Here is a 220,237-nt window from a genome sequence, read left to right as displayed (position 1 = left end):
ACCACGGCGTCGAGACGGCCGTCGACGTCACCCTGGTCGGCCGCTACTACGAACGCTTCGCCGACCACGCCGTCTCCATCGCCCGCCGCGTGGTCTACCTCGTCACGGGCGAACGCGCCGACGACTACCTCCCTGACACGCCCCTGATCCCCTGACCTGCCCCGCTGCGGCGGACCGGTTCGACTCAGCCCCAGGCCGTCACCGGCAGGAACGAGCTGTCATCGCGCCCAGGAGGGGCCGGTCGGTCAGAAGGTAAGGGTGAGGCAAGGGGACGGCAACTGGCCGCTCAAGTCCCTTGCGGCGGAGGGATGTTCGAGATTCCGTACCGCTGCGGGTGCGCGGACGTTACCGTTCGGTAGACAGACGTTCCCGGAGGTGGCCCCATGACGCTCGACCGTGCCGCAGGACTGGCGGAGTCCGCGCGGGCGCTGGCCGCCGGTGAGGTGACCTCCCGTGCGCTCGTCGAGCAGGCGCTGGCACGGATCGACGCGACGCAGTCCTCCCTCAACGCCTTTCGGGTCGTACGCGGCGAGGCCGCCCTCGCCGAAGCGGACGCCGCGGACCGGGAGTTGGCCGCCGGCGTCCGCAAACCGCTGCTCGGCGTGCCCGTCGCCGTCAAGGACGACATGGATGTGGCCGGCGAGCCGACCGCGTTCGGGTGCGAGGGGAACTTCCCGCCGGTGGCCCAGGACGGGGAGGCGGTACGGCGGTTGAGGGCCGCCGGGGCCGTCGTCGTCGGCAAGACCAACACCTGCGAGTTCGGGCAGTGGCCCTTCACCGAGGGCCCCGCGTTCGGCGCGACCCGCAACCCGTGGAATCCGGAGCACACCCCGGGCGGCTCCTCCGGAGGTTCGGCCGCCGCCGTCGCCGCCGGGCTCGTGCCCGCCGCACTGGGCTCCGACGGCGCCGGATCCGTCCGCATCCCCGCCTCCTGGACCCATCTGATCGGCATCAAGCCCCAGCGTGGCCGCATCTCCACCTGGCCCCGCGGCGAGTCCTTCCAGGGCATCACCGTCAACGGCACCCTCGCCCGTACCGTCGCCGACGCGGCCCTGCTGCTCGACGCGGCGAGCGGCAACCACGACCTCGACCCCCACCGCCCGGCCCGCATCGACGCCTCCGAGGCGGTCGGCCGCGATCCCGGCCGGCTGCGCATCGCACTCGCCCTCAAGCCGCCGTTCACCGCGCTGCCGGCCCGCCTGCAGCCGGAGGTGCGCCGACGCGTCGTCCAACTCGCCGAAAAACTCGGCTCCTTGGGGCACCTGGTGGAAGAGGCCGACCCGCCGTACGGCCAGATCGGGCTGACCTTCATCCCCCGCGCGACCGTCGGCCTCGCCGAACGCGTCCGCGAGGCCCCCTTCCCCACCCTCCTCGACCGGCGCACCCGCGACGCCGCGCGGCTGGGGCGGCTGCTCGGCGGGGCACCGCTGCGGGTGGCGCGGCAGCAGGAGGCGGTACTGCACCGTCGTATCGGCGCGTTCTTCCGCTCGTACGACGTCGTCCTCGCGCCCACCACGGCCGCTCCCCCGCCGCGCATCGGCGCGATGCTGCCGCTGAGCGGGTTCGCCACCGACCGCGCGATGATCGCCGCCTGCCCCTACGCCTGGCCGTGGAACGTACTGGGCTGGCCCGGCGTCAACGTCCCGGCCGGGTTCGTCGACGGACTGCCCGTCGGCGCCCAACTCCTGGGCCCCGCGGGCAGCGAGCCGCTGTTGATCTCCCTCGCGGCGCAGGCGGAGGCCGAGTTGCGCTGGTACGAGGCGTGGCCGCCGCAGGTCGTCACCGATTCACCGGCGGCGTAGGCGGGGCGGGCCCGTACCCTGTGACCATGGACGATGCGTCGATGGTCGGGCTCATGGGGCGGGTCACCGGCACGGTCGGGCCCGGGCTCGTCGGCGAGGTGATCGTACGGGTGCGCGGCGGGGCCGAGCACTTCCTCGCGTATCCGGCCACCGGGACGGCGCGGATCGAGCGGGGCACGGTGGTGATGGTGGTGGAGTACCTGCCGCCGCGGACGGTCTACGTGACCGAGGCGTACGACGTCTGAGCCGCCCCCTCACCCGGCTCCCTGACCACACGTGAGCCCGCTTCCGCGCAGGTGAGAGCCTCTTCAAGGGGGCATGCGTCAAGAAAACGACAAGGATTCGCAGGCGTCTTCACCCCGGCGCCGCGCGGGACGTCGTTGCGGGAGTGGTGGTCGCCGCCATTCTCGTTCTGGTCGGTCTGTTCAAGGCGATGTGGCGTGTCGCGGAACCCAACGAGGCGCTGGTCATCTCCGGCTCCAAGCACCGTACCGAGGGCTTGGAGGAGGGCATGGGATTCCGCATCGTCACCGGGCGGGGCACCTTGGTGCTGCCGGGGGTGCAGGCGGTGCGCAAGCTCTCGCTGGATCTGAACGAGACCGAACTGCACGTGGACTGCGTGACCCACCAGGGCATTCCGCTCAAGGTGCGGGGCGTGGTCATCTTCAAGGTGGGCGACGACTTCGTGTCGATCGCCAACGCGTCCCGGCGGTTCCTGGACCAGCAGAAGCTGATGGCGGAGCGGGTGCACAACGTGTTCGCCGGTCATCTGCGGTCCATCGTCGGCGGGTTGACGGTCGAGGACATGATCCGCGACCGGGAGAAGCTCACCGCGCAGACCCGCGCCGCCTGCGGCACGGAGATGGAGAAGCTGGGGCTCATCGTCGACTCCCTGCAGATCCATGAGATCGAGGATCCGACCGGGTACATCCAGAACCTGGCGATGCCGCACGCCGCGGCCGTCCAGCGGGACGCGCGCATCGCGCAGGCGGAGGCGAACCGGCTGGCCACCGAGGCCGAGCAGCAGTCGTTCGCGCGGATGGCGGAGGCGACCCGGGACAGTGAGATCCTGCAGGCCGGCTACCAGGCCGAGCGGGACAAGGCGGCCGCGAAGGCGCGCCAGGCCGGTCCGCTGGCGGACGCGGCCGCACGGCAGGAGGTCGTCGTCCAGGAGACACGGGTCGCCGAACTCGAGGCGCACCGGCGGGAGCAGCAACTGCAGGCGGACGTCCGCAAGCCGGCGGACGCGAAGGCCTACGAGAAGCGCACGCTGGCCGAGGCCGAGCGTGACGCGCGGATCTCGGCGGCGCAGGCCAAGGCGAAGGAGACGGAGCTCGCGGCGGCGGCCGAGGCGACCCGGGTCAAGGCGGCCGCGGGGGCCGAGGCCGAGGCGACCAAGACCCGGGGTGCCGCCACGGCGGCCGCCACGCGGGCCACCGGTGAGGCCGAGGCGGCGGCAGCGCAGGCGAGGGGTCTGGCGGACGCCGAGGCGACCAAGGCCAAGGGTCTCGCCGAGGCGGAGGCCATCAAGGCGCGGGCCGCCGCCCTCGCCGAGAACCAGGAGGCCGTCGTCGCCCAGCAACTGGCCGAAAACTGGCCGGAGATCGTGAAGGCGGGCGCGTCCGCCTTCGGCAGCGTCGACAACATGGTGGTGCTCAACGGGGCCGACGGCATGGCCGACATGCTCGCCAAGGCACTCACCATGGGCGGTACGGGCCTTGGCCTCGCCCGCCAGCTGCTCGCCTCGATGAACCAGAACTCCCAGCCCGCGAACGGCACTTCCCCGTCCCTGAACGGCATCGCGGCACCGCCGTCGCAGAAGGTGCCGGTGGAGAACGAGAGTTAGCGCACGGAGGTCCGCACAGCACACCCGGGGGTCCTCGGTTTCGAGGGCCCCCGGCCCGTGTGCGCCGCCGGTGCTCGCGGTTCGTGCCCCCGTGTGCATCACGCGCCCTCTTGTCCGCCGCCGTCCCACCCGGCGAGCATCGCCCTGTATCCGGTCACGCGGTCACGGCCGCGACTTGAGGAGGACGCCCGGTGTTCGAGTCCCTGAAGAACCTCAAGGACAAGGCGGAGGACATCGCCGAAGCGCACGGTGAGGCCATCGGAGAACGGCTGGAGAAGGCGGGCGACGTCATCGACGACCGCACGGACGGCAAGTACGGCGACCAGATCGACACCGGCGTGGAGAAGGCCAAGGACCTGGTGGAGCGGCTGCGCGAACAGGCTGCGGAGGAGTCCACCGAGCGAACCTGACCGCGCACCCTGTGGGGACAGACCATAAGGTGCGTGCGTGACTGCGTTTACCGATGAGAACGTTCCCGGCCGCTTCGGCGCCGGCGCCACCACCGAGGCCGATCCACGCCAGGTGGGCACGGTGCGTACCGAGTACTCCCCCGCGCATGACGGCGACCCGGACCCCGGCGAGATCGTGTGGACGTGGGTGCCGTTCGAGGAGAACGACGGCCGCGGCAAGGACCGCCCCGTTCTGGTCGTCGCCCGCGAGGCCACCGGCACCCTGCTCGCCGTCCAACTGTCCAGCAAGCGGCACGACGGCGACCGCGAGTGGGTCGCGATCGGCAGCGGGCCCTGGGACCGCTCGGGGCGTGACTCATGGGTCGACGTGGACCGGGTGCTGCGCCTGCACGAGGAGGGAATGCGCCGCGAGGCCTGCGCGCTGGACCGGGGACGGTTCAACCTGGTGCGCCAGCGGCTCGCGGAACGGTACGGGTGGAACTGACCCGGCTCCCGTGAGCGGAGCAGGTCCTCGCCCGCCAGGACGCGGTCCGACCTGCGGTTGAGGCAGGGGCGTACGCCGAGCAGCCGGCCGCCCGATGCCCAGCCCGACGGGAGCGAACGGTTTCAGGTCGGTCGCGATCACGGTTGGGATGGACGCCGACGCGCTCCGCTGTCTCCGTGACACCGAGCGAGCAGCGGCTCGGCCGGTGCAGGCGGCCTCGCCTGGCTGACCGTCCACCGCCGCCGCCCCGGCATGCGGATCGGCCAAGCCCGCTGAACAATCTCGCCGACTCGGGAACTCCGCCCGTCCTTCGTCCGTCTAGCTGGGTGAGTCCCCCGCAGCATCCCCCGTCTGCGGGGGACTCGCCAGCCTACGACTGGAGCTGGCGCTGCGGGAACGCCCGTACGAACGCCGCTCTGACCGTCTGACCGGCCGTGCGGTCCAGGATGCCGAACGTGACGTGCTCGAAGGTCCCGGCGAAGCGGCCGCCCGGGCCGAGCAGCGCGCGGAAGGCCCCGGCCACCTGCGCCGGCTCGTTCTGGAAGACTCCGCAGCCCCAGGCGCCCAGCACCAGGCGGCGGTAGCCCTGGGCCGCGGCCGTCTCCAGCACCCGCTCGGCGCGTGTCGTCAGGGCCTGTGGCAGCTCGGCGGCCCGCTCGGGCGCCGTACGGCGGACGACGCCGGCGTTCGGGGCCGCCGCCGTGAGGAAGCCGGCGCTGAACGGCTCGTCGAGCAGGCGGCCACGGTCGTCGCGGAAGACGGGGACGGCCGGTGAGTGGATGACACGGTCCGTGTAGAACGGGTCGCGGTGGGCGCGGTGGTGTTCGTAGAACTCCGGCGCCTGAAGCAGGCACGTGTAGAGCGCGGAGGCGCGGCACAGGGCCTCCTCCTGGGCCTGCGCGCCGTTCAGGAAGCCGCCGCCGGGGTTGCGGGCCGAGGCGAAGTTCAGCACCGCGACCTCGCCGCCGAGCCTGCGGGCCGCCTCCAGGCTGCTCTCGCCGGTGACCTCGAAGAACGTCTCGGCGGAAACGGTCTGCGGTGTCCGTATCGGATCAGGCCCGTACATGGCCGTACCCGCTCGGGCCGCCGCCACCGCCGCCGCGACGGACACCTCGCGTCCGTCGGGCGCGCGATACGTGCCCGCCGCCACGATCTGCTCGGTCTCGTGTGCGATGCCGCGCAGGCGCGCGCTCATGGCGCCACCCCCGTCGGCGCCATGAGCGCGCCCCGTGCGCGCTCCCCCGTCGTGCTCATGCAGGCATCCTGGGTGATGCTGGACATGCGGTGCAACGGAGTTTTCCGCACCCGTGAACGCCCAGGAAAACCGCAGAAAACACCCGGATCGAGGAGATTACCGAGTCGGAACGTGCCGGTACGCACCCTTGTGCGAATCGGCGCGAGGGTTTTGGGTGGGACGGGTGTCGCCGTCCGGGCGCCCCGGCGCTCCGGCCGACGGCACGGTGGAACCTCAGAAGGGATCCGACATGTCCGATTCAGTGACCGACTGCAGCGACTGTACGGAGCCTCGCACCGCCCTCACCGAAGCCGAGGTGGAGGCCCTGGTACGAGGCATATGTTTCAAGACCGGCCCGCCCCGAGGCGTCGGGGTCGAACTGGAATGGCTCGTCCACGAGCTGCGCGACCCGCGGCTCCCCGTGACACACGAACGACTCCGAGCGGCCTACGCCGCACTGCGGACCGTGCCCCTGAGGTCGGCGCTCACCATAGAGCCCGGCGGCCAGCTGGAGCTGAGCTCGCCGCCCGCCGCCTCCCTGACGGAGTGCATCGGTACCGTATCCGCCGACCTCGACGCCGTCCGTACGGCGCTCGCCGGGCACGGTCTCGGCCTGGTCGGCATCGGACACGACCCCTGGCACTCCCCGCGCCGGTTCCTGCACGAGCCGCGCTACGACGCCATGGAGACCTGCCTGGACCGCACCGGTCCGGCCGGCCGCCGCATGATGTGCACCTCGGCGTCGGTGCAGGTGTGCCTGGACGCCGGGTACGAGGAGCCCGGCCCCCTCGGTCACGGTCGGCGCTGGTGGCTGGCGCACCAGCTGGGCGCGGTCCTGGTGGCCGCCTTCGCCAACTCGCCGCTGGCCGACCGCGAGCCCACGGGCTGGCGCTCCACCCGGCAGCTGACCTGGATGGAGATCGGCGCCGGCCGGGCGGGCGGACCTCCGCTGGAGGGCGATCCGCGTGCCGCCTGGGCCCGGCACGTCCTGGACTCGCCGGTGATGTGCGTACGGCGGGACGGCACGGCCTGGGACGTCCCGGATGGGCTCACCTTCCGCGAATGGACCAGATCGGGCACCCCCCGGCGCCCGACCCGCGCCGACCTCGACTACCACATCACGACCCTGTTCCCGCCGGTCAGACCGCGCGGCTTCCTGGAGCTGCGCATGATCGACGCGCAGCCCGGCGAGGACGGCTGGATCGTTCCGCTCGCCGTGGCCACGGCGCTCTTCGACGACCCCTGGGCCGCCGAGACCGCCTACCGCACGGTGAAGCCCCTGGCCGAGCGGGCCATGGCGCAGCCGGCGCCGCACAACCCGCTGTGGCTCGACGCCGCCCGCTCGGGCCTCGCCGACCCCGAGCTGCACGAGGCGGCCGTCACCTGTTTCGCCGCCGCGATCGAGGCGCTGCCCCGGATCGGCGCCACCCCCGAGGTCACGGCCGCCGTCACGGCGTACCGGGACCGCTATGTCGCTCAGGGCCGCACCCCGGCCGACGAGTTGCTCGACCGTGTGTACGACACGGCCGGGCGCACCCACGGGAAGGACCTCCGCACATGACCGACCCCGCCATCGACGCCGAGACGCTCCGTGAGCGGGCCCTGACCACCCTGACCACCGCGCGCGACCGCACCACGCTGTTGACCAGCTGCGTCGAGGAGCCCGACCTCACGGCCCAGCACTCGCCGCTGATGTCCCCGCTGGTGTGGGACCTCGCCCACATCGGCAACCAGGAGGAGCTGTGGCTGCTGCGGGGCGTCGCCGGCCGGGAGGCGATGCGCCCCGAGATCGACGGCCTGTACGACGCCTTCGAGCACCCGCGCTCGGAGCGGCCCTCGCTGCCGCTGCTGCCGCCCGCCGAGGCCCGCGCCTACGCGGCCGAGGTGCGCGGGCGGGTGATGGACGTACTGGAGCGCGCCGACTTCCACGGCACTCGGCTGACGGAGGCCGGCTTCGCCTTCGGGATGATCGCCCAGCACGAACAGCAGCACGACGAGACGATGCTGATCACCCATCAGCTCCGCAAGGGCCCGCAGGCCCTGACGGCTCCCGACCCGGAGCCGGTCCCGCTGTCCACCGGCCCGGCCGAAGTCCTCGTCCCCGGCGGCCCGTTCACCATGGGCACCTCCAGCGAGCCGTGGGCGCTGGACAACGAACGCCCCGCGCACCGGCGCGAGGTGGCCTCCTTCCACATCGACACCACACCGGTCACGAACGGCGCCTACCAGGCGTTCATCGACGACGGCGGCTATGACAACGAACGCTGGTGGACGGCGGAGGGCTGGGCGCACATCCGCGAACACTCCATCACCGCCCCGCTGTTCTGGCGCCGTGACGGCAAGCAGTGGCTGCGGCGCCGCTTCGGCGTCACCGAGGTCGTGCCGCCCGACGAGCCGGTCGTCCACGTGTGCTGGTACGAGGCCGACGCCTACGCCCGCTGGGCCGGGCGGCGGCTGCCCACCGAGGCCGAGTGGGAGAAGGCCGCCCGGCACGATCCGGCCGGGAACCGCTCGATGCGCTACCCGTGGGGCGACGCCGACCCGGCCCCGGAGCACGCCAACCTCGGCCAGCGGCATCTGCGCCCGGCCCCGGCGGGCAGCTATCCGGCCGGGGAATCGCCCCTCGGCGTACGGCAGTTGATCGGTGACGTGTGGGAGTGGACGGCGAGCGACTTCCTGCCGTACCCGGGCTTCGAGGCGTTCCCGTACAAGGAGTACTCGGAGGTGTTCTTCGGACCGGAGTACAAGGTGCTGCGCGGCGGCTCGTTCGCCGTGGACCCGGTGGCCTGCCGGGGCACGTTCCGCAACTGGGACTACCCGATCCGGCGGCAGATCTTCTCCGGGTTCCGCACCGCCCGGTCCGCGGGAGACGTCTGATGTGCCGTCATCTGGCGTATCTGGGCCCCGAGGAGCCGCTGGGCCGGCTCCTCGTGGAGCCCGCGCACAGCCTGTACCGCCAGTCGTGGGAGCCCCGGCGGCAGCGGTACGGGACGGTCAACGCCGACGGTTTCGGGGTGGGCTGGTACGCCGAGGGCGATCCGGTGCCGGCCCGTTACCGGCGTGCCGGACCCATCTGGGCGGACCTGTCCTTCGCGGACCTCGCGCGGGTGATCCGCACCGGCGCGCTGCTGGCCGCCGTACGCGACGCGACCCTCTCGGGCGCCGACGCCGAGGCCGCGGCGGCCCCCTTCGCTACCGGGCCCTGGCTGTTCAGCCACAACGGTGCCGTCAAGGGCTGGCCGCGGTCGCTCGCACCGCTGGTGGAGAGCCTGCCCGCGGTCGACGTGCTGTCCCTGGAGGCCCGCAACGACTCGGCCCTCGTCTGGGCGCTGGTCCTGGCCCGGCTGCGGGCCGGCGACGAGGAGGGGCAGGCGCTGGCCGACACCGTGCTGGAGGTCGCCGAGGCGGCCCCCGGTTCCCGGCTCAACCTGCTGCTCACCAACGGCGAGACCATCACCGCCACCGCCTGGGGCGACACCCTCTGGTATCTCACCTCCCCCGGCCGCAGCACCGTCGTGGCCTCCGAGCCCTACGACGACGATCCGCACTGGCAGGAGGTCCCCGACCGCACCCTGCTCGCGGCGAGCCGCACCGACGTGCTGCTCACCCCCCTGAAGGAGCCGAGCGAGACCTTGGCCACCGCACCGTCGAAGGAGCCCCGTACGTGAGTCCGTTCCTTCTCACCCGCACCCTGCCCGAGGACGCCACCGACGCCGCCCTGCGCGCCGACGTCCAGCGGGGCCTGACCGGCACGCCGAAGACGCTGCCGCCGAAGTGGTTCTACGACGCCCACGGCAGCGAGCTCTTCGAGCAGATCACCGAACTGCCCGAGTACTACCCCACCCGCGCCGAACGCGAGATCCTCGTCGCCCGCGCCAACGACATCGCCGCGGCGACCCGGGCCCGCACGCTCGTCGAACTGGGCTCCGGCTCCTCGGAGAAGACCCGATACATCATCGACGCGCTCAGCGACCTGCACACGTACGTCCCCGTGGACGTCAGCGAGAGCGCGCTCACGCAGGCCGGGCACGCGCTCATCGCCGAACGCCCCGGGCTCCAGGTACACGCTCTCATCGCCGACTTCACCGCGAGTCTGACCCTGCCCGACACGCCGGGTCCCCGGCTGATCGCCTTCCTGGGCGGGACGATCGGCAACCTGCTGCCGGTCGAACGGGCCGCGTTCTTCGCCGCGATCCGCTCCCTGCTCTCCCCCGGTGACGCGCTGCTGCTCGGCACGGACCTGGTCAAGGACGAGAAGGTGCTGGTGCGGGCGTACGACGACGCGGCCGGGGTGACGGCGGCCTTCAACAAGAACGTCCTGACCGTCGTCAACCGGGAACTGCACGCCGACTTCGATCCCGGCGCCTTCGACCACGTGGCCCTGTGGGACCGGGAGAACGAGTGGATCGAGATGCGGCTGCGCTCCCGTACCGCCCAGACGGTGAAGATCCCGGCACTGGATCTCGCCGTCGACTTCGCGGAGGACGAGGAGCTGCGCACGGAGGTGTCGGCGAAGTTCCGCAAGGAGGGCGTGCGCGCCGAACTGGCCTCCGCGGGGCTGGATCTGGAGCACTGGTGGACGGACGACGATGGGCGGTTCGCGTTGTCGCTGAGCGTGGTGCGCTGACCGCCTGGACTGACACTCCTGTCAGTCCAGGCGGTTCAGGACCGCCGTGATGCGCCGGGAGGCCTTGCGGGCCTCGGTCGCCGGGTCCGCGCCGGTGAGCACCCGCGTCATGTACTGCTTGATCGGGTTGTCCTCCTCGACCGCGCCCCACTGGGGCGTGGCCGGGGTCGCCCGGCCCCGTGCGGCACCGGCCGCCATGGCCGCGACCCCGTCCTCACCGGCGACGTGCCGGGCGAGGGACCTCTTGTTGGGGACGTAGTTCATGGCGCGGGCCAGCTCGGTGTCCCATCGGGCGCCGGTGAGCGCGGCGACGACGGCCACCGCGCCGTCCTGGTCGCGGGTGTTGTTCGGTACGACGAGGTCGGAGCCGCCGATGAAGACGGCACCGGGCCGCCCGGCGACCTTGCCCGGCACCGGGAAGAAGCCCAGCTTGCCCTGCAGGCCGGGGTTCTGCTGGACGACGGTGCGGGCCAGACCGGGCAGCGCGATGATCTGTGCGACCCGCCCCTTGGCGAACACGCCGGCCTGGGGCGGGTGTTCCTCGTCGGCCCCGGTCGGGCCGTCGCCTAGTGCCTGCAGACGCCGGTAGAAGTCCATGCCGCGCAGGGCGGCCGGGGTGTCCAGCGAGCCCCGCCAGCCGGCGCCGTCGCTGTCCCCGTCGTCCGCGAGGCCGCCCCCCTCCTCCCAGATGAAGCCGGCCAGGGTGTACCAGTCCTGTCCCGCGAGATAAATGCCCTGATTACCGCCGGAGTTGAGGCGTTCGGTGGCGGTGAGCCACTCGTCGTGCGTGCGGGGCGGGGAGGTGATGCCGGCCTTCGCGAAGAGGTCCTTGCGGTAGATGACGACACGGTTGGCCGCGTACCAGGGGATGCCGTACTGGTGGGACATGAGCTGCCCCGGCTCGGCGAGGCCGGGCAGCCAGTCGCGGCTGCCCCAGTGCAGGGCCGACTCCAGTGTCAGGTCCAGGAGCCGGTCGTCCTCGACGTACTGCGGGACCTGGGTGTTGCCGACCTCGATGACGTCGGGACCGGTGCCCGAGTCGTCGTCGAGCGCGCGCTGGACCTTCTGGCCGATGCCACTCCACTGCTGGATGCGGATGTCCAGGCGCAGGTGGCTGTTGTCGCGCTCGAAGGCCTCGGTGAAGCGGTGCAGGAAGTCCGGCGAGGCGCTGTCCTTCATCAGCCACACGGTGACGGTGCGTCTGCCTTCCCCGCCCGGCATGAGTCCGCACCCGCCGAGCAGGCCGAGGGAGGCGAGGGAAAGCAGGCTTCGACGTCTCACGGGGGTCCTGTTCTGTCTGACGGACAGGGCGAAGGTCCCGGCGTGGGGGGACGAGCGGGAGCTCGTACGGGCGTGCCCGGGAGTTTGGTATGGACCAATACCGGGCGTCAAGGGGCGCCGTGGCGAGTAACCGGACGTCTCGCGCTCCGCCGCAGCTTGGGGCACGGTGGAGTGACGCGCGACACACGTGACGCTCCGGTCATCAGGGGCGTACGGAGAGGAGCACCCGCATGTCGAACCACACCTACCGGGTCACCGAGATCGTCGGCACCTCGCCGGACGGCGTCGACCAGGCCATCCGCAACGGCATCAGCCGGGCCTCGCAGACGCTGCGCAATCTGGACTGGTTCGAGGTGGTGCAGGTACGCGGCCAGATCGAGGAGGGAGAGATCGCGCACTGGCAGGTGGGCCTGAAGGTGGGATTCCGGCTCGACGAGTCCGACTGACGGACCGCTTCACCGGGCCTTCCTCGAACCTCAGGTACGCCCCTCCCCCTCCTGCGCCTTCTTCAGCGCCGCGGAGGGGGCGGTCCAGCGTGCCCGTACGACCCGGAACCCGGCTCGTTCCGCGTCCTCGCACACCAGCTCGTCGTCGTCCACGAACACCCGGATCTCCCGGGTACGGGCGAGACGGCGGAGGATCTCCAGCTTGGTACGCCGGGCGGGCCTGCGGTCGTCGTTGCGCCGCATGAACACCCGCCCTTCCGGCAGCCCTTGCGCCGTCAGCCACGCGAGCGTGTCCCGGCGGCAGCGCTCGGGCCGCCCCGTCAGATAGACCACCTCGCACTCCTTCGCGCTCTCCAGCACCAGCGCGATGCCCTCCGCGGTCGGCGGGTCCTGCGGCGCGGCGGCGAAGAAGGCGTCCCAGTCCCGCGGACTGCGCTCCAGGAAGCGCTGACGGTGGGCGGTGTCGGCGAGGGTGTTGTCCAGGTCGAAGACGGCGAGGGGACGATCACTGCTGTCGGTCACGCCCCCACCTTAGGGGTCCTTTCACTATGCCCGTCCGGGTCGCGCGGCCTGGCACCGCACCTCGCCACGTTGCCGAAACGCCCACGTGGCTCCTCCCCCACTCTCGGCTTCGCTCGAGCGGGGGGACCCCCATCGAGGGCGCTCCGGCGCCTTGCGATGCACGGCACCAGACCACGCGACCTGATCGGACGCTCATAGTGAAAGGACCCCTTAGGCAGACACCTTCCGCCACTCACGCCCGCACGTGGCCGGCCTGCTCAGGCGTCCGGAAACCCGTCGAACAGCAGCTGGGCGGCCACCTTCGCTCCGTCCGTGCGGACCTTGGCGGCCACGGACCTCGCGCGGTCCTGCGTCTCCGGGGTCAGGGCCGTCTTGAGGGCGGCGGAGAGGGACTCGACGGTCGGTGTCGGACCGTCGTGGGCGGCGCCGATGCCCAGTTCGGCGACGCGGGCGGCCCAGCGCGGCTGGTCCACGATCTGGGGGACGATCACCTGGGGCGCCCCGGCCCGGGCGGCGGTCTGCGTGGTGCCCGCGCCTCCGTGGTGCACGACGGCCGCGACCCGGCCGAACAGGGCCTGATGGTTGACCTCGCCGAGGACGAAGCAGTCGTCCCGGTCGTCGACCGAGGCCAGGCCCGCCCAGCCGCGGGAGAGCAGGACGCGCCGGCCGTGGGCGCGCACCGCGTCGACGGCGACCTGGGGAAGGTCCGGCGAGGAGTGCATGGCCATACTGCCGAAGCCCACGTAGACCGGCGGTTCACCGGCGTCCAGGAAGGTCTCCAGGTCGTGCGGGAGCGGGCGGTCGTCCGGCAGGAACCACGCCCCGGTCTGGACGAGTTCGAGGTTGGTCATGTTCTTCCACGGAGCCAGCAGCGGGTCCGCGGCCAGCAGCGCCGGGCTGGTCAGGGCGTAGTCCCGGACGCCGTCCAGCGGCGGCAGACCGATCGCGGCGCGGTGACGGTTCTCCGCCTCGCCGTACAGCTGGTTGACCCGTTGGCCGTCCTGCTCCCACAGCACCTCGAGGTCGGTCTCCTCCTTCGGGGAGGGCGTGCCCGGCCGCGCCCCCGGGCGGAAGTGCTTCGACGGCAGCCCGAAGGGGTGGAAGCAGGCGAACGCGTACCGGACGCCGAGCTTCTCGGCCACCGACCGTGCCCCCGACGGCATCAGGCCGGTCGCCAGCAGGACGTCGCTGCCCTCGGCCGCCGTGGTGAGCGTGTCGAACCGAGCGGCCACCAACTCGGGGGCGAGCTGGAACGCGGCCGCCGCACCCGGCGGCTTCGGACGGGTCACGATGGAACGCACCGTCGGCCCGAGCGGCACCAGCGGTACGCCTGCACGGTCCAGCAACTGTGCGAACTCGTCGTCCGCGGGCACGCACACCCGCACTTCCGCACCGAGTTCGCGCAGGCTCACCGCGAGTCCCGCCAGCGGCTCCACGTCCCCACGCGATCCCCACGCCGTCAGCACCACACGCATGTCAACATCCCCGTTTCCGCAGGTCCTGGTCTCGGCAGGCGATTCTGCGGCACAACGGGGGCCTTGCCGCAAGTCCCCCGGTGCGCTATACGTTGAGAAGGGTGAGGAGTTGTCAACTCCTCGCCTTTCGTCATTCGGGGGCCCTCAGATCTGCCAGGTGCTGGAGTACTGGATGTGCAGGCTTCCAGGTACATGGCCACGGGTCCGTACGGGCCAGGGGCCCGGATTGATCTCCACGCAGAAATGCCCCGCGTTCGGATAGCGGTGGAGATGGGACGGGGCCTCGTCGACGAGACCGCGGAGCGCGGCGCCGTGCTCCCGGAACGCGGTGGAACTGCCCACGACGAAGAGCGTGTGCGCGGCGATGTGGAAGGCGAGGTGGTCGCGGTACGCCCGGTGGTGTCGCCGCTCGTAGTCGATGGCGCTCTCGTCGGGGAAGTCCTCGGCCGGGGTGGCCGTCGTGTGCGGTTTGCCCACGCCGAGCCGTGCCCGGATCCGCTTCCACGAGGCGGTCGGGAACTGCAGGCTGTGGTGGACCAGCACCAGGTCCAGTGAGACCGGCTCCCCCTCACTCATGACGCCGTCAGGGACCGGGTTGGCCCGGATCGGCAGGTAGACCAGCGAATGGGCGGACCGGGCGGCCAACGCCCACAGGGCGACGAGTGAGGCTGCGCCCGGCCGGTCCGCGTACATCGACAGCCAGTGACGGTCGTCGCGCAACGCCAGTCGGGCCGGGGTCGAGTCGGCCCGGATCACCCGGAACTCGTTGCTCCCCAGCCGGACTCCGTGGAGGTGCACCCGCTGTTTCACAACGAGCATCGGAACACGCCGCCCGCTCCCGGCCTAATCGTTTTCGGGCAAGTAGTAGTAGACGGTTCCCGAGCGCCACTCTCCGTGCTCGGTCATCTCCGACTCGATGACGATGTGCTGGACCTCCACCGGCCCCAGCGCCTCGATGGAGTCGGCCAGGCGCCGTAGCAAGGCGGGGGCGCTGTCGCAGCCGGGGCCGGCGGGGTTGGCCTGGGAGAAGTGGTGCACGGTCCAGTGCTGCGGGCTCGTCATGCGGCGATCGTACGGGCGTCACGCGGGAAGGAATCCTGGGGTCCGTCAGGCGTTGAACCTCTTATGAGCTCCCTGATCGCCCGCACCCGTTTCTCCGTTCTCGACCGTTCCCGTACCCGCGAGGGGCACACCGGTGCGGAGGCTCTGCGGGACACCGTGCGGCTGGCGCGGGACCTGGAGGGGCTCGGGTATCACCGCTTCTGGGTGTCGGAACACCATGGCGTGCCCGGGGTCGCCGGTTCCGCGCCGACCGTGCTGGCCTCCGCCGTCGCGGCGGCGACACGGACGATACGGGTCGGCACCGGTGGTGTGATGCTGCCCAATCATCAACCCCTCGTGGTGGCCGAGCAGTTCGGGGTGCTGGAGTCACTGTTCCCGGGCCGGATCGACATGGGGCTGGGGCGGTCCGTGGGCTTCACCGACGGGGTGCGCAGGGCGCTGGGCCGCGACAAGGGGGACGCCGAGGACTTCGCCGGCCAACTGGAGGAACTGCTCGGCTGGTTCACCGGATCGTCCCCCACGGGCGTGCACGCACGCCCCGCCGAGGGGCTGTCCGTGCCGCCCTTCGTGCTGGCGATGGGCGAGGGCGCCGCGATCGCCGCCCGCGCCGGTCTGCCGATGGTCATCGGCGACCTCCGGAACAGGGAGAAGATGCAGCGCGGCATCGATCACTACCGTGAACGGTTCCGCCCCTCCCCCTGGGCCCGGGAGCCGTACGTCGTCATCTCGGGCACGATCGCGGTGGCCGGCACGCCGGAGGAGGCGCGGCGGCTGCTGATCCCGGAGGCCTGGTCGATGGCGTACTCGCGCACGCACGGCACGTTCCCGCCCCTGCCGCCCACCGAGCGCGTCGAGGCGCTGACGATGACCGAGAAGGAACGCGGCCTCTACGAGTCCGGGCTCACCGGCCATCTCGCCGGGACCGAGGAGCAGGTCACCCATGAGCTGGAGACGGTGCTGAAGGAGACGGGAGCACAGGAGGTCCTGGTCACGACGAGCACGTACGACCGGACGGCGCTGCTGGAGTCGTACCGCCGACTGGCCGGGATCTTCGCCGGGCGGTGAGCGTCAGACCTCAGCGCCCGGGCCGCTCGCCGTGCCGGGCTCAGCGGTGGGCGGGGGCGCCCGGTGTTTCGTTCGGCAGGGTGACGACGCCACCGATCTCCTCGGGTACATGGGCCAGTTCGGCAAGGAGCGTGAGTCTGTTGAGCAGGTCGTAGCCCTCGAGCACCAGCATGTGATCGCCCTCGTACGACTCGAGGTTGAGCACCGCGGCCTGCACGTTGCTCACCTCGGTGACCAGCATGGGTACACCCGAGTGGCCGAGGACGCGTGCCGCGCCCGCGCGCTGGTACAGGAGCGGCATCAACCGGTACCCGCTGCCGTTGTCGATCGTTTCCAGGTCACTGTCGCTGAGCCGCAGTAGCTGCGTGCGCGCGTGGCTTGTGACGCGTTCGAGGGTGCGCAGGTCCTCGTCGGAGATCGCGAAGGCCCGTAACGCCGCCTCCCGCGTTTCGCCGAAGGCCTCCTCGTGTCTGTCACGTCTGCCGAACATCGGCATGGTGCGGAACTCCCCTTCCATGAGACAGCGCTCTCTGCGAGAGCCGTGTCCCCGCCGCCAAGATATTTGAATCGTGACACGCAGGCCGGATGCCACGGCGCATATGACCGTGCTCGGGCAGGGCACGGCCGTCGCGTGCGTCGCTCGCATAGAATTATGGGGTTTGTCCCGCCCTGGTCGAGGTCCGTACGGAGTCCCCGCATGCCGAGCCCACACGACCCGTACGTCCGTGTCCGCGGAGCCCGGGAGCACAATCTCAAGGGCGTGGACGTCGACATTCCCCGGGACGTGGTGGCGGTGTTCACGGGGGTGTCCGGGTCGGGGAAGTCCTCGCTGGCGTTCGGCACGATCTACGCCGAGGCCCAGCGGCGCTACTTCGAGTCGGTCGCTCCGTACGCCCGCCGGCTGATCCACCAGGTGGGCGCGCCCAAGGTCGGCGAGATCACGGGGCTGCCGCCGGCGGTCTCGCTCGAACAGCGCCGCTCGGCGCCGACCTCCCGCTCCTCCGTCGGCACGGTCACCAACCTCTCCAACTCGCTGCGCATGCTGTTCTCCCGCACCGGCGACTACCCGCCGGGCGCCGAGCGCCTCGACTCCGACTCCTTCTCCCCCAACACGGCCGTCGGAGCCTGCCCGGAGTGTCATGGGCTGGGCAGGGTGCACCGCACCACCGAGCGCTCACTGGTCCCCGATCCGTCGCTGTCGATCCGCGAAAGTGCCATCGCCGCGTGGCCCGGCGCCTGGCAGGGCAAGAACCTGCGGGACATCCTCGACGCGCTCGGCTACGACGTGGACCGGCCCTGGCGTGAACTGCCCGCCGAGCAGCGGGAGTGGATCCTGTTCACCGAGGAACAGCCGGTCGTCACCGTGCACCCGGTGCGGGACGCGGATCGTATCCAACGGCCGTACCAGGGCACGTACATGAGCGCCCACCGGTATGTCATGAAGACCTTCTCGGACTCCAGGAGCGCGACCCTGCGCGCCCGGGCGGAGCGCTTCCTGACCAGCGCTCCGTGTCCGGTCTGCGGCGGCAGCAGGCTGCGGCCCGAGGCGCTGGCGGTCACCTTCGGCGGCCGTACGATCGCCGAACTGGCCGCGCTGCCGCTGACGGACCTCGCCGACCAGCTGGTGGCCACCGACGAGACCGCCCGCGTCCTCACCGCCGACCTCATCTCCCGTATCGCCCCGGTCCTCGAACTCGGCCTCGGCTACCTCAGCCTGGACCGCGCCACCCCGACCCTTTCCGCCGGGGAGCTCCAACGCCTGCGCCTGGCAACGCAGTTGCGCTCCGGACTGTTCGGTGTGGTGTACGTCCTGGACGAGCCGTCCGCCGGTCTGCACCCGGCGGACACCGAGGCTCTGCTCACCGTGCTGGAGCGGCTGAAGGCGGCCGGCAACTCGGTGTTCGTGGTCGAGCACCACCTCGACGTCATGCGCGGTGCCGACTGGCTCGTCGACGTGGGCCCGCGCGCCGGTGACCACGGCGGCGAGGTGCTGCACAGCGGACCGGTGGCGGACCTGGCCGGGGTCGAGGAGTCGGCGACGGCCCGTTTCCTGTTCGACCGCTCCCCCGCCGCGGTACGGCAGGTGCGTTCTGCGCGAGGGGAGTTGAAGGTCGGGCCGGTCACCCGGCACAACCTGCGTGGCGTGACGGCCGAGTTCCCGCTCGGGGTGTTCACCGCGGTCACCGGTGTGTCCGGGTCCGGCAAGTCCACGCTCATCGGCGAGATCACCGAGGACCTCGCGGGGGTGGGGCGGCTGGTCTCGGTCGACCAGAAGCCGATCGGTCGCACCCCGCGGTCCAACCTGGCCACGTACACCGGCCTGTTCGACGTCGTACGCAAGGTCTTCGCGGCCACCGACGCGGCACGCGAGCGGGGTTACGGGGTCGGGCACTTCTCCTTCAATGTCGCGGGCGGGCGGTGCGAGACCTGTCAGGGCGAGGGGTTCGTGAGTGTGGAGCTGCTGTTCCTGCCGAGCACCTACGCGCCGTGCCCGGACTGCGGTGGGGCGCGCTACAACCCCGAGACGCTCGAAGTGACGTACCGGGGGCGGAACATCGCGCAGGTGCTGGATCTGACAGTGGAGAGCGCGGCGGAGTTCTTCGCCGACACCCCGGTCGTGGCGCGGAGTCTGAGCACCCTGCTGGACGTGGGGCTCGGCTATCTGCGACTCGGGCAGCCCGCGACCGAGTTGTCCGGCGGTGAGGCCCAGCGCATCAAGCTGGCCGGCGAGTTGCAGCGCGGCCGTCGCGGTCACACCCTCTACCTCCTCGACGAGCCGACGACCGGACTCCACCCGGCCGACGTCGAGGTCCTGATGCGTCAGCTGCACGGTCTTGTCGACGCCGGACACACGGTCGTCGTCGTCGAGCACGACATGTCGGTGGTGGCGGGCGCGGACTGGGTGATCGACCTCGGCCCCGGCGGCGGCGACGCGGGCGGCCACATCGTGGCGACGGGGACGCCGGTGGAGGTGGCCCGGGCGGAGGGAAGCGCGACGGCGCCGTATCTGGCACGAGTACTGGGCGGTCCTGGTGCGCCCTGATCCCAGCGCTCTGCCACCGGTCATCCACGTACCGACGGGGCTCGTCGTCCTCGTCGGCCCGCCGGCCTCGGGCAAGACCAGTTTCGTCCGGGCCCTCGTGGCGCGGCGCCAGATCGACGCGGAGGCCGTCGTGTCCAGCGACGAGATCCGCGCGGAACTCCTCGGTTCCGCACCCGCGCTGGCCCGGTCCGACGCGGCGGACGCGCGGGTCTTCGAGGAACGTGACCGCAGGATCGTCTCCAGGCTCGGCGCCGGGCGCAGCGCGGTCGCCGAGTCGACGAACGTCACACCGCAGGCCCGGGCCCGGCTCATCGCCATCGCCAGGCGCTTCGACGCCCCGGTGACCATGCTGCGATTCGATCCGGACATCACCGACCTCCTCCGGCAGTACCGGGAGCGGGGCCGCGCCGACCTCGCCCCCGCGGACGTCCGCGCCTACGCCGCGATCATGGCCCGAGACGCCGGCGCGGACCGACTGCGCTCCGAGGGCGCGAGCGCCGTCCACGACGTACCGGGACGCCGGGAAGCGGTTGCACCGGCCGAGGCCGCCGCGTACTTCCGCTTCGACTGACGCGACGGAGCGACAGAAGCTCCGCCCCTGTGACCCACGCGGCGCGCGTCCAGTACGGCGGCCCGGCCTGAGCCTGACCCGCCTCGTACCCTGGCCCCGTGTCAGCCTCCCGTCTCCACCGTGTCGCCGTCCTCGTGCTGGAGGGTGCCAAGCCGCTCGACGTCGGGATTCCCGCCCAGGTCTTCACGACGCGGGCGAGCATGCCCTACGAAGTGCGGGTGTGCGGAGCGGCACCGGGGCTCGTCAACGGCGGCGACGGGCTGTCGTACTCCGTCGCCGACGGCCTCGACGCGCTCGCGTGGGCCGACATCGTGTTCATCCCCGGATACCGCTTCCCGGACCGCGAGGACCCCCCGCGGGCCGTCGTCGACGCGCTGATCGCCGCCCATGAGCGGGGCGCGCGGCTCGCGGCCATCTCCACCGGTGCCTTCGCCCTCGCCGCCACCGGACTGCTCGACGACAGACGCGCGACCACGCACTGGCACTACACGCGGGCGCTCGCCGCGAAGCATCCGCGCGTCAAGGTCGACGAGAACGTGCTCTTCGTCGACGAGGGCAGCGTCCTCACCTCGGCCGGGGCTGCCTCCGGCATCGACCTCTGCCTGCACATCCTGCGCGGAGATCTCGGCGTGGCCGCCTCCAACCACGCCGCCCGGCGCCTGGTCGCCGCCCCCTACCGCAGCGGCGGCCAGGCGCAGTACGTGCCGCGCAGTGTTCCTGAGCCGCTGGGCGAGCGCTTCGCCGTCACCCGGGAGTGGGCGCTGCGCCGGCTCGACGAGCACCTGAGCCTCGACGTGCTGGCCCGGCAAGCGGGGGTGTCGGCGCGCACCCTGTCCCGGCGCTTCGTCGAGGACACCGGTTACACACCGATGCAGTGGGTGATGCGCGCCCGCATCGACATGGCCCGTGAACTGCTGGAACGCTCGCAGCGCAGCGTCGAGCAGATCGCCGCCGACGTGGGGCTCGGCACGGGAGCGAACCTGCGGCTGCACTTCCAGCGGATCCTCGGCACCACGCCCAGCGAGTACCGGCACACCTTCGCACGGGGCGAGTGACCCGTCACGGCCGGCTGGCGGGATCCTTTTGAACCATGGCGATCGCGCCGCTGTCCCCGACCGATGCCGCGAGCGACCCTGGGGGCGAACCCAAGGGACGACTTAAAAGGTGGAACACCCCTCATGACGCGCATCGCCATCAACGGATTCGGCCGCATCGGACGCAACGTGCTGCGCGCCCTGCTCGAACGCGACAGCACTCTCGAGATCGTCGCCGTCAACGACCTCACCGAGCCCACAGCTCTCGCGCGACTGCTCGCCTACGACAGCACGGCCGGCCGCCTCGGCCGCCCGGTCACCGTCGACGGGGACACCCTCGTCGTGGACGGCCGGCGCATCCGGGTGCTGGCCGAGCGTGAGCCGGCCCAGCTGCCGTGGGCCGAGCTCGGTGTCGACATCGTGCTGGAGGCGACCGGCCGCTTCACCTCCGCCAAGGCCGCCCGCGCCCACCTCGACGCCGGCGCGCGCAAGGTACTGGTCAGCGCGCCCTCGGACGGCGCGGACGTCACGCTCGCGTACGGCGTCAACACCGACGCCTACGACCGGGAGCTGCACACCATCGTCTCCAACGCCTCCTGCACCACCAACGCGCTCGCTCCGCTCGCCGCGGTGCTCGACGAACTCGCCGGTATCGAGCACGGCTTCATGACGACCGTGCACGCCTACACGCAGGAGCAGAACCTGCAGGACGGGCCGCACCGCGACCCGCGCCGGGCACGGGCCGCGGGCGTCAACATCGTGCCGACCACGACCGGTGCCGCCAAGGCCATCGGTCTGGTGCTGCCGGGCCTCGACGGCAAGCTGTCGGGCGACTCGATCCGGGTACCGGTGCCGGTGGGTTCGATCGTCGAGCTCAACACGACCGTCGCCCGTGACGTGACGCGCGAGGACGTGCTGGCGGCCTACCGTACGGCGGCCGAGGGACCGCTCGCCGGGATCCTGGAGTACTCCGAGGACCCGCTGGTCTCCTCCGACATCACCGGCAACCCGGCCTCCTCGATCTTCGACTCGGCGCTCACCCGCGTCGACGGCCGGCACGTCAAGGTGGTCGCCTGGTACGACAACGAGTGGGGCTTCTCCAACCGTGTGATCGACACGCTGGAGCTGCTCGCGGCTGGCTGACGGTCCGTCAACACCCATGCCATCGCCTGCCCACCCCGCCCCCGGGGTGGGCAGGCGTTTTCACTCCTGGCCCGACGCCTTCCGGGCCACCGCCTCCAAGTACTCCCGATACTCCGCCCACCAAGCCGCGTTCCCCCTCGACATGCTGGTGTTGTTCTCGTTCATCCCGACGGCTCCGTCGATGAGTTCGCGGATGATGTCGGCGTGGCCGGCGTGCCGGTGGGTGTCGGCGATGACGCGCACGATCGCGTGGTGCAGGGTCACCTCGTCGGCGCCGCTCGGCCACCAGGGCACCCTGCCGACCGCGTCCAACTCCAGTTCCTCCAGCGTCGCGTCCGCGTGCGTCCACGCGCGGCGATAGCGGGCGACGATGTCCTCGCGCGACTCGTCGGCCCTGGCCCACATATCGGCGTTGGCGTCCGCGCCCTCTCCGAAGACGGGCTGCGGCAGACCGGAGGGCCGCCCGAACGTGTCGCCCAGATAACCGAGTTCGACATACGTGGCGTGCTTGACCAGGCCCAGCAGATTGGTGCCGGTGGGGGTGAAGGGCCGCCGGATGTCATACTCGGACAGCCCTTCGAGCTTCCACAGCAGCGCGTCGCGGGCGTTCTGCAGATAGAAGCGCACGACGTCCTTGGGCTCGGATTCGATGCTCATGCGGCCAGTCTGCCTGGGCGATGATCTCTGTCCACCGAATATGGGGCACCGTCCCGGCCCGTGCGGTGACCTGTCCTCGCCGGTCATGAGCGCAGCAGACATCGCGGCCGTGACCAACCTGGTCCTGGCGTATCCGGAGCTGGTCGACACCGGGGACTTCACCGGCGTCGGTGAGCTGTTCGCCGACGCCGTGTTCGTGAGCCGCCACCTGCGCGGCTGAGGAGGTCGGTCGCGCGGGCGGCGGCTCGTGAGCCGGGCAGACGGTTACGGCGTCACCACCTTGCCGCCGAAGGTGACGGCGAGCTTGCCGTCCGAGGCGAACGACCAGCCCAGTGCGCCGGAGTAGGAGGAGCAGCGGGAGCCGTTGGTGCCGGTCCAGAACTGGTTGGAGCTGTCGGCGTCGCCGACGGTCTTGTCGTTCGAGCCGGTGACGGAGAAGCGGCACGAGGTGTTGCCGCGGAACACCGAAGTCCCCGCGTCGAAGGAGAAGTTGCGCTGGGCGTTGTCGATGCTCGCGTTGCCGGTGACGGCCATCGTGCCCGGGTTGCTGTTGTAGGTGAACCCGTGATGGCCGTTGTGGTAGGCGATGTTGTGCTGGACGACGTGGTTGACGGCGATGTCGTCGCCGCCGAGCTTGTAGCCGTTGCGGTCGCCGTTGCCGCTCTGGCTGCCGTCGCTGAGGGTGCCGTTGTTGTAGGACAGGGAGTACTCGATGGTCACGGGCCCGATGGCGCCCGTGTCGGTCTTGGTGAAGAGGTCCCAGCCGTCGTCGATGTTGTTGTGGGAGACGTCGTAGCGGAAGACGTTCCCGGTGCCGGTGGTCAGCTTCGCCGCGAAGCCGTCGGCGTCCTCACCGTCGGAGTCGGCGTTGTCGTGTGACTCCGAGCTGACGACGAGGTTGTTCGACGGCCACTGCGAACTGGGCGTGGTGGAGGCGATCCGGCCCAGCTGGAGTCCCGTGTCGCGGTTGTACGCCGTCACCGTGCGCTCGACGACGTTGTTGCTGCCGCCGACGTAGATCCCGTTGTCGCCGGCGTGCTCGACGGTCAGCCCGTACAGGTGCCAGTAGTTGGCGTTCAGCTGGATGCCCCGGTTGGACGAACTCTCGCTCTGTGCCGAGAAGTTGAGCACGGGGGTCTCCCCCGGGTAGGCGGACAGGGTGGTGCGGCCGCCGGAGGTGCCGTCCTTCCCGGCCGGGATGGTGACCGTGGAGGAGTAGTTGTACGTCCCGCCGCGCAGGTAGATCGTGCCGCCGGCGGTGATCCGGCTGATCGCCGAGGTGAGCGTGGTCGGCGCCGACTGCGTGCCGGCCGCGCTGTCGGTGCCGCTCGGCGAGACGTACAGCACGGTGCCGGCCGCCGCGGAGGACACGTCCGCGTCGAGGTGGTCGACGTTGGGCAGGCCCGCGGAGGTGGTCGGGGCGAGCCGGACGGTGTTGGAACCCGCGGTGACCGGCACGGTGAGCGTCTCGGTGGACCATGCCGACCAGGCGCCGGTGGTCCCGAAGGCCGCCGTGCCGGCGCTCGCGCCGTTGACGCTGACGGCGGCGGGGCGCGCGGTGGTGGTGCCGTTGGCGAAGCGGATCCGCAGGGTCGCCGTGCCCGATGCGGGTGCGGTCACGGTGAACTGCGCGTACGCGCCTGTCGCGTTGGTGCCGTTGCAGAAACCGCTGCCCGGGAAGCCGGTCCGGTCGGAGTCGACGGTGCCGGTGCACAGGGCCGAGGAGCTCTCGGCCTCGTAACGGGTGGGGGCTGCCTGCGCGGTGGTGCCGGACAGGGCGACAAGGGTGCCTGCGATCAGGCTGACGCACGCGATGAGGGGTCTCGGATTCATCGTTGATCTCCAGGACGGTTGAGGCGTCTGACGGAGGTACGAAGAGACAGACAGACGGAAAGCGCTTTCTCGCGGACCGTAAAACCGTTGACCCGAACCCGTCAATAGTCCGGTACTTGTTTCGCATTCACATAGATGGACGAGGGGTGGACGAGGGGCACGTCATCGGGCGTGCGCCGAGTTCCCGCACGTTTAACCCGTCCTCCACCCCCACAGAACGATCTCCTGTCAGGGTCGCGACAGACTGGGGTAACCAGCGGTAACTTCAATCACTGGCTCACCGCAACCGCTTTCACTCCCCCAGGAGACACACCCCCATGCTCAGACTCCTCGCCTGCCTGGCGGCGGCAGCCGCCGCCCTCGGCGGGCTCACCATGGCGGCGCCCTCCGCGGCGGCCGCCGACTCGGGCAGCTTCAGCGTGCTCAGCTACAACGTCGCCGGCCTGCCGCAGAGCCTCTCCAGCGCGTCCACGCCCCGCGACACCAGCACCACCGCGATCGGCCAGCGGATCGCGCCGTACGACATCGTGCATGTCGAGGAGGACTTCAACTACCACGCGTATCTCTACGCCGGCGACACCGCGCACGCCTACCGCACGCCGACCAGCGGCGGCGCCGGCATCGGCAGCGGGCTCAACACCCTGTCGAAGATCCCTTACGACACGGACGACTTCGAGCGGGTGCACTGGAACTCCTGCCAGATCGACTCGGGTGACTGCCTGACCCCCAAGGGCTTCACCTTCATGCGCGAGCGCCTGGCCGAGGGCGTCTACGTCGACTTCTACAACCTGCACACCAACGCGGGCACCAACGACGGCGACGAGGCCTCCCGCGCCGACAACCTCAACCAGCTCACCGCCTTCATCAAGACGCACTCGGCGGGCAACGCCGTGGTGGTCATGGGCGACACCAACACCCGCTACACCCGCACGGCGGACACCATCGCCGAGTTCGCCTCGTCCAACGGGCTCACCGACGCCTGGGTCCAGCTGATCCGCGGCGGAACCCCGCCGGCCAAGGGCAGTGACGCGCTGGTGTGCGACCAGTCCGGCGCCACCGTGCCCAACACCTGCGAGGTCGTCGACAAGGTCCTCTACCGCGGCAGCAAGCTCGTCTCGCTCAACGCGACCTCGTACAACAACGAGCACGCCAAGTTCCTCACCGACGACGGGCTCATGCTCTCCGACCACGACCCGATCACGGTCGGCTTCACCTGGTCGCGCAACTCGGCCTTCCAGCTCAGCGACCAGTTCGGCGGCCCGCACGGCGACTACTACAACGACATCGACAGCGTGCCGGCCGGCGCTCGCGCCACCACCATCGGCCTGCGCTCCGGCTCCCGCGTCGACCAGATGAACCTCACCCTGGCCAACGGCACGACGCTCGCCCACGGCGGCACCGGCGGGACCGCGTCCTCCCTGACCCTGGGCAGCGGCGAGTACGTCACGACCGCCTACCTGTGCCAGGGCTCGTACAACGACCACACCCGCGTCTTCTACGCCAAGTTCACCACCAACCTGGGCCGTACCCTGGCCGGTGGCACCACGACCTCCGACTGCGTGACCCGCACCGCGCCGTCCGGCTGGCAGATCGCCGGATTCCACGGCCGCTCGGGCGACGAGGTCGACAAGATCGGCTTCATCTACACCCAGCGCTGACACGGCCGGCGTCCGGAGCGGTCCGTGCCCCCGCCGCCCCGGACGCCGCCTCGCCGCGGCGTCATCGCGTGGTCAGCATCCCGGCGACGAGGTCCCGGGGCAGGCCGTGGGTGTCGTGGAGGTAGCCGTAGTCCTCGTCGGTCAGCGGCCGTTGGAACTCCGGCCGGGACAACACGCGCCGCCCGCGTTCGAGAAGCCGGGTGAACTTCCTTTCCTCGTCGAGGAGTCGGTCACGCACGGCCTCGACGCCACATGACTGGCGGAAGTGGTCCAGCGTGTGGCCGATCGGCTCCGGAGGCAGGTCGGCGAGGGTGCGGGTGGGGTCGTCGCGCCGCAGGGTGGTGAGCAGACGGCGGATCAGCCGCCGCAGGACGTAGCCACGGCCGGTGTTGGAGGACCGTACACCGTCGCCGAGGACGACGACGGCCGAGCGCAGGTGGTCGCAGACGAGGCGGAGCGACGGCTCGTCGTCCAGGTGCCACAGCGAGGGCACGGTCCGCATCCACGGCCCGAACAGGTCGGTCTCGTAGACGGAGTCGTGCCCCTGCAGGACGGTCACCAGGCGTTCCACGCCCATGCCGGTGTCGACGGCGGGCTGCCGCAGCGGCTCCAGGGTGCCGTCCTCGTGGCGGAGGTGGCGCATGTGGACGTGGTTCCAGATCTCCACCCAGCGCGGGTCGGTGGTCGGGGTGCCCTCGGGCGGGGTGCCGGTACCACCGGTCCACACGAAGATCTCGGAGTCGGGGCCGCACGGGCCGACCGGGCCGTTGGACCACCAGTTGTCCTCGCCGGTCGACTCGACGGGGACGCCCAACTGCCGCCAGGTGCGCAGGGAATGGGTGTCCGGGCCGACCTGGTCGTCGCCGCCGAAGACGGTGGCGTACAGCTGCTCGTGCGGGATGCCGAAACCGTCCCGCAGCAGTTCGTACCCCCACCGCAGGCTCTGCGAGTGGCCGTAGTCGCCGAGGGACCACGAGCCGAGCATCTCGAACACCGTCAGATGCGTCGAGTCACCGACCTCGTCGAGATCGGTCGTGCGCAGACAGCGCTGGACATTGACCAGGCGCCGCCCCTGCGGATGCGGACGGCCGAGCAGATGGGGGGTGAGCGGGTGCATGCCGGACGTGGTGAACAGCACCGGGTCCGAGGGCGGCGGCAACAGCGTGCTGCCGGTGACGAGTTGGTGTCCGCGCTCCTGGTAGAAGTCGGTGAAGGTCCGAATGACCTGGTCCGTGTTCATGTTCATGTGCATGTTGCTGTTCATGGCGGTCTTCCTTCGGATCACGGGGACCGGAAAGAACCGCGCGAGAACACGGGAGTCACCTACGAGAACGCCCCGGCGGTCCGTTTCCGGCCGCCGGGGTGTGTGGTGAGGTCAGGCGTCGGCAGCCGGCGAGCTGGTCGCTCGCGCGGCTGCGGTGCTGGTTCGCCTGATGACGTTCATGACCTCGACGCTAGCAGCTGCGCCACGCCCCGGCCTCGGAATTTCCGCCCGCCCCTACCGAACGGCCGCCGGATGCAGACGGCTCCGCCTTGTTCGAGGACTTCGGTGCCTTGTACGGCCGCCCTAGAGGACGCGGTCACCCGGAGCCATGAACGCACGGCCCCCGCCCTGGCAGTTCGGGCGGAGGCGGGTGGAGGCGGGTGGTCAGGCCACCAGTGCCGCGTGGGTCCAGTCGGGCTGGGCTGTGGCTCCGGGCTGGGCCGCGCGGGCGAGGGAGCGGCGGTCGGGGTGGGTGCCGGGCGGGATGAGGGGCTGGACGTCGACCTCGGCCACCAGGCCGCGGGTGAGGACCACCCGCCACACGGAGGCCAGGAGGGAGTCGTCCCCGATGAAGGCCGGGGCCGTGCTCGCCGAGCCCTCGGTCATCCGGTAGCGCAGGTGGACGGGCTGGACGGGGACGTCCGCGTCGAGGGCGGCCTGGAAGACGGCCCGGCGGAAGCTGCCCTGGGCGCGGCCGCACCAGGTGCTGCCCTCGGGGAAGACCCCGACGGCCTGCCCGTCGCGCAGGGCGTCCGCGATGCGGGCGACCGTGCCGGGCAGGGCGCGCAGCCGGTTGCGGTCGATGAACAGCGCGCCGCGGGCCGCGACGGGACCGGCCACCGGCCAGTCCCGGATGTCGGACTTGGCGAGCATCCGGGCCGGACGGACGGCGGCGAGCAGCGGGATGTCCATCCAGGAGATGTGGTTGGCGACCAGCAGCAGACCACCGGTGGGGACGGTGGTGCCGGTGATCCGGACCCGGACCCCTGCGGCCCGTACGATCCACCGGCACCACCGCCTGACCCACTCGGCGGGGATCCTCCCGCCGAGCGGCGACAGCACGATCCCGGTGAGCATCAGGACCGTGACCACCGCGAGCCGCAGCACGGCGCGGGGTACGGCCGTGGCGGACGCCGTCGCCTCTATGCAGGCCCGAGGGGTGCAGGGCGCGCTGGGCTGCCAGACGCTCATCAGGCCGGCACGAGAGACAGGAAGTGCCGCAGATAGCGCGGGTTGACCCGGCGCATCGACAGCAGCACGTACAGGTCGGCGACCCCGAAGTCGGGATCGTGGGCGGGCTCGGCGCACACCCAGGCGCCGAGGCGGAGGTAGCCGCGCAGGAGGGCCGGGAGTTCGGCCGGTGCGGCGGGGGCGGCGGCGTTCGGGACCCAGGGCAGCAGGGGCCGTACGCGGTACTCCTGCGGCGCCAGGTGCTTGGCCCGCGCCCGGTCCCAGGTCGCGGAGGCGAGCGCGCCGCCGTCGGCGAGCGGGATGGAGCAGCAGCCGGCCAGCCACTCGTGGCCGCGGTCGACCATGTAGCGGGCGATGCCGGCCCAGATCAGGCCGATCACGGCGCCGTCGCGGTGGTCGGGGTGGACGCAGGAGCGGCCGACCTCGACCAGGCCCGGGCGGATCGCGTCGAGCGGGGTCAGGTCGAACTCGCTCTCGGAGTAGAGCCGTCCGGCGACCGCGGCCCGCTCGGGCGGCAGCAGCCGGTAGGTGCCGACGACCTGCCCGGTGGTCTCCTCACGGACCAGCAGGTGGTCGCAGTAGGCGTCGAAGGCGTCGATGTCGTGGCCCGGCTGCGGGGAGGACAGCAGGGCGCCCATCTCACCGGCGAACACCTCGTGCCGCAGCCGCTGCGCGGCGCGTACGTCGGCCTCGTCGCGGGCCAGGGAAACGGTGTAGCGGGTGGGGGCCGCGGGCTTGGGGGGACGGTCGAGGGTCGTTACGCCGGTCATGGCTCTCTCCTGGTCACGGGCCGGGTCGGCGGAGCGGGGAGCAGACCCGTGGCGTGCGATCTGCCGCCCCTGTTCTTCCGATGCCGGCTGACCTTCGCGTGACGGGCGCAGAGAGCGTTGATGTGCGGTTGTTGAACGGCTCGGACGGTACCGGTCAGTTCGCCGGCGCGCAGTGCTCCAGCCATCTGCCGGTCTCCGCCCGGTCGAGCACGCGCTCCAGGACGAGGTCTCCGGCCATGCCGGGGAAGAACCGGCCGGCGGGCCAGCCGCGGGCGTACGGCGGCGGGTCGAGGACGAGGAGTCGTACGCCGTCGACGACGGGGATGTCGGAGGGCGTTCCCTCGTTCCACACCCATTCCCCGCCCGGGGTGGCGAGGTTGAAGGAGCCGGTCGTCGGCACCTGGCCCGGCGCGTCTCGGCACACGGCGACCTCCTGCGCCGAGGGCGCGTGACCGGGCACGTGGCCGCCGCCGACGAGGGCGTCGGCCAGGAGGGTGTGCAGCTGGAAGTTGTCGCCGATGCCGGACATGCGCAGGGCGTAGCCGGTGCCGGTCGGGCGGTGCAGCACGATCAGGGGCTCGTCGTCGAGGACTAGCAGGGCGTAGTGGAGGCACTTGAAGTCGTGTCCCGAGGCCTCTTGTACCGGGTGCAGCGCCCGCAGGAGATCCGTGCGCCGGGCGGCGCCCGGTCCGGTGCGGACAGCCGGGTGGTTGAGCATGGCCACGGACGCCATCTCCCACTGCGGCAGCGTGGACCAGCCCACGGCCGCGTCCCGGCCGACCCGTTGGAGGGCCTCCTCGTCCACCGAGTCCGGCTCCGGCATCTCGCCGCCGCCGGTCGCTTCCCAGCGTGCGCAGAACTCCCCTGCCGCGCCCAGCGTTTCAGCGAGCCCGTTGAAGATGTGGGGCGCGCAGTCGGTCGCGTCCGCACCGCGCTCGACACAGGCTCCGATCAGTACGGCGACCAGGCCGGAGGGCCCGGGAGGCACCTGCGGCAGCAGTGCCGCCAGGCGCGGCCCGGCCTCGTGGAACTCCTCGTCGGTGGCGTCCGCGTAGCGCTCCTGCATCTCCCGCATGGCGCGCTGCGAACGCTCCCCGTCCTGCTCCCGCACAGCGGCCTCGAACCCGGCGACGGCCTCGAGAAACCGCTTCCTCCCCTTGCGCCCGAAGATCATGCGCGAACCCTACACACCCCGGACAGGCGAGACGGGGCCGGGGAGCACCTCCCGACCCCGCCCGTCCGCACCCTGAGGCGAACGTCTTTCTGCCTGGGTGGCCGCTACCGCTTCGCCACCTTCCGCGTGGCGCGCAGCCACTCCTTGTTCATGCTCGTGATCGACACCAGCGGGATGCCCTTGGGGCAGGCCGTGGCGCATTCCCCGGCCAGGGTGCAGCCGCCGAAGCCCTCCTCGTCCATCTGCGCCACCATGTCCAGGACCCGGGTCTCCCGCTCGGGCGCGCCCTGCGGCAGGACGCCCAGGTGGTTGACCTTGGCGGAGGTGAACAGCATCGCCGCGCCATTGGGGCAGGCGGCCACGCAGGCGCCGCAGCCGATGCACTCGGCGTGCTCGAAGGCGAAGTCGGCGTCCGGCTTGGGCACGGGTGTGGCGTGCGCCTCGGGCGCGGAGCCGGTCGGCGCGGTGATGTAGCCGCCGGCCTGGATGATCCGGTCGAAGGCCGAGCGGTCGACGACCAGGTCCTTGATCACCGGGAAGGCGGCGGCCCGCCACGGCTCGATGTCGATCGTGTCGCCGTCCTTGAAGGACCGCATGTGCAGCTGGCAGGTCGTGGTGCGCTCGGGGCCGTGCGCGTCGCCGTTGATGACGAGCGAGCACGCGCCGCAGATGCCCTCACGGCAGTCGTGGTCGAAGGCGACCGGGTCCTCGCCGGCCAGGATGAGCTGTTCGTTGAGGACGTCGAGCATCTCCAGGAACGACATGTCGGTGGAGATGCCGTCCACCTCGTACGTGGACATGGCGCCGTCGGCGTCCGCGTTGCGCTGCCGCCAGACGCGCAGGGTGAGCTTCATGCGTAGCTCCGCTGGGTGGGATGGACGTACTCGAAGACCAGGTCTTCCTTGTGCAGGGTCGGAGCCGCGCCGGTGCCGGTGAACTCCCAGGCGGCCGCGTAGGCGAACTCGTCGTCCCTACGGGCCGCTTCGCCGTCCGGGGTCTGCGACTCCTCGCGGAAGTGGCCGCCGCAGGACTCGGCGCGGTGCAGCGCGTCGAGGCACATCAGCTCGGCGAGCTCCAGGTAGTCGACGATGCGATTCGCCTTCTCCAGCGACTGGTTGAACTCCTCGCCGGTACCGGGCACCTTGATGCGCCGCCAGAACTCCTCGCGGATCTGCGGGATGCGCTCCAGGGCCTTGCGCAGACCGGCGTCGGTGCGGGCCATGCCGCAGAACTCCCACATCAGCTCGCCGACTTCGCGATGGAAGGAGTCGGGGGTACGGTCGCCGTCGACCGACAGCAGCAGGTTGAGCCGGTCCTCGGTCTCCGCCAACACCTCCTGCACGACCGGGTGTTCGTCGGTCACCGGGTCCTGGTGCGGGTTGCGGGCCAGGTAGTCGTTGATGGTGGCCGGGAGGACGAAGTAGCCGTCGGCCAGGCCCTGCATCAGCGCCGAGGCGCCCAGCCGGTTCGCCCCGTGGTCCGAGAAGTTGGCCTCGCCGATCGCGAACAGGCCGGGGATCGTGGTCTGCAGGTCGTAGTCGACCCACAGCCCGCCCATCGTGTAGTGCACGGCCGGGTAGATGCGCATCGGCACCTCGTACGGATCCTCGTCGGTGATCCGCTGGTACATGTCGAAGAGGTTGCCGTACTTCGCCTCGACGGCCTTTCGCCCCATCCGCCTGATCGCGTCCGCGAAGTCCAGGTACACGCCCTGCCCGCCGGGGCCCACCCCGCGTCCCTCGTCGCACACGTTCTTCGCGGCGCGGGAGGCGATGTCGCGCGGGACCAGGTTGCCGAAGGAGGGGTAGATGCGCTCCAGGTAGTAGTCGCGCTCGTCCTCGGGGATCCGGTTCGGCGGCCGGTCGTCGCCCTTGGCCTTGGGCACCCAGATCCGTCCGTCGTTGCGCAGCGACTCGCTCATCAGCGTCAGCTTGGACTGGTGGTCGCCGGTGCGCGGGATGCAGGTGGGGTGGATCTGGGTGAAGCAGGGGTTGGCGAAGTAGGCGCCGCGGCGGTGCGCCCGCCAGATGGCCGTCGCGTTGGAGTTCATGGCGTTCGTCGACAGGTAGAAGACGTTGCCGTAACCGCCGCTGGCCAGGACGACGGCGTCCGCGAAGTACGTGGAGATCTCCCCGGTGATCAGGTCCCGGGCGACGATGCCGCGCGCCCGCCCGTCGACGACGATCAGGTCGAGCATCTCGGTGCGCGGATGCATCTCGACGTTGCCCGCCGCGATCTGCCGGCTGAGGGCCTGGTAGGCGCCGAGCAGCAGTTGCTGGCCGGTCTGACCGCGGGCGTAGAAGGTGCGCGAGACCTGGACGCCGCCGAAGGAGCGGGTGTCGAGCAGGCCGCCGTACTCGCGGGCGAAGGGCACGCCCTGTGCCACGCACTGGTCGATGATCTCGACGGAGATCTGCGCGAGGCGGTGGACGTTGGACTCGCGGGCCCGGAAGTCACCGCCCTTGACGGTGTCGTAGAACAGCCGGTGGACGGAGTCGCCGTCGTTGCGGTAGTTCTTCGCCGCGTTGATGCCTCCTTGCGCGGCGATGGAGTGGGCGCGGCGCGGGGAGTCCTGGTAGCAGAACTGGACGACGTGGTAGCCCTGTTCGGCGAGGGTCGCACCGGCGGAGCCGCCCGCGAGGCCGGTGCCCACGACGATCACCGTGTGCTTGCGCCGGTTGGCCGGGTTGACCAGCTTGGCCTCGAAACGCCGCTTGTCCCAGCGCTCGGCGACCGGCCCGGCGGGCGCCTTGGTGTCGGCGACGGGTTCGCCGGTGACGTAGTCGGTGTAGGTCATGTCAGCTCACCACTCCGGTCATGACGCCCACGGGTACGGCGATGAAACCGGCCGTGAGCAGTAGCGCGAGGACGTTGGCGACGGCCTTCAGGGCACGGTCGCGGGTGCGGCTGCCGGCGCCGAGGGTCTGGGCGGCGCTCCAGAAGCCGTGCCGCACGTGCAGCCCGAGCGCGAGCATCGCGACGATGTAGATGACGTCGCCGTACCAGGTGGAGAAGGTGTCCACGACGTTCTGGTACGGGTGGCCCGGCTGGAAGCCGCCGGAGTGCACGGTGCCGGTGGTCAGGTCCAGGATGTGCCAGACGATGAACAGGCCGAGGATGATCCCGCCCCAGCGCATGGTCCGGGTCGCGTAGGTGGCCCTCGGCTTCCTGTGCACGTACTTGCTGGGCCGCGCCCTGATGTCGCGGCGGCTGAGCTGGTAGGCGGAGACGGCGTGCGCGACGACGGCGACGACGAGGACGACGCGGATCAGCCAGAGCGTCCACTCGTAGTGCATGAACGGTTCGCCGATAGTGCGCAGCCAGTGCGCGTAGTGGTTGAACTCGCCCGCGCCGAAGAAGATCTTCAGGTTGCCGATCATATGGACGACCAGGTACAGCAGCATGATCAGGCCGCTGACCGCCATCACGGTCTTCTTGCCGACGGAGGAGTCCCACACGGTGCGTGCCATGGACGGCCGTCGGTCCGTCCGCGTTGCCAGAGCCATGTCTCCAGACGCTAGGGCCGAACGGCCCCATCGGTCCAAGACATGGTCCGGCTCGTTTCGATAGGCGGAGACTATGCTGAGGGGGTGCAGTTCCAGCAGCTCCAGTACTTCGTGGCGGTCGCGGAGACCCGGCATTTCACCCGGGCCGCCGAGGCGGTGCATGTCGCCCAGCCGTCCCTGTCCCAGCAGATCAGGGCGCTGGAGCGGGAGCTCGGCGCGGATCTGTTCCAGCGGGCGCGGGGCAACATCACGCTCACCGACGCGGGCGAGGCACTGCTGCCGCTCGCCCGGCGCATCCTGGCCGACGCGGACACCGCCCGGCACGAGGTGCAGGAGCTGGCCCAACTGCGGGGCGGCCGTGTGCGGTTGGGGGCGACGCCGAGCCTGTGCACCGGTCTGCTGCCCGATGTGCTGCGCGCCTTCCACGACCGGTATCCGGGCATCCGGCTGCTGATCGAGGAGGGCGGCTCGCACGATCTGGTACGGCTCCTGGCGCGGGGCGCGCTGGATCTCGCGCTGGTGGTGCTGCCGCTGCCGACGCCCTCTCCCGCCCTGACCACGGTCGAGCTGCTGCGCGAGGACCTGGTCGTGGTCTCCTCCCCGGAGGCGCCCGCGCCCGGTGGCCCAGGGCGTCGTACCGTCCGCGTCCCGGATCTGGAGGGCGAGCGGCTGGTGATGTTCCGGCACGGCTACGACCTGCGGGAACTCACCGTGGCCGCGTGCCGTGCGGAGGGGTTCGAGCCGGTGTTCGCGGTGGAGGGCGGGGAGATGGACGCGGTGCTGGGGTTCGTCCGGGCGGGGCTGGGGGTGGCCGTCGTACCCCGTATGGTCGCGACACGGTCGGGGCGGGGGCTACGGGTCACCCCGCTCGCCCGGCCCGGTCTGCACCGCACGATCGCGCTGGCGCACCGCAGCGATGTGGCTCCGCCTCGGGCGGCGCGGGAGTTGCAGCGGATGCTGCTGGAGCGGTGACCGGAACCTGTCCGCGCACCAGGTCGAGCCGGGATCGCCGCAGGTGATGTCGCGCTCGCGATCCCCCGGCGAGGAAGAGGACGGTCGGCGATGCCGACGGGCGTGGAGAACCGGCACAGCGGACAACAGGCCCGCCCCAGAGCACGGCCGCGGCGGCCAACCACTGGTACCCAGCGCGGCCTTCGGCTCCGCCCCGGACGCCCGTACGACGCCGCTGCCCCCGGCTCCGTCGCCTGCGCGGGCCGTGAGGTCCAGCAGGGCACCGGACCCGCTCCGCAGCGCCTGGCGCCCAGTCCCACGCCGCGGCCGGGCGTCGGGACCCGCACCTGTCATGCGTGCACGACGCACGCTGCCGCCCGGCGGCAGGGCGGAGGGCGGGGCCCGGGGGTCAGCCCGTCGCGTCGACCAGGGCCAGTTCGTGGAGGCGGTCCGGTGGGCCGGGGCGGGCGTAGTACCAGCCCTGGGCCGTGTCGCAGCCCAGTATCCGCAACTGCTCGGCCTGCGCGCCTGTTTCCACGCCCTCGACCGTGACCGCGAGGTCCAGGCTGTGGGCGAGGGAAACGATCCCCTCGACGATCTTGAGGTCGACGGGGTCGGCGGGGAACTGCTGCATGCTCTGGGTGAAGGAGCGGTCCAGCTTGAGGATGCTGACCGGCAGTCGGCGCAGGTTCGCCAGGTTCGAGTAGCCGGTGCCGAAGTCGTCGAGGGCGATGTCGACGCCCATCTCGGCGAGCCGACGCAGGGGTTTGAGCAGGTCGTCGTCCGCGCCGATCAACGCCGACTCGGTGACCTCCAGGCACAGCACGCCGGGTTCGACGCCGGCGCGTTCCAGGATGTCGACGGTGTCCTGGACCAGGCCGGGGTGGGTGAGCTGGCAGGGCGAGAGGTTGACGTTGATCCGCAGGGGCCCTGCGTCGTCGTACCGTTCTCGCCATTCGCGCGCCTGCCGGACGGACTGTTCGAGCACCCAGCGCCCCAGCGGCACGATGAGACCGGTGTCTTCGGCGAGCGGGATGAAGCGGTCCGGGCCGAGGACACCGTGCTGCGGATGCAGCCAGCGCACCAGCGCCTCCGCGCCGCGCACACTGCCGTCGCCGAGGTGGACCAGCGGCTGGTACTCGATGAAGAACTCGCCCCGCTCCAGCGCGGCGGGCAGCGCGGTGGTCAGGCCGTGCCGGGTGATGGCGCGGGCGTCGGCCTCCTCGTCGGCCAGCTCGAAGCGGTTGCCGCCCGCCGACTTGGCCCGGTACATGGTGATGTCGGCGCTGCGCAGCACCTCCGCCGGGCTGCGGGTGCCGGCCGGTCCCTCGACGATGCCGATGCTGCCGCGGACCGTCAGCTCACGGCCGTCGATGCTGATCGGCGCGAGCAGGGCGTTCATGATGCGGGCGGCGAGCTCGTCGACCTCGCGCTCGGTGTCCGGTCCGGTGGTCAGCGCCACGAACTCGTCACCGCCGAGCCGGGCGACCATCTCGCCGGGCGCGGTGGCGCAGGACTGGAGCCGGTCGGCGACCTCGACGAGCAGCCGGTCGCCGGCCGCGTGGCCGAGGCTGTCGTTGACGGTCTTGAAGCCGTCGAGGTCGAGGTAGCACAGGCCGAAGCGCTGGCCCTGGCCGGCGCCGAGCGCCTTCTCCAGGCGCTCGAAGAAGAAGGTGCGGTTGGGCAGGCCGGTGAGCGCGTCGTGCGTGGCCTCGTAGCGCAGCCGGAGGTTGAGCAGCCGACGCTCGGTGGTGTCCTCCATCAGCGCGAGCTGGTACTGCGGGTTGCCGTCCGCGTCCCGCAGCAGGGAGACCGTGAGGTTGGTCCACAGGACCGTTCCGTCGGGGCGGTAGAACGCCTTCTCGAGGTGGTAGTGCTCGCGCTCGCCGCGGACGAGTTCCTCGTAGAGGGTCCAGGTCTGCGGGGCGTCCTCGGGGTGGGTCCACTCCTTGACGTTGCGGGAGCGCATGTTCTGCTCGGAGTGGCCGAACATCCGCAGCAACGCGCCGTTGACCTGGAGGATGTTGCCGTCCAGGTCGGCCATGCCGATCCCTATGGCCGCGCCTTCGAACACCGCGCGGAAGCGGGCCTCGGTGGCGTGCAGCGCCTGCGCCACCACGCCCTGCGCCTTCAGCGCGGCGGCGGAGATGGCCTCCTGCTCGGCCAGCGTCCGCTCACGCAGCGCCTGCGCGAACCCGGCGGCCATGGCGTGCTGCAACCGCGAGCAGCGCGCCCGCAGTTCCTCCTGGTCGCCGTCGGCCCCGCAGTACAGCACGAGGTAGGCGTCGACGCAGTCGAGGGTGCGGCTGAGCGCCTCGGGGTCGGTGCAGTGCGCGGTGACCAGGCCGGCGCCCACCGCCCTGCCCTCGTCCGCGTCCAGCGGGCGGGCGTGCAGGGCCTGGCTCAACCGCCGGGCCAGCGGCAGGAGCCGCTCCTCGAACTCCGCCCGGGTCAGCGACGTGGAGGTCACCGGGAACACCGCCCGGCTCCAGATCGTCGCGAACCGGCGCAGTCTGTCCTCCGGCCCGTCCGGCTCCGCGATCACGCCGTGCGCCCAACGCCGGCGAACCCGGAGAAGGCATACGGATCCTCGTCCTCCGGTGCCTCCTGCGGCCGCCACAGCGGCGGCGGCACCAATCCCGGTTCCACCATGTCGTACCCCTCGAAGAACCGCGCGATCTCGTCGCGCGAGCGCATGATCAGCGGATTGCGAATGTCCTTGTACACGTCCACCGCTCCCTCCGCCCGCTCCGGCGGAAGCGGGATTCCCTCGTACGAGGCATGGGTGAGCACCAGCAGGCTGCCGGGCGCGAGCGCCTCGCGCAGCTCGGCCACCGCCGTGTACGGGTCGTCCGCGTCTTCCACGAAGTGCAGTATGGCAACGAGAAGCAGCGCCACCGGCCGGTTCAGGTCGATCAGCCGCTCCACCTCGGCGCCGGCGAGGATCTCCTGGGGCTTGCGGAGATCGGCGGCGAGCACGCCGGCGTCCTCGTTGCCCGCGAGGACCGCCTGGCTGTGGGCGACGGCGACCGGGTCGTGGTCGACGTAGACGACCTTCGCACCGGGGCGGGCCGCCTGGGCGACCTCGTGGACGTTGCCGAAGGTCGGGATGCCCGAACCGATGTCCAGGAACTGGTCGATGCCCTCGTCGACGGCGAACCGCACCGCGCGCCGCATGAACGCCCGGTTCGCCTGCATGATCTTGGGCAGTCCCGGCATGAACTCCATGGCCTTGCGGGCCGCTTCCCGGTCGACCTCGAAGTTGTGCGAACCGCCCAGGTAGAAGTCGTAGATCCGCGAGACGCTCGGCACCGAGATGTCGATGCTCCGGGGGGCCCAGGCGGGACGCTCCATCTATCTCTCCAAGGGCGTAGGCGATCCGGTGTTCGAGCTGAGGCTACTGATCGCCTGCCAACGGGGCGAGCCGAAACGGAAATTGACCATCCGTTCCCGCTCACTGCCTGCGGCACGTGCCGCATTCGCCCGGCCAAAACGCGGCAAATCGGCTGCGTCGGCCGCACACGGGCCGCACGTGAAAAGCGGTCCGCCCCCTCCGTGCGGTGCGGAGGGGGCGGACCTGCGATCGAACGCGCCTCGGTGCGATCAACCCTGGGGAGGTGACGCCTACTTCTTCGGCGCGCCGATCGGCTTTCCGGAGGGGGCCATGACGTACCAGGTGCCGCCGACGCCCTGACCGTTGATGTCCCCCGGCTTGGTGTCGCCGGAGAAGGTGTACGCCGGCCAGCAGTCGACGGTCATCTGCTTGACGCCGTCGGGCCGGGTGAAGCCCATCAGGCCCTTCTTCTCGATGCCCTTGGTGTCGCCAGGGTCGACCGGCGCGACGGCCGGCCACTTCTCCAGGCAGGAACCGGTGCAGTTGGAGATGACCTTCGGCCAGGCCTGGTCCTTGATGAACCGGTAGACCGTCATGCCGTTCTTGTCGACGACGATGTCCCCGAGCTTGGGGTCCTTGCGCACGGACAGCCCGGGCAGGCTCGCCAGGGTGGCCTTCTTGCCGGTGGGGGCCAGCGCGAACCACTTGCCGCCCACGCCCTGGCCCGCGATGTCGCCGGCCTTGGTGTCCTTGGCGTAGCGGTACGCCGGCCAGCCCGCGATGGTCAGCTGCTTGGTGCCGTCGGGCCGCGTGACCTCACCGAGCAGGGACTTGTCGACACCGGCGCCGGCCGAGGCGTCGTCCGCGGAGACGGGCGGCCAGGCCTTGGCGCAGTCGCCCTCGCAGTTGGACTTGGGCGGCTCGGCCGTGTCCTCGTCGAAGCGGTAGAGGGTCAGACCGGCGCTGTCGGTCAGCACCTTGCCCAGCTCGGCGTTCTGGGTCACGGCAAGCTGACCGGCGGGCGAGTTCTGGCTCGCCGCGCCCTGCTGGCCGTCGGCGCCGTAACCGTTGCTCGGGCTCGCGCTGACACCGGCGCCGGCACCGGTGCTGGTGCCGACACTGCCGTAGCCGCCGCCGGCCGGCGCGGTGGCGCCCACGTTCTGGCTGCCCACCGAAGAGGTTCCGCTCCCCTGGCCGCACGCGGTCGTCAGAGCCAGGATGGCCGCGGCACCCACCACCATGGAGGCGCTCCGCCAGGAGGTCTTCATCGTCAACAACTCCCCATAATCGCAAGGGTGTTGCAGCGCCCGTCTGCGCCGCCGCACGAGCATGGGTACGCATGGGACCAGCGGTTGTGTTCAACCGCCCCACAAATTTCTTTTCGGAACCTGTGCCACCGCCACCCCGACTCGCACGCGCGTGCGAGTCGAAGAACCCTCGAAGTGGCGCCGGTCAAACCCGAGTACGCCCGTGATCCCCCGATCGGGCCAATCCCCCCGCTCTCCGGCGTGGGAGCGCCCGACAGGGCTCATGATCTCGGTCGTGCATGGACCCGAACCGACGCAAACCGCCTTCGCCGCACGGGCATTGGCGCTGGTGGCGCTGACCTGGCTGCTGGTGGGGGCGCCTGCCGCGCCGGCCGCCGCCGACGCCTGCGCGTACGCCTCGACCGGCCCGGACGGCATCCAGGCGGTGGCCGTCGCCGGAAGCCCGTCCTGGCCGACACCTCCGGCCTGTCCGGAACCTCCTCCGCCGTCCCCGCCGCCCCCGACGCCGTCGTGCCCGAGCCCGACTCCGACGCCCACCCCGCCCCCGAAGCCCCGGCCCACCCCCAGACCGACCCCGCCCCCGGCACCCAAGCCCACCCCGAAGCCCGTGCCACCACCACCGCCGCCCCGGCACGTGGCACCGCGCCCGACCCCGCCTCCCCCGCCTCCGCCGGCACCGACTCCACCTCCGCCGCCGAAGCCGACGCCGCCGCCCAGGCCCACGCCACGCCCGTCCGTGACCCCGGTGAGCTATCCGCACTACCGCCCGCCGGCTCCGCACCGGCCCACGCACGACGGCCCGTCGCCGCTCACCTTCGTCCTGCTCATCACCGCACCGGCCGCGATCGCCGTCGCCGCGCTGCGCCCCCGCTGAATCTGGAGGCACCTCTTGCCGGACTGGCTTGTTCTCACCCTCGCGATGCTGGCCGCCTGCGTCGTGGTGGTCGTCATCACCCTCGTACGGCACAAGGCGGCACCTGACGACGAGGACCCCAGCGAGACCCCGGACGTCATCGAGTACATGACGATGTGGATCGGCGTGGTGTACGCCATCGTCCTGGGCCTCGCCATCGCCGGGGTCTGGGAGGGCCGCAGCGCCGCCCAGGACCATGTGCAGGCGGAGGCGATGGCGTTGCACGAGATCTCGGAGCGGGTACGGGTCTATCCGCCCGACGTCCGTGACCACATTCGCGCCGATGTCAACGCCTATGCAGGACACGTCGTCACGGTCGACTGGAAGGCGATGGCGGACCACGGCAAGGTCACCGCGCGCGGCGACGAACTCTTCCGGCGCATCCGCGAGGACGTCACCGACTACCAGCCGAAGAACGACTTCGAGGGGCAGGCCTACCAGCCGCTGCTGGACCAGGTGACCGCGGCCGATCAGGCGCGTACCGCCCGCGCGGACTCGCTGGGCGCCACCATGCCGGGCGTGGTCTGGTTCGGGCTGCTGGCCGGGGCCGTCATCACCATCGGGATGATCTTCGCCCTGCAGATCCGGCGAACCAGACGCGAACTGATCCTGGCCGGGCTGTTCTCCGCCCTGATCGCTTTCCTGCTCTTCCTGATCTGGGACTTCGACGCGCCCTACAGCCGGGGCATCACCGCCTCGGCGGAACCCTTCCTGAATCTCTTCCCCCACCTCAAGGGCTGACGGGCCCTCACCTGACGGGCCACCCGGACGACACCCGCCACGCCGCGCGTGTCCCCTGGGTGGCCCACACCTGTGCCCCATTCGCCCGACTGCGATCGCGCAGGCGCACACCTGTTCCTAGCGTTTCGGTCATCGAGGTGCATTTATGGCGCAATCTCATGGCGCAAGCGGAAAAGGTCCGCAGCTGCTCCTCGGGGACCGGAGGATCCACCATGCGCGCGATACGCGTCGCTTCGGCCGCACTGCTGGCCGTCAGCGCCCTCGCCCTCACCGCACCGGCCGCCCTCGCCGGCACCATCGCACCGATCACACCGTTCGGTTTCAGCGTCCTGCCCTCGACCGTCGCCCCGGGCGGCGAGGTCGCGCTGCAACTCCACCGCGACGGCGGCTGCAGAGGACCGGCCACGGTGAGCTCGGCGGTGTTCGACACGGTCACCATTCCCCGGGGCAGCTCCGTGGCCGTGGCGACCGTCGACTGGGACGCCAAGCCGGGGGCGGTCTACCCGGTGACGTTCACCTGTGACGGGGCGAGCGGCTCCACGGGGCTGACCATCGCGGGCGGCCGACCGGTCGGCCCCACACCCGTACCGGTGAACCCCGTCGATCCCCACCGCGCCGTGCAGGCCGGTGAGGGCGGCACCATCGCCGGGTTCGACCTGAAGGAGATCGGCATGGGGGCCGCGCTCATCCTGGGCTCCATCGGGGCGGCCTACTACTTCTCGCAGCGCCGCAGCACCTGACTCAACGCGTTGGTCCCGGATCCTCGACGGAATCCGGGACCAAGGCGTTTCACGTGCGATCGGTCCTCCGAATCGGTCCTCCCAAGGGGTACAGGGTCAGATCCGCCGCTCCGCCCTGCGGCGCATCCAGAACACCCCGCCGCCGACGACGGCCGCGGCCACCAGCCCGCCACCGATCGCCACGTCGGTCGGTGTGGCCCCGCTGGAGCTGCTGCCGCCGAGACCGCCCTGGACACCGCCGATGACGGAGAAGGCCGCGGGGTTGATCACGGTGCCGTTGGCGCAGACGACGCTGATGCTGTGCGATCCCTGGCGTGCGTCACGGTTGACGGTCGCGGTGCCCGTCGCCAGAGTGCCGTTGCGCGAGGTCAGCTGGATCGGCCGGAAGGCGTCCGAACTCGCGGTGGCAGGGGTGCTGCAGTTGTTGACGGTGATGGTCAGCTGTCCGCCCCGGGCGATGACGCTGGGCAGGGCCACGATGTTGCTCGGGCTGGGCATGCCGTCCCGCGCGACGGACGCGGGGGCGGCGATCCCGAGGACGGCGACCGCGGCGGCGGACGCCGCCAGGGCACGAGTGGTACGCATGTGATCCTCCGCGGAAGACGCCCCGGGACCCGTCCCCGGTCGATCGGCGAGAAAGCGTCTCCCAGAAAGACCCTCAGATGTCGTGCACGCGCGCGCATTTCGGCGCTGGTCCGTCCTGGTGAGAGGACACGCCGACCGATTACCGCACAATCGGATATCGGCGCAGGTCACACGCCGTCAGAAAATTCCTGGGGACGGCAACTCGGATGGCGCACCAAAGACACGCGGGGCACCCGTTCGCGCCTCAGCCGTCGCCGGTTTCACGCGCGCCACTTAGCGTTCTCGTATGCGCGAATGACGGGGCGACGGCCGCGTCGAGAGGGGAAAGTCGAATGTCTGCGTTCGAACTGGCCGAGGAAGAGGAGGAGCTGCGCCCGAAGAAGCGTGCTCCTTGGGGCGTGATAGCGCTTGTTCTGCTGACCGGCCTCGCCCTCATCCGGAACGGATCGGGGGAGTTCGACGTGGGTCCGCCGCAGCCCGCCTCGGCCGCCGCGGCGGACAGCCGTGTCCCCGGCACCTTCCGCAGCGTCCAGGCGTTGCCCTACGCCCAGCCCGACCGGGTGCGGATCCCGGCGATCCGGGTAGACGCGCCGGTCATGCCGGTGGGTCTGGACCCCGACGGCTGGGTGGCGGCGCCGCCGCCGGAGGACCCGAACCTGGCGGGCTGGTTCACCGGCGCGGTCTCGCCCGGTGAGAAGGGGACCGCGGTCGTCGTCGGCCATGTCGACAACAAACAGGGCCCCGCCGTGTTCTACGGCCTGGGGGCCCTGAAGAAGGGAAGTCGCGTCGAGGTCGCGCGGAAGGACGGAAAGACGGCCGTTTTCGAGATCTACGGCATCGAGGTCTTCGCGAAGGCCAACTTCCCCGGAGACCGTGTATACGGCTCCAAGGGCGCCCCGGAACTCCGGGTCATCACGTGCGGCGGCGGTTTCTCCAAACAGCATGGATACGACGGGAATGTCGTCGTCTTCGCCCGTCTGGTCGAGGTCCACTGAGTATTTACGGGCGGACGGGCGAATGCGGTTCATGCGTCGGGTCGTCTGGGCACGGTGAGGTGGTAACCGGAATCGAGAAGCTCGGGCACATACTCCTTGAGCGCCCGGACGCTCTGGGAACGGTCGCCCCCGGCGTCGTGCGAGAGCACGACCACGCCGGGGGCGGCGCCGTCCTCGACCCGGTGGACGATGCTGCGGGTGCCGGGCGTGGTCCAGTCGAGGGTGTCGACCGTCCAGGCGAGCGGTTCCATGCCCAGATCGGCGCCCAGTTGGAAGGCGGCCCGGTTCCAGGCGCCGTAGGGGGCGCGGAACCACTGGGGCTTCTCGCCGTAGGCGTCCTCGATGACGTCACTGGTGCGCTTCAACTCGCTGCGGATCTGGGCGCGGGTGAGCGTGGTCAGCAGGGGGTGGGACCAGGTGTGGTTGCCGACGACGTGCCCCTCGTCGGCCATCCGGGCCAACAGGTCGCGGTTCCAGTCGGCCTGCTCACCGCACACGAAGAACGTCGCATGGACCTCGTACTCGGCGAGGGTGTCGAGGATGTGCGGGGTGTAGCGGGGGTCGGGTCCGTCGTCGAAGGTCAGCAGCATGGTGCGACCGCGGCCGGACATGCGCAGGAACGGCTCGTGCCGGACCGGGAGCGGGGCGTGCGCGGCCTGTGGGGGCCCGTAGCCGGTCAGGGGCTGCAGACGGTAGGCGGAGGGCTTGAGCACGGCGCGTGCCTGCGGGCCGGCGGCGGATGCGGCGGCCCTGCGGGCCGGGGCTTCTCCCCCGCCCAGCGCGACCGCGCCGGCGGTGCCGGCCGCGCCCAGAGCGGCGGCCCCGGCGAGCAACGCCCGGCGCCGCGTGAGCAACTGATCCTTCTTCATGTGTCATCACTCGCCCGGCACCGCACCGACGCCCCCCAGCAACACCGGTCCGGCCCCTGGAAACCACCCACCCGGCCCAAGCGCCGGCCCGGACGGTCCCCGCAATGTGCGAGGGGTCAGCGGCGGCGGACCAGGGGGAAGGGCAGGGTTTCCCGGATCGTCAGACCCGTCAGGAACATGATCAGACGGTCCACGCCTATGCCCAGACCCCCGGTGGGAGGCATCGCGTATTCGAGGGCGTCGAGGAAGTCCTCGTCCAGTTCCATCGCCTCGGGGTCGCCTCCGGCGGCCAGCAGGGACTGGGCGGTCAGGCGGCGGCGCTGCTCCACCGGGTCGGTCAACTCGGAGTAGGCCGTGCCCAGTTCGGTACCGAAGGCGACCAGGTCCCAGCGTTCGGCAAGGCGCGGGTCGGTGCGGTGCTGGCGGGTGAGCGGGGAGACGTCCGTCGGGAAGTCCTTGTAAAAGGTGGGGAGTTGGGTCTTCTCCTCCACCAGGCGTTCGTACATCTCCAGGACCACGTCACCACGACCGTCGTCCGCGGTGTACGGCACGCCCGCCCGGTCGCACAGCCCGCGCAGCCGCTCCAGTTCCGTGTCCGCGTCGATCTCCTCCCCCAGTGCCTCGGAGATCGCCCCGTAGACGGTCTTGACCGGCCACGCGCCCGAGATGTCGTACTCCTCGCCGTCCTTGCGGGCGACCGGTGAGCCGAAGGCGGCGGTGGCCGCGCCCTGGATGAGTTCGCGGGCGAGGTCGAGCATCACGTCGTAGTCGGCGAACGCCTGGTAGGCCTCGAGCATCGTGAACTCGGGGTTGTGCTTGTAGGAGACGCCCTCGTTGCGGAAGGTGCGGCCCATCTCGAAGACCTTCTCCAGACCGCCGACGCACAGCCGCTTCAGGTACAGCTCGGGGGCGATGCGCAGATAGAGGTCGAGGTCGTAGGCGTTGATGTGGGTGGTGAACGGGCGGGCGTTGGCGCCGCCGTGGATCTGCTGGAGCATCGGGGTCTCGACCTCGAGGTAGCCGCGGCCCAACAGCCCCTGCCGCAGAGCCTGTACGGCGGTGGAGCGGGCCCGGATCACCTCGCGGGCCTCGGTGCTGGAGACCAGGTCGAGATAGCGCATCCGGACCTTGGCCTCGGGGTCGGCCAGCCCCCGGCGTTTGTCGGGCAGCGGGCGCAGGCACTTGCCGATCAGCTGCCAGTCGGTGACGAAGACGGTCGGTTCGCCCTTGTCGCTGGTGCCCGCGTGCCCGGTGGCGCTGATGTGGTCGCCGATGTCGGTGTCGGCGGTGAAGCGGTCGAGAGCGGGGCCGGACCGCTCGCGGGTGAGGGCGAGTTGGTGATCGCCGGACCAGTCGCGGAGCACGGCGAAGACGATGCCGCCGAAGTCCCGGACGAGCATGATCCGGCCGGCGACGGTGACGTCGTCGCCGGGCCGGACCTCGGCGAGGGTGTGGGTGCGCGGCGGGACGCCGACCGGGTAGGCGTCGGTGCCGTCGGCGGACAGCCTCTCGAGCTTGTGGTGGCGGACGCGGACCTGTTCGGGCAGGCCTGCCAGGGGGTCGTCGGGCCCGGCCTCGTCCCCTCCGGCGAGGCCGAGCGCCGACAGCGACGGCAGGCCCTCCGTGGTGGCGGGCCTGGACGCGCCCTTCGAGTGCCCCTTTCCCCAGAGTTTGCGCAGGGACGGTACGGAAACGAAACCTTCGGCGATCCCGGAGGCCAGGGCGATGCGGGCGAGGGCGCCCGTGTCGCCGTAACAGATGAAGCGGGGATACCACTCGGGCTGGTACTTGGCGTTGGAGCGGTAGAGCGCCTCCAGTTGCCACCACTTGGAGAAGAACAGCAGCAGGCGCCGCCACAGCCGCAGGACCGGGCCGGCGCCGATGCGGGCGCCCTCCTCGAAGGCCGAGCGGAAGACGGCGAAGTTGAGGGAGATCCTGCGCACCCCCAACTTGGGGGCGGCGGCGCACAGCTCGGCGACCATGAACTCCATGACGCCGTTCGGGGCGCTGCGGTCACGGCGCATCAGGTCGAGGGAGACGCCGTCGCGGCCCCAGGGCACGAAGGAGAGCAGGGCGAGCAGTCGGCCGTCCGCGCCGATGGCCTCCACCAGGAGGCAGTCTCCGTCGGCGGGGTCGCCGAGCCGGTCGAGGGCCATGGAAAAGCCGCGTTCGGTCTCGGTGTCGCGCCAGGCGTCGGCCTTGTCGACGACCTCCTCCATCTCCTCGTCGCTGAGGGTGGCGTGGCGGCGGACCCGGGTGGTGGCGCCGGTGCGGCGGACGCGGTGCACGGCCTGCCGGGTGACCCGCATGTCGCGGCCGTCCAGGTCGAAGTCGGCGACGTTGAGGATGGCCTCGTCGCCGAGTTGGAGGGCGCCGAGTCCGGCGCGGGCGTAGGCCCTGGCGCCGTCCTCGGAGGCGCCCATGGCGGCGGGCACCCAGGCGTGCAGGCGGGCCACGTCCAGCCAGGCGGCGATGGCGTGCGGCCAGGCCTCCCGGTCGCCGACGGGATCGCCGCTGGCCAGGCAGACGCCGGCCTCGACACGGTAGGTGACGGCGGCCTTGCCGCTGGGTGAGAAGACGACAGCCTTGTCGCGGCGGGTGGCGAAGTAGCCGAGGGAGTCCTGCTCGCCGTAGGCCTTGAGGAGGGCGCGGATGCGGGGCTCCTCGTCGCCGTGCAGGGCGGACTCCATGCGCTGGGAGCGGAAGAGGGTGGCGGCGGCGTTGAGCAGGGCGAGGGCGCCGAAGAGGCCGAGCAGGAAGAACAGGGCCCGGGGCGGGCGGCCGTCGAAGGACTGGGCCGAGACGAGGCCGCCGCACACACGGTTGGCGGCCCAGGCCAGGTGCTGGCCGTCGGGCAGGGTGCCGGGGAACAGCTCGACCAGGCCCCAGCCGGCGAGGATGCCGAGGGCCAGGCCGACGAGCAGGACGCCGACGGCGCGGCGGACGGCGGCGCGGCGGGAGGCGGCGTAGAACTCCCCCCGCGCGGCGATCAGCAGGACGAGCAGCAGGCCGCAGACGACGAGTGACGGGACGGAGGCGGCGTACAGGCCGAGGGACACGCCCAGGGCGTCGGTCAGGACCACCAGGCCGAGATAGACGACGACCAGCCACCAGGCGATCTTCTTGCGGGCGGCGGTGGCGCCGGCCAGGAGGAAGAGGAAGACGGCATAGGCGAGGTTGGCGCTGATGGGGACGATCAGCAGGTCGAGGAAGCGGACGACCGGGCGGAGCAGGGCGCGCAGCGGCGGGATCACGGCCAGCAGGGCGCAGAGCAGGCCGAGGGCGCCGAAGAAGGTCGCGAAACCCTCGGGTACCCGGCCCAGCCGTCCGGTGCCGGGCCGGCGCATCCGGCCCGCGCCGTCCTGGGGCGGGGATGCCTGCGCTGTGGCACTCATGGTTCCGACTGTAGGAAGAGCCCGGCCGGGGCGCCCGTCGAAGGGGCCCCCGGGACGGTGGGACCTGCGGATTCCGATAGCCTCGCAGCCGTGACGGAACAGCACTCTCACCAGTTCGAGCGGGGCACGGACGGGCCGAAGGTCATCGTGGTCGGAGTGGACGGCTCCGACTCCTCCCTGCGCGCCGCGGCATACGCCGCCGGCCTGGCCCGGCGCCAGCACGCGCTTCTCGCCGTCGTCTACGTCCAGCCGGTGATGGCGGCGGGCGCGGCGATGGGGGCGCCGGTGGCCGAGACGACGGACGAGATCGCCGAGGACCTCAAGACGCAGATCCGGGACGCGACCGAGCGACTCAAGGGGATATTCGACGTGCGCTGGGAGTTCCACACCTTCCGCGGCGACCCCTACAGCGGTCTGGTCAAGGCGGCCGATGAACTCAAGGCGGACGCGGTGGTGGTGGGCGCCTCGGAACAGGCGGGCCACCGGATCGTCGGCTCGGTGGCGGTACGCCTGGTGAAGGCGGGGCGCTGGCCGGTGACGGTGGTGCCGTAGGGCTCAGCGCTTACGGCAGAGCAACTGCACGCCCCGCGACCGGTGGCCGTTCATCGTGCCGACGTCGATACGGCGCTCGTCCACCAGGCCCATGTCCGCCAGCAGGGCGTGCAGATCCGCGATGCCGTGGTGCCGGCACACGGCGCCGTCGTCGGTGACGAAGACCCCGTAAGGAGCACCGGACCGCCGGGCGTGCGCGGCATAGCGGTCCCGGTTGCGGTCGTCGTCCTGAAGCAGCAGATCGCTGACATAGAGCAGCCCGCCCGGTACCAGGACCCGGCCCAGTTCGGCCACGAGCGCCCGCTGGTCCTCCTCGTCGGGGACACAGGTCAGCACCGCGAACAACAGGACGACGTCGAAACTCGCCGCTGCGTACGGCAGAGCCGGTGGGGACTGCAGGACCTCGAAGCGCAGGTCCGGTCGCATACGGCGGCCCCGCGCGATCAGGGCGGCAGACGGATCCGCGCCGCGCACGTCGGAGAACCCCTGCTCCGTCAGCTCGGCCATGACCCGCCCGTATCCACAGCCGTAGTCAAGGATCCGCGCCTGCCTGCCGGCCCGCGCCGGCCAAGCGGAGTGCACCGGGTGGGTGAACGTCTTGGCGGCACCGGGGCCGTTCCAGTAGGCGAGCTGTCCGGTCATGCGGGGAGAGCATAGACGGCGCTGTGAACCTGGGCGGGCCCACGTGCGGCCCGTGTGGTTGGTGTGGGAGGACGCGGCGTTCTAGGTGCCGACCGGGCCACGGAGTCGTTGGTTTGACCGGCGAGCGGGGCGATCCGGGGGGTGACACTCGAGGTGGACTGTGCTGGTGCGGCAGGTCATCACGTGAGGCGGGACGAGTTGGTGCCGTTCGACGTGGTGCGGAGGCGGCGGAAGCTCGTTCGCCGTCTGGGGGGCCGACGACGAGGCGCGGTGGGACGGGCGATTCGTGCGGTATCCGGACGATCCCGCGCTGCGGGTGCGGCGCCTGTCGTCGGCCGTGGCGGCGGGCCGTGAGGGGTCAGGCCGGGTGCAGGGCTTGCTCGTGGAGGCGGGTGAGGGTCTTCAGGGCCGAGTCGGCGTCCATGCGGGTCGTGGTGATGCGGTCGGGGTAGCAGCGGCGGAACATGGAGGTGAAGTGGGTGCCGTAGTGGATGTGGTCGGCGGGGGCGGCCGGCTCCAGGGGGCGGGCGACCGCGTTGAAGGCCGGCTCGTGGAAGTAGGCGAGGGTGTAGCGATCGCGGTCGGCCAGACGCACCTTGTGCGGGGTGGACAGCAGGGCGCCGTCGGTCATGAACTGCATGATGTCGCCGGGGAAGACGGTGAACACGGCCGGGACCGGGGTGACGTAGGTCCACGGTTCGTCGTGTTCGTAGCGGCCGGCCATGGACTCGCCGGGCAGCCAGTTGCGGCCGCGTTCCTCGCCGGGGACGGGCGGGCGGACGTAGAGGCCGCCGACGTCGTCCTGGGCGGCGATGACCAGCAGGCCGTAGTCGGTGTGGGAGCCGATCCCGCGCGCGGAGGCGGCGGTGGCGGGCGGGAAGCGCAGCACCCGCATGTGGTGCCAGCCGTCGGCGGTGAGGCGGGTGAAGTGGTCCGGGTCGGCGAGGCCCAGGCCCAGCGCGGTGAGGCGCAGCAGACGATGGCCGAGTTCGCCGACGAGGGCCATGTACCGCTTCATGGCGTGGGCGTAGGCGGCTGACGGCCAGGGCGTGGGGCCGTGGCAGGGCCAGCGTTCGATGACGCGGGGGTCGTCGGCGGGGATGTCGGGGCAGACGGTGAAGATCTCCGAGCCGTCCTTCTCCCCCGCGGTCTCCTCCTCGCCGGAGGCGACATAGCCGCTGTAGGTGAGGTCGGAGACATACGTGGACTTCTCCCGCAGGGGCCGGGCGCAGAAGGCGCGGGAGGCCGCCAACGCCTGCTCCGTGGCCGCCTGTTGGGCGGTGGTCGCCCGGATCTGGAAGATGCCGTCCGTCTGCCAGGCCCTGACGAGGGCCCGGCCGAGGTCCCGGTCGGCGTCGGTGCCGGTGACGGGGTGGGGTGACGGGAAGGTCTGGAGGGGTGCCGGGGCCGGTGTGTCGCTGCTCATGCGAGGAACTCCGAGAGCGATGCGAGTGGTTGCGCGCCAAACTACTGCCGACCCCGCCTTGCTGAACAGCGGTTCAGTTCACATGGCCGGGCCACCTAGCTGCGCGATGTCTTCCGTGGCGGGCGGGACGGGGCCTCATGATCCGCCGTCAGCCGTTGCCGAACGTGAAGTGGTGAGGGTCATGGCCGGGCTCCGGGCAGGCGAGGGAATTCTCCGCCGCAAACCCATCGAGTACATCGAGGAGACGCAGAGCGGCGAGGGAATCCGGCTCGACCGGTCCCTGGGGCTGTGGCAGCTCACCGCGATCGGCGTAGGGGGCATCATCGGCCCGGGCGCCGCGAGTCTGGGGGATGTCCCCCAGTTAACGCAGCACTCCGGCCGGAACCGTGGCCAACGGTACGGATCGCGGTGCCGGACTGGCCGACGTGATCGCAGTGGGCGCGCTCATCGGCATCCTCACGGTGATGTTCACGTTCATGCTGGGCGTGACCCGGGTGTGGTTCAGCATGAGCCGCGACGGGCTGCCGCCCAAGTGGTTCGCGAAGACGCACCCGACGCGGCACGTGCCACAAGCGGTCGGCGTCAGAGGCCGTCGAGGAAGTCGAGGAGCAGACCGTTGAACTCCTCGGGCCGCTCCAGGTTCGGGAAGTGCGAGACGCCCTCGACCAGCACGGAGCGCCCGCTCAGGGCCGTACGGGCGAACCGTTCCGCCTCGGCGATCAGGTCGGGCGAGTCGAGCGCGCCGTTGACGGTGAGCACCGGGATGTCGATCGTCGGGACCCGGGGCCAGGTGTCGGCCATGGGAACGTGCCAGTTCGCCTCGCCGGGGGTGTGCTTCGCGATGGTGTGCAGGGCCATCTCGCGCAGGTGGTTCAGAAGGCGCGGGTCGATCTCGTCGGTCGTGCGGAACGGGCCGGCGACGGACCCGAGGAACACCTTCAGCCAGCCCTCGATGTCACCCGCGTCCAGGGCTTCGGCGGAGGCGGCGACAACCTTCCGCGTCGGTTCGTAGGTGTACTGGAAGTCGCTGACGGAGGCACCGCTGAGGACCACGCCCCGCACCAGCTCCGGGTACTCGATCGCGGTGTCGCCCGCGATGGCGCCGCCCATCGACACCCCGACCAGGGCGGCGGGGCCGGCGTCGAGGTGCTGGAGCAGTCCGGCGAGGTCGTCGGCCCAGCGGAAGGGCTCGCTCGCGTTGGCGGACCAGCCGTGCCCGCGGGTGTCCGGCGCGATGACCCGGTACCCCGCCTCGGCGAGGGCGGGGATCTGGTCGTCGAAGAGGCGGTGGTCGACGTAGCCGGAGTGCAGGAGGACCACGAGGTCTCCGGATCCGGTGTCGAGGTAGGAGAGATCGCCGTCGGCGGACGCGAAATAGCTCAGTTCGGAAGCAACCGTCATGACAACCAAGGTGTCATGTCTGCGAGACTTTGACAACCTGGTTGTCATGATGGCTCCGGTGCATGATGTCCGGGTGAACGACGACGACGCACCCCTCTCCCCCGACGAACTCGGCGACCGCGTCTCCGAGGTGTTCGACCTGATCGGCGCGCTCTACCGCCGCGGCCTGCGCAAGGTCGAGCAGGGCGAACAGGTCGAGGGCGTCTCGGTCGGCGTACGTTCCGTGCTCGTCCTGCTGCGCCGCTACGGGTCCATGACGGTGCCCCAGATGGGCCGGATCATGGCGCTGACCCGGCAGTTCGTGCAGCGCATGGTCAACGACGCGGTGGCCGAGGGATGGGTCGAGGTCACCCCCAACCCCGCCCACCAGCGGTCCTCGCTGATCCGGATCACCCAGGCGGGCGAGACGATGATCGACACCATCCTCGAACGCGAGCACGCCCTGAACCGGCAGGTCGGCGGCGATCTCACCGAGGCGGAACTCCGGGCCTGTGTGCGGGTGCTGAAGGAGATGCTGAAGACCTTCGACCACGTGGACGTCGAGTGACCCCACGGACCGTGTGCGCCAGGTCACACGACTGCGGGCGTCAACGGCGGAACAACCCGAGCCGCGCGGCCGTTCATGTCTACGTGGCTGCGGAGGGGACAGTGTCCCCGGGCCTCACCTACAGCCCATGGGGACGATCGTCCGGCTGAAGCCCCATGGAGCACCCCGCCGAGAGGCGACCGCCCTCCGCAATCCACCACCCACGGCCCCGGCTGGCCTCCCCCGTCCAGCCGGGGCTCCTTCATGTCCCGCGATGACGGACACTGATACCGCGTCACCGCACGTCATGGCGGCCGGCACAGGCTCCGTGCACAGAAGCCCCGTCTACGCCGGCGTGCTGCCCGTGGAGACCGACCCGGAGACGTTCACGGCGCAGGCCGACGTCCGGTCATGACGGCGCGATGACCGCCCGCGGCTCCGCCGCGTCCGTCACTTCCCCATCACCAGCCCGTCCTTGGCCGCGCCCCGGCTCAGCACGACGTCGCGGATGCGGTCGCGCACCGCCATCACGTCGGCGCCCTGTTCCAGGGCCCGGTTGAGGTCGACCACCCGGCCGGCGTCGATGTCGAACATCTGCGGGACGAACTCGGCCCGGGTCACCTGCCAGCGGCCGCCCGGCCGGGTCGGCGGGACGAAGGTGAAGCGGCCGACGGTGGACTGGTTGCCGCGCGGGTCCTGTTGGCCGTCGTTGTCGTACATCTCGCCCGCGATCTGGTCGCCCAGGCCGTAGACGACCCAGGTGCCGTTGACCTTCTCGTACGCCTGCGGGACATGGGCGTGGGTGCCGAGGACGAGGTCGATATCGGGCCGGTCGCCCGTGCGGGCGGCGGTGAGCCGCCTGGCCAGGGCGAGTTGCTGCGCGTCGGGCGTGTCCTGCCACTCGGTGCCCCAGTGCAGGGAGACGACGACCACGTCGGCGCCGGCCCGCCGGGCGGCCCGGGCGTCGGCGACGACCTGGTTCTCGTCGAGGAGGCCGACGGCCCACGGCTCGCCCGGCGGCAGGGGGAAGCCGTGGGTGTCGTAGGTATAGGCGAGGTGCGCCACCTTCGCCGGGCCCGCGCGCAACAGCGTGACCTTGCGCGCCTCGGCCTCGGTCCGGGCCGAGCCCGCGTGCCGTACCCCCGCCGCCTCGAGGACGTCGAGGGTGCGGTGGACGCCCTGGGCGCCGTCGTCGAGGGTGTGGTCGGAGGCGGTGGAGCAGCCGTCGTAGCCGGTGGCGGCAAGGGCCTGGGCCAGCTCGGGCGGGGCCTTGAAGGTGGGGTGGCCGGCGTAGTCGCCGTTCGCGCCGAAGACGGTGTCCAGGTGACACAGCGCCACATCGGCGCGGGAGACCATGTCCCCGTCCCCGGCGAGCATCGGATGGAAGTCGTACGCGCGGCCACCGCCGTCGAAGCGGGCGCGGTCGATGATCGAGCCGTGCGGCAGGATGTCGCCGGAGGCGACGAGCGTGAAGCTGCGGGCGGCCGGCGGGGCAGGGTGTCCGGCGTGGACCGCCGCTCGGTGGTGCTGGGCCTGGCAGGCGGCGCCCCCGGCGAGGACGGCCGTGAGGGCCAGGGCAACCTGTCGTCTGCGTGCAATCATCAGTTCACCCCAGAGTGGTCATATTTACCGACAAACGGTACGAAGGTGACCAACCCTGCAGCCGGTTCCGGCACGCCGATTAACCCGTCCGGCGCTCGCCGGGGACCGTTCGTCGAACCGTTCGCCGACGCGATCGACCGTCCGCCGCAGATCCCCGTGCGGACCCTGTCCGACATCGGCACCCTGCGATGCCATACGGCCATGACGGCCGGAACCACCCTCACGAACGGGACGACCGCCGAGCACGAGCTCGCCGCAGTGCAGCGGGAGCACGGCCGGCCGCTCTTCGCCTTCCTCCTCCGGCTGTGTGACGGCGACCGGCAGCGCGCCGAGGACCTGGTGCAGGAGACCCTGGTCCGCGCCTGGCAGCACCCCGAGGCCCTGCGCGCCGACGACTTCGAGTCCGTACGGCCCTGGCTGCTGACCGTCGGACGGCGGCTCGCCATCGACGCGCGGCGGGCGCGGCAGGCGCGTCCGGCCGAGGTCGGGGACGCGGTCCTGGAGAACGCGCGCGTCATCGGCGACCACGCCGAGCGGGCCGCCGCGACCCTCGACGTACGCGAGGCTGTGAAGACACTCACTCCGGAGCACCGTGAAGTCCTGGTGCTCGTGTACTTCCAGGGTGCGAGTGTGGCGGAGGCCGCCGAGGCCCTCGGGATTCCGCCCGGTACCGTGAAGTCCCGCGCGTACTACGCGCTGCGCGCCCTGCGCCGGGTGCTTCCCGGATACGCGGCCGACCTGCGGTGAAACCAACGGCTCAGTCAAACCTCCGTAAAGCGCCTTGCTGAGGACCCCGGTTGAGTAATCGGCTGTCCTCATCCGTGTTCCGGACTGGGGGGCTCGGGGTCCGGATCCGGGCCCGGAGCCGGGCGACGCGCACGCACCGGAGGAAGGCAGGAAGGGATGCTGCACAGAGGTCAAGAGAGCACGGACGGCGCCGGAGACGGTGAACTGGTCGTCCCGATGGCCTGGTTGTACGCCGAGTACATCGCCGACGAGCTGCTCAGGACGGGCGATCTGATGCCGCCGACGTCCATGGAGTTCCGGGCCGGGCGTGACGCGCTGGCGCTGACCATCTTCCTCTCGGACACGGACGGCGAACTCTCCGGCATCCGGGTGGTCTCCCAGCTGGAGACCTGGCTGTCGCTGACCGCGTACGACCAGCCGTGGCAGGACTGGGTGGGCGAACGCATGGCCGACCTGTACGCCGAAGCGGTCGAGTCCGGCGCCCCGGCGCCCGACCTGGATCTGGCCGAGGCGGCCTGGCGCTGGCTGGAGGAGACCGAGTTGCTCGCGCCGGACCTGAACGCGGTGCCCGGCGGTGCCGGGGTGGTCGGTGAGGACGAGGGACCGAAGGTGTGGACGAAGGCCTGGCAGCTCGGTCTGCCGCTCGGCCATCTCGCCATCCATCTTTTTTAGATTCGTTCCGATCCGGACCAATCCGGGGGCCAGGCCGCTACGAATCCCTTGGTTGCGATTCTCCGTGTGCCTTGAGTGAATCGGCGGTCTGGTGCGTACCTGGGAGCAAGGAGTCACCCCACCCGCACCCAACGGCACGAGGATTCGGCATGAGGTCCCAGGAAACGCACCGCGACGTCGCCGCGTACGCGCTCGGCGTGCTGGACGAGGCGGACGCCTTCCGCTTCGAGGACCACCTCATGGAGTGCGCGCGCTGCGCCGCACACGTGACCGAATTCGGGCCTGTCGCCCGGCAGATGATGCTGTATCGCCGGGCGACACCGCGGTTCGTGAGCCCGATGACCCGGCCCGGCCCCCAGTTGCTCGACCGGCTGATGGGCGCGGTGGCGGCCCGCCACAAGGCGACGCGGCGGCGGTTCCTGTACGGCCTGGCCGCCTCGGTGGCCGTCGCCGCGGCCGGGCCCGGCATCGCGATGATGGCCAAGGGCGGCGACGACGGAGTGATGCGGGTCACCGCGACCGACGCGAAGTCGGGGGTGTGGGCCCGGGTGACGACGGCCGACGACTACTCGGGCAGCGACGTCAAGCTCGAGATCAAGGACGGCGCGGGCCCGCGCTCCTGTCGGCTGATCGCCGTCGGCCGGGACGGCTCCGAGCAGATCCTCACCAGCTGGACCGTCCCCAGCCACGACGCCCGCCCGATCACCATGCGGGGCACGTCCTCGATGCACATGGGTGAAATCGCCCGGTACGACGTGCGCACGGCCCAGGGCGAACACCTGGTGACGCTGCAGCCGCACTGACGGCTAGCTCTCGCGCACCAGCGCCCGTCCGAGGGCCGCCCGGCCCGCCGGCCCCCAGGTCCGCTGCCCTCCCGGCAGCCCCCGTTGCCAGGCCTGCCCGATGCCGATGAGGGCGAGGGCCCGCAGGACCGCCCAGCCGCGGGCGCGTCGGATCGTCGCCTCGTCCGAGCCCCCGTAGGCCTCGAAGAACGCGGCCGAGGCGCCGGTCGGCAGCAGGACCCAGGCAGCCGCGAGGTCCGTCGCCGGATCCCCCGCGCAGAGGTCGCCGAAGTCGATCACACCGGTGAGCGTGCCGTCGCCGACGACCACGTTCGCGGGATGGAGGTCGGCGTGCAGCCAGCGGGCCGGGCCGGTATGAGCCGGCGCGGAGACCGCCGCCTCCCACACGTCGCGTACGGCGGCGACGGGGACGCGGGCGGCCACCGGTTCCAGCATCCGCTCGAACTGGTCCCTCAGGTCCCGTAGCGGAACACCGCGGTCCGCGCTGCGCGGCGCGTCCGCGGGGGCCGGCAGATGCAGGGCCCGCAAAAATCCCGCCAGCGCATTCGCGGCCGGGCGGGCGCGGCTGAGCGGGGCGCGGTCGGCGGGCTCTCCGGGGACCCAGCGCGCGACGGTCCAGGAGCGCGGGAAGCGCGGCGAGGGTTCGCCGAGCCGCACCGGCGTCGGTACCGGCAACGGCAGCCGGCCGGCCAGCAGGGGCAGCCACCGGTGCTCCTTGCGCAACAGCGACGGTGCCCGCTCCGTGCGCGGCAGCCGTACCGCCAACTCCTCCCCCAGCCGCCACAGTTGGTTGTCCCAGCCGGCCGGTACCCGGCGCAGACCGAGCCGCGCGAGGTCCGGGTGCTGTTCGCGAAGGAGCGAGCGGACCAGGTCCTCGTCGATGGCGGCGCCGTTCACACGGTGACTCTACAAACCGCGCGCCCGGTAGACGAAGGCGGGGGGAACGTTCGGCCAGACGGTGGAGGTGCGCTCGACGGTCGGGAAGCGGTCGCGCAGGGCGGCGGCGAGGGCGCGGCCGGGCGGGGTCCAGGCCGCGTGGGTGTACGCGAACGTGGTGAAACGGCCGCCCTGGGCGAGCGATTTCGCCACTGCGTCCAGGGTGTGCTCCCGCGTCCGCGCCGGCATGACGGTCCACGGCAGCCCCGACACCACCGCGTCCACGGGGCCGTCCGCGAACTCCGCCAGGTCGGCCGCCGCGCCGTGCACGACGCTGAGCCGCCCGTCGCGGTGCGTGGCCGCGAGACGGTCCGCGAGGTCAGCGTTGAGCTCTATGGCGACCAGCCGGGCCGCAGGCGTTATCCGGCGCAGCACGGCCTCGGTGAACACGCCCGTACCGGGGCCGAGTTCGACGACGAGCCGGGCCTTCTCCAGACCGATGTCACGGGTCATGGCCGCGGCCAGCCGCCGTGAGCTGGCGGCTACCGCACCGGTCATGAGAGGGCGCCTGAGGAACTGAGTGGTGATCGACACGGCGGCCATGCTCGGCAGCCGCGATGTGGCCCCGCGTCGTACGCCGGGACCGCCCGCCTAGTCCTGCGGTACGACCCGGATGCAGCCTGCGGGACGACGCGCGCGGAGCCCGGCCCGGCCTAACGTGGGCCGGTGTTTCGACTGATCGACGGCCTGTCGCGCCGGCTGCGGCGCCATCCCCGGCTGACGGACGCGCTGGTGATGGCGCTGGTGGGGCTGCCTCCGCTGGTCCGGGAGCAGGACGGCTGGCGCCCGGTGTGGGTGCAGATCGTGGTGAGCGCGGCGCTGGTGCTGCCGCTGTGGTGGCGCCGCCGCGCGCCCGTCGCGGTGGCCGTTGCCGTCACCGCCGCTTTCTGGACGCAGTACCTGGCTGCGGTCTGGGGGCGGGAGCCGGGACCCGGGGTGCTCGCCGTGGCCGCCGTTCTGTACGTGCTGGCGGTGCGGGGACTGCGCCGCGCCGCGGTGGCGACGGCGGTGTGCGTCGCCGCGTGCGTGCTGCTGTGGACGCCGCAGTGGCTCGCCTCCACCGGCCCGGCCGAGGCCGGCCCCAACCCGTGGGTGACACCGGTGACGGTGTCGCTGTGGCCGGCGGGGGCGTGGATGTGGGGTGCGTACGTACGGCAGCGCCGGGCGTTCCTCGCCGAGTCCGCGCGCCGCGTGGTGGCCGAGGAACGGGCCCGGATGGCCCGCGAGATCCACGACGTGCTGGCACACAGCGTCAGCGTGATGGTGCTCAACGCCGAGGGCGGCAGACTGGCCCGGCGCGCCGATCCCGAGGCGGTGGACCGCACGCTGCGCACCATCAGCGCGACCGGCCGGGACGCCCTCACCGAACTGCGCCGGCTGCTGGGCATGCTGCGGGAGCCGGAGGAAGAGGACAGGACTGAATCGGATATCGCATCGCATACATCCTCATACCGACAGATATCTCCCGCCCCGCGTGCGGACCTCGGCGATCTGCGGACCTTGGTCGACCGCTTTCCGGGTGACGCCGATCTCGACCTGTGCGGGGATCCGCGGGAGCTGCCGCCCGGGCTCACCGCGCAGGCGTACCGGATCGTGCAGGAGTCGCTGACCAACGTCGCCAAGCACGCCTCGCCGGACGCCACGGCCCGCGTCCGGGTCGACGTCGGCACCCCGGGCCCGGGCCGCCGTGTCCGTATCCGCGTCGACAACTCCGCGGGCAGCACCCCCACCCGGGTGCCCGCCCTGCCGTCGGCCGGCCGTGGACTGGCCGGCATGCGGGAACGGGCCGCGCTGTACGGCGGCACGGTCGACGCCGGTCGGACGGACGACGGCGGCTACCGCGTGGACGCGACCCTGTGGCCGGTGTCCCCGTGAGCGGCGCCCGTCCCCCGTACCGCGTCCTGCTCTGCGACGACCAGGAGCTGATCCGCATGGGGCTGCGGATGGTGATCGACAGCCAGCCCGACCTGAGCGTCGTCGGCGAGGCCGCGGACGGGGACACGGCGGTGGCCCGCAGCGCCGAGCTGGAGCCGGACCTGGTCCTGATGGACGTACGGATGCCGGGCGTCGACGGGCTGGCGGCGACCCGGCGCATCCTCGCGCAACCCGCCGCCCCGAAGATCCTCGTCGTGACGACCTTCGACGTCGACGAGTACGCCTACGGTGCCCTGCGGGCGGGCGCGAGCGGCTTCCTGGTCAAGGACGCGGTTGGCGAGGAGATCCTGGTGACCGTCCGGGCGGTGCTGCGGGGCGAGGTGATGATGGCGCCGTCGGTGGTGCGCCGGCTCGTGGAACGCTTCGTGCTGCCCGCGGCCCCGCCCGAGCAGAAGGGCCGCCTGGAGCGGCTGACCGAGCGCGAGCGGGACGTCCTGGCGCTGGTGGCGCGGGGGCTGAGCAACGGGGAGATAGCCGCGCGGCTCCACCTGGGCGAGACCACGGTCAAGACCCATCTGGGCCGTGTGCTGGGCAAGTTGGAGCTGCGCGACCGGGTGCAGGCCGTGGTGTTCGCCTATGAGAGCGGGCTGGTGCGGGTGGGGGCATGACGTCCGCTGCTTCGGCCGTGATGTTCCGCTACTTCAGCAGCCGTGACATCCTGCGGTCCGCGAGCGGTTTCCCCCCGGTCTGGCAGGTGGGGCAGTACTGGAGGGAGGAGTCGCTGAAGGAGACCTCGCGGATGGTGTCGCCGCACACCGGGCAGGGTTCGCTGGTGCGGCCGTGCACCCGCAGGCCGCTCTTCTTCTCGGCCTTCAGCCGGCCGGCCGCGACGCCGCGCGAGCGCTCCACCGCCTCGGTCAGAGTGGTGCGCAGGGCCTCGTACAGGCGGGTGGTCTCCTCGGGTGTGAGGCTCGAGGCGAGTTTGAACGGCGACATCTTCGCCGCGTGCAGGATCTCGTCGCTGTAGGCGTTGCCCACCCCGGCGATCAGGCTCTGGTCGCGCAGGGCGCCCTTGAGCCGGCGTCTCTCGTCCTTCAGCAGCCCGGCGAAGGTCTGCTCGTCGAAGTCGTCGGCGAGCGGGTCGGGGCCGAGGCGGGCGAGGCCCGGGACCTGCTGGGGATCCTGGACGACGTACACCGCGAGGCGTTTCTGGGTGCCGGCCTCCGTGAGGTCGAAGCCCTCGCCGGTCTCCAGGGCGACGCGCAGGGCCAGGGGGCCCTTGCCGGGGCGGGGCGGGCCGTCGGGCAGCCTGTCCTTCCACTGCAGCCAGCCCGCGCGGGCCAGATGGGTGACGAGATGCGGGCCGCCGTCGGTGACGAGGTCGAGGAACTTGCCGTACCGGCGCACGGCGGTGACCTCGCGGCCCTCGACGGCGGTCGGCGGCGGGTCGTACGTCTTCAGGACACTGATCGCGACGGGCAGCACGCGCACGATCTCGTGCCCGACCAGGTGTTCGGTCAGGAAGTCCTTGAGTGCTTCCACCTCGGGGAGTTCCGGCATACGTCCAGAGTGCCACCCGGCACCGACAACGCCACGCGGGTTCAGTCCCGTCCCGGCACGACGAACTCGCACCACACGCACTTGCCGCCGCCGCGCGCCTCCACCCCCCACGCGTCCGTGAGCAGGTCGACCAGCATCAGCCCGCGCCCCGAGACCCCCGACTCGCCCGCCTCGCGGCGCCGCGGCAGGGCGCTGGAGGAGTCCTCCACCTCGACGCGCAGCCGCCGGTCGCCGCCGGTGAGGACCCTGAGGGTGACGATCGCCGCGCCCTCGGTGTGCATCAGCGCGTTGGTGACCAGTTCGTCGGCGACCAGTTCGACCTCGTCCGCGCGGTCCTCGGCGCCCCAGGCGCGGACCGCGGCCCTGATCATGTGCCGGGCCTGGGTGAGGGCCTCGGGGTCACCGGGTGCCACGTGCTGCTGGAGCCGGCCGCCGGACTGCTGGGTGTCCAGTCCGCGGCGGCGCAGCAGGAGCAGGGCCACGTCGTCGTCGCCCCCGCGGGCCTCGGCGATGTCGATGAGGCGGTCGGCGAGATCGCGGACGTCGTCGGGGCCGGTGGCGATCAGGGCGGTCAGGGTCCGCATGCCGTCGTCGAGGTCGGCGCCGGGCCGTTCGACCAGTCCGTCGGTGCACAGCACGAGGGTGTTTCCGGGATCGAGTTCGAGGGTGCCGACGGGGTATTCGAGGCTGCGGAACTCGGCGGACAGGCCGAGCGGCAGCCCGCCTTCGACGGGGATGCGCCGGCAGACGCCGTCGGCCTCCCGGATCAGCGGGTCGATGTGCCCGGCCCGCACCACCTGTACCACGCCGGTCGACAGGTCGGCCTCGGCGTACAGACAGGTCGCGAAGCGGTCGGTGTCGAGTTCGTGCAGGAAGACGGAGGCGCGGGCCATGACGGTCGCCGGGGTGTGGCCCTCGGCGGCGTAGGCGCGCAGCACGATGCGCAGCTGGCCCATGACGGCCGCGGCGTGGGTGTCGTGGCCCTGGACGTCGCCGATGACCGCCCCGACCCGGCCGCCGGGCAGCGGGATCAGGTCGTACCAGTCGCCGCCGATGTCCCGGGCGAGGGAGCCCGCGGCGGTGCCGGCACGGTAGCGGACGGCGACGTCGGCGCCGCGCACGCTGGGGATGGTGCGCGGCAGCATGGCCTGCTGGAGACCGGAGGCGAGGTCCTTCTCCTGCTCGTAGAACATGGCCCGCTGCAGGCTCTGCGCGATGCTGCTGCCGAGGGCGACCAGCACGTTGCGTTCGTCGGGCGAGAAGCCGCGCCGGTCGCTGTAGAGCAGGCCCATGGCGCCGATCGGGCGGGCCTGGACGATCAGCGGCAGATAGGCCGCCGAGGTGATGTTCAGGTCGGTGATGTGCGGCCACAGGACGGGGAAGCCCTTGGCGAACTCCTCGGGCGACTCGATGAAGCGGGGGCTGAGGGTGCGCACGACCTCGCTCATCGGGTAGGGCTCGTCGATACCGGTGACGAGGGTGCCGGGTACGAAGCTGCCCTCGGGACCCTCGGCGATCAGCCGGATCCGGCCGGCCTCGACCAGGCCCATGACCAGGCTGGTCGCGCCGAGGTGGGTCAGTCCGTGGGTGTCCTTGAGGACGTCGATGACGTCCTGGACGGTGCGGGCGTGGGCGAGGGCGGCCGTGGTGAGCTGGACGACGTTGGTCTGCCGGCGCCGGGCCTCGTCCAGGGCTGCCTGCTCCTGCCGGGACGCGCTCTCGATCAGCTCCTGGGTGGCGTCCCGGACGATGCCGATGATCCGGCGCGGCCGGCCGGTCTCGTCGCGCCGGATGTAGCCCTGGGTGTGGGTCCAGCGCAGGCTGCCGTCGCGGCGGCGGATGCGGAAGTAGGCGCCGTAGTTCTCGCTGCCGTCCTTCATGGCCTGGGCGACCAGGGTGTCGAGGCGGTAGGCCTCGGACGACGGGACGCGGACGGCGAGGCTCGCGGGGTTGCCGTCGTACTCGTCGGGGCGCAGGTCGAAGACCTCGTGGGCCTGGGGGTCCATGTGGAACAGGCCGCTGTCCAGGTCCCAGTCGAAACTGCCCATCTGGTTGAGCGCCAGAATCGGGTCCGGATGGGCGGGCCAGTCGTCCGGGAGTGACAGGGCGCTCGCTCCCCGATCAACCATGGAGCCACCTTGCCAGGGTTTGGCTGATTCTTCGACCGGGAGGCACCGGATTGTTGCGTCGAGTGCCCGTCCCGCGGTCGCGGAGGACCGCTCAGCCGTCGAAGACGTCCGTGGGACTGTCGAAGACGGTGGTCGTCAGGCCGGGCGTCGGCGGCGGGGTGGCCGGCGCCGTCGGGACGTCGGCCGGCGCGGCCGCGGTGGCGTCGGGTTCGCCGGAGTCCGAGCCGGCGGGCGGTGTCGGCATCGTCGCCAGGGCCTCCCCGGCCGGTGGCGGGATGACGTGGTCGTGGTGCACGTCCTGGCTGATGGGGCGTTCGATCCAGGTGCCGTGGCCGACGTCGACGATCGTGAGGGTGGTGATCACCTGGGGTGCCGGGGTCACCACGATCACCTGGCCGGGCCGGAAGCCGGACCAGGAGCGGCCCTTGGTGCCGAAGCGGCCCCGTTCGGCGACGGCCGGCGCGAGAGGGTTGCCGCCGGCGCACCGCACGCGCGGTACGCCCCGGCCGTCGACGAGGACGGCGGTGCCGGCCTGGAGCACGGACTGGAAGTCCGTCGTCCGGCCGTGGCGGAAGCCGTGGTCGGTGACCCGGGTGTCGGCGCGCAGCACGACCGGCGCGAGGCCGCGCAGGAAGTCCGGGACGGACGCCTCGGTGACGCCCTCGGCCCGGGCGAAGGCGCGGGTTTTGGCCGGGTCGGAGGTCAGGTAGGCGATCTGCCGGTCCACATCGCAGCTGCCGACGCGCGCGGTCCCGGCGTACAGCCCGGGGGTGCCGCCCGAAAGGGCCCGCGCGCTCGGGGCGCCCACCGCCTGCACCGCACGGCCGACGGCGGACGAGGTGGGCGTCGCGGTGGCCGTGGACGGGGTGAACGGGTCCGGTCCCTGGTCCGCGGCCGGCAGCAGAAAGACCTCACCGATCGACTTGGTCTCCGCCCCGCCGCTGCCGGCGCAGCCGACGGCGATGACCGCCGCCGAGAGTGCGCAGGCGGTGGCGAGGGTTCCGGTGACTGTCCGCACCTCGTCCTCCAGCCTCAGAGCAGGTAATTCGTCACTATTGTCTGCTTCACTCACCTGGGTTACGCAAGCGGAGGATGGTTACACGGAGAGTGACATAGGGTTCGGCGCGACAATGAGGTGAGGAGTGCACGGCCGTGGACTGGTTCACCGCACCCGAGTACTGGATGAGCCGGCTGGTCTTCCAGCGGGCCCTGGCCGGCGTGTACCTGGTGGCGTTCCTGACGGCGGCCCTGCAGTTCCGCGCGCTGATGGGCGAGCGCGGCATGCTGCCGGTCCCCCGGTTCGTTCAGCGAGTGCGTTTCCGGCAGGCCCCCAGCGTCTTCCAACTCCACTACTCGGACCGCTTCTTCGCGGTCTGCGCGTGGACGGGCTGCGCGGTCTCGGCGGCCCTGCTCGCCGGGCTGGACTCGTACGTCCCGCTCTGGGCCGGGATGCTTCTGTGGCTGATCCCCTGGGCCCTGTATCTGTCGATCGTCAACGTCGGTCAGACCTGGTACGCGTTCGGCTGGGAGTCCCTGCTGCTGGAGGTGGGGTTCCTGGCGGTCTTCCTCGGCAACGACGAGGTGGCCCCGCCGGTCGTCGTCCTGTTCCTGCTGCGCTGGATCCTCTTCCGTGTCGAGTTCGGCGCAGGGCTGATCAAGATGCGCGGTGACGCGTGCTGGCGGAAGCTGACATGCCTGGACCACCACCACGAGACCCAGCCGATGCCGGGCCCGCTGAGCTGGTTCTTCCACCATCTGCCCAAGCCCGCGCACCGGGTGGAGGTGGCCGCGAACCATGTCACCCAACTCGCGGTGCCCATCCTGCTGTTCACACCCCAGCCGATCGCCACGGCCGCCGCGTCCCTGATGATCGTCACCCAGCTGTGGCTGGTCCTGTCGGGCAACTTCTCCTGGCTGAACTGGATCACCATCGTCCTGGCCGGCTCCGCGTTGCGGCTCCCCGAGGACGCGCCGTCCACCGTCCCGGCCACCCCGCTCTGGTACGAGGTCCTGGTGCTGGCCGTCTCCGTCCTCCTCGCGGGGCTGAGCTACCACCCCGTCCGCAACATGATCTCCCGCCGCCAGATCATGAACCGCTCCTTCGATCCGCTCCATCTGGTCAACACCTACGGGGCCTTCGGGAGTGTCAGCCGGATCCGGTACGAGGTGGTGATCGAGGGCACCGACGACGACGTCCCGAGGGAGGACTCGGACTGGCGGGAGTACGAGTTCAAGGGCAAGCCTGGCGATCCACAGCGCTGGCCCCGCCAGTTCGCGCCCTACCATCTGCGTCTGGACTGGCTGATGTGGTTCGCCGCGCTGTCGCCCGGGTACGCCGGCTCCTGGTTCGGCGCCCTGGTGGAACGGCTCCTGGAGAACGACCGCGACACCCTGCGTCTCCTGCGCCGCTCCCCGTTCCCTGCCGACGCCCCGCCCCGCTACATCCGCGCCCGCCTTTTCCGCTATCGCTACACGAGCTGGCGGGAGCTACGGGAGACGAGGGCGTGCTGGGAGCGGACCTACGTACGGGAGTATCTGCCGCCCACGCGGCTGTCGGGGGTGGCGCAGCGGTCGTAGCGGTGGTCTACAGGCCGTAGACGCGGGCGGCCGTGGTCTCGAAGAGCTGGGCGTGTTCGGTAGGGGACGTCAACTGGCGGGCTGCCTCGATGACTTGTCCGTACGTCGCTCGCTCCGTGCACACCGGCCAGTCCGATCCGAACATCAGGCGGTCCGGGCCGAAGGCCTCCAGGGCCGTCTCGGTGTACGGGCGGAGGTCGTCGGTGGTCCAGCCGGCGGGGTTCGCCTCCGTGACCAGGCCGGAGAGTTTGGCGACGGTGTTGGGTCGGGCGGCGAGGGCGTGCAGGTCGGTGGACCACAGGGTCAGGGCACCCGAGGCGATCGGGGGCTTGCCCAAGTGGTCGAGGACGAAGGTGAGGTCGGGGAGGTCCGCGGCCGCCTTGGCGCAGGACGGGAGTTGGTGGGGCAGGACGACCAGGTCGTAGACCAGGCCCGCGGCGGCCACGGCCGCGAGACCACGCCGTACGTCCGGGCGCAGCAGCCATTCGGGGTCCGGCTCGCCCTGGACCTGGTGACGGATGCCCTTGAGGTACGAGCCGCCGGGGAGTTCCCGCAGCCGGGCCAGTTCGTCGGCGATGTCGGGACGGGTGAGGTCGGTCCAGCCGACCACACCGGCGATGAGGTCGTGCGCGGCGGCCAGCTCCAGGAACTCAGGGGTCTCCTCCGGCACGGTGACCGTCTGGACCAGGACCGTGCGGTCGACCCCGGCGGCCCGCGCCTCGGGTTCGAGGTCGGCGACCGTGAACGTCCGCCGCAGCGGGCTGCCCTCGGGGATCCAGTCCTGGTCGCGGGCCGCCAGGTCCCAGACGTGGTGGTGGGCGTCCACCGTCATGGCAGCTCCCAGACGACGGGCAGCCCCGCCTCCGCGCCCTCGGCGGAGTAGTCGTGGACCACGTCCAGCAGCTCCGCCATCCGGGCCTGCCAGGTGATGTTGACCGGGAGCTTCTCCAGCTCGGCGAGGAGCCGGCTGTAGTCCTCGCACTCCAGGACGTGGAAGAGGTCGGTGCCGCTGCGCCAGATGGTCCAGGAGCTCGCACCGGCCGCGCGGATGGCGTCCGTGAGCTCCTTGGGGACCTCGCGATGGGCGGCCTCGTACTCGGCGACGCGGTCCGCGCGGACCTTGGTGTGCAGGGCGACTCTCATGACGGTTCCTCGGCGGGTACGGGGGCATGGGCGGGGAGCAGTCCGGTCTCGCGCAGCTCCTGCCAGAAGGCGGCGGGCACCAGCGTCGCGAACTGGTCGGCGCAGTCGTGGACCTCCGCCGCCGAACGGGCTCCCACCAGCACGCTCGTGACAGCCGGGTGCGCCGCGCAGAAGGCGAGGGCGGCGGCCCGCAGGGTGATGCCGTGCCGCTCGGCGACCGCCTGCATGCGCAAGGCCCGGTCCAACAACTCGGGCGGCACCGCCGCGTAGTTGTAGGTCGCCCCCGGCTTCGGATCCGCCAGCAGGCCCGAGTTGAAGGCTCCCCCGATCACCACCGAGACACCTCGGGCGACGGCCGCGGGGAGGAGCTCCGTGAGCGCGCTCTGGTCGAGCAGGGTGTAGCGGCCGGCGCACAGCACCACGTCGACGTCGGTCTCGCGGACGAAACGGGTGAGCATCTCGGCCTGGTTCATCCCCGCGCCGATCGCGCCGACCACGCCTTCCGAGCGGAGCTTCTCCAGCGCGGGATAGGCCTCCCTGAAGGCCTGTTCGGCGTGGTCGTCGGGGTCGTGCAGGTAGACGATGTCGACGCGGTCGACGCCGAGCCGTTCCAGGCCGGCGTCGAGGGTGCGGCGGATGCCGTCCGCGGTGAAGTCCCACACCCGGCGGTGGGTGGCGGGGACGGCGAAGCCGTGCGCGAGGTCGTCCCCGCCGTCGGACGAGGGCTCAAGACGGCGGCCGACCTTCGTGGAGAGCGTGTACTGCTCACGCGGGTGCTCGCGCAGGACCGCGCCGAGGCGGCGTTCTGACACGCCGAGCCCGTAGTGGGGTGCCGTGTCGTAGTAGCGGATGCCGCGCTGCCAGGCGGCGGAGACGGCCTCGTACGCCTGCTCGTCGGTGACCTCGGTGTAGAGGCCGGCGATGCCGGCCGCTCCGAAACCGAGTCCGTGGGGCATGCTCACTGGCCCACCGGCCTCAGGCGCAGTCCCTGCATGCCGCCGTCGACGGCGAGGGAGGTGCCGGTGGTGGCTCCGGAGAGAGGGCTGGCCAGGTAGGCGATGGCGCCCGCGACCTCTGCGGCGGAGACCAGGCGGCCGGTGGGCTGGCGGGCCTCCAGGGCGGCGCGTTCGGCGGCCGGGTCGGAGGCCTTGTCCAGCAGGCGGCCGACCCAGGGGGTGTCGGCCGTGCCGGGGTTGACGCAGTTGACGCGGATGCCCTCGCGGACGTGGTCGGCGGCCATGGCGAGGGTCAGCGAGTACACGGCGCCCTTGGTCGCGCTGTAGAGCGCGCGCTGCGGGAGGCCGGCGGTGGCGGCGATGGAGCAGGTGTTGACGATCGCAGCGTGCCGCGATTCGCGCAGATGCGGCAGCGCGACGCGGGTCACGCGCACCATGCCGACCACGTTGACGTCCAGGACCCGGTGCCACTCGGCGTCGTCGTTGTCCTCGACGGTGCCCTGGGCGCCGATGCCCGCGTTGTTGACCACCACGTCGAGACCGCCGAGCTCGGCGACCGCGGCGGCCACCGCCTCGCGTACGGAGGTGTCGTCGGTGACGTCCGCCCGGAAGCCGAGCAGCGGTTTCTCCACCGGGGACGGGTCGAGGTCGAGGACGGCGACCTGCGCGCCGCGGGCGGCGAGGAGGTCGGCCGTGGCCCGTCCGATGCCGGAGGCTCCACCGGTGACCAGGGCCTTCAGCCCCTCGAAGTCGGTCATGCCGCCTGTCCCTTCTTCTCGTCGAGGTCGGCGACCCAGAAGTCGCCGTCGGGGAAGGTGTACCGCGCGATCGACTCGGGACGCATGGCGGCCGAGAATCCGGGCGCGGCGGGGGCCTGGTAGTGGCCCTCGCGGATCACCACCGGGTCGAGGAAGTGGTCGTGCAGATGGTCGACGTACTCGATGACCCGGTTCTCGGTGGTGCCGGTGACCGCCACATAGTCGAACATCGACAGGTGCTGGACGAGTTCGCACAGGCCGACGCCGCCGGCGTGCGGGCAGACCGGGACGCCGAACTTGGCGGCGAGCAGCAGGATGGCGAGGTTCTCGTTGACGCCGCCGACGCGGGCCGCGTCGATCTGGACGACGTCGAGCGCGCCGGCCTGCAGCAGCTGTTTGAAGACGATCCGGTTCTGCACGTGCTCGCCGGTGGCCACCTTGACCGGGGCGACGGCCTCGCGGATCGCGGCGTGGCCGAGGACGTCGTCGGGGCTGGTGGGCTCCTCGATCCAGTACGGGTCGAACTCGGCCAGCGCCTTGGTCCAGCGGATCGCCTCCGCCACGTCCCAGCGCTGGTTGGCGTCGATGGCCATGCGGATGTCCGGTCCGACGACCGAGCGGGCGACCCGGCAGCGGCGGATGTCGTCCTCGAGGTCGGCGCCGACCTTCAGCTTGATCTGGGTGAAGCCGTCGGCGACGGCCTGGGCGGCGAGCCGGGTGAGCTTCTCGTCGCTGTAGCCGAGCCAGCCGGCGGAGGTGGTGTAGCCGGGGTAGCCGCGCTCCAGCAGCCGGGCGGTGCGCTCCTCGGCGCCCGGCCTGCCCCGGCGCAGGATCTCCAGCGCCTCCACGGGGGTGAGGGCGTCGGTGAGGTACCGGAAGTCGATCTGCCCGACCAGCCACTCGGGGTCGGCCTCGGCGAGCAGCCGCCACAGGGGCTTGTCGGCGCGCTTGGCGGCGAGGTCCCACACGGCGTTGGTGACCGCGCCGATCGCCATGTGCATCACGCCCTTCTCGGGCCCGAGCCAGCGCAGTTGGCTGTCCCCGATCAGGTCGCGGTAGACCTGGCCGGGGTCGGCGCACAGTTCGTCGACGGACCGTCCGACCACATGGTGGCGCAGCGCGTGGATCGCGGCGACCTGGACATCGTTGCCCCGCCCGATGGTGAAGGTGAAGCCGTGCCCCTGCGGACCGTCCTCGTCGTCGGTGCGCAGCACGACGTAGGCGGCCGAGTAGTCGGGGTCCGGGTTCATCGCGTCGGAGCCGTCCAGCTCGCGCGAGGTCGGGAACCGGATGTCGTAGGTGTCGACCGCGGTGATGCGGACGGGCGTCGGGGACACGGAGTGCCTTTCGGTCGGGGGCTGGGAGGGGTCAGTCCTGGGCGCGGCCCGTTGTCAGGCGGGCGATCATGAGGGCGACGAGGATGATCCCGCCGTAGATGGCGTCGATCCAGAACGACGGCACCTGGGCCATGGTGAGCATGGTCTTGACCACGCCGAGCAGCAGCACGCCGGTGAGAGCCCCGAACATGGTGCCCCGGCCGCCGTCGAGGCTGATGCCCCCGATGACGGCCGCGGCGAACACCGTGAAGATCATGTTCTGGCCCTGGTTGGCGCCGATCGCGCCGACATAACCGGTGTACATCAGACCACCGAGCGAGGCGAGCACACCCGCGACGACGTAGACGCCGAGCCTGACACGGTCGACGCGGATGCCTGCGGCGCGGGCCGCTTCCAGGTTGCCGCCGATGGCGTACAGCGAGCGGCCCACGCGGTGGTACTTGAGCACCAGACCGGCGACGGCGAACGCCGCGGCGGCGACCCAGACCGACAGCGGGATGCGCAGGAACGTGGAGGTGGCCAACGAGAAGAACGCGTCCGGCATGCCGAACAGTGTCTTGCCCTTGGTGGCGCCGACCAGGAGCCCGCGCAGAATGATCAGCATCGCCAGCGTGACGATGAACGCGTTGAGCTTCACCTTCACCACGAGGATGCCGTTGAAGGCACCGATGACCGCGCCCACCAGGGGGATGGCCAGCAGGGCCAGCCCGGCGGGGAGTTCCGTGCCCCAGCCGGCCTGGGCGGCCGGCAGCACCAGGAGCGCCGCCACCGCCGGCGCGACGCCGACCACCGATTCGAGCGACAGGTCGAACTTGCCCGTGATGAGGACCAGCGACTCGGCGAGCACCACCATCGCGAGCGCGGCGGAGGAGGCCAGGATGGAGATCAGGGTGTCTTCGGTGAAGAACGAGTCGTTCAGCAGGGCACCGAGCAGAAGGAGCAGCAACAGCGCGGGAACGAGGGCGAGTTCGCGAGCGCGGCGCAACAGCACGGCGCGAGCCGACCGAGCATCGGGCACCCTCACCGGCTTCACCGGCGGAGCCTTGGTGTCAGCCATGGTCAACTCCTTCGATGGAGGCGATCAGCTCGTGGTCGCGCCAGCCCGCCGAGTGCTCGGCGACGACACGGCCGTGGAAGAGGACGAGGACGCGGTCGCAGCGCCTGAGGTCGTCGAGTTCGTCGGAGACGACCAGGACGGCGGTGCCGTCCTCGCGGGCGCTGTCCACGCGGGCGAGCAGTGACTCCTTCGACTTCACGTCGACGCCCGCGGTGGGGTTGATGAGGACCAGCAGCCTGGGGTCGGAGGCGAGGGCGCGGGCCATGACGACCTTCTGCGCGTTGCCGCCGGACAGGGCGGCGACCGGCTGCTCGGGGCCCTCGGCGTGGATGTCGAGGCGGTCGATCAGCTCGGCGGCGAAGCCGCGTCTGCGGTCGGTGCCGATGAAGCCGAAGCGGCCGAGCCGGTCCAGGACGGTCATGGTGGAGTTGTCGCCGATGCTCATGCCGGCGACCAGGCCCTGTTCGTGCCGGTCGCGCGGCACGCAGCCGACGCCGGCCTCCAGAGCGGCCTGCACCGAGCCGAACTTCAGCCGTGCGCCGTCGAGTTCGGCCGTACCACCGGTCGGGGTGCGCAGACCGGCGAAGGCCTCCGCCAGCTCGATCTTGCCGCTGGCGCTGGAGCCGGCGAGGCCGACGACCTCGCCGCGCCGGACGGTCAGGTCGACGTTCTGGTACGCCTCCGAGGTGAGCCCGCGTGCCTCGAGGAGCACGGGGGCCGCCTCATCGACGGCCCTTTCCCGCAGGCCCTGTTCGGCGATCACCTCGATGGACTCGCCCGCCATCGCCTCGACCAGGGCCGCCCTGGGCAGTTCGGCGACGGGGGCCGTGGTGATCCAGCGGGCGTCGCGCAGCACGGTGACGGTCTGGCAGACCTCGTACACCTCCTGCAGATGGTGGGAGATGAACAGGAAGGTGACGCCCGAGTCCTGCAGGCCGCGCATGCGGGCGAAGAGCCGCTCGATCTCACGGTTGTCGAGCTGGGCGGTCGGCTCGTCGAGGATGATGAAGCGGGCGCCGAAGCTCAACGCCCGGGCGATCTCCACCATTTGACGGTCCTCCACCTTGAGGTCGGCGGTGCGGGCCTCGGGGTCGACCCGGACGTCCCAGGTGTCGAGCAGCCGGGCGGCCTCGCCGCGGAGCCTGCGCCAGCTGATGAAGCCGCGCTGGAGGGGCTGGCGGTTGATGAAGAGGTTCTCGGCGACCGTCAACTCGGGTACGACGGTGGGGTGTTGGTAGACGCAGGCGACCTTGCGGCGCCAGGCGTCGCGGTCGGTGAGCGCGGGCGCGGGCTCGCCGTCGAAGCGGACCGTGCCCTCGTCGGGCGCCTCCAGTCCGGTGAGGACACGGACCAGGGTCGACTTGCCGGCGCCGTTGCGGCCGACGAGGGCGTGGGACTCGCCGGGCAGCACGGTGAGCCGGCCGTCGGCCAGGGCGGTGGTGGGGCCGTACCGCTTGACGATGTCGCGTGCCTCGACAAGCGGTACGACCGGGCTGTCGGAAGCGCTCATTTGACCGTGTTGCCCCAGAGCTTGGGGTCGTCGACGTTGTCCTTGGTGACCAGTGGCGCGGGCAGCTGGTCCTCGAGGATGCCGCTCGGCAGCTTGACGATGGTCGAGTCGTGGTCCGTCGGGCCCGGCTTGAAGGTCTTCCCGTCCATCGCCGCCTTGATGTAGTACATGCCGTACTTGGCGTAGGCGTCGGCGGGCTGGGAGACGGTCGCGTCGATCTCGCCCTTGCGGATGGCGTCGAACTCCTGCGGGATGCCGTCATTGGAGACGATGACGATGTGGCCCTTCTGGCCCGCCGCCTTCAGCAGGTTCTTCGACTTCAGGGTCTGCAGGGTGGGCGCGAGGTAGACGCCGCCGGCCTGCATGTAGATGCCCTTGATGTCGGGGTTGGCGTTGAGCAGGGTGCCCAGCTGGGAGGCGGCCGTGTCGGACTCCCACTTGGCGGGGATCTCCAGGACCTTGAGCTTGGGGTACTTCGTCTTCACGCAGGTGCGGAACGCCTGAGAGCGGTCGCGGCCGTTGACCGAGGCCAGGTCGCCCATGATCTGCACGACCTTGCCGCTGGTGACGTGCTGGCCGAGGTAGTCGCAGGCCTTGGTGCCGTAGGCGACGTTGTCGGCGCGCACCACCATGGCGACCTTGCCCTTGTCGGGCGCCACGTCCACGGCGACGACCGGCACGCCCTTGCGCTCGGCCTGGTCGAGGCCGGCCTCGATGGCGGCGCTGTCCAGCGGGGCCACGACGAGGCCCTTCACGCCCTGGTTGAGCTGGTTGTTGATGTCGGTGATCTGCTGCGAGGGGTCGCTGTTGGAGTTGACCGTCTTCAGCGCGTCGACGCCTTCGGACTTGGCCATCTTCGGCACGTAGTCGTTGTACGACTGCCAGAACGGCGAGGTCAGCAGGGGCAGGATCACCCCGACCTTGCCGGTCCCGCCGCCTCCGGCGCTGCCGGAGCCGGTGTCCTTGGTGCTGCCGCAGGCGGCGAGTAGGAGAGAGGCGCCGACGACCGCAGCCATCGCGCCGACGATCCGTGACCTGTACTGCTTGCGCGCTGTCGTGCCGGGCATGTGGGCGGCTCCTCGTTGAGCGGGTTCGAGCAGATGCCCGCATATTTATCAGACCACTTCCGGGAAACAACACCCTCCGACGGGATTTTTTCGCCTCTCCTGACGGTATTGGTCCGACCACCCTCGGGGTTAGACTGCGGCGCACCGGCGACAGGAGGAACGGCGTGGACGAGACCGCCCCGCAGAAGGGCACGGTGACGCAGCGCGCCATCGAGCGGATCAAGGCGATGATCGCCGAGGGCCGCCTCGAACCCGGCCAGCGCCTGCCGACCGAACGCGACCTCGCCTCCCAACTGGGCATGTCCCGCAGCTCGATGCGGGAGGCGATCCGCGCGCTGACGGTCCTGGGCGTCCTGGAGGCCCGGCACGGCTCGGGCATCTACGTGACGCAGCTGGAGGCCGGGGATCTGCTGGAGACGTTCGGTGTGGTGGCCGATCTCTCGCGCGGGCCACGGCTGGTGGAGCTGCTGGAGGTGCGGCGCATCCTGGAGTCGACGGCCACCGCGCTGGCGGCGGCCCGGATCACGCCGGACCAGCTGGCCGAGGTCGAGAAGCATCTCACCGCGATGAACGCCACCGACGACCCCGAGGAGATCCTCGCCCACGACCTCGCCTTCCACCGCGAGATCGCCATGGCCGCAGGCAACGACACCATGGCAGCGATCCTCGACGGCCTGTCGTCGCGGACCTTCCGCGCCCGCGTCTGGCGCGGCTACCAGGAGGAGGGCGCCTTCGCCCGCACCCGCCGCGAACACGCGGCGATCCACCGCGCCCTGGTCGCCCACGACCCCGAGGCGGCCCGCGCGGGAGCGGCCGCCCACGTGGGCGAGGTGGAACAGTGGCTACGGAGCCAACTCGGGGAGTAGCCGGATGGCGGGCGCGGTCCGCGGTTGACGGCAGCCCCGGGAGGAGCTGATCCCTGGGGGCCTGCAGCCCCGGGAGCAGCGACGCCACCTGCCGCACACCGGAACCGTCCAGACCACCAGAGAAGTGACGGGACCCCCTGGTGTCCGGGGGGACCCCGGGGCAGGCCGTCGCTTACCTCGGTCCTGGCGTCAGTGCCGCCGGTGATCCAGGGGGTTCATCCCGCCTGGCCCTTGCCCGTGAAGAAGTCGACCAAGCTGTGCGGGGCGTTCTCGCCGAGGAGGAGGTCCTGGAGCTGCGCGGATGTGGTGGCCTCGGTGGCGCTGCGCGGGAACATGGCCTCCTCGTACGCGGTGAGCGCGGACTCGGGGTCGTCCGGGTGGGCGGCGAGGGCGTTGCCGAGTTCGGCGGCGTCGTACATGGCGAGGTTGGCGCCCTCGCCGGACGGGGGCATGAGGTGGGCGGCGTCGCCGAGCAGGGTCACGCCGGGCACCCGGTCCCAACGGTGGTCGCTGGGCAGGGTGTTGATGGGCCGTGGGACCAGCGGGGTCCCACCGTCCGTGATCAGCGCGGTGAGTTCCGGCGCCCAGTCCTCGAACTCCGCGGCGACCAGCGCCCGGGCCGCCTCGGCGTCGGTGAAGTCGACTGCGTCCAGCCACTCCTGCGGCTTCACGAGCTGGACGTAGGTGTGCAGGACGCCGTCGGGCTCGCGGTGGGCGCTGATGCCCTTGCCGGGAGCGAGCGCGAAGAGGGAACCGTCACCCACGGCACGGGCGGTGGCGGGGTGTCGGATGTCGCTGTCGAAGAGGTACGTCTCGATGATGGACAGGCCCACGTACTCGGGCTTCGCCTCGGACAGCAGCGGACGGACCCGGGACCACGCCCCGTCCGCGCCGACCAACAGGCCGGTCGTCACCGTCGTACCGTCCGCGAACGTCACCTCGTGCCGGCCGTCGTCGAGAGACCGGGCCCCGGCGACCTTGTGTCCCCACCGGATCGCGTCGGCCGGCAACGAGTCGATCAGGATCCGCCGAAGGGCACCGCGGGGCACCTCCGGGCGCCGGCCCGCTCCGTCGTCGGGCTCGTCCAGCAGGACCTTTCCGTCCTTGCCCATCACCCGTGACGCCTCGGCACCCGGGTGGACGATCCCGAGGAACTCGTCGAAGAGCCCGGCCGCCTTGAGGGCGAGCTGTCCGTTGTGGTCGTGGATGTCGAGCATCCCGCCCTGGGCGCGGGACACGGGCGAGGCCTCCGCCTCGTAGACCGTCGCCGGGATCCCATGGACGTGCAGGACACGCGCGAGCGTCAGCCCGCCGAGCCCCGCGCCGATGATCGTGACGTGCGTGGTCATGGTGCTTCCTCCCCATCGCGGACCACCGGCCGGATGCCTGGCGGGTCCCTCTGGAACGCCGTTCCATCACCTCCACACTGGAACATCGTTCCAGGGGCTGTCAAGCTGGAACGGTGTTCCATCAGGGTTAGGATGAGCTCATGGCAACCAAGGCGCGTCGTCCGGAGCGACGGCAGGAACCGCTCTCCCGTGAGCGCATCGTCGGCGCCGCCGTCGAGCTCCTCGACTCCGTGGGCGAGGGCGGGCTCACGTTCCGCGCCCTGGCCGAACGCCTCGCGACCGGGCCGGGGGCGATCTACTGGCACGTGGCGGGCAAGACCGAACTCCTCGAGGCCGCCACCGACGCCGTCGTCGCCACGGCCCTCGCCGGCGACCACACCGACGCCACGCCGAACGAGGCGATCCGGGCCCTCGCGCTCGGCCTCTTCGACGCGATCGACGACCATCCCTGGGTCGGCACACAGCTCGCCCGCACCCCTGCGCAGCCGCCGATGCTCCAGGTCTTCGAACGCATCGGACGTCAGGTGCGGGCCCTTGGCGTGCCCGAGGCCGCCCAGTTCACGGCGGCGTCCGCGCTGTTGAACTACATCCTCGGAGTGGCGGGCCAGAACGCGGCCAACGCCCGGACGATCCAACCGGGCACGAACCGCGCCGAGTTCCTCGACGCGGTGGCGACCGATTGGGAGGAACTCGACCCCGATCAGTACGCGTTCACCCGCGGGGTCGCCGGTCAGCTCCGCGAGCACGACGACCGGGCCGAGTTCGCCGCCGGTATCGACCTCATCCTCACCGGGATCACCGCCCACGAGTGGCCGTGAGCGGTGAGGGCCACTCCCCCGGCTCAGGCCCGCCGCAACCGCAGTGTCATCAGCTCGAAGGGACGCAGACGTACGGCGACGCGCTCGCCGTCGACCCGTGGTGCGGCCACCTGAGGCAGCGGGCGTTCCAGCAGGTCGGTGACCGTGACGTCGGCGACCGCGAAGCCCGCGGTCAGGGTGGCCCGCGCCCGGCCGCCGTGAGCCTCGTGGAAGCGGACGACCACATCGCCGCTGCCGTCGTCGGCGAGCTTCACCGCCGTGACGACGACCGCCTCCTGATCGACCGTGACCAGCGGCGCGACCTCGCCCGCGCCGTCGACCCGCCGCTCGGGAAGGTTGATCCGCCAGCCCTCGCGCACGGCGTCCCCGATCCCGGCACCCGCCACCAGCGCGTGTCGGAAGCGGTGCACCCCCTGGTCGGTCTCGGGGTCCGGGAAGCGCGGAGCGCGCAGCAGGGAGACCCGCAGCGTGGTGGTCGTACCGCGGTCGCCGTCCGTGCGCACGGTGCGGGTCACGTCATGGCCGTACGTGGAGTCGTTGACGAGTGCGACCCCCCAGCCCGGTTCCTCCAGGTGGACGAAGCGATGGTTGCAGGCCTCGAACTTGGCCGCCTCCCAGGAGGTGTTGGTGTGGGTCGGGCGGTGGAAGTGCCCGAACTGCGTCTCGGACGCGTACCGTTCGGCGTGCACGTCGAGCGGGAAGGCGAGCTTGAGGAACTTCTCCGTCTCGTGCCAGTCGACCTCCGTCTCCAGCAGCAACCGCCGCTCCCCCGGCGGCAGCGACAGCACCTGTGTGACGCGTGAGGCGCCGAAGGTCCGGACGATCCGCACGGACCCGGCGTCCTCACCGGCGACCACCTCGTCGGCGTCCGTGAGATCGGTGACGGTGTTGCGGTAGAACTCGTCGACGTCCCAGGCGTCCCACATGTTCGGGAAGTCGGGGTGCAGCTGGAGCAGGTTGGCGGCCCGGCCCGGGGCGATCGTCTCGCGGTCGGCCTCGACGTCGTGGGCCGACACGACCAGGCCCCGGGCGTCGATCTCGACGCGCAGCAGGCCGTTGTCGAGGATGTGGCCGCCGTCGGGGCGAACCGTGCGGACCGTCCCACCCTCGGCGGTGGGTGTGCCGGCGCCGCCGGCCAGGACGCCGTGGCGGGTGTGCGGGGCGGAGTTGAAGAGGAGGGGGGTCGATCCTTCGCCGGCCAGGGCGTGTTGGGCCCCTGTGATGATGGTGTTCAGCTCGGCGGCCAGGCGTTCGTATGTCGCCCGTGCCTCGCGGTGGACCCAGGCGATCGACGATCCCGGCAGGATGTCGTGGAACTGGTGCAGCAGCACCGTCTTCCAGATGCGGTCCAACTCCTCGTAGGGGTAGGGGAATCCGGTCCGTACGGCCGCCGTCGCCGCCCACAGTTCCGCCTCGCGCAGGAGGTGCTCGCTGCGGCGGTTGCCCTGCTTGGTCTTCGCCTGGCTGGTGAGGGTGGCGCGGTGGAGTTCGAGGTACAGCTCGCCGACCCAGACGGGCGGTTCGGGGTACTCGGACTCGGCCTTCTCGAAGAACTCGCGCGGGGTCTCCCAGGCGACGGTCGCCGAGCCCTCCAGGTCCCTGAGGCGGGCCGCCTTCGCGACCATCTCCCGGGTCGTACCGCCTCCGCCGTCACCCCAGCCCGTGGGTGCCAGGGAGTGCCGGGCGACTCCCTTGTCCTTGAAGTTGCGGGCCGCGTGGGCGATCTCGCTGCCCTTCATCGAGCAGTTGTAGGTGTCGACCGGCGGGAAGTGCGTGAAGATCCGGGTGCCGTCGATGCCCTCCCAACGGAACGTGTGGTGGGGGAACTTGTTCGTCTGCGACCAGGAGATCTTCTGCGTCAGCAGCCACTTGGAGCCGGCCGCCTTGATGATCTGCGGCAGTCCGGCGGCGAAGCCGAAGGTGTCGGGCAGCCAGGCCTCCTCGTTCTCGATGCCGAACTCGTCCAGGAAGAACCGCTTGCCGTGCACGAACTGACGGGCCATCGCCTCCGAGCCCGGCATGTTGGTGTCCGACTCCACCCACATCCCGCCCGCCGGCACGAACCGCCCGTCGGCCACCGCCTTCTTCACCCGCGCCCACACCTCGGGCCGGTGTTCCTTCACCCAGGCCCACTGCTGGGCCTGCGACATGGCGAAGACGAAATCGGGCTCGTCGTCCAGCAGCGCCGTCATGTTGGAGGTCGTACGGGCCACCTTGCGCACCGTCTCCCGCAGCGGCCACAGCCACGCCGAGTCGATGTGCGCGTGGCCGACGGCGCTGATGCGGTGGGCGGACGGGGCGGCGGGCCCGGACAGGACACCGGTCAGGCGTGAACGAGCCTCGCCCGCGGAGCCGTTGACGTCCTGCAGGTCGATCGCGTCCAGGGCCCGCTCGACCGCCCGCAGGATCTCCCAGCGCCGGGCCGACTCCACGGGCAGTTCGGCCATCAGCTCGCCGAGCACCTCCAGGTCGATCACCAGCTGCCACACCGTCTCGTCGAAGACCGCGAGGTCCATGCGGGTGAGGGTGTACTGCGGCTCGCTGCCGGCGGTGTCCTTGTCGCCCAACGGGGTGGGCAGGAAGGGGTGGTAGTCGAGGATGACGGGGTTGGAGGCGGCCTCGACGTGCAGGCGCACCTCCTCGCCGCCCTCGACGGGTGCGCCGATGCGGACCCACTGGTTGCGGGGGTTCAGGCCCTTCACCGGGGTGCCGTCGGGCCGGTAGACCAGGCCCTCGCACTGGAAGCCGGGCATGTTCTCGTCGAAGCCGAGGTCGAGCAGCGCCTCGACCGTCCGGCCCGCCCACTCCCTCGGGACGGTGCCGGTGACACGGAACCAGCTCGTCCCCCATGGAGCACCCCACCGAGCCCCCACCGTGATCGGCTCGGGCTCGGCCGCGATCCCTTCCGCGACCGGTACCGGCTCACCGGGCGCGTGCCACACCGCCACCTCCAGCGGTACGGACTCCGGGTACACGGCGGGCCGGACGCGCTCCTCGAGAACGCGCTTGAGACGGGCCTCGACCAGGCTGCGGTCGTCATGCATACGGGGTGCTCCAAGGCTGGGGACGGACGGTTACCAGGGGTGGGTCAGGGTGACGGGCGCCGACGAGGTGTACAGCTCCCCCACGGCACGCAGTTCGAACCGCGCGGCCGGCTCGCCCTGTTCGGGCTGGAGGCCGGAGACGAAGTACGCCTTCTGGCAGGTGCCCCCGAGGAAGCGCCGGGTGCCGTCGGCGAGGAGGCGGTGCAGGGTGTACTGGCGTACGTCACCGGGTGCGGCGTTCCAGGCGAACCGCAGGTCGCCGCCGGAGGCTGCCGTGACGCGCAGGTCGGAGGGGGCGGCCGGGGTGATGAGCGCGTCCCGCACGGCAAGGGCGCCGAGCCGCCACGTGACCGGGCCGTCGGTGGCGGTGAGCCGTACCCCGACGGCGTGGACCGTGCCGGTCAGGGCGGTGAGCGGCACGGTCACCGTCTCCCAGCCGTTGACCGCCGTCACCCGCACGCCCTGCCGCCGTCCCCGGTGGTGCTGTCCCTTGTTGACCTCTTTCACAGGCAGGTACGAGTACGGCGGTGTCTCACCCGGCGCGCTCGGCTCGCCCAGGGCGACGGCGAGCTCGACGTTCACAGCACCCGCGTCCGTCCGATGGGTCAGCTCGACAACCGTGTCGACACCGGCCGGCAGCCGTACCGCGTACACGTCCAGCACCACCGGCTCGTCGAGTTCACCGTCCACCAGCACACTGCTGCCGCCTCGCCAGGCGTCCGCGAAGTCGAAGGAGACGGCCGGCCGCTGCCCCTCCGTCCGCAGCACCCATCGCCGGGACGGCAGACGGTCCTGGAGCCCGAGGTGGTTCCACGGGGCGTCAGAGGTGACCGCCCCGTCCTCGTACCAGCGCAGTCCGTGCCCCGTGTTGAAGGTGCTGGCGAACGGCAGGTCGCTCACCGTCGACCGGTCCGCGACCGACACCGCGGGCGCCCGCCAAGGGTCACCGGCGTCGGGCTTGGACGGATCCAGTGACCGCCCGGTCCAGAACCGGTCGTCCGCCGCGTGGAAGTCACCCGGCGTCCGCGAGGTGGGCAGGTGGTTGCGGGTCCACTCGGGCCGGTACAACCCGATCGACGTCACATGGGCCTTGGTGGTCGGCACGATCGCGTCCCAGTCGACGGAGGTGTTCGACCCGTTGGACTCGACGTCGACGCCCGCCCACAACTCGTATCGGCTGCGGCCGAGTTGGCCGGCCTTGCTCCCGGAGGAGGCGAGGGTGCCCGCCGTCCAGCGGAAGTCGACGAACATGTCGTCGGCGGCCTGGAAGAAGGCCTGGTTCTGGCTGTTCAGCGCTCCCTGCCAGCTCACCGTCCCGTTCACGGTCATCGCGTCGTACCAGGTCACGCGCTGTCCGCGAGCCGCCGCCAGCGCCTTCAGCTCCTTGACGAAGCCCAGCATGTCCGCGCCCAGCGCGCTGTTCCCGCCACCGGTCTCGGCGTTGACGAACCAGCCGTCGAAACCGTACGCCGCCGCCACGGCCACGAGTTGGGCCGCGAGGGGGTAGTGCCCGGAGGCGTCCTTCTGCACCAGGTCCCGGGTCCACTGCAGTTGGCCGCCGTACGCGGTGGGCGGCAGGAAGATGTTGCCGAGGACCGGCACGCCGTGGCGGTGGGCGGCGTCGACGACGGGCGCGTTCGGGGCGAGGATCAGCCCCTCGCCGGACGAGCCGCCCCAGAACACGAGTTCGTCGAGGTAGGCCCAGTGGGTGAGGGCGTAGTAGTCGGCGGTGGCCGATCCCTGGGAGGGGTTGCTCGAGGTCGGTCCGAAGGACACCAGCGACTGGACGCGGGCCTGCCCGGAGCGGGCCGTCGTGTTCGCCGGGGTCGGGGTGAAGCGCGGCGCGAGCGGCACGGAGGCGGCGTTGAAGGCGAGGTCGGCGTCACCGGCGGCCGTCCAGGACTTCAGGCTCCGCCAGGTGATGCCGGTGCCGGGCGTGCCCGAGGGCAGCGAGTCCGGGTACCAGTAGGAGGCGTACGGCGGGGTCGCGGTGGCGTCGGCCCGGCGGGTCGCCGCGACGGCGGGCAGGGGCGGCAGCAGGGCGGCCGCGGCGCCGGCGAGCAGGACGGTGCGTCTGGTGGGGTTCACGAGCTGGTGTCTCCTTGTGGGGTGGGGAGTACCTGTTCGGGAGTGACGACTTCGGTGATGCCGCGTACGGCGAGGTGGTCCTTGTCGTCCGCGCGGGTGTCCAGGACGGTCGTGGGCCGGGCGCCGTCGGCGGTCAGCCGGAAGAAGGCGTCGAAGACCGGGCCGCCGGGCGCGCAGTGGGACCGTACGGCCGGATCGGCGGGGACGACGAGGGCGGTGGTGCGCGGCGCGGGCGCCCTGTGTTCGCGCGCCGCCGCGGCGGCCAGGACGCGTGCCGTGTCCTTGGGGCTCCGGTCGTTCGTCAACAGTCCGAGTCCGTATTCGAGTTCGGGAAAGTCGGCGAGGTTGCGGGAGACGTCGTGGGAGCACCACCAGGTGATGCCCCACAGGTCGGGGCAGTCCAGGGCGCTCGCGACGGTGGCCTCGGTGAAGGTGGCCGCGTGCTCGGGCGGGATGAGGGGTGCGGGGGCGCCGACCTCCTGGAGCCAGACGGGGCGGTTCGGGTCATCGGCCCAGGCCCTGCTCAGTTCGATGAGGTACGCGGCGTGGTGTTCGGTCGGCACGGAGGTACGGCCGTGGCGCTGGGCGGTGCCGTTGAAGACCCAGGAGTGCACGGCCGTGAGGGCGCCGTGCCGGGCGGCCTGGGCCGGGGTGAACGGCATGTCGTCCTGGTACCAGGTGGCGTCGTACTCGGCGTGCAGATGCAGCTTGCCGGGGGCGCCCTTCTCGCAGGCGGTCAGCATGCGCTCCAGCCACGCGTCGATCTGCGCCGCGGAGGCTCTGTCCGGGTCGGGGTGCGGGCCGGCCGAGAACTGGTTGACCTCGTTGCCGAGCGTCATGCCGAGGAAGTTGGGGCGGTCGGCGAGGGCGGCGGCCAGGGTGCGGAGATAGGCGGCCTGGCCGTCGACGACGTCCGGGTCGGTGAAGAGGTTGCGCCGGTGCCAGGTGCGGATCCAGGCGGGCAGGAAGTCGAAGCTGCTCAAGTGCCCTTGCAGTCCGTCCACGTTGACGTCCAGGCCGCGTTCGGCGGCGGCGTCCACCAGGGCCACGAGCTGTTCGACGGCCCGTGGGCGGATCAGGGTGCGGTTGGGCTGGAAGTACGGCCACAGCGGGAAGACCCGGACGTGGTCCAGGCCGAGCGCGGCGATCGAGTCGAGGTCGGCGCGTACGGAGTCGAGGTCGAAGTCGAGCCAGTGGTGGAACCACCCATCGCTGGGGGTGTAGTTGACGCCGAAGCGCACGGCAGGAGGCATGCGGTGTCCTTGGTACTCGTAGACGGCGATCAGCCCTTGACGGCCCCCTCGCCCACCCCGCGGAAGAAGTACCGCTGCAGACAGGCGAAGAGGGCGATCAGCGGGGCGACGGCGATGACCGTTCCCGCGGCGACGAGGCGTTCGTCGTTGGCGAAGGTGCCGTGCAGGTAGTTGAGGCCGATGGTCAGCGTGAACTTGGACGGATCGCTGAGCACGATCAGCGGCCACAGGAAGTCGTCCCAGGCGCCCATGAAGGCGAAGATCGCCACGACGGCGACGGTGCCGCGCACCGAGGGCAGCGCGATGCGCAGGAACCGCTGCCAGACGTTGGCGCCGTCGACATAGGCGGCCTCCTCGATCTCGTACGGCAGGTTGAGGAAGGCGTTGCGCATCAGCAGTACGTTCATGGCGGCGATGCAGCCGGGCAGGACGACGCCGACGAGGGTGTTGTTGAGCCCGAGTTCCCGCATGGTGGTGAACTGGGCGATGATGATGCCCTCGACGGGTACGAGCATCGCCAGGATGAAGACGAGGGTGGCGACGCGGCGGCCGCGGTAGCGCAGCCGGGCCAGGGCGTAGCCGGCGAGGCCCGAACCGACGCAGTTGGTCACGACGTTGGCGGCGGCGACCTTGAGGGAGTTCAGCGCGTAGTCCCACACCGGGATGGTGTCGGCGACCCGCTCGTAGTTGTGCAGGGTGGGGTGGCCGGGCAGGAACTTCGGCGGCGAGCTGAAGATGTCCTCCGTGGGACCTTTGAGCGAGGTGGACAGCTGCCACAGGAACGGGCCGACGGTCAGCGCGAGGACGGCGAGCAACAGCACGTACCGCAGGAGGAGTTCTCCCACCCGGATGCGGCGGCCGTGTTCGTCGGTGACGCGGGGCTCGCGGGGGACGTCGGGCCGCGAGACGGGCCGTACCTTCTCCATGACGCTCATGACTCGTCCCTCCGGTCGGCGCGCAGCACCAGCAGCATCAGCGCGACGGTGACGACGAAGACGACGAGCGAGATGGCGGAGGCGTAGCCGACGCGGCCGGTCAGTCCGGTGCCGGTGCGCTGGACCAGCATGACGAGGGTGGTGTCCTCGCCTGCCGGTCCCCCGCTGGGGCCCGCCATCAGGTACACCTCGGAGAAGACCTTGAAGGCGGCGACCGAGGACAGCGCGCCGACCAGGACCATCGTCGAGCGGACGGCGGGCACGGTGACCGTGAGGAAGCGGCGGACCGCGCCGGCGCCGTCGACGGCGGCGGCCTCGTGGAGTTCGCGAGGGACGTTCGCCAGCGCGGCCAGATAGATGATCATGTAGTAGCCGAGGCCCTTCCAGACGGTCACGGCCATGGCGCTGAACAGCAGCAGCCACTGGTCGCTGAGGAAGCCGACGCGGCCGACCCCGACGGTCTCCAACAGGGAGTTGATCAGGCCGCGTTCGTCGAGGAGCCACACCCAGATCAGGCCGACCACGACGATCGAGGCGACGACCGGCGTGTAGAAGGCGGACCGGAAGAAGGTGATCCCGGGGATGTTCTTCTGCACCAGAAGCGCGAGCAGCAACGGCAGGACGATGAGGGCGGGGACGACGCAGACGACGTACAGCGTGCTGTTGCGCAGGCCGATCCAGAACATGTCGTCGTGCAGCAGCTCACGGAAGTTGGCGAGCCCGACGAACTTCCCCGGGACGAGGGTGCGGCGGTCGGTGAAGGCGCCCACGACCGTGGAGACGAACGGGTACAGGATGAACACGCCGGTGATCAGCAGTCCGGGCGCGGCGAACAGCCAAGGGCTGCTCGGCAGTTGGCGCCGTACCCGGGTGACGGTCGAGGTGGCCATCGCGCGTCAGCCCTGCTGCTGGAGCAGTGTGTTGCAGGCCTTGACAGCGTTGTCGAGAGCCGCCTTGGGGCTCTCCTTGCCCTGCAGCGCCTTGGCCACCTCGTTGCGCAGGGCCGTCTTCATCTGGTCACTGAACAGCACGGGCGTGTAATTGACCGCGTTCTTCAGGGACTTGGCGGCGGCGATCCGCACCCGTGTCTCGTCCGTGCCGTCCTCCTTGGTGAAGTAGGGGTCCTCCAGGGAGCCGGCGGTGCTGGGGAAGATGGCGACCTTCTTGGCGAAGGACATCTGGTGCTCGGCGTCGGTGACGTAGTGCGCGAAGGCGACGGCGGCCGGGGTGCGCTTGGTCCTGGAGTTGACCATCACGCCCATGACGTACATGTTGACGTGGCCGGTGCTGGTGATCTGGTCGGTGATGCCGATGTTCTTGTACAGGTTCGGCGCCTGCTTCTTGAAGTTGTCGAGGTCGAGGGCGCTGCCCGGGTTCATGGCGACGGCCTCGGTGAGGAACTTCTTGCCCGACGACTCCGGGGTGGCGGTCAGCGCCTGTGGGTCCAGCGCCTTGGCGTCGTACAACTCCTTGTACTTGCTGAGCAGTTGGACGCCCTTGGCGTCGTTGAAGGTGAAGGCGGTGCCCTGCTTGTTCATCAGCTCCACGCCGTAGCGGCCGAAGTCCTCGATGGTGGGGACGTTGGCGAGGGTGGCGACCTTGCCGTCGCTCTTGTGCGCCATGGTCAGGGCGTCGGCGAAGAGGTCGTCGTACGTCTTCGGCGGGCTGTCGGGGTCGAGTCCGGCCTTCGTGAACAGCGACTTGTTGTAGAAGAGCGGGCCCGTGTTGAGGTACCAGGGGAAGGCATAGGTGCCGGTCATGCCCGGTATCTGATGGCTGGCCCAGGCACCCGGCAGGTACTCCTTCTTGTACTTGGCCGCCGCCTTGTCGAGGTCGAGCGCGAGGCCGGCCTTGGCGAGCGGGGCGACCAGGTCCGGGGAGACGTTGACGACGTCGGGCAGGGTGCCGCCCGCCGCGTCGGCGCTGATCTTGTCGGCGTACCCCTCGGCGGGCTGGTCGATCCACTTCACGTGGGTGCCGGGGTACTGCTTCTCGAAGTCGGCGATCACGCCGTCGAAGTACGACTTGAAGTTGGCGCGCAGGTTCCAGGTCTGGAAGGTGATGTCGCCCTCGACCTTGCCGGAGGCGTCGCCCGATCCGCCGTCGTCGCCTCCCGAACCGCACGCGCTGAGCGGCAGGACGAGGGCGACGAAGGCGGCTGCGGCAAGGGTTCTGCGGGAAACGGACACGACTGAACGGCCTCCTTGGGCAACGGGGTCGGTGCTGCGGGGTTGGCCAACGACGCAGACCCTGCACGCCGTTTCCTCGGCCCGTCAATGGAACCGGAGGAGCTAATCGCATTAGTTGCTAATGCGCATTAGGTTCTTGCGGCTGAACCGCATTAGTGCCTACCCTCCTGGAATCCGTCCGCCTATGCGCCGCTGAATGTTGAATGGGGAATCACCGTGTCAGGCAAGCGGTCGCCCGCGCGTCGGCCGACGATGAAGGACATCGCGCGCCATGCCGGGGTCTCCCAGAGCGCCGTCTCCTTCGCGCTCAACGGCCGGCCGGGCGTCTCCGAGGGGACGCGTGAACGGGTGCGCCAGGTCGCCGAGGAGCTCGGCTGGCGGCCCAGCACCGCGGCCCGCCAGCTGTCCGGGGAGGGCACGGCGACGGTCGGATTCGTGCTGGCCCGCCCCGCGGACACCCTCGGGGTCGACTCCTTCTTCCTCCAACTCGTCTCGGGCATACAGGAGGTGCTGGCGGAACGGCATCTGGGCCTGCTGTTCCAGGTGGTCGAGGACGTCGACGACGAGTGCGCGGTCTACCGGCGCTGGTGGGCCGAGCACCGCGTGGACGGCGTCCTCGTCGTCGACCCGCGCACCGCCGACCCGCGCCCCGACCTGCTGGACGAACTCGGCCTGCCCGCCGTGGTGATCGGCGGCGCCCCCGACGAACGTCACCCCGGCCTGTCGACGGTCTGGGCGGACGACGCGGGCGCGATGGCCTCGGTCGTGGACGAGTTGTACGCGCTCGGCCACCGCCGGATCGTGCACATCGCGGGCCTGCCCGGCCTGGCCCACACCGAGCGCCGCATCCGCACCCTGCGCGCCGAGGCGGAGCGCCGGGGTCTGGCCGAGGTGGAGTCGGTGACCACCGACTACTCCGACGCGGAGGGCGCCGCCGTCACCCGCCGGGTCCTGGGACGCCCCGCTCCCCCGACCGCGCTGATCTACGACAACGACGTGATGGCCGTGGCCGGCGTGGCCACCGCCGCCGAACTGGGCTTCTCCGTACCGGCCGACGTGTCGGTGCTGTCCTGGGAGGACTCGGCCCTGTGCCGGATGGTCAAGCCGTGGCTGTCGGCGCTCTCCCGTGACAGCGTGGAGTTCGGCCGTACGGCGGCACGGGAGCTGACCGCCCTGGTGGACGGCGGCCCGGCACGGACGGTGCAGGTGCCGGTGCCCCAGGTCATCGTGCGGGACAGCACGGGGGCGGCACGGGCACCCGCATAGCTCGCCCGCCACGACCGGCTCGCCCGGCTCCAACTCGTCACCGGCCGTTGCGGACCCGCCTAGCGGCCGCCCTTCGCGCCACAGCCCCGGACCCGGCTCAGTAGCGGACGGCGCTCGCCAGCAGCGGTGGGTAGACCGCGCTCGGTTCGCCGTCCACGGTGGCGCCCGCGTACTTCAGCATCCGGCCGACGCGCTGGTTGAGGTCGTACGGGAAGTTCAGCGTGGGGGCCGACACCTCGTCCAGGGTCGCCGTCTGTTCCGGGGTGAGCCGGACGTCGAGGCCGGCGAGGTTGGCCTCGAAGTGCTCCAGGGTGCGCGGGCCGATGATCGTGGAGCTGACGCCGGGACGGTCCCGCAGCCAGGCCAGCGCGACGGCCGCCGGGCTCGCGCCGGTCGCCTCGGCGACCGTGGCGAGCGCCTCGATCACGGTGAACTGGACGTCGCTGGGCTGCCCGAGGACGGCCGCCCGCCTGACATCGGCCGAAGTGGCCCGGCCCCGCCGGTACTTGCCGGACAAGTAGCCGCTCTTCAGCGGGCTCCACGCCAGCACGCCCATCCCGGTGTCCTGCGCGAGCGGGATCAACTCGCCCTCGATGGTGCGCTCCAGCAGCGAGTACTCCATCTGCAGCGCGGTGACCGGCGTCCAGTCGCGCAGCAGGGCGGTGGTGTGGGCCTTGGCGGTGAACCAGGCCGGGGTGTCCGAGAAACCGACGTAACGGATCTTGCCCGCGGTGACGAGGTCGTCGAGGGTGCGCAGGGTCTCCTCGACCGGAGTGGACCGGTCGTGGTTGTGCAGCCAGTACAGATCGATGTAGTCGGTACGCAGCCGCCGTAGCGAGTCCTCCAGCTGGCCGATGATCGCCTTGCGGCTCGCGCCGCCGCCGTTGGGGTCGCCGAGATGGAGGTTGCCGTAGAACTTGGTGGCCAGCACCAGGCGGTCGCGCACGCCGGGGCGGGCGGCGAGAAAGTCGCCGAGGATCGCCTCCGAGTGGCCGTTGGTGTAGAAGTTCGCGGTGTCGACGAAGTTGCCGCCTCGGTCGAGATAGGCCTGCAGGATCTTCTCGGCCTCCTCGACGGTGCAGCCGAAACCGCCGTCCTCGCCGAAGTTCATCGCGCCGAGGCAGAAGGGGCTGACCTTGAGTCCGCTGCGGCCGAGGCCGACGTACGAGTCGAGTGCCATGAAATGCTCCCTGAGAGAGTCGCACCGGAAGGGACTCTTCGAGGAAACCAGCCTGACCAGGGAAGTTGTTAGTGCGATCCCATCGGTCTCTTGCACGATCCTGTCGAATGGGCCGGGACCGGCGGTTGCGCCCGGCACGCCCACGGCGTTCACTCGGAGCGTGTCCCTCGATGAGCTGCGCACCCTGATCGCCCGCCACGCGGGCCGGTCCAGCACCACGGCGGTCGACGGTCTGCTGCTGTCCGCCGACCACGGTCCCACTCCCCCGCGCGCCGGGATCGCCGACCCCGTGCTCGGTGTCGTCGCGCAGGGCAGGAAGCGGCTCGTGCTGGGCGACAGCGTCTACGAGTACGGCGCCGGCCAGTATCTGATCGTGCCGCTCGGCCTGCCGGTCACCGGCCATGTGGTCGAGGCCAGCACCGAACGTCCGCTGCTGGGCGCCGGGTTGGCGCTGCGCCCCGCGGCCATCGCCTCGCTGCTGCTGGAGACGGGCGCCGGGCCCGGTGGCAGGGCGGCGGCGCCCGGTCTGTCGGTGAGCGAGGCGCCCGCCGACCTCCTCGACGCTCTGGTCCGCATGGTCCGCCTGCTCGACCACCCCGCGGACGCGCCGGTCCTCGCCCCGATGATCGAACGGGAGATCCTGTGGCGGCTCATCAACGGCGAACAGGGCGCGCTGGTACGGCAGATCGGGCTGGCCGACAGCCGGGTCGCGCAGATCGGCCGGGCTCTGCGCTGGATCCGCGACCACTACACACAGCCGCTGCGCGTGGAGGAACTCGCCCGGAGGGCCGGGATGAGCCCGTCCCCCTTCCACCGCCACTTCCGCGCGCTGACCGCGATGACGCCGGTGCAGTACCAGAAGCAGATCCGGCTCCAGGAGGCCCGGCTGCGGCTGATGAGCACGGGCGAGGACGTCGCCACCGTCGGTTTCGCGGTCGGTTACGACAGCGCCTCCCAGTTCAGCCGCGAGTACCGCCGCCACTTCGGGCTGCCGCCGGGGCGGGACGCGGTACGGCTGCGGGCCGACCGGCGCGAGGAGGTGACCGCCGGGTCCGCGGCGCCCTGGTGAGGGGGAGGGCGGTAGGTGCCCGCATATTGGATTGCCGCGGTCGGCCGGGTCGGATAGGAAGCCTCCATGCTGAAGGGCGAGAAGGTGGGACTCAGGGCCCGCCACGAGGACGACATGCCGGTGCTGCGGGCCGAGCTCTACGACGACGTGGTCAACTCCTCGCGGGCGGAAGGCGGGCCATGGCGGCCGGTCTCGCCCGGTTCGAAGGATCCGCGGCTCGTGGCGGACGCCATGAAGGAGGGCCATGTCCCCTTCTCCGTGGTGGAGTTGGACGGCGGCACGCTGGTCGGCACTGCGACGCTGTGGGGCATCGACAACCACAACCGCCTCGGGCACATCGGGCTCGGCCTCCTGCCGTCCTCGCGCGGCAAGGGCTACGGCACCGACGTGGTCGCGGTCCTGTGTCACTACGGCTTCGTCGTCCGCGGCCTGCAACGCCTCCAGATCGAGACGCTGGCCGACAACCACGCGATGCTGCGCGCCGCCGAACACAACGGCTTCGCCCGCGAGGGCGTACTGCGCTCCTCGGCCTGGGTGATGGGCGAGTTCCTGGACGAGGTCCTGCTCGGCCTCCTGGCCCAGGAGTGGAAGCAGAACGCGAAGAGCCAGCCCGCGGGCAGCCGCGCCGGGACCCTGAAAACAGGGGGCCTGGAGGCGTCCCAGACGGGGTGGTGAGCGGCCTCGGCGGGGTCGCCGGCCTCTTTTCGGCCCCCTGCGCTCCCCCTGTGCCGCCCGTCGCCCCGCGGGCCCTCTCCCGCTCGTCCGCAGCTTCGACAAAGCCGCCCTGACCTGGCCTTTTCCTGGATTTCTCCTAGGGTGGGGACATCCGCCGGACGCCATGGGAGGGGTCTTCGTGAGTGGGGAAGGCATGCGGTACGACGCTTCTGATATCGAGGTGCTGGAGGGGCTCACAGCCGTTCGTAAGCGGCCCGGGATGTATGTCGGCTCCACCGGTGAACGCGGTCTGCACGAGCTGGTGTTCGCGGTCGTGAGCGAGGCGGCGAACGACGTCCTGGCCCAGGGGGCCGGCCGCGTCGACGTCACGCTCATGTCCGACGGCGGTGTGCGGGTCACCGACGACGCACCGGCGGCTCCCTTCGAGGCACCGGCCGCCGGGGACACCGGCGGACCGGGTCTCGAAGCCCTGTTGACCACCCTGTACGCCGGGGCCGAACCCGGTGACCGGCACTCCGTGTACGTGGGCCACTTCAATCTCGGTCTCGTCGTCGCCACTGCGCTGTCGAGCCGACTGACCGCCGAGGTGCGGCGTGAGGGGATGCGCCGGGTCCAGGAATACGCGCGCGGTGTCGCCCTCGCCCCGCCCGCCGCCGTGGGATCCGCGACCGGCACAGGCAAGACCATCGCCTTCTGGCCCGACACCGAGACCTTCGAGACGACACGGTGCTCGTTCGCCGTACTCGCGGAGCGCTTCCGGCAGGTGGCCTTCCTCTACCGGGGGCTGGAGATCTCACTGACGGACGAACGCCCGGCAGGACAGGCGCGGTTGGTGCGGTTCCACTTCCCTGAAGGCGTACGGGACTTCGTGGCCGCGCTGGACGCGGGGGCCGGCGGGCACGTCCATCCGGACGTCATCGGCTTCGAGCGGGAGGACCCGCGGATGGCGGGCACGATGGAGATCGCCCTTCACTGGGGCGGGACGGACGCGGAGGGCGTCCGCGGCTTCGTCAACGGCCGGGCCACCCGGGAGGGCGGCACGCATGTGGACGGGTTCCGCGACGGGGTGACGGCCGCCGTCACCGCGAACGCGCGCGAGCGGGGACTGCCGACCGCCACGGACACCGGCTCGCTCGCCGACCGGATCGGCCGGGGCCTGACGGCGGTCGTGTCGGTGAAGCTGGACCGCCCCGAGTACCTCGGCCCCATCCGCGGACTGCTCGGCAACACCGAGGTGCGCGCCTGTGTCGCCGAGGCAGTGCACCACCATCTCCGCGCCTGGTTCGAGGAGCACCCGGAGCGCGCGGAGGCGGTCGTCGGGGAGATCGTCCGAACTCCGGCGTGACGGGGCCGTAGCCGGTCAACCGCCGGACAGCGCCGCCCACTTCGTGTGACGCTTTGCCCATGACTTCCGAAGAACCGGAGGCCGACCGGCTGCATCCCGACCAGCCCCACTCGGCCCGTGTGTGGAACTTCCTGCTGGGCGGCAAGGACAACTACGCCGCCGACCGGCAGGCCGGCGAGATGATCCTGCAGATGTTCCCGGACATCGCGCTGCTCGCCCGTCTCCAACGGCGCTTCCTGGTCCGCGCGGTGCGCCATCTGGCCGCCGACGCGGGCATCCGCCAGTTCCTGGACATCGGCACCGGACTGCCCACGGTCGACAACACCCACGAGGTCGCCCAGCGGTTCGCGCCCGACAGCCGCATCGTCTACGTCGACAACGACCCGCTGGTGCTGGTGCACGCCCAGGCCCTGCTCACCAGCACCCCGGAGGGTGCCTGCGCCTACCTCGAGGCCGATGTCCGCCAACCCGACCGCATCCTCGAAGGGGCCGCGCGGACCCTGGACTTCGACCGGCCCGTCGCCCTGACCATGCTCGGCATCCTGGGGCAGATCCCGGACTCCGACGAGCCCGAGGCGCTCGTGGCGCGCTACCTGGACGCCCTCCCTCCGGGCAGCCACCTCGCCCTGGCCGACGGCACCGACACCAACGACACGCTCAACCAGGCGATCTCGGTCTACAACGCCAACTCCGCCAGCTCCTACCACCTGCGCAGCCCGGAGAGGATCGCGGCCTTCTTCGACGGACTCGACCTCGTCGAACCCGGCATCGTCCCGACCTCCCAGTGGCACCCCGAGCCGGTCGACGTGGGCCGCTCCCCCTCCGAGGTGGACGCGATCTGCGGCATCGGCCGTAAGGCCTGACGACCAGAGGCCCTCAAAGTGCGAGACCGGAAAACGCAATTACCGCTGCAATTGCAGACGATCTTGGTAGTGTCGTAGCGACGCAACCGCGGTGACTGCCGGGCGAGTTGATCTCGAAGAGGCCTCAGATGCAGCACGTGAGCAACGGCACGCCGGCCGACCGGCTGACCGGGGTGGTCTGGCGAAAGAGCCGGCACAGCAACCCCGAGGGCAACTGCGTCGAGCTCGCCGTGCTCCCGGACGGCAGCGTCGCGGTACGCAACTCCCGTCACCCCCAAGGTCCGGCACTCGTGTATCCCCGCGCCGAGATCTCCGCTTTCGTCCGCGGTGTGAAGGACGGCGACTTCGACGGCCTACTCCCCGGTCGTTGACGTCGGGCACACCCGCGGACGGCCGGAGGGCCCGGTCGACGACCGACGCCCTCCGGCCTTCTCACGCCCTGCGGCGGTACGGCGACGCGGTGCTACGCTCCTTGGCGAGTCACGACGTAACGCACGGCGGCGGCCGAGGGGATGACCATGGCGGCAGCAGCTCGACCAGAACCCGTTCCCCCTGATTCCCAGGTACTCAGCCTCAGGCGCGGCGGCCCGACCGTGCAGCGCATCATGCTGGGCACCCGTCTGCGCCGGCTGCGCGAGTCCCTCGGCATCTCCCGGGAGCGGGCCGCCTCGGAGATCCGCGCCTCGGACGCGAAACTGTGCCGCATGGAACTGGGCCGCGTCGGCTTCAAGGTGCGTGACGTCGCCGACCTGCTCACCCTCTACGGCGTCCACGACACCGCCGTACGCGAGGAGTTGCTGGACTCGGTGCGGCAGGCGAACCAGCCCGGCTGGTGGCGGGCGTACGGCGACGCCTTCCCAAGCTGGTTCGAGCAGCACCTGGGCCTGGAGGAGGCAGCCTGTCTCATCCGCACCTACGAAGTCCAGTTCGTGCCGGGCCTGTTGCAGACCACCGCGTATGCCGAGGCCGTCGTCCGGCTCGGCCGCTCCGTCAGCTCCGAGGACGCGGTCGAGCGCCGTGTCACCCTGCGGATGACCCGGCAGGCGCTGCTGTCCCGCCCGGACGCGCCCAGGCTGTGGGTCGTGGTGGACGAGGCGGCGCTGCGCCGCCCGCTCGGCGGGACCGAGGTGATGCGCGACCAGCTCCGGCACCTGATCGAGGCGGCCGGCCTGCCCAACGTGACCGTCCAGGTGCTCCCCTTCCACGTGGGCGGTCACGCGGCGGCGGGCGGCCCGGTCACGGTGCTGCGCTTCCCGGTCCCGGACCTGCCCGACATCGTCTACCTGGAACAGCTCTCCAGCGCCCTCTACCTGGACAAGCCCGAGGACGTCGACCACTACCTCGCGGTCATGGACCGGCTCACCCTGGTGGCGCTGTCGGCGGCGGACTCGGTGGGCTTCCTCGAGAAGGTCCTGGCCGAGACCTGAGGAATGCGACGCCCGCACATCCTCCTGCGCCGCCCGACAGGGGACGAGGAGACCTCCGCGCCGTGAAGGAGACCTCCGCGCCGTAACGGGGTACTCGACGGCCGCGGGGAAGGGAGTCGGCGGATGAGCGCTGTCGCCCACTGGCTCGCGCATCTGTCCGGGCCCGTGGTGTACATCGTGGTCGCGGGCCTCGTCTTCGCCGAGGACGCGTTCTTCTTCGGGTTCGTCCTGCCCGGGGAGACCGCGGTGATCGTCGGCGGGGTGCTGGCCCGGCAGGGCGTGGTCGACCTGGTCTGGCTGGCCGTCGCCGTGGTCCTGGCCGCGATCGCCGGGGACGGCGTCGGCTACGAGCTCGGCCGCCGCCTCGGCCCCCCGGTCCTGCACAGCCGCCCACTGCGCCGGCACGCCCATGGCGCGGACAGGACACGCGACCTGATCCGCCGGCGCGGCCCGGCGGCCGTCTTCATCGGCCGCTTCGTCGCCCTCTTCCGCTCCCTGGTCCCGGCGATGGCGGGCGCCTCGGGCATGCCGTACCGCCGCTTCTTCCTCTACAACGCGCTCGGCGGACTGGTCTGGGGCGTCGGCAACGCAGTCCTCGGCTATGCGGCGGGCGCCGCCTACGAGCGGGCCGAGGGTCTGGTCGGCAAGACCATGGCGCTGGTGGCGGCCGTGCTGGTGGTCGTGGCCCTGGTCGTCTGGCGGGTCCGCCGCCACCGCCGGAGCCGCGAGGACTGAGGCGAGCGGCCACCAGGTCGCCGACGGCCTGGTGACCGCCCTGACCGAGTACCCCGTCAGACCTCGGACCGGTACAGCCCGAACTCCGCGATCCGTACGGCACCCCGCGCACCCGTCACCCGCACCCGCCACCGACGGGCCGTGACGGGCTCCGGCAGCAGCAGGATGCGGCTCGCGCCGATCGTTCCGGCCGTGGCCGCCCGGACCCAGGCGGCGCCGCGCCAGGCCTCGACGACGAAGCCCTCGACCTGCTGGCCGTACCGGATGTCCTCGGCGAGACGGACGCGGTCCACCTCGTGCGCGGCGGAGAGATCGACCTGGACTCCGGCCGCGGTACGGGTGGTGCGGGCGCCCCGGGCCAGGTCGCGCGGGAGCTCGCGTTCGACGCGGGCGCGGAACTCCCGCAGCCGGACGACGTCGGTGTCGTGCAGCCGGCCGTCCGTGTCCGGCGGGACGTTGAGCAGGAGTACCGAGTTGCGGCCCACCGAGCCGAACCAGATCTCCGTCAAGTCGTCCACCGACTTGGGGAGTTGGTCGGGGTGGTAGAACCAGCCGTCCCGGATGGACACATCGCACTCGGCGGGCCACCACTGCAGGTAGTCCGTCCTGGGCTGCGCGGTCACGAGCGCGTCGCGGCTTCCCTCGTCGGGGGTGTCGTACGACAGCGCCCAGTCGGTGCGCCCGTACTGGTTCTCCTTGACCGGGATGACGCTCCACTCGTTCTCACGGGCCAGCCCGTCCTCGTTGCCGACCCAGCGCAGGTCGGGCCCGGTCACGGCGATCGCGGCGTCCGGTGCGAGGGCGCGGACCAGGGCGTACCAGCTGTCCCAGTCGTAGTTCTCCACCTTGTCGGGCGGGATGTGGCCCTGGGCGCCGTCGAACCACACCTCGTCGACCGGGCCGTATTCGGTGAGGACTTCGTAGAGGGTGTTGAGCATGTGGGCGCCGTAGTCGGTCCCTTGGAGGGTGTGGAAGCGGTCCGGGGCGCGGTCGTCGCCGTCGACCAGGGTGGGGATGGTGCGGGCGGTGCGGGCGCTGCCGTTGGCGTAGACGCCGTGCAGGTACTGGTTCTCGTCGGCGGGTGAGATGTAGACGCCGACCTTGAGGCCGTACCGGCGCATGGAGTCGGCGAAGGAGCGCAGCACGTCGCCGTGGCCGCCCTGCCAACTGCTCGATGCCACCGAGTGGTCGGTGTAGCGGGAGGGGTAGAGGACGAAGCCGTCGTGGTGCTTGACGGTGAGGATCGCCAGCCTGAACCCGCCGTCGCGCAGGGCGCGGGCCCACTGGTCGGTGTCCAGGCCGGTGGGCTGGAAGACGTTCGGGTCCTCGTCGCCGGTGCCCCACTCCAGCCCGGTGAAGGTGTTCACGCCGAAGTGCAGGAAGGCGGTCCGTTCCAGGGCCTGCCAGGCGATCTGCCGTGCGGTGGGCCGGACTTGGGAGGCCTTGCGGACCAGCTCCTCGGGGGTGTCGTCGGGGCTGACGGGGATGCGGGAGCGGTCACCGGGCGCGCTCGCCGCGAACGCGGGGAGGCCGGGTGCGGCGAGCGTGGAGACCGATGCGACGGCGGTGGTGACGAACAGGCGTCTGGAGAGAGCCATGAAGGGATCGGACTCCTCGGTCAGTGGGCGGTGAGGTGCCAGACGGCGGGTGGGCGCTGGTCGGGCGGGTACTGGACGACCCGGCCGTCGTCGCTCACGGTCAGCGCCATCTGCGTGATCGCGTTGACCAGCTCATAGCCTCCGGCGGCGCGGTGGAGCTGCCAGCGCTGCAGGGTGCTGGAGGCGTCACAGGCCGTCCAGGTCGCCTCGACTCCGGGCTGGAGCGGCGCGTTGAGCGTGAGCTTGCCGCCGTTGATCGCCAGGCAGCCGTCAGGGGAGCGCAGGCTCGCGTATCCGTCCGTGGTGCGGGCGAGTCGGGCCGTGAAGGTCTGTCCTGCGGTACGGAAGGCGTACGTACCCTCCGCCACCGGCAGCCGCGTCAGATCCCGCCAACCGGGCGCGTGCCCGACCGCCGTCCCCCGTGCGGTGAACTCGGCGTAGGTGGCGTCGGGATGCGGATCGCCCCAGGTGACCTGCGCGATGTGCCGTAGCGCGGGCCAGAGTTCGACGGCGACCTCGTTCTCCGTCTGGCCGCTGCCGTTGTCCGGCCACAGGCTGATCTTCGCCCCGGTGATGCCCTTGCTGGACGCCACCTTCTCCCCCTCGAAGCTGCGCGGATCCCACCCCTGGTCGTACAGCGACGCGGTGTCGCTGTGGAACCCGCCGCGGACCAGGTACAGCGAGTAGGCGGCGTTCTCGACCTGGTAGCCCTGGGCGATGAGCGCGCTGGGCTTCACGGCGACGTTCAGCCAGTGCTCGACGGTCGTCCCGGCCGCCACCGGCACGGTGTTGGCGCCGGTCAGCCCGTCGTTCCAGATGCGCAGCCGCTTGCCCTTGCTCGCCGCGTACGCCTGGACGCGGTTGATGAAGTCCACGTACGCGTCCTGCGGGGTGGCGTTCGGCCCGTACTTCTCCCGCGCGTACTTCAGCATCTGCGGGTACTTGGCGTAGTCGGAGCCGAGCATGTACTCGTCGGCGCCCATGTGCCAGGACTTCGCGGTGAAGACCTGCGCGTACTCGTCCATCAGACCGGTGTAGTAGTCGAAGGCGGCCTGCTGGGTGACGTCGAGGCGGGCGGGCTGCTTGTCGCCGTCGGAGTCGGTGAGTTGCAGGTCCGGGCGGTTCTCGATCCACGGGTCCATGTGGCCAGGGGAGTTGATCTCCGGGATGATCTCCACGTGGTACTTGTCGCCGAGGGCGACGAGCCGGCGCATCTCGTCCTTGGTGTAGTAGCCCCAGGTGTTCGCCTCGGGATGCGCGTCGCTCTTCACCTTCAGCTCCAGGAGCAGCTGGTTGAGCTTGTGGTACGCCATCTCGCGCACCAGGTTCTCCAGCCAGGGCAGCGTGATGTGGATGTAGCAGGCGCACACGCCAACGCCCCGCTCCTGGTAGCGCGGTACGTCGACGGTCCGTCCCGCCGGTATCCGATCGCCCTGCGCGAGGAGTTGGAGGAGGGTGCGGGTGCCGTAGAAGGCGCCGGTCTCGGTGGCGGCGGTCACCGACAGCCGCTTGCCGGCGGTGAGTTCGTAGCCCTCGGCGCCGAGCGCGCCGCGCGGCGGCTGGACGTCGACCACGATGTCCCCGGTGCGTGCGCCGCCCGGGACGACGGGGACGCTGCCGTGCCCCGCCGCGCGCAGATCGTCGGCGAGTGTGTCGGCGACCCGCCGCTCGGCCGGGCTGTCGGCGACCAGCCGGACGCCCTTGCCGTACACGTAACTTCCCTGTCCGGCCTTCCAGTTGGCCAGCGCCGGCACAGTGACCGGAACCGTCGGCTGTGCCTCCCGGGCGACCGCCTGGACCGGCGTGACGAGCAGCGTCAGGGCCGCCGTGACGCCGAGCAGCCGCAGCAGTCTCTTCCTGATCTCACCCATGCCACTCCACCTTGAACACCCACACGTGCTGTCCCGCCTTACGGGCTGTCTCCGGTACGTCGATCACCAGCGCCCCCTTGCTGACGGTCCAGGTGAGCGGACGGTCGTGGCCGAGCAGGGTCACCTTGTCGCCGGGCCGGATCGGCACGGGCGCCTCGACGGTGAGCTTCGCTCCCGGCCTGGTCAGGGAGTGGATGTAGAAGGCCTCGTTCGGGCGGACGGTGAAGCGCAGGTCTTCGCCGAGCTGCGCCATCCGCGACCAGTACGTCGTGTCGTAGACCGCCTCGCCGTTGACCTTCAGCCAGGCGCCCGTCTCACGCAGCCGGGTCTGCAGGATCGGCGCGATGGTGCCGTCCGCGCGCGGGCCGATGTCGAGCAGGAAGTTGCCGTTCTTGGAGACGATGTCGACGAGGCTGTGCACGACCTCCTCGGCCGTCATGTAGGCGGCGTCCGGGGTGGCCTGGTTGTAGCCGTAGCTGAAGGGGTCGAGGCCGCGGCTGGACTCCCACTTGGCGACGACCGTGTTGTCGTACGTCGTGTACTCGGGCGTCGTGAAGTCGTGGAAGGCGATACCTGAGCGGTTGTTGACGGTCACGTCGATGGGACGGGCCCGGTTCTTGGCGTGGTTGAAGTACTCGGCGAGCACGTGGAGGCTGTCGTTGACGCCGCCGATGTCGCACCAGATGAGCTCGGGGTCGTAGCCATGGATCAGTTCGAGCATCTGCGGCGCCTGGTAGTCCCGCACGAAGTCCTTGCCCGCGGTGTATCCGGTGTACGGGACCGGGTCCAGCGTGTAGGGGTTGCGCGGGGCGTGGCCCATCCACGGGTTGTCGGGGTTGAACCACTCCGGCATGGAGAAGTAGAGGCCGCGGTGGAGTTCGGGGGCGTACCGCCGCGACGCCTCGAACAGCTCCTTGACCAGGTCCCGCTTCGGGCCCATCTTCACGGCGTTGCGGTCGGACAGCTTGGTGTCCCACAACGCGAATCCCTCGTGGTGCTTGGAGGTCAGCACGTGGTACTGGGCGCCGGCTTCCCGGAACAGTTCCACCCACGCACGCGGGTCGAACTTCCGCGCGGTGAACCGCGGGATGAAGTCGTCGTAGGCGAAGTCCTCGCCGTAGGTGTCCCGGTGGTAGGCGTACGTGGGGTTGGTGGGGTCCTGCATCTGGTCCCAATACCACTCGGCGTACTGCTTGCCGACGGGCGCCCAGGCGGGCACCGAGTAGACGCCCCAGTGGATGAAGATGCCGAACTTGGCGCTCTGGAACCAGTAGGGCGCCTGATGGCCGTCCAACGAGGCCTCGGTGGACTGGTAGTCGGCGACACCGAGCGTCAACCCGCTCTGCCAGCTGGTCACCTGACGTCCCCTGCCGTGCACGCTCACCGAACCGTCCCGCTGCGTTCCCGGCGCGGTGCCCGTCCGGTTGCGGATGCCGACGCGGACGCGGGCCTGCTCGCCGGGGTCGAGGCGGCGGACCCTGGCGGGCTCGACGGTGCGGGCGCCGGGGACGTCGACACGGACGGACACCTCGTCGCCGGCGAGGATCGCGACGGTGCCCGCGTTGACGACGGTCGCCTCGACGCTCTGGGCGCCGGTGGACTCCAGCAGGGAGTTGGTGGAGTGGGCGTCGCGCAGGGTCAACGCCGCTCCCTGGGCGGCGGGTTGGAGGGTGAGGGCGAAGACGTGCAGAGAGGCCTTGCCGGCCTCGGCGGGGTTGGTGACCGGCAGGGTGATGGCGACGGCCTCGCGCTGCGGGTCGGTCCACACCTCAGAGGTGCCGATGCCGACGCCGTGCTCGTCCTTGCTGCCGTCCGGCGCGTAGCGGTACGGCGCCGACAGCGAGCCGCCCGCCGCGTACCAGTCGGCCCCGCCCAGACCGGCGGTGGAGGTCGAGCCGTCAGCGTAGTGGACGGTGGCCTTCCCGGAGGCGTCGCCGTAGCTGCCGGACGTGAGGAAGACGGCGGAGAGATAGCGGCCGCGGGGCAGGTCGACGCGCTGGCCGAGCGCGACCACGTTGTTCTTGGCACCCGCGGTCGAGGCGGGGAAGTCGAAGGGCACTCCGTCGACCTCGACGCGTCCCGTGGGAAGTTCCTCGCCGGGGAAGGTGTAGCCGGAGCCGTCGAAGTCGCCGCCGCGGGCGGTGGCGGTGTCGATGCCGTCGTTGTCGTAGAGGGAGTCGAGCGGCACGGGAACGGGGTCGGGGACGGGGACCCAGCCCGCTGCGGCCTGGCCACCGGCCGGCTCCGCCGCGTCGGCCTCGCTCGCCGCGGTGAGGGGAAGGGCGCCGGCTGCGGTGACGGCCACCGCGGCGCCCAGGACCTGACGTCTTGGATACGGACTCATGAGCGGCTCCAATTCATCGGATGTCTGATCATTGGGTGGGCTCAGGAGCCTGTCAATGACACATCCGCACACGGCAGTTGCGCCATTGATCCGATGACCTGCGGGTCAGTGACCGGCGGCCGGTGAAAAGTCCAACAACAGCGGTCCGAATGTCCAAGCGCCGGTGCTCTCGACGCCGGGCGCGCGGCGGGGCAGAGTGCACTCCATACTCACGAGTAGCCCACGCACCGCACTCCCGAGGAGCCCCCGTGACCAGCTGGGTCGGCCGCACCGCCACCGAGATCGCCGCCGCCGTACGCGAGAAGCGGGCCACGCCGCGCGAGGTGGTGGCCGAGCACCTCGAACGGATCGAGCGGCTCGACGGACGCGTCGGCGCCTTCCGGGTCGTACGGGCCGAGGCGGCGCTCGCCGAGGCCGACGAGGTGGGAGCGCGCGGCGATCTGGCCGAACTGCCGCTGGCCGGTGTGCCGGTGGCGGTCAAGGACAACCTCGCCGTGCGCGGAGAGTCCAACCGCGTGGGCTCCGCCGCCACCCCGGACACCCCGACCACCGAGGACCATGTCACGGTGGCCCGGCTGCGGGCGGCGGGCGCGGTGGTCGTGGGGCTGACGAACGTGCCGGAGCTCTGTGTCTTCGGCACCACCGAGGGCGTGCACGGCACCGCCCGCAACCCCTGGGACCTGACCCGCACGGCGGGCGGCTCCTCCGGCGGCAGCGGCGCAGCGGTGGCCGCCGGCTTCACGCCGATCGCCCTCGGCAACGACGGCATGGGCTCGCTGCGCATCCCCGCCGCAAACTGCGGCCTGGTCACCATCAAGCCGGGCTACGGCATGGTGCCCGCGGGCATCGGCGACGGCGACTGGTTCGGCATGTCGGAGAACGGCCCACTCGCCACGACGGTCGAGGACGCGCGCCTGATGCTGTCGGTCCTGGCGGACCCGGACGCGCTGCGGCCGTCCGAGCCGGGCATGCGCAGGGTCGCCGTGTCGCTGCGCAGTCCCCTGGTCGGCGTCACCGTCAGCCGGCCGTACGCCACCGCCGCCCGGGACGCCGCCGGGATCCTGATCAAGGCCGGTCACCAGGTGCGCCGCGCCGACCCGCCCTACCCCGCCTCCCTGAGCACGACCTCCCTCGCGCACTGGACGGCGGGCACGGCGGTGGACGCCCAGGGCCTCGACCGGCGTCTGCTGACCCGGCGCACCCGGGTGCACGCGGCCGTCGGGCGCCGCTTCCTGAGCTCCGTCCGGGGCGGTGACAGCCGGGATCGCCTGCGCCGCCGTATGGAGCCGTTCTTCGAGGAGTACGACGTCCTGCTGACCCCCGCGCTCGCCCGCCGCTCCCCCAAGGCAGTGGCCTGGCACGAGCGGGGCTGGCTGGCCAACATCCTCGCCAACACCAACTACTCGCCCCTGACGCCCCCGTGGAACCTCACCGGCTGGCCGGCGATGTCCGTCCCCTTCGGCACCCTCCCCTCCGGCGCCCCCTGCGCGGTCCAGCTCGTGGGCCGCCCCGGCTCGGAGGCGACCCTGCTGGAACTGGCGGAACAGCTGGAGAAGTCACATCCGTGGCAGCGGACGGCACCGCTGGACTGAGGGTGCTGTTACGGTCCCTCACATGGCCGAACTGATCGCTCCCACCGTACGGTTGCACTCCTCCTGGATCGCGGCGCGTGACGAGTGGCCGGGTGCTCATCAGGACGGGGCCGGTCTTCGTCTGGTGGGTGACGAGGACCTCGACAGCCCGGAGGGGTTCGCCTCCTGGGTCGAGCGGCTGCGGCAGCAGTCTGACCGATCGCGGCCGGTCGGAGAGGGGCGCGTGCACGCCAGCCACTGGTGGATCGTCGACGGCGGGACCTACCTCGGGGCCATCGACCTCCGGCACTATCTGAACGCCTTCCTGCTGGAAGGCGGCGGACACATCGGCTACAGCGTCCGGCCCTCCGCCAGGAGGCGCGGACTCGCCACGTGGGCACTGGGAGACGTCCTCCGCAAGGCGCCGGCGCTCGGTCTGGACCGGGTCCTCCTCACCTGCGACGACGGCAACGTCGGCTCGGCGCGCACCATCGAGAGCAACGGTGGCGTCCTCGAGGACGTACGCAGCACCGAGGCCGGACTCAAGCGCCGCTACTGGATCGCCCTCGCCCCCCGTTGAGGCGCACGCCCGGCGCCCCGCGGCTCGTGCTCCTCACGCCCGTTCCTGCCGCCGTACCGCCTCGGGCGTCACCGGGGTGAAGAAGTTGATCAGGTTGCCGTCGGGGTCGCGGAAGAGGAGGGATCGGTTGCCCCAGGGCATCGTCGTGGGCTTCTGGACGAACTCGACGCCCAGTGACTCCAGTCGGCGGTGTTCCGCGTCGACGTCGGTGACCCGGAACTCGGTGATCACGGTGTCGTTGGCGGCCGGGCGGGCCGAGCCGGCCCCGAACAGTGCCACGGTGCGCTCGCTCGCGACGGCCAAGGTGCAGCACGACGTGACGAGTTCGGCGAAGTCCGGGGTCGACCAGGTCGCCGGTACGGCTGTGACCTGCTCGTAGAAGGCGACGAGGCGGGCGACGTCGTGGGTGATCACGCGGATCGAGACGAAGTTCATGAGGGCTCCTGTCAGAAGGGTGCCGGATGAAGGGACGTCCCGAACGCTAGGACCGATACCGGACAGGTTCCGCCCGGTATACGAGGCAGACTTGTCGGGTGACCACATCGACCGCCCGGGTGCTAGCCCTGCTGGAGATCCTTCAGGGAGGTGGCACCCGCACCGTCCCCGACCTGGCCGCCCGCCTCGGCGTCGACGAACGCACCGTCCGCCGCTACGCCGGCCACCTGCTGGAACTCGGCGTACCGGTCGAGTCGGTGCGCGGCCGCTACGGCGGCTACCGGCTCGCCCCCGGCTACCGCATGCCGCCGCTGATGCTCACCGACGAGGAGGCGCTGGCCGTGCTGCTCGGTCTGCTGGCCGCCCGGCGCACCGGGCTGGTCCCCGCGTCCGCCGCGGCCGGTGAGAGCGCGGCGGCGAAACTGCGGCGCGTCCTGCCGAAGCCTCTCGGCCGACGCCTGTCGGCGCTGCTGGACACGGCCGACTTCACCGCGCCCGCCCGCTCCGGCACCGCCCCCGGGACGGACATCCTGCTCGGACTCGCCGAGGCGGCGCTGCACCGGCACCCGGTGGAGATCACCTACACCGACCGGCAGGGCCGCGTGAGCGACCGGACCGTGCTGCCGTACGGCCTCGTGGCCCATTCCGGACGCTGGTACCTGACCGCCGCAGATCCGGGCGCCGGCGACGGGGAGACGCGCACCTTCCGGCTGGACCGCATCGCCGCCATGACCGTCCGGCCCGGATCCTTCGACGTCCCGCAGGCGTTCGATCCGGTGGCCGCCGTGCAGGACGGCCTGGCGCGGACGCCGTGGACCCACGACGTGTCCTTGCGCGTCCGCGCCGACGTCCGGCACATCCGCACCCACCTCCCCGCCCACCTCGCCACCGTGTCCGCCCTGCCGGACACCGACACCGACACCGACACCGACACCGACACCGAGGGGCAAACCGGCTGGGCCCGCGTCCGGATCCGGGCCGAACGCCTGGAGTGGATTCCCTCTGTCCTGGCCGCCCTGGACCGCCCGTTCGTCATCGAACGCCCCACGGAGCTGCGCACGCTCGTACGGGCGCTGGCCGACCGCCTCCACGAGCACGCGAGCGCCGACTAGAACGGGCCGGTCATGCGGTGCCGGTCCGCGGGTCCAAGGACGCGGGGTGGGTCTGCTCGACCCGGTCGCGCTCGGTGTACAGGTCCCAGTAGTACTCGGCGAGGTCGTCGGGGTCGACGACGGGGAGCTGCGAGGCGTCGAAGGTCGTTTCCCCGTCCTGGGACGCGGCGGCCTGCGCGCTCTCGCTGCCGGTGATCATGGCGCCGATGGAGACGGTGCCCGCGTAGATGCCCTGGTCCGCGAGTTCGCCGTTGAGGGAGTAGACCCCGCCGTGGCCGACGTGGTCGGCGCCCGCTACCCGGGTGCCGAGCGCCTGATGGCCGTGTGCGACCGCACGTTCGACACCTCCCGGCGGATCATCGAGCGGGCCCAGCGCGCGGGCGCCCTGCGGCCCGACTTCACCGGCGAGGACCTGATCTTCGTCCTCGCCACCACCGCCACGCTGGCCCGCGCCATGTCCGACACCGCTCCCGACGCCTGGCGCCGCAACATCGCGTTCCTCCTCGACGGCCTGCGCACCGAGGCCGTGCACCACCCGCTGTCGACCGGCGCGCTCACGCAGCAGGAGCTCTACGCAGCGATGGGCACCCTCACGAGCGAGACCTGACGCGCCGGACCGCCCCCTGCGATCCTCGGCGAAAACCCACTGGAAAGCAGGGTGCCCGCCCTGCTTCCATGGCCGCATGATGTCCACCGACCGTCTGCTCGCCTTCGCGGCGCTGTCCTTCCTGCTGATCGTGATTCCCGGCCCGAGCGTGCTGTTCGTGATCGGGCGGGCGCTCGCGCAGGGGCGGCGGGCGGCGCTGACCACCGTCGTGGGCAACACGCTCGGCGCGTATCTGCTGGTCGTGGCCGTGGCGGTCGGGATCGGGTCCGTGGTGGAGCGCTCGGTGCTCGTCTTCACGGTGCTCAAGCTGGCCGGTGCCGCCTATCTGGTGTACCTCGGCGTCAAGGCGTGGCGTGCCCGCGGTTCGCTGCGGGCCGCGTTCTCGGGCGCGGAGGCGGTGACCCACAGCGGACTGCGCACCTTCTGGGAGGGGTTCGCGGTCGGCGTGACCAACCCCAAGACCATCGTGTTCTTCGCCGCCGTACTGCCCCAGTTCGTCGAGCGCGACCGCGGGCACGTCACCCCGCAGATGCTGCTGCTCGGCCTGGTCTTCAACGCCATAGCGCTCGCGTCCGACAGCGTCTGGGGGCTGGTGGCCGCCACCGCGCGCGACTGGTTCGCCCGCTCCCCGCGCCGCCTCTCCCTGGTCGGCGGGGTGGGCGGCCTGACGATGATCGGCCTGGGCGTGACCGTGGCGGTGACGGGCCGCAAGGACTAGGGCAGGACGGAGTTCTACAGCGCCCGGTACATGATGTGCAGGCCCACCCGGCCGTGCCTCGGGTGGTCGAAGGCCTCCGGTACGGTGCCCAGGATCGTGAAGCCGAGGGACAGCCACAGCTTGACCGCCGGGTTGGTCTCCACGACCGCGTTGAAGACCATGCCGCGATAGCCGTCCGCCCGGGCCTCGGTCAGGACGTGCTCGGCGAGGGCGCGGCCGATGCCGCGGCCCGCCTGGGCAGGGTCGACCATGAAGCCGGCATTGGCGATCCGGGCGGCGGGTCCACCGTAGTTGGGGGTGACGAAGGCCGAGGCGACGATCGCGCCGGTCTCGTCCTCGACGACGAACACACGCTTGGCCGGCCCCATCCACAAGGACCGGGCCACCTCCTCGGAGGTGGCCCGGTCCCAGGTGTAGGTCTCGCCGGCGGCGACGATACGGTGCCAGAAAGGCCAGATGCGCGGCCAGTCCACGGCCGCGGCTTCCCTGATCTGCATGGGCGTGAGTCTGTCACGCCCATGCGGTCGGCGATCGCGAGGTTCCTGCTCGCGCGACGTCAGTCGATGCTGGGCAGGATGTGCGGCTCGGCGAGGTCGTCCTCGTAGCCCGCCAGGCGGATGGGGGCGGACCGGGCCCACACGTCCAGGCTGCCGAGCTCGCCGGGCCGGCGGCCTGCGCGCTCCGTGCGTTCCTTGGGGCGCTGTTCGCGATTCGTCTTCTCCGGTGTCACCGCGCACTCCTTATGTGTCGGGTCACCCTCGGGGCGTGCCGGCCACTTCACGGTCCGGCTCCTGACGCCCGCTCGGGTGTGAGTCGAAAGCAGTTCGGACGCGGTGGCGCCGGTAACTCGTGTGAGAACAGGCCGTTGTCTGCCGGCCCGCCCCGGGACGGACGTGGGTGTGGGTGGGACCCGGTGGTGCTGCCCGTCAGCTCCAGATTAACCAAATGAGCGGCCCCCCGCTCTATGGGGCCTGAAAACTTGGCGTTACCGTTGCAAGTCGCCCTGTTTGCTCCGTTCTTTCCTGTCACTCGTTCGGCCCAAGGGCGTGCCGAACGCCAACGCCCGTTCCACTCTTGGTCCCAGGACCTTCCGGGAGGGGGGCCGTCATGGCGTCCGTCACCTTCGACAAGGTCACCCGGCGCTTTTCGTCGGGCGGCCGTCCGGCCGTCGACTCGCTCGACCTCGAGATCGAGGACGGTGAGTTCATGGTGCTGCTCGGACCCTCCGGGTGCGGAAAGTCGACCTGTCTGCGTCTGCTCGCCGGGCTCGAGGACGTCGACTCGGGATCCATCCACATCGGCGTCCGGGACGTCACCCATCTTCCGCCCCCGGACCGCGACGTCGCGATGGTGTTCCAGAACTACGCGCTGTACCCGCATTTGTCGGCTGCCGACAACATCGGCTTCGCCCTGCGCATCGCCCGCATGCCGAGACGGCACGCCAGGCAGCGGGTGCGGTTCGCCGCCTCCGTACTCGACATCGAGGACTACCTCGGGCGCCGGCCGAGGACCCTGTCGGGCGGCGAGCGGCAGCGGGTGGCGACGGGGCGGGCGCTGGTACGGGACCCGCGGGCGTATCTGATGGACGAGCCGCTGTCCAACCTCGACGCCCGGCTACGGGTGGAGACCCGCAGGCAGATCGTCCGGATGCAGCACCACCTCGGCATCACCACGCTCTACGTCACCCACGACCAGATCGAGGCGATGGCCATGGGCGACCGGCTGGCTGTGCTCAGGGACGGAGTGCTGCAGCAGGTGGGCAGGCCACGGGACGTCTTCGCGCGCCCGGCCAACACCTTCGTGGGCGGTTTCGTCGGCTCGCCCGCGATGAACCTGTTCCGGCTGCCGCTGTCCGGGCACGGGGTGCGGCTTGACGGCCTGGAGGTGCCGCTGCCCCGAGCGACCGTGCGGGCGGCCGCGGCCGAGGGGGCGGACGCGATCGTGCTCGGCATCCGGCCCGAGGGGTTCCGGGTGCTCTCGGCCGAGGACGACTGGAGCCCCGCCCTGGACCTGGTGGTCGAGTCCGTCGAGGACACCGGCGCCGCCGTATTTCTCCACACGTCCGCCGGGAACCTCGGGCACGTCGTCGTCCGTCTCCCCGGCCGCCCCACGCACGGCAGGGGCGCGCGGCTGCGGGTGAGCGTGCGCGGCGACGCCGTGCACGCCTTCTCCGCGGTGACGGGAGAACGGCTTCCCCCCTGATTGCCCTCCAATTCCCCTCTGACTATTCATACCCCCAGGGGGTACAGTCGCGTGGACGGGAGTCACACCGAAGGGCTGGGACCTCATGGACGCCATCCTCCACGCGCTGTCCATCACCGGATCGATGACCTGGGAGATCACCTGGGCCCTGGTGCTGGGCTTCGCGCTGTCCGCCGTCGTCCAGGCGGTGGTGCGCCGCTCCACGATCGTCCGGCTGCTCGGCGACGACCGGCCCCGCACCCTGACCCTCGCCGCGGGCCTGGGCGCCGCCTTCTCGTCCTGTTCCTACGCGGCGGTCGCGCTCGCCCGCTCCCTGTTCCGCAAGGGCGCGAACTTCACCGCGGCGATGGCCTTCGAGATCGCCTCGACCAACCTGGTGGTCGAACTGGGTGTGATCCTGGCCCTGTTGATGGGCTGGCAGTTCACCCTGGCGGAGTTCACCGGCGGCCCGGTGATGATCGTCCTGCTCGCCGTGCTGTTCCGGTTGTTCCTGCGCGAGCGCCTGCTGCGCCAGGCCCGCGAGCAGGCCGAACGCGGGATCGCCGGATCCATGGAGGGCCATGCCGGGATGGACATGTCGGTGGGCGGCGAGGGGTCGTTCGTACGGCGGCTGCTGTCCCGGAACGGGTTCACCTCCGTCTCCCACGTGTTCGTCATGGAGTGGGCGGCGATCCTGCGGGACCTGGTGGTGGGGCTGCTCATCGCGGGGGCGATCGCGGCCTGGGTGCCCGACTCCTTCTGGCAGTCCTTCTTCCTGGAGGGGCATCCGCTCGCCGCGAAGATCGTCGGTCCGCTGCTCGGCCCGCTGGTGGCCATCGCCTCGTTCGTCTGCTCCATCGGGAACGTGCCGCTGGCGGTGGTGCTGTGGAAGGGCGGCATCAGCTTCGGCGGGGTGGTCGCGTTCATCTTCGCCGACCTGCTGATCCTGCCGATCCTGAACATCTACCGGAAGTACTACGGGCCGCGCATGACGGCCTTCCTGCTGGCGACCTTCTACGCGGCAATGGTCCTCGCCGGTTACGTGGTGGAGCTCGTCTTCGGCGGCCTCGGGCTCGTGCCGGACCAGAGCAGTGCGAAGATCCCCGACGAGGGTGTCTCCTGGAACTACACGACCTGGCTCAACATCGTCTTCCTGCTGCTCGCGGCGGTGCTGGTGTGGCGCTTCGCCCGCACGGGCGGGGCGGCGATGCTGCGGATGATGGGCGGAGCGCCCGGCGACGCCGACGCGGAGCACGATCACGGGCAAGGTGACCACTCCGCACACGCGCACCACGAGCATCACACGCACCAGGACGGTCATCACGGACAGCACTGAAGTGGCCACGCAGTTCAAGTGCCGTTGGCCGAATCGAAACACGGCCATGATCTGCTGACGGACGGCAACGGCTTGTCCGGCGGGAGGACTGACGCATGGAGCTGCGCAGTGTCGAAGAGCTGATGGATCTGCTGCACGCCTGCCGGCACCAGCACGCGCTGCGCACCGCCGCGTTGCTGCGCCGCAGCCGACCCGCCGACAAGGAACTCCAGGTGGCGGGCCTGGTGCACGACATCGGGCAGCTGATCTGCCCCGGCGACGAACGCCTCGGCGCCGAGCGCGCCGCCGAGGCCGTACGGCCCCTGCTCGGCGAGCGTGTCTACCGTCTCGTAGGCCGGCACGGCCCCGCCCACGACGACGACCTCCTGCGGCTGCGGCTGGCGGACGAGGAGAGCCGGACCGCGGGCCTGGACGCCGGGGTTCTGGAAGACTGGCGCACGGTCCTGGAACTCGTCGCCGCGCGGAACTCCCGTCTCGGGGCTGTCGACTGACGGTCCGTCATGAGACGGTACGGCGATGACGTCGTCGTATGCGCAGGACGGGCTGAAGGGCAGGGCTGCCGTCGTCACCGGCGGGACGCGCGGCATCGGGCGGGCGGTGGCCGAGCGGCTGGCCGCCGCCGGGGCGCGGGTGTGCGTGACCGCGCGGGACGCGGAGGACGTGCGGCGCACGGCCGCCGAACTGGACGGCATCGGCGTGAGCGGCAGCGTCGCCGATCCGGGGCATCTGCGGGAAGTCGTCGAGGCCGCCATGAGCACGTTCGACCGGATCGACGTCGTGGTGAACAACGCGGCGACGAACCAGCCCTACGGGCCGCTCATGGAGGCCGACCCCGACGCCTGGGCCGCGGCCTTCGCGGTGAACGTCGAGGCTCCGCTGCGGTTGGTGCAGGGGGCCTGGCGGGCGTGGATGCGGGAGCACGGCGGCCGGTGGTGAACGTCTGCACGGAGGGCGCCGGGCATGTCGGCCCGAACGTCGGGGCCTACGGCACCAGCAAGGCGGCGCTGCTGCACCTCACCCGGCAGCTCGCGGGCGAACTGGCGCCGAAGGTGCGGGTCAACGCGGTCTCCCCCGGTCTGGTGCGCACCGAGATGGCCCGGTTCGTGTGGGAGCCGGGCGAGGAGCAACTGGCCGCCGCGCTGCCGCTCGGGCGGATCGGCGAGCCGGACGACATCGCGCGGGCGGTGGTGTGGCTGGCCTCGGACGCGGCCGAGTGGATCACCGGCGCGGATCTGCTGGTGGACGGGGGCACTCGCGTCAGGACGGCGTACTCCGGACCGGAGTACGCCGTCCACGACCGGCTTCGCTCATACGCACCACCTCGCTCATGACGGTGGCTGTGGCTCCCTCACGGGAACAGCGCGATACCCAGGATGATCACCAGGACGATGCAGGCGACGAGGGCGACCGTGGCCCACGTGCCGCGGTGCTTCACCGGGGTCGTTTCCCCACTGCCGGCGCCGCGCGGCCGGTCCTCGGGCAGTTCGGCGTTGTCGGGGCGGTCGTTGCCGTAGAACTGTTCGTCGGTCGGATACCGGTTGCGCGGGTCGTCGTGCGCTCGCGGATCAACACCGTGTGGACTGCTCATGGTCACTCCCTGACGCGGTTATCACCAGGGGGCGGGTTCCCGGCAGGCGCCGGGCCACACGCACGATCGCGGATCACCACTTCCCGGGCGCGTAGTCCTTCAGGAAGACGCCGTACAGGTCCTCGCCCTGTTCGCCGCGCACAATCGGATCGTAGACCCGCGCGGCCCCGTCGACCAGGTCGAGCGGTGCGTGGAAGCCCTCCTCGGCCAGGCGCAGCTTGTCGTAGTGGGGCCGCTCGTCGGTGATCCAGCCGGTGTCGACCGAGGTCATCAGGATGCCGTCGGTCTGGAACATCTCCTGGCCGCTGGTCCGGGTCACCATGTTCATGGCGGCCTTGGCGGCGTTGGTGTTCGGATGGCCCGCGCCCTTGTAGCCGCGGCCGAAGACGCCCTCCATGGCGGACACGTTCACGATGTAGGCCCGCTTGCCGGGCGCCCGGCGCGCGGCCTCGGCCATCGCCGGGCGCAGCTTGCTGATCAGGATGAACGGCGCCGTGTAGTTGCACAGCTGGGTCTCGAGCAGCTCCACCGGGGAGATCTGCTCGATGGTCTGCACCCAGGTGTTGGTCTCGACGACGTCCGGGACCAGGCCGCCCGCGTCGATGGCGGTGCCCTCGAGGTGCCGGGCGACGCTGGCGTTGCCGGCGACCAGGGCGAGGTCGGCGACCTTCTGGGCGTCGAGGCCGCTGGTGCCGAGGGGCAGTGCGGCGAGGCCGTCGACCGCGCCGGAGTTGAAGGCGCCGATGACATGGTGGGCGGGCAGCTCCCCGGCGGGCAGCGGGGCGCTCTCGCCGTCGACCAGGGCCGCGTACGCGGTGGGCAGACGGCGCACGGTCTGGGTCGCGTTGTTGATCAGGATGTCCAGCGGGCCGTTCTCGGCGACCTGGTCGGCCAGGGCCACGGCCTGTGCCGGGTCGCGCAGATCGATGCCGACGACCTCCAGCCGGTGCATCCACTCCGCCGAGTCGTCCATGGCCTTGAAGCGGCGGATGGCGTCCTTGGGGAAACGCGTGGTGATCGTGGTGTGCGCGCCGTCGCGCAGCAGGCGCAGCGCGATGTACATGCCGATCTTGGCGCGGCCGCCGGTGAGCAGGGCCCGCTTGCCGGTGAGGTCGGCGCGGGCGTCGCGCTTGCCGCGGTTGAGGCGGGCGCAGTCGGGACAGAGCTGGTGGTAGAAGTAGTCGACCTCGACGAACCGGGTCTTGCAGGTGTAGCAGGAGCGCGGGCGCTGGAGTATCCCCGCGATCCTGCCCTCCTCGGTGACCGAGGACGGCAGGATGCCCTCGGTCTCGTCGTCGATGCGCTGGGCGGAGCCGGTCGCCGTGGCCTCGGTGACCGCCTTGTCGTGCGCGGTCTTGGCGGCCCGGCGCTCCTGGCGGCGGCGCTGCTTCACGGTGCGGTAGATGCCGGCGGTGGCCCGGCGCACGGCGATCGCGTCGGGGTGGTCGACCTCCAGCTTGTCGAGTTCCTCCAGCACGCTGAGGCAGACGGCGAGCCGCTCCGGGTCGATGCCGGGCCCGTACACGACCTCGTCCATGGCCGCCGGGCCGTCCTCTGTCACCGTCATCGCGCTGCCGTTTCCCTGATCACCGAGCGGCGCTCCGATCGCACCCGCTGTCGAAGGGTGGATTTTACGGAGCTCCGCCCCGGTCCTCCAAACTCGTCCTGATCAGGAACCGCACGCCGTGATGAGGGTCTCGACCTCCGCGGTGAGGGCCGCGGCCAGGCGGTCCAGGTCCGGTACGGCCTTGGCGTCGGCGACGAGGCCGTAGTGGACGTGGCCGCGGTAGGTGGAGACGGCGACCGCGAGTGCCTGGCCGCGGGCCAGCGGGGCGAGCGGGTAGACCTCGGTGACCGGGTTGCCGCCGAGCTTCAGTCCGATGCTGGGCAGCGGGACGCTGGTGACCAGGATGTCGAACCAGAGCCGGGCGGCCTGGCCGGCCAGCGGACCGCCGAGCCTGAGGCCCAGCGGCGGCACATGGTCGGCGAGCAGCGCGACGGCGCCCGCGCCCCGGTTGGGCCCGGCGTCCTTGTTGCGGCCCATGGCCGCGCGCACCGTGCCGAGCCGGCCGAGCGGGTCGGGGTCGTCGACCGGGAGCCGTATCAGGTACCCGGAGAGCCGGTTGCCCTGCGGGGTGGCGGTGCGCGGGCGGCGCTTGGAGACCGGGATCAGGGCGCGCGGCCGGACGCCCTCGCTGCCGTCGCCGCGCTCGTCCAGCCAGCGGCGCAGGGCGCCCGCGACGACCGCGATGAGCACGTCGTTGACGGTGCCGCCCTCGGACTTGCGGACGCGGTGCACGTCGTCGAGGTCGATCACGACACCGGCGGTGCGGCGCCTGCCGGTGGGCTCGGCGGCCAGGGCCGACGAGGAGCGCACGCCCAGTCCCGACACGGCGAGGGACGCGCCGATGTCGAGGGCGCGCCCGGCGTCGGACACGGCGCCCCTGACCAGCTCCGGCAGTCTGCGCACATCGGGCAGGACACCGCGCCGGGGCTCCTGGGGGCGCGGTCGGCGCTCGGGCAGGTCCATCGGGTCCAGCACGGCGGCGGCGAGCGTCAGCGCCCGCAGCCCGTCGGCCAGGGCGTGGTGGAACTTGAACAGCACGGCGAAGGAGACCCCGTCCTCCCCGGGCAGCACATGCGCCTCCCACGGCGGCCGGCCGCGCTGGAGCGGACGCTCCATCAGGCGGCCCGCCACCGTGTGGAAGTCGGCGGTGGGGGCGTGCAGCCGGACGTGGTGCAGGGGGTCGAAGGCGGGGTCGGGCTCCCGGGTGGCCCCGCCGAAGGCCAGCGGCCGGAAGGAGAAGGGCTGCCATACGTCCCTGATCCGCATCCGCAGCCCGGGCACCGCCGCGGCCCGGGCGGCGAGCAGGTCGGCGGCATGGGCGCCCGCGGTCGGAGAGTGGGCCGAGAAGACCCCGAGGGCGCCGAGATGCATGGGGTGCTCGGCGGACTCGATGTTCCAGAACGCCAGGTCGAGAGGAGCGAGCAGGTCAGAAGTCAATGGCTTGCCTCGCATCGACGAAGGGTGAGCCAGCAGTCAACCCCCGACAAGCGATTACGGTCAAGTGCGATCAAGCTACGCTCAGTTAACAGCGGATTAAGTCCCGCCCCTCTGGAAGGGGCGGGACTCAGGAGACACCTGTGGTTACTTCAGCGCGGGGGGCGCCGCCAGGGCCGAGGTACCCCACTCAGACGGGTGCGGGCCGACCGTGAACGACAGCGAGCGCAGGGAGCGCAGGGAGCCGGTCGTCAGGTAGGTCCGGTCGTACGCCTTTCCGTCCGTGCGGGCCGACTGGATGTACCGGTCGGTGCCGGAGGTGCCGGGTGCGGAGATGCTCAGGGCGCCGTGCGGGTAGTAGCGCCGGTCCAGGGTCAGGTCGACCCTGTCGAAGACCGGCGTGGACAGGCCCCAGGTGTCGTAGCCGGGCTGCACCGGGAAGATCCCGATCGACGACAGCACGTTCCAGGCGGACATGGTGCCGAGGTCGTCGTTTCCGGTCATGCCGGTCGGGGTGTCGGTGAAGAGGGTCAGCGCCGCGTGCACGACGTCGGTGGTCTTCCAGGGCTGACCGGTCGACAGATAGGTGTACGGGGCGATGAGGTCGGGCTCGTTCTGCGGGTTGTACTTGTCGGCGTTGTAGTAGTCGTAGGGCCCGTTGACCCACACCTCGCGGGCCGTCCTCGCCGGGTCGGCGAGCAACTGGTCGTAGGCGAAGAAGGAGTCCAGCCGGGCGTTGGCGGCCTGCTCGCCGCCGATCAGGGAGACCATCCCGGGCAGGTCCTGCGGCACCAGCCACTGGTACTGCCAGGACGTGCCCTCGTGGAAGCCCTCGCTCTGCGCCGGGTCGGCCGGGCCGGTGAAGGCGCCGGAGGCGTCACGGGCGCGGAAGAAGCCGGTCGAGGGGTCGAAGATGTTCCGGTAGCTCTGGGCGCGGGCGGCATAGCGGGCCGCGTCCCCCGAATGGCCGAGATCGCGGGCCATTCGGGCCAGCATCGCGTCCGACAGGGCGTACTCCAGGGTCGCCGAGGCCCCGTGGTCGTAGTCCGAGTCGCCGGGCTTCACGTGCGGGCGGCCCTTGGTGTACGGGGCGAACCCGTGGGCGATGTACTCCTTGTTCGCTTCTCTGCCGACCGCCGGGGAGTCCGCCGGCGGCACCCCGTCGGCGTTGCGCTTCAGCGCCCGGTAGGCCCGCTCCTCGTACCCCTTGAGCAGTCCCTGCTGGTAGGCGTTGGTCAGGAACGGGGTGACCGGGTCACCGGTCATGATGTTCGTCTCGACCGTGCCGTAGCCCCACTTGGGCAGCCAGCCGCTCTCCTCGGAGATCTTGATGACCGAGATCGCCATGTCCCGGGCCTCACGCGGCGCGAGCAGGGACAGCAGTTGGGACTGGGTGCGGTAGGTGTCCCACAGGGACCAGTTCTGGTAGTAGGTGAAGCCGTCGGCGCGGTGGATCCGCTGGTCCCAGCCGGTGTAGCGGCCGTCGGCGTCGCTGCCGATGTTGGGCGCGAGGAAGGACCGGTACAGGGACGAGTAGAAGGTCCGCCGCAGGCTGTCGTCGCCGCCCTTGACGCGCACGTCGTCGAGCCGGTCCTCCCAGGCCCGCTCAGCCCCGTGGCGTACGGCGTCGAAGGAACGCCCGCCCTCGGCGCGGAGGTTGACGGCCGCGCCGTGGGCGTCGACGTAGGACAGGGCGGTGGTCGCCTCGACGGTGCGGTCCTTCGTCGTGTCGAAGCGGACGTAGGCGCCGTCCCGGCCGGTCTTCGAGCCCGAGGTCACGGTCGGGCCGTCCCAGGTGCCGTACGCGGTGAAGGGCCGGTCGAAGCGGGTGATCGTGTAGACGGTGTAGGGCTTGGTGTCCTGGCAGAAGCCGCGGCCCGTGATGGCGGTGCGCACGGTGCGGCTGTCGAGGATCTCGACCGTGGAGGAGACGCCGGTGTGCAGCGACTGCGCCGCGTTGAGCAGGACGTTGGCCTTGTCGGTGGCCGGGAAGGTGTAGCGCTGCACACCGGTGCGCCGCGTCGCCGTCAGCTCGGCCCTGATGCCGGTCTTCAGGCCGACCTCGTAGTAGCCGGGGCTCGCCGTCTCGTCGTCGTGGCTGAACTCGGCGGCGTACCGCGCGTAGTCGGTCTCGGTGACGTCACCGGTGGTGGGCAGGACCGGCAGGTCGCCGCCGAGGCCGCAGCCGACGCCCGACAGGTGCACCAGGGAGAAGCCGCGGATGTGGTTCTGGGAGTAGTCGTAGCCGGTGTTGTGGCCGGTGTCGGGTGAGAACTGCACCATGCCGAAGGGCACGGCGGCACCGGGATAGGTGTTGCCCTCGTTCTCGGTGCCGATGAACGGGTTGACCAGGCTGGTCGGTTGAGCGTCGCTCGGCTCGGCGGCCCGGGCGGCGACGGGAGCGGCGAACAGCGCGGACGCCGCCACCACCCCCGCCGTGCACAGGCGCAGGCGCCGGGTCCATCTCATGTCGGGAGTCCTCCGGAAGGGGTAGGGGGTCAGGTGGTCGAGGGGCACCCTGCGGGAACCGCCCTGGAAGCGTCCTGGATCAGGGCCCGCTGCGCGGCGCGCACACGCCGGGCGTCCGGCTTGAGCACCTCGCGGTCGTAGGTGAGCAGGCCGTTGAGCTCGCCCTCGACGTCCGAGATCTGCGTGTAGACCGCGCCGTTGCCGCCCTGGCAGGCGAGAGCGCGCACCTCGGCGAGCTTGGCGAGGTAGTCGTCGGTGTAGGTCGCCGGGTCGACGTCGACGTACGACTGCTGCACGGACCAGGCGTGACCGGGCACCGCCAGCCCCAGGCCGCCGTACTCGCCGCTGACCAGGGCGCGTCGACCGTCCGGGTGGGGTGGCAGGGCGGGGCTGGGATAGCCGTGCTCGTCCATGATGTCGCCGGTGCCGCCGTCGGCCCCGAGGTTCAGCCCCGACATGGAGTTGACCAGCCGGGACGGGTCCCAGGCCTTGGCCTGGTCGGCGATGCGGGCCATGTCGTACTGGCCCCAGCCCTCGTTGAAGGTGACCCACATGACCACCGAGGGGCTGCTGACGTGCTCGTCGATGATCTGCTTCATCTCGCGCTCGAACTCGGCGCGGGCGGCGGGAGACGGGTTCACCCCGGCCGTCATCGCGGGGATGTCCTGCCACACCATCAGACCCAGCCGGTCGGCCCAGTAGAACCAGCGGTCCGGCTCGACCTTGATGTGCTTGCGGACGGCGTTGAAACCGAGCTGCTTGTGCACCTTCAGGTCGTACGCCAGGGCTTCGTCGGTCGGGGCGGTGTAGAGGCCGTCGGGCCAGAAGCCCTGGTCGAGGGTGGCCATCATGAAAACCGGCTTGCCGTTGAGGAGGGTGCGGGGGACGCCGTTCACCTTCTCGACGGAGATCGAGCGCATCCCGAAGTAGCTGCCGACGCGGTCGGCGCCGACGGTGACCTTCAGGCCGTAGAGGAAGGGATCGTCGGGCGACCACAGGTGCGGTCTGTCGAGGGTGAGCGTGAGCGGGCCGCCGGTCCGGCCGCGCGCCGTGGCGACCTCGCGCTTCCCGTCGTACGCCGTCACCGTGATCGGTACGCCGGCGCGCACACCCTGCGCCTCCACCGTCAGCCGGCTCGTCGCGACGTCCGGGACGAGCTTCAGCGCGTCCACGTGGTCGGGCGCCACCGGCTCCATCCACACCGTCTGCCAGATCCCCGAGGTCGGCGTGTACCAGATGCCGCTGGGGTCCAGACGCTGCTTGCCGAGGGGCGGGTTCTCGCCGTCGGCCGCGTCGGTGGGGTCGTACGCGCCGACGATCAGCTCCTGGGTGCGGCCCGGCTTCAGCGCGTCGGTGATGTCGGCACTGAACTTGTCGTAGCCGCCCTGGTGTTCGGTGACCTTGATGCCGTTGACGTAGACCTCGGCCCGCCAGTCGACGGCCCCGAAGTTGAGCCGCAGCCGCTTGCCCGAGCCGATCTTCCAGCCGGCGGGGACCGTGAAGGTGCGGCGGTACCACATGCGGTCCTCGTGCCGTTCCAGGCCGGAGAGCTGGGACTCGACGGGGTACGGGACGAGGATGTGCTCGGCGAGGTTCCTGCCGACCGGCGGCCGCTCCCCCGCCGTCGCCGCGGCGAACTGCCAACGCCCGTTCAGGTTGCGCCAGTCGGCGCGGGTCAGCTGCGGGCGCGGGTACTCGGGGTGGGCGTTGTCCGGGCCGACCTGGTCGGCCCATTTCGTGCGCAGTTCGTGGGTGGAGCGGTTGGGGCCGCTGGACCAGAACGCCTTGACAACGTTGCCGTCCGCGCGGGTGAGGCCGCCGCCGCCGTCGTAGCGGACGTCGGCGGTGCCGCGGGCGGTGCCCGTCTTGTTGCCGACGACGGGCTGGGTCAGCGGGATGAGGAGCGACCTGTCGTCGGACGGGTCCAACGTCGCGTTGCCCAGCGGCCACTTGGCTCCGCCGATCACCGCTTGGAGGTGGTCGGTGAGGCCGGCCGGGGGTGCGGCGAGGGGCTGGGCGAAGTCGAGCTTGAGGGTGCGGCCGGTGGCGAGGACCGTGGTGGCGACGGCGCCGTCGTAGTCGAAGCCGTCGGGCAGCCGGAACGCGGACTGCGGGACGGGCACCTTGGTGCCGCCGGGCTCGGTCCAGCGCAGGTGGAGGTTGGAGCCGCCGTAGTGCTCGAAGTACTCGACCTTGATGTCGTAGGCGCGTCCCGCGGTCAAGTCGACCGGCGTGCCGGTCTGTTCGTTGTCCCAGTCGTCCACCCAGTGGTCGATGACGAGCTGTCCGCCGATCCAGAGGCGGAAGCCGTTGTCGCCGATGATCGAGAAGGTGTGCGGGCCGGTTCTCTCCGGGACGATTTTCCCGGTCCAGCGGACGCTGACGTCGTCGGACCGTCCGGTGGTGAACGCCAGGCGCGGCTCCAGGTTGTCGAAGTCGAGGTTCGGGTCGAAGCCGGTCGCCTTGAGCTCGTCGAAGTCGAAGGCGCCGGGCGCGGACTGGGTGTAGTACTCGCCCTTCAGGCCGTGGACCTCCACCGGGTCGCCGGCGGCGGTCGCGGCGGGGACGGCGGCGAGCCCGGCGATGCCGAGCGCGAGGGCCAGCAGTAACGCGAGTCGGTCTCTGAGGCGTGCCAGGTGCACGGAAAACCTCCATAACAACGTTGTCATGGACAGCAGTTGGCATGACAACACGGATTCCGCATCGCGTCCAGGGACATGACAAGACAGTGCCCCGGTGGCCGGGCCGCGAGAGGGGCGGAGAATGGGACAAGGGGTCGGTCTCTGCGGGAAGAAGGCGAGAGAGATGTCGAAGGTGTCCAGGGAGACAGCCTCCCAGGGAGGCGACTTCGGAATCGTGCTCGACCGGTCCGAGGAGCTGGACGACTACACGGTGGACTTCATCACCTTCCGCGAGAACGTCGATCACACGCCGCTGCTGCGGGGGCTGCCCGACGACCAGTGTCAGTGCCCGCACTGGGGCTATGTCTTCAAGGGGCAGCTGACCTTCCACTACACGGACCGCGACGAGGTCTACGGGGAGGGCGACGCGTACTACGCGCCACCCGGTCACGTCCCCGTGCACACCGCGCCGGGCACCGAGGCCCTGCAGTTCAGCCCGACCCGGGAGGTGCGGCCCACCAGCGAGGCCATCATGAGGAACTTCCAGGCGATGCGGGAGGCCTCCGGCTGAGCCCGCGGCCCGCTACGACACCACCTGCCCCTTCCCGAGGGCGATCACCCCGCCCTTGGAGACGGTGTACAGCTCCGCGTCCCGTTCCGGGTTGACGCCGATCGTCGCGCCCGGCGGCACCTCCACGTTCTTGTCCAGGACCGCCCCGCGCACGATGGCACCGCGCCCGATGTGGACGTTGTCGTGCAGCACCGAGCCCTGCACCACCGCGCCCGGGTCGACCAGGACTCCCGGCGACAGCACGGAGCGGGTGACCTGGCCGCGGATCAGGCAGCCGGCGCTGATGATGGACTCGCTGGCGATGCCGCCCGCGTTGAACCGGGCCGGGGAGAGCTGGTAGGAGTGGGTGTAGATGGGCCACTGCCGGTTGAAGAGGTTGAAGGCGGGCCGCTCGGCGATCAGGTCCATGTGGGCGTCGTAGTACGCGTCGAGGGTGCCCACGTCCCGCCAGTAACCGCGGTCGCGGGTGGTCTCGCCGGGCACGTGGTTGGCGCTGAAGTCGTACAGCTGGGCCTCGCCCCGCTCGGTGAGCTGGGGCAGGATCGAGCCGCCCATGTCGTGCACGGAGTGTTCGTCCTCGGCGTCCCGCTGCAGTGCCTCGATCAGCGCCTTGGTGGTGAAGATGTAGTTGCCCATGGAGGCGAACACGCACTCCGGGTCGTCCGCGAGGCCCGGCGGGTCGGCGGGCTTCTCCAGGAAGCGCTCCACCGTCAGCCCGTCGGAGCCCGGGGTGATCACGCCGAACTGCGAGGACTCCGAGCGCGGCACCCGGATACCGGCCACCGTGACGCCCGCCCCGCTCTCGATGTGCTGGGCGAGCATCTGCCGCGGGTCCATCCGGTAGACGTGGTCGGCGCCGAACACCACCACGTACTCGGGCCGCTCGTCGTAGATCAGGTTCAGCGACTGCAGGATCGCGTCCGCGCTGCCCAGGTACCAGCGCGGGCCGAGCCGCTGCTGGGCCGGGACCGGGGTGACGTAGTTGCCGAGCAGACTGGACATCCGCCAGGTGGTGGTGATGTGCCGGTCCAGCGAGTGCGACTTGTACTGCGTCAGCACACAGATGCGCAGGATGTCGCCGTTGACGAGGTTGGACAGGACGAAGTCGACGAGACGGTACGTCCCGCCGAAGGTGACCGCTGGTTTCGCGCGGTCGGCTGTCAGGGGCATCAGGCGTTTGCCTTCACCGCCCGCAAGGACGATCCCGAGCACCGAAGGTCCGCCACGACGCATGGCCGCTCCCCTCACCGTGGTTGATCCATGCCTGCCCCTGGGCGAGGCGGAGTAAGCCTGTTCGAAGAACTCCCGATGGTTCTATTCCTGTTTGAGGATCTCTTCGTAAAGCCCGACGGTACGGCGGGCGACGGCGTCCCAGCCGAACTCCTCCACCGCGCGCACCCGCCCGGCCTCACCCATCCGCCGGGCCCCTTCAGGATCGCCGATCACCGCGTCCAGTGCCCGCGCGAGGGCCGCCTCGAAGTCGTCGTCCACCTGCACGAGTACCCCGGTTCGGCCGTCGTCCACGACCTCGGGGATGCCGCCCACCCGGGAGGCCACCACCGGCGTGCCGCAGGCCATCGCCTCCAGGTTCACGATGCCGAGGGGCTCGTACACCGACGGGCAGACGAACACCGCCGCATGGGTGAGCAGCTGGATCACCTCCGGCCGCGGCAGCATCTGCGGGATCCAGTGCACGCCCTCGCGGACCCGGCTCAGCTCCTGGTAGAGATCGCGGAACTCCTGGTCGATCTCCGGTGTGTCCGGCGCGCCCGCGCACAGCACCACCTGCGCGGCCGGATCGATGTCCCGCACGGCCCGCAGCAGGTGCGGTACGCCCTTCTGGCGGGTGATCCGTCCGACGAACAGGATGAACGGGCGGGTGCGGTCGAGGCCGATCCGGTCGAGCACGTCGGTGCCGTGGTCGGGGTGGTAGAGCGTGGTGTCGATGCCGTTGTGCACGATGTGGACCTTGGCCGGATCCAGCGTCGGGTAGCACGTGAGGATGTCCTCGCGCATGGCCCCGGACACGGCGATCACGGCGTCGGCGCTCTCGATCGCGGTGCGCTCGGCCCAGCTGGAGAGCGCGTATCCGCCGCCGAGCTGCTCGGCCTTCCAGGGGCGCAGCGGCTCCAGCGAGTGCGCGGTCATCACGTGCGGGACGCCGTACAGCATCTTGGCGAGGTGGCCGCCGAGGTTGGCGTACCAGGTGTGGGAGTGCACCAGCTCGCGGCCTTCGAGACCGGCGGCCATGGCGAGGTCCACGGAGAAGGTGCGCAGCGCGTCGTTGGCGGTGTCCAGGGCGGCCCAGGAGCGGTGGCGTACGACGCCCACCCCGCGGCCCTCGCCCCAGCAGTGCACCTCGAGGTCGACCAGGGAGCTCAACTCCCGGGCGAGGAACTCGACATGGACACCCGCGCCGCCGTACACGTCCGGCGGGTACTCCCGGGTCAGCAGTCCGACTCGCACCCGCAACTCCCTGTTTCGGCGACCGGTTCCTTCATGGTCACCCAGATGAGCCGCGCGCGGAAGAGCGCGGGGCTCGTGTGAAGCAACAGTCGCCGCACACTCCCCCGCCGGGCACCCGGTAGTAGAGGCAGCAGCTGCGGCGCCGGAGGGTGTCGGTGAGCGTGCCGGCCAGAAGGGGGTGGGCGAGGAGAGCGGTGGTGAGAGAACGGGTGCGAGTGGCGGCTTCCTCGTCGCCCCGCACGCGGGCCCAGTGCTCCAGCTGTCGGGCGGTTCCGGCGAGCGCGGAGGCCGCGTTGCCCCGGAGCAGGCCGGGGGCGACGCGGTGGTGGGCGCGCAGGGCCGTGGCGAGCGGTTCGAGGTGGCCGTGCAGCACGACGTCCGCGATCGTCACGGGGTCGGCGGGCAGGGGACGGACCTCGGAGAGCCAGAGGTCGTCGGGGGCGCTCACGCCGGGGTCCCAGCGCAGCAGCCCGGGGGCGAGGTCGGGGATGCGGCCGTAGCGGGCCGCGCACCCAAGGGCGACCGACCAGAACCGGGCGGCGAGCCCCTGCTGGGCCACCGAGGCGGCGATCCGGGGTTCCGGAGCGCGCAGCGCGGCGCCGACCTTCTCCACCCGGAAAGTCAGGGTATTTCCGTACATATCCGAGGCGCGATTTTCGTACGTCTGCGCGAGACTGGGAAGCGGCGCCGCCGGTCCCGCGCCCACGCGCAGGACGAAGAAGCCGCCCAGCGCTTCGAGCGCGGCGAGATCGGGGTCGAGGTCGGGCTCCGGGTCCACGAACAGCAGTAGTACCAAGGCCCCTGGGGGTTCCCCCCAGGGGGTGTCCACCCCGGGTCACCCACCCTGGGGAGGACAGCGCCCGATTCGTACTCCATCGGCAGTAGGACCCATTGGGTGCTCAGGGACGACGACGGGAACAGATCGACAAGGCATCGTGTTCGCTATGAAGGCCGACCGTTCGCCGCGCAGGGGCAACCGCCCCCGCCTCACGCAGAGGAGCAGCTACTCATGAGCGCCCTCGCGTTGTCCGTGATCCTCTCTCTCGTCTCCGCCGTCGCCTACGCCGGCGGGGCGATCGTGCAGGAGCGCGTGGCGGTGACCTCCCCCGGCGAGCAGTACGCGCCGCTGCGCCGGCCCGGCTGGTGGGCCGCGGTGGCGCTGAACGGCCTCGGCGGTCTGCTGCACGTGGCGGCACTGGCCTACGGCCCGCTCAGCCTGGTGCAGCCGCTCGGGGCCCTGACCATCGTGCTGGCGCTGCCGATGGCGGCGCTGTTCGTGGGCCGCAAGGCCGGTTCCACCGCCTGGCGGGGCGCGATCATGGCGACCGTGGGCCTCGCCGGTCTGCTGTCCCTGGTCGGCGCGTCCGACGAGCAGTCGCTGGACACGGCGCAGCGCGTGGCGGTGGCCGCGGTCACCGGCGGCGCGGTCGTGGCCCTCATGATCGCGGGCCGGGCCGCCCACCGGCACCCGGCGGTGCGCAGCATGCTGCTCGCCACCGCGTCCGGCATAGCCTTCGGCATGTCCTCGGTCTTCACCAAGGTCGTCGCGGTCGACTGGACCGGCGGTGTGACGCTCTCGGACGTGCCCTCCCTCGCCGTGATCGGCGTCTTCGCCACGGCCGGACTGCTGCTGTCGCAGGCCTCCTACCGGGGCGCCGGCCTCGCCGCCCCGCTGGCCACGCTCACCGTCGTCAACCCGGTGATAGCGGCCGCGGTCGGCATCACGATGTTCGGCGAGACCTTCCGCTACGGCAGCACCGGCACCGCGCTGGCGCTGAGCTGCGGCGTGGTGGCGGCGGGCGGCCTGATCCTGCTGACGACGGAGCGCATCGCCCGCACCGCCGCCGAGGAGCCCGCGCCGGCCCTGCCCGAGCAGACCGTCACCGGGCCGGTCCCCGCCGAGCTCCCCGAGGAACCGGTGGCCGAACTCCCCGCAGGGATCGTGGTCCCCACGCAGGTGGGCCCCACGTTCCTGGCGGTGGCCTACGTCGAGAACGACGAGGAGACTCCCGACCCGGCCCGCTACCGCTTTTACGGACCCTTCTACGGCGGCTCGTACGTCCCGGCGCCGGCTGCCGACCGGCACCGGGAGCGGGTCAGATCCTGACGCCGCCGGCCCTCAGATACCTCAGAGGGTCGATGTCCGAACCGAAACCGGGCCCCGTCCGCACCTCGAAGTGCAGATGCGGGCCCGTGGCGTTGCCGGTGGCCCCCGAGCGGCCGATGCGCTGGCCCTCGCTCACGCTCTGCCCGGCCCGCACGGAGATCGCCGACAGATGGCCGTACTGGGTGTAGCGGCCGTCCGCGTGCCGGATCACCACCTGGTAGCCGTACGAGCCGCCCCAGCCGGCGGTGACGACCCGGCCCGCCGCGACCGACCGCACCGAGGTGCCGGTGGGGACGGGGAAGTCGACGCCGGTGTGGTAGCCCTTCGACCACGAGGAGCCGGCCACGTGATAGCCGGTGCCGATGGGCCCGCCCACCGGGGCGATCAGGGAGTGGTGACGGGTGGTGGTCCGCTTCTCCTCGGTGGCCGGAGCGGCCTCCTTCGTCGACGACTTCGTCGACGCGGTGTGCGTGGTGGGCGCCTTGGCCCGCAGGTCGAGCCGCTGGCCCGGCAGGATGAGGTCGGGGTCGGACCCGATGGTCCGGCGGTTGGCCGCGTACAGCCGCTGCCAACCGCCGCGTACGTGCTGGGTGTCGGCGATCTCGGAGAGGCTGTCGCCGCGCACCACGGTGTACATCTCGGCCGTGCCCGCCCTCGACTGGGGCGTGGACTCGGGCTGGACGTCCCGCACGGACGTCTTCTTCGTGGTCGACGTCTGCTCGGTGGACGTCTGGTGGGTGGACGTCCGGTGGGTCGACGTGCCGTCGGTGTGCAGGTCCGGGGTGTCCCCGCCGCGCGTCAGCCCGGCCTGGACCGAGCACACGGGCCAGGCACGCGGCCCCTGTCCCCGAAGTACCTTCTCCGCGACGGCTATCTGCTGGTCCTTGGTGGCCAGATCCGCGCGCCCGGCGTACACCGTGCCGCCGTAGGCCTCCCAGGTGGACTGGGTGAACTGCAGCCCGCCGTAGAAGCCGTTGCCGGTGTTGATGCTCCAGTTGCCGGAGGACTCGCAGGCGGCGACCTTGTTCCAGGTGGACACGTCGGCCGCGTGCGCGGTGCCGGCGCCGATCAGCGGGATCGCCATGCCCGCGCCGGAGGCGGTGACGGTGAGTGAGGCTCGGTTGATCCTGTTCGGCTGATACCGGCGGTGCCGACCGCGTACGGCCATGGAGATCCCCCTCGACATGCGTCAGGAGGGCCAAAAGTAAGCGTGCCGAACAGGCCATGACAAGACGGCAATCGGCCGCCCTGTCCCGCAAGGAATCAGGAATAGACGGCAGTTGCACAGTGGCTGAGACAGGCGGGGCCCGTCGTGCGTATCTGCCTGCGGCACACCGGGCGACCCGGACATGCGCTCGGCGTACCGGCACGTCAGGATGGTCGGTGGGGCGATACTGACGGGCACGAACGGCACCACCGATACCGGATCCTCAAGGAGCCAACCGAATGAGCAACACAGCCCAGATCGGCGTCACGGGACTCGCGGTCATGGGCCGCAATCTCGCCCGCAACTTCGCGCGCAACGGCTACACGGTCGCTCTGCACAACCGGACGGCCGCGCGTACGCACGCCCTGGTGGAGGAGTTCGGGAACGAGGGCGACTTCATCGCGGCCGAGACCGCCAAGGAGTTCGTGGCGGCGCTGGAGCGGCCGCGGCGGCTGGTCATCATGGTCAAGGCGGGCGAGCCGACCGACGCGGTGATCCATGAGTTCGCGCCGCTCCTGGAGCCCGGCGACATGATCATCGACGGCGGCAACGCGCACTTCGCGGACACCCGGCGCCGGGAGCGCGAACTGCGCGAGCAGGGCATCCACTTCGTGGGCATGGGCGTCTCCGGCGGCGAGGAGGGCGCGCTGAACGGCCCGAGCATCATGCCGGGCGGCCCGAAGGAGTCGTACGACTCGCTCGGCCCGATGCTGGAGAAGATCTCCGCGAAGGCCAAGGACGGCGCTCCCTGTGTGACCCATGTCGGTCCTGACGGCGCCGGGCACTTCGTGAAGATGGTCCACAACGGCATCGAGTACGCCGACATGCAGCTGATCGGTGAGGCCTACCAGTTGCTGCGCGACGTCGCCGGCTACTCCCCCGCGCAGATCGCGGAGATCTTCCGCACCTGGAACACCGGGCGCCTCGACTCCTACCTCATCGAGATCACGGCCGAGGTGCTGTCCCACGTGGACGCGGCGACGGGCAAGCCGTTCGTGGACGTGGTCGTCGACCAGGCCGAGCAGAAGGGCACGGGCCGCTGGACGGTCCAGATCGCCCTGGACCTGGGCGTGCCGGTGTCCGGCATCGCGGAGGCGGTCTTCGCCCGCTCCCTGTCCGGTCACGCGGCGCTGCGCGAGGCCTCGCGCGGTCTGGCCGGCCCGAAGGCGCAGACGCTGGGCGAGTCGGAGGCGGCGGCCTTCGCGGACCGGGTCGAGCAGGCGCTGTACGCCTCGAAGATCGTCTCCTACACGCAGGGCTTCCACGAGATCGCGGCGGCCCGCGAGGAGTACGACTGGGACATCGACCTGGGTGCCGTGTCGGCGATCTGGCGCGGCGGCTGCATCATCCGGGCGGCCTTCCTGGACCGCATCCGCGCCGCGTACGACGCCCGCGCGGACCTGCCGAGCCTGCTGTCGGACGAGACCTTCGCCCAGGAGATCGCGGCCGCCCAGGACGACTGGCGCGAGGTCCTGGTCGCCGCGACGCGCCAGGGCGTCCCGACCCCGGGCTTCGCCGCGGCCCTCGCCTACTACGACGCCCTGCGCGCCGAGCGCCTGCCCGCGGCCCTCACCCAGGGCCAGCGCGACTTCTTCGGCGCCCACACCTACCGGCGCACCGACCAGGACGGCTCGTTCCACACGCTGTGGGGCGGGGACCGCTCGGAGGTCTCCGCGTAACGGAGGACGGCACAAGGCGGCGGGCGGCCCGAGCGGCCGCCCGCCGTCGTTTGTGGACCACCGGTTCAGGTCAACGGCGGTCCCGGCTCCGGACTCGGTACCGGTTCCGGGCCCGGGGGCACCGGGGACGGATCCGGTGGCGGGGTCGGTGTCGGTGGGGAGGGCGGCTGCGGGGGCGGGGTGGGTTCCGGGCCCGGGGGTGGCTGCGGGGTGGGGACCGGGGAGGGGTACGGGTCAGGGGGTTGCGGGTCCGGGCCCGGCACGGGGGTGGGCGGAGTGGGGTCGGGATACGGCTCGGTCATGGCGCCCTCCGGCCAGTCGGTCGACGTCGGCTCTGGACTCTTCCCCACGTACCCGACGAACGTCTCCCCACTCACTCCCCCGAGCGCCCTCCCCGAGCCGACCGGCCCCGGCCACCGGACCCCCGCTTCAGCGCCGGCTCCCTGAGCGCCGCCCAGGTGCCCTTCAGCACGCTCCCGACCCCGACGCGCGGCGCGCATGAGGCCGTCGACCTCGAAGCACACCGTCTCCTCGTCGCCGCCCCCGGTCCACGACCTCGTCACACCCGCGGGCCCTGTCGCCCCCCGACCGCCCGCACACCCACCGCCAGCCCACGGCGCGGGCTACACAGCACCGGGACCGGGCTCGTCGCCAAGGACTCTGCCGAGACCATCGAACCCTGGGCCAGGACAATCACGTCCGCCTCAGCGACGGAGTCGACCACGGCGACCACCAGCCGGACGCCCGCCCCTCGCCGACCCTCGGTCTACCACCTCGTCACACCCACGGGTCCTGTCGCCCCCCGACCGCCCGCGCCCCCGCCGCCAGCCCCCGGCCCGGGCTGCACAACACCCGGGGCCAGGGCCTTCTCCAAGGACTCTGCCGAGACCATCGAACCCTGGGCCAGGACAACCGCGTCCGCCTCAGCGACGGAGTCGACCACGGCGACCACCAGTCGGACGCCCGCCCGTCGCCACCCCCAGTCCACGACCAAGTCACACCCGCCGGAACGGTCGCCCCCCGACCGCCCGCGAACCCGCCGCCAGCCCCGGCCCGGGCTGCACAACACCCGGGGCCAGGGCCTTCTCCAAGGACTCTGCCGAGACCGTCGAACCCTGGGCCAGGACAACCGCGTCGGCCTCAGCGACGGAGTCGACCGCGGCGACCACGTGCCGGACGCCCGCCCGTCGCCGCCCCTCGGTCTACCACGTCGTCACACCCACGGGTCCTGTCGCCCCACGACCGCTCGCGCCCCCGCCGCCAGTCCACGGCGCGGGCTGGACAGGGTCGGGATCGGGGTCGTCGACAGGTCTTCCGCGGCGGCCATCGAGCCCTGGGCCAGGACGATCGCGTCGGCCTCGGTGACACGGTCGACCGCGGTGGCGACGAGTGTCGCGCAGCCCTCGGTGTCGCCCGCCGCGAAGCGGTCCCAGGCGCCCTCGACCAGCCGCGTCCGCACCGCGGCGGTACGGCCGGAAAGTGCCGCCTCCTCCTCGATCAGGGACACCGTCGGGCCGAGCGTGCTCTCGACGGTGGCGAGGACGACGATCCGCGGTCCGGCCGCCACGGCGGCGGCCGCCATCGGACGGTCCGAGCGCAGGACCGGCACCCCGGCACCGGCCCCCGCCGCCTCCGCGACTGCGCCGATCGTCGAGCAGGTGCACAGCACGGCCCGGGCCCCGTCGGCGACCGCCCTGCCGACGGCCGCCCGCACCTCGTCCGCCACCGCCTCCGGGCCCTCGCGGCGGGCCCGGGCCAGCAGTTCCTCGTCGACCAGGTGCCGCAGTGCGAGACCGGGGTGGTGCTCGTCGCGCAGTGCCTCGAAGACGGGGACGTGGGCGGGCGAGGTGTGCAGGAGGGCGAGCATGCCGTTCAGAACCGGCCGGGGTGCGCGCGCAGCCAGTCCCGCGCCGCGCGCAGCAGCTCGGGGTCGGCCGCCGGGGCCTGGTCGGGGTGGCGCTCGGCCCACTTCACGACGTACGGGCACAGGGGGGCGACCACGACGCCCTCGCGCTCGGCGATGGCGTACAACTCGCGGGCGAGGGAGCCCGCGATGCCCTTCCCCTCGTGGGCCGGCTCCACGATCGTGTGGACGGGGACCAGGGCGCGCCCCGGCGATTCGAGGACGAAGTACTCGATGTGGCCGACGACTTCGCCGTCCGTCCCGTCACCGATCGCCTCCAGGCGGCCCGCCGCCCGGTCGTCGCGGATCTCGATGTCGCTCATGGGCACGCTCCTGGTCCGAAGGACGAGTGATCGGTGATCAGGCCGGTACGGCCTGCGGGCTGCGCTCCTGGTCCGAGCCCGGCACCGGCTCGGACGGGTCGGCGCCCAGGGCCACGATGCGGTTGTCGCGGTCCACGTGCACCACCCGGGGTTCGAAGGCCCGTGCCTCGGCGTCGTCCAGCTGAGCGTAACTGATGATGATCACCAGGTCTCCGGGATGGACGAGATGGGCGGCGGCACCGTTGATCCCGATCACGCCCGAGCCGCGCTCGCCCTCGATGACGTACGTCTCCAGGCGCGCCCCGTTGGTGATGTCGACGATGTGCACGAGCTCGCCGGGCAACAGGTCGGCCGCGTCGAGCAGTTCGGCGTCGATGGTCACCGATCCCACGTAGTGCAGGTCGGCCTGGGTGACCGTGGCGCGATGGATCTTGGACTTGAACATGGTGCGCAGCATTCGGAACTCCCTGAACTCGGCTCCCTGCCTGCTTCTCGCAGGTCAAGGGCTGTTCTTCAGCCTACAGCGGCTCTCCCGCGGGTCGTCCGCGCCGGCGGGCGTGACCAGCGTAGGGACGGGGGACCCGGCACGCAGCGAGATCCCGGTCACGTCGGACGGCGCCTCATCGGGACGCCATCAGCGTCCGCGGGCGTGGCGGAAGAGGCGTTGTCCGAGCCATGCGGACTGCTTGTGACCTGTGCGTGGGGAGACGTCCGAGTGGCCCGCGACAGCCGACGTGCCCGTCCCTCCCGGATCAGCACGTCGTTCGGAGCCATGGTCCGGCGTTGCCCGTGCTCCGCCAGACGTGCTGTCTGCTCCTCCGTGAGGCGCGCGGCCCCTGCCGCATGGTCAGCCCCGCACTGGAGAAGGTCGCCACCGATCTCGCGGGTCCGGGCTCCGCCCGCCTCTGCGGGCCGCTCCACCTGGAACAGGTGGACGGTCGGCCACCGACGTGCTGGATGCGGCCGCCCGTTCGATCCGCCGAGGTGCGGCCCGAGAGCACCGACGTCCTGCGCGTCGACGAGGAGCACGAGGTGCTGGAGGGCCCCGCGCGGCAAGCCGCCGAGCGACTGGTGGAACTGCTCGGCGAGGCGTTGGAGATCGCCGGGAGCGGCTGCGCGCGGGGGAGGACGCCCACGCCTCCCGGCCCCGCCGACGCCCGGTTCTTGGTGCGCCCGACCATGCTCCGGCTGGTCCCGGTCGTCGTCCGGGCGGTTCGTCGTGAACTCCGGCGGGACTCACCTGCGTTCCGGCACGCGGTCCGCCTGGCGGCCGTGGCCACGCTCGGCTATCTGATCGCCGCCCGGCTACCCCTGGGCCACGGCTACTGGGCGCCCATCGCCTCGGTGATGGTGATGCGGCCGGACTTCCACCGGACGTACGCGCGTGCGGTGGCCCGTCTCGCCGGGACCCCGGCGGGGGTCGCGCTCGCCACCGGCGTGGTGCGGGCCCTGGGCCCGGACGCCCAGGTGTCCGGCGCGCTGACGGTGGTCTCGGCGGGCCTGTCGTACACGCTGAACCGTACCGGCTACGCCTACTCCCAGTGCCTCACCGCCGCGTACGTCGTCTTCCTGCTGGGCATGGGCGGCCAGGCATGGGAGCAGACGGTCCCGGAGCGGGTGGTGCTCACCCTGCTCGGCGGGGCCCTGGCGATGCTGGCGTACGTGGTGTTCCCCGCATGGGAGACCCCCCGGCTGCCGGGCCGGCTCGCGGACTGGCTCGCCGCCAACGGCCGCTACGCGGCCGCGGTGCTCCGCGACTACGCAGAACCGAGGCGGGAGCATCACGCCGACATGCGCCGGGCGCTGCTGGAGAGCAGGGAGGCACGCGCCGCCTGGCAGGAGGCATACGACCGGGCAAGACAGGAACCGGTCCGCCCCAGGGGTCTGATGTCGCGGGAGGCGCAGGAGGCACAGGAGGGGCTCAAGGGGTTCGGCCGCGCGGGATGCTCATGCAGAGCCACGTCCCGCGAACCGACAGCCGGGTCGTTCCCGAGGCGGAGCGGTTCGCCGAGGCCCTGGAGGCGGACACCGCGAAGGCGGCGGTCGCCGTGCGCGAGCACAGGAATCCGCACTGGGGACGCCTGGCGGAGGCGCTCCACACGTGGGAGGACGCCGCCGACAAGGGGAGCCAGGTCGTGCGGCGCGAGGCGGAACTGGAAAAACGGGCCTTGGAGGACCTCGCCACAGCCGTGAGCCGCACCCCCTGGAACGGGACGTCGGCTCTGCTCGCGAGGAGCAGCGGGTGCGGGCGCCCCTGGTTGAGGAAGGCAACGGATCAGGGCCCGCGCATCGGGGCGAGTGACGGCGCTGTCCAGCCACGCATCATGCCTTCCGAGCAGGGCGATGGGCGGCGCAGGGCTCTGACCTGTGGAGAAACTCCCGATCTGTCTGCTTCCTACCTGCTCAGCGCAGGTCAAGGGCGGTCCTCGGCAAGTACAACGAGTCACGCGTCCGGTCAGCCGCCGCTCATGTTCGCTGGAGCACACGGTGCCATCAGGCCACACGAGGCCGGTCACCACCGGAAGAAACAAGGCTGAAATGTTCAACACAAATTACACACATCCTCTCTTCACACCGGTTCCCATGGTCTAGATTGACCTTGCTTCGGCGGTTCGGACACAAAGGCGACCGTTAGTGGGTCCATTGGTCCGGGCTGCGGAAAGCCGTCAACGCGTCCTCGGCGCCAGACGTAGCGGTGATCGATTCTCGGAACCCGGGGGGCTTGGGTTCCGAGAGCGGCCGAGGTGTCAGGGGGTTCCAGCGCGCGTCGAGAGGCCGGCAGAGCATGCGACTGCGCTGCCGCGAAGGTGAGTTGCTCGAGTAGCGCTGAATCAGCCGGACGTCGTGCGGACAGGGGGCGGGGGCCTCCTAGGGGAGGAACAGCACGGGGGGTGGGGGCCTCCCGGGGGGAGGAACAGTGTTGGGCGAACACGTCGAACCATTGCGGAACCTGGGGGGTTCTGTGCGTCAAGGGGGAGTAGTCAACTCGTTTCCGCCGGCACGCCAGCAGGTGCCGAACGGGACCATGGGACAGCCCGCCGTGGCATGGGAACAGCGGTACCGCCGTGCCGTGATCAGCAGCGACACCGCGGCCACGTTCGTCGTGGTGACGGCGATAGGCCAGTTCTTCGGGGCCCGGGACGCGGCCAACTGGCACGAGAAATGGGGGATTCTCGCGTTCGGCACCGAGCTGCTGGTGCTGGGTGCGCTCGCGGTGGGCCGCGCGTGGGCTCCCGCCGTGCTCGGCCAGGGCGCCGAGGAGTTCCGCCGGCTCGGCCGGTCGCTGTTCGCGGCGACCGTCGTCCTGGCGCTCGGCGGGATCGCCCTGACCTCGCGCAACATCAAGCTCTGGATCTTCGTCGCGATCCCCGCGATCGCGGTGGTCACCATGATCGCGCGCTATCTGCTGCGCCTCTGGCTGCACAAACAGCGCAAGGAAGGCCGGTGCCTGAGACCGGTGCTCGCAGCCGGGAGCCCAGCCACCGTGCACGACCTGATCACCCGCACCCGCAAGTTCCCGCATCTTGGTTGGCGGGTGGACGGGGTGTGCACGACGGACGGTTCCGAGATCGGCGGCGACCACCTGGACGGAGTGCCGATCGTCGGCCGGCTGTCGGACGTGGCGCAGCGCGTCCGCCGCGACGGCTACCGCGTCGTCGCGGTCACGCCCGACGCCCACTGGTCACCGGACCGGCTGCAACGGCTGGCCTGGAACCTCGAGGGCAGCGACGCCGAGATGGTCGTGGCCCCGGTGCTGATGGAGGTGGCCGGCCCGCGGCTGCACGTCGACGCGGTGCTCGGCATCCCCCTGCTGCGGGTCAGCATGCCGACCTTCACCGGAGGCCGCCGGGCGGTCAAAGCGGTCGTGGACAGGGTTGGCGCAACCATTCTTCTGCTGCTGTTCGCCCCGCTGATGACGCTGGTTGCACTGCTCGTGGTGCTGGACAGCCGGGGTGGGGCGTTCTACCGCCAGCGCAGGGTCGGCAAGGACGGCCGCGAGTTCACCATCCTCAAGTTCCGCACGATGGTCACCGGGGCCCACGCGGCACGTGCCGAACTGGCCGAGCTCAACGAGGGCGCGGGGCTGCTGTTCAAGGTCCGCCGGGATCCGCGGGTCACCCGGGTGGGATCGGTGTTGCGCCGGTACTCGATCGACGAACTCCCGCAGCTGTTCAACGTACTCACCGGATCGATGTCGCTCGTCGGTCCCAGGCCGCCGCTGCCGGAGGAGTCCGCCGCCTACGGCCCGGACATCCGGCGACGGCTGCTGGTCAAGCCCGGACTCACCGGCCTGTGGCAGATCAGCGGACGCAGCGACCTGCCGTGGGAGGAGGCGGTCCGCCTCGACCTGCGGTACGTGGAGGACTGGTCGCTCGCCCTGGACACAGTGATCTTGTGGAAGACACTGCGTGCGGTGCTGCACGGGCAGGGGGCCTACTGATGCGCGGGGAGCGTCATCCGGCCGGTGTGCCGAACGCAGGCCACAAGGGCCTGCCTGGGGGGAGGAACGGGTCATGAAGGTCAGCGTTTTCGGGCTCGGCTACGTGGGCTGCGTGTCGGCCGCGTGCCTGGCCAGCATGGGGCACGAGGTAGTCGGGGTGGACGTGAGCCAGGTGAAGGTAGACCTGGTCAACGACGGCAAGGCCCCGGTGGTCGAGGAGCGGATCGGCGAACTGACCGCCGAGGTCGTACGGACCGGCGCGCTGCGCGCCACCACCGACGTCCGCGAGGCGATCATGGACAGCGAGATATCGCTGGTCTGTGTGGGTACGCCGTCGGAGCCCAACGGCAGCCTGTGCACCACGTACCTGGAGCGGGTCACCGAGCAGATCGGTGCGGCGCTGGCCGAGCGGGGCGGGCGGCACACCGTCGTGTTCCGCAGCACCATGCTCCCGGGCACCTGCCTGAACCTGCTCGTGCCGATCCTGGAGAAGTACGTCGGCGGCACGGCCGGGGTGGACGTCGGGGTCGCGGTCAACCCGGAGTTCCTGCGCGAGGGCACGAGCGTGCGGGACTTCTTCGACCCGCCCAAGACCGTCATCGGCGAGCTCGACACGGCGAGCGGTGACGCCGTACTGGCGCTGTACGAGGGCCTGCCCGGCGAGGTGTTCCGGGTGCCGGTCCCGACGGCCGAGGCGATCAAGTACGCGGACAACGCCTTCCACGGCCTCAAGATCGGCTTCGCGAACGAACTGGGCGCGGTGTGCCAGGCGCTCGGGGTCGACTCGCACCAGGTGATGGACGTGTTCCTGGCCGACCGCAAGCTGAACATCAGCCCCGCCTACCTGCGCCCCGGCTTCGCCTTCGGCGGCTCCTGCCTGCCCAAGGACCTGCGCAGCCTGGTGTACGCGGCGCAGCGGGCCGACGTGTCGGTGCCGATCCTCTCCCATGTGCTGCCCTCCAACTCCGATCATCTGCAGCGCGCGGTCGACATGGTCGAGCGCACCGGCAAGCGCCGGGTGGGCCTGTTCGGGCTGTCCTTCAAGCCCGGCACCGACGACCTCCGTGAGAGCCCGCTCGTCGAGCTGGCCGAGAGGCTCCACGGCAAGGGCTACGACCTGCGGATCCACGACGCCAACGTGAGCCTGTCCCGGCTGATCGGCGCCAACCGCGAGTACATCGAGACCCGGCTGCCGCACCTCGCGCAGCTGCTCGCCGACTCCGTCGACGACGTCCTCGAACACGCCGAGGTGTGCCTGGTCGGGACCAAGGACCCGGCCGTGCTGTCGGCACTCCCCCACGGCGACGGCCCGCTGATCGTCGACCTCGTCCGCCTTCCCGACGCCGACGTGCGCCGGACCGAACCGGGATACATGGGCCTTGCTTGGTAACGCAGTCGGCGGTGACGGGTCGAGCCCGCGCGCGCTGATCCTGGTGGAGAACCTGTCGGTGCCGTTCGACCGGCGGGTGTGGCAGGAGTGCACGACGCTACGCGACGCCGGCTGGGAGGTGCACGTCATCTGCCCGCAGGGCAGCAAACGCGACACCGAGGCCGAGGCCGAGATCGACGGGGTGCGGATCCACCGCTACCCGTTGCGCGCGGCCACCGGAGGACCGGCCGGCTATCTGCGGGAGTACGGATCGGCGCTGTGGCACACGGCCCGGCTCGCCCGCAAGGTGGGCCCGGTCGACGTCGTCCACGCCTGCAACCCGCCCGACCTGCTCTTCCTGCCCGCGCTGTGGCTGAAGCGGCGCGGTGCGCGGTTCGTCTTCGACCAGCACGACCTGGTGCCCGAGCTGTATCTCTCCCGGTTCGACCGCGGCGAGGACCTGCTCTACCGCGCGGTGTGCGCGCTGGAGCGGCGGACCTACCGGACCGCGGACATCGTGCTGGCCACCAACGAGAGCTACCGGGACGTCGCGATGCGCCGTGGCGGCAAGCACCCGGAGGACGTCTTCGTGGTGCGCAGCGCGCCCCAGGTCGAGCGGTTCCAACCGGTCGCGCCCGAGCCGGAGTTGAAGCGCGGCAAGCCCCATCTGCTGTGCTACCTCGGCGTGATGGGCCCGCAGGACGGAGTCGACTACGCCCTGCGCGCCCTCGCGAAGCTGCGCGACGAGCTCGGGCGGACCGACTGGCACGCGGTGTTCGTCGGCTCCGGCGACGCCTTCGACGCGATGGTGGAGCTGTCCCGGGAGCTCGGCCTGACCGAGCAGGTGCAGTTCACCGGACGCATTCCGGACGCCGACCTGGTGCGCTACCTGTCCACCGCGGACGTGTGCCTCTCCCCCGACCCGCGCAATCCGCTGAACGACGTGTCGACCATGAACAAGGTCCTGGAGTACATGGCGATGGGCCGGGCGATCGTCTCCTTCGACCTGAAGGAGGCGCGCGTGTCGGCCGGTGACGCCGCCGTCTACGCGCCCGCCAACGACGAGGCCCAGTTCGCCAAGCTGATCACGGTGTTGCTGGACGACCCGGAGAAGCGGGCCCGGATGGGCGGCATCGGCCAGGAGCGGATCAGCGGTCCGCTGTCGTGGCGCAACTCGCAAGCTTCGCTTCTCGCCGCCTACGCCGCCGCGAGGCGCGATCGAACCCCCCAGTCGGCGGGCGACCCGGTCCGCACAAGGAAGAGGCAGCGGCGTTGAACGAAGACACGATCCGCCTAGTCACGATCTGGCGGATACTCCGCCGGCGTTGGCGGCTTCTCGCCGCCTTCGCCGTGGTGGGCGCACTCATCGGCTACGGCACCTCCCTGGTGGTGTTCCCGCCGCGGTACACGGCGTCGGCACCGGTCCTGCTGCCGGGGCAGTGGGAGGAGCGCGAGCTGCTGACCCAGGTGGACATCGCCACCAGTTCGGCGGTGCTCGACCGCACCGCCGCCGCTCTGCACTGGTCCGGTGTCAGCGGCAGGACGCTGCAGGACCGGGTGACCGCCAAGGCGGCCGACGGGAACATCATCAAGATCTCCGGCACGTCCGACACCCCGAAGCGCGCGCAGCGTCTCTCCGACCAGGTGGCCCGGCAGTTCGTCGCCTTCGCCGACGGAGTCGCGGGCGGCAGCACCGATTCGACGGCGGCCTCGGGGACCGCGGCCCTGCGCAAGCAGGTCGCGGAGACCAACCGCCGCATCACCGAACTGGCCAAGGCGGCCGACCCGGGACAGACGGTGGAGAGCGTGCAGGCCCGCACCGAGCTCGAGCAGCTGCGCACCTCGCTGGAGGAGGCCATGCAGAAGCTCGACCAGGCCGACCCGTCGAACAACAAGGCGGGCATGGTCGTCATGGGCGCGGCCCCCCGCCCGACCGGTGAGGCGCCGCCCACGCGGGTGCAGCTCATCGCCGGTGGGGCGCTGCTGTTCTTCCTGATCGCCCTCATCGGTCATCTCGTCGCGATACGGATGAACCGCCGGCTGCGCACCGAACCGGAGATCGCCGCGGCGCTGGGCTCGACGCTCCTCGGCACCGTCGACGTGCCCACGGAACAGTCGGCGCACCGGCCGGAGGGCGGGGGCGCACGCGCCCGCGTCCGCCGCGTCCTCGGCATGGACGCGCGGTGGGACATGCCCGCCCCGCAGAAGTCCGGAGACCAGGCCGCCGGCCGGCTCCGCTACCGGCGGGTGTGCGCCCGTCTGAAGGAGCGGCTGCCGGGAGCCCAGAAGGTGCTGGTCCTCGTACCGGACGGCGACGAGACCGCCCGCCGGGCCGCGGGGCAGCTCGCCGCCGAGGCCAAGAACGGTCTCCAACTGCGCGTGGTGGAGGTCTCGGTGGACCGGCCGACCGTGCCGGACCGCGATGCCGAGTCCGGCGCCCTGGTCGTCCTCAGCGCCGGCAGCTGGACCGCGGAGGAACTCGCCGGCATCGCCGAGGCGTGCGCGGACGCCCGGCACGAGGTCGTGGGCATCGTCGTCGCCGGCCTGGTCCTGGCCCGCCCCACGCGCTCGGGGAGCCAGCTCCCCGACGACGCCACCCTGACGCTCGCGGTGCCCGGCCACGGAACGGGAGGTTCAGCGTGACGACGAACACGCCGTCGGAGTCGACGGCCGCCGCCCCGCTCCTCGATCTGCAGTCCCTGGTGGTGTCGGTGCGCAGGCGCCGGCGCCTGTGGAGCGCCATGGCCCTGGTCGGCCTGGTGCTCGGGGCCGCGGTGGCCGTCCTGATGCCGCCGCCCCCGAGCGCGGTGACCAAGGTGCTGGTCGCGCACGAGGAGGACCAGCCGAACGACCCCGGAACCCTGATCCGTACCGACGTGGCGCTGCTGCAGACCACACGAATCGCCGATGCCGCCCTGAAGGCCCTGAAGTCCTCGGAGACTCCGGAGGCCTTCATGAAGGACTACAGCGGCGCCGGTCTGACCAACAACCTGCTGCAGATCACCGTGACGGGTGCCGACGACACGGACGCCAAGGCCCGCGCCAAGGCGCTGGCCGACGCGTTCGTCGCGGACCATGTGCGGCGGATCCAGGCGACCTCGAACGCCGAGGCCAAGGCCCTGCTCAGCCAGCGGGACCGGCTGCGGGACGAACTCGCCCAGGTCAACAAGGCGATCGGGGACGGATCCACGACGGCCGGCACCAAGTCGGCGGACCTGGAGTCGCTCTTCGCCCGCCGCGCCGACCTCACCTCGAAGATCACCGATTTCGGCGAGCGGGCCGCGGAGGCGAGCGTCGGCACGCCCCAGCTCATCGCCGGCACACAGGTCGTGGACGCCCCGCACGCCGTGCGGCACTCCCTGCCCAAGGCCGCCGCCACCGACGCCGCGATCGGGCTCGTCCTCGGTCTCGTCCTCGGGCTCGCGGTGTCCGCGGTCGGCGTGGTGGTGGCGGACCGCCCCGTGCTGCGCCGGGACATCGCGGCGAACCTCGGCGCCTCCGTCATCGCGGAGCTGCCGGCCCGGTCGCCCAGGGTGTGGCGCCGCCGACGGAACCGGGCGGCACGCGAACGCCTCACCGGGACCCTGGCGCGCACCGTGCGCGGCTCCGAGGAAGGGGTGTCGCTGCTGGAACTGGGCAGTGCGCGCAGCACGGTCGGGCTCGCCCTGGACCTCGCCAGGTCACTGGCAGCGGACGGGCCGGTCGTCCTCATCGACGGTCTGCCCGGCTCCCAGCTCTCCGGCCGCCGGCAGAAGCCGGGAGACCCGACCGTCCTCACCGGCGAGCGTGCCGGGACCCGGCCGCCCGAGGAGCGCGCGCTCGGCGTCGGCTCGGTGGCGCCCGGCACGGCGTGGACGGACCTGCAGTACCTCGGCACGCAGACCGTGCTGGTCGTGCGGGCCGGGCACGGAAACGCCGCCTGGCTGCACACCGTGGCGCGGCAGCTGGCCGACCAGCGGATCGCGGTGATCGGCGTGGTGCTGATCGACCCCGATCCGCGCGACCGGACCGACGGCACGCTCTGGGACGGACTGCACACCGCCCTGCGCGGTCAGAACGACCGGTCCGCCCGGCAGAACGGGATCGGCCGGCACCGGCCGGACCGCCAGCCGATGTGGGCCGCACGGGTCTCGGACAGCGAGCAGGAGGCGCGGTAGGCATGTGTGGCATCGCAGGCACGTACCGGTGGCCGGACGGGAAGATCGTCACCGACCGGCTCACCGAGACCCTCGCCCACCGCGGCCCGGACGGGGCGGGCCGCTACGGCCACCCCGCCGGTGACGGCGAAGTGCAGCTCGGGCACCGCCGGCTGTCCATCATCGACCTGTCCGAGACCGGCGCCCAGCCGATGGTCTCGGGCGGTCTCGCCCTGACGTACAACGGAGAGCTGTACAACGCGCCCGAGCTGCGCGCCGAACTCGAGGCCGCCGGGGTGCGCTTCCGCGGCACCTCCGACACCGAGGTGCTCCTGGAGGCGTGGCGGCGCTGGGGCACGGACTGTCTGCCCCGGCTGCGCGGCATGTTCGCGTTCGGCGTCTTCGACGAGCGGACCGGCGAGCTGGTGCTCGTCCGCGACCAGCTCGGCATCAAGCCGCTGTTCCTGCTCCGGCGCGGCGAGGGCCTGGCGTTCGCCTCCGAGCTCAAGGCGCTCGCCGGCGCGACCGGCGGATCGCTGGAGGTCGACCACGCGGCTCTGGTGGCCTCGCTGCTGTACTACTGGGTGCCCGACTCCCGCTGCGCGTTCCGTGAGGCGGAGAAGCTGCCGCCGGGGACCTGGCTGAAGTGCCGGCCCGACGGCAGCATCGAGCGGGGCCGGTTCTGGAACCTGAAGGACGTCGCCGCCGAGGGCCGGGAGCGGGCCCTGGCCGGCGAGCGGCCGGACCTGGCCGCCGTCGTCGAGGAGTCGACCCGGCGCCACCTGCTTTCCGACGTGCCCGTCGCGACCTTCCTGTCCGGGGGCCTCGACTCCAGCTATCTGACCGCGCTGGCAGCCCGCCACCAGCCGGGGATCTCCGCCTACACGATCGGGTTCCGGGCCGAGGACGCCAGGTTCGAGGCGATGCCGGACGACCTGCGCTACGCCCGGCAGGTGGCCGAGCAGTTCGGCGTCGACCTGCACGAGATCGAGATCGCCCCGAACGTGCTCGACCTGCTGCCGCAGATGACGTACCACCTGGACGAGCCGATCGGCGACCCCGCCGCGATCAACACCTTCCTGATCTGCACGGCCGCCCGGGAGGCCGGGGTCAAGGTGATGCTCTCCGGGATGGGCGCCGACGAACTGTTCGCCGGGTACCGCAAGCACCTGGCCAACCTGCTCGCCCTGCGCTACCAGCGCGTCCCGCGGCCGCTTCGGCGCGGTGTCTCCGCGGCCGTGAACCGGCTGCCGGTCGCCACGTCCCGCCGGGGCCTGAGGTCGGTGCGCTTCGCCAAGCGGTTCCTCTCCTTCGCCGATCTGCCGGAGGAGACCGCGTTCCGGCGCAGCTACACCATGTACGACCAGGACGAACTGCTCGCCCTGATCGATCCGGACCTCGCCGGGACGGTCGACGACGTGCTGACCGAACACGCGGACGTCTACGCGGACAACGAGCTCGACGACTTCGTCAACCGCATGTGCCTGGCCGACGGCCGGATGTTCCTGCCGGGCCTGAACCTCACCTACACGGACCGCTCCAGCATGGCCGCGTCGACCGAGGTGCGGGTTCCGTACGTGGACGTCGAGGTCGTCAAGGCGGCGTTCACCGTGCCCGGCGACCGCAAGATCGTCGGACGGCAGGGCAAGGCGGTCCTGAAGGAGGCGGCCACCTCGATCCTGCCCCGGGAGATCGTCTACCGGCCCAAGGGCCTGTTCAGCGCCCCGCTGCGCGCCTGGATGAGCCGGGATCTGGCGCCGCTGGTGCGCGAGGTGGTCAACGACGGCGAGCTCGTCCGCTCCGGTTTCCTGCGCCGCGACGCGCTGCAGCGGATGGTCGCCGAGGACGCCGCCGGGCAGCAGGACTTCTCCAAGCATCTGTGGCATGTGCTGACCCTCGAGTACTGGTATCGCGACGCGACCTCTGGGTCCGGCCAGAGCACTCGGCAAACGGCTTAGGAATCAGGGGAGTTCCGGTGAAACAGGTTGTACAGAACTACAAGAGCGGCGAGCTGGCGGTGCTCGACGTGCCGGTGCCGGGCTGCAAGCCGGGCGGTGTGCTGGTCCGCAGCGCCTTCTCGCTGATCTCCACGGGCACCGAGCTGATGAAGGTCTCCGAGGCCGGCATGTCGATGCTGGGCAAGGCCCGCTCCCGCCCCGACCAGGTGGCCAAGGTCATGCAGAGCGTGGCCACCAACGGAGTGCCCGCCACGTACCGCAAGGTGATGGGCAAGCTGGACTCCTACACGCCGCTCGGCTACTCGCTGTGCGGGGTCGTCGAGCAGGTCGGCGCCGGCATCGACGACGTGAAGGTCGGCGACCTCGTGGCCTGCGCGGGCAACGAGCACGCGCTGCACGCCGAGCTGAACTGGGTGCCGAAGAACCTCTACTCCCCCGTCCCCGACGGCCTCGCGCCGCGGCACGCGGCCTTCGGCACCGTGGGGTCGATCGCGCTGCAGGGCGTCCGCCAGGGCGAGCCTCAGCTCGGCGAGGTGGCGCTGGTCATCGGTCTCGGACTGATCGGGCAGCTGGTGGTGCAGCTGCTCACCGCCGCGGGGGTCCGCGTCGTCGGCGCCGACCCCGACCCGTCGCGCTGCGAACTCGCCGAGCGCCTGGGCGCGGCGGCCTGCGGCGACCCGGCGTCCACGGCCGTGGAGAACGCCGTCGCCGAACTCACCGACGGCCACGGCGTGGACCAGGTGTACCTGGCCGCGGGCGGCGGCAGCAACCAGCCCGTGGAACTGGCCGCCAAGCTCTGCCGGGACCGCGGCCGGGTCGTCGACATCGGCAAGTGCCGCCTGGACCTGCCGTGGAACGCGTACTACGAGAAGGAACTCGACGTCCGGTTCTCGCGCTCGTACGGACCCGGGCGCTACGACCCGTCGTACGAGCTGGAGGGGCGCGACTACCCGATCGGCTACGTGCGCTGGACCGAGCGCCGCAACCTGGCGTGCTTCCTCGACCTCCTCGCCCGCGGCCGCGTGGACGTGGAACCCCTGATCTCCCACATCGCCGACTTCGACGACGCCGTCGAGACCTACCGGCGTCTGAAGGACGGCGAACTGAAGGCCGTGGCCGTGCTGTTCCGCTACCCCGAACTCACGGCGGAGGCGGAGGAAGAGGTTCAGCCGGCGGCCGTGTCGGTGGCGGTGCCCGCGGTGAAGGTGCAGCCCAGTCCGGCCCGGCTCGCCAAGTCGCCCGTGCGGCTCGCGTTCATCGGCGCGGGCAACTACGCGACATCGATGCTGCTGCCGCATCTGGCGCAGCGCGAGGGCGTGGAGTTGTCGACGGTCGTCACCACGACGGCGCTGTCCGCTGCCAACGCGCAGCGGAAGTTCGGCTTCGCCGAGGCGACCACCGACCTCGACGCGGTGCTCGGCGACAAGTCCGTCGACGCGGTGTTCGTGGTCACCCGGCACAGCTCGCACGCCGAACTGACCCGCAAGGCGCTCCTCGCCGGCAAGACCGTGTTCGTGGAGAAGCCCCTCGCCCTCAGCGAGGACGAGCTGGCCGGTGTGCTCGCGGCGGTGGAGGAGTCCGGCAACGACCGGCTGCAGGTGGGCTTCAACCGCCGGTTCGCGCCGCTGCTGCACGAGGCCAGGGAGCGCTTCGGCGCCCGGACCGGCCCGGCCAACCTCCGCTACCTGGTCAACGCCGGTCGCCTCGACCACGGCAGCTGGTACCTCCAGCAGGGCTCCGAGGGCTCCCGGTTCGTGGGCGAGGGCGGGCACTTCGTCGACACGGCGAGCTGGCTGCTCGACGCCGACCCGGTGTCCGTGTACGCGACCGCCGCGTCCGGCAACGAGGACCTGCAGATCGTGCTGCGCTACCCGGACGGGTCCACCGCCACCATCAGCTATGTCACCTCCGGCCCGTCGGCCTTCCCGAAGGAGACGCTGGACCTGATCGCCGACGGGCGGGCGCTGCGGCTCGACGACTTCGTGCGTGCCTCGGTGTACGGCCAGAAGCGGTGGGTCAGTTCGCGGCTGCCCAAGGCCCGGGACAAGGGCCAGAACGCCGAACTGGCCGCGTTCGTCAAGGCCGTGCGGACCGGCGGGCCGATGCCGGTGCCGCTCCAGTCGCTGGTCGCCACCACGGCGGCCACCCTCGCGGTGCAGACGGCTCTGGCGAGCGGCGCCCCGGTGACGCTGGCGAGGGCGCTGTGACCATGAGCGCGGGCTGGTACCTGCGGCGGCTGTCCCGGATGGGACCGCAGGAGGTCGCGGGCCGGGTGGGCGACGCGGTGCGCCGACGGCGGTGGCGTGCGGCGCCGCCCGAGGGCCCGGGGGTCACCGGCGCGCGCTTCACCGCGGTCCTGCCGGCCGGGACGATCGCCGCTCTGCCTCCCGACGCCGTGAAGCGTCTCGTCGCCGACGCGGACCGGCTCATGGACGGGCACGCCGAGTTCTTCGGCGTGGTCCGCGACGACCTGACCGACCCGGACTGGTGGTTCGACCCCAAGACCGGGCGCCGGGCCCCCGCGGGCTACGCCTTCGACGTGCCGTACCGCAGCGAGGACGCGGTCGGGGACATCAAGCAGATCTGGGAGCCGTCCCGGCACCAGTACCTCACCCAGCTCGCCGCCGCCTACGCGGTCACCGGGGACGAGCGCTACGCCGAGCGCGTGGCCGCGCACCTGCGGTCCTGGTGGGAGGTCAACCCGCCGCTGCGCGGCGTCCACTGGATCAGCGGTATCGAGCTGGGCATCCGGCTGCTGTCCTGGGTGTGGATCCGCCGGCTGCTGGACGGCTGGTCCGGCGCGGCCGGGCTGTTCGAGGACAACCCGGTGGCGGTGCGGCAGATCTGGCACCACCAGCGCTGGCTGGCCGCCTTCCCCAGCCGGGGGTCCTCGGCGAACAACCATGTCATCGCCGAGGCCGCCGGGCAGTTCGCCGCCGCCTGCGCCTTCGACTGGTTCCCCGAGTCGGCACGGTGGCGGGCCGACGCACTGCGGTCGCTGGACCGGCACCTGCGCGGCAACACCTACCTCTCCGGCATCAACCGGGAGCTGGCCACCGAGTACCACGGGCTCGTCCTCGAACTCGGCCTGGCCGCCGTGGCAGAGGCGGACGCCGCCGACGTGCCGGTCCCCGCGTCGGTCCGCCTGGTGCTGCTGCGGATGACGGACGCGCTCGCGGCCATCGTGGACAACCGGCTGCGGCCGCCGCGTCAGGGCGACGCCGACGACGGGTACGGCCTGGTCGTGGACGGCGCGGGCACCGAACGCTGGGGCTCGCTGCTGGCCACCGGCGAAGCCGTGTTCGGCCGCCTCCCGTGGTGGCCGACGGTGACCGGTACGGACGTCCGCACCCCGCTGCTGGCCGCCCTCGTCAAGCCGGCGGAACCGTCGACGGGCCGCCCGGCGGAGCGGCCGGCGCACTTCGCGGACGCCGGCATGACGATCCTGCGCGGGCCGGAGGAGATCTGGTGCCGCTGCGACGGTGGTCCGCACGGCTTCCTCTCCATCGCCGCGCACGCCCACGCGGACGCGCTGTCCGTGGAGGTCCGGCACGACGGTGTCGACGTGCTCGCCGACCCGGGGACGTACTGCTACCACGGCCAGCCCGAGTGGCGGCAGTACTTCCGCTCCACCCTCGGCCACAACACCCTGCAGCTGGACGGCGCCGACCAGTCCGTCTCCGGCGGACCGTTCCTGTGGACCCGGCACGCCGAGACCCGGGTCCTGAGCGTGGACACCTCCGGCGAGGACACGGCCGCCTGGTCCGCCGAGCACGACGGCTACGAGGGCTCCGTGCACCGCCGACGGGTGGAACTGACGCCCGCGCGCCGGGAGTTGCGGGTGATCGACGAGGTCCGCGGCCCGCGCCGGGCCGTACGCCTGGCGTTCCACCTCGGCCCGGCCATCACCGCGGACCTGGAGGGGAACTTGGCACGGCTCAGCTGGACCAAGGACGGCGAGGACCGTTCCGCGGTGCTCGAGCTGCCCGGGCAGCTGTCCTGGCAGGCGCACCGCGGTGAGACGGATCCCGTGCTGGGCTGGTACTCGGCCGGCTTCGGACGCAAGGAACCCGCCACCACCCTGGTCGGTTCCGGCTTCACCGACGGCACGGAGGGCTTCACCACCGTGCTCGGGTTCCGCGGCCAGGGGGGCGCGTGAGGATCAGGACGCGGCCCTGGGCACCGGCGGTGGCACCGCTGGTGCTGGCCCTGCTGCTGGTGAGCGGCTGTGACGGCACGCAGCACGCGACGCGTGAGAAGCCGACCGCCGTGCCCACCACGTCCGGGGCGCGGTCCCAGTCCGTGGCACGGGTCTGCGCCCATCCCGGGACAGGGCCGGCCAAGGCGCCGGCCGGAGCGGTGACGGTCGACCCCTCGGTGGTCGGCGACCTGGCGGCGAAGACCAAGAACAGTCCCCCGCACACCACGTTCTGGCTCCGGCCGGGCAGGCACCGGCTCGACCCGGACCGCTACGCCCAGGTCGTCCCCAAGGACGGGGACCGGTACCTCGGCGCGCCGGGCGCGGTGCTGGACGGCCGGAAGAAGAACCAGTACGCGTTCTCCGGTCCTGCCCGCGACGTCACCATTCGCTACCTGACCGTGCAGGGATTCGTCCCCCCGCAGAACGAGGGCGTGGTCAACCACGACTCCGCCGACGGCTGGGTGATCGAGCACTCGACGATCCGGAACAACTCCGGCGCCGGGCTGATGGCCGGTGCCCGCCAGCAGGTCCGCGCCAACTGCCTGCGCGACAACGGCCAGTACGGCATGAACGCGTACAAGGGATCCGGCCTTATCACGGACCTGGTGGTCGAGGGCAACGAGATCGTGGGCAACAACACCGGCGACTGGGAGCGGCGGCAAAAGGGCTGCGGCTGCACCGGAGGCATCAAGTTCTGGGCGGTCGACGGGGCCGACGTGCGGGGCAACTGGGTCCACGACAACCGCGGAACGGGGTTGTGGGCGGACACCAACAACAACGACTTCCTCATCGAGAACAACGTGATCGAGGCCAACGACGGTGCCGCGCTGATCTACGAGATCAGCTACAACGCGATCATCCGCAACAACACGATCCGGCGGAACAACTGGGTCGAGGGCCGTGCGGCGGCCGACCGCGGCGACAACTTCCCGTACGCCACCGTCTACCTGTCGGAGTCCGGTGGTGAACCACGGATCAAGGCCCGCACCGACCAGATCGAGATCTACGGGAACGTGCTGGAGAACAACTGGTCCGGGATCACCCTGTGGGAGAACGCCGACCGGTTCTGCAACAGCCCCGCCAACACCTCCTCCGGTGACTGCACGCTCCTGGTGAAGAACACCAAGCGCTGCGTCCAGCCGGCGATCGCCAAGGCACCGCTCTACTCCGACTGCCGGTGGAGGACCCAGCGGGTGAACATCCACAACAACCGCTTCGTGCTGGACAAGTCCGTCGTCAAGTGCACGGACAAGTGCGACCGCATGGCGGTGCTGTCCAACTACGGCACCTACCCCGACTGGTCGCCGTACAAGGGCGAGGCGGTGGCCGAGGCCATCACCACCAAGCAGCACAACCGCTGGCACGACAACGTCTACGTCGGCCCGTGGACGTTCGTCGCCTACGACCCGAGCCGGGTGCTCGAGCTCGGGCAGTGGCAGGGCACGCCGTACCTGCAGGACGCGGGCAGCACCTTCCGCGCCAAGGACGGTGGGTGAGATGGAGACGGAACGCACACCGAAGATCATCGGGACGGTCTGGGGACTGCTGATCCTCAACACCCTCGGCTCCGCCGGGGCGAAGACCATCATCCCGCTGCCCCGCTCCCTCATCCAGATGGTCACCATGGGCGCGCTGGTCGCCGCGTTCGTGCTGGCGCTCCTGGTCAACCCCCGGGTACGCATCAGGCCCAGTGCGTACGTGTTCGTGCTCACCCTCCTGCTGGCGACGAGCGTGATCTCCAGCGCGCATCTGGAGTCCGGTTTCGGCGCGCTGTTCCGGTGCTTCCGGCTGACTCTGTTCGTCGGCACGCTGTGGCTGCTCACCCGCTGGTGGGACGACGGCATGACGTTCGTCCGGCACCACATCCGCATGTACTTCGCGGTGCTCGCGTCGGTGGCCGCCGGTCTGGTCGTCTCACCGGGCGCGGCCCTGCCCGACCTCTACGGCGGGCGACTGGTCGGCGCGCTGTGGCCGCTCACCCCGCCGCAGATCGGCCAGTACGCCGCGGTGATCATCGGGCTGACCGTGCTGCTCCTGATGGGCGGCCGGACGGACAGGAAGAGCGCGGCGCTGGTCATCGTGCCGTCACTGGTCCTGCTCGGACTGACCCACACGCGTACCGCCACGCTCGGTCTGCTGGTCGGGCTGGCGCTGGCGATCGGCTCGCTCCTGCTCACCAGCACCGCCGCCCGCCGCTTCTTCAGCTGGGCGGTGGTGATCGCCACGGTGGCCGCGGTGGGCTTCGCCTCCCTGCTCCAGACGTGGTTCCTGCGGGGTCAGAGCAAGGAGAACTTCTCCAGCCTCACCGGCCGGGCCAAGGTCTGGGACGCCCTGCTGGCGGCCCCCCGGACCACCGGGGAGCAGTTGTTCGGCGTGGGCCTGGGCGACAAGTCCTTCGGCGGGCTTCCGATCGACGACAGCTGGCTGGCCGTCTACAACGAGCAGGGCCTGATCGGCGTCGGTCTCGTCGCGGTGTTCCTCGTCGTGCTGGGCGGCGTCGCGCTGCTGCGGCCCCCGTCGCTGCAGCGGGCCTGCGCGATCTTCCTGATCAGCTACTGCGCGCTCGCCTCGTACACCGAGGCCGGCCTGGGCGATGCCTCGCCCTATCTGCTGCATCTGGCCCTGGCGGCCTCGCTGTTGATGACCCCGGCCGAGACCCCGTCCCTCGCGCTGCCCGAGGTCACCCGACGACCCGTCCCGCGCCGGGACCGGAGAACGGAGGTGAGGTGAGCATGCACGTCCTCGTGGTGCACAACCGCTACGCCTCGGCGCAGCCGAGCGGCGAGAACAGGGTCGTCGACCAGGAGGTGGAGCTGCTGCGGGCGGCCGGCCACCGGGTCGAGGTGTTCGAGCGGCGCAGCGACGACATCGGCGCCATGTCCCTCCTCTCCAAGGTCGCGGTGCCGGTGCGGGTGCCGTGGAACCCGGCGGTCCGCACCGAACTGGCCTCCCGGCTGCGCGCCGAGCGCCCGGACGTCGTGCACGTCCACAACGTCTTCCCGCTGCTGTCGCCCGCGGTGCTCGCCGCATGCGACGACGCGGGCGTGCCCGCCGTCGCCACGCTGCACAACTACACCCAGATCTGCCCGCCCGGCACCCTGCAGCGGGACGGCAAGCCCTGCACCGAGTGCGTCGGGGCGACACCGCTGCCCGCCGTCCGCCACGGCTGTTACCGGGGCTCCCGGCTCGCGACGGTGCCGCTCGCGCTCAGCCTGTCGGTCAACCGGCGCCGGTGGTGGACCGGCGTGGAGCGCTTCCTCTGCATCTCCGCGGCGCAGCGCGAGGTCCTGGTGCGGGCCGGCATGCCGGCCGAGCGCCTGGCGGTGAAGCACAACTTCGTGCCGGACCCGGACGTACGCCGGACGGGCCCCGGGGAGCATCTGCTCTACCTGGGCCGGCTCGCGGAGGCCAAGGGCGTACGGCTGCTGATGGCCGCGTGGGACGAGCTCGCGGCGGGCGGCGGTGTGGGCGTGCCGCTCGTGATCGCCGGCACCGGGCCGCTGGAGGCGGAGGTGACCGCCTGGGCGGCGGGCCGCGACGACGTGCGCTACGCCGGCCTGCTGGACCCGGCGGAGTGCCAGAAGGCCATCGCGCGCTCGGTCGCCGTGGTGGCCCCCTCGACGTGGCTGGAGGCGTTCGGCCTGGTGGTCGTCGAGGCGATGGCGGCCGGGGTCCCGGTCGTCGCCGCCGGTCACGGCGCCTTCGTCGAACTCGTCGACGACGGCGTGACGGGGCTGCTGCACAAGCCGGGCGAGTCCGCCTCGCTCGCGTCCGGCATTCGCCGGATCACGGCCGAACCGGCCCTGGGCCTGGAGATGGGCCGCGCGGCCCGGCTCCGTTACGAACAGGGTTTCAGCCCGGCGGTCGGGCTGGAGCGCCTGCTGGAGGAATACCGCACCGCGATCGCGGGTCGGTCAGCACAGACTCGCGGCGGGGAGATCCGCGCGAGCAGGGGGGATGGGAACAGCCAATGACACGATGCCGACTGTGCGGCTCGGAGGCGACGGCGAGCGTCGTCGACCTCGGGGCGACGCCACCATGTGAGAGCTTCCTCTCCGCGGACCAACTGGACCAGCCCGAACCGGCCTACCCGCTGCATCTGCGGGTCTGCACCGACTGCTGGCTCGCTCAGATCCCGCCCCTGATCACGCCGGAGGAGACGTTCAAGGAGTACGCGTACTTCTCCTCGTACTCGACCTCGTGGGTGGAGCACGCGCGCACGTTCGTCGCGGGCGCCGTGGAGCGCCTCGGACTCGGCGACGACGCCTTCGTCGTCGAGGTCGCGAGCAACGACGGATATCTGCTGAGGCACGTGGTGGACCGTGGGATCCGCTGCCTGGGCATCGAGCCCTCGGTGAACGTCGGCGCCACGGCCCGTGAGTCGGGTGTGCCCACGCTCACGGAGTTCCTGAGCCCGGAGACCGGCGCGGCCGTCCGCGCCGAGCACGGTCCGGCGAACCTGGTCGTCGCCAACAACGTGTACGCGCACATCCCCGACGTGGTCGGCTTCACCCAGGGGCTGCGCGCCCTGGTGGCCGACGACGGCTGGGTCTCCATCGAGGTGCAGCACCTGCTGACCCTGATCGAGGAGAACCAGTACGACACGATCTACCACGAGCACTTCCAGTACTACACGGTCGCCTCCGCGATCCGGGCCCTGGCGAGCGGCGGACTCACGCTGGTGGACGTGGAGTTGCTGCCCACGCACGGCGGCTCCATCCGGCTGTGGGCGCGGCCCGACGAGGTGGCCGGCGAGCCCACGCAGCGGGTGGCCGACGTGCTGGCCCGGGAGAAGGCCGCCGGGCTGCAGGAGCTGTCGGGGTACACCGAGTTCTCCAACCGCGTGGCCAAGGTGCGCCGGGACCTGCTCAAGTTCCTCATCGAGGCGGCCGAGCGCGGTGAGACGGTCGTCGGCTACGGCGCCCCGGGCAAGGGCAACACCCTGCTCAACCACTGCGGCATCCGGCCCGACCTGCTCGCGTACACGGTCGACCGCAACCCCTACAAGCACGGCAGGTTCACCCCGGGCACCCGCATCCCGATCCTGCCGCCCGAGCAGATAGCTGTCGACAAGCCGGACTACGTGCTCGTCCTCCCCTGGAACCTGCGGGCCGAGCTGGTCGAGCAGCTGTCCTACGTCCACGACTGGGGTGGCCGGCTGGTCTTCCCCATCCCGGAACTGAGCGTTGTCGAGGTGACGTCATGAAGGTCGTTCTGTTCTGCGGCGGTTACGGGATGCGGATGCGCAACGGAGCCTCCGACGACGTGCCCAAGCCGATGGCGATGGTCGGCCCCAGACCGCTGATCTGGCACGTCATGCGCTACTACGCGCACTTCGGGCACACCGAGTTCATCCTGTGCCTCGGGTACGGGGCGGACCACATCAAGAAGTTCTTCCTCAACTACGAGGAGACCGCCTCCAACGACTTCGTGCTGCGCGGCGGGCGGACGGAGCTGCTGTCCACCGACATCTCGGACTGGACGATCACCTTCGCGCAGACCGGCATCGAGTCGCCCATCGGCGAGCGGCTGCGCCGGGTGCGCCACCACCTCGACGGCGACGAGATGTTCCTCGCCAACTACGCCGACGTGCTCACCGACGCCCCGCTGGACGAGATGATCGACCGGTTCGCCGCGCGCGACGCCGGCGCGTCGATGATGGTGGTGCCGCCGCAGTCCTCGTTCCACTGCGTGGAACTCGGCGAGGACGGCCTGGTGGGGGGCATCACCGCGGTGAGCGACCTGCCCCTGTGGGAGAACGGCGGCTACTTCGTGCTCCGTCAGGAGGTCTTCGACCACATACCGGAGAACGGTGACCTGGTCGCCGACGGATGCTCCCAACTGGCCAAGCGCGGCCGGCTGGTGGCGCACCAGCACCGCGGCTTCTGGAAGCCGACCGACACCGTGAAGGAGCGCGCCGCGCTCGACGCCGCCTACGCCCGGGGCGACCGCCCGTGGGCCGTGTGGGAGCGGGACAGCGCCGGGATGAGCGCGTGATCGGGCTCGGGGCCGGGCGTCCGGAGCGGATCGTCGCGGTGGGCGCCCACTGCGACGACATCGCCATCGGCGCCGGCGGCACGCTGCTGACGCTGTGCCGTGCGCGCCCGGGCATCCGCGTCGACGCTCTGGTGCTCTCCGGCGGCGGCAGCGAGCGCGAGCAGGAGGAGCGGGCCGCCCTGGCCGCGTTCTGCCCGGACGCCGACCTCAGGCTGACCGTGCACAAGCTGCCGGACGGCCGGCTGCCCGCGCACTGGGAGGAGGCCAAGGCCGCCGTCGAGGAACTGCGCGAGCAGACCGACCCGGACCTGATCCTGGCCCCGCGCACCGACGACGCCCACCAGGACCACCGCGGCCTGGCGCAGCTGATCCCCACCGCCTTCCGCGACCACCTGGTCCTCGGCTACGAGATCGTCAAGTGGGACGGCGACCTCGGCCGGATGGCGGCGTACCAGCCGCTGTCCGTGGAGATCGCCGAGGAGAAGGTGCGGCTGCTGCAGGAGCACTACGCCTCGCAGCGGCACCGGCCCTGGTACGACCGGGAGGCCTTCCTCGGCCTCGCGCGGATCCGCGGCATCGAATGCCACGAGCGATACGCCGAAGCGTTCGCCGTCACCAAACTCACGCTCAACCTTGGGGGTTGAACCATGCGCGTACTGCTGACCGGACACCAGGGCTACCTGGGAACCGTCATGGCCCCTGTCCTCGCCGCCGCCGGGCACGAGGTCGTCGGCCTCGACTCCGGTCTGTTCGCCGACTGCGTGCTGGGCCCGAAGCCCGCCGACCCGCAGGGGCACCGGGTGGACCTGCGCGACGTCACGGCCGAGCACGTGGCCGGCGTCGACGCCGTGATCCACCTGGCCGCGCTCTCCAACGACCCCCTGGGATCGCTGGCGCCGGAACTGACCTACGACATCAACCACCACGCCTCCGTCCACCTGGCCCGGCTGGCCCGGGAGGCGGGAGTGGGGCGCTTCCTGTACGCGTCGACCTGCTCGGTCTACGGTGCCGCCGGCGGCGAGGACCTGGTGGGCGAGGACGCTCCCCTGCGCCCGGTGACGCCGTACGCGGAGTCCAAGGTGCGGGTCGAGGACGACCTGCACGAGCTCGCCGACGACGACTTCACCCCGGTGTACATGCGCAACGCCACGGCCTTCGGCTTCTCGCCCCGGCTGCGTGCCGACATCGTGCTGAACAACCTGGTCGGCCACGCGCTGCTGTCCGGCGAGGTGCTGGTGATGTCCGACGGCACGCCCTGGCGCCCCCTGGTGCACGCCGCCGACATCGCCCGGGCCTTCACGGCCGCGCTGACCGCGCCGCGCGAGGCGGTGCACGACCGCGCGTTCAACATCGGCAGCGAGACCAACAACGTCACCGTCGCCGAGATCGCCGGGCAGGTCGCCGAGGCGGTGCCCGGCTCCGAGGTCGTGATCACCGGCGAAACCGGCGCCGACCCGCGCTCCTACCGGGTGGACTTCTCCCGGTTCCGCGCCGCGATCCCCGGCTTCGACTGCGAGTGGACGGTGAAGCGGGGCGCGCTCGAACTCGCCGACGCCTACCGCGCGCACGGTCTGACCCAGGAGGCCTTCCAGCGGCGCTTCACCCGCCTCGCCGTGCTGCGCGCGGCCTCCGACGCCGGCACGGTCGACGACACCCTGCGGTGGCGCCGGTGACCACGTCTGTAAAAAGAGGTGCCGGCGAGGAGATGTACGCCCTGGTGGAGCGGCTGTACCCGCTCTGCCGGAGCATCACCGGCGACGGCGTGCGCGCCACCCTGGACATCGTCGGCGAGTACATCCCGCTCGACGTGCACGAGGTGCCGACCGGAACCCAGGTGCTCGACTGGACGGTGCCGCAGGAGTGGAACATCCGGGACGCCTACATAGCCGACCCGGACGGCAACCGGGTCGTCGACTTCGCCGCGTCCAGCCTGCACGTGCTCGGTTACAGCGTGCCGGTGGCGAGGACCATGCCGCTGTCGGAGCTGCGCGCGCATCTGCACACACTGCCGGACCAGCCGTCCTGGGTGCCGTACCGCACCAGCTACTACAAGCCGGACTGGGGATTCTGCCTGGCCCAGGAGACCCTGGACGCGATGCCGGACGGCGAGTACGAGGTGCGCATCGACTCCACGCTCGCCGACGGCCATCTCACCTACGCCGAGCACGTGGTGCCCGGTCAGGTCGCCGACGAGGTGATCGTCTCCTGTCACGTCTGCCATCCGGCGCTGGCCAACGACAACATGGCCGGCGTGGCGGTGGCGACGTTCCTGGCGCGGGAGCTGGCGCGGGAAACGCCGTACTACACCTACCGGTTCATCTTCGCGCCCGGCACCATCGGCGCGATCACCTGGCTGGCCCGCAACGCCGAACGGGTCGAGCGGGTCAAGCACGGCCTGGTGCTGGCCTGCGCCGGTGACCCGGGCTCGCTCACGTACAAGCAGAGCAGGCGGGGTGACGCGGAGATCGACCGAGTGTTGCGGTACGTCCTGACCGCCTCCGAACGCCCGCACCGCGTCACGGAGTTCACCCCGTACGGCTACGACGAGCGGCAGTACTGCTCGCCCGGGTTCAATCTCGGCGTCGGCTCGCTCACCCGGACCCCGTACGCGGGCTATCCCGAGTACCACACCTCGGCGGACAACCTGGACTTCGTCTCCCCGGAGGCGATGGCGGACACCCTCGCGGTCTGCCGCGAGGCGTTCGCCGTCCTGGACCGCAACCGGCGCTACCTCAACCTCAGCCCCTACGGCGAACCGCAGTTGGGGCGGCGGGGGCTGTACGACGCGCTCGGCGGGCGCAGCGACACCAAGCAGGCCCAGATGGCGATGCTCTGGGTGCTCAGCCTCTCCGACGGCGAGCACGGTCTGCTCGACGTCGCCGAGCGGTCCGGGCTGCCGTTCGAGACCGTCGCCGTCGCGGCCGGCGCCCTGCACGAGGCAGGGCTGATCAAGACATGACGTCGATGCCCGTCGAGGGGGAGAATCCGCAGACAGTGGCGCCACGCGCCGGGTCCGCCAGGCGGGCCCTCGTCGGCCGGCTGTCCTGGGGCCTTGCCGACCAGGCGGCCTCGAGCATCAGCAACTTCGCGGTGGGCATCTACGTGGCGCGCTCGCTGGGGGTGATCGCGTTCGGGGTGTTCAGCCTCGCCTGGGTGACCTACGGCGTGGTCCTGAACGTCTCGCGCGGTCTGTCCACCGACCCGCTCGTGGTGCGCTTCAGCGGTGTGCCGGAGGGGTCCTGGCGTGGGGCGGTGGCCCGGTCGACGGGTACCGCGCTCGGCGTCGGTACCTCCATCGGCGCGCTGTCCCTGGTGGTCGGGCTGGCTCTCGGCGGCCGGCTGGGGACCGCCTTCGCCTGCCTGGGCGTCATGCTGCCGGGACTGCTGCTGCAGGACGCCTGGCGGTTCGCGTTCTTCGCCGCGGGCAACGGGCGGAAGGCATTCGTCAACGACATCGTGTGGTGCGTGGCGCTCGTCCCGGCGATGGTGGCGGCGGCCCATGTGGACACCGTGGGCGCCTTCGTGCTGGCCTGGGGCGCGTCCGCCGCGGTGGCCGGCGCGTACGGCTGCCTCCAGTCCGGCATCCGGCCCCGGATGACCGAGGCACGCGGGTGGCTGCGCGAGCAGCGCGATCTCGGCTACCGGTACCTGGTCGAGAACGTCAGCCTCAGCGGCGCCAGCCAACTGCGGGCCTACGGGCTCGGTGCGATCGTCGGGGTCGGCGCGGTGGGCGCGGTGCGGGGCGCCGAGCTGCTGATGGGCCCCTTCCTCGCCGTATTGATGGGACTGTCGCTGGTCACCGTCCCGGAGGCGGCACGGGTGCTGCGGCAGTCCCCGCACCGCCTGCGCACGTTCTGTCTCCTGCTGGGCGGCGGACAGGCCGTTGCCGCGCTGCTGTGGGGCGGCTCGTTGCTGCTGCTGCCGAACAGGCTCGGCGACCTGGTGCTCGGCAGCGTCTGGCACTCCTCCTCGCATCTCATCGTGCCGATCACCTTCAGCGTCGCGGGCGCGGGCCTCGGCACCGGCGCGGCGGCCGGGCTGCGCGCCCTCGGCGCCGCCCGGCGCAGCCTGCGCTCCCAGCTGTTCGCCTCCGTCTGCTATGTCAGCGGCGGACTCGGCGGGGCCGCCTTCGCCGGCACGGTCGGCTCGGCCTGGGGCGTCGCCGCGGCGACCGTCAGCGGCTCGGCCGTGTGGTGGCTGCAACTGCGGTCCGCCCTGCGCGAGCGCCGTCACGACTCCGTTCCCGAAGTGAGGACCTCATGACCGACCGCCCGAGACTGAGCATCGGCCTGCCCGTCTACAACGGCGAGGAGTACCTGGCCGAGTCGCTCGACGCCCTGCTCGGCCAGACCTACGAGGACTTCGAGCTGGTCATCTCCGACAACGCCTCGACCGACGGGACCGAGGAGATCTGCCGCAAGTACGTCGCGCAGGACTCGCGCATCCGCTACATCCGGCTGCCCAGGAACGTCGGCGCCACCCCGAACCACAACTACGTGTTCACCGAGTGCCGGGGTGAGCTGTTCAAGTGGGCCTCGCACGACGACCTCTACGCCAGGGACCTGCTGCGAGCTTGCGTCGACGCGCTGGACGAGCGGCCGGACGTGATCCTCGCCCACGCCGACCAGGCGGTCATCGACGGCGACGGCCAGGTGAAGGTCCCCTACGAGTACACACTCGACACCGGCTCACCGCACGCGCCGGACCGCTTCCGCAGCATGCTGTTCGAGCCAGGCGGCGACGACTTCTACGGCGTGATCCGGGCCGACGCGCTGCGCCGGGTGAAGCCCATGGACAGCTACCACCACGCGGACCGCACCTTCGTCGCCGAGATCGCCCTGCACGGCCGCTTCCACCAGGTTCCGGAACTGCTGTACTTCCGCCGCGACCACCCCACCCGCGCCGAGCGGGCCAACCCCTCCAAGCGCTCCCGGTGCGTCAACCTGGACCCGCGCCGGGCGGGCCTGCTGCACCCGACGCCCCGGCTGCTCGCCGAGTACGTCTGGGGCTTCGTCTCGGCGGTCCACCGGGCGCCGCTGTCCCCGGCCGACCGGCGCGAGTGCTACCGCCACCTGGCCGCCTGGATGAGCAGCCGGGTCCGGCCGGGCGCCGGTGAGCGGGTCGAGGACCGCGCCCCGGTCGACCCGGCCAAGCTGACCGTGTCGGTGGACGACCTCGTCGCCGGCCGTGAGGGGAGGCGGGCATGACATCCGCGGACGAGACCCCGGTGCGCGTGGGGGTGTTCGGCCTGCTCGGCTCCGGCAACCTCGGCAACGACGGGTCGCTGGAAGCCGTACTCGGCTACCTCCGTACCGAGCATCCGGACGCGAGCGTGGACGCGCTGTGCGGCGGACCCGAGGCGGTGACCGCCAAGTTCGGGATCCCCGCGACGCGGCTGCACTGGAACCGCGCGGAGTACCGGACCGCGTCCCGTGCGAGCGCGATCGTGTCGAAAGGACTCGGCAAACTCGTCGACGCCTACCGCACCGCCGCCTGGGTGCGCCGGCACGACGTGGTCATCGTGCCGGGCATGGGCGTCCTGGAGGCCACCCTGCCGCTGCGGCCGTGGGGCTTCCCGTACTCGCTGTTCCTGCTCTGCGCGAGCGGACGGCTGCTGGGCACCCGGGTCGCGCTGGTCAGCGTCGGCGCCGCCGGGATCAAGAGCCGGCCGACCCGGGCCCTGGTGCGCTGGTCGGCCCGGCTCGCCGCGTACCGGTCCTACCGGGACGAGCAGTCCCGCGACGCGATGCGCGCGATGGGCGTGGACACCTCGCGCGACGAGGTCTACCCCGACCTCGCGTTCTCCCTGCCGGCACCACCGTCGAGCACGCCCACCGGCACGCCGGGTCCCGTCTGCCTCGGCGTCATGGACTTCCACGGCAGCAACGACGACCGAGCCCGGGCCGAGGAGATATACCGGCGCTACCTCGACGGGACGATCACGTTCGTCCGCGCACTCGTCGAGGAGGGCAGACCGGTCCGGCTCCTCACCGGCGACCAGTGCGATCTGTCGGTGGTCGCGGCGATCCTCGACGCCGTCGACTCACCGCTGGTCACCGCGGCCGAACCGGCCTCCCTGGCCGACCTGATGAAGGAGATGGCGGCCGCCGACACCGTGGTGGCCGTCCGCTACCACAACCTGATCTGCGCGCTGAAGACCGGAACGCCCGTGCTTGCCCTGTGCTATGCGACCAAGAGCAACGCGCTCATGGACCGGATGGGCCTCGGCACGTACTGCCACCCGGCGCGCGAGGTCGACGCCGACCGGCTGCTCGAGCAGTTCCGGGACCTGGAGAAGCACGCGGCGGAGGTACGGCGGACCCTCACCGAACGGAACCGGGTCACCGCGCAGCAACTCGCCGAGCAGTTCACCGTCCTGACGAAGACCCTGTTCCCGCCGAAGACCCACGCCCACGCCCTGCGGAAGGCCTCATGAGAGCGACCGAAGTCCCCGAGATCGCCGGGGCATACCTTTTCGAGCCGACGCCGTACGCCGACGAACGCGGCTTCTTCTGCCGCACGTTCGACGCCGAGGTGGTCCGCTCGGTGGGCCTCGACCCGAACGCCTTCGTCCAGGACAGCGTCTCCCGCTCGGTCCGGGGCGTGCTGCGCGGCCTGCACCTGCGCTCCGGCGCCGGCGAGGCCAAGCTGGTGCGGTGCTCGTACGGACAGATCTTCGACGTCGTCGTGGACCTGCGGCCCGACTCGCCGACGTACCTCGGCCGGGCCTTTTTCGAGCTGTCCGGTGAGACGCAGAAGACCGTTTACATCCCCGCGGGATGCGCTCACGGCTTCCAGGCTCTTACTGAAATCGCAGACACCTCTTACCGTATCGACCGAGAACACGATCCCTCCGAGGACGTGACGATCGCCTTCGACGACCCGGAACTCGCCATTCCCTGGCCCCTGCCGGTCACGTCGGCGTCCCAACGGGACCGGGAGGCACCGAGCCTCGCCGAGGTCCTGAAGCGCATGGAAGGGTGAAGCCGGCTTGGACACCGAACACACCGAGCAGACCGCCGAGTTCGAACTGCCCCGGTCGCGGACGGCCAACGAGCGACTGCACGCCCTGATCCCAGGCGGCGCGCACACCTACGCCAAGGGCGACGACCAGTACCCCCTGGACCTGGCCCCGGTCATCAGCCACGGCCGAGGTGCCCATGTGTGGGACGTCGACGGCAACCGCTACGTCGAGTACGGCTCCGGCCTGCGCTCGGTCAGCCTCGGCCACGCCCACCCCCGTGTGGTCGAGGCGGTGCGGCGGGAGATCGACCGCGGCAGCAACTTCGTCCGGCCGTCCGTCGTGGAGCTCGAGGCCGCGGAACGCTTCCTGGCCACGGTGCCCACCGCGGAGATGGTGAAGTTCGCGAAGAACGGCTCCGACGCCACCACCGCCGCGGTCCGCCTCGCCCGCGCAGCCACCGGACGCCCGCGGGTGGCCATCTGCGCCGACCATCCCTTCTTCTCCGTCGACGACTGGTTCATCGGCACCACGCCGATGTCCGCCGGCATTCCCGCCGAGACCAACGAACTCACCGTGACGTTCCCCTACGGCGACCTCACCGCCACGGAGGAGCTGCTGAACCGGTACGAGGGCGAGGTCGCCTGTCTGATCCTCGAACCCGCCGCCCACACCGAGCCGCCGCCCGGGTACCTCGCCGGCCTGCGCGAGCTGGCCCACCGGCACGGCTGTGTCCTGGTCTTCGACGAGATGATCACCGGCTTCCGCTGGTCCGAGGCCGGTGCCCAGGGCCTGTACGGCGTCGTCCCCGACCTCTCCACCTTCGGCAAGGCGCTGGGCAACGGGTTCGCCGTCTCCGCGCTGGCCGGACGCCGCGAGCTGATGGAGCGGGGCGGGCTGCGTCACTCCGGCGAGCGCGTCTTCCTGCTGTCCACCACGCACGGCGCCGAGACGCACTCCCTGGCGGCCGCGATGGCCGTGCAGACCGTCTACGCCGAAGAGGGCGTCACCGACCGGCTGCACGCCCTCGGCGAGCGGCTGGCCGCGGGTGTCCGCGAGGCCACGGCCGGCATGGGCGTCGAGGAGCACGTCGTCGTCCGGGGCCGGGCCAGCAACCTGGTCTTCGCCACCCTCGACGGGAACGGCCGGCCGTCGCAGGAGTACCGCACCCTGTTCCTGCGCCGGCTCCTCGCGGGCGGGGTGCTGGCCCCGTCGTTCGTGGTGAGCAGCGCGCTCAGCGACGAGGACATCGAGCACACCGTCGAGGTGGTGGCCCAGGCGTGTGCGGTGTACCGCAAGGCACTGGACGCCGGTGATCCGACCCCCTGGCTGGGCGGACGACCGGTAAAGCCCGTCTTCCGCCGCCTGGCGTGAGGTGAGGTGACATCAGCGAGGCTCCCGCCGACCGGCGTCCGCCATCCGCTCCACCGGACGGTCGGCCGGCCGGCCGGCGAGCCGGTCGACCAGCCACGCGGTCGCCGGGATCACCGCCAGCGCGGTGCACCAGCCGCCGAGGGCGTCGGTCGGGTAGTGCGCGCCCAGGGCCACCTCCGCCCACCCCATGACCGCGCCGCCGACCAGCGACGCGGCGAGCACGAGTGACATGCCGGCCGTCCTGCCGAGGCCGAGCCGGCCGGTCGCGAGCAGCGCCAGAACCAGCGCGAGCGCGGTGAAGAAGGTGGTGTGCCCGCTCGGGTAGGACAGGTTGCCGGGGCCGTGGATGGTGCGCCCCACCACGTGCTTGAGCAGGGTCGTCGTCCCCACGGCCACGACGGCACCGACGACGAAGAGCGCCGCCGCGCGGGGACGGCGCAGCAGCAGACAGCACACCACGAGGGCCGCGACCAGCATCGTCGATCCGGCCGGCTCCCCCAGGAAGTCCAGAACCAGGGCGACGCGCCGCCAGGGCCCCTGGACGCTGTCCTGCGTCGGCAGGACGAACCACCTGTCCACCCTGCCGGGCTCGCTGTGCCCGGCGAACAGGACCCCGAGCGCACCGACCACCACGGCGGCCACGACCGCGACCGCCCCGAGCCACGCGCGCAGCGAGTCAGGCAGCACCGCGGGCTCCGACCGGCCGGTCACCCGCCCCTCCGGCAACTGCGACGCATCTCCCCCGCCTCCCGCTCCCCCTGGTCAAAGGCACCGGAATCAGACTCTATGTCACCCCCTGCCAAGCCCAGGTAAACGGATCCCCCCACGGCACTCCGGGCTCCCCGGGCCGTCACTTCACGCGGCCGCGCCGTCCTCCTCCGCGATCCGCGCCGGCGAGCCGTCCCGTTCCTCGAACTGCGTCCGGTACAGCTCCGCGTAGCGTCCGTCCGCCGCCAGCAGTTCCTCGTGGGTGCCGCGTTCCACGACCAGTCCGCCCTCGACGACCAGGATCAGGTCCGCGGAGCGCACGGTGGAGAGGCGGTGGGCGATCACGACCGCGGTGCGGCCCTCCAGGGCCTCGGCCAGGGCCTCCTGGACCGCGGCCTCGGAGGTGTTGTCGAGGTGCGCGGTGGCCTCGTCGAGGATCACGACCCGCTGACGGGCCAGCAGGAGGCGGGCGATGGTCATGCGCTGGCGTTCGCCGCCGGAGAGTCGGTAGCCGCGCTCGCCGACGACGGTGTCCAGGCCGTCGGGCAGGGAGCGGACCAGTTCGTCGAGGCGTGAGCGGCGCAGCGCGTCCCACAGTTCGGGCTCGGTCGCCTCCGGGCGGGCGAGGAGGAGGTTGGCGCGGACGGAGTCGTGGAAGAGGTGACCGTCCTGGGTGACCATGCCGAGGGTCGCGCGCAGGGAGCCGGCGCTCAGGTCGCGCACGTCCACCCCGCCGACCCTGACGGCGCCCCCGTCGACGTCGTACAGCCGTGGCAGCAGCTGCGCGATGGTCGACTTGCCGGCGCCGGAGGAGCCGACGAGGGCGACGGTCCGGCCGGGTTCGGCGCGGAAGGAGATGCCGTGCAGGACCTCGTCGCCGCCACGGGTGTCGAGGGAGGCGACCTCCTCCAGGGAGGCGAGGGAGACCTTGTCGGCGGACGGATAGCCGAAGCGGACGTCGTCGAACTCGACGGCGACCGGGCCCTCGGGGACGTCGCGGGCGTCCGGCTTCTCCTCGATGAGCGGCTCGAGGTCGAGCACCTCGAAGACGCGCTCGAAGCTGACCAGCGCGCTCATCACCTCGACGCGGGCGCCGGCGAGCGCGGTGAGCGGGGCGTACATGCGGGTCAGCAGGAGGGCCAGGGACACGACGGCACCCGGCTCCAGGGTGCCGCGCAGGGCGAACCAGCCGCCGAGGCCGTAGACCAGGGCGAGGGCCAGGGAGGAGACCAGGGTCAGCGCCGTCATGAACACCGACTGGGCCGTGGCCGTGCGCACTCCGATGTCGGCGACGCGGCGGGCGCGGGCCGCGAACTCCGCCGACTCCTCCTCCGGGCGCCCGAACAGCTTGACCAGCGTGGCGCCCGGCGCGGAGAAGCGCTCGGTCATCCGGGTGCCCATCGCCGCGTTCAGGGTCGCGGCCTCGCGCTGCATCCGCGCCATCCGGCTGCCCATGCGCCGGGCGGGCACGACGAACAGCGGGAGCAGGACCAGCGCGAGCAGGGTGATCTGCCAGGACAGGGTGACCATGACGGCGAGCGTGAGCACCAGCGTGACGACGTTGCTGACCACTCCGGACAGGGTGTTGCTGAACGCGCGCTGGGCGCCGATGACGTCGTTGTTGAGTCGGGAGACCAGCGCTCCCGTACGAGTGCGTGTGAAGAACGCGACCGGCATCCGCTGCACATGATCGAACACAGCCGTGCGCAGATCGAGGATGAGTCCCTCCCCGAGCGTCGCCGAGAGTCTTCTGCCGAGGATGCCCAGCGCCGCCTCGGCCACCGCGATCAGCGCGATGAGCAGCGCGAGGCGGACGACCGTGCCCTGGTCACCCCGCGACACGATCGCGTCGACGACATGTCCGGCGAGCACGGGGGTCGCCACGGCGAGCAGGGCGGTCACCACCCCGAGGAGCACGAACTGTGCGATACGGGCGCGGTGCGGTCGGGCGAACGCGGCGATGCGGCGCAGGGTGGCGCGCGCCACGGGTCGCCGTTCCTGCTGGGCGGTCATGACACTGTGCAGCTGTGTCCACGCTGTGGTCTCCATGCTCATGGGAGAGAACGTAGAACCTCGAGCGTTGTTGAGGTCAACCTTTCCGTCGCATCGTCCCCTGCCCCGAAGGACTCCATGGCCCTGCCTCCCCAGCCGCTTTCCGTCCGTAAGACGCTGTCCGCGATTCCGCAACCCGCAGTTGGCGCGGTGCGGAGACCATCTTCAGATGTGACTGCGGTTCAACTTCCCCAAGGCCCCCTCACTCCGGGACGGTTCCCCCGTCGCGTCCCGGTCCGCCAGATTCTGTGCCTTCTTCCGCTCCTGCTGGTCACCGTCGTCGCCGTGCAGCACCGGGACGTGCTCGTGGAGGGCTTCGGCCATCTGCGCTCGGCCGAGTGGCCGTGGCTGCTGGCCGCGGCCGGCGCCACCTGTCTGACCTGGGTGGCGGCCGCGTTCACCCGGCAGGGCGCGGTCGTCGACCGGCTGCCCAGGCGGCGGCTGCTCGCGACGCAGTTCGCCGCCGGATCGGCCAACCATCTGCTCCCGACCGGCCTCGGCGCGGGGGCGGTCAATCTGCGTTTCATGACGGTGTGCGGCATCCCGCTGGCCCGTTCCTCCGCCGCGCTGGCCCTGTACCTGCTGGCCGAGTCGGTCACCCGGGTGGGTCTGCTGCTCGTCCTGCTGGTCGCGTTCCCCGACGCGCTGCGCTTCGGCGATCTGCTCCCGCACGGCTCGGCGGCTCCCCTGCTGCTGACCGTCGGCGCGGTCGCGGTCGTCGCCGTGACGGTCCTCGCCCTCGTACGACGGCTGCGGACCACCGTCCTGACCTTCCTGCGGACCGCTCTGGGCGAACTGCGCTCGGTGCACACCCGCCCGTGCCGCGCCCTCGCCCTGTGGGGCGGCTCGCTCGCCTTCCCCGCCCTTCAGGCGGCCGGTCTCGTCCTGGTCGGCATGTCCCTGGGGCTGCCCGTGCCGCCCGTGCACATGGCGGTGGCCTACCTCGCGGCGACGGTCGCGGTGGCCCTGGTACCCACCCCGGGCGGGCTCGGCTCGGTGGAGGCGGCGCTGATCGTGGCCCTGGTCGCGGCGGGCGCACCGGCGGCCGTGGCGACGGCGGTGGTCCTGGCCTACCGGATCATCACGGTGTGGCTGCCCCTGCTACCGGGGGCACTGACCTTGGGCGCGCTGGTGCGCCTGAAGGTGATCTGAGGGTCGCCCGGGCCGCACGGCGGCGGTCTGTCCGGATCCGTACGGTACGGCCCTTCGCGCGGGGCGAACTCCTCTGCCGGATAAGGCAGGATGAGCGGTTGCACATCCTGGACTTGGAGGTAGTCGGTGAACCGAGCGCTCACCGTGGACGATCTGGTCATCGCCGCAGTCGCGCTGGTGGCGGGGCTGTTGGCGGCGTTCCTGCTGCGCATACTGATGCGGTGGCTGGGCAAGCACGCCGACCGGACGCGTTGGAGCGGTGACGACGTCATCGTGGACGCGCTGCGGACGGTGGTGCCGTGGGCGGCGTTCCTCGGCGGTGCGGCCTCCGCGGGCGGGGTGCTCCCGCTGACGAGGACCGTCCAGAAACACGTCAACCAGTCGCTGACCGTCGTCCTCATCCTCGTGGTGACGCTGACGGCGGCCCGGGTCATCGCCGGTCTGGTACGGACCGTCACCCAGTCCCGCTCCGGGGTCGCCGGGTCGGCCACGATCTTCGTGAACATCACCCGGGTCCTGGTGCTGGCACTCGGCTTCCTGGTGGTGCTGCAGACGCTCGGCATCTCCATAGCCCCGATGCTCACCGCCCTCGGTGTCGGCGGCCTGGCGGTCGCGCTGGCCCTGCAGGACACCCTCGCCAACCTCTTCGCGGGCGTCCACATCCTGGCGTCCAAGACCGTGCAGCCCGGCGACTACATCCGGCTCAGCAGCGGCGAGGAGGGGTACGTCGAGGACATCAACTGGCGCCAGACCACGGTTCGCGCCCTCTCCAACAACCTGGTCGTCATCCCCAACGGGCAGCTCGCCAAGGCGAACATGACCAACTTCATGCGCCCCGAGCAGCAGTTGACCATTCTGGTCCAGGTGGGCGTCGGGTACGACAGCGATCTGGAGCACGTCGAGAGGGTCACCCTGGAGGTGGTCTCCGACGTGATGACCGGGGTCAGCGGGGCCGTACCGGAGCACGAGCCGGCGATCCGCTTCCACACCTTCGGCGACTCCCGGATCGGGTTCACGGTGATCCTGGGCGTGGGCGAGTTCAGCGACCAGTTCCGCATCAAGCACGAGTTCATCAAGCAACTGCACCGGCGCTACCGCGAGGAGGGCATCCGCATCCCGGCGCCGACGCGGACGGTGGCGCTGCAGCAGGGGTCGGTGTCGATCCCGCAGCAACGCGGCCCGCAGGAGGTGGGCGACGCGAACGTCGCCCACCTGGAGTGATCTACAGGGTGGCCGAGTTGTCGTGGTACCCGCCCGTCCGCCGGCGCGGCGCGAGCGAGGAGCTGACCGGCGTGACCGTCCAGTCCGGGTGACCGGGCATCCGGGGGGTCTTCGTGCCATAGAGCCAGTCCCGCAGGAAGCCGGACAGGTCCTGGCCGGAGACCTCCGACGCGACGGCGACAGCGGGCGGGGGTGATGCGCAGCTTCTCGTTCGCCTGCTCGAAGGCGGCGGGCCGGCCGGCGACGCGGACGGAGCGTATGTCCAGGCCGAGGGCGTCCAGGGAGAGCCGGGTGAGGGCCTGGGTGGTGCGGATGCGCAGGGTCGCCGTGGCGTCGACGAGCCGGGTCGTGGCGTCGTAGGCGAGGTCGAGGTGGTAGGCGGCGACGCGGTAGCCGTCGTTGCCGAGGCTCGGGAAGACGGGGTCGTCGAGGGTCTCGGGCCCCGGGGTGCCCTTGTCCTTCTCGGTGGCCTGCGCGGTTCCCCCCACGGTCAGTGCAGCGGCCGTGCCGATCAGAGCGGCCGCGGGGGCCGTCACTCGGGTGCGATATCTCATGGTCAGCTTTCGCTCGGGCGGCCGGTCGGTCGGTCCCGGCCGTCGACGATCAGACGCGATCAGGTGCACGATCCACATCCATGACCCGGGATGCGACGCATTGGTTGCACGGACCCCTGTCGAGCCGGCCTCGGTCACGAGATATCTTGATGTCGAGCAATGTTGCAGACGTGGAGCGGAGCACCCGGTGACTGACTCGACCATCATCTATACGCACACTGACGAGGCCCCGGCCCTGGCGACGTATTCCTTCCTGCCGGTGGTCCAGGCGTACGCCTCGCAGGCGGGTGTCTCCGTGGAGACGCGGGACATCTCGCTGGCCGGGCGGATCATCGCCGTGTTCCCGGAGTACCTGGCCGAGGACCAGCGCATCCCCGACGCCCTGCACGAGCTGGGCGAGCTGGCCAAGACGCCCGCGGCCAACATCATCAAGCTGCCGAACATCTCGGCGTCCATCCCGCAGCTGAAGGCCGCCGTCGCCGAGCTGCAGGCCCAGGGCTACGCGCTGCCGAACTACCCGGACGACCCGAAGACCGACGAGGAGCGGGAGATCCAGGCCCGCTACGACAAGGTCAAGGGCTCCGCCGTGAACCCGGTCCTGCGCGAGGGCAACTCCGACCGCCGCGCCCCCGCCTCGGTCAAGAACTACGCCAAGACCCACCCGCACCGCATGGGCGCCTGGTCGGCCGACTCCAAGACCAACGTGGCGACCATGGGCGAGAACGACTTCCGCTCCACCGAGAAGTCCGTCGTGATCTCCGAGGCCGGTGCGCTCAGGATCGAGCTGGCCGCCGAGGACGGCACCACCACCGTGCTGCGCGAGTCGGTACCGGTCCTCGAGGGCGAGGTCGTCGACGCCTCCGTGCTGCACGTGGCCGCGCTGCGCGAGTTCCTCACCGCGCAGATCGCCCGCGCCAAGGCCGAGGATGTGCTGTTCTCGGTGCACCTGAAGGCCACCATGATGAAGGTCTCCGACCCGATCATCTTCGGTCACGTGGTGCGTACCTTCTTCCCGAAGACCTTCGAGCAGTACGGCGCCGCGCTCGCCGCCGCCGGTCTGTCCCCGAACGACGGTCTGGGCGGCATCCTCAAGGGCCTGGACGCCCTGCCCGAGGGCGACGCGATCAAGGCGTCCTTCGAGGCGGAGCTCGCCGAGGGCCCGGCGCTGGCCATGGTCGACTCCGACAAGGGCATCACCAACCTGCACGTCCCCTCCGACGTCATCGTCGACGCCTCCATGCCGGCCATGATCCGCACCTCCGGCCACATGTGGGGCCCGGACGGCCAGGAGGCCGACACCGTCGCGGTCCTGCCGGACTCCTCCTACGCAGGCGTCTACCAGGCCGTGATCGACGACTGCCGGGCCAACGGCGCCTACGACCCGTCCACCATGGGCTCGGTCCCCAACGTGGGCCTGATGGCGCAGAAGGCCGAGGAGTACGGCTCCCACGACAAGACCTTCGAGATCAAGGCCGCCGGCACGGTCCGCCTGGTCGACCAGAACGGCAACGTCCTGATCGAGCAGCCGGTCGCCGCGGGCGACATCTTCCGCGCCTGCCAGACCAAGGACGCCCCGATCAAGGACTGGGTGAAGCTCGCCGTCACCCGCGCCCGCGCCACCGGTGACCCGGCCGTCTTCTGGCTGGACGAGACCCGCGCGCACGACGCCAACCTGATCGCCAAGGTCAACGCCTACCTGCAGGAGCACGACACCGAGGGCCTGGACATCCGCATCCTTGCCCCCGTCGAGGCCACCAAGCTGTCGGTGGAGCGCATCCGCCGCGGCGAGAACACCATCTCCGTCACCGGCAACGTCCTGCGTGACTACCTCACCGACCTCTTCCCCATCCTGGAGCTGGGCACCAGCGCCAAGATGCTGTCGGTCGTCCCGCTGATGGCGGGCGGCGGCCTGTTCGAGACGGGCGCCGGCGGCTCCGCGCCCAAGCATGTCCAGCAGCTGGTCAAGGAGAACTACCTGCGCTGGGACTCCCTCGGTGAGTTCTTCGCGCTGGTGCCCTCCTTGGAGCAGTACGCCACGGCCACCGGCAACGCCCGCGCCAAGGTCCTGGCCGACACCCTCGACCGCGCCACGGCGACCTTCCTCAACGAGGACAAGTCCCCGACCCGGCGCGTCGGCGGTATCGACAACCGCGGCAGCCACTTCTACCTGTCCCTGTACTGGGCGCAGGAGCTGGCGCAGCAGACCGACGACGCCGAGCTCGCCAAGGCCTTCCAGCCGCTCGCCGAGACGCTCGCCGCGGGCGAGCAGAAGATCGTCGAGGAGCTGAACGCCGTCCAGGGCAACCCGGCGGACATCGGCGGCTACTACCAGCCCGACCCGGCGAAGGCCGCCGCGGTCATGCGCCCGTCGGCCACCTGGAACGAGGCCCTGGCCTCCCTGAGCTGACCCGAGGGGCCCGACAGGCCCACCGGCGGCTTCCCTGCCCCGGCCGGCGCACCGCCCGGCCGGGGCAGCGCCATGTCACCAACGGCCCAGCGCGACGCGCGGACGGCGTCCCGTGCCGGTGTACTCGACAGGGGGAAACCGAACCCAAGGAGGCATCGCCATGGCTGTTGTGTTGTCCATGCGCTGGGCGGGAGTCACACCCGAGCAGTACGACGCCGTACGGGACACCGTGCGCTGGGAGGAAGAGGTACCGGAGGGCGCCGTGCTGCACGCGGCCTGGTTCGACGGGGGCGCGCTGTACGTCACCGACGTGTGGAACGCCCAGTCGGACTTCGAGCGGTTCTTCGCCGAGCGGCTGGCCGCCGCCGTCAAGGAGGCCGGGATCACCGGCGAGCCCGAGACCCGGTTCTCCCCCCTTCACCGCCGTTTCGTCGCCCCCGGCGTGAGCGGCGCCGCCTGACCGCCCACCGGACGCCCGGACCCGTCTCTCCCCGCCACTCGGCCATCTCCGCGCGATCGCGCGGAGATGGCCGAGTTCCGTCGTTCGTGAAGTCTGTATGTCAGGCGGAACGCGCCGCTGTTCCGCCGTGACCTCGTGTGGTTCTCTCGTCGCGTGACGGTGCTCGTGACCCGACGCCACGTGGACTACGTGCGTGTCACCACCACTTCTTGTCGTGCCGTGAGCTGACGCTCCCCTCCAGCCGATCGCCCTCCCTCCCCGCTGTGCCGACGCGTGTCCGCACGCGCACTCCGGCGCGCCCTTCGACGCGGGCAGCTATGTCGTGCTGTCGGAGGCCATGAACGCCCACGACGTGGGCCGCGGCCGCAGTGGCCTGCGGGCCGCGCTCGGCCGGGTCACCGCCCCCACCCTGGTCGCCGGCGTCGACTCCGACCGCCTCTACCCGCTCGCCCAGCAGGCGGAGCTGGCCGCGCTGATCCCGTCCGCGGACCGGCTGCGGATCATCGAGTCGCCGTACGGGCACGACGGGTTCCTGATCGAGACGGCACAGGTCGCCGCGCTGGTCCGCACCCTGCTGACCGGTTGAGTTCGAGCCCGGGCCGGCTGGTGAGTGGCCACCCGCTTCACCACTCGCGCGTCGCGATCAGCTCCTCCACGTCCGCGTCGTCGAAGCCGTAGGCCTGGGCGATGAACCAGAAGTCGCCGCCTATCTCCTCCCGGGCCACCGTCTCGATCTCGCTGCCCGCCGCCTCGAACTCGGCCTCCAGCGCGTTGAACTCCTCGGTGGCCGCCTGCGTCAGGGCGTAGAGCGCGGCCAGGTCGGCGGGCCGCTCGGCCTCGATGCGTTCGCACAGGGCGACCAGCACCGCCCGGCCCTTGTCGAGGACGTGGTCCGGGAAGTACTCGTCCTCGTACAAAACCTCCAGGAACTGACGGGACGCGGCCTTCTCGTTGCTGATGGGCATGGGTGCTCCCCCGAGTTCGTGCTCGTCGATGTGGCACCTTTGATGCTGCCACGCCCCACTGACAACGCCTTCTGACACCGCCCACCGACAACGCCCGCCGGAGCAGCCCGTGCCCGATCCCGCCGCCCCGTTCGACCTCCTGCCCGGTGCCGCCGACTCCCCCGTGATCCTCCATGTGCCGCACTCCGCACGGGCGATACCGGCCGAGGTGCGCGCGGGCATCGTGCTGGACGACGCGGCGCTGGAGCGGGAGCTGGACCACATCACGGACGCGCATACGGCGGAACTGGCCGAGGCGGCGGCGCGGTTGGCGGGGACGGCCCCCTGGCGGTTCGTCAACCGGCTCTCGCGGCTGGTCGTCGACCCCGAACGCTTCCCGGACGAGCGGGAGGAGATGCTGGCCGTCGGGATGGGCGCGGTCTACACGCGCACCACGCACCGGGAGGCACTGCGGCCCGCCGACACCGACCCCGAGCCGCTCGTCGAGCGTTACTTCAGGCCGTACGCGCGGGCCATGACGGACGCCGTGGGCGACCGTCTGGCGAGCACCGGACGGGCCGTCGTCGTCGACGTGCACTCCTACCCCAGCACGGCGCTGCCGTACGAACTGCACGGCGCGGGACCGCGACCGCCGGTCTGTCTCGGCACCGACCCCTTCCACACGCCGCCCGGGCTTCTGGCGGCCGCGCGGGAGGCGTTCGCGCCGTGCGGGGAGACCGGGCTGGACAGCCCCTTCAGCGGGACGTACGTACCGCTGGAGTTCTACGGCACGGATGCCCGGGTCGGCGCGCTGATGGTGGAGATCCGGCGGGACACGTACATGACCGAGCCGGGCGGACCGGCGGGCCCCGGCCTCGACCGGCTGGCCTCCGCGCTGGCCACCCTGGTCGAGACCCTGCCCGTCACGTGGTGAGGGCAGGGTCCGGGGCGTGCTTCAGGCCGTGAGCCAGTCCGTGACGAGGACTCCCTCGTCGGTGCGCAGACGCAGGGCGAACGGGCCGGCCGGGGACTCCTCGTACACGAAGCGGCCCATGGCGTCGGTCGTCAGGGGCGCCGCGGCCCGCAGGCCCCTGAGCACCTCGACCCGGGCGGTCTGCGGCGGCAGCACCTGCCCCATCAGGCCCTGGGCGCTCAGCTCCACGTCGACGGTCAGCCCGCCCGCGTGGAAGGTCAGCATGCGCGGCACGTCGACGGCTCCCCGCACCGGGATGGCGTCGACCACGGAGTCGAACGTCAGCTCGGCGATCTTGGCGTCGAGGTCGTGCAGGACGAAGGCCTCCACGGCGATCTGCCGCAGTTCGGCCGGGAGCGGGTCGAGGATCGCCGCGCCCCGGCGCAACTCCTCCTCCAGGAGATCGAGCCCCAGGTCCTCTCCGTCGAACGATTCCTCGTCGAACGACCCGTCGTCGAGCGGTTCCTCGCCGTCGAAGGTTTCCTCGCCGTTCAGGTCACCCATGTCACCCATGTCCCTCACACCGCCCCCCGTGCTTCGAGTCGCGCCCGCAGGCGCCGCAGACAGCGCTGGCGCAGCGGACCGATGCTGCCCACGGCGATCCCGAGGGCCGCGGACACCTCCTGGTAGCTGGGCGGCGGCGTGGCCATCAGGACACGCAGCAACTGCCTGCACCGCTCGCCCAGTTCCTCGAACTCCTGCCACAGGTGCCGGATGCGCTCGGTCTGGGCGTCGGCCTCCTCCAGATCGAGTAACGACTGCTCGGGCGTACGGTCCTCGCTGACCCGGTCGAGCAGCTGGGGATCGTCCGTCGGAGTGAGCCGCCGCATGTTCTTGAGCACCTTCAGGCACTCGTGCCGCGCGGTGCTCGCCAGCCAGGAACCGGCCTTGTCGGGTTCGCGGATGCGCCCCAGATGCTGGGCGAAGCGGAACCACGCGGTCTGGTACACCTCGTGCGCGTCGGCGTCCGAGAGCCGGTGCGAGCGCACGACGGACCACACCAGTGGGCTCAGCCCCTCGACGAGCGCCTTCCAGGCCGCCGCGTCGCCGTCGACGGCGGACCTGACCTGCGCGCCGACATCTCCTCGTTCCACGGCCCCACTCCTCGTGTACGGCCTGTCATCGTACGCCGTGGAGGGGGAGGTTCCGCACCTCATGCGGGAGCGGCGAGCAGCGTGACCGGCGACGGGCGCCAACCCGCCGGGAGCAGCGCCGGAGCGTGTGCCCCGCGCACTTCCGCGTAGCTGGTGTTCCCGGCCAGCAGCTGGGTGCGGGCCACGCGCGGGTCGCTCTCCTTGTTGGCGGTCATGTAGGCGGCGACGAGCCCGGCGGCCACCGGGGTGGCGAAGGAGGTTCCGCTCCAGTGCGCGTAGCCCTCGAACATCACCTGGTCGGCCTTGCCGGGGGTGAGCGCGCCGGTCTCGCTGAGCACTCCGGTGTGGCGCGGGTACTGGCAGGTGCAGGCGTAGGTGAAGCCGTAACGGCAGGCGTCGTAGGTGGTGTGCTGGTAGACGTACGGCACGGGCGCGTCGAAGCCGGTCAGGGTGCTGGTGAGGCGCTCCCCGGGGGCGTACGCGTTCACCCACGCGCCGTGGTTGGTGAAGCACGCGCCGAACTCGCCGTCGCTGCGCAGGGCGCCCACCGACAGCACCGAGTCCTGGTAGTCGGGCAGAGAGGCGTAGGCGGCGGGCCAGAAGGGGGTGGCGCTGGAGTTGTTGCCGGCCGCCGCGACCAGCAGGGTGCGCTGCCCGCGCAGTTCCTGCATGAAGCTCTCCACGCCCAGCAGGCCGTCGGTGCGGCCGTTGGAGGTGCCGGCGGAGAGGCTGATGATGTCCGGCCAGCCGTTCGCGTCGATCGCGTCGAACAGCCGCTGGCCGAACTCGGACTCCAGGACCGCACCGGCGTCGTTCAGGGTGCTGCGGACGGTGATGTCGGTGTTGGGCGCGACGGCCGCGACCAGGCCGGCGATGAAGGTGCCGTGGCCGACGTACTGCAGCAGGTTGCCCGCGCTGTCGGTCTCGGTGCCGTGCAGGTCGCCCTGGACGTGGGCGAGCAGCGGGACCAGCCCGTAGTCGTGGGTGAGGCCGTTGTCGACGACCAGGACGGCCACGGCGCTGTCGGGGTCGTGGGGCAGCTCGGTGGGGACCGGGTTGGTGCCCTGGGTGAGGGGGGAGGGCACGGGCTCGTCACCCGGGCAGGAGTTGACCGCGATGGACACCACGTGGTTGCGGCTGACCAGCCGGCGTCCGGAGCGGCCCTCGTGCTCGCGCATCGAGCGCAGGGCGTGCGCCACGGCCCGGTCGCCCCGCCGGTCGCCGTGGCCGGGATCGCCGACCTGGATGCGGGTCACGCCCGAGCGGTTGGTCTCCGGGCCCGCCCGGCGCACCTGGTCGCCGCTCAGACCGGTGGCCGCCGTGAAATGGTCGCGCACGGTGTCCTCGACGAGCCGCGCCTCCTCGCCGTCCCGGGCGAGGACCACGCCCTTCTCGTAGATGAACTCCGCCGCGTCGTCCGGCCCCAGCGCGAGGGGGACGTCGGGCATGGAACGCTGGATCTGGTCGAACTGTTCATGGAATCGCTGTGGTGCCATGGCGTGTCCTCCCCCTTGAGGCGACTGTCGTCAGTTCAGAGTCGCCGGGCCGTTCATTGATACAGCTGATACAGCGCCAAAACGGTGTCGGGTGCAACCAGGGCCACTACCATCCGTGGGGTGACAGCGGGAAGCGACTCGGTTCTCGAACTGCTGCCGATGGTGTTCGCCGCCCCGAACGAGGCCCTGGCGCGGGCCCGGGGCGTGCTGGAGGACGACCCGTCGCCGTGGCACGCCTCCGTGGCGCACCAGGCGATCGGGATCTGGCAGCGGGACTGGGGCGACCTCAGGCTTGCCCTGCACCATCTGCGCCGCGCCCGTGATCTCGCCGTGCGCGCGGAGTCCCCGGACCGGGAGGCCGACGTCCTGGCCGCGCTCGGCGTCGCGCTGATCCACGCGGGCCGCACCCGGCAGGGCCTGGAGGCGCTGGAGCGGGGTGTCGCCGTGAGCAGCGGGCACACCCGCGCGCGGGTGCTCTTCCGCCGGGCCTACGCCTCCTGGGTGCTGGGCCGGCACCGCGAGGCACTGGAGGACGTACGGCGGGCGATTCCCGTGCTGCGGCAGGTCGACGACGTCATCTGGACGGCGCGGGCGCTGACCCTCCGGGCCACCGTGCATCTGGCGCTGGGCGCCGTGGACCGGGCGGACGCCGACTTCGCGGCGGCCGAGGAGCTGTGGGACACCACCGGCCAGGACCACGACAAGGCGGACGTCGTGGAGAGCCGGGGTCTCGCCGCTTTCCGGCAGGGTGACGTGCCGGTCGCGCTGCGGCTGCTCGACGAGGCCGAGGAGCGGTACGCCAAGCTCGGCACGCCGTCGTTCATGCTCTCCATCCGGCGCTGCGAGGTGCTGATGGCGGCCGGACTCGCCCCGGAGGCACTCGCCGTGGCCGACGCGGCGATCGGGGTGATCGACGGCATCGGCGGGCAGTCCACCCGCAAGGCGGAGCTGCTGCTGGTCGCGGCCCGGGCGGCCCGCCTCGCGGGTGACGCGAACACCGCGATCGCCCGCGCCGCGCTGGCTGTACGGTCGTTCGCCGGGCAGCGGCGGCCCTGGTGGGAGACGCATGCCCGGCTGGTGCTGATCGAGGCACGGCTGTCCGCCGGGCGCGCTTCGGGACGCCTGGTCGCGGACGCGGCGGCGGTCGCCGAACGGCTCGCCTCCTTCGGCGCGCCGGCCGCTCCCGAGGCCTCCCTGCTGGCGGGCCGTATCGCCCTGTCGTTGGACTGGACGCAGGACGCGGAACGGCATCTGGCCGTCGCCGCGCGCAGCCGGCACAGCGGACCGCCGCTGGCCCGGATGACCGGGTGGGCGGCGCAGGCACTGCGGGCCCGGGTCGCCGGTTCCCGGCGGGGCGTCCTGGAGGCGTGCCGGCGCGGACTCGACGTGCTCGACGACCACCGGATGACGCTGGGCGCCTCGGAGCTGCGGGCCCGCGCCACCGCGCAGGGCGCGGAACTGGCCGCGCTGGCCCAGCGGGTCAGCCTGGACTCCGGCGAGCCGCGCCGGCTGCTGATGTGGAGCGAGCGCTGGCGGGCCACCGCCCTGTCCACCCCGCCGGCCCGGCCGCCGGCCGATCCGGAGCTGCTCGGCCAGCTGACCGCCTTCCGGGAGATCGCCGCGCGCGCGGAGGAGGCCCGCGGCGGCGGCCGTCCCGTTCCGGCCCTGGAGCGCGAACAGCGGCGCCTGGAACGCGAGATCCGCTCGCGCACCCTGCACATGCGCGGCGACAGGCCCGGCGCCGAGGACCGCTTCGACCCCGGCCGGCTGCTGGACCGGCTGGGCGGGACACGGCTGGTGGAGCTCGCCGTACTGGACGGCCGGGTGCAGGTGCTGCTGTGCGGGGACGGGCGGGTACGGCGCTTCGAAGCGGGGCTGCTCGCGGACGCCGAGGCCGAGGCGGAGCACGTGCAGGCGGGGCTGCGGCGGCTGGCCCACCCCGGCGCGGAGGCGCGGCTGCCGCTGGTGGAGGCCATGGGACGGCGCCTTGAGGAGCTGCTGCTCGGCCCTGCCGCGGCGCATCTTGGCTCCGGGCCCGTCGTGGTCGTACCACCGGGCCGGCTGCACCGTGTGCCCTGGGCTCTGCTGCCGGCGCTGCGGGAACGGGTGCTCAGTGTGTCGCCTTCGGCGAGCGGCTGGCTGCGGGCGCGGGAGACCGCGCCGCCGCCCCGGGACCGCCATGTGCTGGTGCGGGGGCCGGGGCTGGCGACCGGTGGCGCGGAGGTGCCCGAACTCGCCGACCGGTACGGCAGGCCGACGCTGCTGGAGCACGAGGACGCGCGCGTGCCGCGGGTGTTGGAGGAGCTGGACGGGGCCGCGCTCGCGCACATCGCCGCGCACGGCACCTTCCGCGCCGACAGTCCGCTGTTCTCCTCGCTGCGGATGGCCGACGGGCCGCTGATCGTCCATGACTTCGAGCGGCTGGACCGCAGCCCGTACCGGATCATCCTGTCCAGCTGCGACACCGCCCGGCTCGCCGCGGTGGGCGCCGACGAGCTGCTCGGTCTGGTCACCGCGCTGCTGCCGCTGGGCACGGCCGGGGTGGTGGCGAGCAGCGCACCGGTCAACGACCACGCGGTGGTGCCGCTGATGCTGGCGCTGCACAAGGGCCTCGCCGACGGGCTGTCCCTGGCGGAGGCGCTGCGGGACGCGCGGGCCGCGCTGCCGGACGACGCCCTGCACCAGGCGACGGGGTGGGCGTTCACGGCGTTCGGGGCGGCATGAGGATGGCGGGGGGTTCCCCTGCCGTGGGCGCGGTGGCTCAGGCACCATGATCGTGTGACATACGCGGTGACTGTGGACGTGCACCTCGCTCGGGGTGCCCAGGAACTCGACGCCCTGCAGCGCGAGGGTGCGATCTTCCTGCTGCGCAAGGGCCTCGACTCGATCGAGGCCATCGAGGGTCCAGACGGGATGCAGGTAGACCTGACGGACGACTTCATCGCCGTCCATCCCGAAGGAGCCCTGCTGAAGCTCTTCGTCGACGCGCCGGCGCTGGAGTTCGCGGAGGACGCGGCGCGGGAGGTCGTCGCGGAACTGCTGGAGCGCAGTGAGTTGCTGGCCGACTGGGAGATCACGCGGTGCGAGGTGGATCTCCACCCCGATCTGCTCCAGGAGAGCCTCGACGCGGCCGACGGCCCGGACGCGCCGCCGGCCGACCCCGCCGAACGCGCGCGCCGGCATGCGGAGTTCGAACCCGCCGTCTCGCCGTCCCGTCTGGACGAGGCCGAGATCGAGGAGATGCGCACCCGACTGCGCTCGCTCGCCCCGAGCCTGCGGGCCTTCCCACTGTCGGCCTTCGGTTATGGAGACGAGAAAGGGACCGTCGGTCGCGAGGCGGCCGAGGTCGCGGCCGGTGCCCTCGTCCACGCGGTCGACCTCCTCGTCGACCAGTTGTTCACGGACCTGGCGGGGCTGGAGGAGGAGGGCCCGACCGTCGCCGAGAGCGACGCGCCGTTCATGATCCTCGACGACCTGCCGTCGCAGTTCGCCCTCCAGTACACGGTTCTGTTCGCGCGCCGTCTGATCGTCACGGCGATCACCATGACCGGACGCCTCGCCCAGCCGCACTTCGGCGAACTGAGCTGTGTCGCCGAGGAGTTGCTGATGAAGTTCCTCCTCGCCCAGGCGGAGGTGACGGCCGACCTGCACGGTCTGCTCACCGACGAGGTCAGCGTGGCCCTGGAGATCTTCACCGCCACCGTGTGCGAGGACCTCGACCACGAGTGGCTGTACGAGCCGGCCACGGACGGCCTCGGAGTGAACGACTGGTTCATCCCGTTCAACGACGACCGCCAGGTACACCCGTACGCCGCGAACGACGGCGAGGACCACGCTTAGACCACCGGCCACGGCCGGATGACTGCATGAGGTGGCGGCCTGACCCCTCCCCCGAATACCGGGGGTCAGACCGCCTGTTCAGGGGGCTCAGGCCGTCTCCGTGTCGGGGAGGTCCATGAGCCATGGGAGTGCCGAGCGGTCGTTCGCGCCGAGGCGGGCGTAGGCGCTGTAGAGGTGATTGCCGACCGTGCGGATGGAAAGGGTCAGGCGTTCGGCGATCTGACGGTTGCTCAGGCCCGTCGCCGCGAGGGTGACGATCTGCCGCTGACGGGCGGTCAGTTCGCCCAGGACCAGGCCGGACAGGGCCGGGGTGCGGGCACCCTGGCAGCGGCGGGCCAGGGCGACGGCACGCGTGCGTGACGTGCGCGCGGCGTGCGGGTCGCGGTGGGCCCGTACCGCCTGAGCCCGCGCCTCCGCGGCGAAGAGCAGGAAGCCACGCTCCTCCAGCGCCTCCGCCGCGCGGTCCAGGCCCGGTCCGTCGGCCTGCGCCAGCGCCTCCGCGTGCAGGGCGAGCACCCCGCCCGCCGGAAGGCGGTCGGCGACCTTCTCCGGGGCGCCGAGCCGGACGGCGTCGTAGAGGCCGTAGGGGTCCTCCGCCCCGTACGCCTCCAGGGCCGCCCCCTCCACGTCCCCCCTGGCCACCGCCAGCCAGGCGGCGGCCCCGTCCAAGGCCGGCTGTCCCGTCAGGGCCCGCTCGGCGGTGGCCGGGTCCCCCGACTGCGCGGCGGCCAGGGCGAGTTCGGTACGGCAGGAGGCGTCGCCCGGCGCCTCCCGCAGTCCCTCCCTCGCCCAGGCCGCCGCCTCCCGCAGCTCCCCCCGAAGCCGCGAGAACCGCGCGCGTACGGCCGCATGGCCGGCCGGCACCGGCACGCCCTCCTGGGCGAGCCACTCCCCCACGGGTGCCGGCAGCGCGCGCACATCGGTCTCTTCGATATCCCGGGTCAACGCCGCCCGCTCCGCGGCGAGCGCCGGCGCGCACTGCTCCGGCGTGCGGGCCAGGCGCCTTGCCCGCAGACTGCCGGCCGCGGCCCGCAGCACCGGGCCGTGCAGAGGGCGGGCGAGGCGCACGGCGCCGTCGTCGAGGCGGATGAGGTGGTCGACCTCGAGGGCTTCGAGGTCCCCGAGGTGGAAGTCGTCCATGGGGAGCGGCAGCGGCTCCGAGAAGGCCAGCCGGGCGAGAGCCTCGCTCCGGGGGTGGTCCAGCACCCGCGTGCCGCGCTCGCGGACGGTCGCCGTCAGCGGGAGCGGACCGCGCCAGGTCCACTCGTCGGTCTCCGGGCAGCGGGCGAGAAGGCCGCGTTCGCGCAGGGCGTCGACCAGGTCGCGGAGCAGGCGCAGATCGCCCTGGGACAGGTGCAGCAGGCGGTTGAGGGTCAGCGGCTCCAGGGGGCCGCCGAGGCCGGCCGCGAGGAGGTGCTCGGTGTCCTCGCGGGGCAGCGGTTCCAGGGCGAGGCGGGGCAGCAGCTCGCCGGTCCACAGACGGGAGACGGCGCCGGGGCACGGGACGTCGTCCGCGGCGACGACGATCAGACGGGTACGGCCGTGCACGGCGAGCTGGTGGACGAGGGCGGCCGAGGCGTCGTCCAGGAGATGGGCGTCGTCGATGAGCAGCAGCCGTACGCCGGACAGGAGTTGGACCGCCCGGTGCAGGGAGACCGTCTCGGGCAGCAGGTGGGCGAACGCGGCGAAGGGGATGTGCCGGGTCTCGGGCGTGCCGGCCGCGCGGGCCCGGTCGCTGCCCCGGACCGCCTCGGTGACCAGGCGAGTCTTGCCGCGGCCCGCCGGGCCGGTGACCACGATGCCGAGGTGGCCGGCGGTGAGGGCGCGGCGGATCAGCTCCAGCTCGTCCTCGCGGCCGGTGAACCGCCAGGGCAGTTCGAGGGTCTTCGCGTCGCGTTCGAAGGTCGTCACGGGAGTATGAGTGCGAGTACTCAGCCCTGATACAGGGTGACTTGAGTAGACCCCGACTCAGGCGCCCGTGACCCTGCTCACGGCAGTCTGTTCGGCATGACCGGACGCTACTGCAGCCTCGCGCCGCAGTCGGCCCCCGCCTTCACCGCGGGGCTGACCGCCGAGCGGCTCAGTGCGCTGGTCTCGGGACACCGGATGTGGGTCAACGGCACGGTCCTGCACTACTGCTTCTTCGACGGCGAAAGCGACGCGTCGGTCATTCCCGTACCGGGGACCGGGTCGGTGCGCCGGGTGTCGTGGGTCGGCACCTCTCAGCAGCGGGACGTGGTGCGCGCGTGCTTCCAGGAGTGGCGGGACCTCGGCATCGGCATCACCTTCGTCGAGGTCGGCGACCGCTCGGAGGCCGAACTGCGGATCGGCTTCCAGCTCGGTGACGGTTCCTGGTCGGCGGTGGGCCGGGACGCACTGCGGGCCGGGCAGCACGAGCGCACCATGAACTTCGGCTGGGACCTGACCGCGCCCGGGGAGCGCGGGACGGCGCTGCACGAGATCGGGCACGCGCTGGGGATGCTGCACGAGCACCAGAGCCCGTTCGCCGGTATCCATTTCGACGACGAGGCCGTGTACGCGGATCTCGCCGGCCCGCCGAACTTCTGGGGCCGGGACAGGACGTACTTCAACATCCTGCGCAAGCTGGACCCGGACGAGGCCAACGGCTCCATCTGGGACCCGCAGTCGATCATGGAGTATCCGTTCCCGGACGGGCTGATCCTGGAGCCGGAGCAGTTCCGCGGCGGTCTGCACCCGCCGGGCACGCTGTCTTCGGCCGACAAGGAGTTCGCCCTGCGCTGGTACCCGCCGGCAGGTGCGCCGCTGCCGCCGGCCCTGGAGCCCTTCCGGTCCGTGCCGCTCGGTCTGGGGCCTGGCGAGCAGGCCGACTTCTCGATCGATCCGCAGGAGACCCGCGAGTACACCGTGGGCGCCTTCGGCGCGAGCGACACCGTCCTGGTGGTCTTCGAGGAACGGGACGGCGAACCGCGCTATCTCGTCGGCCGGGACGACGGCGGAGAACCGCACAACGCCACGATCAGGGCCCGCCTCGTCAAGGGCCGCCGCTACTACGTCCGGGTACGTCTGTACTCCGCGTGGGGTCCGGGGGAAACAGCGGTCATGTGCTGGTAACAGCACACGACCCGCACCACGCGGTCGGCTGGACCACAGTCCGGCGCCGGGGGAGGGTTCGGGGACGGTCGCCTTCGGGGGAGGGAGACCGTCCCCGACCCGTGTCGTCCGACCGGGAGGGATGAGCGGCGCCGTACGGTGGCGGCATGCGTGCCGCGTACATCGAACAGCTCGGCTCCCCCCGACGTCATCCGTTTCGGCGTGCTGCCCGCGCCGGTGCCCGGTCCCGGGGAGGTGCTGGTCGACGTCCGGGCCACGGCCGTGGACCCGGTGGACGGCTTCGTACGCTCCGGGCGTTTCCGTACGCCGCTTCAGTTCCCCTTCGTCATCGGGCGGGACCTGGTGGGCACGGTGGCGTCCGCCGCGGAGGGTTTCGCCGCGGGTGAGGCGGTGTGATGCAACAGCCTGGGGCACGACGGGCGTCAGGGCGCGGCGGCCGAGCAGGCGGCGGTGCCGGGCGACCGTCTTTACCGTCTCTCCCGGCCGGCGTGCCGGCCGAGGAGGCGGTGGCCGTTCCGCATCCCGGGGCGACCGCGTATCTCGCCCTGTTCACGCACGGCGGTCTGCGCGCCGGTGGGACGGTCCTGGTGGGCGGCGCGGCCGGCAACGTGGGCAGCGCGCTGGTGACGCTGGCCGCCCGGGTGATCGCCACGGCGTCACCGCGCGACCATGAGCATGTACAGGCGCTGGGCGCGGCCGAGGTGGTCGACTACCGGGATCCGGGCGACCGTCTCGCCGCCCTCGCCCCGCGCGGGGTGGAGCTGCACATCGACACCTCCGGCCGGCACGACCTGCGCACCGCGGTCGCGCTGCCGGCCCACCGGGGCCGGATCGTGCTGCTGGCCGGCACCGCGGCCGAACCGGTGCTGCCGGTGGGCCCGCTGTACATGAAGGACGGCTCACTGCGGGGTTTCGTCATCTCGCACGCCACGGTGGCCGAACTGGCCGAGGCGGCGGAGTGCGTGAACGACCACCTCGCCGCGGGGCTGCTGCGTCTCCGTGCCGTGGAGGTGCTGCCGCTGAGCTCGGCGGCGGAGGCTCATCGGCGCATGGAGCGCGGCGAGTTGCACGGACGGCGCCTGGTGCTGGACCCGGCGGCCGGCTGAGACCCGACCCGGGTCAGGGCCGCTGCTGCCGGATGCGCTGGGCGACCGCGCTGTTCTCGGTCTCCCACCAGGGCCGTACGAGATCCGGCGAGGGCTCGGCCGACTCCGCGGGCGCCGCCGGGACCAGCTCCGTGGCCAGGCGGCGGTCCAGCGCGACCGTCTCGGCGCGCTCCGTGCGGGCCCACTGGACCAGGATCGCGAGCAGGAAGGGCAGCGCCACCAGTTCGGCGATGCTGATCATCGCGCCGCCGCCGAGCTGCTGGTCGTGCCGCACGTCGGGCGACCAGGCAGGGGCGTGGTGCAGGTACCAGGCGCCGGCGATCAGTGTGCCGTGGGTCATCACCACGATGCCGGGTACCGCGTCGATGATCCCGTCGAGGAAGACCAGCGCCGCCCGCACGGGGTGGGTGCACCACGCGGGCAGGGTCTCCTCGCGGGTGAGCACCGGCACCACGAACAGGCTGCCGGCGAGCAGCAGATGGAGGTACATCAGCTGGTGCAGCCAGCCGTCGCGCAGGGCGGTCTCGAAGTACGGCGTGAAGTACACCGTCAGTTCGGTGGCCAGGACGAGAGCGGTGCTGACCAGCGGGAAGGTGAGCAGGCGGACCACCCGCCCGCTCATCGCGCGCCGCAGGCGCCCGGCGGCCGGTTCGGGCAGGGCACTGACGGCCAGGCGCAGCGGGTCGCCGAGGGCCAGGCCGAGCGGCGCGATCAGGTCCAGGAGGATGTTCTGCACGGCCGCCGGCCAGAACAGCACGTGATCGTAGACGGCGAGGGCCGACATCGTGGCCACGACGAGGGTGCCGAGACCGAGCAGCACGAACGCGGCGAGTCGCGCCGGCGGCCAGTGCTCGCCCCGCCGCCGCAACCGCAGCACGCCCCAGCCGTACAGACCGCCGAGCAGGGCCACGACCAGCAGGGCGGGCACGTCCGGTTGCCAGGAGGACAGCAGCCGTCCCACGGTGAGCTCCGGTGGGCTCGACATCGCGCACTCCCTCCACGGCATCCGACCAGACCCGGCCAGGGACTCTACGCCGTGCGCGGACGGCCGAGCGGACGGCGGCCTGGGAGGGGCAGGTCGTCACACCGAGCTCTTGCCGAGTCCTTACCGAGATCACCCAGCGATCAGTTCGGGCCAGAGATCGGCTACGCTGACCGCCGACCTCAGGGGGAGAGATGATCAACGGGCGTCGGCTGCTGGTCGCCGGAGTGACGGCTTTGCTCGTGGCGGGGCTGGGGGCGTGCGGGGGCGGGTCCGGCGACTCCGGGCAGAGCGGCACCGCCAGGACGGCCCAGGCGAGCCCGGACAGCGTCCGGGGGCTCAAGGACACCGTCCGCCACGTCTCCCGGAAGACCGCCTACGCCACCCGCCCCCATCTCGTCCGGACGTGCCGGCCCGCCACCCGGCAGGTCCGGCACACCTCACGGTCGGGCAGCGGCACCCACCGGACGACCCGCGTCTGGTACACCACCGAGCACTACCAGAGCTGCACGAAGGTCCGGAAGGGCACGGAGAGGTACCGGCGGGTCGTCCGCCGGGAGCGGTGGTGCGTGAGCCTGGACGACGTCAACGGCGTCAGGACCCAGGACGACGTCTGGTACGAGGTCGACCGGCAGACCTACTCCCAGGTGCTGGCCGCGGACGACCACACGCGGGTGCGGTTCACCCCGACCGGCACCGGCTGCTGACCGTCACCGTCGGTGCCACTCCCGCGCGAGCAGTTCGTAGGACCGCACCCGGTCCGCGTGGTCGTGGGTGATCGTGGTGATGAGCAACTCGTCGGCGCCGGTGGCCTCCTGGAGCTGTTCCAGCCGGTCGGCGACCCGGCCGGGTGAGCCGACGAACTGCGTGTCGATCCGGTCCCGTACCAGCTCCCGGTCCTCGTCGCTCCAGACGTGGGCCCGGGCCTCCTCCGGCGTGGGGAAGGGGATGGCGCCCTCGGCCGTGCGGATGCTGCGCACCCACAGGCCGTACCCGGTGGCGAGTTCCCGTGCGGTGGCGTCGTCCTCGGCGACCACGACGTCGGCGGAGACGCTGACATAGGGCTTGTCCAGGACGTCGGAGGGCTGGAAGGAGGAGCGGTAGCCCTCCACCGCGTCCAGGACCGTGGCCGGGCTGACGTGGTAGTTGGCCGCGAACCGCAGGCCCCGCGCGCCCGCGACCCGGGCGCTCTCGCCGCCGCTGCTGCCGAGGATCCACACTTCGACCTCGGCCCCCTCCCCCGGCACTACATGCGCCTCGACGCCCTCCGGGGACCGGTAGCTGCCCTCCAGCAGGGCGAGGATGTCGTCGATCTGCTCGGCGTAGTCCTGGGACTCGGCCCCCGGCAGGAGGAGCAGCTTGCGCTGCAGGGCGATGCGGGGGGAGCCGAGGAGGCGGGCGAAGGAGAAGGGGGGCGGGATCAGCAGGCCGTTGGGGGCGCGCCCGTCGACGACGGGGGTGGTCGTCACTCCGGCGGGCTTCTCGCCCGGCGGACGGCCACCGGAGCGGCCCAGGCCCAGGTCGAAGCGGCCCGGGTGCACGGCGTCCAGCAGACCGAACTCCTCCACCGTCGACAGGGCGGTGCGGTGGCCGAGCTGTACGGCGCCCGAGCCCAGGCGGATCGTGGAGGTGGCCGAGGCGGTGAGCGCCAGGACGACCGCGGGGGACGTGCCGGCGACGCCCGGGTTGAGGTGGTGCTCGGCGAACCAGTAACGCGCGTACCCGAGCCGTTCGGCGTGCCGGGCCAGGTCGACGGAGTTGCGCAGGGCGTCGGCGGCCGTCGAACCGGAGGAGACCGGCACGAGGTCGAGGACGCCGAGGGGGATGTCAGACACGCGCCGCCTCCTCGGGCAGGACGGGAGCCCAGTCGAAGGGCGGGTCCGGGATGTCCTTGCGCAGGGTCGGGGCGACCGCCGACTGGAAGAGTTCGAGCGAGTCCCGGTGCTGGGCGTCGGTCAGGCCGCCCGCGTCCGCGTGCAGATGGACGACGGTGTGTCCGAACTGCTCGTGGTAGCGGTGCACCTTGTCGATGACCTGCTGCGGGCTGCCGATCAGGGCCGAGCTGCGCTCGACGAAGTCCTCCAGGGTCTCGAAGACGACCGGCAGTCCGGCCTTCTTGAAGAACGCCAGGTTGGCCTCGAACAGCGGCCGGTAGGCGGCGAGCGCCTCCTGCGAGGTGGGGGCGACGTGGATGCCCGCCGTGCCGGCGCCGACGGCGATCCGCGCCGGGTCGTGGCCGTAGTGCTCCCAGCGCTCGCGGTAGTGACGGATCAACTCGGCATAGGGCTCGATGGGGTTGGTGACGTTCGCCGAGAACAGCGGGTCGCCGTAGCGGGCGGCCAGGTCCACCGACTCCTTGCTGGTGGCACTGCCGTGCCACACGCGCACCGGCCGCTGGTAGGGCCGCGGCCACACCTCGGCGTCGGTCAGCGGAGGCCGGAAGCGGGTCGCCGCGGTGACCTTGTCCTGGCGCCAGATCTGCCGGAACACCTCGTAGCTCTCGGCGTTGCGGTCCCACTGGTCCTCGGGCGTGACATGGAACAGGTCGCGCTGGGCCGCGCCGTTGCCCTTGCCGATGATCAGGTCGAGACGGCCGCCCGAGAGGTGGTCGAGGGTGGCGTAGTCCTCGTAGGCGCGTACCGGGTCCAGCAGGCTGAGCGTGGTGACGGCGGTGAACAGCCGGATGCGTTGGGTGAGGGCGGCCACATGGCTCAGGACGACGGTCGGCGACGAGGAGATGAACGGCCGCTCGTGCCGCTCCCCCACGCCGAAGCCGTCGAAGCCCAGTTCCTCCGCGAGCAGGGCGTTGTCGAGCACCTCGCGGAAACGGTCCTGGGTCGACTTCAGCGCGCCGGTGACCGGATCCGGCCGGTGGACGATGAGGGTGATCGCGAGGAACTTCACGACGCGACCCGGTCGTCGGCGGCGTCGGGGTGCTCGAGGCCCAGGTGGTGGCGGAGGGTGGGGCCCTCGTACTCGGTGCGGAAGACGCCCTGTTCCTGCAGCAGCGGGACGACCTTGTCGGCGAAGTCGTCCAGGCCGCCGGGGGTGATGTGCGGGACGAGGATGAAGCCGTCGCTGGCGTCGGCCTGGACGTAGTCGTTGATGGTCCTGGCGATGGTCGCCGGGGAGCCGACGAAGGTCTGCCGGTTGCCGGTGTTGATGACCAGGTCCCGGATGGACCAGTTGTTGGCGGCGGCCAGTTCGCGCCACTCGCGGGCGGTGGCCAGCGGGTCGCGGTACATCCGCACCTGGGCGCGGCCCTTGGAGATGTGGTCGTCGCTGACGTCCGGGTCGATGTCGGGCAGCGGCCCCTCCGGGTCGTAGGAGGACAGGTCCCGGTTCCAGACGAACTCCAGGTGCTTGATGGCGGTGGCCCCGCTGACCTGCTGGCGGCGCACCTCCCTGGCGAGTTCCTCCGCCTCGGCGTCGGTGTCGGCGAGCGCGAAGGAGGCGGCGGGCAGGATCAGCAACTGGTCAGGGCGGCGGCCGTACTTGGCGAGACGGTTCTTGACGTCCGTGTAGAAGGCCTGGCCGTCGGTCAGGGTGGCGTGCCGGCTGAAGATGGCGTCGGCGGAGGAGGCGGCGAACTCCCGGCCCTCCTCGGAGTCGCCGGCCTGGAAGATGACGGGACGGCCCTGCGGGGAGCGCGGGACGTTGAACTGACCGTGGATGTCGAAGTGCTGACCCGTGTGCACGAAGGAGCCGGCCTTCGCGTCCCGCAGGAAGACGCCGGTGGCCTGGTCGGCGATGATCTCGTCGCCGTGCCAGGAGTCGAAGAGTTCGTTCGCGGTGGCCAGGAACTCCTTGGCGCGGGAGTAGCGCTCCTTCTGCGGGAGGAAGCCGCCGCGGCGGAAGTTCTCGCCGGTGAAGGCGTCCCAGGAGGTGACGACGTTCCAGGCGGAGCGGCCGCCGGAGAGGTGGTCGAGGCTGGCGAACTGGCGGGCCACCTCGTAGGGCTCGTTGAAGGTGGAGTTGATGGTGCCGGTCAGACCGAGGTGCTCGGTGACGGCGGCGAGGGCGGCGAGGATCGTGAAGGTGTCGGGGCGGCCGACCACGTCCAAGTCGTAGATCTTGCCGCCCTGTTCGCGCAGGCGCAGGCCCTCGGCGAGGAACAGGAAGTCGAACCTGGCGCGCTCGGCGGTCCGCGCGAAGTGCGCGAAGGAGTCGAACTCGATGTGGCTGCCGGCCTTCGGGTCGCTCCACACGGTGGTGTTGTTGACGCCCGGGAAGTGCGCGGCCAGATGGATCTGCTTCAGCGGCTTGCTGGTCATGTCGGTGCGGTCCTTCCGGCTTCAGGCGGCGGCGTAGCGGTTGGCGGGGCGAGCGAGACCGAGCAGGCCGCGCAGGGTGTCGGCCTCGTAGGCGGTGCGGAAGACCCCCCGGCGCTGGAGTTCGGGGACCAGGCCGCGGGTGACGGCGGGCAGGTCGTGCCCGGCGACGGCGGGCCGCAGCCGGAACCCGGTCAGGCCCTCTGCCGCCAACTCCTGCAGCAGATCGGCGAGTTGGGCGGGCGTACCGGTGAAGACGCGGGCGTCGCTGGTGTACGGCTCCCCCGCGAGGGCGTCGAGACGTGCGCGGCGGTCCTCCGCGACGGACTGCTCTTCGTCCAGGATGACCACCAGGTCACCGAAGACATGGAGGAGTTCACCGGCGCGTCCGGCCGCCTCCTGCTCGGCGCGGATCTCGGCGACGATCGCCCGGGCGTCCCCGGCGTCCCGCGGGGTGACGTAGCCGACGTCGGCCTGGCGGGCCACCAGGCGGTAGGGCACGGTCTGGTGGGCGAGGGCGGTGACCAGCGGCTGGCCCTGCGGCGGACGCGGGGTGATGGAGGGGCCCTTGACGCTGAAGTGCCTGCCCTCGAAGTCGATGTAGTGCAGCTTGTCGCGGTCGATGAACCGGCCGGTGGCGACGTCGCGGATCTCGGCGTCGTCCTCCCAGCTGTCCCAGAGCCGGCGCACGACCTCGACGTGGTCCGCGGCCTCGTCGAAGAGGTCGGTGAGCCGTTCCTGCCCGGCCGGGCTCTGCAGTTCGCCCAGGTCGATCGGCGGGAAGGTGCGGCGGCCGAAGTGGTCGGCCTCGTGGGGTCGGGCGGAGATCTGCACCCGCAGACCCGCGCGGCCGGTGCTGACGTAGTCGAGGGTGGCGATCGCCTTGGAGATGTGGAAGGGCTCCGTGTGGGTGGCGATCACGGTCGGGACCAGGCCGATGTGCCGGGTCAGGGGTGCGATGCGGGACGCGGTGAGTACGGCGTCGAGGCGGCCCCGTACCTGGTCGGTGCGGCCGTCGAGCTCGCCGAACTGCGAGGACTGCAGGCCGAGTCCGTCCTCGAGGGTGACGAAGTCGAGCAGGCCTCGTTCCGCCTCGGCGACCAGGTCGGCCCAGTAGCCGGCGGTGAACAGGTCCCGGGGGCGGGCGACTTGCTCGCGCCAGGAGGCGGGATGCCAGCCGGTGCCGTCGAGGGCGACGGCGAGGTGCAGGGGGGAAGCGGGAGTTGCGGACACGAGGGTGCCTTCCTGGAGGTCCGTACGAGATCGCCGGCCCGCGGGAGTCGAGGCGCACGGCGGCTGGGGAAACGGGGTCAGGAGCTACAGAGGGAGCCGGCGACGCGCTGCAGGTCGATGTGGGGCCGGGAGTGGAGGCGGACGGCATGGAATACACGTGTCATGTGTCGCACCTCCGTCCGCGTGGGCCAGGCACTCGCCTTCGACAAGGACAACGGCACGGCTATGCCGTTTCTTCCAGCGCGGCGGCCCCGGTGTTCCGGACGAGCGAGAAGACGGTACGGCGGCGCAGGGTGAACCCGATCGACTCGTACAGCCGGATCGCGTTCGTGTTGGTGGCCGCGGCGTGCAGGAAGGGGCGTTCGCCGCGCTCCTTGATGCCGGCGGCGACCGCGCGGACCAGACGGGTGGCCAGGCCCCGGCCGCGGTGGGCGGGGTCGGTGCACACGGCGCTGATCTCCGTCCAGCCCGGCGGGTGCAGCCGCTCGCCGGCCAGGGCGATCAGCCGGCCCTGGCGGCGGATGCCGAGGTAGGTGCCCAGTTCGACGGTGCGGGGCAGATAGGGGCCCGGCTCGGTGCGGGCGACCAGGTCGAGGATCTCGGGCACGTCGTCGGGGCCGAGCCGTACGGCCTCGGGATCGGGCTCGGCGCGCAGGGCGGTGTCCACGAGCTGGACGCCGTGCCCGGTGCGCACGACCTCCCAGCCCTCCGCCGCCTCGGTCACGCCCCGTACCGCGGCGGTGCCGCCGGGGCCGACGAGCGCGGCGAGGTCGGTCCAGGCGCGCGGGTCGTCCTCGTCGGAGAGGGCGTGGAAGGGGGCCACGTCCTGTTGGTAGCGGACGGCTTGGCCGACGCGTTCGGCGAAGCGGGCGTGCGGGCCGGTGAGGGCGGCCCAGGCGGGGTTGTCCAGGAGGTGCGAGGAGTTGGCGTCGAGGGCGATGACGGACATGGTGTGGCGGTCTCCGGTGTGCGGCTCGGGATGTCCGGCGCGGGGACTCCACCGCGGAGCGGCGGCGGAGCCCCCGGCGCGCGGTGGTCAGGAGTTGTCGAGCGGCAGTCCGGGCGGGTTGACCTCGGACTTGGCCACGCCCTCGTTGGAGAGGTTGTAGGCCTTGAGCCACTCGGTGTACTGACCGTTCTTGATCAGGTAGTTGATGGCGTCGGCGAGCGGCTTGGCCAGGCCGCTGTCCTTCTTCGCGGTGGCCGCGATCAGGCCCTGCAGGCTGGCACCCGCGCCCGAGTAGGTGCCCGCCGTGCGCGTGGCGTTGGGCGTGTTGGCCACTTGGCGGTTGTGGTAGGCGAAGCCGGGGTTGGGGCCGAAGGACGCGTCGATCTTCCCGCTGTTCAGGGCGAGGAAGGTGCTGGTGCTGTCCTGGAAGTACTTGACGGTGAGCTTCTTGCCCTCCTTGGCCAGCTTCGCCTTCCACTCCAGGAGGATCTTCTCCTGGTTGGTGCCGGAACCGACGGCGACCGTCTTGCCGGCGAGGTTCTCGTAGTTGCCGTCGAAGTTCCAGGTGCTCTTCTTCGGAACGATGAAGGCCAGGTTGTCCTGCCGGTAGGAGGCGAACTCGTACTTCTTCTTGCGCTCCTCGGTGTCGGTGACGTTGGAGAAGGCCACGTCGACCTTGCCGCTGTCGATGCCGACGAAGAGGTTCTCCCAGGTGGAGTTCTTCACCTCGGGCTTGAGTCCGAAGACCGCTGCGACCAGACGGCCGAGGTCGGGCTCGGAGCCAGTGAGGGTCTTCTGGTCGCTGCCCACGTAGGCCAGCGGCGGGAAGCCGGCCGGCAGGGCGCCGATGCCGATCTCCAGCTTGCCGCTCTTCTTGACGGCCGCGGGCAGTTCGGCGCTGATGGACTTGACCTCGGAGACCTTGATGGAGGTCTGCTGGGCGGCGCCGTTGGAGACCTGGCCGATGACGACCTCGCCGGTCTTGGCGGCGGCGTCGGTGGAGGTGGCCGCGTCGCTGTTGCCACCGCAGGCGGCGAGCCCGGTGGCCAGGGAGGCGACGGCGGTCGCCGCGGTGATGCCGCGTATCAGGCTGCGTCGGGTGAAGTGGATGGACATGGCCGTTCCTTGTCGCTGGAAGGTGATGAGAGTGGTGGCTGGGGGGAGGGCTGAAGGGTGTGGCGGGTCAGAGGACCTTGCTGAGGAAGTCCCTGGTCCGCTCGTGCCGAGGGTTGTCGAGGACCTCGGAGGGCGGGCCCTGCTCGACGATCCGGCCGCCGTCGATGAAGACGACCCGGTCGGCGATCTCGCGGGCGAAGCCGATCTCGTGGGTGACGATGACGAGGGTGGTGCCGCTGGTCGCCAGGTCCTTGATGACGGCGAGCACCTCGCCGACCAGTTCGGGGTCGAGGGCGGAGGTGGGCTCGTCGAAGAGGATGACGCCGGGGCGCAGCGCGAGGGCGCGGGCGATGGCGACGCGCTGTTGCTGGCCGCCGGACAGCTGGCGCGGGTAGGCGCCGGTCTTGTCGGCGAGGCCGACGCGGCTGAGGAGTTCCCGGGCCAGTTCCTGGGCCTCGGTCCTGCCGAGCCGGCCGGTGGCGACCGGGGCCGCGGCCACGTTGTCCAGGACCGTGAGGTGCGGGAAGAGGTTGAAGTTCTGGAAGACGAAGCCGATCCGTCCGCGCTGGGTGAGGATGGCCCGCTCGCTGAGCTCCTTGAGCCGGTTGCCCTGCCGCTTCACGCCGATCGGTTCGCCGTTGATGCTGACGTGGCCGATCTCGGGCTTCTCCAGGTGGTTGATGACCCGCAGCAGGGTGGACTTGCCGGAGCCCGAGGGGCCGAGGATCACGGTGACCTCGCCGGGGCGGACGGTCAGGTCGACGCCGTCCAGCACCCGGTGGGTGCCGTACCACTTGTGCACGTCGTGCACCTCGACGGTGGCGGCCTCGACGTTCGCCAGAGCCTCGATGGTGTCGGTGGTCATACGGCGGCCTCCCGGCGGATACGGGCCCGCAGCTCGGTGAGAGCGGTGCGGAGCTTCTGCAGCGGTGTCGGCGGCAGGCTGCGGGTGGCACCGCGGGCGTAGTGCCGCTCGACGTAGAACTGGACGACGGAGACGACGCTGGTCAGGATCAGGTACCAGACGGTGACGACCAGCAGCAGCGGCACGATGTCGCCGGGATAGGTGGAGCCCATGGTCTGCGCGGAGCCGAACAGGTCGAGCAGGGAGACGTAGAAGACCAGCGAGGTGCCCTTGATCAGGCCGATGAGCTGGTTGACGTAGTTGGGGATGATCGAGCGCAGCGCCTGCGGAAAGACGATCTTCCGGAACTGGTAGCCCTTCGGCAGGCCGAGCGCCGCAGCCGCCTCGTGCTGGCCCTGGTCGACGGAGAGGATGCCGCCGCGGACGACCTCGGCCGCGTAGGCCGCCTCATTGAGGCTGAGGCCGATGACGGCGATGGCCATGTCGGTGGCGAGCTTCGTCTCGTCGAAGGAGAAGAAGGCCGGACCGAAGGGGATGCCGACGCTCAACGTCTTGTACAGGGCGCTGAAGTTGTAGAGGAAGAGCAGCACCACGATGAGCGGGATGGAGCGCAGCGCCCAGATGTACGTCCAGCTGACCGCGCGCAGCACCGGACTCCTCGACAGCCGGGCGAGGGCGAGCAGGATGCCGCCGAGGAGGCCCAACACCGCGCTGTAGGCGGTGACTTCAAGAGTGATCACCAGGCCGTCGAGGATGGTGGGACGCAGGAACCAGTAGCCCCAGCGGTCCCACTGGTAGAACGGGTTGGTCACCAGGCCGTGCACGAACTGGGCGACCAGGACGAGGACGACCGCGGTGGCGATCCAGCGTCCGGGGCGCCGCAGCGGCAGAACTCGCTGGGCGGTGAGGGGCTTTGACGGTTCGTCGGCGGCGGACGTCGGCGCGAGCGTGACGGTGGCGCCAGGGGGTTCACTCATGGTGGGCTCCGGCTGGGTCGGACACCCCGGACGGCGCGGCGGCATGCGGCGGCGGACGCGACAGCGGGGTACCGGGGGCGGGAAGGACGACGGCACACCGCGTCGCGGTGTTCGTCAGGGGATGCGGGCTGCGGGAAGAGGTCAGCCCCGACAGCGGGCACGGCCCGATGCGGTACACAGTGCGCTGTTCACGCGGAGCAGATCGACGGCGCGATCGGCGACGAGAGGGTTCGGGTACGGCCGTACGCAGCCCTGTGGGCGGCACGTGGCCGTCCTGGGAGCTGCGTACATGGCGTCACCGTCACTGTTCCGGCCCGTGTGGGCCTCGCGCTTACCGAAAGGTCATCCGGTCCGGTCGTCACCTGGGGCACCCCACCGCGGTGCGAGGGTTGCCGGTCAGCTAGCCAGGGCTTGTCGCTGACGCTCATGACCGTTCTGATTGCTAGTTAAAACAATTGCCCGAACGTATGTCAACGCCCGTCCACCAGGTGGAACGGCTAACGGGTGCGGTGGGCCGTCCAGTCCAGGATCCGTACGGCCGCTCCGGCGGCCTCCAGTCCCCGGCAGCGGGCGTGGTGACGGCGCTCGATGCCGTCGAGGTCGAGATGGCCGCCGAACGCCGGGTGGGCGGTGAGCCGGCGGGCGTAGGCCCACAGAGCGGGATGGTCGGCGATGCGCTGGACGGCGGCAGCGTCCAGGTGGTTGCGGTGCACGGTGTCGAGCTGGACCAGCGCGGCCCACAACTCGACGTCGGCCGCGGTGACTTCGTCACGGATCAGGTAGGTGCGGCCGGTGAGCCAGCGGTCGAGGGCGCCCAGGGTGTCGAGCAGGGTGGTCAGTGCGGTGTCACATACCACCGCGTCCTCGCCGGCCGACCCGGCCCGCTGCGCCGCCTCCTCGATCCCCTCCCGGCACATCCGCTCCACGGCCTCGATCTCCGACTCCGCGCCGCACGGGTGGAGGGAGGTACCGCCGGTGGAGAAACGGCGGGCGAGGTCGCGCATGATGTCCGGTGCGTGGGTGCTGACGATCCGTCCGGACCAGTCGTCGCTGAGCACCGGTCCGACGGCCGGTCCGCGGTAGCGGTGGGCGCTGGCCTCGTACAGCGGCCGCAGGGCCGAGTGGCCGCCTTCGGGGCAGTCGGGTACGGCGGGCAGGTGGGTCACCGGACAGACGGTGTCCAGGCCGAGCAGGCTGTGGGTGACGGCGATGCGCAGGCCGTCGGGACAGGCGGTCGACAGATGGAGGCGGTAGCGGCCCGGAACGGCGTAGTGGCCGCTGCGCGCGTCCCGGCCGATGCGGCCCCGGAAGGCGGGCGCGGGTCGGTCGGTGGCGTGGGCGGCCAGCGGTGCGATGGTCATGATTCTCCCCGGGAGCGGGCGCGGACGTACGCGCGGCGGAAGCGACGTCGGGCGGGCGGGAATGGGGCGGCGGTCCTGGGAGCAGGGCTCACCCGTGCGCGCCGGACGGGGCGCCCCCGAGGGGGCGGTGCCGGCGCGGGAAGGGCCGCGGCTCAGCCCTGGGGCCTGATCGCGCTGCAGACTCGCAGCAGATCGATGTGGCGGCGGGAGGTCAGAAGAGGCGAACGGACCACGCGGACGGTGACCGGTTCAAGGCGCCTCATGCTTCCCTACCTATTCACTAGGATTCCCTCAGTGAGTGTCGATCCGACCGCGAACCACGTCAAGAGGGGCGTCCCGCATGGCGGACGCCCCCGTGGACTTTCCCGGTGAGGTCAGCGGAGATGAGCGGTGTCGACGGTCGTGTACGGGGTCCCCGTACCGACGTCGGTCACCAGGATGTAGCCGGGGTTGCCGTTGCGGTCGACGTAACAGGTGAGGTACTGGGCGCCGAGCACGGTCTGGCGCACCGGGTGTTCGGCCACCGCCTTGCGGCAGTCGGCCCCGGTGGGGAGCTTGTCGGCGCTCCAGGAGGCCAGTCTGCCGTCGCTCGCGACGAGATAGCCATGCGACACATAGATGGCGTCGGTGGTCGTGCCCGCCGGAACCGGCGGAGTGCGGGTGAAGTCGTAGCCGGTCGGCGCGCCTCCTGAGTCCTTCATGCGGAACCCGCGGACCAGCGTGGTCGAGACGGAGGGCTGCGGGCTGGACAGCGCGGCCGTGGTCGCGAGACCGCCGCCCCCGATGAGCGTCACCGCCGCCACGCCGGCGACCACGGGATGAGCGGAGGCCATGCCGAGCAGCGGGCCGACGACGGGGATCGAGAACTTCAGATGGGTGTTCTTCTGCGTGACCGTGGAATGGTCGCCCGCAGTCACGGTCGCCGTGGGCGCGTAATCCCGTGAGCGGCGGCGCGTGGCCCTCTGCGGTGGCAGGTAGGTGTTGTGCTGGACGTTGCCGTCGCCGGCCTGGGCGCCGTTGGTCCGGCTGTTCCTCATCATGGCGGTGCTTTCTGCGGCCCGTGGGTGTCGGTCGGGCGCCTAACCGAACGTGTTGTGCTGGCTGTTGCCGTCGCCGACCTGCACGCCCCGGGCCTCCCGCAGATCGACCCGGTACGCCCCGCGCGGGCCCGCGTCCGGGGCGGTCAGGGCCAACAACCGCCGGGCGTGTTCCACGACCTCGGCGTCCACGGCACCGGCCAGGACGAGGTCGTGAGCGAGCCCTTCGGCCGATCCGCCCGGCCGGCGCTCCAGCAGCTCGATGCGTTCCAGGGCCCCGGGCCGGCCCGCGAGCCGCCGCACCAGCGCCTGCTTCAGGGTGGCGTAGCACTCGGACACCGCCGACGAGGCGGCGCCGCTCAGACCGGCCCCCACCCCCGCGGTCAGCGCCTGCGCCACCAACGCCCCCGGGTCCATCCCCCACCTCCGCACGGCTTCCTCGGCGGCACCCGGTGACGATCACCGGCGTGACGACACGAGGAAGCTATCGGCGGGTCGACCGGCTCCTCGGGGCTTGAGCGGAGTCGACGGATATCGCACGACCGGCGGCGGGACGTCGCCGTTGTTCGGCCGTTTCCTGCCCGGCGATGCCCATTCGGCACCGGCGGGACCGTCGTCGCTCCACAAGCCGACGGCCGGACCGCGGAGAACCGCCGCCGGTGTGCCCGGCGGGCCGGGGTGCTGCCGGGACCGGGCTCAGTGCAGGTCCGCGCCCGCCGGGCTGTCGTCCGTCAGGAAGCCGCCGGACTGGTGCTGCCAGAGCTTGGCGTAGGGGCCGGCGGAGGCGAGGAGTTCCTGGTGGGTGCCCTGTTCGACGATCCGGCCGTGGTCGAGGACGACGAGCCGGTCCATGCCGGCGACCGTGCTCAGCCGGTGTGCGACCACCAGCGCGGTCCGCCCCTCCATCAGCCGCCACAGGGCTTCCTGGACGAGGATCTCGCTCTCGGAGTCCAGCGCGCTGGTCGCCTCGTCCAGCAGCAGGACCGGGGCGTCCCGCAGGATCGCCCGGGCGAGCGCGACGCGTTGGCGCTGGCCGCCGGAGAGCTTGACGCCCCGCTCACCGACCATGGTGTCGAAGCCGTCCGGCAGGGCGTCGGCGAACTCCGTGACGTGCGCCGCCCGGGCCGCGCGGCGGATCTCGGCGTCGGTGGCGTCCGGCCGGGCGAAGGCGATGTTCTCCCGCAGCGTGCGGTGGAACATCGCCGGGTCCTGCGGCACGTACGCGATCAGGCCGCGCAGGTCCGCCTGCCGCATCCGGCTGATGTCCTGGCCGCCGATCAGGATGCGGCCCGCGTCGATGTCCATCATGCGCAGCAGCAGCCGGGTCAGCGTGGTCTTGCCCCCGCCGGAGCGGCCGACCAGTCCGATCCTCGTGCCGCTGGCCACGGTCAGGTCGAGACCCCGGAAGAGCGGTTCGCCGCCGCCGTGGGTGAAGTCCACCCGCTCGAAGCGGACGTCGGCCGGTCCCGGCAGCGGCGGCTCGGGGGACGGCGGGTCCAGCACGGTGGGCGGGACCAGCAGCAGTTCGGTGAACTGCGCGGCCTCCGTCATCGAGCTCTCCAGCCGGCGGTAGATCTGGTTGAAGTCGAACATGATCTTCGTGGCGTTGGTGTAGTAGGTGAAGGCGACCACGACCGCCTCCACCCCGTGACCGCCCCCGCCGAGCGCGACCGCGAGCAACAGGCCCAGCACATTGGTGAGGACGGACATCGGCGCGACCAGGGTGTCGATGCGCAGATTGCCGTAGTCCCACGACCTGAGCATGAGCCGGCGCGACTGGGCGACCCGCCTGCGGTGCTCGGCGGCCTCGCGCCGCTCGGCGGCGAAGGCGCGGACCGTCTCCATGTTCATCAGAGTGTCGGCGACATGGCCCGACACCCGGGCGATCGCCTCCTCACGCTGGTCGACGATGGCCTGACGGCGCCGGATCAGCGGCGCGACGCCCACCGCCGTCACCGCGATCATCGCCAACAGCCCGACGACGAGCCACGGTTGGTAGCGCCACAGCACCACCGAGCCGAACAGCAGCGGTACGAGGCTGCCCACGATGTTGAAGGTGAGGGTGTCGGCGAACTCCTCGAAGCGGGAGGCGAAGCTGAGCACCCTCTTGGTCAGCGCCCCGGCGAAGTTGTCGTGGAAGAACGCGGCGTCCTTGGCGAACAGTTCGTCCAGGCCGAGGACGTAGAGGTGCTCGATGCCGAGGGCGTCCAGACGGTTGAGGCAGTGCAGTCCGACGCGCCACACTCCCTCCGCGAGCAGCATCACCCCGGCGAAGACGAGGACGTACGGCAGGGTCGCGCCGAGCCTGATGCCGTGGTCGTCGGAGATACGGGCGACGAGCTTGGCGACGACCAGCGGCGCGAGGTAGTTGAGGCCGATGTTGCCGAGGGCGGGCAGCAGCAGCGCGGGCACCGTCATCCGGCGCAGCCGGGCCAGCTCCCGTCCGTAGTAGCGAAGTGCGAGAAGCACGGAGCCCCTGCGCGGCGTGGCCGCGCGAGCATCGGGTAATCCCATTCCGATCCTGAGTGGTCGCGAGTGCGGGCAGGTCAGGCATGGGAGTGTCCCAAGAACAAACCCACCCGGTCCAAGCGTTTTCCGGGCAGACCGTGCCGGGATCGAAAAAACAGCGGGCCTGCCGTCATCGGCAGACCCGCTGTGAAAACCGTCGGGACGACAGGATTTGAACCTGCGACCCCTTGACCCCCAGTCAAGTGCGCTACCAAGCTGCGCCACGTCCCGGTGCCTCTCGCGCGGTGACCCGTGCGATCAGGCAGGTCAACTTTACCGTACGCGGGACGGTGTTCCCGCCGGGCCCGGTGGCGCGGCGCCGGGCGTCAGCTGACGGTGCCGGACGTGACCGAACGCGGTTCGGCCTCGGCCTCGGCCGGGACGGAGGCGGCCCGTGCCGTGGGGCCGGGGCGCCCAGCGCGTGCCGTCGGCACCAGGAGGGCGGCCAGGGCCGCCGCCAGGCACAGCACCGCCAGCAGGGCGAAGCCGTGGGTGTAGCCGGAGGCGTACGGCAGGCCCGAGGGCTGGAGGTGCCCGGTGACCAGGACGCTGGTCACGGCCGCGCCGATGGAGCCGCCGATGGTGCGGATGTTGGCGTTCATGCCGGTCGCGGCGCCGGTCTGGGAGGCCGGGACGCTGCCGACGATCAGGTTGGCCATGGAGGCGAAGGCGAGACCGATGCCGAGGCCGAACACGGCCGAGACCAGGGCGACCTGCCACTGCTCGTCATGCCAGGCGGCGAGCAGTCCGAGGGCGACGGCGCCGAGCGTGGCACCGGTCGTCAGGAGGGACTTGGCGCCGACGACGGGCTCCAGCCGGCCGCTGAGGATGCCGGAGAGGAACATGGCCACCAGCATCGGCAGCATCAGCAGTCCGGACGTCGTGACGCTCGCGCCGAAGCCGTATCCCGCGGAGCTCGGCGTCTGGACGAAGCCGGGCAGGAAGGACCACAGCGCGTACATGCCCGCACCGAACAGCAGGGCCGCGGCGTTGGTGGTCCACACGGCGGGCAGCCGCATCACGCGCAGGTCGATCAGCGGGGTGCGGGAGCGGGCCTCGGACAGCAGCCAGGCGGTGAACAGCACGACCGCCGCGGCGAACAGGCCGACGACCCTGATCGAGCCCCAGCCCCAGACGCTCGCCTGGCTCAGCGGCAGCAGCAGCGCCACCAGCCAGGCCGACAGCAGACCGGCGCCGAGCCAACTGACGTTGCCCTGGGCCCGGTTGGGTGACTCGGGGACATAGCGCAGGGCGATCAGCGCGGTGATCGCGACGACGCCGACGGGGATCCAGAACAGCCAGCGGTAGTCGAGGGCGGACACGATCGGGCCGGCCGCGACGATGCCGACGCCCCCGCCCGCGGCGATGACGGCGGACAGGTTGCTGATGCTGCCGCTGACCCGGGAGATCTCGAACTCGTCGCGGATGATGCCGAAGGACAGCGGAAAGAGGGCGCCGCCGACGCCCTGCACGATCCGGGCGACGATCAGCACGCCGATGGTCGGGGCGAGCGCGGCGAGCAGACAGCCGGCCAGGACGACGAGCAGCACGGCGACGAGTGTGCGCTTCTTGCCGATCAGGTCGCCGACGCGGCCGAGGATCGGGGTGAAGACGGAGGCGGACAGCAGGTAGGCCGTCATCACCCAGGTCGCGGTGGACTGCGAGGTGCGCAGCGCGTGCTGGACGGTCGGCAGGGCCGGCGCGATCAGTGACTGCAGCATGGCGAACACACCGGCGCCGGTCGCGAGGACCGTGAAGGTGAGACGGGTGGACTTGCGGGGCATGGACGTGCCTCTCCGAACGAACGGGGTGCGGCCGGGGTTCTCTGGCCACGGTCGTACGGGCCCGGGGCGCCGATGGGGCGGCCACGGGCACGCCGACGGCCGCGGTGAGCGGTCGCGGAAAGGTGGTGGGCGGATGAGCGGGCCGTGCGGATCCACGGCGGACGCACCCGCACTGCTAAAGTGGAGGTACGCCTCCACTCTAGCGGAGGCACACCTCCGCTTCAAGTAGCGGAGGCAACCCTCCGTATCACCCACGTTCGGGAGGCATCCGTGACGTTCCCCGTCGGCGAGATCGTGGCGTCGCGGCGGCCGCACCGGAAGGACGCCGCACGCAACTACGACGCCCTGCTGGACGCGGCCCGCGAGGCGTTCGCGGCCCATGGGGCGGACGCGTCCCTGGAGGACATCGCCCGCCGCGCGGGCGTCGGCATCGGCACGCTGTACCGCAACTTCCCCACCCGCCGGGACCTCTTCGAAAGCGTGTACGCGGACGAGGTCAACGAGTTGTGCCGGGTCGCCGGCGAGGTCGCCGACCTCGAGCCCTGGGATGCGCTGACGACATGGCTGCGGCGGTTCACCGACTACATGGTGACCAAGCGGGCGGTGCGCGAGGCGCTCAACGACGAGTCGGAGATCTTCCAGGCCTGCCGGGAGTCGATGTACGCGGCCGGCGGACCGCTGTTCGAGCGGGCCCAGGAGGCCGGTGAGGCCCGCAAGGACATGGACTTCATGGATCTGCTGCGGATGGTCGCCGGCATCACGGCGACGGCCTTCGACGACGACGCCCAGCGCGACCGCGTGCTCGCCATCGCCCTGGACGGGGTCCGCGCCACCGCCCGCTGATCAGACCGTGTGCGGCCGGTGCTCGCGCAACGGGCCGACCGTCAGCCCCCGCTCCTGGTAAGTGTCGCGGGCGCGGGTGAGGCCGTCGTCGGGGCCGGCCACCGAAGGTCCTGTCACGTCCTACAGGACGTAGTAGTCCAGCGAGTAGGCTGAGGCGCCGGGCGACCAAGGACGGTGAGGTGCGGTGCGCGACCGGGAGGGCGAGGCATCCGGCAGGCGGGCCCGCGGTGAGCTGGAGAGCGGTGTGCTGGCCGCGCTGTGGGCGGCCGACAGTGCGCTGACCGCCCGGCAGGTCCTGGACCGGCTGCCCGGCGACCTCGCCTACACCACCGTGCTGACGATCCTGTCGCGCCTGTACGACAAGGGGATGCTGGTCCGCCACCGCGCGGGGCGGGGCTACGCGTACGCGCCCGTGCGCGACGAGGCGTCCCACACCGCCGAGCAAATGCACGCGCTGCTGGAACACGGCTCCGACCGCGAGGCGGTGCTCAGCCGCTTCGTCTCCGAACTCTCGCGCGAGGACGAGGAGTTGCTCCACCGACTGCTCGCTCGGAGCGACGCCGGACGCGACGACGCGAACGGTTCGACGGCCGAGGGACCCTGAGCCGACGCGGATAAGCCTCTACGCCCCCCGTCCCCGAGGTCGCCGCCGGTCGCACACGTCGGCGTGCTGTCTTCCCCTCCACCGATCAGCAGGAATCCTGATGATTGGTTCCCTCAAGCATGCCCTCGAAGGGAGGCGGCATGTCCCTGTTGGCCCGGCCCGCGGTGGCCACCGTCGCCGCCCGAACCATGCAGCGCCTGACCCGGCTGGCCGACCGGCGCTCCGGCGGACGCGGGTCCGCCGCCGCGTCCCATGCGAGGTTCCCCGAATTCCCGCGCACCGTCGACGAGTTGACCGTCCCCACGTCGATCGGCCCCGCCCGCGCCACGGTCTACCGGCCCACCGCTGAGACTACTGAGGGGACACCGCCCGTCCACGTCAACTTCCACGGCGGCGGGTACGTCGTGGCCCTGACGGAGATCGACGACCCGATGTGCCGCTTCCTCGCCGCCGAGGCGGGCGTGGCCGTCGTCAACGTCGACTACGCCGTCGCCCCGCAGCATCCCTTCCCCGCACCGCCCCGGCAGGCGTACGAGATCGTGCGGTGGGTCGCCGAACACGGCGCGGAGCACGGCTGGGACGGCGCCCGGCTCACCGTCGGTGGACAGAGCGCCGGGGGCGGCCTCGCGGCGGCCGTGGCACGGCAGGCGCTGGAGGAGGGCGGCCCGTCCATCGCCCTCCAGGTCCTGCACTATCCGCCGCTGGACCTGGCGACGAACGCCCGCGAGAAGCACAGCGCCACCGCCAAACCGGTGCTGCGGCCCTGGATGGCCGACGTCTTCGACACGTCGTACGTCCCGGACCCGGCGTCGCGCACCGACCCGCTGGTGTCGCCCGCACACCCCTCGGACACGGCCGACCTGAAGGGGATCGCGCCGGCGGTGGTCATCACGGCCGAGCTGGATCTGCTCAAGGCGGAGGGTGCGCGGTACGCCGACCGCCTGCGGGCGGCGGGAGCGTTGGTGGAGTACCGCGATGTACCGGGGGTCGATCACGGGTACGACGGCTCGGACGACCAACGGGCCCGCGAGACCTATGCCCTGATCACCCGTCACATACAGGAGGCGGGGGCAGGGGCGGACGCCTAGGGGGTCCGTCCCGGCGCGGACACCGTGCCGGGTCATCGATCCGGGACGGGTCAGGCCGCCGCCTCCGCGATGACGGCGGCGACCCGCTCGGGCTGCTGGACCACGAGCATGTGGCCGGCGTCCGGCACGGTGACCATCCGCACGTGCGGGCAGGCCTCCAGCTCTCTCCGCTCCTCGTCGGTCAGACCGATCTCGTCGCGGTCGCCGCGCACGACCCACGCCGGGACCGCGGCCTCGCACAGCCGTGGGACCAGTGCCGGATGGCGGCCCAGGTACTCGTAGTAGCGCCGTACGATCCGGCGGCAGACGGCGGGATCGTTGGCGGCCACGTCCGCGAGCAGTTCCTCGGCCCGGTGTGGGGGCAGTTCCCGTTTCATCGCCTTGGGCATCAGTTTGAGCATGCCCGTCCAGGAGGCCGGCCCGAGCAGCGGCACGCGGCCCACCGCGTTCAGCACCGTGAGGAACGTCGCCTCGTCCGCACGCGAGAAGGTCGGCGACAGCAGGACCAGCGGCCCCTTGAACCGTCCGGCCGCGGCCATCTCGATCGCCACGTTCGCCCCGAGACTGTGCCCGACGACGACGTCACAGTCATTGTCGGCCGCGAATCGTGCCATCAGCTCCGCGTAGTACTCCATGCTGACGTCCCCGGGCGCCCGCGTCCCGGCGAATCCCGGCATGGTCACGGCGACCATGCCCAGCCCGGCGAGCGCGGGTTGGGCCATCACATCGGCGTAGAACCCGGTCGAGCTCAGCCCGCCCGGGATCATCAGCACCCGGTGCACCGCATCGTCGGGCCCGGCCCGCCGTACGTCCCATCGCTCCCTCATACCCCGAGCGTGACTCCCCCGACGCCCTCCCGCATCCCGTGTGGCCCGCCGGCCGGCACTACGCGGCCCAGCCCGATGTCGAACCCGAGGACCGGCCGGCCGCGAGATCCCTCCGCCTCCATCAGCACCGGCTTGCGTAACCGCCGTCCGATCGCCCGCGGAAAGCCGCACAGCACGTCGAGCCGCGTCCACCGGCCAGACCACCCGGAGCTCGGGGCGTTCGACGCCGGGGGGCCGGGACACTACCGCGGCGGCACGGGGCACGGGGCACGGGCAGCATCGCCGCCCCTTCGAGGTACTCGTGCTTCGAGCCGCTCTCCCGCACCAGGTCGAGGACCGCCTGCCAGTCGCCCGGCGACGCGTCCGGCACCCGGACGTCCGGCAGCGAACCCACCAGGTCCGGGTCGAAGAAGTCGGCCACCTCGGACCACAGCAGATCGGCCGCGTTCTCGCGGCGGCCGGCGTCGTGCCTGTGCCTCTGCGGTGGTCAGTGGGTGGCGAGAAGTTGGTGGTCGGTGGTTGCGTCACACAGCCGGTCATCAGCTTCTTGCGGCCGATCCGGTCCGCGACCGTGCCCGCGGACCACCCCGGGTGAGTCAACTGTTTTGTCAATGATCTCATCGACAGTTCAGTCGACGGTGTTCTCGGAGTGGCTCCGCGCCCGGCCGGGGCGGCTCAGCCGACCGGCGGTGTGCCGTGCGTGTGGAACGACTCGATGGTCCGCAGCCCCCAGGCCTGCCCCTTCTTCCGCTCCTCCTCGGTCCAGGTGATCAGCGGCCAGTCGGGCGCGAGCACGAGACGGGTGAGCGGGTTGCACAGCTCGATCCGGTTGCCGCCGGGCTCGTAGACGTAGAGGAAGAACGTCTGCTGGATGGCGTGCTTGTGCGGTCCCGTCTCGATGAACACGCCCGTGTCGATGGCGAGATCGGCGGCGCGCAGGATGTCCTCGCGGGTGTCGGTCGCGAAGGCGATGTGGTGCAGCCGGCCGGTGGAGCCGGTCCAGTCCTCGGTGTAGACGACGTCGTACGACTTGTTGCCGAAGGTCAGCCAACGGGCCGCGATCCGGCCCGAGTCGAGCTGGATCTGCTCGGTGGGGCGGGCGCCCAGGAGGTGTTCCTGGAACTCGGCGTTGGCGAGAACGTCGGCGGCGAGGAAGTTGACGTGGTCCAGGCGGCGCACCCCCACACCCCGGTTGGGCTTGGCCTGCGGCTGGTTCTTCAGCGCCGGTTTCAGCTCGTCGGGGGCCCGGTAGTGCTCGCTCTCCCAGTACAGCGCGTGCTCGTGTCCGTCCGGGTCGGTTGTCACGTACAGCTTCCCGAGTCCGGGTTCGTCCTCGACCCAGGTGCCGCTGCCGCCCGCCGCCTCGATCGCCTCGACACGGCGGTGCAGGGCCTCCTCGCTGGAGGAGCGCAGGGCGAGACGGCCGAGGCCGGGCTGTTCGCGGGCGGTGAGGACGAGGCTGTGGTGCTCGTAGTCGTCGAAGGTCCGCAGACGGACCGTGTCGCCCTCCTCGCCGTTGACGGTGAGGCCGAGGTAGTCGGTGAAGAAGGCGACGCTGGCGTCCAGGTCGGGGGTGAAGAGCTGGGCGTGGCCGATGTGGGCGATGTCGCCGAGCGGCGGAGTCATCGCTGACCTCCTTGGCGGTGCGGGGGGATCGGTGCCGTCCCGGCGGAGCGAGGGAAGACGGTGCCGTCGAAGATCTTGCGCGCGGTACGGACCACGGCGGTGCGCCCGGCGCGGGGCGCCCCGTCGGCGGTCGTGTCGAGGCTGCTCTCTATGTCGAGGAATCCCGTGGGGTGTTCGATGCGGACCCGGTCGCCGCCCGTGTCGACGTCGGCCACCTCCGCGCCCACGCCGCCCTCGATCCGCAGCCCGGCGGCCACGCTCGCGGCGCCGAGCACGCCGATGGAGGTGTGGCAGCGGACCGGGATGAAGGTCCGGGTGGTCACCGCGCCGCCGTCCCGGGGCGGGGCGAGCAGCGTCAGCTTGGGCACGGTGGTCTCGGAGACGTCGCCGAGGCCCATCAACCGGCCTGCTTCCAGGCGGATCTCCCGCAGCCGGTCGGCCAGAACGACGTCCTCCTCCAGGTCCTTGGGCGTCTCGTAGCCGGTGACCTTGAGGGAGGAGGCCGCGACGAGCACCGTCGGCATGCCGTTGTCCACGCAGGTGACGGGCACTCCGGCGACCTCGTCGCGGACGTTGCCCGTGGGCAGCAACGGCCCTGCCCCAGCCGGGAACTCGATGACGACCGGTGCGGCCGTCCCCGGCACGCCGGAGATCTCGGCGCCCCCCGTGTAGTCGACCCGTCCGCCCGGGGTCGGGAAGGTCGCCGTCGCGCGGTCGCCGGAGTTGACCATGCGGATACGCACGGAGGTCTCCCGCTCCCCCGCCGGGACGAGCCCGCGCTCGACGGCGAACGGGCCGATGCCGGCGAGGATGTTCCCGCAGTTCTGGCGGTCGCTCACCTGCGGCCTGTCGACGACGACTTGAAGGAAGAGGTAGTCGACGTCCGCCTCCGGGTCGACGGAGGGCGAGACGACGGCGACCTTGCTGGTGAGCGGGTGCGCGCCGCCCAGGCCGTCGATCTGCCGCTCGTCCGGACTGCCCATGATCCGCAGCAACAGGGCGTCCCGCTCGGCGGGTTCCGCGGGCAGGTCGCCCGCGAGGAAGTAGGCGCCCTTGGAGGTGCCGCCGCGCATCAGCAGACAGGGCACCCCGTCACTCACGGCCGCTCCCCCTCGTACTCCTCGAACGTGCGGTATTCAACGCCCAGTTGGCTGAGCTTCTCGCGCAGGCCGTAGCGGTCCAGGCCGAGTTGGCCGTCGAGGAAGGCGGCGCGCGAGGCGGCCTCCTTGGTCTCGCGAGCCTCGGACCTCTCGACGGTCTCACGGGCACGTTCACGGGGGACGACGACCACGCCGTCGTCGTCGGCGAGGATCACATCGCCCGGGCGCACGACCTGTCCGTCGATGGCGACGGGGACGTTGACCGATCCCCCGGTGGCCTTGACGGTGCCCTGCGCGGAGACGGCCCGGGCCCAGGCGGCGAAGCCCATCTCGCGCAGCTCCTGGGTGTCCCGGATCCCGGCGTTGATGACCAGCCCGCGCACTCCGCGCCGATGCAGGGCGGTGGCGAACAGCTCGCCGAACATGCCGTCCGTGGACGGCGAGGTGGTGGTGACGACGAGGAGGTCGCCCTCGCCGCACTGCTCCACCGCCGCGTGGATCATGAGGTTGTCGCCGGGCCAGCTCAGCACGGTGACGGCGGTGCCGGCCACCCGTACGCCCTGCTGGACGGGGCGGATGTCCGGCCCCAGCAGGCCGGTACGGCCCATCGCCTCGCTGACGGTGGCCACCCCGAACCCGGCCAGCGCCTCGACGTCCTTCGCGTCCGCCTTCGGGGGGTTGGTGACGATCACGCCGCTCATGCCAGCTCCTTCGCGATCTGCGGGAACGGCCGCATGAACGCCTCGGCCATGGTGGTGTGCGCCAGGCCCAGGTTCGGGCCGGCGTTGCGCTTGAGCTGGACGCCCCGGCGCACGGCGAGGTCGGTGTAGTAGTCCCACAGGTGCTGCTGGGCGCCCAGGCACTCCATCGCCCGGCGCTTGGTGTCCCACACCTCGGTGATGTCGAGCAGGACCTCCGGCCGGAAACCGCTCATCTCGGGCTGGTGCGGCTCGAAGTAGAAGACCGGCGGGGCGCCGATGATGTCGCCCTCGGCCGGGTAACCGATGGCCTGCGCCAGGATGCGAGCCTCGAGGGCCATGCGGTTGGCGGCCGGGTGATCACCGTTGTAGGGGTCCTCGGTCGGGTGGGTGAGCACGACGTCGGGCTGGACCTCGCGGTAGACGGCGACGAGCCGGTCGGTCAGCTCGGCCGAGGCGATCAGCGGGTAGTCGCCGGCGTCGAAGAAGCGGACCTCGGCACCGAGCACGGCGGCCGCCTGCTCCGCCTCCTGGCGGCGTATCGCCTTGATCTCCTCCAGCTTCCTGCCCTCGCGCCACGCCTTGGCCGACTCACCGCGCTCGCCGAAGGTCAGACAGGCGATGGTGACCTTCTCGCCGCGGGCGGCGGCCAGAGCGATGGCGCCGCCCGCCCGCCACACGAAGTCCCCGGCATGCGCGGTGACGACGAGGGTGGAACGTGGACGGGCGGGCGCGTTGGCCTGGGTCATGGGTCGAACTCCCCTTTTCCGGTGTGCGCCCGCCGTCGCACGTTCAGTCGCGCAGCGCCTCGATCACGCTGGTGAGGTGCGCGCGGACGGCCGCCTCGGCCGCCTGCGGGTCCCTGGTCCTGATCGCCTCGATCATCGCCAGATGCTCCTTCAGGGAGTGCTGCGGACGGCCCGGCCGCAGCGCCAACTGGAAACGGTGACGCACCAGTTGGGCGTTGAGCCGCTCCAGCAGGTCGACGGCGGTGCGCTGGCCGGAGAACTCGCGCACCTTGGCGTGCAGTTCCTGGTTGAGCTCGGAGTAGGTCACCGGCTCACCGTCGGCCACGGCCTTGGTCATCGCCGTGCCCAGCTCGGTCAGCTCGGCGAGCTGCTCGTCGCTGGCCACGACGGCGGCCTTGGCCGCGCACAGTCCTTCCAGGACCATGCGGCACTCGGTGATGGCGACCGCCTCCTCGACGGTCACCACCCGCACCCGCGAGCCGCGGTTACGGATCCGCTCGACGAGGCCCTGGGCCTCGAGATCGATGAGTGCGGCGCGGATGCTGGCCCGTGTCACACCGAACTGCTCGGCGAGCTCGTTCTCCACCAGTCGCTGTGCCGGTGCCATCTCGCCGTGCGCGATCGCCTGCCGCAGCTGCGCGAGCGCATGCTGTTTGGCCTGCTCCCCGGTGCTCGGACGGGCTTTGTTCGGCATCGCTGCCCTCCCTGAGTGAGTGCGTGTCGAACCTAAATTTAGTGAGACAGAATTGTCAACAATTTTGTACGCCGTATTGCGGGCAAGTATACGTCCCGCTTTAGTTGCTTGACTTAAGTAATGCAAGGTGCTTGCCTAAGTCAAGTAAGCCAGTGATGCTCGGCGACCCCCTCCGGCGCACCCCATAGAAAGCGAGCCTTCCCATGGCCACGATGAAGTCCGTCAAGACCGGCGCCCAGAACCACATCAACCTGGTGGACGTCGAACGTCCCGTGCCGGGCCCCAAGGACGTGCTGGTCAGAATCCGTGCCTGCGGGATCTGCGGCACCGACACCTTCTTCCTGCACATCGGTGGCATGCCGGCCGGCACCGACGGCTCGATGCGGTCGATCCCGCTCGGGCACGAGCCGGCCGGTGAGATCGTCGAGGTCGGCGCCGAGGTGACCGATCTCAAGGTCGGCGACCGGGTGGTGGTCAACCCGCAGGGCGTGCCCTCGGGGATCATCGGCTGCGGTGGCGAGCACGGCGCGATGAGCGAGTACCTGCTGCTGGAGGACGCCGAGATGGGCAAGACGGTCGCCGTCTTCCCGGACACCGTGCCCTTCGACGTGGCCGCGCTGAACGAGCCGATGGCCGTCGCCCGGCACTGCGTCAACCGCTCCGAGGCGCGGCCCGCCGACAAGGTCGTCGTCTTCGGCGCCGGGCCCATCGGCCTGGGCGCGACCATCTGGCTCAAGCTGCGCGGCGTCCAGCACGTGGTCGTCGCCGACGTCATCCCCGAACGGCTGGAGACCGCGCTCGCCGTCGGCGCCGACGCGGTCATCGACTCCGCCACCGAGGACGTCACCGCCCGCCTGACCGAACTGCACGGCGAGGCCGCCAACGCCCTGGGCCAGCCGCGGGCCGGCACCGACATCTACATCGACGCCGCCGGAGTGGCCGCCGTCTTCAAAGCCACTGTCGACGCCGCCAAATGGGGAGCGAAGCTCGTCATGGTCGCCGTGCAGAAGAAGGGGGCGGACATCGATCTCGGCGGCATGCTGCGCAGCGAGCTGACGCTCATCGCATCCCAGGGGTACCCGACGGAGATCTTCGAGGTGACGCCGGAGATCGTCGAGCATCACGAGCGGTTCGCGAAGCTGATCAGTCACCGGGTGCCGTTCGCGGAGGCGGAGCGGGCGTTCGAGCTCGCGATGACGCCGGGCGCGGCGGAGAAGGTCGTCGTCACGTTCGACGCGTGACACCTACCGGCGCGCGTCGAACGAGGAATGCTTTGCCGCCGGCGGTATCGCGGTGCTGGTCGCCGTGGCGCTGATCGGCGGGCCGACGGGAGAGCCGCCGCCGCTCGAACTGCTCGGGCCCGCCTGGCCAAGCTCCGGTCGGACGCCGTCGTACGGCAGTTGCCGTGGCGGCCGGAGGAGGCCGCGCGGATCGCCGCCGAACCGTCCGGGACCGGCGAGTCGGCCATACGCGAACTCCGGTCCATCGCGGGCCTGTTGCGCCGGGCCGACGACGCGGACGGTCCGGGGACTCCCGGTGTCGCACAACTGCCCTGGCTTGCAGCCTCGTTCGGGAACGCCGGGCTCTCCGTCACGGTCACGACGGAGGGTGAGCCGTGGCCGCTGTCGGCTGGCGCGGATGTCGTCCACGGGGCCGTCCATTCGCTTGCTTGACTCAATCAATCCTTCTATGCTTGCGTAAATCAAGCAATAACCTCGTCCGGAGGCCCTGCCATGTCCGACGCCCTGACCCGAACCGCCGACGCGGGGACATCCGCCCCGCCGAAGCCGAACGTCGTGGTGGCGGTCCTGGCTCTGGCCGGCATCGTCGTCTCGCTGATGCAGACCCTGGTCATCCCGATCGTTCCCGAGCTGCCCACCCTGCTGCACGCCTCGGCGTCCAACACCGCCTGGGCCGTCACCGCCACCCTGCTGGCCGCCGCCGTGGCCACCCCGGTCGTGGGGCGGCTCGGCGACATGATCGGCAAGCGGCGCATGCTGGTGGTCAGCATCCTGCTGCTGGTCTCCGGCTCCGTGGTCTGCGCCCTCGCCGACTCGCTGGTCCCGATGATCGTCGGCCGTACCCTGCAGGGCCTCGCCGCGGCCGTGGTTCCGCTGGGCATCAGCATCATGCGGGACGCGCTGCCGGCCGACCGGCTGGCGGGTTCCACCGCGCTGATGAGCGCCTCGCTCGGTGTCGGTGGCGCGCTGGGGCTGCCGACAGCCGCGTTCATCGCCGACAGGTGGGACTGGCACATCCTGTTCTGGGCCTCGTCCGCGCTGGGTGCCGTCGCCCTCGTGCTGGTGCTGCTGATCGTGCCCGAGTCCACGGTGCGTACCGGGGGCCGCTTCGATCTGGTCGGCTCGCTGGGACTGTCCGCCGGTCTGGTCTCGCTGCTGCTGGCCGTGTCCAAGGGCGGTGACTGGCGCTGGGCCTCCGGCATCACGCTGGGTCTGGGCGCCGCGGCCGTGGTGATCCTGGTCGGCTGGGGCTTCTACGAGCTCAGGGCCACCCACCCGCTGGTCGACCTGCGGACCACCGCCAAGCCCCAGGTGCTCTTCACGAACCTGGCCTCCGTCGCCCTCGGCTTCTCGATGTTCGCGATGTCCCTGGTGCTGCCGCAGCTGCTGCAGCTGCCCACCCGGACGGGCTACGGGCTCGGCAGGTCCATGCTGACGGTCGGCCTGGTGCTCGCCCCGCAGGGCCTGGTCATGATGGCCATGTCCGCCGTATCCGCGGCCGTCACCAGGGCCAAGGGCCCCAAGGTCACCCTGATGATCGGCGCGCTGATCGTGGCCGCCGGTTACGGCCTGAACATCGTCCTGATGAGCGAGGTCTGGCACCTCATCCTGGTCTCCTGCGTCATCGGCGCCGGCGTCGGCTTCACCTACGGCGCGCTGCCCGCCCTGATCATGGGCGCGGTGGACCCGTCGCAGACCGGTGCCGCCAACAGCCTGAACACGCTGATGCGTTCGCTGGGAACCAGCTTCGCCAGCGCCCTCGCCGGCGTGATCCTGGCCCAGATGACCACCGACTTCGGCGGGCACGCCCTTCCCTCGGAGAACGGCTTCAAGGTCGTCATGGCCATCGGCGCCGGCGCCGCCCTGCTCGCCTTCCTCGTCGCCGCCCTCATCCCCCGCCGGCAGCCGGCGGCGCCGACGGCGGCCGAGGCGGACGAGCAGACCGAGGCCGCGACCACCAAGGCCTGACCTCACGTCAATCTCCGCGCCCACGGCCGCCGTTCCGCTCACCGGGACGGCGGCCCTCCGGCTTGTCAGATGTCGGCGGCCGAGGGCAAGTCGGCTTCCGTCAGGCCGAGTTCGGCGAGGGAGAAACGCGTCACGCCGAACTCCCGCACCGCACAAGGATCGTCCGTCCGGGTGAAGTCCTGGACGACGCTCAGCTTGACGCCCTACATGGCGTCCCGGCGGACCCGGTCGCGGGTGCCCCGGTCAGCCGAACCAGACGACCAGCCGTACCTGCTCGTCGCCGCACTCGGCCGCGAGGCCCCGCATGGCGCTCCACACCTGGGACCAGCATCCCTCGTTCGGCGGCGCGAGCATCCGGGCCGTGAGCAGGACCGGCCGGTACACCGCGTCGTTCAGCCTCACCTGGCCACCGGGCGGCCACTCGGCGGGGGCGAGCAACAGGTCTCCCCCGCCGAAGGTCCTGGCCGCCGCCTCGCGCAGGCCGGGAGTCACCCGTACCACCTCGTCGCCCTCCGGGCCGCGTCTGAGTGCCCGGTTCCAGGCGGGCCGGGCGGCGAGCGGCGCGTCCCAGTCCACGGCGCGGACCTCGGCCCAGGTGGCGTAGGTGTGGCTGTACTGGTAGTCGCCGACCGCCGCCTCCCGCACCTCCTCCGAGAGGTCGTCCGGGATCCCGCGCTCGGCGAAGAGGGGGCGCTCCACGTCGCCCGTTCCGCGCACGCCGAACAGGCACTCCCAGGCGTCGTAGTCCCGCGGAGGCCTGAGGTCCAGCAGATCGGCCTCGATCTGCCAGCGTCCGTCTGCCGATCTGCTCTCGATGGCGCCGTCGATGTCCGTCCCCACGGGGGAGGACCTTACAGTGAAGTGGGTCACTTGATGACGGCATTGGCGACCACGACGACCACGCCCAGCAAGGCGTCCCCCACGCCGGTGAGGGCCGACACCGGCCAGGAGCGGCGCGACCAGCGGGCGGTGACCAGGCCGAGGGTGAACAGCAGCACGATGTTCAGCACGAACGCCGCGTACTCGACGCCCTTCGGCGGCCACCAGCCCCAGCCGGCGCCCGCGAGCAGCAGCACCGTCGGGAGGACGGCCGTGACCAGCGGCCATTCCTCGGCGAGGGTGCGCACGGCGTCCCAGCGGCGGTGCGGTTCGCGTTCGGCGATGTAGTGGGCGTAGCCGTGCGCGAGGGCGGAGGCCAGCGCGGTCACCAGCAGCCACAGGGCGTCGTAGCGGCGGCTGGCGCGGGAGCTGTGGCCGTACTGGGAGAGGGCCGCGACCATGGAGCAGGCCAGGACGGAGCCGTAGACGCCGCCGAACAGGACGGTCTCGCGGGTGTCGTGCCGGTGCGGCCCGGAGGCGGCCGCCGTGCTCTGCGCCATGCCCTCCACGATCACCCGGTGCCGTGCGGCTCGCCAGTCGCGACGATGTGTCCTTTCACCTGGGCGGATACCGCACACACTGTCCACGGCCCGACGTCCCCGGGGCTCGCTAGGGTCGCCGCATGACCCACAGTTTCGTCGTGAACGTCCCGGACGCCGAGCTCGAACCCGAGCCCTTCGACCCGGAGCAGATCGTGTCCGGAACGCCGGAGGTGACCGGGAAGGTCGTCTGGGAGTCGGCGGACGGCCGGCAGCTCCGCGGGATCTGGCAGATCACCCCCGGCGTGGTCACCGACACCGAGGCGGACGAACTGTTCGTGGTGGTCAGCGGCTCGGCGACCATCGAGGTCGAGGACGGGCCGACGCTGACGGTGGGGCCCGGGGACATGGCCGTCCTGCGCGCGGGCGACCGGACGAGGTGGACCGTGCACGAGACGTTGCGCAAGGCGTACGCCATCACTCTGTGAGCATCCGTACGCCCTTGACAAGGGCGTCCACGACGTGATGCGGAGGCGTGTCGGGGACCGCCGGGTCCCAGCCGCCGGAGCGCACGGTCCGGGCGGAGAGCGGGAGTTCGACCTGGACGCCGCCCCGGCGGGTCAGGTTCACCGGATTGCGGGCGTGCAGCCCGCGCAGCGAGCGCGGGATCTCGTCGAGGTCGGTGACCGGGTCGAACTCCGGTCGCAGGGCGCTCAGCCCGGAGGCGAGCAGCCGCGCCGCGGGCCGGTTGCCGCCGCCGAGGAAGACCGAGCGGGGCGTCGCCGGGCGCCTGTGGCCGTGCAGGGAGACCGTGACCGAGACGTGGTCCAGGAAGCTCCTGAGGAGCGCGCAGTGCTCCACCGCCATGCGCGGGGAGGGGATGTGCACCGGCCGGCGCGTGCCGGGCTGGGTGAAGACCAGGCTGGTGGCGCCGCAGCGGCCCGCGACCGACCGCGCGAGCTCGGCCGTACCGCCCTCGTTGCTGCCGTGCAGGGCGAGCAGTCCGATCTCGCCGCCCGGCGTCAGGGTGGCGAGCAGCCGGACTCCCTCGATCTCCACCTCTTCGGTCGCTGCGGTCACGCGCGGCCTCAACTCGTCGCCTGCGGGGGCATGTTGTACGGGGTGACCACCTGGATCGCGGACGGCAGGGTGGGTCCGGCGGGCGGCAGGGCGTCATGGGCGCGCATGACGATGTGGCAGGCCTCGCGCATGTCCTGGCGCAGGTCGTGGTGGAGGACGGCGGAGAGGCGGTGCTCGCGCAGCAGGCGGGTGTTGTCGTGGTCGAGGTCGTGTGCGACGAAGACGGCGCACTCGCGGCCCAGGTCCTCGAAGGCGCGCAGGGTGGCGATGTTGCCGCCGCCGATGGAGTAGACGGCCCGGATGTCCGGGTCGCGTTCCAGGGCGGCCCGTACGAGGTCGTACTGGGTGGCGTCCAGGCCCTGGCCCTCGGCGATCTCGACCAGCGCGCGCTCGGGGTGACGGGCGCGCATCACGCTGCGGAAGCCCATCTCGCGCTCCTCCTCGTTGCGGAAGAAGCCGCTGCTGAGGCTGGTGAGGACGTTGCCGGGCCGGTCGCCGAGCCACTGGCCCATCAGGTACGCGGCGGTCGCGCCGGCCGCCCGGTTGTCGATGCCGACATAGCCGAGGCGGGCGGTCGCGGGCAGGTCGGTGACGAGCGTGACGACGGGGATGCCGGCCTCGGCGAGGCGGGCGACGGCGGCGGTGATCTCGGGGACGTCCGGTGCCTTGAGGATCACGCCCTGCGAGCCGCGCCGGGCGATCCGGTCCAGGATCCGCGTCAGCTCCGCCACCGGGCCGGTCTCGCGGAAGTGGAAGCGGGAGCGCACGACCGCCGGGTGCAGCGAGGGCAGTTCGGCCTCCAGGGCGGCGCGCACGGCGGTGGAGAACCGCTCCGGGGTCTGCATCACTATGTCGATCATGAAGGTGCGGCCGAGCAGCCTGACCTGGGTGCGCTGGCGGTCCAGGTCGGCGATGGCCTGCCGGACCTCCCGCACGGTGGACTCGCGCACCCCGCCCCGGGCGTTGAGGACCCGGTCCACCGTCGCCTCGCTCAGGCCCGCCTGACGTGCGATCTCCCGGATCGGGAAGGGATGGCCCATGCGGTGACTCCTCGGGTCTCCTTGAGGGGTTTTTGATGGCAGCCTGCAGGTTGTTCGACGGGTTTGTGCTGACAAGAATGGCAGCGCTGAGTCGCCCCTGTCACCGAGAGGACGCAGATGTCCTTCACCGCCGTACACCGCCGTGCCTGGCTGTCCGAGCAGGACTGCGACCTCGACTCCTTCCGCGCGCTGGTCGAGCGGACGGCCGATCCCGCGGACTATCCGCACGCCTCCGGGGTGGAGCGGAACGTCCTGCTGTACGACGCCGGGCGCCTCGGTGCGGCCCGGGACCGCCGGGACATCCAGGAGGAGCTGGTCAGGGCGCTCACCGACGGCCCCGGCGTCGTGGTGTTCCGGGGGGCGTTCCCCGACGGGGCGGTGGTCGACCGGCTCACCGAGGTGTTCGACGCGCTGATCCGCGAGCAGTACGCGGCGGGCGCGACGGCCGGCGACCACTTCGCCAAGCCCGGCGCGAACGAGCGGGTGTGGAACGCGCTGGAGAAGGCGGCCCTCTACGACCCGGCGGCGTTCGCCGACTACTACGCCAACCCCGTGCTCGCCCTGGTCTCGGAGGCCTGGCTGGGCCCCGGCTATCAGGTGACCTCGCAGGTCAACGTGGTCAACCCGGGCGGTCTCGCGCAGACCGCGCACCGCGACTACCACCTCGGCTTCCTCTCCGACGAGGCCGCCGCGGCGTATCCGGCGCAGGTGCACCGCCTCTCCCCCGTGCTCACCCTGCAGGGCGCGGTCGCGCACCGCGACATGCCGGTCGAGTCGGGGCCGACGCTGTACCTGCCCTTCTCGCAGACGTACGAGCCGGGCTACCTGGCCTGGCGGCGGCCGGAGTTCCAGGCGTACTTCAAGGAGCACCACGTCCAGCTCCCGCTCGCCAAGGGCGACGCCGCCTTCTTCAACCCGGCGCTGTTCCACGCCGCCGGCACCAACCGCACCACGGACGTACGGCGCATGGCCAACCTGCTCCAGGTGTCCTCGGCCTTCGGACGCGCGATGGAGACCGTGGACCGGGAGGCGGTGACCAACGCCGTCTACCCGGTGCTGCTGCGGCGCAAGGCGGACGGCGCCGACACGGCCTGGCTGGAGAACGTGATCGCCGCGAGCGCCGAGGGCTACCCCTTCCCCACCAACCTCGACAGCGACCCGCCGGTAGACGGCCTCGCCCCGCCCTCGCAGGCGGACGTCGTACGCCAGGCGCTGAGCCTGGGCTGGACCCCGCGGACCCTGCGGGACGCGCTCCGGGCCGGCGCCGAGCGGCGCACGAGCTGAAAGGACACCGGACACTCATGGGACTTCTCGACGACAAGGTCGTCCTCGTCAACGGCGGCAGCCAGGGCGTGGGCGCCGCCATCGCGCGGGCCGCCGTGCGCGAGGGGGCGGTGGTGGCCGTCACCGGCCGGCGGCCGGAGCCCGGCGAGGCGCTGGTCGCCGAGCTGACGGGCGCCGGCGGCAAGGCGATGTTCGTGCGCGCCGACCTCGCGGACGCCGGGCAGGCCAAGGCCGCCGTGGAGGACGTGGTCGCCGCGTACGGGCGGATCGACTGCCTGGTCAACTCCGCGGGACTCACCTCCCGGGGCACGCTCCTCGACACCACGCCGGAGTTGTTCGACCAGCACATCGCGATCAACCTGAAGGCGCCGTTCTTCGCCATGCAGGCCGCCGTCGCGGACATGGTCGCCCGCAAGGCGCCCGGCACGGTCGTCAACATCATCACCTCCTCGGCGCACGGCGGGCAGCCCTTCCTCGCCCCGTACGTCGCCGCCAAGGCCGGTCTGATCGGCCTGACCCGCAACGCCGCCCACGCCCACCGCTTCGACCGGGTGCGCATCAACGGCCTGAACATCGGCTGGACGGCGACCGAGGGCGAGGACGCCACGCAGAAGGCCTTCCACGGCGCCGGCGACGACTGGCGCGAGCAGGCCGCGGCCAGGCTGCCGATGGGCAAGCTGGGCCAGCCCGACGAGATCGCCGACTTCGTGGTCTTCCTGCTGTCGGACCGCTCGGGCGTGGTGACCGGATCGGTGATCGACTGGGACCAGAACGTCCTCGGCGGCCTCGACTGACCCCCCTCTCCGCCCACGACAACCGCTCACCGACCTCCCCTCCGCTCGCAAGAACCGTTCAAGGAGCTGCAACCGTCATGCGTATCGGCATTCTCGGCCTCGGCCGTATCGGCGCCTTCCACGCCGAGACCCTCTCCGGGCTCGACGTGGTCGAGTCGCTCGTCCTCAGCGACCCGTTCGCGGACGCCGCCAAGTCCGCCGCGGAGCGGTTCGGCGGCGAGGTCGTGGACTCGCCGGAGGCCCTGCTGGCCGCTGGTGTCGACGGCATCGTGGTCGCGGCCGCGACGGACGCCCACCCCGGGCTGATCCTGGCCGGCGTCGAGGCCGGCATCCCCGTTTTCTGCGAGAAGCCGGTGGCCAGGACGATGGCCGAGGGCGTGCGGGTGCTCAAGGCGGTCGAGGGCACGGACGTGCCGATCCAGATCGGCTACAACCGCCGCTTCGACGCCGGTTTCGTCGCCGCCCGCGCGGCCGTGCGCAGCGGTGAGCTGGGCACCCTGCACACCGTGCGCTCGACCACCCTGGACCCGGCGCCGCCGCCGGCCGCCTACATCGCCGCCTCCGGCGGCATCTTCCGCGACTGCAGCGTGCACGACTTCGACATCATCCGCTGGGTGACCGGCCGCGAGGTCGTCGAGGTGTACGCCGTCGGCGGCAACCGGGGTGCCGAGTACATCAAGGAGGCGGGCGACGCCGACACCACCGGCGCGATTCTCACCCTCGACGACGGCACCATCTGCGTGGTGTCCAACTCCCGCCACAACGCCCGGGGTTACGACGTCCGCATGGAGATCCACGGCTTCAAGGACTCCATCGCGGTGGGCCTGGAGGACAAGCTCCCGCTGCGCTCGGTCGAGCCCGGCGTGACCTTCCCGGCGGGCACCCCGCACGACTTCTTCATGGACCGCTTCACCGAGGCCTACCGCGCCGAACTCACCGCGTTCACCGAGGTCGTGGCCGGGAGGATCTCCTCGCCGTGCACGATCGCGGACGCCCTGGAGGCCGGCTGGATCGCCGACGCCTGCACGCTGTCCCTGCACGAGCACCGCCCGGTGACGATCGCCGAGGTCCGCGCCGGCTGACGGGCACCGGCCCGGCTTCGCCGTTCCGGGTGCCGACCGGCGTCAGGCACCCGGAACACCATCACGTCTCTCCACGTATGAGCAAGGGATGGATCACGTCCCGCCTACCGAGGAGCGACGACCATGAACGCCGGCCAGAAGCCGATGTCCCCGCCGTACGAAGGCACCGCCCGGCACCGCAGCGCGGTGGTCGTCGGCGCCGGACCGAGCGGCCTCGCGATCGCCCGGGAACTGGAGCGCGCCGGGCACCGCGTGACCGTGCTGGAGGAACAGGACACCGTGGCCGGCAAGTGCCGCAGCGTCGACGTCGACGGGCACGCCTACGACCTCGGCGGCCACATCTGCACCCCCATGTACGAGCGGACCGCGGAGCTGGTGGCCGAGCTGGACGTCGAGACCGAGCGCACCAGCCGCTACCGCGTCCTCGACGCCGAGGGCCGCGAGGCCGCCCGGCAGGCCATGGCGTTCCTGCGCGACGACGCCCTCCCGCGCTACCGTGCCCTGCGCGCACGGGAGTTCCCGCACATCGCCGAACCCGGGCTCGCCCACTCCGCCCGGGCCCTGGCCGCCCCGGTCGGCGCATGGCTGGCCGAGCACGGACTGGAGTCGATGGCCGAGTCGTTCGGCACCGGGTACACGGCCGCCGGGTACGGCTATCTCGACGACGCCGTGCCGGCGCTGTACTTCGTCAAGTACGCCGAGATGACCGGCCTGTTGTCCCCCAGGCCCCAACTCCTGGGCCACGCAGGTGCGTTCACCGTCGTGGGCGGGTTCGGCGCGCTGTGGCGCCGGGTCGCCGACGAGCTGAAGGACGTGCGGTGCGGGGCGCGCGTGCTGTCGGTCGAGCGGCACGCCGAGGGGGTACGGGTGCACACCGACTCCGGGCCGGTGTCGGCGGACGCGCTGGTGCTGGCCGTCCCGCTGGACCGGATCCTGCCGGTCCTGGACGCCACCGAGGAGGAGCGCGACCTCGCCGGACGCGTCCGCTTCAACGCCTACCACACCACCCTCGCCTCCGCCCCGGGCCTGCCCGAGGACGCCTTCTACTTCCTCGGCCGGCACACCGCGAGCCGCGAGGCGACGGGGCACTGCGTCTCGTACCACCACCGCTACCCGGGCAGCGATGTGCGGACCTTCTACTCCTACGGCCGTCCCGAGGACGTCTCCGCGCTGCTGCGCGAGGACGTCGCCGCCCTCGGCGGGCGGCTGGAGCAGGTGCATCTGCGGCGCGCGTGGGCGTTCATGCCGCACTTCGCCGGCGCCGACCTCGCCGACGGAGCCCTGGACCGGCTGGAGGCGCTGCAGGGCCGGGCGAACACGTACCACGTCGGCGGTCTGCCCGCCTTCGAGCTGATCGAGTCCACCGTGGCCCACGCCCAGGACCTCGCCCGCCGGCACTTCCCACCGGCACACTGAACCCGCAGCAACCGATCAAGGAGGCACACCCGTCATGAGCGAAGCGGTCGCGGAACCCCTGCGCATCGGCGTCCTGGGCGCCGCGCGGATCACCGAGCGCGCCCTGATCGACCCGGCCCGCGCCGCCGGGCACCGCCTCGTCGCGGTGGCCGCCCGCGACCGGTCCCGCGCCGAGGCCTTCGCCGCCGAGCACGGCGTGGAGCGGGTCGTGGACTCCTACGCCGACCTGCTCGCGGACCCCGAGGTCGAGGTCGTCTACAACCCGCTCGCCAACGGCCTGCACGGCCCGTGGAACCTCGCCGCCCTCGCGGCCGGCAAGCACGTCCTGAGCGAGAAGCCGTCGGCGAGCAACGCCGAGGAGGCCACCGCGGTGCGGGAGGCGGCGGCGAAGGCCGGCACGGTGTTCATGGAGGCCTTCCACTACCTCTTCCACCCCGTCACCCGGCGCCTGCACGAGATCGTGGAGAGCGGCGAGATCGGCGAGCTGCGCCGGGTGGAGACGCTGGTCGCGATCCCCGCTCCCCCGGACACCGACCCCCGCTGGTCCCTCGCCCTCGCGGGCGGCGCCGTGATGGACCTGGGCTGCTACAGCCTGCACGCCGTGCGGATGCTGGCCCCCTGGGCGGGCGGCGCCCCGCGCCTGGTCTCCGCGCGGGGCGGCGAACGGGCGGGGGCGCCGGGCGTCGACGAGTGGCTGGACGCCGAGCTGGAGTTCCCGAACGGGGCGACCAGCTCGGCCCGCTGTCACATGGCGTTCGACGAGCTGGAGATGAGCTGCCGGATCATCGGCACCGAGGGCGAGGTGAGCGCCCCGAACTTCGTGCTGCCGCAGCTGGACGACCGGGTCGTGGTCCGTACGGCGCGGGGCGAGCGGACGGAGCGGCTGGGCACCCGGTCCTCGTACACGTACCAGCTGGAGGCGTTCGCGGCGCGGGTGCGCGGTGGTGCCCCGCTGCCGTTGGGTCCGCAGGACGCGGTGGCGACGATGACGCTGATCGACGCCTGCTACCGGGCGGCGGGGTTCGAGCCGCGGCCGCGCACCGTGATCGGCGGCTGAGATGGGTGCCGTCATCACGCCCGCCCGGATCACCGACATCCAGGAGGTGCTGGCGGATCACGCCCGCTACTGGGGCGGGCGTGACCTGCGGGCGCTCCATCTGCTGCCGCTGGTGCACGAGTTCGGGGAGACCTGTCTGGTGGCCCGCTCGGACGAGGGCGTCCTCGGCTATCTGATCGGCTTCGTCACGCCCAGCGGCACGGGGTACGTGCATCTGGTCGCCACGCGGGACGACGCCCGGGGGACGGGGCTGGGGCGCGCGTTGTACGACGCGTTCGCCGAGGCCGCGGGGCGACAGGGCGCGGTGCGGCTGAAGGCGATCACGTCGGTGGGCAACGAGGGCTCGATCGCCTTCCACCGCAGCCTGGGTTTCGGCGTGCGCGTCGAGGAGGAGTACAACGGGCCCGGTCAGCCGCGGGTCGTGTTCACCCGAGCGCTCGGCTGACCCGGTACAGCGGCGGCCGTTCCACCAGTTCCACGGGCACCCGGCCGCCGTCCTCCAGGGACCGTACGCCCGCCTCGCACACGGCCGCGACGGCGTAGCCGTCCCACACGCCGGGACCGGTGACCTCTCCGCGGCGGGTGGCGTCGACCCAGGCCTGGACCTCGCGGTCGTAGGCGTCGGCGAAGCGTTCGACGAAGTCCTGGGCGATGGTGCCGCCCCAGCGGCCGGCCATGTTGGTGACCAGGGCGTGACCGTCGCCGACGCGGGCGGTGCCGCGTTCGCAGACCATCTCGGCCTGGACCTGGTAACCGAAGCCGCAGTTGACGAAGATCTCGACGTCGACGACGGCGCCGCCGTCGGTCTCGAACACCACGAACTGCGGGTCCTGCACCGCGTCCGGGGCGTTCGCGGAGGGGGTGGGTCGCAGCACCGTGACCGAGGTGATCTCCTGGTCCAGGAGCCAGCGGGTCACGTCCATCTCGTGCACCACGGAGTCGTTGATCAGCATCTCGCTGGTCCAGCCGGGCGGGCTGGCGACGTTGCGGTGCCGGTTGTGCAGCATCAGCGGCCGGCCCAACTGCCCCGTCTCCAGAAGGGCCTTGAGCCGCTGGTACTCGGCGTCGTAGCGCCGCATGAAGCCGACCTGGACCCGGCGGTGGCCGAGGCGCTGCTCGGCCTCCATGACGCGCAGGGCGGAGGCCGTGTCCGGGGTGAGGGGCTTCTCGCACAGCACGGGCAGATCGCGCTCGAGCGCCGCGAGCAGGGCCGCCTCGTGGGCGGGTCCCGGGGAGGCGATGAGCACGGCGTCGACGTCGGCCGCCGCCATCGCCGCGGCCGGGTCGGTGTGGGCGGTGCAGCCGTCGACGCGGGCGGCGACGGCCTTGGCGCGTTCCGCGTCGACGTCCGCGACCGCACTCACCCGGGCCCCGCTGGTGACCTCCTGGATACGGCGGACATGGTCGGCGCCCATCTTCCCGGTGCCGATGACGGCGACGCGCAGCGTTTCGTGCCGGGCCATGGTCGTCCCTCCGGGTGGTCAGGCGCCGCAGGACCTCAGGAACGTGCGGGTGCGCACCGCGATGGGCAGTGGCTTGTCCGGCTCGCACGGATACATGTCCTGCTCGACGATGGCGAACAGCTCCACGCCGAGCTTCTGCGCCGCCTCCAGCACCGGCCCCAACTCCGGTACGCCGGAGGGCGGTTCGCACATCACACCGCGCGCCACGGCGGGCCCGAACGGGGTGCCCTCGGCCTGTACCCCGGCGAGGATCTCCGGGTCGACCTGCTTGAGGTGCAGATAGCCGATCCGCTCGCCGTAGGTCTCGATCAGCTTGACGCTGTCGCCGCCGCAGTAGGCGTAGTGCCCGGTGTCCAGGCAGAGGTTGACCAGCTCGGAGTCGGTCGAGTCGAGGAAGCGCTCGACGTGGTCCTCGGTGTCGACGTGGGTGTCGGCGTGCGGGTGTACGACGATGTCGAGACCGTAGGCCTCCTTCACCTCGTACCCGAGCCGCTCCATGCCCTTGGTCAGGTACGCCCACTGCTCGCCGGTCAGCTCCGGCGGTTCGAGGATCTCGGCGGTCTTGTCGTCCCGCCAGAAGGACGGGATGACGACCAGGTGCCGGGCGCCCATCGCCTGGGTGAGCGCGGCGACATGGCTGACGTGCTCCCAGGTGGCGTCCCAGACGGAGGGGCCGCGGTGCAGGCCGGTGAAGACGGTGCCGGCCGACACCTTCAGGTCCCGCTTGGCGATCTCCTCGGTGAGCCGGGCCGGGTCGGTCGGCAGATAGCCGTACGGCCCCAGCTCGATCCACGGGTAGCCGGCCTCGGCGACCTCGTCCAGGAAGCGTTCCCAGGGCACCTGTCGCGGGTCGTCCGGGAACCAGACACCCCAGGAGTCGGGGGCCGAGCCGACCCGGATGCGGTCCAGGGCGCCGGCCATGTCAGGCCTTCCCTTCCGGACCCGCCGCGACGGGTGCGGTGAGGTCCGCCGCTTCGGGGAGTTCCTCGACGTCGACGCCGCGGACCTGGCTGAGTTCGTGTTTGAGGGCGGCGAGTTCGGCGCCGCCGG

At 71.5% G+C, this 220,237-nt stretch carries 197 protein-coding genes, 1 tRNA gene, 8 pseudogenes and 1 riboswitch; of the genes and pseudogenes, 101 read left to right on the top strand and 105 right to left on the bottom strand.

Annotated elements, in window-relative coordinates:
• The 6 genes from ABZZ74_RS16320 to ABZZ74_RS16295 all read left to right on the top strand — a co-directional run.
• On the top strand, window positions 1-155 hold a 155-nt coding region (locus ABZZ74_RS16320; protein ID WP_356765295.1), incomplete at its 5' end, for a PhoU domain-containing protein.
• 228 nt (window positions 156-383) lie between these two features.
• A complete protein-coding gene (locus tag ABZZ74_RS16315; RefSeq protein ID WP_356765267.1) occupies window positions 384-1,802 on the top strand; it encodes an amidase in 1,419 nt (472 codons plus the stop codon).
• 26 nt (window positions 1,803-1,828) lie between these two features.
• Entirely contained in the window at window positions 1,829-2,047 is a 219-nt protein-coding gene (locus ABZZ74_RS16310; protein WP_356765265.1) for a hypothetical protein, read from the top strand.
• Between the two features lie 188 nt (window positions 2,048-2,235).
• Complete coding sequence (locus ABZZ74_RS16305; protein ID WP_356765293.1) at window positions 2,236-3,648, top strand: SPFH domain-containing protein; 1,413 nt, start codon at window positions 2,236-2,238, stop codon at window positions 3,646-3,648.
• Between the two features lie 191 nt (window positions 3,649-3,839).
• Entirely contained in the window at window positions 3,840-4,058 is a 219-nt protein-coding gene (locus tag ABZZ74_RS16300) for an antitoxin (protein ID WP_356765263.1), read from the top strand.
• 37 nt (window positions 4,059-4,095) lie between these two features.
• Window positions 4,096-4,542: a type II toxin-antitoxin system PemK/MazF family toxin gene (locus ABZZ74_RS16295; protein WP_356765261.1), complete on the top strand. Its 447-nt coding sequence runs from the start codon at window positions 4,096-4,098 to the stop codon at window positions 4,540-4,542.
• A 370-nt stretch (window positions 4,543-4,912) separates the two neighbouring features.
• Here ABZZ74_RS16295 and ABZZ74_RS16290 read toward each other — a convergent pair whose 3' ends face one another.
• Window positions 4,913-5,737 carry a TIGR02452 family protein gene (locus ABZZ74_RS16290; protein WP_356765259.1) on the bottom strand — a complete coding sequence of 275 codons (825 nt, stop codon included), beginning with the start codon at window positions 5,735-5,737 and terminating at the stop codon, window positions 4,913-4,915.
• Between the two features lie 289 nt (window positions 5,738-6,026).
• Between ABZZ74_RS16290 and egtA the strand changes: the two genes are divergently transcribed.
• The 4 genes from egtA to egtD are packed head-to-tail and all read left to right on the top strand — an operon-like array spanning window position 6,027 to window position 10,403.
• Complete coding sequence (gene egtA, locus ABZZ74_RS16285) at window positions 6,027-7,337, top strand: ergothioneine biosynthesis glutamate--cysteine ligase EgtA (RefSeq protein WP_356765257.1); 1,311 nt, start codon at window positions 6,027-6,029, stop codon at window positions 7,335-7,337.
• Window positions 7,334-8,653 (top strand): ergothioneine biosynthesis protein EgtB, encoded by a 1,320-nt coding sequence (gene egtB / locus ABZZ74_RS16280; RefSeq protein WP_356765255.1) that lies wholly within the window; start codon window positions 7,334-7,336, stop codon window positions 8,651-8,653. The genes egtA and egtB overlap by 4 nt, the downstream gene beginning before the upstream one ends.
• Entirely contained in the window at window positions 8,653-9,444 is a 792-nt protein-coding gene (gene egtC / locus ABZZ74_RS16275; protein ID WP_356765253.1) for an ergothioneine biosynthesis protein EgtC, read from the top strand. The genes egtB and egtC overlap by 1 nt, the downstream gene beginning before the upstream one ends.
• The gene (gene egtD, locus ABZZ74_RS16270; RefSeq protein WP_356765251.1) at window positions 9,441-10,403 is read left to right on the top strand and encodes an L-histidine N(alpha)-methyltransferase; all 963 of its coding nucleotides are present in this window, start codon (window positions 9,441-9,443) and stop codon (window positions 10,401-10,403) included. Before egtC ends, egtD begins: the two co-directional genes overlap by 4 nt.
• Before the next feature lie 21 nt (window positions 10,404-10,424).
• Here egtD and ABZZ74_RS16265 read toward each other — a convergent pair whose 3' ends face one another.
• Window positions 10,425-11,624 carry an extracellular solute-binding protein gene (locus ABZZ74_RS16265; RefSeq protein WP_356765291.1) on the bottom strand — a complete coding sequence of 400 codons (1,200 nt, stop codon included), beginning with the start codon at window positions 11,622-11,624 and terminating at the stop codon, window positions 10,425-10,427.
• A gap of 290 nt (window positions 11,625-11,914) precedes the next feature.
• Between ABZZ74_RS16265 and ABZZ74_RS16260 the strand changes: the two genes are divergently transcribed.
• Window positions 11,915-12,130: a dodecin gene (locus tag ABZZ74_RS16260; RefSeq protein WP_240858827.1), complete on the top strand. Its 216-nt coding sequence runs from the start codon at window positions 11,915-11,917 to the stop codon at window positions 12,128-12,130.
• A gap of 30 nt (window positions 12,131-12,160) precedes the next feature.
• Here the strand turns inward: ABZZ74_RS16260 and ABZZ74_RS16255 are convergent, their stop codons facing one another.
• From ABZZ74_RS16255 to ABZZ74_RS16240, 4 genes are all read right to left on the bottom strand, one after another.
• Window positions 12,161-12,652, bottom strand: coding sequence for a hypothetical protein (locus ABZZ74_RS16255; protein ID WP_356765249.1), 492 nt, complete (start codon window positions 12,650-12,652; stop codon window positions 12,161-12,163).
• A 257-nt stretch (window positions 12,653-12,909) separates the two neighbouring features.
• Window positions 12,910-14,127 (bottom strand): glycosyltransferase, encoded by a 1,218-nt coding sequence (locus ABZZ74_RS16250; protein ID WP_356765247.1) that lies wholly within the window; start codon window positions 14,125-14,127, stop codon window positions 12,910-12,912.
• A gap of 144 nt (window positions 14,128-14,271) precedes the next feature.
• Window positions 14,272-14,946 (bottom strand): hypothetical protein, encoded by a 675-nt coding sequence (locus tag ABZZ74_RS16245; protein ID WP_356765245.1) that lies wholly within the window; start codon window positions 14,944-14,946, stop codon window positions 14,272-14,274.
• A gap of 24 nt (window positions 14,947-14,970) precedes the next feature.
• On the bottom strand, window positions 14,971-15,189 hold the full coding sequence (locus ABZZ74_RS16240; protein ID WP_356765243.1) for a hypothetical protein: 219 nt from the start codon (window positions 15,187-15,189) through the stop codon (window positions 14,971-14,973).
• A 63-nt stretch (window positions 15,190-15,252) separates the two neighbouring features.
• On the opposite strand from ABZZ74_RS16240, the gene ABZZ74_RS16235 reads away from it, so the two are divergent.
• Window positions 15,253-16,254, top strand: coding sequence for an LLM class flavin-dependent oxidoreductase (locus ABZZ74_RS16235; RefSeq protein ID WP_356765241.1), 1,002 nt, complete (start codon window positions 15,253-15,255; stop codon window positions 16,252-16,254).
• A gap of 40 nt (window positions 16,255-16,294) precedes the next feature.
• Here ABZZ74_RS16235 and ABZZ74_RS16230 read toward each other — a convergent pair whose 3' ends face one another.
• A complete protein-coding gene (locus ABZZ74_RS16230) occupies window positions 16,295-16,771 on the bottom strand; it encodes a hypothetical protein (RefSeq protein ID WP_356765239.1) in 477 nt (158 codons plus the stop codon).
• A gap of 180 nt (window positions 16,772-16,951) precedes the next feature.
• Between ABZZ74_RS16230 and ABZZ74_RS16225 the strand changes: the two genes are divergently transcribed.
• From ABZZ74_RS16225 to gap, 4 genes are all read left to right on the top strand, one after another.
• Window positions 16,952-19,297, top strand: coding sequence for an excinuclease ABC subunit UvrA (locus ABZZ74_RS16225; protein WP_356765237.1), 2,346 nt, complete (start codon window positions 16,952-16,954; stop codon window positions 19,295-19,297).
• Window positions 19,287-19,868, top strand: coding sequence for an ATP-binding protein (locus ABZZ74_RS16220; protein WP_356765235.1), 582 nt, complete (start codon window positions 19,287-19,289; stop codon window positions 19,866-19,868). Before ABZZ74_RS16225 ends, ABZZ74_RS16220 begins: the two co-directional genes overlap by 11 nt.
• Before the next feature lie 98 nt (window positions 19,869-19,966).
• Window positions 19,967-20,923, top strand: a complete 957-nt coding sequence (locus ABZZ74_RS16215; RefSeq protein ID WP_356765233.1) for a helix-turn-helix domain-containing protein — start codon at window positions 19,967-19,969, stop codon at window positions 20,921-20,923.
• A gap of 123 nt (window positions 20,924-21,046) precedes the next feature.
• Window positions 21,047-22,045, top strand: coding sequence for a type I glyceraldehyde-3-phosphate dehydrogenase (gap, locus tag ABZZ74_RS16210; RefSeq protein WP_356765231.1), 999 nt, complete (start codon window positions 21,047-21,049; stop codon window positions 22,043-22,045).
• A 60-nt stretch (window positions 22,046-22,105) separates the two neighbouring features.
• On the opposite strand, the gene ABZZ74_RS16205 is transcribed toward gap, so the two are convergent.
• The gene (locus ABZZ74_RS16205; RefSeq protein ID WP_356765229.1) at window positions 22,106-22,702 is read right to left on the bottom strand and encodes a DinB family protein; all 597 of its coding nucleotides are present in this window, start codon (window positions 22,700-22,702) and stop codon (window positions 22,106-22,108) included.
• Between the two features lie 85 nt (window positions 22,703-22,787).
• On the opposite strand from ABZZ74_RS16205, the gene ABZZ74_RS16200 reads away from it, so the two are divergent.
• Window positions 22,788-22,922 carry a nuclear transport factor 2 family protein gene (locus ABZZ74_RS16200; RefSeq protein WP_356765227.1) on the top strand — a complete coding sequence of 45 codons (135 nt, stop codon included), beginning with the start codon at window positions 22,788-22,790 and terminating at the stop codon, window positions 22,920-22,922.
• Between the two features lie 44 nt (window positions 22,923-22,966).
• Here the strand turns inward: ABZZ74_RS16200 and ABZZ74_RS16195 are convergent, their stop codons facing one another.
• Window positions 22,967-24,535 carry a carbohydrate-binding protein gene (locus tag ABZZ74_RS16195; protein WP_356765225.1) on the bottom strand — a complete coding sequence of 523 codons (1,569 nt, stop codon included), beginning with the start codon at window positions 24,533-24,535 and terminating at the stop codon, window positions 22,967-22,969.
• 317 nt (window positions 24,536-24,852) lie between these two features.
• On the opposite strand from ABZZ74_RS16195, the gene ABZZ74_RS16190 reads away from it, so the two are divergent.
• The gene (locus ABZZ74_RS16190) at window positions 24,853-26,193 is read left to right on the top strand and encodes a jacalin-like lectin (protein WP_356765223.1); all 1,341 of its coding nucleotides are present in this window, start codon (window positions 24,853-24,855) and stop codon (window positions 26,191-26,193) included.
• A 61-nt stretch (window positions 26,194-26,254) separates the two neighbouring features.
• Here ABZZ74_RS16190 and ABZZ74_RS16185 read toward each other — a convergent pair whose 3' ends face one another.
• From ABZZ74_RS16185 to ABZZ74_RS16155, 7 genes are all read right to left on the bottom strand, one after another.
• Window positions 26,255-27,433, bottom strand: coding sequence for an alanine--tRNA ligase-related protein (locus ABZZ74_RS16185; protein ID WP_356765289.1), 1,179 nt, complete (start codon window positions 27,431-27,433; stop codon window positions 26,255-26,257).
• Window positions 27,434-27,841: 408 nt separating this feature from the next.
• Window positions 27,842-28,648, bottom strand: a complete 807-nt coding sequence (locus tag ABZZ74_RS16180) for a lysophospholipid acyltransferase family protein (RefSeq protein WP_356765221.1) — start codon at window positions 28,646-28,648, stop codon at window positions 27,842-27,844.
• Window positions 28,648-29,418 (bottom strand): GNAT family N-acyltransferase, encoded by a 771-nt coding sequence (locus tag ABZZ74_RS16175; protein WP_356765219.1) that lies wholly within the window; start codon window positions 29,416-29,418, stop codon window positions 28,648-28,650. Before ABZZ74_RS16175 ends, ABZZ74_RS16180 begins: the two co-directional genes overlap by 1 nt.
• 154 nt (window positions 29,419-29,572) lie before the next feature.
• Window positions 29,573-30,592, bottom strand: coding sequence for a hypothetical protein (locus ABZZ74_RS16170; RefSeq protein WP_356765217.1), 1,020 nt, complete (start codon window positions 30,590-30,592; stop codon window positions 29,573-29,575).
• A gap of 104 nt (window positions 30,593-30,696) precedes the next feature.
• Window positions 30,697-31,446: a succinate dehydrogenase/fumarate reductase iron-sulfur subunit gene (locus tag ABZZ74_RS16165; protein ID WP_356765215.1), complete on the bottom strand. Its 750-nt coding sequence runs from the start codon at window positions 31,444-31,446 to the stop codon at window positions 30,697-30,699.
• Window positions 31,443-33,389 (bottom strand): fumarate reductase/succinate dehydrogenase flavoprotein subunit, encoded by a 1,947-nt coding sequence (locus ABZZ74_RS16160; protein ID WP_356765213.1) that lies wholly within the window; start codon window positions 33,387-33,389, stop codon window positions 31,443-31,445. The genes ABZZ74_RS16165 and ABZZ74_RS16160 overlap by 4 nt, the downstream gene beginning before the upstream one ends.
• 1 nt (window position 33,390) lies before the next feature.
• Window positions 33,391-34,062, bottom strand: coding sequence for a succinate dehydrogenase (locus ABZZ74_RS16155; protein ID WP_356765211.1), 672 nt, complete (start codon window positions 34,060-34,062; stop codon window positions 33,391-33,393).
• 120 nt (window positions 34,063-34,182) lie between these two features.
• On the opposite strand from ABZZ74_RS16155, the gene ABZZ74_RS16150 reads away from it, so the two are divergent.
• Complete coding sequence (locus ABZZ74_RS16150) at window positions 34,183-35,070, top strand: LysR substrate-binding domain-containing protein (protein ID WP_133046590.1); 888 nt, start codon at window positions 34,183-34,185, stop codon at window positions 35,068-35,070.
• A 388-nt stretch (window positions 35,071-35,458) separates the two neighbouring features.
• On the opposite strand, the gene ABZZ74_RS16145 is transcribed toward ABZZ74_RS16150, so the two are convergent.
• The 3 genes from ABZZ74_RS16145 to ABZZ74_RS16135 all read right to left on the bottom strand — a co-directional run bounded on the left by ABZZ74_RS16145 (window position 35,459) and on the right by ABZZ74_RS16135 (window position 39,651).
• Window positions 35,459-37,594, bottom strand: coding sequence for an EAL domain-containing protein (locus ABZZ74_RS16145; protein ID WP_356765209.1), 2,136 nt, complete (start codon window positions 37,592-37,594; stop codon window positions 35,459-35,461).
• Window positions 37,591-38,403, bottom strand: a complete 813-nt coding sequence (locus tag ABZZ74_RS16140) for an SAM-dependent methyltransferase (protein ID WP_356765207.1) — start codon at window positions 38,401-38,403, stop codon at window positions 37,591-37,593. The genes ABZZ74_RS16145 and ABZZ74_RS16140 overlap by 4 nt, the downstream gene beginning before the upstream one ends.
• Window positions 38,404-38,673: 270 nt before the next feature.
• Window positions 38,674-39,651, bottom strand: a complete 978-nt coding sequence (locus ABZZ74_RS16135) for an SCO0930 family lipoprotein (protein ID WP_356765205.1) — start codon at window positions 39,649-39,651, stop codon at window positions 38,674-38,676.
• A 745-nt stretch (window positions 39,652-40,396) separates the two neighbouring features.
• On the opposite strand from ABZZ74_RS16135, the gene ABZZ74_RS16130 reads away from it, so the two are divergent.
• The 3 genes from ABZZ74_RS16130 (at window position 40,397) to ABZZ74_RS16120 (ending at window position 42,045) form a co-directional block, all read left to right on the top strand.
• On the top strand, window positions 40,397-40,525 hold the full coding sequence (locus tag ABZZ74_RS16130) for a hypothetical protein (RefSeq protein ID WP_356765203.1): 129 nt from the start codon (window positions 40,397-40,399) through the stop codon (window positions 40,523-40,525).
• A gap of 15 nt (window positions 40,526-40,540) precedes the next feature.
• Complete coding sequence (locus ABZZ74_RS16125) at window positions 40,541-41,305, top strand: DUF4239 domain-containing protein (RefSeq protein ID WP_356765201.1); 765 nt, start codon at window positions 40,541-40,543, stop codon at window positions 41,303-41,305.
• A gap of 212 nt (window positions 41,306-41,517) precedes the next feature.
• Entirely contained in the window at window positions 41,518-42,045 is a 528-nt protein-coding gene (locus ABZZ74_RS16120) for a hypothetical protein (protein WP_356765199.1), read from the top strand.
• Between the two features lie 96 nt (window positions 42,046-42,141).
• Here ABZZ74_RS16120 and ABZZ74_RS16115 read toward each other — a convergent pair whose 3' ends face one another.
• Window positions 42,142-42,630, bottom strand: coding sequence for a hypothetical protein (locus ABZZ74_RS16115; protein WP_208776881.1), 489 nt, complete (start codon window positions 42,628-42,630; stop codon window positions 42,142-42,144).
• Between the two features lie 332 nt (window positions 42,631-42,962).
• Here ABZZ74_RS16115 and ABZZ74_RS16110 point away from each other — a divergent pair, with 332 nt between their 5' ends.
• On the top strand, window positions 42,963-43,625 hold the full coding sequence (locus tag ABZZ74_RS16110; RefSeq protein ID WP_356765197.1) for a class F sortase: 663 nt from the start codon (window positions 42,963-42,965) through the stop codon (window positions 43,623-43,625).
• 29 nt (window positions 43,626-43,654) lie between these two features.
• Here ABZZ74_RS16110 and ABZZ74_RS16105 read toward each other — a convergent pair whose 3' ends face one another.
• Together ABZZ74_RS16105 and lysX are read right to left on the bottom strand one after the other, a co-directional pair.
• Window positions 43,655-44,494: a polysaccharide deacetylase family protein gene (locus ABZZ74_RS16105; RefSeq protein ID WP_356765195.1), complete on the bottom strand. Its 840-nt coding sequence runs from the start codon at window positions 44,492-44,494 to the stop codon at window positions 43,655-43,657.
• 116 nt (window positions 44,495-44,610) lie between these two features.
• Window positions 44,611-47,841, bottom strand: coding sequence for a bifunctional lysylphosphatidylglycerol synthetase/lysine--tRNA ligase LysX (lysX, locus tag ABZZ74_RS16100; protein ID WP_356765287.1), 3,231 nt, complete (start codon window positions 47,839-47,841; stop codon window positions 44,611-44,613).
• A gap of 138 nt (window positions 47,842-47,979) precedes the next feature.
• Between lysX and ABZZ74_RS16095 the strand changes: the two genes are divergently transcribed.
• Window positions 47,980-48,441 (top strand): universal stress protein, encoded by a 462-nt coding sequence (locus tag ABZZ74_RS16095; protein WP_356765193.1) that lies wholly within the window; start codon window positions 47,980-47,982, stop codon window positions 48,439-48,441.
• A gap of 3 nt (window positions 48,442-48,444) precedes the next feature.
• Here ABZZ74_RS16095 and ABZZ74_RS16090 read toward each other — a convergent pair whose 3' ends face one another.
• Both ABZZ74_RS16090 and ABZZ74_RS16085 read right to left on the bottom strand, forming a co-directional pair.
• Window positions 48,445-49,083: a class I SAM-dependent methyltransferase gene (locus ABZZ74_RS16090; RefSeq protein ID WP_356765191.1), complete on the bottom strand. Its 639-nt coding sequence runs from the start codon at window positions 49,081-49,083 to the stop codon at window positions 48,445-48,447.
• Window positions 49,084-49,441: 358 nt separating this feature from the next.
• On the bottom strand, window positions 49,442-50,509 hold the full coding sequence (locus tag ABZZ74_RS16085) for a 2-oxoglutarate and iron-dependent oxygenase domain-containing protein (RefSeq protein WP_356765189.1): 1,068 nt from the start codon (window positions 50,507-50,509) through the stop codon (window positions 49,442-49,444).
• Between the two features lie 181 nt (window positions 50,510-50,690).
• On the opposite strand from ABZZ74_RS16085, the pseudogene ABZZ74_RS16080 reads away from it, so the two are divergent.
• Together ABZZ74_RS16080 and ABZZ74_RS16075 are read left to right on the top strand one after the other, a co-directional pair.
• Window positions 50,691-50,855, top strand: a pseudogene (locus ABZZ74_RS16080) (amino acid permease); the annotation flags it as partial.
• Between the two features lie 40 nt (window positions 50,856-50,895).
• A complete protein-coding gene (locus ABZZ74_RS16075; RefSeq protein WP_356765187.1) occupies window positions 50,896-51,129 on the top strand; it encodes an amino acid permease in 234 nt (77 codons plus the stop codon).
• On the opposite strand, the gene ABZZ74_RS16070 is transcribed toward ABZZ74_RS16075, so the two are convergent.
• Window positions 51,092-51,910 carry an alpha/beta hydrolase gene (locus tag ABZZ74_RS16070; protein WP_356765185.1) on the bottom strand — a complete coding sequence of 273 codons (819 nt, stop codon included), beginning with the start codon at window positions 51,908-51,910 and terminating at the stop codon, window positions 51,092-51,094. The genes ABZZ74_RS16075 and ABZZ74_RS16070 overlap by 38 nt on opposite strands.
• Window positions 51,911-51,983: 73 nt before the next feature.
• Between ABZZ74_RS16070 and ABZZ74_RS16065 the strand changes: the two genes are divergently transcribed.
• A complete protein-coding gene (locus ABZZ74_RS16065; protein WP_356765183.1) occupies window positions 51,984-52,457 on the top strand; it encodes a MarR family winged helix-turn-helix transcriptional regulator in 474 nt (157 codons plus the stop codon).
• Window positions 52,458-52,710: 253 nt separating this feature from the next.
• A complete protein-coding gene (locus tag ABZZ74_RS16060) occupies window positions 52,711-52,851 on the top strand; it encodes a hypothetical protein (RefSeq protein ID WP_356765181.1) in 141 nt (46 codons plus the stop codon).
• Window positions 52,852-52,886: 35 nt separating this feature from the next.
• On the opposite strand, the gene ABZZ74_RS16055 is transcribed toward ABZZ74_RS16060, so the two are convergent.
• Complete coding sequence (locus tag ABZZ74_RS16055) at window positions 52,887-54,038, bottom strand: CapA family protein (RefSeq protein ID WP_356765179.1); 1,152 nt, start codon at window positions 54,036-54,038, stop codon at window positions 52,887-52,889.
• 201 nt (window positions 54,039-54,239) lie between these two features.
• Between ABZZ74_RS16055 and ABZZ74_RS16050 the strand changes: the two genes are divergently transcribed.
• The 3 genes from ABZZ74_RS16050 (at window position 54,240) to ABZZ74_RS16040 (ending at window position 56,260) form a co-directional block, all read left to right on the top strand.
• Window positions 54,240-54,785, top strand: coding sequence for a sigma-70 family RNA polymerase sigma factor (locus tag ABZZ74_RS16050; protein WP_356765285.1), 546 nt, complete (start codon window positions 54,240-54,242; stop codon window positions 54,783-54,785).
• Between the two features lie 156 nt (window positions 54,786-54,941).
• Window positions 54,942-55,457 carry a hypothetical protein gene (locus tag ABZZ74_RS16045; RefSeq protein WP_133046575.1) on the top strand — a complete coding sequence of 172 codons (516 nt, stop codon included), beginning with the start codon at window positions 54,942-54,944 and terminating at the stop codon, window positions 55,455-55,457.
• Between the two features lie 149 nt (window positions 55,458-55,606).
• Window positions 55,607-56,260: a zf-HC2 domain-containing protein gene (locus tag ABZZ74_RS16040; RefSeq protein ID WP_356765177.1), complete on the top strand. Its 654-nt coding sequence runs from the start codon at window positions 55,607-55,609 to the stop codon at window positions 56,258-56,260.
• A gap of 3 nt (window positions 56,261-56,263) precedes the next feature.
• On the opposite strand, the gene ABZZ74_RS16035 is transcribed toward ABZZ74_RS16040, so the two are convergent.
• The gene (locus ABZZ74_RS16035) at window positions 56,264-57,157 is read right to left on the bottom strand and encodes a phosphotransferase (RefSeq protein ID WP_356765175.1); all 894 of its coding nucleotides are present in this window, start codon (window positions 57,155-57,157) and stop codon (window positions 56,264-56,266) included.
• 9 nt (window positions 57,158-57,166) lie between these two features.
• Complete coding sequence (locus tag ABZZ74_RS16030) at window positions 57,167-57,694, bottom strand: methyltransferase domain-containing protein (RefSeq protein WP_356765173.1); 528 nt, start codon at window positions 57,692-57,694, stop codon at window positions 57,167-57,169.
• Window positions 57,695-57,862: 168 nt separating this feature from the next.
• Here ABZZ74_RS16030 and ABZZ74_RS16025 point away from each other — a divergent pair, with 168 nt between their 5' ends.
• Together ABZZ74_RS16025 and ABZZ74_RS16020 are read left to right on the top strand one after the other, a co-directional pair.
• Window positions 57,863-59,071 (top strand): histidine kinase, encoded by a 1,209-nt coding sequence (locus ABZZ74_RS16025; RefSeq protein ID WP_356765171.1) that lies wholly within the window; start codon window positions 57,863-57,865, stop codon window positions 59,069-59,071.
• A complete protein-coding gene (locus tag ABZZ74_RS16020; protein WP_356765169.1) occupies window positions 59,068-59,739 on the top strand; it encodes a response regulator transcription factor in 672 nt (223 codons plus the stop codon). The genes ABZZ74_RS16025 and ABZZ74_RS16020 overlap by 4 nt, the downstream gene beginning before the upstream one ends.
• 28 nt (window positions 59,740-59,767) lie before the next feature.
• On the opposite strand, the gene ABZZ74_RS16015 is transcribed toward ABZZ74_RS16020, so the two are convergent.
• The 3 genes from ABZZ74_RS16015 to ABZZ74_RS16005 all read right to left on the bottom strand — a co-directional run bounded on the left by ABZZ74_RS16015 (window position 59,768) and on the right by ABZZ74_RS16005 (window position 63,832).
• The gene (locus ABZZ74_RS16015; RefSeq protein ID WP_356765167.1) at window positions 59,768-60,631 is read right to left on the bottom strand and encodes a DNA-formamidopyrimidine glycosylase family protein; all 864 of its coding nucleotides are present in this window, start codon (window positions 60,629-60,631) and stop codon (window positions 59,768-59,770) included.
• A 41-nt stretch (window positions 60,632-60,672) separates the two neighbouring features.
• Window positions 60,673-62,760 (bottom strand): SpoIIE family protein phosphatase, encoded by a 2,088-nt coding sequence (locus ABZZ74_RS16010; RefSeq protein ID WP_356765165.1) that lies wholly within the window; start codon window positions 62,758-62,760, stop codon window positions 60,673-60,675.
• A gap of 91 nt (window positions 62,761-62,851) precedes the next feature.
• Window positions 62,852-63,832 carry a DUF6777 domain-containing protein gene (locus tag ABZZ74_RS16005; protein ID WP_356765163.1) on the bottom strand — a complete coding sequence of 327 codons (981 nt, stop codon included), beginning with the start codon at window positions 63,830-63,832 and terminating at the stop codon, window positions 62,852-62,854.
• Between the two features lie 80 nt (window positions 63,833-63,912).
• Here ABZZ74_RS16005 and ABZZ74_RS16000 point away from each other — a divergent pair, with 80 nt between their 5' ends.
• Complete coding sequence (locus ABZZ74_RS16000) at window positions 63,913-65,337, top strand: lipase maturation factor family protein (RefSeq protein ID WP_356765161.1); 1,425 nt, start codon at window positions 63,913-63,915, stop codon at window positions 65,335-65,337.
• Window positions 65,338-65,344: 7 nt separating this feature from the next.
• Here the strand turns inward: ABZZ74_RS16000 and ABZZ74_RS15995 are convergent, their stop codons facing one another.
• From ABZZ74_RS15995 to ABZZ74_RS15960, 8 genes are read right to left on the bottom strand one after another with little or no spacing between them, the layout of a single operon-like run.
• Complete coding sequence (locus tag ABZZ74_RS15995; protein WP_356765159.1) at window positions 65,345-66,169, bottom strand: amidohydrolase family protein; 825 nt, start codon at window positions 66,167-66,169, stop codon at window positions 65,345-65,347.
• Complete coding sequence (locus ABZZ74_RS15990; protein ID WP_356765157.1) at window positions 66,166-66,480, bottom strand: L-rhamnose mutarotase; 315 nt, start codon at window positions 66,478-66,480, stop codon at window positions 66,166-66,168. The genes ABZZ74_RS15995 and ABZZ74_RS15990 overlap by 4 nt, the downstream gene beginning before the upstream one ends.
• On the bottom strand, window positions 66,477-67,436 hold the full coding sequence (locus ABZZ74_RS15985) for an aldo/keto reductase (protein ID WP_356765155.1): 960 nt from the start codon (window positions 67,434-67,436) through the stop codon (window positions 66,477-66,479). The genes ABZZ74_RS15990 and ABZZ74_RS15985 overlap by 4 nt, the downstream gene beginning before the upstream one ends.
• 2 nt (window positions 67,437-67,438) lie before the next feature.
• A complete protein-coding gene (locus ABZZ74_RS15980; RefSeq protein ID WP_356765153.1) occupies window positions 67,439-68,194 on the bottom strand; it encodes an SDR family oxidoreductase in 756 nt (251 codons plus the stop codon).
• On the bottom strand, window positions 68,191-69,531 hold the full coding sequence (locus tag ABZZ74_RS15975) for an L-fuconate dehydratase (protein ID WP_208776860.1): 1,341 nt from the start codon (window positions 69,529-69,531) through the stop codon (window positions 68,191-68,193). Before ABZZ74_RS15975 ends, ABZZ74_RS15980 begins: the two co-directional genes overlap by 4 nt.
• Window positions 69,532-69,562: 31 nt before the next feature.
• Window positions 69,563-70,588 carry an ABC transporter permease gene (locus tag ABZZ74_RS15970; protein ID WP_240858762.1) on the bottom strand — a complete coding sequence of 342 codons (1,026 nt, stop codon included), beginning with the start codon at window positions 70,586-70,588 and terminating at the stop codon, window positions 69,563-69,565.
• Window positions 70,581-72,098 (bottom strand): sugar ABC transporter ATP-binding protein, encoded by a 1,518-nt coding sequence (locus tag ABZZ74_RS15965; RefSeq protein WP_356765150.1) that lies wholly within the window; start codon window positions 72,096-72,098, stop codon window positions 70,581-70,583. The genes ABZZ74_RS15970 and ABZZ74_RS15965 overlap by 8 nt, the downstream gene beginning before the upstream one ends.
• Entirely contained in the window at window positions 72,095-73,165 is a 1,071-nt protein-coding gene (locus ABZZ74_RS15960; RefSeq protein ID WP_356765148.1) for a sugar ABC transporter substrate-binding protein, read from the bottom strand. Before ABZZ74_RS15960 ends, ABZZ74_RS15965 begins: the two co-directional genes overlap by 4 nt.
• A gap of 164 nt (window positions 73,166-73,329) precedes the next feature.
• Here ABZZ74_RS15960 and ABZZ74_RS15955 point away from each other — a divergent pair, with 164 nt between their 5' ends.
• On the top strand, window positions 73,330-74,031 hold the full coding sequence (locus ABZZ74_RS15955; protein WP_356765146.1) for a FadR/GntR family transcriptional regulator: 702 nt from the start codon (window positions 73,330-73,332) through the stop codon (window positions 74,029-74,031).
• Window positions 74,032-74,246: 215 nt separating this feature from the next.
• Here ABZZ74_RS15955 and ABZZ74_RS15950 read toward each other — a convergent pair whose 3' ends face one another.
• Entirely contained in the window at window positions 74,247-75,380 is a 1,134-nt protein-coding gene (locus ABZZ74_RS15950) for an NAD(P)/FAD-dependent oxidoreductase (RefSeq protein ID WP_356765144.1), read from the bottom strand.
• Between the two features lie 140 nt (window positions 75,381-75,520).
• Between ABZZ74_RS15950 and ABZZ74_RS15945 the strand changes: the two genes are divergently transcribed.
• On the top strand, window positions 75,521-76,198 hold the full coding sequence (locus ABZZ74_RS15945; RefSeq protein WP_356765142.1) for a TetR family transcriptional regulator: 678 nt from the start codon (window positions 75,521-75,523) through the stop codon (window positions 76,196-76,198).
• Between the two features lie 23 nt (window positions 76,199-76,221).
• Here ABZZ74_RS15945 and ABZZ74_RS15940 read toward each other — a convergent pair whose 3' ends face one another.
• Genes ABZZ74_RS15940 through ABZZ74_RS15915 form a run of 6 tightly spaced genes read right to left on the bottom strand, consistent with a single transcriptional unit; the run spans window position 76,222 to window position 85,707 of the window.
• Window positions 76,222-79,242 carry a glycoside hydrolase family 38 C-terminal domain-containing protein gene (locus ABZZ74_RS15940; protein ID WP_356765140.1) on the bottom strand — a complete coding sequence of 1,007 codons (3,021 nt, stop codon included), beginning with the start codon at window positions 79,240-79,242 and terminating at the stop codon, window positions 76,222-76,224.
• 30 nt (window positions 79,243-79,272) lie between these two features.
• Window positions 79,273-81,330: an endo-beta-N-acetylglucosaminidase gene (locus tag ABZZ74_RS15935; RefSeq protein ID WP_356765138.1), complete on the bottom strand. Its 2,058-nt coding sequence runs from the start codon at window positions 81,328-81,330 to the stop codon at window positions 79,273-79,275.
• Entirely contained in the window at window positions 81,327-82,583 is a 1,257-nt protein-coding gene (locus tag ABZZ74_RS15930; RefSeq protein WP_356765136.1) for a glycosyl hydrolase, read from the bottom strand. Before ABZZ74_RS15930 ends, ABZZ74_RS15935 begins: the two co-directional genes overlap by 4 nt.
• Window positions 82,584-82,612: 29 nt before the next feature.
• Window positions 82,613-83,518, bottom strand: a complete 906-nt coding sequence (locus ABZZ74_RS15925; protein WP_356765134.1) for a carbohydrate ABC transporter permease — start codon at window positions 83,516-83,518, stop codon at window positions 82,613-82,615.
• The gene (locus tag ABZZ74_RS15920; protein WP_356765132.1) at window positions 83,515-84,408 is read right to left on the bottom strand and encodes a sugar ABC transporter permease; all 894 of its coding nucleotides are present in this window, start codon (window positions 84,406-84,408) and stop codon (window positions 83,515-83,517) included. Before ABZZ74_RS15920 ends, ABZZ74_RS15925 begins: the two co-directional genes overlap by 4 nt.
• A gap of 6 nt (window positions 84,409-84,414) precedes the next feature.
• Window positions 84,415-85,707 carry a sugar ABC transporter substrate-binding protein gene (locus ABZZ74_RS15915; protein ID WP_356765130.1) on the bottom strand — a complete coding sequence of 431 codons (1,293 nt, stop codon included), beginning with the start codon at window positions 85,705-85,707 and terminating at the stop codon, window positions 84,415-84,417.
• A 252-nt stretch (window positions 85,708-85,959) separates the two neighbouring features.
• Between ABZZ74_RS15915 and ABZZ74_RS15910 the strand changes: the two genes are divergently transcribed.
• Window positions 85,960-86,973 carry a LacI family DNA-binding transcriptional regulator gene (locus tag ABZZ74_RS15910; RefSeq protein ID WP_356765283.1) on the top strand — a complete coding sequence of 338 codons (1,014 nt, stop codon included), beginning with the start codon at window positions 85,960-85,962 and terminating at the stop codon, window positions 86,971-86,973.
• Window positions 86,974-87,070: 97 nt separating this feature from the next.
• Here the strand turns inward: ABZZ74_RS15910 and ABZZ74_RS15905 are convergent, their stop codons facing one another.
• Complete coding sequence (locus tag ABZZ74_RS15905; protein ID WP_356765128.1) at window positions 87,071-88,153, bottom strand: aldo/keto reductase; 1,083 nt, start codon at window positions 88,151-88,153, stop codon at window positions 87,071-87,073.
• 160 nt (window positions 88,154-88,313) lie between these two features.
• On the opposite strand from ABZZ74_RS15905, the gene ABZZ74_RS15900 reads away from it, so the two are divergent.
• The 7 genes from ABZZ74_RS15900 to ABZZ74_RS15870 all read left to right on the top strand — a co-directional run bounded on the left by ABZZ74_RS15900 (window position 88,314) and on the right by ABZZ74_RS15870 (window position 94,267).
• Window positions 88,314-89,222: an AraC family transcriptional regulator gene (locus ABZZ74_RS15900; protein ID WP_356765126.1), complete on the top strand. Its 909-nt coding sequence runs from the start codon at window positions 88,314-88,316 to the stop codon at window positions 89,220-89,222.
• 66 nt (window positions 89,223-89,288) lie between these two features.
• Window positions 89,289-89,897: a GNAT family protein gene (locus ABZZ74_RS15895; RefSeq protein ID WP_356765124.1), complete on the top strand. Its 609-nt coding sequence runs from the start codon at window positions 89,289-89,291 to the stop codon at window positions 89,895-89,897.
• Window positions 89,898-90,075: 178 nt separating this feature from the next.
• The gene (locus ABZZ74_RS15890; protein ID WP_356765122.1) at window positions 90,076-91,242 is read left to right on the top strand and encodes a DNA gyrase subunit B; all 1,167 of its coding nucleotides are present in this window, start codon (window positions 90,076-90,078) and stop codon (window positions 91,240-91,242) included.
• 59 nt (window positions 91,243-91,301) lie between these two features.
• Window positions 91,302-92,105 (top strand): SAM-dependent methyltransferase, encoded by an 804-nt coding sequence (locus ABZZ74_RS15885; RefSeq protein WP_356765120.1) that lies wholly within the window; start codon window positions 91,302-91,304, stop codon window positions 92,103-92,105.
• A 128-nt stretch (window positions 92,106-92,233) separates the two neighbouring features.
• Window positions 92,234-92,476, top strand: a complete 243-nt coding sequence (locus tag ABZZ74_RS15880) for a DUF397 domain-containing protein (protein WP_356765118.1) — start codon at window positions 92,234-92,236, stop codon at window positions 92,474-92,476.
• 234 nt (window positions 92,477-92,710) lie between these two features.
• Entirely contained in the window at window positions 92,711-93,532 is an 822-nt protein-coding gene (locus ABZZ74_RS15875) for a helix-turn-helix transcriptional regulator (protein WP_356765116.1), read from the top strand.
• A gap of 123 nt (window positions 93,533-93,655) precedes the next feature.
• Window positions 93,656-94,267 (top strand): DedA family protein, encoded by a 612-nt coding sequence (locus ABZZ74_RS15870; RefSeq protein WP_356765114.1) that lies wholly within the window; start codon window positions 93,656-93,658, stop codon window positions 94,265-94,267.
• A 56-nt stretch (window positions 94,268-94,323) separates the two neighbouring features.
• Here the strand turns inward: ABZZ74_RS15870 and ABZZ74_RS15865 are convergent, their stop codons facing one another.
• The 3 genes from ABZZ74_RS15865 to ABZZ74_RS15855 are packed head-to-tail and all read right to left on the bottom strand — an operon-like array spanning window position 94,324 to window position 100,080.
• The gene (locus tag ABZZ74_RS15865) at window positions 94,324-95,865 is read right to left on the bottom strand and encodes an alpha-L-fucosidase (RefSeq protein WP_356765112.1); all 1,542 of its coding nucleotides are present in this window, start codon (window positions 95,863-95,865) and stop codon (window positions 94,324-94,326) included.
• 20 nt (window positions 95,866-95,885) lie between these two features.
• Window positions 95,886-97,736 (bottom strand): beta-N-acetylhexosaminidase, encoded by a 1,851-nt coding sequence (locus ABZZ74_RS15860; protein WP_356765110.1) that lies wholly within the window; start codon window positions 97,734-97,736, stop codon window positions 95,886-95,888.
• Window positions 97,729-100,080, bottom strand: a complete 2,352-nt coding sequence (locus ABZZ74_RS15855; protein ID WP_356765108.1) for an alpha-L-fucosidase — start codon at window positions 100,078-100,080, stop codon at window positions 97,729-97,731. The genes ABZZ74_RS15860 and ABZZ74_RS15855 overlap by 8 nt, the downstream gene beginning before the upstream one ends.
• 248 nt (window positions 100,081-100,328) lie before the next feature.
• Here ABZZ74_RS15855 and ABZZ74_RS15850 point away from each other — a divergent pair, with 248 nt between their 5' ends.
• Window positions 100,329-101,672: an amidase gene (locus ABZZ74_RS15850; RefSeq protein ID WP_356765106.1), complete on the top strand. Its 1,344-nt coding sequence runs from the start codon at window positions 100,329-100,331 to the stop codon at window positions 101,670-101,672.
• Window positions 101,673-101,694: 22 nt separating this feature from the next.
• Complete coding sequence (locus ABZZ74_RS15845; RefSeq protein WP_356765104.1) at window positions 101,695-102,231, top strand: GNAT family N-acetyltransferase; 537 nt, start codon at window positions 101,695-101,697, stop codon at window positions 102,229-102,231.
• Between the two features lie 33 nt (window positions 102,232-102,264).
• Here ABZZ74_RS15845 and ABZZ74_RS15840 read toward each other — a convergent pair whose 3' ends face one another.
• The gene (locus ABZZ74_RS15840) at window positions 102,265-102,666 is read right to left on the bottom strand and encodes a VOC family protein (RefSeq protein ID WP_356765102.1); all 402 of its coding nucleotides are present in this window, start codon (window positions 102,664-102,666) and stop codon (window positions 102,265-102,267) included.
• A gap of 98 nt (window positions 102,667-102,764) precedes the next feature.
• On the opposite strand from ABZZ74_RS15840, the gene ABZZ74_RS15835 reads away from it, so the two are divergent.
• A complete protein-coding gene (locus tag ABZZ74_RS15835) occupies window positions 102,765-103,778 on the top strand; it encodes a WYL domain-containing protein (RefSeq protein ID WP_356765100.1) in 1,014 nt (337 codons plus the stop codon).
• A gap of 10 nt (window positions 103,779-103,788) precedes the next feature.
• Here the strand turns inward: ABZZ74_RS15835 and ABZZ74_RS15830 are convergent, their stop codons facing one another.
• Window positions 103,789-103,977: a hypothetical protein gene (locus ABZZ74_RS15830; protein ID WP_356765098.1), complete on the bottom strand. Its 189-nt coding sequence runs from the start codon at window positions 103,975-103,977 to the stop codon at window positions 103,789-103,791.
• A gap of 72 nt (window positions 103,978-104,049) precedes the next feature.
• On the opposite strand from ABZZ74_RS15830, the gene ABZZ74_RS15825 reads away from it, so the two are divergent.
• The gene (locus tag ABZZ74_RS15825) at window positions 104,050-104,385 is read left to right on the top strand and encodes a hypothetical protein (protein ID WP_356765096.1); all 336 of its coding nucleotides are present in this window, start codon (window positions 104,050-104,052) and stop codon (window positions 104,383-104,385) included.
• Window positions 104,386-104,461: 76 nt separating this feature from the next.
• The gene (locus ABZZ74_RS15820) at window positions 104,462-105,103 is read left to right on the top strand and encodes a LysE family translocator (protein ID WP_356765094.1); all 642 of its coding nucleotides are present in this window, start codon (window positions 104,462-104,464) and stop codon (window positions 105,101-105,103) included.
• Between the two features lie 14 nt (window positions 105,104-105,117).
• Here the strand turns inward: ABZZ74_RS15820 and ABZZ74_RS15815 are convergent, their stop codons facing one another.
• Together ABZZ74_RS15815 and ABZZ74_RS15810 are read right to left on the bottom strand one after the other, a co-directional pair.
• Window positions 105,118-105,600, bottom strand: coding sequence for a GNAT family N-acetyltransferase (locus tag ABZZ74_RS15815; RefSeq protein WP_356765092.1), 483 nt, complete (start codon window positions 105,598-105,600; stop codon window positions 105,118-105,120).
• A 59-nt stretch (window positions 105,601-105,659) separates the two neighbouring features.
• Window positions 105,660-105,884, bottom strand: a complete 225-nt coding sequence (locus tag ABZZ74_RS15810) for a hypothetical protein (protein ID WP_165954984.1) — start codon at window positions 105,882-105,884, stop codon at window positions 105,660-105,662.
• A gap of 326 nt (window positions 105,885-106,210) precedes the next feature.
• On the opposite strand from ABZZ74_RS15810, the gene ABZZ74_RS15805 reads away from it, so the two are divergent.
• From ABZZ74_RS15805 to ABZZ74_RS15790, 4 genes and pseudogenes are all read left to right on the top strand, one after another.
• On the top strand, window positions 106,211-107,305 hold the full coding sequence (locus ABZZ74_RS15805) for an ATP-binding cassette domain-containing protein (RefSeq protein WP_356765090.1): 1,095 nt from the start codon (window positions 106,211-106,213) through the stop codon (window positions 107,303-107,305).
• 85 nt (window positions 107,306-107,390) lie between these two features.
• Complete coding sequence (locus tag ABZZ74_RS15800) at window positions 107,391-108,620, top strand: permease (RefSeq protein WP_356765088.1); 1,230 nt, start codon at window positions 107,391-107,393, stop codon at window positions 108,618-108,620.
• A gap of 95 nt (window positions 108,621-108,715) precedes the next feature.
• Window positions 108,716-109,111: an HD domain-containing protein gene (locus tag ABZZ74_RS15795; RefSeq protein WP_356765086.1), complete on the top strand. Its 396-nt coding sequence runs from the start codon at window positions 108,716-108,718 to the stop codon at window positions 109,109-109,111.
• 25 nt (window positions 109,112-109,136) lie between these two features.
• Window positions 109,137-109,951, top strand: a pseudogene (locus tag ABZZ74_RS15790) (SDR family oxidoreductase).
• A 17-nt stretch (window positions 109,952-109,968) separates the two neighbouring features.
• On the opposite strand, the gene ABZZ74_RS15785 reads toward ABZZ74_RS15790, so the two are convergent.
• The 5 genes from ABZZ74_RS15785 to ABZZ74_RS15765 form a co-directional block, all read right to left on the bottom strand.
• Window positions 109,969-110,208 carry a hypothetical protein gene (locus ABZZ74_RS15785; protein ID WP_356765084.1) on the bottom strand — a complete coding sequence of 80 codons (240 nt, stop codon included), beginning with the start codon at window positions 110,206-110,208 and terminating at the stop codon, window positions 109,969-109,971.
• A gap of 73 nt (window positions 110,209-110,281) precedes the next feature.
• A complete protein-coding gene (locus tag ABZZ74_RS15780) occupies window positions 110,282-111,775 on the bottom strand; it encodes an SDR family NAD(P)-dependent oxidoreductase (RefSeq protein ID WP_356765082.1) in 1,494 nt (497 codons plus the stop codon).
• 102 nt (window positions 111,776-111,877) lie between these two features.
• Window positions 111,878-113,212 carry a wax ester/triacylglycerol synthase family O-acyltransferase gene (locus ABZZ74_RS15775; protein ID WP_356765281.1) on the bottom strand — a complete coding sequence of 445 codons (1,335 nt, stop codon included), beginning with the start codon at window positions 113,210-113,212 and terminating at the stop codon, window positions 111,878-111,880.
• A gap of 144 nt (window positions 113,213-113,356) precedes the next feature.
• Entirely contained in the window at window positions 113,357-115,678 is a 2,322-nt protein-coding gene (locus tag ABZZ74_RS15770; RefSeq protein ID WP_356765080.1) for a GH92 family glycosyl hydrolase, read from the bottom strand.
• A gap of 29 nt (window positions 115,679-115,707) precedes the next feature.
• Window positions 115,708-118,320 (bottom strand): PA14 domain-containing protein, encoded by a 2,613-nt coding sequence (locus ABZZ74_RS15765; RefSeq protein ID WP_356765078.1) that lies wholly within the window; start codon window positions 118,318-118,320, stop codon window positions 115,708-115,710.
• Window positions 118,321-118,483: 163 nt separating this feature from the next.
• Here ABZZ74_RS15765 and ABZZ74_RS15760 point away from each other — a divergent pair, with 163 nt between their 5' ends.
• Window positions 118,484-118,870 (top strand): hypothetical protein, encoded by a 387-nt coding sequence (locus ABZZ74_RS15760; protein WP_356765076.1) that lies wholly within the window; start codon window positions 118,484-118,486, stop codon window positions 118,868-118,870.
• A gap of 12 nt (window positions 118,871-118,882) precedes the next feature.
• Here ABZZ74_RS15760 and glgC read toward each other — a convergent pair whose 3' ends face one another.
• The 3 genes from glgC to ABZZ74_RS15745 all read right to left on the bottom strand — a co-directional run bounded on the left by glgC (window position 118,883) and on the right by ABZZ74_RS15745 (window position 122,132).
• On the bottom strand, window positions 118,883-120,103 hold the full coding sequence (gene glgC, locus ABZZ74_RS15755) for a glucose-1-phosphate adenylyltransferase (RefSeq protein ID WP_356765074.1): 1,221 nt from the start codon (window positions 120,101-120,103) through the stop codon (window positions 118,883-118,885).
• 81 nt (window positions 120,104-120,184) lie between these two features.
• Entirely contained in the window at window positions 120,185-121,336 is a 1,152-nt protein-coding gene (gene glgA / locus ABZZ74_RS15750; RefSeq protein ID WP_356765072.1) for a glycogen synthase, read from the bottom strand.
• 37 nt (window positions 121,337-121,373) lie between these two features.
• Complete coding sequence (locus ABZZ74_RS15745; protein ID WP_356765070.1) at window positions 121,374-122,132, bottom strand: (2Fe-2S)-binding protein; 759 nt, start codon at window positions 122,130-122,132, stop codon at window positions 121,374-121,376.
• A gap of 213 nt (window positions 122,133-122,345) precedes the next feature.
• On the opposite strand from ABZZ74_RS15745, the gene ABZZ74_RS15740 reads away from it, so the two are divergent.
• Window positions 122,346-123,443 carry a DMT family transporter gene (locus ABZZ74_RS15740; protein ID WP_356765068.1) on the top strand — a complete coding sequence of 366 codons (1,098 nt, stop codon included), beginning with the start codon at window positions 122,346-122,348 and terminating at the stop codon, window positions 123,441-123,443.
• On the opposite strand, the gene ABZZ74_RS15735 is transcribed toward ABZZ74_RS15740, so the two are convergent.
• Window positions 123,433-124,611 (bottom strand): transglycosylase family protein, encoded by a 1,179-nt coding sequence (locus ABZZ74_RS15735; RefSeq protein ID WP_356765066.1) that lies wholly within the window; start codon window positions 124,609-124,611, stop codon window positions 123,433-123,435. The two genes, ABZZ74_RS15740 and ABZZ74_RS15735, sit on opposite strands and share 11 nt — an antisense overlap.
• Window positions 124,612-124,889: 278 nt before the next feature.
• On the opposite strand from ABZZ74_RS15735, the gene gndA reads away from it, so the two are divergent.
• Window positions 124,890-126,329 (top strand): NADP-dependent phosphogluconate dehydrogenase, encoded by a 1,440-nt coding sequence (gene gndA, locus ABZZ74_RS15730; protein WP_133046521.1) that lies wholly within the window; start codon window positions 124,890-124,892, stop codon window positions 126,327-126,329.
• Window positions 126,330-127,542: 1,213 nt separating this feature from the next.
• Here the strand turns inward: gndA and ABZZ74_RS15725 are convergent.
• From ABZZ74_RS15725 to panD, 3 genes are read right to left on the bottom strand one after another with little or no spacing between them, the layout of a single operon-like run.
• The gene (locus ABZZ74_RS15725; protein WP_356765064.1) at window positions 127,543-128,196 is read right to left on the bottom strand and encodes an aspartate/glutamate racemase family protein; all 654 of its coding nucleotides are present in this window, start codon (window positions 128,194-128,196) and stop codon (window positions 127,543-127,545) included.
• Window positions 128,197-128,201: 5 nt separating this feature from the next.
• The gene (locus ABZZ74_RS15720; protein ID WP_133046520.1) at window positions 128,202-128,555 is read right to left on the bottom strand and encodes a GNAT family N-acetyltransferase; all 354 of its coding nucleotides are present in this window, start codon (window positions 128,553-128,555) and stop codon (window positions 128,202-128,204) included.
• Window positions 128,556-128,592: 37 nt separating this feature from the next.
• The gene (gene panD, locus ABZZ74_RS15715; RefSeq protein WP_356765061.1) at window positions 128,593-129,012 is read right to left on the bottom strand and encodes an aspartate 1-decarboxylase; all 420 of its coding nucleotides are present in this window, start codon (window positions 129,010-129,012) and stop codon (window positions 128,593-128,595) included.
• Window positions 129,013-129,493: 481 nt separating this feature from the next.
• Here panD and ABZZ74_RS15710 point away from each other — a divergent pair.
• From ABZZ74_RS15710 to ABZZ74_RS15605, 22 genes and pseudogenes are all read left to right on the top strand, one after another.
• Window positions 129,494-130,857, top strand: a pseudogene (locus tag ABZZ74_RS15710) (FUSC family protein); the annotation flags it as partial.
• Window positions 130,858-131,517: 660 nt separating this feature from the next.
• Window positions 131,518-132,996, top strand: coding sequence for a sugar transferase (locus ABZZ74_RS15705; protein WP_356765059.1), 1,479 nt, complete (start codon window positions 131,518-131,520; stop codon window positions 132,994-132,996).
• A gap of 73 nt (window positions 132,997-133,069) precedes the next feature.
• Window positions 133,070-134,386: a nucleotide sugar dehydrogenase gene (locus tag ABZZ74_RS15700; RefSeq protein WP_356765057.1), complete on the top strand. Its 1,317-nt coding sequence runs from the start codon at window positions 133,070-133,072 to the stop codon at window positions 134,384-134,386.
• Window positions 134,376-135,641 (top strand): glycosyltransferase family 4 protein, encoded by a 1,266-nt coding sequence (locus ABZZ74_RS15695; RefSeq protein WP_356765055.1) that lies wholly within the window; start codon window positions 134,376-134,378, stop codon window positions 135,639-135,641. Before ABZZ74_RS15700 ends, ABZZ74_RS15695 begins: the two co-directional genes overlap by 11 nt.
• Window positions 135,638-137,008, top strand: a complete 1,371-nt coding sequence (locus ABZZ74_RS15690; protein ID WP_356765053.1) for a Wzz/FepE/Etk N-terminal domain-containing protein — start codon at window positions 135,638-135,640, stop codon at window positions 137,006-137,008. The genes ABZZ74_RS15695 and ABZZ74_RS15690 overlap by 4 nt, the downstream gene beginning before the upstream one ends.
• The gene (locus ABZZ74_RS15685; RefSeq protein WP_356765051.1) at window positions 137,005-138,522 is read left to right on the top strand and encodes a Wzz/FepE/Etk N-terminal domain-containing protein; all 1,518 of its coding nucleotides are present in this window, start codon (window positions 137,005-137,007) and stop codon (window positions 138,520-138,522) included. Before ABZZ74_RS15690 ends, ABZZ74_RS15685 begins: the two co-directional genes overlap by 4 nt.
• Before the next feature lie 2 nt (window positions 138,523-138,524).
• Window positions 138,525-140,459 carry an asparagine synthase (glutamine-hydrolyzing) gene (asnB, locus tag ABZZ74_RS15680; RefSeq protein WP_356765049.1) on the top strand — a complete coding sequence of 645 codons (1,935 nt, stop codon included), beginning with the start codon at window positions 138,525-138,527 and terminating at the stop codon, window positions 140,457-140,459.
• Between the two features lie 17 nt (window positions 140,460-140,476).
• Window positions 140,477-142,666: a bi-domain-containing oxidoreductase gene (locus tag ABZZ74_RS15675; protein ID WP_356765047.1), complete on the top strand. Its 2,190-nt coding sequence runs from the start codon at window positions 140,477-140,479 to the stop codon at window positions 142,664-142,666.
• Window positions 142,663-144,618 carry an alginate lyase family protein gene (locus ABZZ74_RS15670; protein ID WP_356765045.1) on the top strand — a complete coding sequence of 652 codons (1,956 nt, stop codon included), beginning with the start codon at window positions 142,663-142,665 and terminating at the stop codon, window positions 144,616-144,618. The genes ABZZ74_RS15675 and ABZZ74_RS15670 overlap by 4 nt, the downstream gene beginning before the upstream one ends.
• On the top strand, window positions 144,615-146,156 hold the full coding sequence (locus ABZZ74_RS15665) for a right-handed parallel beta-helix repeat-containing protein (protein ID WP_356765043.1): 1,542 nt from the start codon (window positions 144,615-144,617) through the stop codon (window positions 146,154-146,156). Before ABZZ74_RS15670 ends, ABZZ74_RS15665 begins: the two co-directional genes overlap by 4 nt.
• A gap of 1 nt (window position 146,157) precedes the next feature.
• Window positions 146,158-147,390, top strand: a complete 1,233-nt coding sequence (locus ABZZ74_RS15660) for an O-antigen ligase domain-containing protein (protein ID WP_356765041.1) — start codon at window positions 146,158-146,160, stop codon at window positions 147,388-147,390.
• A 2-nt stretch (window positions 147,391-147,392) separates the two neighbouring features.
• Entirely contained in the window at window positions 147,393-148,634 is a 1,242-nt protein-coding gene (locus ABZZ74_RS15655) for a glycosyltransferase (RefSeq protein ID WP_356765279.1), read from the top strand.
• The gene (locus ABZZ74_RS15650) at window positions 148,631-149,866 is read left to right on the top strand and encodes a class I SAM-dependent methyltransferase (protein WP_356765039.1); all 1,236 of its coding nucleotides are present in this window, start codon (window positions 148,631-148,633) and stop codon (window positions 149,864-149,866) included. Before ABZZ74_RS15655 ends, ABZZ74_RS15650 begins: the two co-directional genes overlap by 4 nt.
• Window positions 149,863-150,657 (top strand): glucose-1-phosphate cytidylyltransferase, encoded by a 795-nt coding sequence (locus tag ABZZ74_RS15645; RefSeq protein ID WP_356765037.1) that lies wholly within the window; start codon window positions 149,863-149,865, stop codon window positions 150,655-150,657. The genes ABZZ74_RS15650 and ABZZ74_RS15645 overlap by 4 nt, the downstream gene beginning before the upstream one ends.
• A complete protein-coding gene (locus ABZZ74_RS15640) occupies window positions 150,654-151,301 on the top strand; it encodes a PIG-L deacetylase family protein (RefSeq protein ID WP_356765035.1) in 648 nt (215 codons plus the stop codon). The genes ABZZ74_RS15645 and ABZZ74_RS15640 overlap by 4 nt, the downstream gene beginning before the upstream one ends.
• Window positions 151,302-151,304: 3 nt before the next feature.
• Window positions 151,305-152,330, top strand: a complete 1,026-nt coding sequence (locus ABZZ74_RS15635; protein ID WP_356765033.1) for an SDR family oxidoreductase — start codon at window positions 151,305-151,307, stop codon at window positions 152,328-152,330.
• Window positions 152,331-152,362: 32 nt separating this feature from the next.
• The gene (locus ABZZ74_RS15630; RefSeq protein WP_356765277.1) at window positions 152,363-153,616 is read left to right on the top strand and encodes a DUF4910 domain-containing protein; all 1,254 of its coding nucleotides are present in this window, start codon (window positions 152,363-152,365) and stop codon (window positions 153,614-153,616) included.
• The gene (locus ABZZ74_RS15625) at window positions 153,613-154,920 is read left to right on the top strand and encodes a hypothetical protein (protein ID WP_356765031.1); all 1,308 of its coding nucleotides are present in this window, start codon (window positions 153,613-153,615) and stop codon (window positions 154,918-154,920) included. Before ABZZ74_RS15630 ends, ABZZ74_RS15625 begins: the two co-directional genes overlap by 4 nt.
• Window positions 154,917-155,864, top strand: coding sequence for a glycosyltransferase family 2 protein (locus ABZZ74_RS15620; protein ID WP_356765029.1), 948 nt, complete (start codon window positions 154,917-154,919; stop codon window positions 155,862-155,864). The genes ABZZ74_RS15625 and ABZZ74_RS15620 overlap by 4 nt, the downstream gene beginning before the upstream one ends.
• Window positions 155,861-157,093, top strand: a complete 1,233-nt coding sequence (locus ABZZ74_RS15615) for a polysaccharide pyruvyl transferase family protein (protein WP_356765027.1) — start codon at window positions 155,861-155,863, stop codon at window positions 157,091-157,093. The genes ABZZ74_RS15620 and ABZZ74_RS15615 overlap by 4 nt, the downstream gene beginning before the upstream one ends.
• Complete coding sequence (gene rfbC / locus ABZZ74_RS15610; RefSeq protein WP_356765025.1) at window positions 157,090-157,641, top strand: dTDP-4-dehydrorhamnose 3,5-epimerase; 552 nt, start codon at window positions 157,090-157,092, stop codon at window positions 157,639-157,641. Before ABZZ74_RS15615 ends, rfbC begins: the two co-directional genes overlap by 4 nt.
• Before the next feature lie 7 nt (window positions 157,642-157,648).
• Window positions 157,649-158,992, top strand: coding sequence for a glutamate-1-semialdehyde 2,1-aminomutase (locus ABZZ74_RS15605; protein WP_356765023.1), 1,344 nt, complete (start codon window positions 157,649-157,651; stop codon window positions 158,990-158,992).
• A gap of 12 nt (window positions 158,993-159,004) precedes the next feature.
• Here the strand turns inward: ABZZ74_RS15605 and ABZZ74_RS15600 are convergent, their stop codons facing one another.
• Both ABZZ74_RS15600 and ABZZ74_RS15595 read right to left on the bottom strand, forming a co-directional pair.
• Window positions 159,005-159,703 carry a phosphatase PAP2 family protein gene (locus ABZZ74_RS15600; protein ID WP_356765021.1) on the bottom strand — a complete coding sequence of 233 codons (699 nt, stop codon included), beginning with the start codon at window positions 159,701-159,703 and terminating at the stop codon, window positions 159,005-159,007.
• Window positions 159,704-159,847: 144 nt separating this feature from the next.
• Window positions 159,848-161,749, bottom strand: a complete 1,902-nt coding sequence (locus ABZZ74_RS15595; protein WP_356765275.1) for an ABC transporter ATP-binding protein — start codon at window positions 161,747-161,749, stop codon at window positions 159,848-159,850.
• An 81-nt stretch (window positions 161,750-161,830) separates the two neighbouring features.
• On the opposite strand from ABZZ74_RS15595, the gene ABZZ74_RS15590 reads away from it, so the two are divergent.
• Together ABZZ74_RS15590 and ABZZ74_RS15585 are read left to right on the top strand one after the other, a co-directional pair.
• The gene (locus tag ABZZ74_RS15590) at window positions 161,831-162,904 is read left to right on the top strand and encodes a lysylphosphatidylglycerol synthase transmembrane domain-containing protein (protein ID WP_356765019.1); all 1,074 of its coding nucleotides are present in this window, start codon (window positions 161,831-161,833) and stop codon (window positions 162,902-162,904) included.
• 126 nt (window positions 162,905-163,030) lie between these two features.
• A complete protein-coding gene (locus tag ABZZ74_RS15585) occupies window positions 163,031-164,125 on the top strand; it encodes a mechanosensitive ion channel family protein (RefSeq protein ID WP_356765017.1) in 1,095 nt (364 codons plus the stop codon).
• Between the two features lie 185 nt (window positions 164,126-164,310).
• Here ABZZ74_RS15585 and ABZZ74_RS15580 read toward each other — a convergent pair.
• Window positions 164,311-164,679 (bottom strand): annotated as a pseudogene (locus ABZZ74_RS15580) (M1 family peptidase); the annotation flags it as partial.
• A 187-nt stretch (window positions 164,680-164,866) separates the two neighbouring features.
• On the opposite strand from ABZZ74_RS15580, the gene ABZZ74_RS15575 reads away from it, so the two are divergent.
• The 3 genes and pseudogenes from ABZZ74_RS15575 to ABZZ74_RS15565 all read left to right on the top strand — a co-directional run.
• On the top strand, window positions 164,867-167,086 hold the full coding sequence (locus ABZZ74_RS15575) for an NADP-dependent isocitrate dehydrogenase (RefSeq protein WP_356765015.1): 2,220 nt from the start codon (window positions 164,867-164,869) through the stop codon (window positions 167,084-167,086).
• 160 nt (window positions 167,087-167,246) lie between these two features.
• Complete coding sequence (locus ABZZ74_RS15570; protein WP_356765013.1) at window positions 167,247-167,546, top strand: hypothetical protein; 300 nt, start codon at window positions 167,247-167,249, stop codon at window positions 167,544-167,546.
• A 301-nt stretch (window positions 167,547-167,847) separates the two neighbouring features.
• A pseudogene (locus tag ABZZ74_RS15565) lies at window positions 167,848-168,132 on the top strand (homoserine O-acetyltransferase); the annotation flags it as partial.
• Window positions 168,133-168,169: 37 nt separating this feature from the next.
• On the opposite strand, the gene ABZZ74_RS15560 reads toward ABZZ74_RS15565, so the two are convergent.
• On the bottom strand, window positions 168,170-168,511 hold the full coding sequence (locus tag ABZZ74_RS15560; protein ID WP_356765011.1) for a DUF5713 family protein: 342 nt from the start codon (window positions 168,509-168,511) through the stop codon (window positions 168,170-168,172).
• A gap of 109 nt (window positions 168,512-168,620) precedes the next feature.
• Here ABZZ74_RS15560 and ABZZ74_RS15555 point away from each other — a divergent pair, with 109 nt between their 5' ends.
• Window positions 168,621-169,424, top strand: a complete 804-nt coding sequence (locus tag ABZZ74_RS15555; protein ID WP_356765009.1) for an N-formylglutamate amidohydrolase — start codon at window positions 168,621-168,623, stop codon at window positions 169,422-169,424.
• 21 nt (window positions 169,425-169,445) lie between these two features.
• On the opposite strand, the gene ABZZ74_RS15550 is transcribed toward ABZZ74_RS15555, so the two are convergent.
• The 3 genes from ABZZ74_RS15550 to ABZZ74_RS15540 are packed head-to-tail and all read right to left on the bottom strand — an operon-like array spanning window position 169,446 to window position 172,053.
• A complete protein-coding gene (locus ABZZ74_RS15550; RefSeq protein ID WP_356765007.1) occupies window positions 169,446-169,976 on the bottom strand; it encodes a hypothetical protein in 531 nt (176 codons plus the stop codon).
• Window positions 169,977-169,981: 5 nt separating this feature from the next.
• Window positions 169,982-170,557: a sigma-70 family RNA polymerase sigma factor gene (locus ABZZ74_RS15545; protein WP_356765005.1), complete on the bottom strand. Its 576-nt coding sequence runs from the start codon at window positions 170,555-170,557 to the stop codon at window positions 169,982-169,984.
• 59 nt (window positions 170,558-170,616) lie between these two features.
• Window positions 170,617-172,053 (bottom strand): S8/S53 family peptidase, encoded by a 1,437-nt coding sequence (locus ABZZ74_RS15540; protein WP_356765003.1) that lies wholly within the window; start codon window positions 172,051-172,053, stop codon window positions 170,617-170,619.
• A gap of 159 nt (window positions 172,054-172,212) precedes the next feature.
• Between ABZZ74_RS15540 and ABZZ74_RS15535 the strand changes: the two genes are divergently transcribed.
• Complete coding sequence (locus ABZZ74_RS15535) at window positions 172,213-174,777, top strand: CHAT domain-containing tetratricopeptide repeat protein (protein WP_356765273.1); 2,565 nt, start codon at window positions 172,213-172,215, stop codon at window positions 174,775-174,777.
• Between the two features lie 54 nt (window positions 174,778-174,831).
• A complete protein-coding gene (locus tag ABZZ74_RS15530; RefSeq protein ID WP_356765001.1) occupies window positions 174,832-175,893 on the top strand; it encodes a hypothetical protein in 1,062 nt (353 codons plus the stop codon).
• An 87-nt stretch (window positions 175,894-175,980) separates the two neighbouring features.
• Here the strand turns inward: ABZZ74_RS15530 and ABZZ74_RS15525 are convergent, their stop codons facing one another.
• Window positions 175,981-177,804, bottom strand: a complete 1,824-nt coding sequence (locus ABZZ74_RS15525) for a LuxR C-terminal-related transcriptional regulator (protein WP_356764999.1) — start codon at window positions 177,802-177,804, stop codon at window positions 175,981-175,983.
• 96 nt (window positions 177,805-177,900) lie between these two features.
• Here ABZZ74_RS15525 and ABZZ74_RS15520 point away from each other — a divergent pair, with 96 nt between their 5' ends.
• Entirely contained in the window at window positions 177,901-178,986 is a 1,086-nt protein-coding gene (locus ABZZ74_RS15520; RefSeq protein WP_356764997.1) for a M12 family metallopeptidase, read from the top strand.
• A gap of 146 nt (window positions 178,987-179,132) precedes the next feature.
• Window positions 179,133-180,092 (top strand): annotated as a pseudogene (locus ABZZ74_RS15515) (NADPH:quinone reductase).
• A 13-nt stretch (window positions 180,093-180,105) separates the two neighbouring features.
• On the opposite strand, the gene ABZZ74_RS15510 reads toward ABZZ74_RS15515, so the two are convergent.
• Window positions 180,106-181,077, bottom strand: coding sequence for a cytochrome c oxidase assembly protein (locus tag ABZZ74_RS15510; protein ID WP_356764995.1), 972 nt, complete (start codon window positions 181,075-181,077; stop codon window positions 180,106-180,108).
• 191 nt (window positions 181,078-181,268) lie between these two features.
• Between ABZZ74_RS15510 and ABZZ74_RS15505 the strand changes: the two genes are divergently transcribed.
• The gene (locus tag ABZZ74_RS15505; protein ID WP_356764993.1) at window positions 181,269-181,781 is read left to right on the top strand and encodes a hypothetical protein; all 513 of its coding nucleotides are present in this window, start codon (window positions 181,269-181,271) and stop codon (window positions 181,779-181,781) included.
• A 3-nt stretch (window positions 181,782-181,784) separates the two neighbouring features.
• Here ABZZ74_RS15505 and ABZZ74_RS15500 read toward each other — a convergent pair whose 3' ends face one another.
• The 16 genes from ABZZ74_RS15500 to ABZZ74_RS15425 form a co-directional block, all read right to left on the bottom strand.
• On the bottom strand, window positions 181,785-182,909 hold the full coding sequence (locus tag ABZZ74_RS15500; RefSeq protein ID WP_356764991.1) for an LLM class flavin-dependent oxidoreductase: 1,125 nt from the start codon (window positions 182,907-182,909) through the stop codon (window positions 181,785-181,787).
• The gene (locus tag ABZZ74_RS15495; protein WP_356764989.1) at window positions 182,902-183,978 is read right to left on the bottom strand and encodes an LLM class flavin-dependent oxidoreductase; all 1,077 of its coding nucleotides are present in this window, start codon (window positions 183,976-183,978) and stop codon (window positions 182,902-182,904) included. The genes ABZZ74_RS15500 and ABZZ74_RS15495 overlap by 8 nt, the downstream gene beginning before the upstream one ends.
• Entirely contained in the window at window positions 183,975-185,348 is a 1,374-nt protein-coding gene (locus tag ABZZ74_RS15490) for an NtaA/DmoA family FMN-dependent monooxygenase (RefSeq protein WP_356764987.1), read from the bottom strand. Before ABZZ74_RS15490 ends, ABZZ74_RS15495 begins: the two co-directional genes overlap by 4 nt.
• Window positions 185,349-185,369: 21 nt before the next feature.
• A complete protein-coding gene (locus ABZZ74_RS15485) occupies window positions 185,370-186,578 on the bottom strand; it encodes an LLM class flavin-dependent oxidoreductase (protein ID WP_356764985.1) in 1,209 nt (402 codons plus the stop codon).
• Between the two features lie 77 nt (window positions 186,579-186,655).
• Entirely contained in the window at window positions 186,656-186,742 is an 87-nt protein-coding gene (locus ABZZ74_RS15480) for a putative leader peptide (protein WP_356765271.1), read from the bottom strand.
• Between the two features lie 59 nt (window positions 186,743-186,801).
• A complete protein-coding gene (locus ABZZ74_RS15475) occupies window positions 186,802-187,527 on the bottom strand; it encodes a GNAT family N-acetyltransferase (RefSeq protein ID WP_356764983.1) in 726 nt (241 codons plus the stop codon).
• An 87-nt stretch (window positions 187,528-187,614) separates the two neighbouring features.
• Window positions 187,615-188,643, bottom strand: a complete 1,029-nt coding sequence (locus tag ABZZ74_RS15470) for an ABC transporter substrate-binding protein (protein WP_356764981.1) — start codon at window positions 188,641-188,643, stop codon at window positions 187,615-187,617.
• A gap of 67 nt (window positions 188,644-188,710) precedes the next feature.
• A complete protein-coding gene (locus ABZZ74_RS15465; protein WP_356764979.1) occupies window positions 188,711-189,508 on the bottom strand; it encodes an amino acid ABC transporter ATP-binding protein in 798 nt (265 codons plus the stop codon).
• Entirely contained in the window at window positions 189,505-190,485 is a 981-nt protein-coding gene (locus ABZZ74_RS15460) for an amino acid ABC transporter permease (protein WP_356764977.1), read from the bottom strand. The genes ABZZ74_RS15465 and ABZZ74_RS15460 overlap by 4 nt, the downstream gene beginning before the upstream one ends.
• 322 nt (window positions 190,486-190,807) lie before the next feature.
• A riboswitch (SAM riboswitch) is annotated at window positions 190,808-190,917 on the bottom strand.
• A gap of 65 nt (window positions 190,918-190,982) precedes the next feature.
• Window positions 190,983-191,846, bottom strand: a complete 864-nt coding sequence (locus ABZZ74_RS15455) for a glutathione S-transferase C-terminal domain-containing protein (protein WP_356764975.1) — start codon at window positions 191,844-191,846, stop codon at window positions 190,983-190,985.
• A gap of 152 nt (window positions 191,847-191,998) precedes the next feature.
• Entirely contained in the window at window positions 191,999-192,109 is a 111-nt protein-coding gene (locus tag ABZZ74_RS15450; protein WP_355756035.1) for a putative leader peptide, read from the bottom strand.
• A gap of 111 nt (window positions 192,110-192,220) precedes the next feature.
• Window positions 192,221-192,886 (bottom strand): hypothetical protein, encoded by a 666-nt coding sequence (locus ABZZ74_RS15445; RefSeq protein ID WP_356764973.1) that lies wholly within the window; start codon window positions 192,884-192,886, stop codon window positions 192,221-192,223.
• A 39-nt stretch (window positions 192,887-192,925) separates the two neighbouring features.
• Window positions 192,926-193,300, bottom strand: coding sequence for a hypothetical protein (locus ABZZ74_RS15440; RefSeq protein ID WP_356764971.1), 375 nt, complete (start codon window positions 193,298-193,300; stop codon window positions 192,926-192,928).
• 279 nt (window positions 193,301-193,579) lie between these two features.
• Window positions 193,580-195,352: an ABC transporter ATP-binding protein gene (locus ABZZ74_RS15435; RefSeq protein WP_356764969.1), complete on the bottom strand. Its 1,773-nt coding sequence runs from the start codon at window positions 195,350-195,352 to the stop codon at window positions 193,580-193,582.
• 196 nt (window positions 195,353-195,548) lie between these two features.
• A tRNA-Pro gene (locus ABZZ74_RS15430) sits at window positions 195,549-195,622 on the bottom strand.
• A gap of 95 nt (window positions 195,623-195,717) precedes the next feature.
• The gene (locus ABZZ74_RS15425; protein WP_356764967.1) at window positions 195,718-197,175 is read right to left on the bottom strand and encodes an MFS transporter; all 1,458 of its coding nucleotides are present in this window, start codon (window positions 197,173-197,175) and stop codon (window positions 195,718-195,720) included.
• Between the two features lie 270 nt (window positions 197,176-197,445).
• Here ABZZ74_RS15425 and ABZZ74_RS15420 point away from each other — a divergent pair, with 270 nt between their 5' ends.
• The 3 genes from ABZZ74_RS15420 to ABZZ74_RS15410 all read left to right on the top strand — a co-directional run bounded on the left by ABZZ74_RS15420 (window position 197,446) and on the right by ABZZ74_RS15410 (window position 199,710).
• On the top strand, window positions 197,446-198,018 hold the full coding sequence (locus ABZZ74_RS15420; RefSeq protein WP_356764965.1) for a helix-turn-helix domain-containing protein: 573 nt from the start codon (window positions 197,446-197,448) through the stop codon (window positions 198,016-198,018).
• Between the two features lie 184 nt (window positions 198,019-198,202).
• Window positions 198,203-198,622 carry a BlaI/MecI/CopY family transcriptional regulator gene (locus ABZZ74_RS15415; RefSeq protein WP_356764963.1) on the top strand — a complete coding sequence of 140 codons (420 nt, stop codon included), beginning with the start codon at window positions 198,203-198,205 and terminating at the stop codon, window positions 198,620-198,622.
• A 140-nt stretch (window positions 198,623-198,762) separates the two neighbouring features.
• Window positions 198,763-199,710 carry an alpha/beta hydrolase gene (locus ABZZ74_RS15410; protein ID WP_356764961.1) on the top strand — a complete coding sequence of 316 codons (948 nt, stop codon included), beginning with the start codon at window positions 198,763-198,765 and terminating at the stop codon, window positions 199,708-199,710.
• Between the two features lie 50 nt (window positions 199,711-199,760).
• Here the strand turns inward: ABZZ74_RS15410 and ABZZ74_RS15405 are convergent, their stop codons facing one another.
• The 7 genes and pseudogenes from ABZZ74_RS15405 to ABZZ74_RS15375 all read right to left on the bottom strand — a co-directional run bounded on the left by ABZZ74_RS15405 (window position 199,761) and on the right by ABZZ74_RS15375 (window position 205,404).
• On the bottom strand, window positions 199,761-200,537 hold the full coding sequence (locus ABZZ74_RS15405; protein ID WP_356764959.1) for an alpha/beta hydrolase: 777 nt from the start codon (window positions 200,535-200,537) through the stop codon (window positions 199,761-199,763).
• Window positions 200,534-200,973 (bottom strand): annotated as a pseudogene (locus ABZZ74_RS15400) (hypothetical protein). Before ABZZ74_RS15400 ends, ABZZ74_RS15405 begins: the two are co-directional and overlap by 4 nt.
• Window positions 200,974-201,212: 239 nt before the next feature.
• Entirely contained in the window at window positions 201,213-202,163 is a 951-nt protein-coding gene (locus tag ABZZ74_RS15395) for a VOC family protein (protein ID WP_356764957.1), read from the bottom strand.
• Window positions 202,160-203,236: a 4-oxalomesaconate tautomerase gene (locus ABZZ74_RS15390; protein ID WP_356765269.1), complete on the bottom strand. Its 1,077-nt coding sequence runs from the start codon at window positions 203,234-203,236 to the stop codon at window positions 202,160-202,162. The genes ABZZ74_RS15395 and ABZZ74_RS15390 overlap by 4 nt, the downstream gene beginning before the upstream one ends.
• A gap of 23 nt (window positions 203,237-203,259) precedes the next feature.
• The gene (locus ABZZ74_RS15385; RefSeq protein ID WP_356764955.1) at window positions 203,260-203,964 is read right to left on the bottom strand and encodes a 4-carboxy-4-hydroxy-2-oxoadipate aldolase/oxaloacetate decarboxylase; all 705 of its coding nucleotides are present in this window, start codon (window positions 203,962-203,964) and stop codon (window positions 203,260-203,262) included.
• Window positions 203,961-204,710, bottom strand: a complete 750-nt coding sequence (locus tag ABZZ74_RS15380; protein ID WP_356764953.1) for a PIG-L deacetylase family protein — start codon at window positions 204,708-204,710, stop codon at window positions 203,961-203,963. Before ABZZ74_RS15380 ends, ABZZ74_RS15385 begins: the two co-directional genes overlap by 4 nt.
• Before the next feature lie 43 nt (window positions 204,711-204,753).
• The gene (locus ABZZ74_RS15375; protein WP_356764951.1) at window positions 204,754-205,404 is read right to left on the bottom strand and encodes a GntR family transcriptional regulator; all 651 of its coding nucleotides are present in this window, start codon (window positions 205,402-205,404) and stop codon (window positions 204,754-204,756) included.
• A 203-nt stretch (window positions 205,405-205,607) separates the two neighbouring features.
• Here ABZZ74_RS15375 and ABZZ74_RS15370 point away from each other — a divergent pair, with 203 nt between their 5' ends.
• The gene (locus ABZZ74_RS15370) at window positions 205,608-206,645 is read left to right on the top strand and encodes a zinc-binding dehydrogenase (RefSeq protein ID WP_356764949.1); all 1,038 of its coding nucleotides are present in this window, start codon (window positions 205,608-205,610) and stop codon (window positions 206,643-206,645) included.
• Between the two features lie 492 nt (window positions 206,646-207,137).
• Window positions 207,138-208,613 (top strand): MFS transporter, encoded by a 1,476-nt coding sequence (locus tag ABZZ74_RS15365; RefSeq protein ID WP_356764947.1) that lies wholly within the window; start codon window positions 207,138-207,140, stop codon window positions 208,611-208,613.
• Window positions 208,614-208,856: 243 nt separating this feature from the next.
• On the opposite strand, the gene ABZZ74_RS15360 is transcribed toward ABZZ74_RS15365, so the two are convergent.
• Window positions 208,857-209,453, bottom strand: a complete 597-nt coding sequence (locus ABZZ74_RS15360) for a hypothetical protein (RefSeq protein ID WP_356764945.1) — start codon at window positions 209,451-209,453, stop codon at window positions 208,857-208,859.
• A 26-nt stretch (window positions 209,454-209,479) separates the two neighbouring features.
• Window positions 209,480-209,992 (bottom strand): hypothetical protein, encoded by a 513-nt coding sequence (locus ABZZ74_RS15355; protein ID WP_356764943.1) that lies wholly within the window; start codon window positions 209,990-209,992, stop codon window positions 209,480-209,482.
• A gap of 122 nt (window positions 209,993-210,114) precedes the next feature.
• On the opposite strand from ABZZ74_RS15355, the gene ABZZ74_RS15350 reads away from it, so the two are divergent.
• Complete coding sequence (locus ABZZ74_RS15350) at window positions 210,115-210,459, top strand: cupin domain-containing protein (protein ID WP_356764941.1); 345 nt, start codon at window positions 210,115-210,117, stop codon at window positions 210,457-210,459.
• On the opposite strand, the gene ABZZ74_RS15345 is transcribed toward ABZZ74_RS15350, so the two are convergent.
• Both ABZZ74_RS15345 and ABZZ74_RS15340 read right to left on the bottom strand, forming a co-directional pair.
• Window positions 210,449-211,051, bottom strand: a complete 603-nt coding sequence (locus ABZZ74_RS15345; protein WP_356764939.1) for a poly-gamma-glutamate hydrolase family protein — start codon at window positions 211,049-211,051, stop codon at window positions 210,449-210,451. The genes ABZZ74_RS15350 and ABZZ74_RS15345 overlap by 11 nt on opposite strands.
• Window positions 211,052-211,059: 8 nt before the next feature.
• Entirely contained in the window at window positions 211,060-212,091 is a 1,032-nt protein-coding gene (locus ABZZ74_RS15340) for a LacI family DNA-binding transcriptional regulator (protein ID WP_356764937.1), read from the bottom strand.
• Window positions 212,092-212,208: 117 nt separating this feature from the next.
• On the opposite strand from ABZZ74_RS15340, the gene ABZZ74_RS15335 reads away from it, so the two are divergent.
• The 6 genes from ABZZ74_RS15335 (at window position 212,209) to ABZZ74_RS15310 (ending at window position 218,169) form a co-directional block, all read left to right on the top strand.
• Entirely contained in the window at window positions 212,209-213,375 is a 1,167-nt protein-coding gene (locus ABZZ74_RS15335; RefSeq protein ID WP_356764935.1) for a phytanoyl-CoA dioxygenase family protein, read from the top strand.
• Between the two features lie 17 nt (window positions 213,376-213,392).
• The gene (locus ABZZ74_RS15330; RefSeq protein ID WP_356764933.1) at window positions 213,393-214,169 is read left to right on the top strand and encodes an SDR family oxidoreductase; all 777 of its coding nucleotides are present in this window, start codon (window positions 213,393-213,395) and stop codon (window positions 214,167-214,169) included.
• A gap of 77 nt (window positions 214,170-214,246) precedes the next feature.
• The gene (locus tag ABZZ74_RS15325; protein WP_356764931.1) at window positions 214,247-215,251 is read left to right on the top strand and encodes a Gfo/Idh/MocA family oxidoreductase; all 1,005 of its coding nucleotides are present in this window, start codon (window positions 214,247-214,249) and stop codon (window positions 215,249-215,251) included.
• Window positions 215,252-215,374: 123 nt separating this feature from the next.
• Complete coding sequence (locus ABZZ74_RS15320) at window positions 215,375-216,667, top strand: FAD-dependent oxidoreductase (RefSeq protein WP_356764929.1); 1,293 nt, start codon at window positions 215,375-215,377, stop codon at window positions 216,665-216,667.
• 34 nt (window positions 216,668-216,701) lie between these two features.
• The gene (locus tag ABZZ74_RS15315; protein WP_356764928.1) at window positions 216,702-217,724 is read left to right on the top strand and encodes a Gfo/Idh/MocA family oxidoreductase; all 1,023 of its coding nucleotides are present in this window, start codon (window positions 216,702-216,704) and stop codon (window positions 217,722-217,724) included.
• A 1-nt stretch (window position 217,725) separates the two neighbouring features.
• A complete protein-coding gene (locus tag ABZZ74_RS15310) occupies window positions 217,726-218,169 on the top strand; it encodes a GNAT family N-acetyltransferase (RefSeq protein ID WP_356764926.1) in 444 nt (147 codons plus the stop codon).
• Here the strand turns inward: ABZZ74_RS15310 and ABZZ74_RS15305 are convergent.
• The 3 genes and pseudogenes from ABZZ74_RS15305 to ABZZ74_RS15295 form a co-directional block, all read right to left on the bottom strand.
• Window positions 218,150-219,187 (bottom strand): Gfo/Idh/MocA family oxidoreductase, encoded by a 1,038-nt coding sequence (locus ABZZ74_RS15305; RefSeq protein ID WP_356764924.1) that lies wholly within the window; start codon window positions 219,185-219,187, stop codon window positions 218,150-218,152. The two genes, ABZZ74_RS15310 and ABZZ74_RS15305, sit on opposite strands and share 20 nt — an antisense overlap.
• Window positions 219,188-219,205: 18 nt before the next feature.
• Window positions 219,206-220,108 (bottom strand): sugar phosphate isomerase/epimerase, encoded by a 903-nt coding sequence (locus ABZZ74_RS15300; RefSeq protein WP_356764922.1) that lies wholly within the window; start codon window positions 220,106-220,108, stop codon window positions 219,206-219,208.
• Window position 220,109: 1 nt separating this feature from the next.
• Window positions 220,110-220,237 (bottom strand): annotated as a pseudogene (locus tag ABZZ74_RS15295) (sugar ABC transporter ATP-binding protein); the annotation flags it as partial.

This window comes from Streptomyces sp. NPDC006476 (assembly GCF_040612015.1).
Taxonomy (GTDB): Bacteria; Actinomycetota; Actinomycetes; order Streptomycetales; family Streptomycetaceae; genus Streptomyces; species Streptomyces griseorubiginosus_B.
Note: the sequence above shows the minus strand (reverse complement) of the source record. Positions and strands in the feature narration are given on the sequence as shown.

Bases quoted from the DNA above. Each gene is read 5' to 3' on its own strand.
- ABZZ74_RS16240 (WP_356765243.1), bottom strand. From the start codon at position 15,189: ATGACGAGCCCGCAGCACTGGACCGTGCACCACTTCTCCCAGGCCAAC.
- ABZZ74_RS15305 (WP_356764924.1), bottom strand. From the start codon at position 219,187: ATGGCCCGGCACGAAACGCTGCGCGTCGCCGTCATCGGCACCGGGAAG.
- ABZZ74_RS15425 (WP_356764967.1), bottom strand. From the start codon at position 197,175: ATGCCCCGCAAGTCCACCCGTCTCACCTTCACGGTCCTCGCGACCGGC.
- ABZZ74_RS16175 (WP_356765219.1), bottom strand. From the start codon at position 29,418: ATGACCGGCGTAACGACCCTCGACCGTCCCCCCAAGCCCGCGGCCCCC.
- ABZZ74_RS15560 (WP_356765011.1), bottom strand. From the start codon at position 168,511: ATGCCCATCAGCAACGAGAAGGCCGCGTCCCGTCAGTTCCTGGAGGTT.
- ABZZ74_RS15805 (WP_356765090.1), top strand. From the start codon at position 106,211: ATGGCGTCCGTCACCTTCGACAAGGTCACCCGGCGCTTTTCGTCGGGC.
- ABZZ74_RS15505 (WP_356764993.1), top strand. From the start codon at position 181,269: ATGATCAACGGGCGTCGGCTGCTGGTCGCCGGAGTGACGGCTTTGCTC.
- ABZZ74_RS15795 (WP_356765086.1), top strand. From the start codon at position 108,716: ATGGAGCTGCGCAGTGTCGAAGAGCTGATGGATCTGCTGCACGCCTGC.
- ABZZ74_RS15870 (WP_356765114.1), top strand. From the start codon at position 93,656: ATGAGCGCTGTCGCCCACTGGCTCGCGCATCTGTCCGGGCCCGTGGTG.
- ABZZ74_RS16045 (WP_133046575.1), top strand. From the start codon at position 54,942: ATGCTGCACAGAGGTCAAGAGAGCACGGACGGCGCCGGAGACGGTGAA.
- ABZZ74_RS15320 (WP_356764929.1), top strand. From the start codon at position 215,375: ATGAACGCCGGCCAGAAGCCGATGTCCCCGCCGTACGAAGGCACCGCC.
- ABZZ74_RS15390 (WP_356765269.1), bottom strand. From the start codon at position 203,236: ATGCGCGGCGGCACCTCCAAGGGCGCCTACTTCCTCGCGGGCGACCTG.
- ABZZ74_RS15655 (WP_356765279.1), top strand. From the start codon at position 147,393: ATGCACGTCCTCGTGGTGCACAACCGCTACGCCTCGGCGCAGCCGAGC.
- ABZZ74_RS16190 (WP_356765223.1), top strand. From the start codon at position 24,853: ATGCTCAGACTCCTCGCCTGCCTGGCGGCGGCAGCCGCCGCCCTCGGC.
- ABZZ74_RS15595 (WP_356765275.1), bottom strand. From the start codon at position 161,749: ATGGAGACCACAGCGTGGACACAGCTGCACAGTGTCATGACCGCCCAG.
- ABZZ74_RS15540 (WP_356765003.1), bottom strand. From the start codon at position 172,053: ATGGCACCACAGCGATTCCATGAACAGTTCGACCAGATCCAGCGTTCC.
- ABZZ74_RS16305 (WP_356765293.1), top strand. From the start codon at position 2,236: ATGTGGCGTGTCGCGGAACCCAACGAGGCGCTGGTCATCTCCGGCTCC.
- ABZZ74_RS15645 (WP_356765037.1), top strand. From the start codon at position 149,863: ATGAAGGTCGTTCTGTTCTGCGGCGGTTACGGGATGCGGATGCGCAAC.
- ABZZ74_RS15410 (WP_356764961.1), top strand. From the start codon at position 198,763: ATGTCCCTGTTGGCCCGGCCCGCGGTGGCCACCGTCGCCGCCCGAACC.
- ABZZ74_RS16205 (WP_356765229.1), bottom strand. From the start codon at position 22,702: ATGAGCATCGAATCCGAGCCCAAGGACGTCGTGCGCTTCTATCTGCAG.
- ABZZ74_RS16290 (WP_356765259.1), bottom strand. From the start codon at position 5,737: ATGAGCGCGCGCCTGCGCGGCATCGCACACGAGACCGAGCAGATCGTG.
- ABZZ74_RS15380 (WP_356764953.1), bottom strand. From the start codon at position 204,710: ATGACCCAGGCCAACGCGCCCGCCCGTCCACGTTCCACCCTCGTCGTC.
- ABZZ74_RS15370 (WP_356764949.1), top strand. From the start codon at position 205,608: ATGGCCACGATGAAGTCCGTCAAGACCGGCGCCCAGAACCACATCAAC.
- ABZZ74_RS15980 (WP_356765153.1), bottom strand. From the start codon at position 68,194: ATGACCGACTTCGAGGGGCTGAAGGCCCTGGTCACCGGTGGAGCCTCC.
- ABZZ74_RS15470 (WP_356764981.1), bottom strand. From the start codon at position 188,643: ATGTCCATCCACTTCACCCGACGCAGCCTGATACGCGGCATCACCGCG.
- ABZZ74_RS15985 (WP_356765155.1), bottom strand. From the start codon at position 67,436: ATGCCCCACGGACTCGGTTTCGGAGCGGCCGGCATCGCCGGCCTCTAC.
- ABZZ74_RS16195 (WP_356765225.1), bottom strand. From the start codon at position 24,535: ATGAATCCGAGACCCCTCATCGCGTGCGTCAGCCTGATCGCAGGCACC.
- ABZZ74_RS15455 (WP_356764975.1), bottom strand. From the start codon at position 191,846: ATGACCATCGCACCGCTGGCCGCCCACGCCACCGACCGACCCGCGCCC.
- ABZZ74_RS15965 (WP_356765150.1), bottom strand. From the start codon at position 72,098: ATGAGCGCTTCCGACAGCCCGGTCGTACCGCTTGTCGAGGCACGCGAC.
- gndA (WP_133046521.1), top strand. From the start codon at position 124,890: ATGAGCAACACAGCCCAGATCGGCGTCACGGGACTCGCGGTCATGGGC.
- ABZZ74_RS16055 (WP_356765179.1), bottom strand. From the start codon at position 54,038: ATGATTGCACGCAGACGACAGGTTGCCCTGGCCCTCACGGCCGTCCTC.
- ABZZ74_RS15860 (WP_356765110.1), bottom strand. From the start codon at position 97,736: ATGGGTGAGATCAGGAAGAGACTGCTGCGGCTGCTCGGCGTCACGGCG.
- ABZZ74_RS15960 (WP_356765148.1), bottom strand. From the start codon at position 73,165: ATGCCCGGCACGACAGCGCGCAAGCAGTACAGGTCACGGATCGTCGGC.
- ABZZ74_RS15910 (WP_356765283.1), top strand. From the start codon at position 85,960: ATGAAGGACATCGCGCGCCATGCCGGGGTCTCCCAGAGCGCCGTCTCC.
- ABZZ74_RS15905 (WP_356765128.1), bottom strand. From the start codon at position 88,153: ATGGCACTCGACTCGTACGTCGGCCTCGGCCGCAGCGGACTCAAGGTC.
- ABZZ74_RS15925 (WP_356765134.1), bottom strand. From the start codon at position 83,518: ATGAGCGTCATGGAGAAGGTACGGCCCGTCTCGCGGCCCGACGTCCCC.
- ABZZ74_RS15510 (WP_356764995.1), bottom strand. From the start codon at position 181,077: ATGTCGAGCCCACCGGAGCTCACCGTGGGACGGCTGCTGTCCTCCTGG.
- ABZZ74_RS16165 (WP_356765215.1), bottom strand. From the start codon at position 31,446: ATGAAGCTCACCCTGCGCGTCTGGCGGCAGCGCAACGCGGACGCCGAC.
- ABZZ74_RS16010 (WP_356765165.1), bottom strand. From the start codon at position 62,760: ATGGTTGATCGGGGAGCGAGCGCCCTGTCACTCCCGGACGACTGGCCC.
- ABZZ74_RS16085 (WP_356765189.1), bottom strand. From the start codon at position 50,509: ATGAGCAGCGACACACCGGCCCCGGCACCCCTCCAGACCTTCCCGTCA.
- ABZZ74_RS16200 (WP_356765227.1), top strand. From the start codon at position 22,788: ATGAGCGCAGCAGACATCGCGGCCGTGACCAACCTGGTCCTGGCGTAT.
- ABZZ74_RS15885 (WP_356765120.1), top strand. From the start codon at position 91,302: ATGACTTCCGAAGAACCGGAGGCCGACCGGCTGCATCCCGACCAGCCC.
- ABZZ74_RS15445 (WP_356764973.1), bottom strand. From the start codon at position 192,886: ATGATGAGGAACAGCCGGACCAACGGCGCCCAGGCCGGCGACGGCAAC.
- ABZZ74_RS16250 (WP_356765247.1), bottom strand. From the start codon at position 14,127: ATGCGTGTGGTGCTGACGGCGTGGGGATCGCGTGGGGACGTGGAGCCG.
- ABZZ74_RS15770 (WP_356765080.1), bottom strand. From the start codon at position 115,678: ATGAGATGGACCCGGCGCCTGCGCCTGTGCACGGCGGGGGTGGTGGCG.
- ABZZ74_RS15895 (WP_356765124.1), top strand. From the start codon at position 89,289: ATGCTGAAGGGCGAGAAGGTGGGACTCAGGGCCCGCCACGAGGACGAC.
- gap (WP_356765231.1), top strand. From the start codon at position 21,047: ATGACGCGCATCGCCATCAACGGATTCGGCCGCATCGGACGCAACGTG.
- ABZZ74_RS16260 (WP_240858827.1), top strand. From the start codon at position 11,915: ATGTCGAACCACACCTACCGGGTCACCGAGATCGTCGGCACCTCGCCG.
- ABZZ74_RS15780 (WP_356765082.1), bottom strand. From the start codon at position 111,775: ATGACGGTGACAGAGGACGGCCCGGCGGCCATGGACGAGGTCGTGTAC.
- ABZZ74_RS15760 (WP_356765076.1), top strand. From the start codon at position 118,484: ATGTCGAAGGTGTCCAGGGAGACAGCCTCCCAGGGAGGCGACTTCGGA.
- ABZZ74_RS16040 (WP_356765177.1), top strand. From the start codon at position 55,607: ATGAGGTCCCAGGAAACGCACCGCGACGTCGCCGCGTACGCGCTCGGC.
- ABZZ74_RS15315 (WP_356764928.1), top strand. From the start codon at position 216,702: ATGAGCGAAGCGGTCGCGGAACCCCTGCGCATCGGCGTCCTGGGCGCC.
- ABZZ74_RS15735 (WP_356765066.1), bottom strand. From the start codon at position 124,611: ATGGCCGTACGCGGTCGGCACCGCCGGTATCAGCCGAACAGGATCAAC.
- rfbC (WP_356765025.1), top strand. From the start codon at position 157,090: ATGAGAGCGACCGAAGTCCCCGAGATCGCCGGGGCATACCTTTTCGAG.
- ABZZ74_RS15465 (WP_356764979.1), bottom strand. From the start codon at position 189,508: ATGACCACCGACACCATCGAGGCTCTGGCGAACGTCGAGGCCGCCACC.
- ABZZ74_RS15990 (WP_356765157.1), bottom strand. From the start codon at position 66,480: ATGAGAGTCGCCCTGCACACCAAGGTCCGCGCGGACCGCGTCGCCGAG.
- ABZZ74_RS15930 (WP_356765136.1), bottom strand. From the start codon at position 82,583: ATGCCTCCTGCCGTGCGCTTCGGCGTCAACTACACCCCCAGCGATGGG.
- ABZZ74_RS15945 (WP_356765142.1), top strand. From the start codon at position 75,521: ATGGCAACCAAGGCGCGTCGTCCGGAGCGACGGCAGGAACCGCTCTCC.
- ABZZ74_RS15460 (WP_356764977.1), bottom strand. From the start codon at position 190,485: ATGAGTGAACCCCCTGGCGCCACCGTCACGCTCGCGCCGACGTCCGCC.
- ABZZ74_RS15725 (WP_356765064.1), bottom strand. From the start codon at position 128,196: ATGCTCGCCCTCCTGCACACCTCGCCCGCCCACGTCCCCGTCTTCGAG.
- ABZZ74_RS16265 (WP_356765291.1), bottom strand. From the start codon at position 11,624: ATGCCGGGCGGGGAAGGCAGACGCACCGTCACCGTGTGGCTGATGAAG.
- ABZZ74_RS15350 (WP_356764941.1), top strand. From the start codon at position 210,115: ATGACCCACAGTTTCGTCGTGAACGTCCCGGACGCCGAGCTCGAACCC.
- ABZZ74_RS15365 (WP_356764947.1), top strand. From the start codon at position 207,138: ATGTCCGACGCCCTGACCCGAACCGCCGACGCGGGGACATCCGCCCCG.
- ABZZ74_RS15490 (WP_356764987.1), bottom strand. From the start codon at position 185,348: ATGACCAGCAAGCCGCTGAAGCAGATCCATCTGGCCGCGCACTTCCCG.
- ABZZ74_RS15550 (WP_356765007.1), bottom strand. From the start codon at position 169,976: ATGGGTGACATGGGTGACCTGAACGGCGAGGAAACCTTCGACGGCGAG.
- ABZZ74_RS15520 (WP_356764997.1), top strand. From the start codon at position 177,901: ATGACCGGACGCTACTGCAGCCTCGCGCCGCAGTCGGCCCCCGCCTTC.
- ABZZ74_RS15335 (WP_356764935.1), top strand. From the start codon at position 212,209: ATGTCCTTCACCGCCGTACACCGCCGTGCCTGGCTGTCCGAGCAGGAC.
- ABZZ74_RS15625 (WP_356765031.1), top strand. From the start codon at position 153,613: ATGACGTCGATGCCCGTCGAGGGGGAGAATCCGCAGACAGTGGCGCCA.
- ABZZ74_RS16235 (WP_356765241.1), top strand. From the start codon at position 15,253: ATGAGCTCCCTGATCGCCCGCACCCGTTTCTCCGTTCTCGACCGTTCC.
- egtC (WP_356765253.1), top strand. From the start codon at position 8,653: ATGTGCCGTCATCTGGCGTATCTGGGCCCCGAGGAGCCGCTGGGCCGG.
- ABZZ74_RS15330 (WP_356764933.1), top strand. From the start codon at position 213,393: ATGGGACTTCTCGACGACAAGGTCGTCCTCGTCAACGGCGGCAGCCAG.
- ABZZ74_RS15620 (WP_356765029.1), top strand. From the start codon at position 154,917: ATGACCGACCGCCCGAGACTGAGCATCGGCCTGCCCGTCTACAACGGC.
- ABZZ74_RS15950 (WP_356765144.1), bottom strand. From the start codon at position 75,380: ATGACCACGCACGTCACGATCATCGGCGCGGGGCTCGGCGGGCTGACG.
- panD (WP_356765061.1), bottom strand. From the start codon at position 129,012: ATGCTGCGCACCATGTTCAAGTCCAAGATCCATCGCGCCACGGTCACC.
- asnB (WP_356765049.1), top strand. From the start codon at position 138,525: ATGTGTGGCATCGCAGGCACGTACCGGTGGCCGGACGGGAAGATCGTC.
- ABZZ74_RS15855 (WP_356765108.1), bottom strand. From the start codon at position 100,080: ATGAGTCCGTATCCAAGACGTCAGGTCCTGGGCGCCGCGGTGGCCGTC.
- ABZZ74_RS16315 (WP_356765267.1), top strand. From the start codon at position 384: ATGACGCTCGACCGTGCCGCAGGACTGGCGGAGTCCGCGCGGGCGCTG.
- ABZZ74_RS15385 (WP_356764955.1), bottom strand. From the start codon at position 203,964: ATGAGCGGCGTGATCGTCACCAACCCCCCGAAGGCGGACGCGAAGGAC.
- ABZZ74_RS15920 (WP_356765132.1), bottom strand. From the start codon at position 84,408: ATGGCCACCTCGACCGTCACCCGGGTACGGCGCCAACTGCCGAGCAGC.
- ABZZ74_RS16135 (WP_356765205.1), bottom strand. From the start codon at position 39,651: ATGAAGACCTCCTGGCGGAGCGCCTCCATGGTGGTGGGTGCCGCGGCC.
- ABZZ74_RS15720 (WP_133046520.1), bottom strand. From the start codon at position 128,555: ATGAGCGACATCGAGATCCGCGACGACCGGGCGGCGGGCCGCCTGGAG.
- ABZZ74_RS15325 (WP_356764931.1), top strand. From the start codon at position 214,247: ATGCGTATCGGCATTCTCGGCCTCGGCCGTATCGGCGCCTTCCACGCC.
- ABZZ74_RS15405 (WP_356764959.1), bottom strand. From the start codon at position 200,537: ATGAGGGAGCGATGGGACGTACGGCGGGCCGGGCCCGACGATGCGGTG.
- ABZZ74_RS16185 (WP_356765289.1), bottom strand. From the start codon at position 27,433: ATGAACACGGACCAGGTCATTCGGACCTTCACCGACTTCTACCAGGAG.
- ABZZ74_RS15700 (WP_356765057.1), top strand. From the start codon at position 133,070: ATGAAGGTCAGCGTTTTCGGGCTCGGCTACGTGGGCTGCGTGTCGGCC.
- ABZZ74_RS15590 (WP_356765019.1), top strand. From the start codon at position 161,831: ATGGCCCTGCCTCCCCAGCCGCTTTCCGTCCGTAAGACGCTGTCCGCG.
- lysX (WP_356765287.1), bottom strand. From the start codon at position 47,841: ATGCGCCGGCCCGGCACCGGACGGCTGGGCCGGGTACCCGAGGGTTTC.
- ABZZ74_RS16155 (WP_356765211.1), bottom strand. From the start codon at position 34,062: ATGGCACGCACCGTGTGGGACTCCTCCGTCGGCAAGAAGACCGTGATG.
- ABZZ74_RS15650 (WP_356765039.1), top strand. From the start codon at position 148,631: ATGACACGATGCCGACTGTGCGGCTCGGAGGCGACGGCGAGCGTCGTC.
- ABZZ74_RS15615 (WP_356765027.1), top strand. From the start codon at position 155,861: ATGACATCCGCGGACGAGACCCCGGTGCGCGTGGGGGTGTTCGGCCTG.
- ABZZ74_RS16140 (WP_356765207.1), bottom strand. From the start codon at position 38,403: ATGGAGCGTCCCGCCTGGGCCCCCCGGAGCATCGACATCTCGGTGCCG.
- ABZZ74_RS15395 (WP_356764957.1), bottom strand. From the start codon at position 202,163: ATGACTCCGCCGCTCGGCGACATCGCCCACATCGGCCACGCCCAGCTC.
- ABZZ74_RS16180 (WP_356765221.1), bottom strand. From the start codon at position 28,648: ATGAGCGTCTGGCAGCCCAGCGCGCCCTGCACCCCTCGGGCCTGCATA.
- ABZZ74_RS15820 (WP_356765094.1), top strand. From the start codon at position 104,462: ATGATGTCCACCGACCGTCTGCTCGCCTTCGCGGCGCTGTCCTTCCTG.
- ABZZ74_RS15300 (WP_356764922.1), bottom strand. From the start codon at position 220,108: ATGGCCGGCGCCCTGGACCGCATCCGGGTCGGCTCGGCCCCCGACTCC.
- ABZZ74_RS16225 (WP_356765237.1), top strand. From the start codon at position 16,952: ATGCCGAGCCCACACGACCCGTACGTCCGTGTCCGCGGAGCCCGGGAG.
- ABZZ74_RS15440 (WP_356764971.1), bottom strand. From the start codon at position 193,300: ATGGACCCGGGGGCGTTGGTGGCGCAGGCGCTGACCGCGGGGGTGGGG.
- glgC (WP_356765074.1), bottom strand. From the start codon at position 120,103: ATGCGTCGTGGCGGACCTTCGGTGCTCGGGATCGTCCTTGCGGGCGGT.
- ABZZ74_RS16050 (WP_356765285.1), top strand. From the start codon at position 54,240: ATGACGGCCGGAACCACCCTCACGAACGGGACGACCGCCGAGCACGAG.
- ABZZ74_RS15880 (WP_356765118.1), top strand. From the start codon at position 92,234: ATGCAGCACGTGAGCAACGGCACGCCGGCCGACCGGCTGACCGGGGTG.
- ABZZ74_RS16030 (WP_356765173.1), bottom strand. From the start codon at position 57,694: ATGACCGGTGCGGTAGCCGCCAGCTCACGGCGGCTGGCCGCGGCCATG.
- ABZZ74_RS15660 (WP_356765041.1), top strand. From the start codon at position 146,158: ATGGAGACGGAACGCACACCGAAGATCATCGGGACGGTCTGGGGACTG.
- ABZZ74_RS15785 (WP_356765084.1), bottom strand. From the start codon at position 110,208: ATGAGCAGTCCACACGGTGTTGATCCGCGAGCGCACGACGACCCGCGC.
- ABZZ74_RS16160 (WP_356765213.1), bottom strand. From the start codon at position 33,389: ATGACCTACACCGACTACGTCACCGGCGAACCCGTCGCCGACACCAAG.
- ABZZ74_RS15480 (WP_356765271.1), bottom strand. From the start codon at position 186,742: ATGACACGTGTATTCCATGCCGTCCGCCTCCACTCCCGGCCCCACATC.
- ABZZ74_RS16060 (WP_356765181.1), top strand. From the start codon at position 52,711: ATGACGGACACTGATACCGCGTCACCGCACGTCATGGCGGCCGGCACA.
- ABZZ74_RS16170 (WP_356765217.1), bottom strand. From the start codon at position 30,592: ATGATCTTCGGGCGCAAGGGGAGGAAGCGGTTTCTCGAGGCCGTCGCC.
- ABZZ74_RS15995 (WP_356765159.1), bottom strand. From the start codon at position 66,169: ATGACGGTGGACGCCCACCACCACGTCTGGGACCTGGCGGCCCGCGAC.
- ABZZ74_RS16110 (WP_356765197.1), top strand. From the start codon at position 42,963: ATGTCTGCGTTCGAACTGGCCGAGGAAGAGGAGGAGCTGCGCCCGAAG.
- ABZZ74_RS16245 (WP_356765245.1), bottom strand. From the start codon at position 14,946: ATGCTCGTTGTGAAACAGCGGGTGCACCTCCACGGAGTCCGGCTGGGG.
- egtA (WP_356765257.1), top strand. From the start codon at position 6,027: ATGTCCGATTCAGTGACCGACTGCAGCGACTGTACGGAGCCTCGCACC.
- ABZZ74_RS16105 (WP_356765195.1), bottom strand. From the start codon at position 44,494: ATGAAGAAGGATCAGTTGCTCACGCGGCGCCGGGCGTTGCTCGCCGGG.
- ABZZ74_RS16015 (WP_356765167.1), bottom strand. From the start codon at position 60,631: ATGCCGGAACTCCCCGAGGTGGAAGCACTCAAGGACTTCCTGACCGAA.
- ABZZ74_RS15740 (WP_356765068.1), top strand. From the start codon at position 122,346: ATGAGCGCCCTCGCGTTGTCCGTGATCCTCTCTCTCGTCTCCGCCGTC.
- ABZZ74_RS15450 (WP_355756035.1), bottom strand. From the start codon at position 192,109: ATGAGGCGCCTTGAACCGGTCACCGTCCGCGTGGTCCGTTCGCCTCTT.
- egtB (WP_356765255.1), top strand. From the start codon at position 7,334: ATGACCGACCCCGCCATCGACGCCGAGACGCTCCGTGAGCGGGCCCTG.
- ABZZ74_RS15570 (WP_356765013.1), top strand. From the start codon at position 167,247: ATGGCTGTTGTGTTGTCCATGCGCTGGGCGGGAGTCACACCCGAGCAG.
- ABZZ74_RS15815 (WP_356765092.1), bottom strand. From the start codon at position 105,600: ATGCAGATCAGGGAAGCCGCGGCCGTGGACTGGCCGCGCATCTGGCCT.
- ABZZ74_RS16070 (WP_356765185.1), bottom strand. From the start codon at position 51,910: ATGACGGTTGCTTCCGAACTGAGCTATTTCGCGTCCGCCGACGGCGAT.
- ABZZ74_RS15635 (WP_356765033.1), top strand. From the start codon at position 151,305: ATGCGCGTACTGCTGACCGGACACCAGGGCTACCTGGGAACCGTCATG.
- ABZZ74_RS15310 (WP_356764926.1), top strand. From the start codon at position 217,726: ATGGGTGCCGTCATCACGCCCGCCCGGATCACCGACATCCAGGAGGTG.
- ABZZ74_RS15355 (WP_356764943.1), bottom strand. From the start codon at position 209,992: ATGGCGCAGAGCACGGCGGCCGCCTCCGGGCCGCACCGGCACGACACC.
- ABZZ74_RS16090 (WP_356765191.1), bottom strand. From the start codon at position 49,083: ATGACCGGACAGCTCGCCTACTGGAACGGCCCCGGTGCCGCCAAGACG.
- ABZZ74_RS15865 (WP_356765112.1), bottom strand. From the start codon at position 95,865: ATGGCTCTCTCCAGACGCCTGTTCGTCACCACCGCCGTCGCATCGGTC.
- ABZZ74_RS15845 (WP_356765104.1), top strand. From the start codon at position 101,695: ATGGCCGAACTGATCGCTCCCACCGTACGGTTGCACTCCTCCTGGATC.
- ABZZ74_RS15840 (WP_356765102.1), bottom strand. From the start codon at position 102,666: ATGAACTTCGTCTCGATCCGCGTGATCACCCACGACGTCGCCCGCCTC.
- ABZZ74_RS16230 (WP_356765239.1), bottom strand. From the start codon at position 16,771: ATGGAAGGGGAGTTCCGCACCATGCCGATGTTCGGCAGACGTGACAGA.
- ABZZ74_RS15630 (WP_356765277.1), top strand. From the start codon at position 152,363: ATGTACGCCCTGGTGGAGCGGCTGTACCCGCTCTGCCGGAGCATCACC.
- ABZZ74_RS15830 (WP_356765098.1), bottom strand. From the start codon at position 103,977: ATGATCACCGGCAGCGAGAGCGCGCAGGCCGCCGCGTCCCAGGACGGG.
- ABZZ74_RS16120 (WP_356765199.1), top strand. From the start codon at position 41,518: ATGCGCGCGATACGCGTCGCTTCGGCCGCACTGCTGGCCGTCAGCGCC.
- ABZZ74_RS16115 (WP_208776881.1), bottom strand. From the start codon at position 42,630: ATGCGTACCACTCGTGCCCTGGCGGCGTCCGCCGCCGCGGTCGCCGTC.
- ABZZ74_RS15375 (WP_356764951.1), bottom strand. From the start codon at position 205,404: ATGCCGAACAAAGCCCGTCCGAGCACCGGGGAGCAGGCCAAACAGCAT.
- ABZZ74_RS15475 (WP_356764983.1), bottom strand. From the start codon at position 187,527: ATGTCCGTCATCGCCCTCGACGCCAACTCCTCGCACCTCCTGGACAAC.
- ABZZ74_RS15340 (WP_356764937.1), bottom strand. From the start codon at position 212,091: ATGGGCCATCCCTTCCCGATCCGGGAGATCGCACGTCAGGCGGGCCTG.
- ABZZ74_RS15940 (WP_356765140.1), bottom strand. From the start codon at position 79,242: ATGCATGACGACCGCAGCCTGGTCGAGGCCCGTCTCAAGCGCGTTCTC.
- ABZZ74_RS15535 (WP_356765273.1), top strand. From the start codon at position 172,213: ATGGTGTTCGCCGCCCCGAACGAGGCCCTGGCGCGGGCCCGGGGCGTG.
- ABZZ74_RS15875 (WP_356765116.1), top strand. From the start codon at position 92,711: ATGCTGGGCACCCGTCTGCGCCGGCTGCGCGAGTCCCTCGGCATCTCC.
- ABZZ74_RS16310 (WP_356765265.1), top strand. From the start codon at position 1,829: ATGGACGATGCGTCGATGGTCGGGCTCATGGGGCGGGTCACCGGCACG.
- ABZZ74_RS15800 (WP_356765088.1), top strand. From the start codon at position 107,391: ATGGACGCCATCCTCCACGCGCTGTCCATCACCGGATCGATGACCTGG.
- ABZZ74_RS15970 (WP_240858762.1), bottom strand. From the start codon at position 70,588: ATGGCTGACACCAAGGCTCCGCCGGTGAAGCCGGTGAGGGTGCCCGAT.